This window comes from Streptomyces paludis (assembly GCF_003344965.1).
GTDB lineage: Bacteria > Actinomycetota > Actinomycetes > Streptomycetales > Streptomycetaceae > Streptomyces > Streptomyces paludis.
In genome coordinates, this window is record NZ_CP031194.1 from 1944969 (window position 1) to 2175654 (window position 230686).

Annotated in this window: 187 protein-coding genes and 4 tRNA genes (2 of these 191 only partly in view); 64 read left to right on the forward strand and 127 right to left on the reverse strand. The window is 71.6% G+C overall.

Annotation, left to right across the window (positions count from 1 at the left end; translation table 11 throughout):
• Both DVK44_RS08410 and DVK44_RS08415 read right to left on the reverse strand, forming a co-directional pair.
• Nucleotides 1-303, reverse strand: the beginning of a protein-coding gene (locus DVK44_RS08410; protein WP_181957427.1) for a deoxyguanosinetriphosphate triphosphohydrolase. 1008 nt of this gene lie to the left of the window's left edge; only the first 303 of its 1311 coding nucleotides appear in the window; it begins with the start codon at nucleotides 301-303; the stop codon falls past the left edge of the window.
• A gap of 101 nt (nucleotides 304-404) precedes the next feature.
• The gene (locus DVK44_RS08415; protein ID WP_114659082.1) at nucleotides 405-1274 is read right to left on the reverse strand and encodes a sirohydrochlorin chelatase; all 870 of its coding nucleotides are present in this window, start codon (nucleotides 1272-1274) and stop codon (nucleotides 405-407) included.
• A 150-nt stretch (nucleotides 1275-1424) separates the two neighbouring features.
• Between DVK44_RS08415 and DVK44_RS08420 the strand changes: the two genes are divergently transcribed.
• The 6 genes from DVK44_RS08420 to DVK44_RS08445 all read left to right on the forward strand — a co-directional run bounded on the left by DVK44_RS08420 (nucleotide 1425) and on the right by DVK44_RS08445 (nucleotide 15566).
• The gene (locus tag DVK44_RS08420) at nucleotides 1425-2348 is read left to right on the forward strand and encodes a DUF4132 domain-containing protein (protein ID WP_114659083.1); all 924 of its coding nucleotides are present in this window, start codon (nucleotides 1425-1427) and stop codon (nucleotides 2346-2348) included.
• Nucleotides 2345-7411: a hypothetical protein gene (locus DVK44_RS08425; RefSeq protein ID WP_162793721.1), complete on the forward strand. Its 5067-nt coding sequence runs from the start codon at nucleotides 2345-2347 to the stop codon at nucleotides 7409-7411. The genes DVK44_RS08420 and DVK44_RS08425 overlap by 4 nt, the downstream gene beginning before the upstream one ends.
• Before the next feature lie 77 nt (nucleotides 7412-7488).
• Nucleotides 7489-8760 carry an ATP-binding protein gene (locus tag DVK44_RS08430; RefSeq protein WP_114664995.1) on the forward strand — a complete coding sequence of 424 codons (1272 nt, stop codon included), beginning with the start codon at nucleotides 7489-7491 and terminating at the stop codon, nucleotides 8758-8760.
• A complete protein-coding gene (locus DVK44_RS08435; RefSeq protein ID WP_228447048.1) occupies nucleotides 8747-12781 on the forward strand; it encodes a DUF5682 family protein in 4035 nt (1344 codons plus the stop codon). The genes DVK44_RS08430 and DVK44_RS08435 overlap by 14 nt, the downstream gene beginning before the upstream one ends.
• Nucleotides 12778-14751: a hypothetical protein gene (locus DVK44_RS08440; protein ID WP_162793723.1), complete on the forward strand. Its 1974-nt coding sequence runs from the start codon at nucleotides 12778-12780 to the stop codon at nucleotides 14749-14751. Before DVK44_RS08435 ends, DVK44_RS08440 begins: the two co-directional genes overlap by 4 nt.
• Before the next feature lie 113 nt (nucleotides 14752-14864).
• Nucleotides 14865-15566 carry a SanA/YdcF family protein gene (locus tag DVK44_RS08445; RefSeq protein ID WP_114659086.1) on the forward strand — a complete coding sequence of 234 codons (702 nt, stop codon included), beginning with the start codon at nucleotides 14865-14867 and terminating at the stop codon, nucleotides 15564-15566.
• A 43-nt stretch (nucleotides 15567-15609) separates the two neighbouring features.
• On the opposite strand, the gene DVK44_RS08450 is transcribed toward DVK44_RS08445, so the two are convergent.
• The 3 genes from DVK44_RS08450 to DVK44_RS08460 form a co-directional block, all read right to left on the reverse strand.
• Nucleotides 15610-16146 (reverse strand): gamma-glutamylcyclotransferase family protein, encoded by a 537-nt coding sequence (locus DVK44_RS08450; protein WP_114659087.1) that lies wholly within the window; start codon nucleotides 16144-16146, stop codon nucleotides 15610-15612.
• Nucleotides 16143-16523: a divalent-cation tolerance protein CutA gene (cutA, locus tag DVK44_RS08455; RefSeq protein ID WP_114659088.1), complete on the reverse strand. Its 381-nt coding sequence runs from the start codon at nucleotides 16521-16523 to the stop codon at nucleotides 16143-16145. Before cutA ends, DVK44_RS08450 begins: the two co-directional genes overlap by 4 nt.
• Before the next feature lie 87 nt (nucleotides 16524-16610).
• Entirely contained in the window at nucleotides 16611-17267 is a 657-nt protein-coding gene (locus DVK44_RS08460) for an NADPH-dependent FMN reductase (RefSeq protein ID WP_114659089.1), read from the reverse strand.
• 57 nt (nucleotides 17268-17324) lie between these two features.
• Here DVK44_RS08460 and DVK44_RS08465 point away from each other — a divergent pair, with 57 nt between their 5' ends.
• Nucleotides 17325-18110 (forward strand): aminotransferase class IV, encoded by a 786-nt coding sequence (locus tag DVK44_RS08465; RefSeq protein WP_114659090.1) that lies wholly within the window; start codon nucleotides 17325-17327, stop codon nucleotides 18108-18110.
• A 63-nt stretch (nucleotides 18111-18173) separates the two neighbouring features.
• Here DVK44_RS08465 and DVK44_RS08470 read toward each other — a convergent pair whose 3' ends face one another.
• Nucleotides 18174-18809, reverse strand: a complete 636-nt coding sequence (locus DVK44_RS08470) for a TetR family transcriptional regulator (protein ID WP_181957428.1) — start codon at nucleotides 18807-18809, stop codon at nucleotides 18174-18176.
• Between the two features lie 84 nt (nucleotides 18810-18893).
• Between DVK44_RS08470 and DVK44_RS08475 the strand changes: the two genes are divergently transcribed.
• The 4 genes from DVK44_RS08475 to DVK44_RS08490 all read left to right on the forward strand — a co-directional run bounded on the left by DVK44_RS08475 (nucleotide 18894) and on the right by DVK44_RS08490 (nucleotide 23070).
• Nucleotides 18894-19931 (forward strand): SDR family NAD(P)-dependent oxidoreductase, encoded by a 1038-nt coding sequence (locus tag DVK44_RS08475; protein ID WP_114659091.1) that lies wholly within the window; start codon nucleotides 18894-18896, stop codon nucleotides 19929-19931.
• Between the two features lie 330 nt (nucleotides 19932-20261).
• Nucleotides 20262-20891, forward strand: coding sequence for a hypothetical protein (locus DVK44_RS08480; RefSeq protein ID WP_114659092.1), 630 nt, complete (start codon nucleotides 20262-20264; stop codon nucleotides 20889-20891).
• A gap of 144 nt (nucleotides 20892-21035) precedes the next feature.
• A complete protein-coding gene (locus tag DVK44_RS08485; protein ID WP_114659093.1) occupies nucleotides 21036-21677 on the forward strand; it encodes a class F sortase in 642 nt (213 codons plus the stop codon).
• Between the two features lie 76 nt (nucleotides 21678-21753).
• The gene (locus DVK44_RS08490; protein ID WP_114659094.1) at nucleotides 21754-23070 is read left to right on the forward strand and encodes a serine hydrolase domain-containing protein; all 1317 of its coding nucleotides are present in this window, start codon (nucleotides 21754-21756) and stop codon (nucleotides 23068-23070) included.
• A gap of 27 nt (nucleotides 23071-23097) precedes the next feature.
• Here the strand turns inward: DVK44_RS08490 and DVK44_RS08495 are convergent, their stop codons facing one another.
• The gene (locus tag DVK44_RS08495; protein WP_114659095.1) at nucleotides 23098-23880 is read right to left on the reverse strand and encodes a sulfite exporter TauE/SafE family protein; all 783 of its coding nucleotides are present in this window, start codon (nucleotides 23878-23880) and stop codon (nucleotides 23098-23100) included.
• 165 nt (nucleotides 23881-24045) lie between these two features.
• Between DVK44_RS08495 and nirB the strand changes: the two genes are divergently transcribed.
• A complete protein-coding gene (nirB, locus tag DVK44_RS08500; protein WP_114659096.1) occupies nucleotides 24046-26664 on the forward strand; it encodes a nitrite reductase large subunit NirB in 2619 nt (872 codons plus the stop codon).
• Nucleotides 26661-27089 carry a nitrite reductase small subunit NirD gene (nirD, locus tag DVK44_RS08505; protein ID WP_114659097.1) on the forward strand — a complete coding sequence of 143 codons (429 nt, stop codon included), beginning with the start codon at nucleotides 26661-26663 and terminating at the stop codon, nucleotides 27087-27089. Before nirB ends, nirD begins: the two co-directional genes overlap by 4 nt.
• Before the next feature lie 17 nt (nucleotides 27090-27106).
• On the opposite strand, the gene DVK44_RS08510 is transcribed toward nirD, so the two are convergent.
• From DVK44_RS08510 to DVK44_RS08545, 8 genes are all read right to left on the reverse strand, one after another.
• Nucleotides 27107-28549, reverse strand: coding sequence for an endo-1,4-beta-xylanase (locus DVK44_RS08510; RefSeq protein WP_114664998.1), 1443 nt, complete (start codon nucleotides 28547-28549; stop codon nucleotides 27107-27109).
• Nucleotides 28550-28699: 150 nt separating this feature from the next.
• Complete coding sequence (locus tag DVK44_RS08515) at nucleotides 28700-29728, reverse strand: ArsR/SmtB family transcription factor (protein WP_114659098.1); 1029 nt, start codon at nucleotides 29726-29728, stop codon at nucleotides 28700-28702.
• Between the two features lie 470 nt (nucleotides 29729-30198).
• Nucleotides 30199-32976: a pyruvate, phosphate dikinase gene (gene ppdK, locus DVK44_RS08520; protein ID WP_114659099.1), complete on the reverse strand. Its 2778-nt coding sequence runs from the start codon at nucleotides 32974-32976 to the stop codon at nucleotides 30199-30201.
• A gap of 286 nt (nucleotides 32977-33262) precedes the next feature.
• Complete coding sequence (locus tag DVK44_RS08525; protein WP_114659100.1) at nucleotides 33263-33997, reverse strand: HAD family hydrolase; 735 nt, start codon at nucleotides 33995-33997, stop codon at nucleotides 33263-33265.
• A complete protein-coding gene (locus DVK44_RS08530; protein WP_114659101.1) occupies nucleotides 33994-35097 on the reverse strand; it encodes an ABC transporter ATP-binding protein in 1104 nt (367 codons plus the stop codon). The genes DVK44_RS08525 and DVK44_RS08530 overlap by 4 nt, the downstream gene beginning before the upstream one ends.
• Before the next feature lie 7 nt (nucleotides 35098-35104).
• Nucleotides 35105-36076, reverse strand: a complete 972-nt coding sequence (locus DVK44_RS08535) for an ABC transporter permease (RefSeq protein WP_114659102.1) — start codon at nucleotides 36074-36076, stop codon at nucleotides 35105-35107.
• Nucleotides 36064-37014: an ABC transporter permease gene (locus DVK44_RS08540; RefSeq protein WP_114659103.1), complete on the reverse strand. Its 951-nt coding sequence runs from the start codon at nucleotides 37012-37014 to the stop codon at nucleotides 36064-36066. Before DVK44_RS08540 ends, DVK44_RS08535 begins: the two co-directional genes overlap by 13 nt.
• Entirely contained in the window at nucleotides 37014-38159 is a 1146-nt protein-coding gene (locus DVK44_RS08545) for an ABC transporter substrate-binding protein (RefSeq protein WP_114664999.1), read from the reverse strand. The genes DVK44_RS08540 and DVK44_RS08545 overlap by 1 nt, the downstream gene beginning before the upstream one ends.
• A gap of 342 nt (nucleotides 38160-38501) precedes the next feature.
• Here DVK44_RS08545 and DVK44_RS08550 point away from each other — a divergent pair, with 342 nt between their 5' ends.
• Entirely contained in the window at nucleotides 38502-39281 is a 780-nt protein-coding gene (locus tag DVK44_RS08550; protein ID WP_114659104.1) for a GntR family transcriptional regulator, read from the forward strand.
• Between the two features lie 37 nt (nucleotides 39282-39318).
• On the opposite strand, the gene dusB is transcribed toward DVK44_RS08550, so the two are convergent.
• Nucleotides 39319-40536, reverse strand: a complete 1218-nt coding sequence (dusB, locus tag DVK44_RS08555; protein WP_114659105.1) for a tRNA dihydrouridine synthase DusB — start codon at nucleotides 40534-40536, stop codon at nucleotides 39319-39321.
• A gap of 53 nt (nucleotides 40537-40589) precedes the next feature.
• On the opposite strand from dusB, the gene DVK44_RS08560 reads away from it, so the two are divergent.
• Nucleotides 40590-42152, forward strand: a complete 1563-nt coding sequence (locus DVK44_RS08560; RefSeq protein WP_114659106.1) for an MFS transporter — start codon at nucleotides 40590-40592, stop codon at nucleotides 42150-42152.
• On the opposite strand, the gene DVK44_RS08565 is transcribed toward DVK44_RS08560, so the two are convergent.
• Complete coding sequence (locus DVK44_RS08565) at nucleotides 42098-43054, reverse strand: MmyB family transcriptional regulator (RefSeq protein ID WP_114659107.1); 957 nt, start codon at nucleotides 43052-43054, stop codon at nucleotides 42098-42100. The two genes, DVK44_RS08560 and DVK44_RS08565, sit on opposite strands and share 55 nt — an antisense overlap.
• Nucleotides 43055-43175: 121 nt before the next feature.
• Here DVK44_RS08565 and DVK44_RS08570 point away from each other — a divergent pair, with 121 nt between their 5' ends.
• Nucleotides 43176-44021 (forward strand): isocitrate lyase/PEP mutase family protein, encoded by an 846-nt coding sequence (locus DVK44_RS08570; RefSeq protein ID WP_114659108.1) that lies wholly within the window; start codon nucleotides 43176-43178, stop codon nucleotides 44019-44021.
• A gap of 44 nt (nucleotides 44022-44065) precedes the next feature.
• Here the strand turns inward: DVK44_RS08570 and DVK44_RS08575 are convergent, their stop codons facing one another.
• From DVK44_RS08575 to DVK44_RS08625, 11 genes are all read right to left on the reverse strand, one after another.
• Nucleotides 44066-45124 (reverse strand): LacI family DNA-binding transcriptional regulator, encoded by a 1059-nt coding sequence (locus DVK44_RS08575; RefSeq protein WP_114659109.1) that lies wholly within the window; start codon nucleotides 45122-45124, stop codon nucleotides 44066-44068.
• Nucleotides 45125-45241: 117 nt separating this feature from the next.
• A complete protein-coding gene (locus DVK44_RS08580; RefSeq protein WP_114659110.1) occupies nucleotides 45242-46120 on the reverse strand; it encodes a phosphate ABC transporter ATP-binding protein in 879 nt (292 codons plus the stop codon).
• 162 nt (nucleotides 46121-46282) lie between these two features.
• Nucleotides 46283-47200, reverse strand: a complete 918-nt coding sequence (locus DVK44_RS08585; protein WP_114659111.1) for a sortase — start codon at nucleotides 47198-47200, stop codon at nucleotides 46283-46285.
• 2 nt (nucleotides 47201-47202) lie between these two features.
• The gene (locus DVK44_RS08590) at nucleotides 47203-48531 is read right to left on the reverse strand and encodes an Ig-like domain repeat protein (RefSeq protein ID WP_114659112.1); all 1329 of its coding nucleotides are present in this window, start codon (nucleotides 48529-48531) and stop codon (nucleotides 47203-47205) included.
• Nucleotides 48528-49448 carry a hypothetical protein gene (locus DVK44_RS08595; protein ID WP_114659113.1) on the reverse strand — a complete coding sequence of 307 codons (921 nt, stop codon included), beginning with the start codon at nucleotides 49446-49448 and terminating at the stop codon, nucleotides 48528-48530. Before DVK44_RS08595 ends, DVK44_RS08590 begins: the two co-directional genes overlap by 4 nt.
• 42 nt (nucleotides 49449-49490) lie before the next feature.
• On the reverse strand, nucleotides 49491-50486 hold the full coding sequence (locus DVK44_RS08600) for a substrate-binding domain-containing protein (RefSeq protein ID WP_228447050.1): 996 nt from the start codon (nucleotides 50484-50486) through the stop codon (nucleotides 49491-49493).
• 111 nt (nucleotides 50487-50597) lie between these two features.
• On the reverse strand, nucleotides 50598-53267 hold the full coding sequence (locus tag DVK44_RS08605; RefSeq protein WP_114659114.1) for a type 2 periplasmic-binding domain-containing protein: 2670 nt from the start codon (nucleotides 53265-53267) through the stop codon (nucleotides 50598-50600).
• The gene (locus DVK44_RS37595; RefSeq protein ID WP_114659115.1) at nucleotides 53264-55123 is read right to left on the reverse strand and encodes a phosphate ABC transporter substrate-binding protein PstS; all 1860 of its coding nucleotides are present in this window, start codon (nucleotides 55121-55123) and stop codon (nucleotides 53264-53266) included. The genes DVK44_RS08605 and DVK44_RS37595 overlap by 4 nt, the downstream gene beginning before the upstream one ends.
• Before the next feature lie 123 nt (nucleotides 55124-55246).
• Nucleotides 55247-56635: a phosphate ABC transporter permease PstA gene (gene pstA / locus DVK44_RS08615; RefSeq protein ID WP_114659116.1), complete on the reverse strand. Its 1389-nt coding sequence runs from the start codon at nucleotides 56633-56635 to the stop codon at nucleotides 55247-55249.
• A 1-nt stretch (nucleotide 56636) separates the two neighbouring features.
• On the reverse strand, nucleotides 56637-57680 hold the full coding sequence (pstC, locus tag DVK44_RS08620; RefSeq protein WP_114659117.1) for a phosphate ABC transporter permease subunit PstC: 1044 nt from the start codon (nucleotides 57678-57680) through the stop codon (nucleotides 56637-56639).
• Entirely contained in the window at nucleotides 57677-58168 is a 492-nt protein-coding gene (locus tag DVK44_RS08625) for a hypothetical protein (protein ID WP_162793725.1), read from the reverse strand. Before DVK44_RS08625 ends, pstC begins: the two co-directional genes overlap by 4 nt.
• 344 nt (nucleotides 58169-58512) lie before the next feature.
• On the opposite strand from DVK44_RS08625, the gene DVK44_RS08630 reads away from it, so the two are divergent.
• Nucleotides 58513-59889, forward strand: a complete 1377-nt coding sequence (locus DVK44_RS08630; RefSeq protein ID WP_228447585.1) for an MFS transporter — start codon at nucleotides 58513-58515, stop codon at nucleotides 59887-59889.
• Nucleotides 59890-59944: 55 nt separating this feature from the next.
• Here the strand turns inward: DVK44_RS08630 and DVK44_RS08635 are convergent, their stop codons facing one another.
• The gene (locus DVK44_RS08635; protein WP_114659119.1) at nucleotides 59945-60139 is read right to left on the reverse strand and encodes a DUF6243 family protein; all 195 of its coding nucleotides are present in this window, start codon (nucleotides 60137-60139) and stop codon (nucleotides 59945-59947) included.
• Nucleotides 60140-60513: 374 nt separating this feature from the next.
• Between DVK44_RS08635 and DVK44_RS08640 the strand changes: the two genes are divergently transcribed.
• On the forward strand, nucleotides 60514-61461 hold the full coding sequence (locus tag DVK44_RS08640; RefSeq protein WP_228447586.1) for an aldo/keto reductase: 948 nt from the start codon (nucleotides 60514-60516) through the stop codon (nucleotides 61459-61461).
• 96 nt (nucleotides 61462-61557) lie between these two features.
• Complete coding sequence (locus DVK44_RS08645; RefSeq protein WP_114659121.1) at nucleotides 61558-62145, forward strand: TetR family transcriptional regulator; 588 nt, start codon at nucleotides 61558-61560, stop codon at nucleotides 62143-62145.
• A 44-nt stretch (nucleotides 62146-62189) separates the two neighbouring features.
• Here the strand turns inward: DVK44_RS08645 and DVK44_RS08650 are convergent, their stop codons facing one another.
• Nucleotides 62190-62402, reverse strand: coding sequence for a hypothetical protein (locus DVK44_RS08650; protein ID WP_114659122.1), 213 nt, complete (start codon nucleotides 62400-62402; stop codon nucleotides 62190-62192).
• A 164-nt stretch (nucleotides 62403-62566) separates the two neighbouring features.
• Entirely contained in the window at nucleotides 62567-63949 is a 1383-nt protein-coding gene (locus DVK44_RS08655) for a glycine--tRNA ligase (RefSeq protein WP_114659123.1), read from the reverse strand.
• Between the two features lie 166 nt (nucleotides 63950-64115).
• Between DVK44_RS08655 and DVK44_RS08660 the strand changes: the two genes are divergently transcribed.
• The 4 genes from DVK44_RS08660 (at nucleotide 64116) to DVK44_RS08675 (ending at nucleotide 67564) form a co-directional block, all read left to right on the forward strand.
• Nucleotides 64116-65126, forward strand: coding sequence for a metal ABC transporter substrate-binding protein (locus tag DVK44_RS08660; protein ID WP_114659124.1), 1011 nt, complete (start codon nucleotides 64116-64118; stop codon nucleotides 65124-65126).
• 227 nt (nucleotides 65127-65353) lie between these two features.
• Nucleotides 65354-66100, forward strand: a complete 747-nt coding sequence (locus DVK44_RS08665; RefSeq protein ID WP_114665002.1) for a metal ABC transporter ATP-binding protein — start codon at nucleotides 65354-65356, stop codon at nucleotides 66098-66100.
• Between the two features lie 12 nt (nucleotides 66101-66112).
• Nucleotides 66113-67036: a metal ABC transporter permease gene (locus tag DVK44_RS08670; protein WP_114659125.1), complete on the forward strand. Its 924-nt coding sequence runs from the start codon at nucleotides 66113-66115 to the stop codon at nucleotides 67034-67036.
• 78 nt (nucleotides 67037-67114) lie between these two features.
• Nucleotides 67115-67564, forward strand: coding sequence for a Fur family transcriptional regulator (locus tag DVK44_RS08675; RefSeq protein WP_114659126.1), 450 nt, complete (start codon nucleotides 67115-67117; stop codon nucleotides 67562-67564).
• Nucleotides 67565-67710: 146 nt separating this feature from the next.
• Here DVK44_RS08675 and DVK44_RS08680 read toward each other — a convergent pair whose 3' ends face one another.
• Nucleotides 67711-68568, reverse strand: coding sequence for an isoprenyl transferase (locus DVK44_RS08680; protein ID WP_114659127.1), 858 nt, complete (start codon nucleotides 68566-68568; stop codon nucleotides 67711-67713).
• Nucleotides 68569-68639: 71 nt separating this feature from the next.
• Nucleotides 68640-69389, reverse strand: a complete 750-nt coding sequence (gene recO, locus DVK44_RS08685) for a DNA repair protein RecO (RefSeq protein WP_114659128.1) — start codon at nucleotides 69387-69389, stop codon at nucleotides 68640-68642.
• A gap of 68 nt (nucleotides 69390-69457) precedes the next feature.
• On the opposite strand from recO, the gene DVK44_RS36295 reads away from it, so the two are divergent.
• From DVK44_RS36295 to DVK44_RS08700, 3 genes are read left to right on the forward strand one after another with little or no spacing between them, the layout of a single operon-like run.
• Nucleotides 69458-69856 carry a hypothetical protein gene (locus DVK44_RS36295; RefSeq protein ID WP_162793727.1) on the forward strand — a complete coding sequence of 133 codons (399 nt, stop codon included), beginning with the start codon at nucleotides 69458-69460 and terminating at the stop codon, nucleotides 69854-69856.
• A gap of 17 nt (nucleotides 69857-69873) precedes the next feature.
• A complete protein-coding gene (locus DVK44_RS08695; protein WP_181957430.1) occupies nucleotides 69874-71568 on the forward strand; it encodes an alpha/beta hydrolase in 1695 nt (564 codons plus the stop codon).
• Nucleotides 71565-72155, forward strand: a complete 591-nt coding sequence (locus DVK44_RS08700; protein ID WP_114659129.1) for a hypothetical protein — start codon at nucleotides 71565-71567, stop codon at nucleotides 72153-72155. The genes DVK44_RS08695 and DVK44_RS08700 overlap by 4 nt, the downstream gene beginning before the upstream one ends.
• Here the strand turns inward: DVK44_RS08700 and DVK44_RS08705 are convergent.
• The 5 genes from DVK44_RS08705 to leuA form a co-directional block, all read right to left on the reverse strand.
• A complete protein-coding gene (locus DVK44_RS08705; RefSeq protein ID WP_114659130.1) occupies nucleotides 72145-72834 on the reverse strand; it encodes a response regulator transcription factor in 690 nt (229 codons plus the stop codon). The genes DVK44_RS08700 and DVK44_RS08705 overlap by 11 nt on opposite strands.
• Nucleotides 72831-74087 (reverse strand): sensor histidine kinase, encoded by a 1257-nt coding sequence (locus DVK44_RS08710; protein WP_228447051.1) that lies wholly within the window; start codon nucleotides 74085-74087, stop codon nucleotides 72831-72833. The genes DVK44_RS08705 and DVK44_RS08710 overlap by 4 nt, the downstream gene beginning before the upstream one ends.
• 119 nt (nucleotides 74088-74206) lie before the next feature.
• Nucleotides 74207-76381: an MMPL family transporter gene (locus DVK44_RS08715; RefSeq protein WP_114659132.1), complete on the reverse strand. Its 2175-nt coding sequence runs from the start codon at nucleotides 76379-76381 to the stop codon at nucleotides 74207-74209.
• A gap of 192 nt (nucleotides 76382-76573) precedes the next feature.
• Nucleotides 76574-77269, reverse strand: a complete 696-nt coding sequence (locus tag DVK44_RS08720) for a TerB family tellurite resistance protein (protein WP_228447052.1) — start codon at nucleotides 77267-77269, stop codon at nucleotides 76574-76576.
• 191 nt (nucleotides 77270-77460) lie between these two features.
• Nucleotides 77461-79224 (reverse strand): 2-isopropylmalate synthase, encoded by a 1764-nt coding sequence (gene leuA, locus DVK44_RS08725; protein WP_114659134.1) that lies wholly within the window; start codon nucleotides 79222-79224, stop codon nucleotides 77461-77463.
• 341 nt (nucleotides 79225-79565) lie between these two features.
• Here leuA and DVK44_RS08735 point away from each other — a divergent pair, with 341 nt between their 5' ends.
• The 4 genes from DVK44_RS08735 to DVK44_RS08750 are packed head-to-tail and all read left to right on the forward strand — an operon-like array spanning nucleotide 79566 to nucleotide 81700.
• Nucleotides 79566-80696, forward strand: coding sequence for a M4 family metallopeptidase (locus DVK44_RS08735; RefSeq protein WP_114659135.1), 1131 nt, complete (start codon nucleotides 79566-79568; stop codon nucleotides 80694-80696).
• Nucleotides 80697-80730: 34 nt separating this feature from the next.
• Nucleotides 80731-80997, forward strand: a complete 267-nt coding sequence (locus DVK44_RS08740) for a protealysin inhibitor emfourin (protein ID WP_114659136.1) — start codon at nucleotides 80731-80733, stop codon at nucleotides 80995-80997.
• 44 nt (nucleotides 80998-81041) lie between these two features.
• Nucleotides 81042-81302, forward strand: coding sequence for a type II toxin-antitoxin system CcdA family antitoxin (locus DVK44_RS08745; RefSeq protein WP_114659137.1), 261 nt, complete (start codon nucleotides 81042-81044; stop codon nucleotides 81300-81302).
• Nucleotides 81299-81700, forward strand: a complete 402-nt coding sequence (locus DVK44_RS08750; protein WP_228447053.1) for a PIN domain-containing protein — start codon at nucleotides 81299-81301, stop codon at nucleotides 81698-81700. The genes DVK44_RS08745 and DVK44_RS08750 overlap by 4 nt, the downstream gene beginning before the upstream one ends.
• A 151-nt stretch (nucleotides 81701-81851) precedes the next feature.
• Here DVK44_RS08750 and era read toward each other — a convergent pair whose 3' ends face one another.
• The 3 genes from era to DVK44_RS08765 all read right to left on the reverse strand — a co-directional run bounded on the left by era (nucleotide 81852) and on the right by DVK44_RS08765 (nucleotide 84244).
• Entirely contained in the window at nucleotides 81852-82823 is a 972-nt protein-coding gene (gene era, locus DVK44_RS08755) for a GTPase Era (RefSeq protein WP_114659139.1), read from the reverse strand.
• A gap of 117 nt (nucleotides 82824-82940) precedes the next feature.
• Entirely contained in the window at nucleotides 82941-83312 is a 372-nt protein-coding gene (locus DVK44_RS08760) for a cytidine/deoxycytidylate deaminase family protein (protein WP_114659140.1), read from the reverse strand.
• A gap of 59 nt (nucleotides 83313-83371) precedes the next feature.
• Entirely contained in the window at nucleotides 83372-84244 is an 873-nt protein-coding gene (locus DVK44_RS08765; RefSeq protein ID WP_114665004.1) for a helix-turn-helix transcriptional regulator, read from the reverse strand.
• A gap of 135 nt (nucleotides 84245-84379) precedes the next feature.
• Here DVK44_RS08765 and DVK44_RS08770 point away from each other — a divergent pair, with 135 nt between their 5' ends.
• Nucleotides 84380-85855: an MFS transporter gene (locus DVK44_RS08770; RefSeq protein WP_114659141.1), complete on the forward strand. Its 1476-nt coding sequence runs from the start codon at nucleotides 84380-84382 to the stop codon at nucleotides 85853-85855.
• A gap of 215 nt (nucleotides 85856-86070) precedes the next feature.
• Here DVK44_RS08770 and DVK44_RS08775 read toward each other — a convergent pair whose 3' ends face one another.
• The 11 genes from DVK44_RS08775 to hrcA form a co-directional block, all read right to left on the reverse strand.
• Nucleotides 86071-86430, reverse strand: a complete 360-nt coding sequence (locus DVK44_RS08775) for an MmcQ/YjbR family DNA-binding protein (RefSeq protein WP_114665005.1) — start codon at nucleotides 86428-86430, stop codon at nucleotides 86071-86073.
• 14 nt (nucleotides 86431-86444) lie between these two features.
• On the reverse strand, nucleotides 86445-87734 hold the full coding sequence (locus tag DVK44_RS08780; RefSeq protein ID WP_114659142.1) for a hemolysin family protein: 1290 nt from the start codon (nucleotides 87732-87734) through the stop codon (nucleotides 86445-86447).
• Entirely contained in the window at nucleotides 87731-88228 is a 498-nt protein-coding gene (gene ybeY, locus DVK44_RS08785) for an rRNA maturation RNase YbeY (RefSeq protein WP_114659143.1), read from the reverse strand. Before ybeY ends, DVK44_RS08780 begins: the two co-directional genes overlap by 4 nt.
• Before the next feature lie 14 nt (nucleotides 88229-88242).
• Complete coding sequence (locus DVK44_RS08790; protein ID WP_114659144.1) at nucleotides 88243-89274, reverse strand: PhoH family protein; 1032 nt, start codon at nucleotides 89272-89274, stop codon at nucleotides 88243-88245.
• Nucleotides 89275-89472: 198 nt separating this feature from the next.
• The gene (locus DVK44_RS08795) at nucleotides 89473-90582 is read right to left on the reverse strand and encodes a carbohydrate kinase family protein (RefSeq protein WP_408055392.1); all 1110 of its coding nucleotides are present in this window, start codon (nucleotides 90580-90582) and stop codon (nucleotides 89473-89475) included.
• A 143-nt stretch (nucleotides 90583-90725) separates the two neighbouring features.
• Nucleotides 90726-91634 (reverse strand): ribonuclease Z, encoded by a 909-nt coding sequence (locus tag DVK44_RS08800; RefSeq protein ID WP_114659145.1) that lies wholly within the window; start codon nucleotides 91632-91634, stop codon nucleotides 90726-90728.
• 13 nt (nucleotides 91635-91647) lie between these two features.
• Nucleotides 91648-92007: a histidine triad nucleotide-binding protein gene (locus tag DVK44_RS08805; RefSeq protein ID WP_114659146.1), complete on the reverse strand. Its 360-nt coding sequence runs from the start codon at nucleotides 92005-92007 to the stop codon at nucleotides 91648-91650.
• A 96-nt stretch (nucleotides 92008-92103) separates the two neighbouring features.
• Nucleotides 92104-92853, reverse strand: a complete 750-nt coding sequence (locus DVK44_RS08810) for a 16S rRNA (uracil(1498)-N(3))-methyltransferase (protein WP_114659147.1) — start codon at nucleotides 92851-92853, stop codon at nucleotides 92104-92106.
• A complete protein-coding gene (locus tag DVK44_RS08815) occupies nucleotides 92850-93938 on the reverse strand; it encodes a nitronate monooxygenase (RefSeq protein WP_114659148.1) in 1089 nt (362 codons plus the stop codon). The genes DVK44_RS08810 and DVK44_RS08815 overlap by 4 nt, the downstream gene beginning before the upstream one ends.
• A gap of 161 nt (nucleotides 93939-94099) precedes the next feature.
• Nucleotides 94100-95239, reverse strand: coding sequence for a molecular chaperone DnaJ (dnaJ, locus tag DVK44_RS08820; protein WP_114659149.1), 1140 nt, complete (start codon nucleotides 95237-95239; stop codon nucleotides 94100-94102).
• On the reverse strand, nucleotides 95240-96256 hold the full coding sequence (gene hrcA / locus DVK44_RS08825) for a heat-inducible transcriptional repressor HrcA (RefSeq protein WP_114659150.1): 1017 nt from the start codon (nucleotides 96254-96256) through the stop codon (nucleotides 95240-95242).
• Between the two features lie 174 nt (nucleotides 96257-96430).
• Here hrcA and DVK44_RS08830 point away from each other — a divergent pair, with 174 nt between their 5' ends.
• Both DVK44_RS08830 and DVK44_RS08835 read left to right on the forward strand, forming a co-directional pair.
• On the forward strand, nucleotides 96431-97153 hold the full coding sequence (locus DVK44_RS08830; protein ID WP_114659151.1) for an MBL fold metallo-hydrolase: 723 nt from the start codon (nucleotides 96431-96433) through the stop codon (nucleotides 97151-97153).
• A gap of 32 nt (nucleotides 97154-97185) precedes the next feature.
• Entirely contained in the window at nucleotides 97186-98022 is an 837-nt protein-coding gene (locus tag DVK44_RS08835; protein WP_114659152.1) for a DUF3097 domain-containing protein, read from the forward strand.
• 50 nt (nucleotides 98023-98072) lie between these two features.
• Here DVK44_RS08835 and hemW read toward each other — a convergent pair whose 3' ends face one another.
• Together hemW and DVK44_RS36690 are read right to left on the reverse strand one after the other, a co-directional pair.
• Nucleotides 98073-99305 carry a radical SAM family heme chaperone HemW gene (gene hemW, locus DVK44_RS08840; protein WP_114659153.1) on the reverse strand — a complete coding sequence of 411 codons (1233 nt, stop codon included), beginning with the start codon at nucleotides 99303-99305 and terminating at the stop codon, nucleotides 98073-98075.
• A 116-nt stretch (nucleotides 99306-99421) separates the two neighbouring features.
• Entirely contained in the window at nucleotides 99422-101596 is a 2175-nt protein-coding gene (locus DVK44_RS36690) for a SpoIIE family protein phosphatase (protein ID WP_181957431.1), read from the reverse strand.
• A gap of 259 nt (nucleotides 101597-101855) precedes the next feature.
• On the opposite strand from DVK44_RS36690, the gene DVK44_RS08850 reads away from it, so the two are divergent.
• Complete coding sequence (locus DVK44_RS08850; RefSeq protein WP_114659154.1) at nucleotides 101856-102440, forward strand: response regulator; 585 nt, start codon at nucleotides 101856-101858, stop codon at nucleotides 102438-102440.
• Between the two features lie 57 nt (nucleotides 102441-102497).
• Here DVK44_RS08850 and DVK44_RS08855 read toward each other — a convergent pair whose 3' ends face one another.
• The gene (locus DVK44_RS08855) at nucleotides 102498-104384 is read right to left on the reverse strand and encodes an AMP-dependent synthetase/ligase (RefSeq protein WP_114659155.1); all 1887 of its coding nucleotides are present in this window, start codon (nucleotides 104382-104384) and stop codon (nucleotides 102498-102500) included.
• Between the two features lie 377 nt (nucleotides 104385-104761).
• Nucleotides 104762-106630, reverse strand: a complete 1869-nt coding sequence (lepA, locus tag DVK44_RS08860) for a translation elongation factor 4 (RefSeq protein WP_114659156.1) — start codon at nucleotides 106628-106630, stop codon at nucleotides 104762-104764.
• A gap of 216 nt (nucleotides 106631-106846) precedes the next feature.
• Between lepA and rpsT the strand changes: the two genes are divergently transcribed.
• Nucleotides 106847-107113, forward strand: a complete 267-nt coding sequence (gene rpsT, locus DVK44_RS08865; RefSeq protein WP_114659157.1) for a 30S ribosomal protein S20 — start codon at nucleotides 106847-106849, stop codon at nucleotides 107111-107113.
• Nucleotides 107114-107310: 197 nt separating this feature from the next.
• Here rpsT and holA read toward each other — a convergent pair whose 3' ends face one another.
• The 8 genes from holA to leuS form a co-directional block, all read right to left on the reverse strand.
• Nucleotides 107311-108297, reverse strand: coding sequence for a DNA polymerase III subunit delta (gene holA / locus DVK44_RS08870; RefSeq protein ID WP_114659158.1), 987 nt, complete (start codon nucleotides 108295-108297; stop codon nucleotides 107311-107313).
• Nucleotides 108298-108415: 118 nt separating this feature from the next.
• Nucleotides 108416-108661, reverse strand: a complete 246-nt coding sequence (locus DVK44_RS08875) for a hypothetical protein (protein ID WP_114659159.1) — start codon at nucleotides 108659-108661, stop codon at nucleotides 108416-108418.
• A 29-nt stretch (nucleotides 108662-108690) separates the two neighbouring features.
• A complete protein-coding gene (locus DVK44_RS08880) occupies nucleotides 108691-109575 on the reverse strand; it encodes a YceI family protein (RefSeq protein WP_114659160.1) in 885 nt (294 codons plus the stop codon).
• Between the two features lie 145 nt (nucleotides 109576-109720).
• Nucleotides 109721-112213 (reverse strand): ComEC/Rec2 family competence protein, encoded by a 2493-nt coding sequence (locus DVK44_RS08885; protein ID WP_114659161.1) that lies wholly within the window; start codon nucleotides 112211-112213, stop codon nucleotides 109721-109723.
• On the reverse strand, nucleotides 112210-112950 hold the full coding sequence (locus DVK44_RS08890) for a ComEA family DNA-binding protein (RefSeq protein WP_331461585.1): 741 nt from the start codon (nucleotides 112948-112950) through the stop codon (nucleotides 112210-112212). The genes DVK44_RS08885 and DVK44_RS08890 overlap by 4 nt, the downstream gene beginning before the upstream one ends.
• Nucleotides 112951-113412: 462 nt before the next feature.
• Nucleotides 113413-114258 carry a DegV family protein gene (locus DVK44_RS08895; RefSeq protein ID WP_114659163.1) on the reverse strand — a complete coding sequence of 282 codons (846 nt, stop codon included), beginning with the start codon at nucleotides 114256-114258 and terminating at the stop codon, nucleotides 113413-113415.
• Between the two features lie 91 nt (nucleotides 114259-114349).
• On the reverse strand, nucleotides 114350-115120 hold the full coding sequence (locus DVK44_RS08900; protein ID WP_228447054.1) for a hypothetical protein: 771 nt from the start codon (nucleotides 115118-115120) through the stop codon (nucleotides 114350-114352).
• Nucleotides 115121-115357: 237 nt separating this feature from the next.
• Nucleotides 115358-118246, reverse strand: a complete 2889-nt coding sequence (gene leuS / locus DVK44_RS08905) for a leucine--tRNA ligase (RefSeq protein ID WP_114659164.1) — start codon at nucleotides 118244-118246, stop codon at nucleotides 115358-115360.
• A 657-nt stretch (nucleotides 118247-118903) separates the two neighbouring features.
• Between leuS and DVK44_RS08910 the strand changes: the two genes are divergently transcribed.
• Complete coding sequence (locus tag DVK44_RS08910; protein WP_181957432.1) at nucleotides 118904-120802, forward strand: hypothetical protein; 1899 nt, start codon at nucleotides 118904-118906, stop codon at nucleotides 120800-120802.
• Complete coding sequence (locus tag DVK44_RS08915; RefSeq protein WP_114659165.1) at nucleotides 120799-122412, forward strand: NADH-quinone oxidoreductase subunit NuoF family protein; 1614 nt, start codon at nucleotides 120799-120801, stop codon at nucleotides 122410-122412. The genes DVK44_RS08910 and DVK44_RS08915 overlap by 4 nt, the downstream gene beginning before the upstream one ends.
• Nucleotides 122413-122582: 170 nt before the next feature.
• On the opposite strand, the gene DVK44_RS08920 is transcribed toward DVK44_RS08915, so the two are convergent.
• The 9 genes from DVK44_RS08920 to DVK44_RS36700 all read right to left on the reverse strand — a co-directional run bounded on the left by DVK44_RS08920 (nucleotide 122583) and on the right by DVK44_RS36700 (nucleotide 127547).
• Nucleotides 122583-122655: transfer RNA gene (locus tag DVK44_RS08920), tRNA-Ala, on the reverse strand.
• Between the two features lie 104 nt (nucleotides 122656-122759).
• Nucleotides 122760-122993: a hypothetical protein gene (locus DVK44_RS08925; RefSeq protein ID WP_114659166.1), complete on the reverse strand. Its 234-nt coding sequence runs from the start codon at nucleotides 122991-122993 to the stop codon at nucleotides 122760-122762.
• Nucleotides 122994-123244: 251 nt separating this feature from the next.
• A tRNA-Ala gene (locus tag DVK44_RS08930) sits at nucleotides 123245-123317 on the reverse strand.
• A 94-nt stretch (nucleotides 123318-123411) separates the two neighbouring features.
• Nucleotides 123412-124065 carry a histidine phosphatase family protein gene (locus DVK44_RS08935; protein ID WP_114659167.1) on the reverse strand — a complete coding sequence of 218 codons (654 nt, stop codon included), beginning with the start codon at nucleotides 124063-124065 and terminating at the stop codon, nucleotides 123412-123414.
• A complete protein-coding gene (rsfS, locus tag DVK44_RS08940; protein ID WP_114665008.1) occupies nucleotides 124062-124535 on the reverse strand; it encodes a ribosome silencing factor in 474 nt (157 codons plus the stop codon). The genes DVK44_RS08935 and rsfS overlap by 4 nt, the downstream gene beginning before the upstream one ends.
• Before the next feature lie 176 nt (nucleotides 124536-124711).
• Nucleotides 124712-126427, reverse strand: coding sequence for an LCP family protein (locus DVK44_RS08945; protein WP_114659168.1), 1716 nt, complete (start codon nucleotides 126425-126427; stop codon nucleotides 124712-124714).
• Between the two features lie 19 nt (nucleotides 126428-126446).
• Nucleotides 126447-127097 (reverse strand): nicotinate-nucleotide adenylyltransferase, encoded by a 651-nt coding sequence (nadD, locus tag DVK44_RS08950; RefSeq protein WP_114659169.1) that lies wholly within the window; start codon nucleotides 127095-127097, stop codon nucleotides 126447-126449.
• 35 nt (nucleotides 127098-127132) lie between these two features.
• Nucleotides 127133-127294, reverse strand: coding sequence for a hypothetical protein (locus tag DVK44_RS36695; protein WP_181957433.1), 162 nt, complete (start codon nucleotides 127292-127294; stop codon nucleotides 127133-127135).
• 100 nt (nucleotides 127295-127394) lie between these two features.
• Nucleotides 127395-127547 (reverse strand): hypothetical protein, encoded by a 153-nt coding sequence (locus DVK44_RS36700; RefSeq protein WP_181957434.1) that lies wholly within the window; start codon nucleotides 127545-127547, stop codon nucleotides 127395-127397.
• Nucleotides 127548-127699: 152 nt separating this feature from the next.
• Here DVK44_RS36700 and DVK44_RS08955 point away from each other — a divergent pair, with 152 nt between their 5' ends.
• Nucleotides 127700-128824, forward strand: coding sequence for a M48 family metallopeptidase (locus tag DVK44_RS08955; RefSeq protein ID WP_114659170.1), 1125 nt, complete (start codon nucleotides 127700-127702; stop codon nucleotides 128822-128824).
• A gap of 24 nt (nucleotides 128825-128848) precedes the next feature.
• Here DVK44_RS08955 and DVK44_RS08960 read toward each other — a convergent pair whose 3' ends face one another.
• From DVK44_RS08960 to proB, 5 genes are all read right to left on the reverse strand, one after another.
• Nucleotides 128849-130027, reverse strand: coding sequence for an SCO2583 family membrane protein (locus DVK44_RS08960; protein ID WP_114659171.1), 1179 nt, complete (start codon nucleotides 130025-130027; stop codon nucleotides 128849-128851).
• A gap of 108 nt (nucleotides 130028-130135) precedes the next feature.
• Nucleotides 130136-130828 (reverse strand): SCO2584 family spore wall biosynthesis protein, encoded by a 693-nt coding sequence (locus DVK44_RS08965; protein ID WP_114665009.1) that lies wholly within the window; start codon nucleotides 130826-130828, stop codon nucleotides 130136-130138.
• Between the two features lie 132 nt (nucleotides 130829-130960).
• A complete protein-coding gene (locus tag DVK44_RS08970) occupies nucleotides 130961-132244 on the reverse strand; it encodes a glutamate-5-semialdehyde dehydrogenase (protein WP_114659172.1) in 1284 nt (427 codons plus the stop codon).
• A 127-nt stretch (nucleotides 132245-132371) separates the two neighbouring features.
• Entirely contained in the window at nucleotides 132372-132938 is a 567-nt protein-coding gene (locus DVK44_RS08975) for a hypothetical protein (RefSeq protein WP_114659173.1), read from the reverse strand.
• Nucleotides 132939-133081: 143 nt separating this feature from the next.
• A complete protein-coding gene (proB, locus tag DVK44_RS08980) occupies nucleotides 133082-134218 on the reverse strand; it encodes a glutamate 5-kinase (protein ID WP_114659174.1) in 1137 nt (378 codons plus the stop codon).
• A 413-nt stretch (nucleotides 134219-134631) separates the two neighbouring features.
• Between proB and DVK44_RS08985 the strand changes: the two genes are divergently transcribed.
• Nucleotides 134632-136692 (forward strand): glycosyltransferase family 2 protein, encoded by a 2061-nt coding sequence (locus DVK44_RS08985; protein ID WP_231717281.1) that lies wholly within the window; start codon nucleotides 134632-134634, stop codon nucleotides 136690-136692.
• An 80-nt stretch (nucleotides 136693-136772) separates the two neighbouring features.
• Complete coding sequence (gene rfbC, locus DVK44_RS08990) at nucleotides 136773-137372, forward strand: dTDP-4-dehydrorhamnose 3,5-epimerase (RefSeq protein WP_114659176.1); 600 nt, start codon at nucleotides 136773-136775, stop codon at nucleotides 137370-137372.
• A gap of 104 nt (nucleotides 137373-137476) precedes the next feature.
• On the opposite strand, the gene DVK44_RS08995 is transcribed toward rfbC, so the two are convergent.
• The 10 genes from DVK44_RS08995 to rplU all read right to left on the reverse strand — a co-directional run bounded on the left by DVK44_RS08995 (nucleotide 137477) and on the right by rplU (nucleotide 149220).
• On the reverse strand, nucleotides 137477-138271 hold the full coding sequence (locus DVK44_RS08995) for a class I SAM-dependent methyltransferase (RefSeq protein WP_114659177.1): 795 nt from the start codon (nucleotides 138269-138271) through the stop codon (nucleotides 137477-137479).
• A gap of 83 nt (nucleotides 138272-138354) precedes the next feature.
• Nucleotides 138355-139254: a dTDP-4-dehydrorhamnose reductase gene (rfbD, locus tag DVK44_RS09000; protein WP_114665010.1), complete on the reverse strand. Its 900-nt coding sequence runs from the start codon at nucleotides 139252-139254 to the stop codon at nucleotides 138355-138357.
• A complete protein-coding gene (rfbB, locus tag DVK44_RS09005; protein ID WP_114659178.1) occupies nucleotides 139251-140249 on the reverse strand; it encodes a dTDP-glucose 4,6-dehydratase in 999 nt (332 codons plus the stop codon). Before rfbB ends, rfbD begins: the two co-directional genes overlap by 4 nt.
• On the reverse strand, nucleotides 140246-141313 hold the full coding sequence (locus DVK44_RS09010) for a glucose-1-phosphate thymidylyltransferase (protein WP_114659179.1): 1068 nt from the start codon (nucleotides 141311-141313) through the stop codon (nucleotides 140246-140248). The genes rfbB and DVK44_RS09010 overlap by 4 nt, the downstream gene beginning before the upstream one ends.
• 226 nt (nucleotides 141314-141539) lie before the next feature.
• Nucleotides 141540-142778 carry a glycosyltransferase family 2 protein gene (locus tag DVK44_RS09015; RefSeq protein ID WP_114659180.1) on the reverse strand — a complete coding sequence of 413 codons (1239 nt, stop codon included), beginning with the start codon at nucleotides 142776-142778 and terminating at the stop codon, nucleotides 141540-141542.
• A 174-nt stretch (nucleotides 142779-142952) separates the two neighbouring features.
• Nucleotides 142953-145037 (reverse strand): hypothetical protein, encoded by a 2085-nt coding sequence (locus DVK44_RS09020; protein WP_228447055.1) that lies wholly within the window; start codon nucleotides 145035-145037, stop codon nucleotides 142953-142955.
• A 168-nt stretch (nucleotides 145038-145205) separates the two neighbouring features.
• Complete coding sequence (locus DVK44_RS09025; RefSeq protein ID WP_114659182.1) at nucleotides 145206-146711, reverse strand: bifunctional cytidylyltransferase/SDR family oxidoreductase; 1506 nt, start codon at nucleotides 146709-146711, stop codon at nucleotides 145206-145208.
• A 331-nt stretch (nucleotides 146712-147042) separates the two neighbouring features.
• Entirely contained in the window at nucleotides 147043-148479 is a 1437-nt protein-coding gene (gene obgE / locus DVK44_RS09030; protein WP_114659183.1) for a GTPase ObgE, read from the reverse strand.
• 148 nt (nucleotides 148480-148627) lie between these two features.
• On the reverse strand, nucleotides 148628-148885 hold the full coding sequence (gene rpmA / locus DVK44_RS09035; RefSeq protein WP_114659184.1) for a 50S ribosomal protein L27: 258 nt from the start codon (nucleotides 148883-148885) through the stop codon (nucleotides 148628-148630).
• 14 nt (nucleotides 148886-148899) lie between these two features.
• Entirely contained in the window at nucleotides 148900-149220 is a 321-nt protein-coding gene (gene rplU, locus DVK44_RS09040) for a 50S ribosomal protein L21 (RefSeq protein ID WP_097869286.1), read from the reverse strand.
• Nucleotides 149221-149602: 382 nt separating this feature from the next.
• On the opposite strand from rplU, the gene DVK44_RS09045 reads away from it, so the two are divergent.
• On the forward strand, nucleotides 149603-150082 hold the full coding sequence (locus tag DVK44_RS09045; RefSeq protein WP_114659185.1) for a hypothetical protein: 480 nt from the start codon (nucleotides 149603-149605) through the stop codon (nucleotides 150080-150082).
• Here DVK44_RS09045 and DVK44_RS09050 read toward each other — a convergent pair.
• Complete coding sequence (locus DVK44_RS09050) at nucleotides 150013-151038, reverse strand: hypothetical protein (RefSeq protein WP_228447056.1); 1026 nt, start codon at nucleotides 151036-151038, stop codon at nucleotides 150013-150015. The two genes, DVK44_RS09045 and DVK44_RS09050, sit on opposite strands and share 70 nt — an antisense overlap.
• 88 nt (nucleotides 151039-151126) lie before the next feature.
• Here DVK44_RS09050 and DVK44_RS09055 point away from each other — a divergent pair, with 88 nt between their 5' ends.
• The 5 genes from DVK44_RS09055 to DVK44_RS09075 all read left to right on the forward strand — a co-directional run bounded on the left by DVK44_RS09055 (nucleotide 151127) and on the right by DVK44_RS09075 (nucleotide 157136).
• Complete coding sequence (locus DVK44_RS09055) at nucleotides 151127-151744, forward strand: acyltransferase (protein WP_114659186.1); 618 nt, start codon at nucleotides 151127-151129, stop codon at nucleotides 151742-151744.
• Nucleotides 151745-151968: 224 nt separating this feature from the next.
• Complete coding sequence (locus DVK44_RS09060) at nucleotides 151969-152421, forward strand: hypothetical protein (protein ID WP_114659187.1); 453 nt, start codon at nucleotides 151969-151971, stop codon at nucleotides 152419-152421.
• A gap of 13 nt (nucleotides 152422-152434) precedes the next feature.
• Entirely contained in the window at nucleotides 152435-153538 is a 1104-nt protein-coding gene (wecB, locus tag DVK44_RS09065; RefSeq protein ID WP_114659188.1) for a non-hydrolyzing UDP-N-acetylglucosamine 2-epimerase, read from the forward strand.
• Nucleotides 153539-153669: 131 nt separating this feature from the next.
• The gene (locus DVK44_RS09070) at nucleotides 153670-154998 is read left to right on the forward strand and encodes a glycosyltransferase (RefSeq protein ID WP_114665012.1); all 1329 of its coding nucleotides are present in this window, start codon (nucleotides 153670-153672) and stop codon (nucleotides 154996-154998) included.
• The gene (locus DVK44_RS09075) at nucleotides 154995-157136 is read left to right on the forward strand and encodes a glycosyltransferase family protein (RefSeq protein ID WP_114659189.1); all 2142 of its coding nucleotides are present in this window, start codon (nucleotides 154995-154997) and stop codon (nucleotides 157134-157136) included. Before DVK44_RS09070 ends, DVK44_RS09075 begins: the two co-directional genes overlap by 4 nt.
• A gap of 83 nt (nucleotides 157137-157219) precedes the next feature.
• Here DVK44_RS09075 and galE read toward each other — a convergent pair whose 3' ends face one another.
• The 18 genes from galE to DVK44_RS09165 all read right to left on the reverse strand — a co-directional run bounded on the left by galE (nucleotide 157220) and on the right by DVK44_RS09165 (nucleotide 184535).
• The gene (galE, locus tag DVK44_RS09080) at nucleotides 157220-158197 is read right to left on the reverse strand and encodes a UDP-glucose 4-epimerase GalE (protein ID WP_114659190.1); all 978 of its coding nucleotides are present in this window, start codon (nucleotides 158195-158197) and stop codon (nucleotides 157220-157222) included.
• Nucleotides 158198-158272: 75 nt separating this feature from the next.
• The gene (locus tag DVK44_RS09085; protein WP_114659191.1) at nucleotides 158273-159556 is read right to left on the reverse strand and encodes a nucleotide sugar dehydrogenase; all 1284 of its coding nucleotides are present in this window, start codon (nucleotides 159554-159556) and stop codon (nucleotides 158273-158275) included.
• A 5-nt stretch (nucleotides 159557-159561) separates the two neighbouring features.
• Nucleotides 159562-161181 carry a glycosyltransferase family 2 protein gene (locus DVK44_RS09090; RefSeq protein ID WP_114659192.1) on the reverse strand — a complete coding sequence of 540 codons (1620 nt, stop codon included), beginning with the start codon at nucleotides 161179-161181 and terminating at the stop codon, nucleotides 159562-159564.
• Nucleotides 161178-162206, reverse strand: coding sequence for a Gfo/Idh/MocA family protein (locus DVK44_RS09095; protein ID WP_114659193.1), 1029 nt, complete (start codon nucleotides 162204-162206; stop codon nucleotides 161178-161180). The genes DVK44_RS09090 and DVK44_RS09095 overlap by 4 nt, the downstream gene beginning before the upstream one ends.
• The gene (locus tag DVK44_RS09100; RefSeq protein ID WP_114659194.1) at nucleotides 162203-163321 is read right to left on the reverse strand and encodes a DegT/DnrJ/EryC1/StrS family aminotransferase; all 1119 of its coding nucleotides are present in this window, start codon (nucleotides 163319-163321) and stop codon (nucleotides 162203-162205) included. The genes DVK44_RS09095 and DVK44_RS09100 overlap by 4 nt, the downstream gene beginning before the upstream one ends.
• Nucleotides 163322-163688: 367 nt before the next feature.
• Nucleotides 163689-168014 carry a ribonuclease E/G gene (locus tag DVK44_RS09105; protein ID WP_114659195.1) on the reverse strand — a complete coding sequence of 1442 codons (4326 nt, stop codon included), beginning with the start codon at nucleotides 168012-168014 and terminating at the stop codon, nucleotides 163689-163691.
• A 240-nt stretch (nucleotides 168015-168254) separates the two neighbouring features.
• Nucleotides 168255-169049 (reverse strand): TIGR03936 family radical SAM-associated protein, encoded by a 795-nt coding sequence (locus DVK44_RS09110; RefSeq protein ID WP_114659196.1) that lies wholly within the window; start codon nucleotides 169047-169049, stop codon nucleotides 168255-168257.
• A gap of 226 nt (nucleotides 169050-169275) precedes the next feature.
• The gene (locus tag DVK44_RS09115; protein WP_114659197.1) at nucleotides 169276-171204 is read right to left on the reverse strand and encodes a TIGR03960 family B12-binding radical SAM protein; all 1929 of its coding nucleotides are present in this window, start codon (nucleotides 171202-171204) and stop codon (nucleotides 169276-169278) included.
• Between the two features lie 69 nt (nucleotides 171205-171273).
• The gene (locus tag DVK44_RS09120; RefSeq protein WP_114659198.1) at nucleotides 171274-172815 is read right to left on the reverse strand and encodes a CYTH and CHAD domain-containing protein; all 1542 of its coding nucleotides are present in this window, start codon (nucleotides 172813-172815) and stop codon (nucleotides 171274-171276) included.
• Nucleotides 172816-172855: 40 nt separating this feature from the next.
• Entirely contained in the window at nucleotides 172856-174055 is a 1200-nt protein-coding gene (gene rodA / locus DVK44_RS09125) for a rod shape-determining protein RodA (protein WP_114659199.1), read from the reverse strand.
• Between the two features lie 2 nt (nucleotides 174056-174057).
• Entirely contained in the window at nucleotides 174058-176238 is a 2181-nt protein-coding gene (gene mrdA, locus DVK44_RS09130; protein ID WP_114659200.1) for a penicillin-binding protein 2, read from the reverse strand.
• Entirely contained in the window at nucleotides 176235-176900 is a 666-nt protein-coding gene (gene mreD, locus DVK44_RS09135; RefSeq protein WP_114659201.1) for a rod shape-determining protein MreD, read from the reverse strand. Before mreD ends, mrdA begins: the two co-directional genes overlap by 4 nt.
• 11 nt (nucleotides 176901-176911) lie before the next feature.
• Nucleotides 176912-178015, reverse strand: coding sequence for a rod shape-determining protein MreC (mreC, locus tag DVK44_RS09140; protein WP_114659202.1), 1104 nt, complete (start codon nucleotides 178013-178015; stop codon nucleotides 176912-176914).
• Nucleotides 178016-178093: 78 nt separating this feature from the next.
• The gene (locus DVK44_RS09145) at nucleotides 178094-179113 is read right to left on the reverse strand and encodes a rod shape-determining protein (protein ID WP_114621988.1); all 1020 of its coding nucleotides are present in this window, start codon (nucleotides 179111-179113) and stop codon (nucleotides 178094-178096) included.
• A 248-nt stretch (nucleotides 179114-179361) separates the two neighbouring features.
• Nucleotides 179362-179775, reverse strand: coding sequence for a nucleoside-diphosphate kinase (ndk, locus tag DVK44_RS09150; RefSeq protein ID WP_114659203.1), 414 nt, complete (start codon nucleotides 179773-179775; stop codon nucleotides 179362-179364).
• A gap of 85 nt (nucleotides 179776-179860) precedes the next feature.
• Nucleotides 179861-180262, reverse strand: a complete 402-nt coding sequence (locus DVK44_RS09155) for a DUF4233 domain-containing protein (RefSeq protein WP_114659204.1) — start codon at nucleotides 180260-180262, stop codon at nucleotides 179861-179863.
• 4 nt (nucleotides 180263-180266) lie between these two features.
• Nucleotides 180267-181784: a bifunctional tetrahydrofolate synthase/dihydrofolate synthase gene (folC, locus tag DVK44_RS09160; protein ID WP_114659205.1), complete on the reverse strand. Its 1518-nt coding sequence runs from the start codon at nucleotides 181782-181784 to the stop codon at nucleotides 180267-180269.
• Between the two features lie 129 nt (nucleotides 181785-181913).
• Complete coding sequence (locus DVK44_RS09165) at nucleotides 181914-184535, reverse strand: valine--tRNA ligase (RefSeq protein WP_114659206.1); 2622 nt, start codon at nucleotides 184533-184535, stop codon at nucleotides 181914-181916.
• A gap of 138 nt (nucleotides 184536-184673) precedes the next feature.
• On the opposite strand from DVK44_RS09165, the gene DVK44_RS09170 reads away from it, so the two are divergent.
• Nucleotides 184674-185684, forward strand: a complete 1011-nt coding sequence (locus tag DVK44_RS09170; RefSeq protein ID WP_114659207.1) for a hypothetical protein — start codon at nucleotides 184674-184676, stop codon at nucleotides 185682-185684.
• Nucleotides 185685-185759: 75 nt separating this feature from the next.
• Here the strand turns inward: DVK44_RS09170 and clpX are convergent, their stop codons facing one another.
• The 5 genes from clpX to DVK44_RS09195 all read right to left on the reverse strand — a co-directional run bounded on the left by clpX (nucleotide 185760) and on the right by DVK44_RS09195 (nucleotide 190567).
• Nucleotides 185760-187052: an ATP-dependent Clp protease ATP-binding subunit ClpX gene (gene clpX, locus DVK44_RS09175; protein ID WP_114659208.1), complete on the reverse strand. Its 1293-nt coding sequence runs from the start codon at nucleotides 187050-187052 to the stop codon at nucleotides 185760-185762.
• A gap of 165 nt (nucleotides 187053-187217) precedes the next feature.
• Nucleotides 187218-187895: an ATP-dependent Clp protease proteolytic subunit gene (locus tag DVK44_RS09180; RefSeq protein WP_114659209.1), complete on the reverse strand. Its 678-nt coding sequence runs from the start codon at nucleotides 187893-187895 to the stop codon at nucleotides 187218-187220.
• Nucleotides 187896-187945: 50 nt separating this feature from the next.
• Nucleotides 187946-188551, reverse strand: coding sequence for an ATP-dependent Clp protease proteolytic subunit (locus DVK44_RS09185; RefSeq protein ID WP_181957624.1), 606 nt, complete (start codon nucleotides 188549-188551; stop codon nucleotides 187946-187948).
• A gap of 265 nt (nucleotides 188552-188816) precedes the next feature.
• Nucleotides 188817-190310 (reverse strand): trigger factor, encoded by a 1494-nt coding sequence (gene tig / locus DVK44_RS09190; protein WP_114659211.1) that lies wholly within the window; start codon nucleotides 190308-190310, stop codon nucleotides 188817-188819.
• Nucleotides 190311-190490: 180 nt separating this feature from the next.
• Nucleotides 190491-190567: transfer RNA gene (locus tag DVK44_RS09195), tRNA-Pro, on the reverse strand.
• A gap of 139 nt (nucleotides 190568-190706) precedes the next feature.
• Here DVK44_RS09195 and DVK44_RS09200 point away from each other — a divergent pair.
• Nucleotides 190707-190780, forward strand: a tRNA-Gly gene (locus DVK44_RS09200).
• 95 nt (nucleotides 190781-190875) lie between these two features.
• Here DVK44_RS09200 and DVK44_RS09205 read toward each other — a convergent pair.
• Nucleotides 190876-191070 carry a hypothetical protein gene (locus DVK44_RS09205; RefSeq protein WP_114659212.1) on the reverse strand — a complete coding sequence of 65 codons (195 nt, stop codon included), beginning with the start codon at nucleotides 191068-191070 and terminating at the stop codon, nucleotides 190876-190878.
• 275 nt (nucleotides 191071-191345) lie between these two features.
• Between DVK44_RS09205 and DVK44_RS09210 the strand changes: the two genes are divergently transcribed.
• Entirely contained in the window at nucleotides 191346-192578 is a 1233-nt protein-coding gene (locus tag DVK44_RS09210) for a cation:proton antiporter (RefSeq protein ID WP_114659213.1), read from the forward strand.
• Nucleotides 192579-192704: 126 nt separating this feature from the next.
• Here the strand turns inward: DVK44_RS09210 and DVK44_RS09215 are convergent, their stop codons facing one another.
• Nucleotides 192705-193478, reverse strand: coding sequence for a hypothetical protein (locus DVK44_RS09215; RefSeq protein WP_114659214.1), 774 nt, complete (start codon nucleotides 193476-193478; stop codon nucleotides 192705-192707).
• A gap of 173 nt (nucleotides 193479-193651) precedes the next feature.
• Nucleotides 193652-194797: a PP2C family protein-serine/threonine phosphatase gene (locus tag DVK44_RS09220; protein WP_114659215.1), complete on the reverse strand. Its 1146-nt coding sequence runs from the start codon at nucleotides 194795-194797 to the stop codon at nucleotides 193652-193654.
• A gap of 105 nt (nucleotides 194798-194902) precedes the next feature.
• On the opposite strand from DVK44_RS09220, the gene DVK44_RS09225 reads away from it, so the two are divergent.
• On the forward strand, nucleotides 194903-196156 hold the full coding sequence (locus tag DVK44_RS09225) for a GNAT family N-acetyltransferase (protein ID WP_114659216.1): 1254 nt from the start codon (nucleotides 194903-194905) through the stop codon (nucleotides 196154-196156).
• Nucleotides 196157-196400: 244 nt separating this feature from the next.
• Here the strand turns inward: DVK44_RS09225 and DVK44_RS09235 are convergent, their stop codons facing one another.
• Together DVK44_RS09235 and DVK44_RS09240 are read right to left on the reverse strand one after the other, a co-directional pair.
• Complete coding sequence (locus DVK44_RS09235; protein ID WP_114659217.1) at nucleotides 196401-197243, reverse strand: Fpg/Nei family DNA glycosylase; 843 nt, start codon at nucleotides 197241-197243, stop codon at nucleotides 196401-196403.
• 101 nt (nucleotides 197244-197344) lie between these two features.
• Nucleotides 197345-197836 carry a ribose-5-phosphate isomerase gene (locus DVK44_RS09240; RefSeq protein ID WP_114659218.1) on the reverse strand — a complete coding sequence of 164 codons (492 nt, stop codon included), beginning with the start codon at nucleotides 197834-197836 and terminating at the stop codon, nucleotides 197345-197347.
• A 187-nt stretch (nucleotides 197837-198023) separates the two neighbouring features.
• On the opposite strand from DVK44_RS09240, the gene DVK44_RS09245 reads away from it, so the two are divergent.
• Entirely contained in the window at nucleotides 198024-199478 is a 1455-nt protein-coding gene (locus DVK44_RS09245; protein WP_114659219.1) for an amino acid permease, read from the forward strand.
• 94 nt (nucleotides 199479-199572) lie between these two features.
• Here DVK44_RS09245 and DVK44_RS09250 read toward each other — a convergent pair whose 3' ends face one another.
• Nucleotides 199573-200157: a biotin transporter BioY gene (locus DVK44_RS09250; protein ID WP_114659220.1), complete on the reverse strand. Its 585-nt coding sequence runs from the start codon at nucleotides 200155-200157 to the stop codon at nucleotides 199573-199575.
• Nucleotides 200158-200371: 214 nt separating this feature from the next.
• Between DVK44_RS09250 and DVK44_RS09255 the strand changes: the two genes are divergently transcribed.
• Entirely contained in the window at nucleotides 200372-201028 is a 657-nt protein-coding gene (locus DVK44_RS09255; protein WP_114659221.1) for a superoxide dismutase, read from the forward strand.
• Nucleotides 201029-201152: 124 nt separating this feature from the next.
• On the opposite strand, the gene DVK44_RS09260 is transcribed toward DVK44_RS09255, so the two are convergent.
• Nucleotides 201153-201776 carry a mycothiol-dependent nitroreductase Rv2466c family protein gene (locus DVK44_RS09260; RefSeq protein WP_269439583.1) on the reverse strand — a complete coding sequence of 208 codons (624 nt, stop codon included), beginning with the start codon at nucleotides 201774-201776 and terminating at the stop codon, nucleotides 201153-201155.
• Between the two features lie 176 nt (nucleotides 201777-201952).
• Here DVK44_RS09260 and pepN (DVK44_RS09265) point away from each other — a divergent pair, with 176 nt between their 5' ends.
• Together pepN (DVK44_RS09265) and DVK44_RS09270 are read left to right on the forward strand one after the other, a co-directional pair.
• Complete coding sequence (pepN, locus tag DVK44_RS09265) at nucleotides 201953-204532, forward strand: aminopeptidase N (protein WP_114659223.1); 2580 nt, start codon at nucleotides 201953-201955, stop codon at nucleotides 204530-204532.
• A gap of 164 nt (nucleotides 204533-204696) precedes the next feature.
• Nucleotides 204697-205794 carry a hypothetical protein gene (locus DVK44_RS09270; RefSeq protein WP_114659224.1) on the forward strand — a complete coding sequence of 366 codons (1098 nt, stop codon included), beginning with the start codon at nucleotides 204697-204699 and terminating at the stop codon, nucleotides 205792-205794.
• Nucleotides 205795-205866: 72 nt separating this feature from the next.
• On the opposite strand, the gene DVK44_RS09275 is transcribed toward DVK44_RS09270, so the two are convergent.
• A complete protein-coding gene (locus DVK44_RS09275) occupies nucleotides 205867-207081 on the reverse strand; it encodes a serine hydrolase domain-containing protein (protein ID WP_114659225.1) in 1215 nt (404 codons plus the stop codon).
• A 445-nt stretch (nucleotides 207082-207526) separates the two neighbouring features.
• On the opposite strand from DVK44_RS09275, the gene DVK44_RS09280 reads away from it, so the two are divergent.
• Together DVK44_RS09280 and DVK44_RS09285 are read left to right on the forward strand one after the other, a co-directional pair.
• Complete coding sequence (locus DVK44_RS09280) at nucleotides 207527-210871, forward strand: S8 family serine peptidase (RefSeq protein ID WP_114665013.1); 3345 nt, start codon at nucleotides 207527-207529, stop codon at nucleotides 210869-210871.
• Between the two features lie 156 nt (nucleotides 210872-211027).
• Nucleotides 211028-212056 (forward strand): aspartate-semialdehyde dehydrogenase, encoded by a 1029-nt coding sequence (locus tag DVK44_RS09285; RefSeq protein WP_114659226.1) that lies wholly within the window; start codon nucleotides 211028-211030, stop codon nucleotides 212054-212056.
• A gap of 57 nt (nucleotides 212057-212113) precedes the next feature.
• On the opposite strand, the gene DVK44_RS09290 is transcribed toward DVK44_RS09285, so the two are convergent.
• Nucleotides 212114-213325: an MFS transporter gene (locus DVK44_RS09290; protein WP_114659227.1), complete on the reverse strand. Its 1212-nt coding sequence runs from the start codon at nucleotides 213323-213325 to the stop codon at nucleotides 212114-212116.
• A gap of 100 nt (nucleotides 213326-213425) precedes the next feature.
• Between DVK44_RS09290 and DVK44_RS09295 the strand changes: the two genes are divergently transcribed.
• Both DVK44_RS09295 and pepN (DVK44_RS09300) read left to right on the forward strand, forming a co-directional pair.
• A complete protein-coding gene (locus tag DVK44_RS09295; protein ID WP_114659228.1) occupies nucleotides 213426-214313 on the forward strand; it encodes a LysR family transcriptional regulator in 888 nt (295 codons plus the stop codon).
• Nucleotides 214314-214393: 80 nt separating this feature from the next.
• A complete protein-coding gene (pepN, locus tag DVK44_RS09300) occupies nucleotides 214394-216970 on the forward strand; it encodes an aminopeptidase N (protein WP_114659229.1) in 2577 nt (858 codons plus the stop codon).
• A 126-nt stretch (nucleotides 216971-217096) separates the two neighbouring features.
• Here the strand turns inward: pepN (DVK44_RS09300) and DVK44_RS09305 are convergent, their stop codons facing one another.
• The gene (locus DVK44_RS09305) at nucleotides 217097-218407 is read right to left on the reverse strand and encodes an MFS transporter (RefSeq protein WP_408055301.1); all 1311 of its coding nucleotides are present in this window, start codon (nucleotides 218405-218407) and stop codon (nucleotides 217097-217099) included.
• 340 nt (nucleotides 218408-218747) lie between these two features.
• Here DVK44_RS09305 and DVK44_RS09310 point away from each other — a divergent pair, with 340 nt between their 5' ends.
• Both DVK44_RS09310 and DVK44_RS09315 read left to right on the forward strand, forming a co-directional pair.
• Nucleotides 218748-219182: an RrF2 family transcriptional regulator gene (locus DVK44_RS09310; RefSeq protein ID WP_114659230.1), complete on the forward strand. Its 435-nt coding sequence runs from the start codon at nucleotides 218748-218750 to the stop codon at nucleotides 219180-219182.
• Nucleotides 219183-219320: 138 nt separating this feature from the next.
• Nucleotides 219321-220502: a globin domain-containing protein gene (locus DVK44_RS09315; RefSeq protein WP_114659231.1), complete on the forward strand. Its 1182-nt coding sequence runs from the start codon at nucleotides 219321-219323 to the stop codon at nucleotides 220500-220502.
• 54 nt (nucleotides 220503-220556) lie between these two features.
• On the opposite strand, the gene DVK44_RS09320 is transcribed toward DVK44_RS09315, so the two are convergent.
• Nucleotides 220557-221207 (reverse strand): acyl-CoA-like ligand-binding transcription factor, encoded by a 651-nt coding sequence (locus tag DVK44_RS09320; RefSeq protein ID WP_228447057.1) that lies wholly within the window; start codon nucleotides 221205-221207, stop codon nucleotides 220557-220559.
• Nucleotides 221208-221318: 111 nt separating this feature from the next.
• On the opposite strand from DVK44_RS09320, the gene DVK44_RS09325 reads away from it, so the two are divergent.
• Nucleotides 221319-222179, forward strand: a complete 861-nt coding sequence (locus tag DVK44_RS09325) for an SDR family NAD(P)-dependent oxidoreductase (RefSeq protein WP_114659233.1) — start codon at nucleotides 221319-221321, stop codon at nucleotides 222177-222179.
• 28 nt (nucleotides 222180-222207) lie between these two features.
• Here the strand turns inward: DVK44_RS09325 and DVK44_RS09330 are convergent, their stop codons facing one another.
• The 3 genes from DVK44_RS09330 to DVK44_RS09340 form a co-directional block, all read right to left on the reverse strand.
• Nucleotides 222208-222444: a hypothetical protein gene (locus tag DVK44_RS09330; RefSeq protein WP_114659234.1), complete on the reverse strand. Its 237-nt coding sequence runs from the start codon at nucleotides 222442-222444 to the stop codon at nucleotides 222208-222210.
• A gap of 66 nt (nucleotides 222445-222510) precedes the next feature.
• Nucleotides 222511-224649, reverse strand: coding sequence for a 4-alpha-glucanotransferase (gene malQ, locus DVK44_RS09335; RefSeq protein WP_114659235.1), 2139 nt, complete (start codon nucleotides 224647-224649; stop codon nucleotides 222511-222513).
• Nucleotides 224650-224760: 111 nt separating this feature from the next.
• Nucleotides 224761-224976, reverse strand: coding sequence for a hypothetical protein (locus tag DVK44_RS09340; RefSeq protein ID WP_114659236.1), 216 nt, complete (start codon nucleotides 224974-224976; stop codon nucleotides 224761-224763).
• A gap of 282 nt (nucleotides 224977-225258) precedes the next feature.
• Between DVK44_RS09340 and DVK44_RS09345 the strand changes: the two genes are divergently transcribed.
• Nucleotides 225259-228396 (forward strand): beta-N-acetylglucosaminidase domain-containing protein, encoded by a 3138-nt coding sequence (locus DVK44_RS09345; protein WP_114659237.1) that lies wholly within the window; start codon nucleotides 225259-225261, stop codon nucleotides 228394-228396.
• Between the two features lie 69 nt (nucleotides 228397-228465).
• Here DVK44_RS09345 and DVK44_RS09350 read toward each other — a convergent pair whose 3' ends face one another.
• Nucleotides 228466-229002: an HNH endonuclease gene (locus DVK44_RS09350; RefSeq protein ID WP_114665015.1), complete on the reverse strand. Its 537-nt coding sequence runs from the start codon at nucleotides 229000-229002 to the stop codon at nucleotides 228466-228468.
• A gap of 294 nt (nucleotides 229003-229296) precedes the next feature.
• Here DVK44_RS09350 and DVK44_RS09355 point away from each other — a divergent pair, with 294 nt between their 5' ends.
• Together DVK44_RS09355 and DVK44_RS09360 are read left to right on the forward strand one after the other, a co-directional pair.
• Nucleotides 229297-230379 carry a mechanosensitive ion channel family protein gene (locus tag DVK44_RS09355; RefSeq protein ID WP_114659238.1) on the forward strand — a complete coding sequence of 361 codons (1083 nt, stop codon included), beginning with the start codon at nucleotides 229297-229299 and terminating at the stop codon, nucleotides 230377-230379.
• Nucleotides 230380-230531: 152 nt separating this feature from the next.
• Nucleotides 230532-230686 carry the start of a 6-phospho-beta-glucosidase gene (locus DVK44_RS09360; protein ID WP_114659239.1) on the forward strand. It continues 1111 nt past the right edge of the window, so only the first 155 of its 1266 coding nucleotides appear in the window; its start codon is at nucleotides 230532-230534; the stop codon falls past the right edge of the window.

The following is a 230686-nucleotide window of genomic DNA, read 5'->3' on the forward strand; positions in this document are numbered from 1 at the left end:
ATCCGGATCGCAGCCGAGCGCCGCGCCCAGTTCGCGGCCCACCTGGGCGCACTCCAGGGAGTGGGTCAGCCGGGTGCGGGGGCTGGCGTCCCACTCCCGGCTCCAGGAACCGGGCGTCACGACCTGGGTCTTGCCCGCGAGTCTGCGCAGCGCGGCGGAGTGCAGCACGCGGGCGCGGTCGCGCTGGAACGCCGTGCGGCCAGGGCGTTTGTCGGGCTCGGGGGCCCAGCGTTCGGTGGAGACGTCGTCGTACGGGGTGTCCGCCGTGCTCGCCATGCCTGTCTTGCCTGTCTTGCCTGCCATGCACCGACCGTAACCGGTACGGGAGGTACGCGAGGGACGGGCGCGTGGTGTTGACCGGCGCGTGGTGCGACGGGCGCGTGGTGTTGACGGGCTTGTGGTGTTTACGCGGAGGTGAGCAGGCGGCGGGCCCGCTTCGGGTACGGCGTGGTGAGCGCCTCGTCGTAACGGTGGAGGACCAGCCGGGCCAGCGCGGGATGCGCGCCGAGCGGGGCGGCGGCGATCCAGGGCGCGGCGGCGGCGGCGCGGCCGGCGAAGTATCCCGGAGCGGTGAAGTACGAGGCCACGGCGGTGCGGTGGTGGCCCCGGGCGGCGAGGGCGCGCAGGGCCTCGGGGACGGTGGGCGAGGCGGCGGAGGCGTACGCGGCGAGGACCGGCACCCCGCCGAGCCGTTCGCTGAGCAGCGCCGCCGTACGCCGGGTGTCGGCGGCGGACTCGGGGTCGCGGGAGCCCGCGGCGGCGAGGACGACGGCGTCGCCGCCGCGGGGGTGGGCGCGGGTGGAGGTGTGCCAGCCGGCTTCGGTGAGCCGGTCGTACAGCGCCTCGACGAGCAGCGGGTGCGGGCCGAGCGCGCCGGCGATCCGCGTCTCCAGCCGGGCGGCGTCGGCCGCGAACGCGGGCAGGTCCCGTTTGATGTGCACACCACGGCCGAGCAGCAGGGGTACGAGGACGGCGCGGCCGGCGCCGAGGGCGGCGAGGGTGTCGGGCAGGGCCGGTTCGTTCAGCTCGATGTGGCCGAGGCGTACGTCCAGGCCGGGGCGGAGTTCGCGGACCCGGTCGAGGAGCGTGGCGACGGCGCGCGGGGTGCGCGGGTCGCGGCTGCCGTGGGCGACCAGGACGAGGGCGGGGCTGTCGCTGTGCATTGTCCGGCGGGTTCCGTTCCGTGCGACCTGGCTGAGCTGACCGAGCTGGGGGCCGAGTTGGGCGGTGGTACGGGCGAGGGGAGTTCCGCGGTCGTGCGCCGGCTCCGTCATGCACCGATCGTGCCGGGTGCTGATTGCCGGGCCGTTGCGCGGCGGTGACGGGTCTTTTCCACCAGCTCACAGGCGGTCCGGGGGCATTGTCAGACCCCTCACTTACTGTGATGGAAGTTCGGAACCAGAACGTTGGGGAGGGGTCCTGCCATGGGCTGGATCGAGACATCGGGCGGGTATGCCGTCGCGCTGGACGGGACGCGGGTGCTGTGCCGGAACGCGGCGGGACGCACGCTGAAGCAGGTGCCCGCCAAGCTCAGGGACGACGCGGAGGTGGTCCGGCTGCGCCAGCTCGCCGAGTGGCTGGAGCGGCACGACCGGGAGTGCCGTGAGCAGGTGGACATGTGGCTGGTGCGTTCGCTGCCGGTCCCGGTCGCCCTGCTGGCGCGGGTGTGGCCGGACCCGGCCTGGCGGTCGGTGCTGCGGGACCTGGTCGTCGCTCCGGTGTCCGGGGACGGTCCCGCGGACACCGCGCGGGCGGGATTTTTGCGCGACGCGGAGCCGGCGCGGGGGCTGGGAATCGTCGATCTGGACGGTGACTCGGTGTGGTGGGACCCGCTGGAGGTGGGGGCGGTGCTGATACCCCATCCGGTGCTGCTCGAAGACCTCTTGGAGCTGCGGGAGTTCGCGGCGGAGCTGGGGGTCGAGCAGGGCGCGGAGCAGCTGTTCCGCGAGGTGTGGCGGCGGCCCGGGCCGGAGGAGCCGTCGGGGACGCCGTCCGGGACGCCGTCGGCGGGGGCCGGGGGCACGGTGTGGCGTACGTACGCCAACGGGAAGTTCGCGCAGTTGCGGCACGCCACGGCCCGCGCGGTCTCGCTCGGGTACCGGGTGCGCGGTGGCCAGACGGTGTGCCCGCTGGTGGAGGACGGCCGGCAGCTGGAGGCGGCGTACTGGATCGGGGACGACTACCCCGACGCGGAGACGCTGACCGGGGCGCTGGAGTGGCGGGACACGGCGGGGCGGCGGCTGCCGCTCGCCGAAGTGGGGCCGGTCGCCTGGTCGGAGGGCGAGCGGATGGCCGCGCTGGTGTTCGCGGGCCGTGTGGTGGAGAACGACGAGGAGGGGGCGCTGTGAACGAGGTAGGACGACGAGACGTACGGCGGGCGGACATGGATCCGTCGGCCCTGCTGGACGCGGGGGCGGTACTGCCGATCGGGACCGGCAACGGCCCGGGCGACGGCCCCGGCTCCGGTTCCGGTTCCGGCGCGGAAGCGGCCGGCGCGGGTGATGTGCTGACCGCCCGGACGTACGGGCATCCGGCGCTGGACGGGCGCGCGGTGGTGCGGCTGGTGCCCGAGGCGATCGGCGCGGCCGAGGATCTGTCCCTGGAGTATCTGGGGTTCGGCCCGGCCTCGGCGGCCGGGGTCGGCCGGGTCAAGCGGCAGTCGCTGGGATTCCCGGCCTGGGCGCTCGTGCACGATCCGGCGCACGGACACCACGCGCTGGCCGTGGTCAAGGAGATGGAGCGGCTCGCCCGGCTCGTCGCCACCAAGCCGGGGCTGGCGAAGGAGGGGTTCGACGAGATCGGCGAGCGGCTCGACCGTTCCGTACCGCACTTCCTGCCCACCTACTACGAGCAGGTGGCGCGGCTCTTCCTGGCGGCGGACTCCCGGCAGCAGGCGTCGGTGTTCTTCGGGAAGGCGCGGGCGGCGGAGCAGCGCCACGCGCTGGAGGTGGACGAGGACCGGCTGCGCGAGGTCTTCCTGGAGTTCGCCGGCGCGGGCGCGCTGAGCGGCAAGGCGCTGCGCGAGCACGCGAAGGGGCTGGCGGTCCGGCTGTCGGCGGCGGAGGCGTACGGGCAGTTCAAGGCGGTGTCCCTGGAGCGGTGTGCGGCCGGACTCGCGCCGTACGCGGGGATGCTGGAGGATCTGCGGCGCCTCGCGAAGGGCGCGGGGCTGGACGCCGGCGCGGAGGAGCGGTCGCTGCTCGCGGAGATCATTCACACCGGCCCGATGAACCGCGCGGCGGGAAGCTTCTGGAAGAGCGCGCTCCCGGCGCTGACGGTCCTCGCGGCCGAGGACCGGTCGGTGCGGGAGCGGCTGCTCGGGCTGCTGCCCGCCACCGGAGGTGACAGCCCGGCCGAGTTCGACGCGTCCTGGCTGGATCTGCTGGCGCGGTGCGGGGCGTTCGAGCTGCTGAGGGACGGGACGGTACCGGCGGCGGGGTGGCTGTCGGGCTGGGCCGCGCACCGGCAGCGGGGCTGGCGGGACGGCAAGCGGATGCCGGCCGAACTGGCCGTGGTGGAGAAGCTGGTGGACCGGCTGGTGGCCGAGGGCACGCCGGTGCGGCTGCTGACCGGCCGGGGCTGGCGGCTGAAGGTGGATCTCGATCTGCTGGACGCCTGTCTGGCCTGGGGGGTGCCGGTCGCCGGGCCGGCTCCGGAGGACCGGCATCTGGATCTGACCGCCTGGCTGACGGACACCCGGGAGGGGGCCCGCGATCTGGCCGCGCTGGCCGCCGATCCGCGGTTCGCGCGGGTGCTGCGCGCGGGCGTCGAGCAGGCGGCCGACACGGGTGACTCCACGGTCCATCTCGCCGCGATCGTCAGGACCCCGGCGCTGCGCGGTGTGCTCGCGGACTGGTTCGGCGAGCGGGCCGACGATCTGTCGCGGCCCCTCGGACTGCCCGAGCTGGACGGGCTGCTGACCCGGCTGTCGCATTTCTCGGCGCCGTCCGTGCTGGCGACGGCGCCGGAGCCGGTCGCCCGGATCACAGCGGTGTCGCCCGCCCCCGCGCTGGCCAGGACGCTGCGCGCGGGCATCCTCGACGAGCTGGGCTGGCCCGCGCTGGAGCAGGCGCTGCCGAACCTGGGCGCGGTCAACCCGCGGACGTCGGGGCGGCGCGGCGGCCGTGGCGAGTGGTATCAGGTCGCGGACGCCTGGCCCGCGCTGCTGCTGCGGGTGGGGACGCGGGTCGCGGCCGTGGGGCCGGAGTCCGTCCTCGACGAGCGGGTCCTCACCCTGCCGGCGAAGGACACCCACAGCTGGGACACCCCGGTGTTCGGTCTGGTCGACGGCCAGTGGCTGATCTCGAACGGGTTCGGCGACGACCGGCGGGCCGTGTGGTCGGGGCGTCCCGCCGACGCCTTCCCGCCCTCGGGGACGCTCCCGGGCAACGGCGGTTCGACACCGTGGCCGTCCCTCGCTCTGCCGGGCGGCGGCCGGTGCTACGGCGGCAGGCCGGTGCACGCGGGCGACACGTCCTTCGCCGCCGAGCGGCGGCCGGTCGCCTCGGACGGCGTCTCCCTCTGGGTGCTGCACGAGAACGAATGGTGGGAGTACGACCCGGAGTCGGCCCGCAGGGGCCGGGTGTCCGTGCCCGCCTTCTTCGACTCGGCCCTCGGCTCCGGTGTGACCGGAGAGGGCGTCCGGCTGGTGCGGCAGGCGTGCCGGCTGCTGCCCGTACAGCCCGGTCTGGAGGGGTCGCCGTTCGGCTCGGCGAACGGGCTGCTGGGCTGGTGGGTGGTGTACGACCCGAAGGAGCGGACGTTCACGGCGTGTTCGGTGGACGGCAGCCGCAGTCCGGCCGTGCCGTTGCCGGACGGCTCTCGGGCGGAGAGCTTCGCCCAGGGGCTGCCCGTGCCGCCGCTGCGGCTGCCGGGCGGGGCGGCGCTGTATCCGCGGGAGTCGCGCGGACACCACGGGACGGTCTCGCTGTACGACGCCGACGGCGTCCTCCTGGCGTCCGTCGGGAGCGGCGGCGGGGAGGACGTGTACGCGGCGGGCACCCCGTTCGTACCGCCGCTGGACCACTGGCACGCGCTGCGCGCGCGGGACGAGCGGGGGTCGGCGGCGCTGCGCGCGGTGACCGACGCGGACGCGGCGGCGCTGCTGGCCGCCGTCGTCGGGGGGACGAAGGCGCCGGACGCCGTACGCCGGCTGCTGCCGGGGATCGGTCATCCCGGGCTGATCGCGGGGGTGGCGGGGCTGCTGGACGAGGCCGCCCGGCACAGCCGGCGGCTCACGGCCCTCGCCGAGCAGGCCGGGGCCGACGGGCGGGGCGGGACGGGCGCGGAGGAGGAGCCGGTCCGGCACGCGTTCGACGAGGTGCTGGGCACGGTGTTCCGCGGCTTCGCGACGCGCACGTACCACTACTACCGGTACGGGACGAGCACGGAGTCGACCGTCCTCGAACAGGTCCGGCGGCTGCCGGAGGTGCTGGCGCCGGACGCGGCCCCCGGGTTCCGGGCCCTGCGGGACGGCAACCAGGGGTGGGTGACGCTCTGCGGGGCCGGGTTGACGGCGCTCGCCCTGCGCGCCGCCTCACCCCTGACCACGGACGAACACCGGGCGGCGCTGCTGGAGTTCCTCGGCGCGGCGCTGGCCGTGGAGGTCGACGGGGACGCGCCGCTGATCGATCCGCGCGGCCGGCTGCGCGCGGTGGAGCTGCGGATTCCCGGCAGCGCCTCGATGGAACTCGCGGGCACGGCGCGGCACGCGGGAGCGCGGCGGCTGCTGGTCCTCGGCCGGCTGCGGTTCGACGACCAGGACGCGTTCTGGCACTGCGTCGAGTACGACCCGGCCGGTGTCTTCGGCCGCTGGGACGGCGGCGATGGCGGCAGCGGCGGCAATGGCGCTGGCGGCTGGGGCGGTTGCGTGGTCGTCGAGTCCGAGGTGCTGGGCGCGGCGGACGATCCGGTGCGGGCCCCCGCGGTGCGCCGGCTGCTGGAGCTGGTGGGCGAGCGCGGTCCGCTGCCGTACCGCCCGGAGCAGGGCGTGGACTTCGCGGACCGTGTCGGGATCACTCCGTTGACCGGAGCCCTGGTCCAGTTGGGCTCGCCCGCGCCGGACAGCTATCAGGGGCAGGCCGATGTGCCGGCCGCGTTTCTGGCGCCGCTGGGTGCCAAGAGCGCCGACCTCCGGATGGCGACGGACACGCTGCGCGGGCTGAGCGTGGCGCAGCGGCGGGAGTTCACCGGGCTGCTGCTGCCCGGGGAGCCGGAGCGGGTGGCGGATCTGTGGACCACCGGATTCGCGGTGGAGCCGCTGGCGGACGGCTGGATCGCGGCGCTGGGCAAGCGGCGCGTGATCCCTCCCGCGCTGGTCAAGGGGGTGGTGACCGAGGCCGGTGACGCCAGTGCGGTGAGCCTGGTGCTCAACCCCCAGCGGTGGCCGGCGCTCACCGGCCGTACGGAACAGAAGAGGGTCGACGGAGGGCTGGAGCCGGTGGACCCGGACCGGCTGCTGACGGGTACGTCGCTGACGTCCGCGGTCGACGCGCTGCGCTGGCTCGCGTACCGGCTGCCGTACAGCGATCCGCTGCGGGCGGTGCTGCCGGTGACGGCGCGCATGCTGCGGGAGCGGCTCGCCGACCCCGGTCTGCTGATGGATGTGGGCGCCGAGCATGACGACGCCTACGACCCGGTGTCGCCACGGCTGCGGGAGGCGTACGGCCTGGGGCCGAAGCGGGGCGCCGGCGAGAAGGAGCTGTTCGAGCTGTCGGCGGCGCTGGTGCTGACCCCGGCGCCGTACGCCCGGGAGTGGGACGCGGTGTGGCTGCGGCCGTCGGCCGTACTGCCTGGGGCGCAGGGTGGAGCCGGGGACGGCGGTGGCTCCGACCATCCCGATCTGAAGCTGCTGGCGGCGACCGCCGGGCGGGCGCCCGCGCTGGAGGCGCTGCGGACGCTGCTGAGCGCGGAGTTCATGGAGCTGGTCACGGCGGACGGTCCGCCGGGCGCGCAGCAGGATCCGCTGCGGGTGGCGCCGGAGCTGGTGGCGCGGGTGAGCGAGCGGTTCGGGCTCGCGGAGGACCCGGCGGCGCTGTATCTGATGCTGCTCGCGCTGCCGGATCCGACCGACCGTCACCAGGCGGAGTGGACGGGCTGGAAGCCGGCCCGGCTGAAGAAGGCGCGGGCGGCGCTGGCCGCCACCGATCTGGTGGTGGAGGCCAAGCGGGCGCGGGCGGGCCGGTCGCTGTTCCTGCCGGGCGGCTGGCAGGAGGAGTCGGCGCCCCGGCTGCCCTCGGAGACCTGGAAGGCGGCGCTGCTGCCGTGGGACCTGCCGGGGTTCGTGGTGCCGGACCGGCCCGTGGAGGCGCTGTTCGAGGCCACATGGCGGCGGATCGCGGAGGGGGACGTTCCGGAGTTCGAGGAGTTCCGCGGCCGGGCCGGTCGGGGCGCCAGGGGCGGCAGACGATGACGGGCGCGGAGGCGGGCGGGACGGCAGCGGCAACGGCAGCGATGACATCAGTGGACGAGGAGCAGCGGGTGATGGGGATGGCAGGCGCGGCGGATGCTCCGGGTAAGGCGGATGCTCCGGGTGGGGCGGCGAAGGGGCATGGCGTGGGACGTGGTGCGGGACGTGACACCGGGCGTGGAGGGGGGCGGTCCGGGCGGCAGGTGGAGCTGCCGGAGGACCGGTTCGCGGCGGAGCTGGCGTTCCTCGCGGCGTACGACACCGGGCCCCGGCCGCCGAGCTGGCGGCTGACACCGCGCGCGGTGGTGCTGTTCGTCTGCGGCTCCGACGGCGAGCCGCTGCGCGCGCCCGGGGGTGAACAGCTGGTCGTATCAAGGAAGTTCGTCGGGGACCGGGCGCTGGTGGAGCGGTGTGTGGTGACGCTCGCGGGAGAGCGCGGGCTGCTTCTCGTCGGGGAGCCCGGCACCGCGAAGTCGATGCTCTCCGAGCTGCTGTCCGCCGCGGTGTGCGGCTCCAGCACCCTCACCGTCCAGGGCACGGCGGGCACGACGGAGGACCAGCTGCGGTACGGCTGGAACTACGCGATGCTCCTCGCCAAGGGGCCGAGCCGGGAGGCGCTGGTGCCCTCCCCCGTCCTCACCGCCATGACGCGCGGCGCGGTCGCCCGGATCGAGGAGGTCACGCGCTGTCTGCCCGAGGTGCAGGACTCACTGGTCTCGCTGCTGTCGGAGCGCCGGATGTCCGTACCGGAGCTGGCGGGTCTGGAGTTCGACGGAGGAGAGGACGGGGAGGGAGGGACCGGCAGAGGCGGCGGTACGGTGCACGCCGTGCCCGGCTTCACCCTGATCGCCACGGCCAACCTCCGTGACCGGGGTGTCTCCGAGATGTCCGCGGCCCTGAAGCGGCGGTTCAACTTCGAGACGGTCGGCCCGATCGACGATCTCGACGCGGAGACGGCGCTGGTACGCGGCCAGGCGACGGCGGCGCTGGTGCGCGGCGGCGCCGAGTTCTCCGTCGACGACACGGTGCTCGAAGCGCTGGTCACGGCGTTCCGGGACCTGCGGACCGGCCGTAGCGCGGAGGGCTGGGAGATCGAGCGTCCGTCGACGGTCATGTCGACGGCGGAGGCCGTCCAGGTGGCCACCTCGATGGGGCTCGGCGCGGCCTATCTCTCCGACGGGCGGGATGTCGTCCGTACGCTGCCGGGCCATCTGCTCGGCACGGTACGCAAGGACGACCCCGCCGACCACGCGCGGCTGCTGGGCTACTGGGACGGCCCTGTGCGGCGCCGGGCCGAGGCGGGCGCCCCGCTGTGGCGGACGCTGTGGGAGCTGCGCGATGAACTGGGCTGAGCGCGGTACGGCGGGGCCTGGCGCGGGTCTTTCGGCGGCGGGTCGTTCGGAGGCCGGTCCGGTGGAGGCCGGGCCGCCGGAGGCGGTGGCCGCGCTCGCCGGGTGCCGGGCGCCGTATCTGATCGGCGTACGGCACCACTCGCCGGCACTGGCCGCGGCCGTTCCGGCGATGCTGGCGGAGGCGGCGCCGGAGGTGCTCTTCGTGGAGTTGCCGGAGGAGTTCGCGCCGTGGCTGCCGTATCTCGCCGATCCGGCGACGGTGGAGCCGGTCGCGCTGGCGGGCGCGCGGGGCGGGGCGGCGGGCGGCGGGCTGGTGTTCCTGCCGTTCGCGGAGTTCTCGCCGGAGCTGGCGGCGATCCGCTGGGCGCGGGACGCGGGGGTGGAGGTCGTTCCGTTCGATCTGCCTCTGGCCGCGCGGGAGCCGGAGCGGGACACGGAGGAGAACGTGGCCCCCGCCGAGTGCGCCGACGCGGATTCCGTGCCGGTGGGATCGCTGGCCGCGGCGCTGCGGGCACGGGCCGGCGGTCGGCCCGGCGACGACCTGTGGGACCGGCTGGTCGAGGCACCGGCCCCCGGATCCACCCCGGAGTCGCTGCGACGGGCCGCGCTGCTGGTCGGCTGGGCGCTGCGGCGGGACGCGGGCACGGTCACCCCGTACGACCTGCGCCGCGAAGCGAACATGCGACGCGTCCTGGCCCCCCACACGGGCCGCCGCGCAGCCGCCCTGATCGGCGCCTTCCACGCGCCGGCACTGCTGCCGGAGTCCGCAGACCCCGGCGCGGGGGGTGAGCCTCGGAGGCGCGAGAGGGTGGTGGTGAGCGCTGCCGAAGCGGAGCGGACGGCGCCGGGGTCGGCGGTGGGGGCTGCGGCCGGGTCAGCCGCCGGGGCTCCGGCCTCGGCCGGACAGGCGGGACCGGCGGGCGGAGCGGTGTTGGCGGCCGGTCGGGAGGCGGGGCCGACTGGCCGGACCGGCGGACCGGACGGAAACCCGGCGGGCCCGGGCGAAGCCTCGGGCGCGAGCCCGGACGCCGGGACCGGCGGAGAGGTCGGGTCATCGGCCGGGACCGGCGGGGCGGGCGGAAACCCGGCGGGCCCGGGCGGGGCCTCAGGCACGAGCCGAACCGGGTCGTCGGGCGGAACTCTCGGGTCGGAGGGGAATCCGACGACCCCAGGCGGAGCCTTGGGCACGAGCCTGGGTGCCGGGGTCGGTGGGGTGGTGACGTCTCTTGTGCCTTATTCGTATGCCTTGTTGGACGAGCGGTCGGGGTATCCGGCCGGGATCAGGGATCCCGAGTGGCAGCGGGGGGTGTTCCGGGCCGGGGGTGATCCTGGGCTTCTCGATGAGTTGCTGACGGTGACGGCGGTTCGGATTTGCGCGGCTGTGCGGGATGCCGGGCATCCGAGTGGGCCGGTCGACGCCCGCGAGGTGGTGCGGGTCGCCCGGGATCTGGCGGCGTTGCGTGGGCTGCCCGCCGCTGGGCGGGGGGAGTTGGCGGAGGCGGCGCAGACCGTGCTCACTCAGGGGCAGTTGCTGGGCCGGGGCCGTGTCGTGGCCGCCGCCATGGAGAAGGTGCTGGTCGGCTCGCGGCGTGGGGCGCTCGCGCCCGGGACGCCTCGCTCGGGGCTCGGCCCGGCGGTGGAGGCGCTGCTCGGCGAGCTGTCGTTGCCCGGACCGGCCGCGCCCGCCCGCCGGGAGCTGCGTCTCGACGCGCACCGGGGCGAGCTGGACCGGCGCCGCGAGCTGTGTCTGCGGCGGCTGGCGGCCTGCCGGGTCCCGTACGGGGAGGAGTCCGAGGTGGCGGGGGTGGGCGACGCCGCCGCGCTGACCACCCGCTGGGCCGTGGCCTGGTCGCCCTCGACGGCGGCGATGCTCGATGTGGCGGGTGTGCACGGGGTGACGCTCGATCAGGCGGCCTCGGGCGCGCTCCGGCAGCGGTGGGCGTCGGAGCGCCGGAGCGGTGGGCCGACGAGCGCCGAGACGCTCGACGGGCTGGCGGACGCGGCGCGCTGCGGGCTGCCCGTACTCGCCGCGGAGCGGCTCGCGGAGACCGCCGCGCTGCTCCCGGCCTCCGGCACCCTGCCCGAACTGCTCGCCGCGCTCGCCCTGCTGGACCGCGTCCGGTCGGGCCATCTGCCGGGGCTGCCCCCGGGCTGGGAGAAGACCGCGCTCGACGCGGCGTACGAGGAACTCGCCGCGGCGGGCGTCCGCGCGCTGGACGGCCTGGCGGGCTCGACGGATCCGGACGACGCGCGGGCGCTGGTGTCGCTGGCCGACCGGGCGGCGGCGCTCGGCGGCGGCCTCCGGCTCGACGCGGCGCTCAAGCGGCTCGACGAGGAGGGGACCGCGCTGGTCCGAGGCGCGGCGGGGGCGGCCCGGGTGCTGCTGGGGCGGCGGGACGCGGCGGAGTTCGGTACGCGGCTGGCGTCCCGCGTGGACGGGGCGACGGACCCGGCTCGCCGCACCGACCTGGCCGGGTTCCTCAGCGGGACCCTGCTGGCCGCCGGTCCGCTGCTGGAGGCGGGCCCCGCGCTGGATCCGCTGCTGGAGCGGGTCGAGGCCCTGTCCGACCGGGGCTTCCTCGACCGGCTCCCCAGCCTGCGCGCGGGCTTCGACACCCTCTCCCCCGCGGCCAGGGCCCGGCTGCTGGCCATGGTCGAGGACCGTACGGGGCACGCGGCGGGCGCCCTCCCCGCCGCCCTGGCCGCCCCGGCGGACCTGGCGCTGCTGGCGGCGGCCGACCTGGCGGGGCGCGAGGCCCTGGCGGCACGGGGGTACACGCCCCCGCCGGAGAAGGGCGGGGATCCGGAGAGCCGGGGGGAGGTGGCGTCAGCCGCCAGTAGCCGTACGGGTGTTGGCCAGCTACCTGCGGGTGGCCCGCCCCCGCTCCCGTCGTCGCACGCGCTCGCGCCCTGGGAGCGGTGGCGGCTGCTGCTCGGCCGGAGCCGGGAGCTGACCGGCGGCGCGGCCCGGATCGCCGGGGCGCTCGACGAGTTGTACGGGTACGGGCGCGGCGAGGGCGCCAGGGGCGAGGAGTCGGCGGGGAGCGGTTCCCGGGGCGGGACCGGTCCGTCGTATCCCGATGTGCGGTCCTGGTCGGAGGAGCTGTCCGCGCTGTTCGGGCCCGGCGTGCGCGAGGAGGTGCTCGCGGCGGCGGCCGACGCGGGCCGGCTGGACGCCGCCCTGGAGCTGGATCCCGCGGCGGCCCGGCCTTCGGTGGAGCTGCTGCGGACGGTCCTGTCGTACGCGGGCGGGCTGCCCGAGCGGCAGCTCGCCCGGTTGCGACCGCTGGTGGCGCGGCTGGTGGCCGAGTTGACGGCGGCGCTCGCCAACCGGCTGCGGCCCGCGCTCACCGGGCTCGCCCACCCCCGTCCGACGCGCCGCCCCGGTGGCCCGCTGGATCTCTCCCGCACGCTGCGGGCGAATCTGGCGACCGCGCGCCGGGACCCGGCGACGGGTGTCGTGTCGGTACTGCCCGAGCGGCCGGTGTTCCGCACCCGGGCCCGCAGATCGGCCGACTGGCGGCTGGTGCTGGTCACGGACGTCTCGGGTTCGATGGAGGCGTCCACGGTCTGGGCGGCGCTCACGGCGGCCGTTCTGGCGGGCGTGCCGACCGTCAGTACGCACTTCGTGGCGTTCTCGACCGAGGTCCTCGATCTCACCGACCAGGTCGAGGATCCGTTGAGCCTGCTGCTCGAAGTCCGGGTGGGCGGCGGTACGAACATCGCGCGGGGGCTGCGGCACGCGCGCGGGCTGGTGACCGTACCGTCGCGCACGCTGATCGTGCTCATCAGCGACTTCGAGGAGGGCGGCCCGGTCGCGCCGCTGCTCGCGGAGGTACGCGCGCTGGTCGACGCGGGCTGCCATGTCCTGGGCTGCGCCTCGCTGGACAACGAGGGCAGGCCCCGCTATTCGACCGGCGTGGCGGGGCAGTTGGTGGGGGCCGGGATGCCGGTGGCGGCGCTGAGCCCCTTGGAGCTGGCCCGCTGGGTCGGGGAACGCGTGGGAGGTGCGGGGCGATGACGACGACGACTGCCGCGTCAGCGGGCGCGGGCGGGGGCGTAATGCCGGACGGTGGGACGGACCCGGGCGCGGGTACGGGCGCGGGCGCGCCGGGTGCCGGAGGTTTGCCGCCGGTGGCTCCCGAGGTGGCGGCCGGCGCCCTCGAACTGCTGCCCACGCGGCTGCGCAAGCGCGTGGACGGCGCGGCGGCCAAGGCGGCGGGCCGGCCGGTCGAGCCGTTCCCGGACGGCGTCCTGGTCCGGGTCACCGAGGAGACGACCGTCACGCTGCGGCTCACGGCCGGGATCGTCGCCACCGAGGCCGACGCGGTGTGCGACTGCCTGCTGGCGCCCGCCTGCCTGCACCGGGCGGCGGTCCTGTCCCTCGCGCCCCTGGCGATGGAGCCGGTCGGGGGCCGGAGCGGGGACCGGAGCGGGGACCCGGACGAAAAGCAGCGGCCGACGGAGGAATCGGTCGCGACCGAGCCGGGTGCTACAGGGCACGGCGCGGCGGGGCACGGCGCGGCGGAGCCGGGAGGTGCCGTCACCGGTGCGGAGCCGGACGCTCGGGTGACGGTGGCGCTCCGGGGGCTGCGGGACGCCGTAACGGCCGTGCTGGTGGCGGGAGTGACGGGGACCGGGGCGGTGCAGCGGGCCGAGTTGCTGCACGCCGCCCACTCCGCGCGCCTCGCCGGGCTGCCCCGGCCCGCCGCGGCCGCGGTGCGGATCGCGCGGCGGCTGGACGAGGCGCGGACCGGTGATCCGGCGTTCCGGCTGGCGGCGCTCTCGGGGGAGCTGGCCGGGCTGCTGGATCTGGTGCGGCGCCCCGCCGAGGCGCTCGCGCCCGCGCGGCGCGGCTACCGGCAGTCGGGGCCGCTGCGGCTGTACGGGCTGTTCACCGAGCCGGTGGTGACCGCCTCCGGATACGCGGGGGCCACCACGTACGCCCTCGCGCCCGACGGCACGCTCCGTACGGTCTCGGACATCGCCCCCGGCGGGCCGGGCCGCGCGCTCCAGGCGTCGGGGACACCGGTGCCGGGTGGCTGCGCGCTGGCGCTGCGGGAGTTGGGGGACGGCGCCGGGGCCATCCTCACCTCGCCGGCGGTCTCGGCGGACGGCCGGATCGGCGGGGGCGGGCAGGTGCGTTCCGTACGGGCCGCCGGTGCCGGCTGGCAGGATCCGCCGCTCGCGGACCGCTGGGAGCGGCCACCGGCCGAGCAGCTCGCGGCGGCGCTCGCCTGGGCGGCCGAGCCCGCCGACACCCGCGCGGTGGGCGGTGATCTGCTGTTCCTGGCGGGGACGGTCACGGCGACGGGGTTCGCGGTGACCGGCGGCCCCACGCTGCGGCTGTCCGCGCCGGACGAGCGGCCCGAGCTGCCCTGGGCGGAGAACGTGGCGCTGCTCATGGCCCGTCCCGGGCTCGCGCTGCGGCTGATCGCCCGGGTCCTTCCGGACCGGCCCGACCGGGTCCACGCGCTCGCCGCGCGCTGGACGGGACATGACGGCGAACCGGTACGGGCGGATCTGGGCCTGCGCCGGCTCAACCGCTCGCACATTCCGCCGGTCGGCCCGCCGGTCCGGGAGGCGGGAGCCACCGATACGGCCGGCTCCCCCACGCCGGTCTCACCGCCCGAGCCATCCTCGCCGTCCTCGCCATCTTCACCGCCCGCGCTCCCCGTCGAGCTGGATCTGCTGCGCAGGACCGTGGAGCGGGCGGTCGCGGGCGGCCGGGCGGTGACGGCCGCGGCGGCCGACGGTGAACTCCCGCGCCGGCTGCGGGCCGTGGGCCTGACCACCGGTGCCCGGCTCGCCGAGGCGCTGACGGAGGCGGCGGCCGACCGCCGTCATGACGCCCTGGGCCGGCTGCTGCCCGCCGACCCCGAGGGCTTCGCCCTGGCCTGGCTTGCGGCGGCCGTCTACAGCGGCGCGGCGGCCGAGTCGCTGCTGCTGGCGGCCTGGAAACCGGCCGTCATATCCAGCGAAGTGAACTGATCAGCGGTTTTCGTCGTCTTATACACGTCGGACACGTCGGACACGTGGGACACGTTCGTCACACGGGCACCAGACACCGGAACCACAAGCACTCCAGCACGGGGGGACACCACATGCCACTGCCGAAGCCATGGACGTGGCCGGCGCGCCTCTGGCGCACCCAGCGGGGGCGGCGCCTCACCGTGCAGGCCGTCATGCTCGGCTGCGTACTCGCGCTGCTGCCGTCGACCTGGCTGTACGCCGCCGCCGACAGCCGGGTCCGTACGGTCGCGGACGTACCGGCCCGGGATGTCGCCGTGGTCTTCGGCGCCGGGCTGCTGTCCGGCCGCCCGACACCGTATCTCGCGCACCGGCTCAACACGGCGGCCGAGCTGTACCGCACGGGCAAGGTGAAGGTCGTGCTGGTCACGGGGGACAACAGCCGTGCGGAGTACGACGAACCGGACGCCATGCGCACGTATCTGGTGAAGCACGGCGTGCCGGACGAGCGGATCGTCAGCGACTACGCCGGCTTCGACACCTGGGACTCGTGCGTACGGGCCCGGAAGATATTCGGGGTCGAGCGGGCGGTCCTGGTGACGCAGGGGTTCCATATCCGGCGCGCGGTCGCGCTGTGCCGGTCGGCGGGCATCGAGTCGTACGGTGTCGGGGTCGCCGAGCCGCACGACGTGACCTGGTACTACGGCGGGATACGGGAGATATTCGCCTCGGGGAAGGCGGCGGCCGACGCCATGGTGCGCCGGGACCCCAAGTTCCTCGGGCCGACGGAGCCGGGGGTGACCGAGGCGCTGGCGACGCACGAGGACAACGACTGACGGGAGCCGACGGGCCTTGTTGATGGGCCTTGTTGGGCCGCCTTCACGTATTTCTCTCGCCCGTCCTTCGTCTCTCCGCCTCCATCGCCTCCATCGCCTTCATCGCCTTCATCCAGTCGCCTCCCTCGATCCGCCGTCCGCTCGCCCGCAGTTCGCGGGCGATCCGGGGAGCCGCCAGATAGACCCAGGCGCGGGCCGTGGCTCCGGTGGCGAGGTGCACGTCCCGGGCGACCCGGTCGTACACATTGCCGGGGTGGCCGGGGGCGAGGTAGTCCTCCAGTTCGTCGAGCGCGGCAAGGAGTTCGTCGTACCGGGCCGGTTCGGCCGTGACGAGTTCACCGACGACGACCGGACGGGGAGGCTCCGTCACGGTCTCCCGGCTCACGGTCTGGCGGCTCGTGGCATCTCTGCTCCTGGCCTCCTCGGTCGCGTACGGGTAGCCGGGGCCGTCGTACAGCAACGCGCCCGCGAGCAGGGCCGGTTCCTCGCGGACCGTACGGCCCGCGAGGAAGCGGTCGTGGTAGAAGCCACCGGGCCGCAGTGTGCCGTAGACGAAGAAGGGAAGGTGCGTGATGGTCATGGCGCCGTGGTCTCCTCCGTGACCCAGGCCAGATACGCGGCGCCGCCGCGTACCACGGGGACCGCGATGATCTCCGGCGTGTCGTAGTCGTGGGCGCCCGTGAGATGGGCTTCCAGCTGCTCGTAGCGGGCGGTGGTGGTCTTGAAGAGGATCTGCCACTCCTGGGTGGTCTCGATGGCGCTCTGCCAGCGGTAGACGGAGGTGACCGGCGCGGAGATCTGGGCACAGGCGGCGAGGCGGGCCTCGATCACGCCCCTGGCCAGCTCCTCGGCCTTCTCGGCGCTGTCGGTCGTGGTCAGCACGGTCAGATGGCCGGGCTCGGCCTTCGCGGCGACGCTCTCGGCGGAGTTGTCGGCTGCGTTGTCGGCTGCGGTCATGGGGTGGCGGCTCCTTCGGGTACGGGTCCGGGTAAGCGGGCGGGCGGGCGGCGGTCGTACAGCACGGTACGGCTCCGCCCGGCCGTCTCACGCCGCGTACGGCCGGACCGACTTGGCCTCCCGCAGCGCCAGCGCCCACCAGGCGAGCTGGTCGAGCATCGCCTTCGCGGCGGCGTCGGCCTCGGTGGGGTCCTTGGGCCGGCCCTCGCCGTCGAAGTGCGCGCCCGCGCGGTGGAAGGAGACGGTGTCCCGGACGGTGACGGCGTGCAGTTCGGCGAAGACCTGACGCAGTTGCTCGACCGCGCGCAGCCCGCCGGAGACCCCGCCGTAGGAGACAAAGCCGACCGGCTTGGCCTGCCATTCGTGGAAGTGCCAGTCGATCAGCGACTTGAGGGGCGCGGGGAAGGAGTGGTTGTACTCGGGGGTCAGGACGACGAAGGCGTCGGCGGCGGCCAGCCGAGGGGTGACCTTGGCGAGTTCGGCCCGGACGGCGGGGGCGGGCCGGAAGGAGAGGGCGGTGGGCAGATCCAGCTCGGCGATATCGATGAGATCGGTGAGATCGGCGCGGAAGTCGGTGTGCCCGGCCGCGCGGGAGAGAAACCAGTCGGCGATGACCGGCCCGAAGCGGCCCTCACGGTTGGTGCCGAGGATGACGGCCAGTCTCAGCGGCCGGCTCCCGGGCAGGGGCGGGTTCTTGTCGCCGCTTCCCCCAGCGGCGCTTTCGTGCTCCGTGGTGAGTTCCATGGAGCGATGCTCATATGTCAACCAAGGTTGAGGTCAACCCGGCATACGCTGGTCGGCATGAACACCGCACCTGAGTTGCTGATCGAGATCGACGGCCGGCCCGCCACCGAGGCCGAACTCGCCCGCCGCGCCATGGACACGTACGGGCACTTCACCGCCCTCCAGGTCAGAGACGGCCGGGTGCGCGGCCTGGATCTGCATATCGCCCGGCTGGACGCGGCGAGCCGGGAGCTGTTCGGCTCGGAGCTGGACGGCGCGCGCGTACGGTCCGCGCTGCGGCACGCGCTCGGCGGGGTACGGGACGCGGCGGCCCGGGTGTACGTGCACGAGGCGGCCGGCGGGGCGGGGCTGACGCTGATGGTGACCGTACGGCCGCCGGTGTTTCTGGCCGAGCGGGCGCAGAGCCTGACGTCCGTCACGTATCAGCGGCCGTTCGCGCACCTCAAGCACCTCGGCGGCTTCGCGCAGATCCACTACGGCCAACTCGCCCGGCGCGCGGGCTTCGACGACGCGCTGCTGACCGGTCCGGGCGGGGTGATCTCGGAGTCCGCCATCGCCAACATCGCTTTCTGGGACGGCGATTCGGTCGCCTGGCCGGCCGCCCCGGCCCTGACCGGCACCACCATGGCGCTGGTCGAGTCGCTGCTCCCCGAGGCGGGCATCCCCTCCGTCCACCGGGAGGTCACTCTCGCCGACCTGCCGCGCTATCTGACCGCCTTCGTCTGCAACTCCCAGGGGATCGCGCCGGTCGCGCGGATCGACGAGACGGTCTTCCCGGGGGACGAGCGGCTGATGAAGACGGTGCGCGGGCTGTACGAGGATGTCCCGTGGGACGCGATCTGACAGAACGCGATCGGATGGAACGGGATCGGATGGCGCCGGAATCGAATGGCGCCGGCTCCCCGGCTACCGCTGTCGTGACGCGTGGCCGGACGGGTCGACGGCGTCCAGCGCCGGGGCGATGACGGCGAAGGCCCGGTCGACCAGTCCGGCCAGATCCTCCGTGCCGTCGCTGTCGCTCCACCGTCGCAGCACCGCGTCAAACGCGGTCAGCGCCATCCCGGCGGCCATCTGCGGATACAGCTCGGCACCGGGGTCGAGCCCCAGCCGGCGCGCCAGCTCCGCCGTCAAGTCGTCGCACCACTGCGCCCGGAGCTCCAGGAAGCGGGCCAGCAGGGCGGGGGTGCGCAGAATCAGCTGAACCACCGGCAGCACCCGCTCGATGTGGTCGCCGCAGGCGGCGACGGACACCCAGACGGTGTGCCGCAGCGCCACGGAGGGGGACTCCTCGGCGGGCCTGGTCGCCAGCTCCGCGCACATCCCGGTGCCCATGTCGGCCAGGAACTGGACGACCACGTCCTCCTTCGACGCGAAGTACCGGAAGAACGTCCGCCGGGACACCCCGGCCACGGCCACGATCTCGTCGATGGTGACCGCGTCGAAGCCCTTCACCGCGAGTAGTTGGAGCGCCGCTTCGGTCAGCTCTCTCGCGACGAGCTGACGTTTGCGCTCGGCCATGCTCACTTCGGGGCGGAAGCTCATCGCGCCATCGTAGCGCCCTCGTACACATCATGCCTCGCGTGGCATCGTAAGCACGTCTTGACACTCTGTGCCACCAGTAGCAGCATGTGCCATATGACGCGTAAGACACAGCGGCGGCGCTGGACCGTCGAGCAGATACCGGACCAGACCGGGCGGGTAACCGTCGTGACCGGCGCCAGCAGCGGCCTCGGCCTGGCGACCGCCCGGGCGCTCCACCACCGGGGCGGGCGGGTGATCCTCGCGGTGCGCGACGAGGAGAGGGGCCGCCGGGCGGTCGCGGAGATCACCGCGGCCGGACGGATCGGCGCGGCCGAACGAGCGGGAGGCTCTCCCGAATCTCGCCCTCTCGGATCGCGCTCTCCCCAATCGCGCCCTCTCGACCCGTCCCTCCTGGAGGTGCGCCGGCTCGATCTGGCCGACCTCGACTCGGTCCGGGCCTTCTCCGACCGGCTGCACAGCGATCACGCGCGGCTGGACGTGCTCATCAACAACGCCGGGGTGATGGCGCCGCCCCGGACGCTGAACGCCCTGGGCCACGAGTCGCAGTTCGCCTGCAACCACCTCGGTCACTTCGCGCTCACCGGGCTGCTGCTCGATCTGCTGACCGCCGGGCGCGACCCCCGTGTGGTCACGGTGAGTTCGGTCAACCACCGGCAGGGGCGCCTCCGCTTCGACGACCTCGACGGCGCGCGCGGTTACGCGCCCATGGCCTTCTACAACCAGTCGAAGTTCGCCAACGCCGTCTTCGGGCAGGAGCTGCATCTGCGGCTGACCGAGGCCGCCAGCCCGGTGCGCAGCCTGCTCGCGCATCCCGGCTACACCGCGACCGGCCTCCAGTTGAACGGGCCGACCGGGATCTGGCAGTTGCTGCTCGGCCGTATCGGCAACCCGCTTCTCGCCCAGTCCCCGGCCGCCGGCGCGCTGTCCCAGCTGTACGCGGCGACGGACCCGGAGGCGGTGGGCGGTGAGTTCATCGGACCGGACGGACCGGCCGAACTGCGCGGCGCGCCCACGCGGGTGCCGCTCTCCCCGGCGGCGGCCGACCCCGAGACCGGCCGGCGGCTGTGGGAGGTGTCGGAACGGATGACGGGCGTACGGTTCGCGTTCCCGGCCACCGCCTGAGCGGCCGACGCCGGGGCAGCCGACGCCGGGGCAGCCGACGCCGGGGCGGCCGGAGCCGGAACGGCCACCTCCGGAACCGGGGCAGCCAAAGGTGGCAGTCGCTTCCCGCGCGGACCGCGCCCGCCGCGGTCACCCGTTCGGCGCGCGGCTCCCCCCGGCGTCGTACGGCACCCACCACAGCCGCCCTGACCTGCGGCAACGGCTCGGCGCAAGCGGGACACGCGGACCGTCGGCGGCGGATCTGATTCTCCATCAGCAGGCGTGTCCGGTGGCGGGCGCCTTATCTCGGAGGTGACGACACACCGCGCTGTCTGCCCCGGAGGATCCGCCATGCGCCGCCCCACCGCCCGTCTGCTCACCGGCACCGCGCTGGCGGTCGCCTCGCTCGGCCTGACCGCCGCGGGCGCCACGGCGGCGTACGCCGGGAACGACTGGGACTCGGACCGTTCCAGGGACTCCGACCACTCCCGGGACGGCCACTCCCGGGACGGCCGGTCCTGGGACTCCGACCACTCCCGCGACTCCGGCGGCCGGTCCTGGGACTCCGAGCGGCTGGAGCTGTCCCCGCGGACGGCCCGCCCCGGCACGACCGTGACCGTCTCCACCAGGGCCTGCGGGCACGACGGGCACGGCAGGGGCGACGCCCGGGACCTCCGGGCCGGGGAGTTCCGGCTGGACCCGAGGGGGCACAAGGAGATCGCGACCGGGCAGTTCTGGGTACCGGACGACGTACGGCCCGGCACCCACAGCGTGCACGTACAGTGCGACAACGGCCGGCAGGCCCACGGCGAGCTGTACGTCGAGCACGGCGGGCCGCGCGGGCATGTACGGACCGGGGTGGGCGGCAGCGTCGCGCCCGACACCCCTCAGATCGCGGCGGGCGCGGCCGTTCTGGCCGGCGCCGCCGCGGGCGGGACCTGGCTCCTGCGCCGCCGGGCGAGCGGCGCGCAGGGAAGCTGACGGGGCGGCGGCACGCACCCCGCCCCCGGTTCCGCCCCGCGTCCCCGCCCCCGTCACGCTCATCGCTGACGGGGGCGGGGAACTTCGTAGTCCGTTTTCCGTACTCCGCTCTCTCCGTACCTCCCTGATCCCGGAGGCCGCTCCATGACCACCACGGCCGGCAGGACCGGTAAGCGCGGCGGCTGGTTCGTCGTCCTCGCCCTCTGCACGGGGGTCTGGCTCGTCCACAACGGGTTCCAGCCCGTCACCCCGCCCATGCCGTCCGCCGCCCAGGCGTTCGCGGCCGGGCCCGGCCACCACACGGAGGCCGCCGCCGATCCCCTGTCGCCCGCCGCGCCGGTCGCCGTCCGTATCCCCGCCATCGACGTCGACGCGCCCGTCCTGGGGCTCGGGCTCGCGCGGGACGGCAGCCTCGACGTACCGCCGGCCGGCAACGGCAATATCGTCAGCTGGTACAAGGACGGCGCCTCCCCCGGCGCCAAGGGCACCGCGATCGTCGCCGGGCATGTCGACAACGCGCGCGGCCCGGCGGTCTTCTACGCCCTCGGCACCCTCAAGAAGGGCGCGCACGTCGAGGTGGCCCGCTCGGACGGCCGTACCGCCGTCTTCACCGTCGACGCCGTCGAGGTCTACGAGAACAGCGACTTTCCCGACGACAAGGTGTACGGGTCCACCGACCGGGCGGAGTTGCGGGTGATCACCTGCGGCGGCAGCTTCTCCGCGAAGACGGGCTACCAGGGCAACGTAGTGGCGTACGCGCATCTCATCGGGGTCCGCAAGACCTGAGAGTGGGGTCCTCCCCACTCCGGAGACCCCCGGCAGCCGGATGGTCCGTCCCGCCGCGCCTTCCTAGCGTTGCCCCATGCCCGCAACGCCATCGAACACGAAGCGCCGTATCAGCGACCGCGCCACCCGCCGTACCAACCGTCCTGCTGATCGCCGCACCACCCGCCGCACCACCCGCCGATCCGCCGCCGCGCTCGCCGTCGCGCTCCTCGCCGCGCTCGTTCCCGCGCAGGCCCAAGCGGCGGCCCCCGTCCCCCCGCGCGACCGCCTCCAGCAGGACGCCGACGCCCTGCGCGACGCCGGGGTCACCGGGGTGTCCGTACGGCTGACCACGCCTCGGGGCGTACGCACCGTCCGCAGCGGCGTCGGTGATCCCGGCGCCGGGCAGCCGCCGCCGGTCAACGGATACCTGCGGCTCGGGAGTACGACGAAGACGTTCGTCGCGACCGTCCTGCTCCAGCTCGCCGGTGAAGGGCGGCTGTCCCTCGACGACACCGTGGACCGGTGGCTGCCGGGCGTGGTCCGGGGCGCCGGGAACGACGGGCGCCGGATCACCCTGCGTCAGCTGCTCCAGCACACCAGCGGGGTGCCGGACTACATCGGTGATGTGGTCCCGGACTTCAGCGCCCGGGGATATCTGCAGAACCGTTCGACCACCCACACCTCGGCGCAGCGCGTCGCCTTCGCGATGACCCATCCGCCCGCCTTCGCGCCCGGCACCCGCTGGGAGTACTCCAACACCAACTACATCCTGCTCGGGATGGCGATCGAGGCGGTCACCGGCCGCTCCTGGGAGCAGGAGGTACGGGCCAGGATCATCCGTCCCCTGCGTCTCACCCACACCTACTCCCCCGGCAACGACCCCGCGCTCCCCCGCCCCCACGCCCGGAACCACCAGCAGTTCGAGCCGGCCGGACCGATGACCGACACCACGCTCGCCTATCTCCCCTTCGACGGGGACGCCGACGGTGCGCTGATCAGTACGGCGGCGGACACCAACGCGTTCTTCGCCGCGCTGCTCGGCGGGCGGCTGCTGGCGCCCGCCCAGCTCGCCGAGATGCGCCGGACCGTCGCCGTACCCGACGAGCACGGCGCCGTCCCCGGCGCGCGGCATGGGCTCGGCCTCCGCTGGACGCCGCTGACCTGCGGCGGCGGGTACTGGGGACACAGTGGCACCGGTATCGGCTACATGGTGTGGCCCGCCGTGATGAGCAGGACGGACAGGACAGGCGCGACGGGCAAGACGAGCAAGGGATCAACGGGCGGCGGGCTTACGGCCGTCACCGTCTCCGTGCACAGCCGGCCGGGCGACGAGGACACCGCCGTCCGTCAGCTCAAGGGCGTCATCGACCTGGTCGACCACGCCCTCTGCGCCGCGCCGCACCACCGCTGAGCGTGGGCACTGGGCGGCCGGACCGGCTCACCCCGTCCACTGGTCGAACGCCAACTTCGCCACCAGGGAGAACACCACCACCAGCAGCACCCCCCGCACAAACCCGCTCCCCTTACGCAGCGCCATCCGCGCGCCCGCCGTGCCGCCCGCCAGGTTGAAGAGCGCCATCAGACCGGCCAGCCGCCAGAGCACCGCGCCCTGGTACGCGAACATCGCCAGTGCCCCGGCGTTGGTGCAGACGTTCACGATCTTCGCGGTGGCCGAGGCCCGGACCAGATCGAGAGAGAGCACAGCGGTGAGCCCCAGTACGAGAAACGTTCCCGTGCCCGGTCCGAAGAGGCCGTCGTAGAAGCCGATCCCGCCGCCGACCAGCACGATCGCGCAGACCGTACGGGCCCGGCCGACCGGTTCGCCGGCCGGGCGCGCCGTGCCGAAGGACGGCCGTAGCAGCACGAAGGCCGCCACCCCCAGCAGCACCACCATGATCACGGGCCGCAGTACCTCACTGCTGATCCCCGCCGCGAAGAACGCGCCGACCGACGAACCAGCCAGCGCCATCAGCCCGATCCGCAGCGCCATGCCCACATCGACCGAGGTTTTACGGAGATACGTGAGGGTCGCGCCCGAGGTCCCGACGATCGCCACCGCCTTGTTCGTCCCCAGGATGTGCGCGGCCGGGGTGTGCGGCAGCCCCAGCAGGAACATCGGCAGCAGAAGCAGCCCGCCGCCACCCACCACGGCGTCGATCCAGCCGGCCGCGGCGGCGGCCAGACAGAGGACAACGAGCATGGTCAGGGATATGTCAGGCATGACCGCGACTTTATCCGCCCCCTACTCGCGCCCCTCCGTCCCCCGCTAGCACCCTCCTCTGTCCACACCCCTCACACCCCCTCCCCGTCCCCGCTGAGCGCAGTGTTCCGTGCGGGAAACTGCCGCGATGCGGCCGGGTAACAGCCGCCGACCAGGCTCTCCGCCATGAGCCGTCCTGGAGAGCCCCCTCTGATCCCGCCGCCCGCACCGCCCTCGGCGCCCTCGGCGCTGGCGCCCGCCACACACCCCACCATCGTGGTCGTCGGCCACGGCATGGTCGGCCAGCGGTTCCTGGAGGCTCTCGCCGAACGCGGGGTCACCGCGCGGGCGCGGGTCGTGGTGCTCGCCGAGGAGCCGCGGCCCGCGTACGACCGGGTCCGGCTGACCTCGTACTTCTCCGGTTCCACGCCCGACGATCTCGCGCTCGGGGAGCCCGGCTTCCTGGACCGCCACGGCATCGAGCTGCGCCTCGGTGACCCCGTCGAGTCCATCGACCGGGCCGCGCGCACGGTCACCTCGCGCTCCGGGCTCGTCACCGGTTACGACACGCTGGTGCTGGCCACCGGCTCCGCGCCGTTCGTGCCGCCGGTCCCCGGCAAGGACGCGACCGGCTGCTTCGTCTACCGCACCATCGAGGATCTGCTCGCGATCGAGGCCTACGCGGCGACGGCGCGCACCGGCGCGGTCGTCGGCGGCGGGCTGCTCGGGCTGGAGGCGGCGGGGGCGCTCAAGGGGCTCGGGCTGGCCACGCACATCGTGGAGTTCGCGCCCCGGCTGATGCCCGTACAGATCGACGAGGGCGGCGGCGCGGCCCTGCTCCGTACGGTCGAGTCCATGGGCCTGGCCGTGCACACCGGCGTCGGCACCCAGGAGGTGATCGCGGACGCGGCGGGCGCCGTCACCGGGATGGCGCTGTCGGACGGCACGAGGCTCGCCACCGACCTCGTCGTCTTCTCGGCGGGCGTCCGCCCCCGGGACCAGCTCGCGCGGGACGCCGGGCTGACCGTCGGCCCGCGCGGCGGGATCGAGGTCGACGAGCGGTGCCGTACGTCGGACCCGGCCGTCTTCGCGATCGGTGAGTGCGCGCTCGCGTCCGACGGACGGGTGTACGGGCTGGTCGCGCCGGGGTACGAGATGGCCGCGACCGTCGCCGACGAGCTGGCCGGGCCGGCGGAGCGCCCGGGACCCGGCTTCACCGGCGCCGATCTCTCCACCAAGCTCAAGCTGCTCGGCGTGGACGTCGCCTCCTTCGGGGACGCGCACGGCGCCGCCCCGGGCTCCCTCGGCGTCGTCTACTCCGACGCGCGGGCCGGGATCTACAAGAAGCTGGTCGTGGATCCGGACGGCGTTCTGCTCGGCGGGGTGCTCGTCGGGGACGCCGACCTGTACGGCACGCTGCGCCCGCTCACCGGTTCCGTACCGCCCGTCTCCCCCGAGCAGCTGGTGCTGCCCGCGGGCATCGGCGCGCCGCCCGCGCTCGGGCCCGACTCCCTCCCCGACGACGCGGTGATCTGCAGCTGCCACAACGTCACCAAGGGCGCCATCTGCGCGTGCTTCTCCCTCCCCGAGGTGAAGAAGTGCACCAAGGCGGGTACGGGCTGCGGCAGTTGCGTCAAGGTCATCGGCCAGCTCCTCACGGCCGCCGGCAACGGCCCGGCCGACAGCGGGCTGTGCGGCTGCTTCCCGTACACCCGCGGGGAGCTGTACGAGATCGTGCGCACCCTGCGCGTCACCTCGTACGCGACGCTCCTCGACACACACGGCCGCGAGGGTGCCCGGGGCGGTGACGGCTGTGAGATCTGCAAGCCGACGGTCGGCTCGATCATCGCCTCGCTCGCTCCGACGCTGGGGGTGAGCGGTTACGTACTGGACGGCGAACAGGCGGCGCTCCAGGACACCAACGATCACTTCCTCGCCAATATCCAGCGCAATGGTTCGTATTCGATCGTGCCGCGTATCCCGGGCGGGGAGATCACCCCGGAGAAGCTGATCGTGATCGGTGAGGTGGCTCGGGACTTCGGGCTGTACACGAAGATCACCGGCGGCCAGCGGATCGATCTCTTCGGCGCCCGGGTGGACCAGCTGCCGCTGATCTGGACCCGGCTGGTGGACGCGGGCTTCGAGTCGGGGCACGCGTACGGCAAGTCGCTCCGTACGGTCAAGTCCTGCGTCGGGCAGACGTGGTGCCGTTACGGCGTGCAGGACTCGGTGCGGATGGCCATCGATCTGGAGCTGCGCTACCGGGGTCTGCGCTCCCCGCACAAGCTGAAGTCGGCGGTGTCCGGGTGTGCGCGGGAGTGCGCCGAGGCGCGCGGCAAGGACTTCGGGATCATCGCCACGGCCAACGGCTGGAACCTCTACGTCGGCGGCAACGGCGGCGCGGAGCCGCGCCACGCGGAGCTGCTGGCGCAGGACCTCAGCGACGCGGAGCTGGTCCGGCTGATCGACCGGTTCCTGATGTTCTACATCCGCACGGCCGACCGGCTGGAGCGCACCTCGGCCTGGCTGGAGCGGATCGAGGGCGGGCTCGACCACGTACGGGATGTGGTGGTGCATGACTCGCTCGGGCTCTGCGCGGAGCTGGAGCAGCTGATGGCCTCGCATGTGGCGGGCTACCGCGACGAGTGGGCGGAGACCATCAACGACCCCGAACGGCTGCGCCGCTTCGTCTCCTTCGTGAACGCTCCGGACGCGCCCGACCCGTCGGTGAAGTTCGTCCCCGAACGGGATCAGGTCAAGCCCGACCTGGTCTTTCTGACTCTGGAAGGAGTGAGTGCCCGATGAATCACGACTCTGTCAATCGCGACGCCTCGCTGGACATCCGGCTCGCCGACGGCTCGTGGTACGCGGTCTGCGATCCGGCCTCGCTCACCCCCGGCCGGGGTGTGGCCGCGCTGCTGCCCGACGGCCGGCAGGTGGCCGTGTTCCTGGACCGGGCGGGCCGGCCGTACGCCCTCTCCAACCGGGATCCGTTCTCCGGGGCGTATGTCCTGTCCCGGGGGCTGACCGGCAGCCACGAGGGGCGGCCGTTCGTGGCGTCGCCGCTGCTGAAGCAGCGGTTCGAACTGGCGACGGGCCGGTGCCTGGACGACGAGGAGATCGCCGTCCAGGCGTACGAGGCACGAGTACGGGTACGGGTACGGGCCGAGGCTCCTGCGGAGGTACGGGACGCGGAACGGACGCCGGAGCGCGTGCCCGCCGTGCCGTAACAGCGGCGGCGGGCCCGTCAGCCCAGGGTGCAGGCGGTGCCGTTGAGGGTGAAGGCGCTCGGGGCGGTGTTGGTGCCGCTCCAGGCGCCGTTGAAGCCGAAGTTGACCGTGCCGCCGGCCGCGATGGCCGCGTTGTAGCTGAGATTGACGGCGGTGGCCTGCGCGCCTGACTGGGTGATGGTGGCGTTCCACGCGGAGGTCACACTCTGGCCGGAGGGCCAGGTCCAGCCCAGGTTCCAGCCGTTGACCGGGGACGAGCCGGTGTTCTTGATGGTCACACTGGCGGTGAAGCCGGTGTTCCACTGGCTCTGGTTGGCGTAGGTGACGGCGCAGCCGGTCGTACCGCCACCGCCTCCACCGCCGCCCGAGCCGTCGTCGGTCCAGCCGAGGGCCTCGGCGATACCGTAATAGGCGGGCTTGGGCTGGTAGTTCTCGTTGTACGGGGTGGCCGCGCCCTGGCCGGGGAAGACGTCGGGCACCCAGGACACCGCGTCGCTGAAGCCCCAGACGGTGATGCCCTTGCAGCGGGCGACGGCGAGGCAGGCGTTGGTGACGGCCTTGAAGTCGGCCTTCTGCTGGGCGAGCCGCTCGGTGGTGGCGGGCAGGGTCATCCGGATGTCGAGTTCGGTGATCGCGACGTCGAGGCCGAGATCGGCGAAGCGCTGGAGGTTGGCCTGGAAGGTGGCCGGCACCTGGCCGATGATGAGGTGGGTCTGGAAGCCGACGCCGTCGATCGGCACGCCCTGCGCCTGGAGCCGCTGGACCAGGGAGTAGAGGCCATTGCTCTTGGCGCCGGTGGCGTCGGTGTTGTAGTCGTTGATGTAGAGCTTGGCGGCGGGGTCGGCGGCGCGGGCGGCGCGGAACGCGTCGGCGATGTAGGACTCGCCGAGCTGGGTGTAGAACTTGCTGGCCCGCAGGGTGCCGTCCTCGTTCAGCGCCTCGTTGACCACGTCCCACTGGTCGATGCGGCCCTTGTAGCGGGCGGTCTGGGTGGTGACGTGGTCGGTCATGATCGTGCGCAGTTCGTCGTTGCCGAAGGTGCCGTTGGCGAGCCAGTTGGGCAGCTGGCTGTGCCAGACGAGCGTGTGTCCGCGCACCTTCTGCCCGTTGGCGGCGGCGAAGCTCATGATCTGGTCGGCGCCGGTCCAGCTGAAGCTGCCGCGGGTCGGCTCGACCGAGCCCCACTTCATCTCGTTCTCGGCGGTGACCGAGCCGAACTGGGCGGCGGCGACGCTCCCGTGCGTCCCGGTGAGCCGCCCGGCGGGGAGGGCGGTGCCGTAGTACTTGCCCTTGGCGGTGGCCAGGTCGCGCAGAACGGGGTCGGCCGCGTGCGCGGGGGCGGCGAGGCCGACCATGGCGACGGCCACGGCGGTCAGCGCGGAGAGAGCCGTGGCGGCGCGGGTGGCGGCGGCGCGGGGCAGGACGCGGAGTCTCGCGGTTCTCGTTCCGATCGTTCCCATCGTGCTCATGGCGGCTCCTACAGTTTCGGAAAGTTTCACGGAAGTTTCGAGCGCGCTGGTTCGGAAGGTAGAGGCGGTACGCACGTTCGTCAACGGAGCCGAACGAAGCAAACGGAAGTGGCACGTGCCGCCACGACCACGAGCGCGCCGTTACGGCCGCGAGGTCCCGTCGGCGTGGGCGCCGCCCCGTAACAGCGCGCCGCCCAGGGGGGTCAGGGTGTGCAGGACGGCGTTGCCGTAGCGGAGGGTGCTGATCAGGCCCGCCTCGCGCAGGACGCCGGCGTGCTGGCTGGCGGAGGCGAGCGACACTCCTGTCCTGCGGGCCAGTTCGCTGGTGGTGCAGCCGTGTTCGATGGCGCGCAGGACGGCCGAGCGGGTGTGGCCGACCAGCCGGCCGAGCGAGGGGCCCGCGCGCTCCGTGAGGGGGAGCGGCTCGGAGTGGGTGACGGGGTAGACGAGCACCGGTGCCAGCGCCGGATCGCGGTAGACGACCGGGGTGGTGCGGCAGAAGAACGACGGCTGGAGCAGCAGCCCCCGCCCGCCCAGCGACAGTTCGCGCTCGACGGGATAGTCCGCCTCCAGCACCTGGCCGCGCCAGCGCACCATCGGCGGCAGCGAGCAGAGCAGTTCGTCCGCGCCGCCGTCGAGCAGCGCCCGGCCGCGCAGCGCGCGGTCCGCCTCGACCCGGGCGCGGACATGTGCCCAGTACGGCTCGACGGCCGCCCGGTGGTACGTACGGATCACCTCGACCAGCCGGCCGAGGTGGCCCGGGCCGCTGTCGGCGAGCGTCGCCAGCCGGCCGCCCGGGTCCTGCCGCGCCGGGCGGGTGCCGTCCTTGCGTGCCGGACGGGCGCCGGACGCCCTCAGCAGCGCCAGCTCGCCCCGGATCCGGTCGGGCGCGGTGGCGCGCAGGGCATCGAGTCCGGCGTCGAGGCCGAGCCCTCCTTGACCGGGCGTCAGGAAATCCGGGAAATATCCGCGCTGCGGAACGAGCGCGGAGAGCAGGCTCGTTTCACCATTCAACCGGCTCCGTGCTTCCCTGCGCCATTCCCCATAGGCCAGCGGAGCACGCCGGTCTCTTATTCGATGAAAGCTCAGAATCGTTTCCCACAGCGGATCGGGACCGGCGGCCATCCGCACCCGCGCGAGATCCTTCTCCGTGAAATGAATACGCAGCATGAAATCCCCACCTGTTGCACAACCTGTTGCATCCGCAATCTCCCCAGCAATGAGTATGCATGCCATCACCCGCTGTTACCACGGTGTTTCAGCCACAGTTGAAACCCGTCGCGGAGGTGTGGCCGCAACGGAAATGCTGTACCTCGTCGGGCATGAAACCCGGGCGACCGAATAGGCGCAGTGAAGGCCGTGGGGGGCTTTGCTCGCTCGGCGGCGGTCGGTACGGGTGCGGCTCCATGCCCGGCTCGCTAATGGAGTGCGGTCGGTGGGTGGGGATCCGCCGGCCGCACTCCGCTCTACGTCTCCTCCGCTCTCCGCTCTACGTCTCCTCCGCTCTCCGTCTCCCGTCACCTCCCGCCACCTCGCGGTCTTCTCCCGCCCTCCCCCTTTTTTTCCATGACGAAGGGGTGGGCGCCTCCGCACAAGGCACCCACCCCTTCTCTCGCTGCGGCTCCGCCGTCCCGTAGGCGTTACCGCGAGTCGCTGCCTCCCGAACCCACCGCCGCGCGGCCCGCCTCCAGGCGGGCGACCGGGATACGGAAGGGTGAGCAGGAGACGTAGTCGAGGCCGACCTCGTGGAAGAAGTGCACGGACTCCGGGTCGCCGCCGTGCTCGCCGCAGACGCCCAGCTTCAGTCCGGGCCGGGTCGCGCGGCCCGCCTCGACGGCGCTGCGGACGAGCGCGCCCACACCGTCCCGGTCGATCGTCTCGAACGGGGAGACCCCGAAGATGCCCTTCTCCAGGTACGCCGTGAAGAAGCTGGCCTCCACGTCGTCCCGCGAGAAGCCCCAGACGGTCTGGGTGAGGTCGTTCGTGCCGAACGAGAAGAACTCGGCGGCCTCCGCGATCTGTCCGGCGGTGAGCGCGGCGCGCGGCAGCTCGATCATCGTGCCGAGCGCCAGCCGGAGTTCGGTGCCGGTGGCCCGTTCGACCTCGGCGATGACCCGCTCGGCCTCGTCGCGGACGATCTCCAGCTCCTGGACCGTACCGACCAGCGGGATCATGATCTCGGCGCGCGGGTCGCCCTTGGCGTTCAGCCGCTCGGCGGACGCCTCCGCGATGGCCCGTACCTGCATGGCGAAGAGGCCGGGGATGACGAGCCCGAGCCGGACCCCGCGCAGCCCGAGCATCGGGTTCTGCTCATGGAGCTTGTGGACGGCTTGGAGGAGCCGCAGATCGTTCTCGTTGTGGTCCTTGCGGGCCTCGGCGAGGGCGACCCGTACCGACAGTTCGGTGATGTCGGGCAGGAACTCGTGGAGCGGCGGGTCGAGCAGCCGGACCGTCACGGGCAGTCCGTCCATCGCCTCGAACAGCTCGATGAAGTCCTTCTTCTGGAGCGGCAGCAAGGCACTCAGTGCCGCCTCGCGCTCCTCGTCGGTGTCGGCCAGGATCAACTTCTCGACCATCGTGCGGCGTTCACCGAGGAACATGTGCTCCGTACGGCAGAGCCCGATGCCCTGGGCGCCGAAGCGGCGGGCGCGCAGGGCGTCCTCGGCGTTGTCGGCGTTGGCGCGCACCCGCAGCCGGCGGCGGCGGTCGGCGTACGCCATCATCCGGTGGACGGCCTCGACCAGTTCGTCGGCCTCGTCGGCGCCCGCGTGCATCCGGCCCTCGAAGTACTCCACGACGGGGGACGGTACGACCGGGACCTCACCGAGGTAGACCTTGCCGGTCGAGCCGTCGATGGAGACGGTGTCGCCCTCCTCGATGACCGTCGAACCCGCCGTCAGCCGGCGCGCCTTGGTGTCGACCTCCAGCTCCTCGGCGCCGCAGACACAGGTCTTGCCCATGCCGCGCGCGACCACGGCGGCGTGCGAGGTCTTGCCGCCGCGCGAGGTGAGGATGCCCTCGGCGGCGATCATGCCGTCGAGGTCGTCGGGGTTGGTCTCGCGGCGGATCAGGATGACCTTCTCGCCGGAGCGGGACCACTTGATGGCGGTGTACGAGTCGAAGACGGCCTTGCCGACGGCGGCGCCCGGCGAGGCCGCGATCCCGCGTCCGACCAGCTCACGCCTGGTGTTCTCGTCGAAGCGCGGGAACATCAGCTGGGCGAGCTGGGCGCCGTTGACCCGCCGGAGCGCCTCGGCCTCGTCGATCAGGCCCTGGTCGACCAGCTGGGTGGCGATCCGGAAGGCGGCGCCGGCGGTGCGCTTGCCGACCCGGGTCTGGAGCATCCAGAGCCGGCCGCGCTCGATGGTGAACTCGATGTCGCACAGGTCCCGGTAGTGCGTCTCCAGGGTCTCCATGATGGCGAGCAGCCGGTCGTACGACGTCTTGTCGATGCTCTCCAGCTCGCCGAGCGGCACGGTGTTGCGGATGCCCGCGACGACGTCCTCGCCCTGCGCGTTCTGGAGGTAGTCCCCGTAGACGCCCCGGTGGCCGCTCGCGGGGTCGCGGGTGAAGGCGACGCCCGTGCCCGAGTCCGGGCCGAGGTTGCCGAAGACCATGGAGCAGATGGTGACGGCGGTGCCGAGGTCGCCGGGGATGCGCTCCTGGCGGCGGTAGAGCTTGGCGCGGTCGGTGTTCCAGGATTCGAAGACGGAGCGGATCGCGAGGTCCATCTGTTCGCGCGGGTCCTGCGGGAAGTCGCGGCCGGCCTCGTCGGAGACGATCTTCTTGAAGCGCTTGACGAGTTTCCGCAGGTCGGAGACTTCCAGATCGACATCGGTGGCGGCGTTCCTGGCCTGCTTGGCCGCCTCCAGCGCGTCTTCGAAGAGGGCGCCGTCGACCCCGAGGACGGTTCTGCCGAACATCTGGATGAGCCGCCGGTACGAGTCCCAGGCGAAGCGCTCGTCACCGGCCTGGGCGGCGAGCCCGGCGACGGAGGTGTCCGAGAGACCGACGTTGAGGACGGTGTCCATCATGCCGGGCATGGAGAACTTGGCGCCGGAGCGTACGGAGACGAGCAGCGGGTCGTCGTCCTGGCCGAGCCGCTTGCCCATCCGCTGTTCGAGGGCGCCGAGATGCGCGCTCACCTCGTCGCGCAGGGCGCCCGGCTCCTTGCCGCTGCCGAGGTAGATGTTGCACGCCTCGGTGGTGATGGTGAAGCCGGGCGGGACCGGCAGCCCGAGGTTGGTCATCTCGGCGAGGTTCGCGCCCTTGCCGCCGAGCAGATGCTTCAGGTCCTTGTTGCCCTCGGTGAAGTCGTAGACGTACTTCTCGGCGGTGGCTGCGTGGAGATCGCTGTTTTCCGACACGGGTCCCGACTCCTCGATGACGCGGTGGCTGCCCTGACTGGCGAGGAACATACCCAGATCGAAGGCGCCTCGGCACGGTCACCCGGCGGCCTCGCCCCCGTCACCACCCGTCCGCCGATGGATCGAAAGGCGGTCACGGAAAGGCGGCCGGAACCCGCTTCCTTCACCCCTCGAAGCGGCCATGACCGACCCATGACAGAACGCGCTCAGATGAGCGGAGATAGTGACGTTTGAGTTTACGACTTGAACGCAGAAGGGGTGGCACCCCGTGCCACCCCTTCTGGAGATGCAGCCGCGTACAGCCGCCAATGATCCGCTCATCTGAGCCGACACCACATCAAACGTGGCGAGAATCACGCCCTCGTGCCACTCCTCCGGCGCACTCCCGCAGCACCCCGAGATCCACGTCTTCCAGGCTCTTCACGACATACCGCCCGGCTCCGGGACCCACCGGCAGCAGCGAGGGGACCACCAGCACCGGGCACCCGGCCGCCTCGGCGGACGCGGTGCCGTCCGGCGAGTCCTCCACCGCGACACACGCGCCGGGCGCGGCACCGAACCGCTCGGCCGCCGCGCGGTACGGATCGGGGTGCGGCTTGGTCCGTACGGTGTCATCGGCCGAGAGCGTGAAGGCGAACGGGACATCGGCCAGCGAACCGCCGACCACGGAGTCCACCACGCTCCGGGGCGAGGCGCTGACCAGCGCGAACGGCACCCGCGCCCGCTCCAGCTCGGCCAGCAGCCGACGCGCGCCGGGCCGGGGCGGGGCGCCTGCGGCCACCCGGCGGAAGAACGACTCCGTCAGCTCGGCCGCCACCTTCTGCGCGTGGGCCTCGTACGGCACGCCCGTGACGCGGATCAGATGAGCGGCGGTGTCGGCGACCGCCCGGCCGACGACCTCCGGCGCGTCCGCGTCGGTGAGCCGGTGGCCGAGCGCGGCGGCGATCTCGTCGGCCGTCTCCCACCAGAGCACCTCGGTGTCCACGAGGGTGCCGTCCATGTCGAAGAGGACGGCGACGGGACCGGCGGAGGAGTCGGCCGTGAAATCGGCCGGGGTCAGAGGCTCACTCATGCGGCGGCGCCCGTCGCGGTCCCCGTCGTGGTCCCCGTCGCCGGGACGACGAGCACCGGGCGGTGCGCCGGTGCCACCGTCGCCCGTACGCCCGGCAGCAGCGCGCCGGCGTCCCGCGACGGTACGTCGGAGTGCACCGTGCCGCCGCCGGGCAGATCCAGCAGCACACGTGTGACCGAGCCGAAGAAGGAGGCGGAGACGACCGTGGCCGTCCCCTCCGGGTCGGCGGTGGCGGTGATGTTCTCGGGCCGGATCAGCACCTCCAGGTCACCGCCTTCCGGAATCCCGCCGTCCACCGGCAGCGCGACCCCGGCGACCTCGATCCGGCCGCCGTCCGCGCGCCGGGCGGGCAGCCGGTTCATCGTGCCGACGAACTCGGCGACGAAGGGGGTGGCGGGCCGCTCGTACAGTTCGGCGGGCGGTGCGCACTGTTCGAGCCGGCCCGCGTTGAGCACGGCCACCCGGTCGGCCATGGAGAGCGCCTCCTCCTGGTCGTGCGTCACGAAGACGGTCGTGATCCCCAGCGAGAGCTGGAGCCGCCGGATCTCCTCGCGCAGCGTCAGCCGTACCTTGGCGTCGAGCGCCGACAGCGGCTCGTCGAGCAGCAGGACGCGCGGCTCCAGCGCCAGCGCGCGGGCCAGCGCCACACGCTGCTGCTGGCCGCCGGACATCTGGTGCGGGAAGCGTCCGCCGTGCTCGGGCAGGCCGACCAGTTCGAGGAGTTCGGCCGCGCGGGCGTGCCGCTCGGCGGCCGGCATCTTCCGTACGCGCAGCCCGAAGGCCACGTTGTCGCGGGCGTTGAGGTGCGGGAAGAGGCTGTACGACTGGAAGACCATCCCGGCGTCGCGGCGGTTGGCCGGGACCCGGGTGATGTCCTCGCCGTCCACCAGCACCTCGCCCGCGTCCGGCTGTTCGAAGCCCGCGAGGACCCGCAGCGCGGTGGTCTTGCCGCAGCCGGAGGGGCCGAGCAGGGCGAGCAGTTCGCCGGGGCGGGCGGTCAGGTCGAGGCCGTCGAGCGCGACGGTCGGGCCGAAGGCACGGCGCAGCCCGCGGAATTCGACGAGGGCGCCGGTGGCCGTCGCCGTGGGGGTGGGTGACATGGGGCGGCTACTCCTTGCCGGAGGCGGAGGCAGAGGCGGAGGGGACAGCGGAGGCGGACGGGACGGCCGAGGCCGACGGGACCGAGCCCGTGGTGGCGGCGCCACGGGTGCCGGCCCGGGACAGGACCAGCAGCAGCCCCCATGTGATCAGCAGGCTGAGCAGGGACACCGCGACCGACATCCGCGCCTCGGCGCCCGAGACGGACACGATCCACACCGCGAAGGGCCGGAAGCCCAGCAGCGAGGCGATCGTGTACTCCCCCAGCACCAGCGCCAGCGTCAGGAACGACGCGCCGGCCAGCGAGGAGCGCAGATTCGGCAGGATGACCCGCCACACGGTGTAGAGCGGGCCGGCCCCGCAGTTGCGCGCGGCCTCCACCAGGGTCGGTACGTCGACGGCGCGCAGCCCCGCGTCCAGCGAGCGGTAGACGAACGGCAGCGCGAGCACCGTGTAGGCGAGGACGAGGACAATCGGGAACGACTCGTCCTGCACGGCCAGGAAGGTCTGGTAGAACGGCGTCCGCGACAGATGGTCGGGCCCCCAGCGCAGCACGGTGGTGACCCCGGTGACCAGCGCGATCGGCGGCACCACCAGCGGCAGCATGCAGACGACCTCGACAACGGGCCGCAGCCGGGGCGCCCCGAGCCGTACCGCCAGCAGCGCCGGCACGGTGAGCAGCAGGGAGAGCGCGATGGTCGCGGCGGCCAGTCCCAGCGACAGCAGCAGGCTCCGGCCGAAGCCGTCGGCGCTCAGGATCCCGGTGTACGCGGCGAACGAGACGCCCTGGTTCGGGATATGGACCGTGAACACGAACGACGACAGCAGCGGTACGACGAAGTAGAGCCCGGCCAGGGTCAGTACGACGCCCCGCCAGACCCGCGGCCGGCGCCGGGCCCCGGCCCCGGCCGTCCCCCGGGCCTCCGGGCGCCCCGCCGGTCCCGGCCGGGCGGGAGCGGCGGTGGGGGTCAGTGCAGCCATCGGGAACTCCGTCGCTGGAGGGGCAGATAGACCGCCATGACAAGCCCGGCGATCACGATCATGTCGAGGCTCAGCGCGAGCGCCACGTTCTCCTGCCCGACCAGTACGTTGCCGGAGAGCGCGTCCGCGATCTTCAGCGTGACCAGCGGGACGGAGCCGCCGACCAGCGCGGCGGCGGTGGCGTGCGCGGCGAAGGCGCTGCCGAAGAGCAGGACGAATCCGCCGAGCAGCGAGGGCGCGAGGACCGGGAGTCCGACATGGCGCCAGAACTGCCAGGCGGTGGCCCCCGCGTTCTGGGCGGCCTCCCGCCACTGCGGGCGCAGCCCGTCCAGCGCCGGGAGGATGACCAGCACCATCAGCGGCACCAGGAAGTAGAGGTAGATGACGGCGAGTCCGGTGAAGGAGTAGAGGTTCCAGCCGAGGCTGTCGAGGCGCCCGAGGCGGGTGACGACACCGGAGATGCCGAGGGTGGCGACGAACGCGAACGCGAGGGGGATCCCGCCGAAGTTGGCGAGCACCCCGGAGGCCGTGAGGACGGCCGTACGCAGCGCCCCGCCGCGCGCGGTGACGACGGCCTGGGCGATCAGGACGCCGAGGACCGTACCGATGAGCGCGGTCAGCGCGGAGAGCTGGACGCTGCCGACGAGCGAGCCGAGGTAGGGGCCCTGAAGGGAGCGCTGGAGATGCTCGCCGGTCAGGGCGGTGGCGCCGGTCGCCGGGTCGTCGCGGGTGACCGCCCCGTACAGCAGGGCGCCGACGGGCAGTCCGAAGCCGATCGCGGCGAAGACCAGCAGTGGCAGGGCGCCGAGCCAGCCGGGCGCCTTCCGGCCCCGGGTGCCCCGAGTGCCCGGGGCGGCCGGGGCGCCGTTGGCCGCGCCCGGTCGCCCGGCCGTGCCCCGGCGCCCGGCCGCCGCCGTCGTGGGAGGGAGCGCTGTCATCAGGAGACGGCCTTGTCCCAGTTCGCGGCGAGGTCGGCGTTGGCCTTGTCCAGCTCTTCCGAGGTCGGGAAGGTCGGGGTGCCGGAGACCTCGGGGAGCTTGCTGACGAAGGTCTTGTCGGCGGTGCCGTCGGCGGTCATGGCGGGCAGCAGCACGGGACGCGCGTACCCCTTGAGCCAGAGGTTCTGGCCCTCGGCGCTGTAGAGGAACTCCATCCAGAGGCGGGCGGCGGCCGGGTGGGGCGCGTCCTTGTTGATCGCCTGCGAGTAGTACTGCGCGTAGACGCCGTCGCTCGGGACGGAGACCTTCCAGTCGACGCCCTTGCCCTTGAACTGGTCGGCGTACCCGGCGTTCAGGTAGTCCCAGTCGATGCTGATGGGCGTCTCGCCCTTCTCGATGGTCGCCGGGGTGGATTCGACGGGGATGAAGTTGCCGTTCTTCTTCAGCTTGCCGAAGAAGTCGATGCCCGGCTGGATGTCGCCGAAGGAGCCCTTGTTGGCGAGGGAGGCCGCGAACACGCCACCGAAGGCCGAACCGGCCTTGGTGGGATTTCCGTTGAGCGCGACCTTGCCCTTGTACTCGGGCTTGAGGAGATCCGCGAAGGTCTCCGGGCAGTTCTTGATCCGGGCGGCGTCGCAGCCGATCGAGACATAGCCGCCGTAGTCGTTGAAGTAGAGGCCGTCCTTGTCCTTCTGGGACTCCGGGATCTTGTCCCACGCCTCGACCTTGTACGGCGCGAAGAGGTTCTCGGCGGCGCCGCTGCGGGCGAAGGAGATACCGAGGTCGAGTACGTCGGGGGCGCGCTTCTGGCCCTTGCGGGACTTGACGGCGGAGATCTCGTCGGAGCTGGAGGCGTCGGGGTTCTCGACGGCGACCTTGACCTTGTACTTGGCCTCGAACGCCTTGATGACCTCGCCGTAGTTGGCCCAGTCCGGCGGCAGGGCGATCGCGTTGAGCGTGCCCTCCTTCTCGGCGGCGGTGACAAGCGCGTCGAGACCGCCGAAGTCGGCGGCGGAGGCCGCGGAGGCGGCCTTGTCGGCAGCGGGGTCCTTGTCCGGCGCGGCGCCGCAGGCGGACAGCGCGGTGAGCGCGGCCGTGGAGAGCGCGACGGCGGCGACGAGACGGGGAAGGGGCTTTCGGGGCAGGGGCTGTCGGGTCACTCGGTGTCTCCCGGAGACGAGGAAGTGAGAAACTTGTTCATACAAGCTGGCATCAGTTCGCCCGACTCAGGTGTCCGGTCAGTTAACGCCTGATGTACGTCACCACGCGGCCGGGAGAAGACAAAGCGCCCGCAACCCCCTGATCAGCGCGGCGAGTTGGAGCGTATCCACGATCCACAGGGCGTACAAGAGGAACTACAACGCGTTCCGGCAACCGAAGGCCCGTGGGGCGGGAGGGAAAGGCGCGCCATCGACGGTTCGGCCCACCTGTGCACAGTGCAGGGCGTGAGCGAGGATGGGGCGCATGAGCGACGCAAGGGGGCCCGGGTGAGCGGGGCACGCTATCTGGAGATCGCGGAGGCGCTGCGCGCGGCGATCCTGGGCGGCGAGTACCCGGTGGGCGCCCTGCTGCCCTCGGAGAGCGATCTCGCCGCCCGCTGGTCCGTCTCGCGCGGCACGGTGCGCCAGGCCGTGGGGCTGCTCGCCTCGGACGGGCTGATCGGCTCCCGCCAGGGCGCGCGCCGGGTCGTGCTCCGGCGCGAGCTGCGGCACAGCTTCGAGCAGCTCAACAGCTTCGCCCAGTGGGGCCGGGCCATGGGCTGCGAGGTCGCGGGCCGGATCCTGGACCGTACGTCCAGGGCCGCGACGGCGGAGGAGGCGGCCCGGCTCGGGGTCGCCCCCGGCAGCGAGGTGCTGTACGTGGTGCGGCTGCGGCTGCTCGACGGCGAGCCGGTGATGGTCGAGCGGACCGCGTACACGGACTGGGTCGCGCCCTTCGTGCGCGCGCTGCCCGACGATGTGGTGTCGATCATGAACAGCCTGGCCGAGGACGCGGGCGTCGTGGCGCACTACGGGGAGCACCTGATCGACGCGGTCCCGGCGGGCAGCGAGGACGCGCGGCTGCTCCAGGTCCGCCGGGGCAGCCCGCTGCTGCGCCAGCGCCATCTGACGAACACCGCGACGGGCCGGCCCATCGAGTGGACCGACGACCGCTACCGCGCGGGCAGCGTCGCCTTCAGCGTCAGCAACTCGGCGGCGGCGGCGCCGCTGTCACGGCACGCGGGCCCGGACGTGGCCCCGCCCCGGGGCGGCCGGGCGGCCGGCTGAACGGCGAGGTCAACCGGCCCGAAGTCTCCGGTGGCCGTCAGCCGCCCGAGGTGTCCAGCTCGGCGTCCGCGCCGATGCCCGCGCAGTCGTACGGGTCCTTCAGCCAGCCGTCCGGCAGCGCGACCCGGTTGTTCCCCGAGGTCCGCCCGCGCGGCCCGTCCGCGCCGTCCGGCCACGGCTGGTCCAGGTCCAGCCCGGCCATCAGCTCGTCGAACTGGTCCAGCGACGAGGTGATCGCGAGCTGCTTGCGCAGCGTCGAACCGACCGAGAAGCCCTTCAGGTACCAGGCCACGTGCTTACGGAAGTCGATCACGCCCCGGGTCTCGTCCCCGATCCACTCCCCCAGCAGCTGCGCGTGGCGCCGCATGACCCCGGCGACCTCGCGCAGGGTCGGCGCCGCGACCGTACCCGTACCCTCGAAGGCGGCCACCAGATCGCCGAAGAGCCAGGGCCGCCCCAGGCAGCCGCGCCCCACGACGACGCCGTCGCAGCCCGTCTCGCGCACCATCCGCAGGGCGTCGCCGGCCGACCAGATGTCGCCGTTCCCGAGCACCGGGATCTCCGGGACATGCTCCTTGAGCCGCGCGATCGCGTCCCAGTCGGCGGTGCCGCCGTAGTGCTGGGCGGCGGTCCTGCCGTGCAGCGCGATGGCCGTCACGCCCTCCTCGACCGCGATCCGGCCGGCGTCGAGGAAGGTGAGGTGGTCGTCGTCGATGCCCTTGCGCATCTTCATCGTGACCGGCAGCTCCCCGGCGTTCGCCACGGCCTCGCGCAGGATCGCCCGCAGCAGGGGCCGCTTGTACGGGAGCGCGGAGCCGCCGCCCCGGCGGGTGACCTTGGGCACCGGGCAGCCGAAGTTGAGGTCGATGTGGTCCGCGAGATCCTCGTCCACGATCATGCGGACGGCCTTGCCGACGGTGACGGGATCGACTCCGTACAGCTGGATGGAGCGGGGCGTCTCGGTCGCGTCGAAGTGGATGAGCTGCATGGTCTTCTCATTGCGCTCGACCAGCGCCCGCGTGGTGATCATCTCGCTGACGAACAGCCCCTTACCTCCGCTGGCGTTGTCCATCGGGGGACGCCCCCCGAACCCCCGCGCGCCTTCGGCGAACTCCCTGCACAAGGTCCGGAAGGGAGCGTTCGTGATCCCGGCCATGGGCGCGAGCACCACCGGCGGCTGGACGGTGTACGGGCCGATGGCGAGCGGGGCGGCCGGGAGTGTGGCCGGAGGCGCGGCCTGGAGCTGAGCGGTCATTCGGCCATTGTCCCTCACACGGGAACTTGTTAGTTAGACGTACTATCGACGACATGCACGAACTGAGCAACCGGCGCAAAACGCTGGTGCTGGCCATCTGCTGTCTGAGTCTTCTGATTGTCAGCTTGGACAACACGATCCTCAATGTCGCCCTGCCCTCCATGCAGAGAGAGCTGCACGCCTCCGTCTCCGGGCTCCAGTGGACGATCGACGCGTACACCCTCGTGCTCGCCTCCCTGCTGATGCTCTCGGGCTCGACGGCCGACCGGATCGGCCGGCGCCGGGTGTTCCAGACCGGTCTGGTGCTCTTCACGCTCGGCTCGGCGCTCTGCTCGATCGCGCCGAACCTGGAGTCGCTGGTCGCCTTCCGGATGGTGCAGGCCATAGGCGGTTCGATGCTCAATCCCGTCGCGATGTCGATCATCACCAACACCTTCACCGGGCCGCGCGAGCGGGCCCGCGCCATCGGTGTCTGGGGCGCGGTGGTGGGCATCTCGATGGCGGCGGGCCCGCTGATCGGCGGGCTGCTGGTGGACTCGGTCGGCTGGCGGTCGATCTTCTGGATCAATCTGCCGATCGGCGCCGTCGCCCTGCTGCTGACCTGGCGGTACGTCCCCGAATCGCGCGCCCCGAAGCCGCGCAGGCCCGACCCCGTGGGACAGCTGCTGGTGATCGGCGTCCTCGGCGCGCTGACGTACGCGATCATCGAGGCGCCCTCGGCGGGCTGGACCTCGCCGCTGATCGTGTCGTTCGCCGCCGTCTCGGCGCTCTCGCTGGCCGGACTGGTGCTGTACGAGCCCAGGCGCGCGGAGCCGCTGATCGATCTGCGGTTCTTCCGGAGCGCCCCGTTCAGCGGCGCGACCGTGATCGCGGTGTGCGCGTTCGCCGCGCTGGGCGGGTTCCTCTTCCTCAATACGCTCTATCTTCAGAACGTCCGGGGCTTCTCCGCGCTCCACGCCGGGCTCTACATGCTCCCGATGGCCGCCATGACCTTCTTCTGCGCGCCGCTGTCGGGGCGGCTGATCGGCAGCCGGGGGCCCCGGCTGCCGCTGCTGATCGCCGGGGCCGGGATGACGGCGAGCGGGCTGCTCTTCGCCGTGTTCGACGCGGAGCGGACCACGGCGCTGCTGTTCACCGGGTATGTGCTGTTCGGCATCGGGTTCGGCATGGTCAACGCGCCCATCACCAACACCGCCGTCTCCGGGATGCCGCGCTCCCAGGCGGGGGTGGCGGCGGCCGTCGCGTCCACCAGCCGGCAGATCGGGCAGACGCTGGGGGTCGCGGTGATCGGCGCGGTGCTGGCGGGCGGGCTGGCGGGGGCGGCGGGCTCGGCGGCGTACGGGCACGGGTTCGCGGACGTGAGCCGCGCGGCCTGGTGGATCATCACGGCGTGCGGCGCGTGCGTCCTGCTGGTCGGCCTGCTGACCAGCGGTTCCTGGGCGCGCGGTACGGCGCTGCGGACGGCGGAGCGTCTGGAGCCGGCCGCCGTCGGCGCGGGTCCGCGCGCCACAGAGGACCGGCCCGCCGAGGACCGGCCCACCGAGGGCCGGTCCGGGGCGGCTCAGACCAGGGCGGCGGCCTCCGACGCGGACCGGGATCCGGGCGCGGGCTCCTGACCCCGGGCGGGCCCGGCGGACGCCGCCTCCGGCCCCGGCACCGACTCCTGGAGCCGTACCAGCCGGCGCCGGGAATCCTCGTCCACCGGCACATAGCTCACGAGCCGGGGCCCGGACGCGGGGCCCAGCCAGAGGTTGGTGTGCGCCAGATTGAGCTGCCCGACCCGGGAGTTGACGAATCGCTTCGTCCGGTCCCCGACAGGCGCGACCACCTCGTGCCGCTCCCAGATCTCCCGGAACTCGGGCGACGCCGCGAGCAGCCGTCCGAGCAGCGTCTTCCACGGCGGCTCGGCGAGATGCTCGGCCATGGAGGCACGGAACTTGGCCACCATGATCCGGCAGGTCTCGTCGCGGTTGCCGAGCGAGGCCCGCCATCCGTCGTGGGTGAAGGCCAGCCACAGACAGTTGCGGTCCTCGGGCGGCAGCGCGTCCAGATCGCACATGAGCACCCGGTACGTGCTGTTGTACGCGAGGATGTCGTACCGGCTGTTCTGCACACAGGACGGGAACGGCTCCAGCCGCTCCAGCATCTGCCGCAGCGCGGGCGTGATGGTGGGGCAGGGCGTCCCGGGGGCCGGATCGGCGGTCGCCGCGAGGGCGAAGAGATGGTGGCGCTCCCCGGCGTCGAGCAGCAGCGCCCTGGCCAGCGCGTCCAGCACCTGCGCGGACACCTGGATGGGCCGGGCCTGCTCCAGCCACGTGTACCAGGTCACCCCGACGGCCGACAGCTGGGCGACCTCCTCACGCCGCAGTCCCGGCGTACGCCGACGTCTGCCCCGGTCCAGCCCCACCTGCTCGGGTGTGATGCGCTCGCGGCGGCTGCGCAGGAAACCCGCCAGCTCGTGCCGCCGCATCTCCGTCTCCTGGCCCGCCGTCGTACCGGGCCCCGCGGAAGTACTCATCCCTCCAGGGTGCCGCAGCGCCGACACCATTACCAGGTACGCCCGGTACCCGGATCGCGGCGGCGGCGAGCGGCGGAAATCCACTGGCCCCGAGGGCATCACCGCTGGTGAAGTGGGTGCCATGAGCACACTCAAGGACCGGGCACTGCTCCTGGGCGCCCTGCACGTCCCCGGGAAGCCCCTCGTCCTGCCCAACGCCTGGGACGCGGCCTCGGCCCGGCTCGCGGAGGAGGCCGGCGCCGCCGCCGTCGCCACCACCAGCGCCGGAGTGTCCTGGACGCTCGGGTACGGCGACGGGGACCGGCTCGACCGGGCGACCGCGCTGGCGGCGGTGGCGCGGATCGCCGCCGCCGTCCGGGTCCCGGTCACCGCCGACATCGAGAGCGGCTACGGCGCCACCCCGGCGGAGGTGGCCGACACCGTACGGGGTGTGCTGGACGCCGGGGCCGTCGGCGTCAACCTGGAGGACACACTGCGCACCGGCGACGGGCCGCTGCGGCCCGTCGCCGAGCAGGCCGCGCGGATCGCCGCCGCGCGCGCCGCCGCCGACGCCGCCGGGGTGCCGCTGTTCCTCAACGCCCGGATCGACACGCACCGGCTGCCGTCCGGGGACCTGGCCGCCCGGATCGCGGAGACGCTGGCCAGGGCCGCCGCGTACCGGGCGGCGGGCGCGGACGGGGTGTTCGTGCTCGGCGCCTTCGACCGGGCGGCCGTATCGGCCCTGGTGGACGGGGTCGAGGCGCCGCTCAACCTGCTCGCGGGGCCCGGCTCGCTGCCCGTGTCCGTACTGGCGGAGCTGGGGGTGGCCAGGATCAGCGCCGGCTCCTCGATCGCCGAGGCCGCGTACGGCCTGGCCGCGCGCGCCGCCCGCGAGCTGCTCACCGACGGTACGTACACGGCCCTCGACGGCCGGCTCGACTACGGCGCGTTCAACGCGCTGATGCTCGACCGTACGGCGGCGGCCTGAGCATTGCGCCCCGGCCGCCCTCATCACGCCCGGTCAGCGCCCGCTCAGCGCCCGCTCACGCCGCCGCCGCTGCTGTCCCGTACCACCAGCTCGGGCGTCAGCAGGACCTGCTCCGGCTCCGCCGCCGGGTCCTTGATCCGGGCGAGCAGCAGCCGCGTACAGCTGCGGCCCGCCTCCTCCAGCGGCTGGCGGACGGTGGAGAGCGCCGGGGCGAGCATCGCGGCGGCGGCCGAGTCGTCGAAGCCGACGACCGCGACGTCCCGCCCCGGTGTCCGCCCGCTGTCGAGCAGCGCCCGGTAGCAGCCGAGGGCGAGGGTGTCGCTCGCCGTGACGACGGCGGTGACGCCCCGGTCCAGCAGCGGGCCGATCGCCTCGCGCGCGGCCTCCACGTCGTCGCGGGAGGCGGCCCGCAGCCCGCGTACCGGCAGCGCGTGCCGGGCCATCGCCTCCCGCCAGCCGCGCGCCCGGTCGTCGCCGGTGCCGGAGCCCCGGGGCCAGCCGAGGAAGGCGATCCTGCGGTGGCCGAGGGCGGCGAGGTGGTCCACCGCGGCCCCGGTCCCGTGCGCGCCGTCGACGTCCACCCAGTCCCCCTGCTCCCGGGCCGCCCAGGGGCGGCCGAAGGAGACGAAGGGGATGTCCCGCTTGCGCAGCCAGTCGGGGCGGGGGTCGCCCCGGTAGGTGTTGCCGATGACGAACGCGTCCACCGACCGTTCTCGTAACAGCTCGGCGTAGCAGTCGGGTTCGTCCTTGACGGCGGCGGGCACGGCGAAGAGCAGCACGCGGTAGCCGGCCCGGTGGGCGGAGTCCGAGAGCGCGTGCAGGAAGTGCTCCATCACCGGCCGGGCGACCCCGTCGGGCGTGGGCTGGACCCCGTAGCCGATCAGCAGGCTCGACCGGGTGCGCAGCAGGCGCGCGGCCTGGTGGGGCCGGTAGTCCAGCTCGGTTATCGCCCGGCGCACCCGCTCCAGGGTCTCGGTGGCCAGCAGTTCGGGCGAGTTGAGCGCGTTGGACACCGTCTGGGGTGACACCCCGGCCCGTTGGGCGACCAGGGCGAGCGTCGGCGGCCGGTCGCGCCCGCCGCCCGACGGTGTCGTACGTGCCATCTCATCGCCTCCGTCTTCGGCGCCAAAACAGCGCCTTCGAGGAACGATAAGATCATTTTCGATCGTGCGGCACCGGATTTCGGACAGGAACGCTACCCGGCCGCTGCCCTTTTGGCCTTATCCGAAGCGTCCATTGACATAGTCGGCGGTACGGGAATCGGCCGGTTCGGCGAACATCGCGTCCGTCGGGCCGTGTTCGACGATGCCTCCGGGGGTGCCCTGTTCGGCGAGGAAGAAGGCGCAGCGGTCGGAGACCCGGGCCGCCTGCTGCATGTTGTGCGTGACGATGACGACCGTGACCTCGCCGGCCAGTTCCTTGATCGTCTCCTCGACCCGCCGGGTGGAGGTCGGGTCGAGGGCCGAGCACGGCTCGTCCATGAGCAGCACCTGCGGCCGGACCGCCAGGGAGCGGGCGATGCAGAGCCGCTGCTGCTGGCCGCCGGAGAGCGCGCCGCCGGGCTGGCGGAGCCGGTCGCGGACCTCGTTCCAGAGCCCGGCCTTGGTCAGACAGTGCTCGACCAGATCGTCCTTGGTGTCCCGGCCGGCCCGGACGCCGGTCAGCTTCAGCCCGGCGGTCACATTGTCGTACACGGACATGGCGGGGAACGGGTTCGGCTTCTGGAAGACCATGCCGATGTGCCGGCGGGCATCGGTCAGCCGGCGCTCGGGGGCGTAGATGTCCTGGCCGCTGAGGAGCACCTCACCGGCGAGCGAGGCGGCGGGGTTGAGTTCGTGCATCCGGTTGAGGATCCGGAGGAAGGTGGACTTTCCGCAGCCGGAGGGGCCGATCAGGGCCGTGACCCGGCCGGCCGGCATCGTCAGCGACACCCGGTCGAGGACCTTGTGGTCACCGAACCAGGCCGAGACCGCGCGGGCCTCCAACTCGGCGGCGGTGCCGTCACCGGGCGCCGGAGCCACGCCCTGGGTCCGGGCCTGCGCCTGGGGCGCTGCTTCCGTCGTGGGAAGGCGGAGGGTGTCGGCGGGAGAGGCGGTCATGTCACGTCCTTTCAGAAGGAATCAGCAGGAATACGGAAGAGAAGCGGCGGGCGGGAGGGGATAAGGCGCGGAGGGTCTCCCGGTACGGAACCGGGCGCCGCAACCGGAACCGGAACCCGGCGCCGGAAACGGCGTCAGAACCGGAACCGGAACCCCCCGGCCTCACAGCAGATTCGGCAGCAGCTCCGCCGCCCGGTCCGCCACGACAAACCCCAGCGCGCCCAGCACCGGTACGCCGATGACCCATGCCTCCCGCCGGCCCGACCGTGCCCGTACCCAGGCCAGGGCCGCGCCCGCGAGCAGCAGCAGCTGCCCCCAGAGGACCAGTGACAGCCACGCCGACTCCATGCCCGCCATCGGCTTCTCGTCGCCGGGCAGGGTGCCCGCCGAGTACAGCGGCGCGGCGGCCGGCTGGGCCGCCGAGACCAGGTCCGCGTCGACGCGCAGCAGCCCGCCGGGGAGGAAGGGCCGGCCCGCCCCGGTGATCAGGGTGAGCCGTCCGGCGCCGGCGGCGAGGACGGGCGGCTGCGGATCGCCGGCCCGCCGTACCCCGCTGACCTTGTAGGTGTGCTTGCCCTGGCCGGTGGTGACGGTGATCTCGTCACCGGCGCGCAGCTCGTCGAGGTGCGCGAAGGGCCCGCCGTACGCGGCCTGCCGGCCCATCACCAGGCTGACCCCGGGCTGCCCCGGCAGGACGGTGTCGCGGCGGTGTCCGGGGGCCGAGGTGAGCACCTCCGAGGTGGTGCCCTCCGCGATGACCTCCCGCAGTCCGAGCGTACGGATCTCCAGCAGACCGACGGGCGCCCCGAGGGCGAGCTGCTCGCCCTCCAGGGTGCGCGGGCCGACCGGGGCCGTCGCGTTGGCCAGTTGTTCGCGCAGGGCGGCGTGCGCCACCTGCTGGTCGCGGCCGTGCCGGAGGTCGCCGAGCGGCCCCAGATTCGCGACGAATCCGAGCAGCAGGGCGGCCAGGATGCTGAGCGCCGCGCCGGTGGCGCGCAACGCCGGGCCGGCCGGGCGCTGGGAGGGCGCCCGGCCGGCCCGTGGGGCGCTGGGTGCGCGCTCCAGGGTTCTCGCGTTCAACGTCAGCTCACCTTGACCGGCTTGGTGGTGCCGGTGCCGTTGGCGTATCCGGCGCGCTTGGCGGTGACGGTCACGGTGATCTTGCGGCCCTTGTCCGCCTTGGCCGCCGTGTAGGTCGGCTTGGTGGCGTTCTTGATGGCCTTTCCGTCCCGCTTCCAGACGTAGCCGTACGAGGTGGCGGCCGGTGTCCAGGTGCCCGCCTTCGCGGTGAGCTTCTTGCCCACCTTGGCGGTGCCGGTGATCACCGGGGCCTTGGTGGCCTTGAGGGCCGGGCCCGTGGCGACCGTGACGGCCGGGCTGGTCGCCGGTGTGGAGCCGCCGGCGTTCGTGCCGGTCGCGCGGCAGGAGACCTTGTGCGTACGGTCGGCGGCGTCGAGCACCCGGGTGCGGGCGGTGGCGCCGCCGATCGCCTTGGCGTCGCGCAGCCACTGGTACGCGACGGAGGTGGCGCCGCCGAAGGTGACGTCGCAGCTCACCTTGGAGCCGACCTTGGCGGTGCCGGTCACCTTGGGCTTCGAGGTGACCGACGGCGCGCGGACCGTGACCTTGAGGGAGACGGCGGACGAGGTCGAGCCCGTGAACTCGGCGGGCTCGGCCGGGGTGAACTGGGCCTTCAGCGCGTGGGTGCCGGCCTTGAGGGCCGTGGTGGCGAGGGACGCCGTACCGCCGGAGACGGTGACCGGCGAGCCGAGCTGCGCGGTGCCGTCGAGGAACCGTACGGTGCCGGCCGCCGTGGCGGGGGCGACCTTCGCGGTGAGCTTCACCGAGGTGCCCTCGGTGACCGGGCCCGCCGGGGCGGCGGTGAGCGACGCGGTGGTCGCCTGCGCCGGAGCGGTGTTCTGGTAGGTGGTGTCCGAGGTGAACCAGAGGGAGCCGGTGAAGTCGCCGTACGTGGTGTCGCCGAACGCCTTGCGGCACGTCACGGTGAAGTCGTAACGGCCCTCCAGCGTCTTGAACCCCGCCGTGCTGGCGTAGTCCCGCATGGTCTCCGTCAGCGGGACCTCGTAACCGGCCCCGGAGGTCGGGTAGATGCTGGTCTCGGAGTTGCCGACGACGTTCTGGCCCTCGGCGGGGAATCCCTTGCCGGCGACCTTGACGATCAGGTAGTCGGCCACCTCCGGGCAGCTGCCGGAGGTGGTCAGGGCGACGGACGAGGTGTCCGTGCCGGTGGCGGGGGTCACGGCGAGGGTGCCGAGGGTGTCGGCGTGGGCCGTGGAGGCGCCGATCAGTACGGGACCCGCGATCACGACGGTGGCCGCCGTGGCGCAGGTCAGCAGCGCGGAGAGCAGCTTGCGCGGTGCTCGCGCCGCGGAGGAGATGAGCGGATTCACAGCTTCGCTCCGTTTCCGAAGGTGAGCAGATCACGGCGGCGGGCCCAGCGAACGGCGGCCGTGCCGGCGGCGATCAGTGCGAGGGAGCCGGCTCCGAAGATGCCGGCCTGGGCGCCGGTGTTGGCGAGGACACCCGAACCGCCGCCGCCCGTACCGGCGGAACCGGACGAGCCGCCGGTGGCACCGCCGTCGGCCGAACCGCCCGTCGTACCGCCGTCGGTGGAGCCGCCGGAGGTTCCCCCGGCCGGGTCGGACGGGTCCGAGGGGTCGCCGCTGTCGCTCGGCTCCGGGTCGTCGGAGGGCTCGGGCGAACCGCTCGGGTCGTCGCTCGGGTCGACGGAGTCGGACGGGGTGGGGTCGGACGGGGACGGGGAGCTGTCCGGGTCGTCCGTCGCGGAGGGGGAGGGCGAGGGGTCGGGGCTGCCCGACGGGTCGGGCCCGTCGGGGTTGGTCGTGGTGTAGGCGGTGTTCGACGTGAACCAGACGGCGCCGGTGAAGTCGCCGAGGCTGGTCTCGTCGAAGGCCGTGCGGCAGATGACGGTGAAGTCGTACCGGCCCTTGAGGGTGCTGAAGCCGGCGATGTTCGCGTAGTCGCGCATCGTCGACGACAGCGGGATGAACATGCCGCCGTCGGCGGTGGAGCTGTAGGTCTCGATCGGCGCGTTGCCGACGACGTTCTGGCCTTCGGCGGGGAAGCCGGTGCCCTTGACCGTCACGATGACGTACGAGGCGGTGTCCGGGCAGGCGCCGGACGTGGCGAAGTCGATCCCGCTCTCGTCCGTGCCGGTCTTCGGGGAGATGTCCAGGGTGCCGGACCCGGCCGCCTGGGCCGGGGAAACCGCCATCACACCGACCGCCAGGACGGCGGCGGCCGCGGCACTCGTGGCGAGTGCCCGCAGGGGGCTGCGCAGCAACACGGGGTCAAAGCTCCTTCGCATCGGTGACGATCCCGGCGGGGGTCACGGGGTCTGCTTGGTGGTGTCGCCGCAGTTCGGGCTGGTGGCGAAGCCGTACGTGTTGATGACGCCGGACTCCTTGCAGATCAGCGAGTTGGGGCCGGCGAAGACGGTGCTCCACGGGGCCGTGCCGATCTTGCTGGTCGGGATCACGTTGTAGACATCGCGCTTGATGCCGAAGTCGCTGTTGAGCGTGGTGGGGGTCTTGTTGTCGATCACACCGAGGAGCGCGCGGCCCCGGACATCGGCGACGGTCTGCGAACTCTGCGCCAGGTACTGGGCGATGGAGAACGGGACGATGGACTTGTCGTCCAGCACCCGGCCGTCGTGCTCCTGGACCGGCGTGCCGTTCTTCTTGTCGCTGATGCAGGGGTAGACACCCGCGACGACATCCGCCTCGGTGATGCCCACCTGGGACTGCCAGAAGCTGCGGGTGCCCGAACCGGCCTGCGGCAGCAGGACGTTGATCTTGAAGTTGGGGCCGGTCCCGACGAACGCCGGGTCGCAGTGGTAGATCGCCTTGAGGTCCGCGAGGGTGAGCTTGCGCGGCAGTGTGCTGGAGGGCGTGACCGCGTACGTCACCCCGTCGACACCGAACGGTACGTAGGTGAGACCGGGGGACGCGGCGCCCAGGCTCAGGCTGGAGGAGCGGGCGTAGTCGAGGCAGCCGTCCGCCGCCTGGAGGGAGTTGAGCAGCGCGGTGCGGCCGGCGCCCGAGCCGTTGGGCCGGGCCATGGCGCACTTGTTGTTGACGGCCGGGTCCTTGGTGGTGATCGTCGCGGAGCCGGTGGCGTTGTACGAGCCGAGCACCTTGGTGCCGTTGATGGTCACGACCTGCGACAGGCCGTTCATCACGTCCTGCGTGGTGTCGGAACCGACACCGGCGAGCTGGCGGTAGGCCGGCGTGCCGGACGGCTCGGCGGCGGCGACGGTGACGCCGACGGTGGCCGCGAGCAGGGCGGCGCCCGCGGTGGCGATCGCGATCTTCTTCTTGTTCACCTTCGTGTACCTCTCAGCTGGTGTGGTGCGGGGTCTGGCGGTTCGGATATGTGGCTGTGTGGGGGAGAACCGCGGGTGAGCGCGGTGGTTCGGTAGGCGGCCCGGCCGGCTTCACGCGCCGTCCTCGGACCGCATGGCGCGCAGCCGGTACGCGAGGACGGGGACCACCCTCGGCAGCAGCGGGCCGCCGACGGCCGCCGCGAGCCCGATGATCAGCACGATCAGCACGACGTAGCGCACGGCGCCGATCGCCCAGGGCGGGGTGAGCGCCGCGTCGGCCTGGGCCGCGGCTGGCTGGGGTGCGGTGGAGACGGACACGACGGGCTTGGCGGCGGCCGACGGGGAGGCGGACGCGTCGGGGTCCGGGACCCCGCCGGTGCCGCCCGTACCTCCCGCGCCACCCGCCGAGGTGCCGTCGCCCGCGGTGGGTACGGAGCCACTGCCCGCGCCCGTATCCGTACCGGAGGGCGGGACGCCGCCGGAGCCGCCGGACGTGCCCGAGCCACCCGAGGTGCCGCCGGAGGTCCCGGGTCCGGGGTCGGGGTCGGTGCCGTCGGGGTCCTTCCCGGCCAGGGACTTGATGGCGGCGGCGGCCAGCGCGGCCTCCTTGCGCAGCGCCTGCGGCAGCGGCGCGTACCCCTCGGGCAGGGTGCCGGCGGAGACGCCCGGCTGCTGTCCCTTGCCCGTGGTGTACGTGAGGAACTCGGCGTAGTCCTTGCCCTCGGCCTCGGTCAGCGCGGCCGGCACGGTCGCCGCGTAGGTGAGCGAGGTGAGCGGGTAGGCCGCCTTGGCCTTCTTGTCGCCGGGCGCGGGCGCGAGGACCCCCTTCACCCCGCTGGGCTTCATCGCCCGCTGCCCGGCGAGCAGCCCGGCGGTGGTGGGCGCGACGTACTGCCCGGCGGCGTTGCGCAGCTGGGCCGGGATCAGCCCGTACCGCAGCGCCGTGGAGGTGTCGGCGACGGCCAGCATGGCCCGCTGCCCGGCCGGCTGCGGCGGGTCCTTCTTGTACGTCGGCGGGGTGGCGGTCGCGTCCCAGGTGGTACGGGCGAGCGACTCGCCGCGCCCGGCCGCGCGGGCCGCGCCGCGCATGTCGGAGGTGTACGGGTGCTTGTCCTGGACGCAGAGCGGGTGGTCCGGGTGGTCCTCGAACTGCTGGCAGAACGGGTCGCTCTTGGGGAAGTGGTCAAGCGGCAGTTCGAGCTTGGCGTAGTGCGGGTTGACGGTCATCCCGGAGTTGCCCGAGGCGCCGTACTTGCCCGTGTTGTCGGGGACTCCGTCGAGGAACTCACGGGCCGCCGGGTCCTGGTCGACCCAGCTCCACAGCGCGTGCGCGGTGTCCGAGAGCGCCTCGGGGACGAGCGCGTCGCCGAGCTTGCCGCCGAAGGTGAGATCGGCGTACTCGGGGTTCAGCTCGGTGAACTCCGGGTCGTGGCCGAGGTTGTACGGATTCTTGGCGGTGCTCGGCGCGAAGCGCGAGTTGCCGTCCTGGTACGACTCGGTGAGCAGCTTGGCGACCAGCCGCTGGTTGAGCTTGAGCTGCCCCATCCGGCGGCCGTTGCGGGCACGGACCTCCTCGGGCGCGGAGAACGACGCCTGGCTCTCGATGAGGAAGCCGATGGTGAGACCGGAGAGCGCCACCGGCGCGTACACCGGCTTCTGCCCCGCGGCCAGTTGCTCACCGGTCGCGGGCCGGTTCAGGAACACCATGCCCGGATTGCCCGAGGCCAGCTTCGCCCGCGCGGTGTCGTCGGTCACCTGGGCGTAGCCGAAGATCGTCTGTCCGCCGGTGCGGCAGAGGACGGGCTGCCAGCGGCTGATGGCCTCGGCCACCATCTCGTTGCCCAGGGTGGGGCGTTCGTCGGCGCCGATCGGGCAGAACTGTCCGATCGGCTCGAAGTGCAGCGGAACGACGAGCCGGTGGGCCCAGTTGGAGGCGGAGAGCGGTGACGACTGGAGGAAACCACCCGACTGGGTGGTGTAGCGGCTGCCGTCGACCTCGGTCTCGCCGCGCGGGACGACGACCAGCCAGCACTGCCGCCCCTCGGTCGCGGACGCGCCGCCGGCCGCCGCGTCGGCCTCCCCGCAGCCGAGACCGGCCGCCTCGACGGCGGTCTGGGCCTCGAAGTACACCTCGCCGGTGCCGTCGGGGTTGGTCCGGGCGTACGGGACCTCGTTGGTGGTGTTGGAGTCGAAGAAGTCGTTGGAGTTCCCGGTCTCGGTGACCTCACCGCTCACCGAGCGGAACGCCACGTAGGACAGGCCCGTCGGGGACGGCGGCGGCATCTTCTGCGCCGGGTCGGTCAGTCCGCCGTAACTGAGCTGGCGGCTGTTCGTGTACGCGCCGGCCGCCTGGTTGCCCGCCCCCGCGCCGAGCGCGGAGGAGCCGCCGAACTGGCACTGCTCGGGGTCGGGGCCCTTCGGGTCGTCGCCCCAGCACTGCATGATCTGGAGGTAGTCGGCGGCGTACGCGGTGTCGGAGACGGTGGGCGCCGCGCCGGTCCAGGAGACCTTGACGACCTCGTTGACGAGGTGCCGGGTCTGGCCGACGGTCACCTTGAGGTCCGCGAAGTCGCCCTTGCCCGTGACGGTCACGGGCGAGCGGCCCGCGGTGTCGGCCGCCCCGGCGGGGTCGGCGCCGGGGCCGAGGACGGCGCCCGCGGTGAGGACGGAGCAGAGGGTGATGACGGCGGCGCTGAGGGCGCGGCGGGCGAGGGGCGTGCGTCGCTCCAGCGTGGCCGGCCCGGCCTCGGGGGTCCGTGGTGTGCGGAAGAAGGACCTCATGAGGTGGCCCTCCGCCCGCTCAGGTAGCGCGACAGCAGCGGGGGGCCGACCGTCATACCGACCAGGAGCACCCCGGCCAGCACCATCAGGGCCCGCCGGGCCCCGCTGCCGATGGTCCCGGAGGTGCTGACGGGTACGGCGAAGACATCGCCGCCCGCGCCGCCCCCGGCCGCGCCCCCGTCGCCGGACGTGCCGAGCGCGGAGACCTGCTGTCCGGTGTCGGGGTCGATCGCCGTGCCGCCGGTCGCGCCCTCCGCCGTACCGCCCGTGGCGCCGTCGCCTGCGGTGGAGCCGCCGGTCGCCGTGCCCGCGCCGGCCGTGGCCGCGCCGGTGGCGCCGCCGGAGGCCGTCGTACCGCCGGAGCCGGTCGCGCCGCCGGTGGCCGTGCCGGAGGCACCGGCGGCGCCGGTCGTGCCTGCCCCGGCCGTACCGCCGGTCGTGCCCGTACCTCCCGAGCCGCCGGACGCGCCGGAGCCGCCGGTGGCGCCGGGGGTGGAGCCGCCGGTGCCCGGGGAGCCGCCCGGGGTGACGGTCGGCTTCTTGTCGCCGCCGGTGCCGGTGGTGCACTGCGTGGCGCCCTGCTTGTCACAGGCGGGCGGGTACGGGGCGGACTTGGCGAGGGTGTTGCCGCCGTCGGCGGAGAAGGTGGGGTTGCGGCAGTTCTTGATGTTGATGTTCTCGACATCCACCCCGGGGATCCGGCGCACCTGGTCGAGCCCCGCCTCGACGAGGTTGACCGGCAGCGGCGAGTAGCCGAGGTTGTCGACGTGCTGCTGGCCCTGGCAGAGGAAGTAGTAGGCGAACGCGCCGAGCGTCTTGCCCTTCTGGGCGTTGAAGTTGGCCTCGGTGGTGGTCGGCACGACCATGTAGCTGTAGCTGGACAGCGGGTAGTTGCGCCGGTCGGTGCTGTTGTAGACGCCGTCGAGGATCTGGGTCAGATAGTCCGGCGAGGAACTGTCCTTGTTGATACGGGCGTTGAGCAGGGCCACGGCGACGTTCTTGGCGGTCGGCTCGGTGTAGTAACCGGCGGCGTTGAGCACCTTGGCCACCGGGAAGCCGGTCGTGTACACGGCGTACGAGTACTCGACGTAGGTGATCGTGCCGATGTTGCCCGCCTGGGCGACATAGCCGGAGACGCCGTTCGAACCGGACTGGGCGACGAAGCCGCTGCCCGGCACCAGCGGGTAGTTGGAGGTGGCGCCGCACGGCGTGGAGCGCCCCGCCCGGCCGCAGTAGGCGTCCCACATCGAGCGGTGCTGCTTGCTCATCCAGGTGGTCAGCTGCGCCGTACTGCCCGAACCGTCGGAGCGGACCACGGGGACGACCCGGCGGGCGGGGAGCGACGCGGCGAGGGCGGGGTTGTCCGCCTTGATCGCCGGGTCGTTCCACATGGTGATGCCACCGGTGAAGATCTTGGCGATGACCGGGCCGGAGAGACGGAGATTGGTGACCCGCTGGTTGCCGATCTTGAGGTTGTACATGAACGACGTACCGCCGGCCACGATGGGCATGTAGGCGTACTTGCGCGAGGGCGGCGGGTCGACGACGCCGGAGTCCTTGATTCCGTAAGGGATCTCGGAGACGGCGTAGTCGACGGTGCCGTTGCGGAACTGGTTACGGCCGTCGGACGAGCCGGTGCCGTTGTAGTTGACCGTCATGCCGTACTGCTTGACGTTCGCCCGCCACTGGTCCAGCGCGTTCTGGCTCCAGGTGGAGCCCGCGCCCGAGATCGGGACATAGGTCGCGGCGGCGGCGGGCGCGACGAGTGCCAGCAGCACGGCGGTCACGAGGGTGAAGACGGCCGACGCGACGTATGCGCGCCGACGCGGCGGCGGCGCCGGCGGGGTTCCGGACATCGGGGGCGACTCCTGTCGGTAGAACGGGGAACGGCGGGAACTGCGGGTGGGGCGGGCGTACGACCGGGACATGACAGTCCCGGCGGAAGCATGTGAGGGAGGGCGAGCCGGGGCTCAGGGGGCCTACTGGTCCGAGGGCGCCGATGGGGACGCGGGCGGGGGCGCCGATGGGGGCGTCGATGGGGACGCCGCATCGGGTGGGGTTACGGTCGCGCCTGGGGGTACGGCCGCGGGCGTACGGCCGGCCGCGGCGCTCCGCGCGCTCATCCGCTCCGCGTCCTGGCGCGAGGCCAGCACCCTGCGGTGCGTCTGGCTCTTCGTCAGCTCACCCGGCGCCCGGCCGCCGATGATCCGGGCCAGGACGAACAGCAGCAGCACCAGCCCCATGAGTAGCGCGGCGGCACCGAACCCCCGGGCGATAAAGCTCGGTTGGGGCGAGCGCACCAGCTCGAAGGTGGCGAGCGGCAGCGAGACCTGGGGCCCGCTCAGCGGGTTGAGGTTCATGTCCGCCGTGAATCCGGCCGTGAGCAGCACCGGGGAGGTCTCCCCGATCCCCCGCGCCGTACCGAGGATGACGGCGGTCGTCAGCCCGGAGCGCGCGGTGGGCAGCGTGACCGTCCACACGGTGCGCCACTGGCTGGCGCCGAGCGCGAAGGACGCCTCGCGCAGCGACCCCGGCACGAGCCTGATCACCACGTCGGACGCGCGGATGATGATCGGCAGCATCATCACCGAGAGGGCCAGCGACGCCGCGAAACCGGACTTGTCCATGCCGAGGATGAGAATGACGGTGGCGTAGATGAACAGACCGGAGACGATCGACGGGAGGGCCGTCATCGCCTCGACGATGGTCCGTACGAAGCGCGCGTAGCCGCCCGGCACCTCGTTGAGGAAGACCGCGCAGGCCAGCCCGAGCGGCACGGTGATGACCAGCGCGATGGCCATCTGCTCGACGGTCCCGGCGATGGCGTGCAGCATGCCGCCGCTGGTGAGCGGCTGGACGGGCCCGGTGAGCGACATGTCCTCGGTGAAGAAGTTCCAGTGCGGCAGCGCCGTCCGGCCCTTCCACAGGGTGTGCGCGACGACGAAGACCAGCGCGCAGACGACCAGCACGGCGAGGCTGTGGACGATCACCGCCGCCACCCGGTCCCGTACGGCCATGCCGTTCTCCGCGAAGGAGACCAGCACCGCGTACAGACCGGCGAAGCTGAGGAAGGCGACCACGACAAAGCCGAGCGGCGCGTCGAACGGGGCGATCCGGGTGAAGAGCACCGTGGTCAGCCCGAGGGCCCCGGCCAGCGCGCCGAGCAGCGCGCGGACATCGGTGGCGCGCAGCCCGGAGACGGCGCGGCGGACCTCGGGGGCGCCGCGGTCGTCCGGCGGTCCGGGCCGGACGGTGACGGACGCGGGAGCGGGTACGGCCTCCGGAGAAGCCGCGGGTACGGCCTCATGGGGAGCGGAAGCCGGTGCGGAGGAGGGAGCGGCGGGAGGCACAGAAACGGTCCGGTTCATCTCAGGCATCCGCCCCGGCGCCGGAACGGCTGCGGGCCACGATGGAGGAGGCGACGAAGTTGACGACCAGGGTCATCAGGAAGAGCGCGAGTCCGGCCGCCATCAGCGCGGACATGCCGAAGTCGCTGGCGGAGCCGTAGCGCAGGGCGATCAGCGAGGAGACGGAGTTGGTGCCGTTCTCCAGGATGCGCGGCTGGATCACGAACGACGGCGAGATGATCATGTAGACGGCGATGGTCTCGCCCAGCGCGCGGCCCAGGCCCAGCATCGTGCCGCCGATGGCACCGCCCCGGCCGAACGGCAGGACGACGGTACGGATCACGCCCCACCGGGTCGACCCGAGCGCGTACGCCCCCTCCCGCTCACCGGCCGGCGCCTGGGAGAACGTCTCCCGCATGACCGAGCAGGCGATCGGGGTGACCATGAGCGCCACCACGATCCCGGCGATGAAGGTCGAGGAGGTGTAGACGGTCGTGGTGGCGAGCGGATCGCCGGGATCCGCGCCGCGCACCTTGAAGAACGGGATCCAGGAGAGGTACGTGGCGAGCCAGCGCGACAGCCCGACGATGTGCGACTGGAGGTAGAACGCCCCCCAGAGGCCGTAGACCACGCTGGGCACGGCGGCCATCAGGTCGATGACGGTGATCATGGTCCGCCGGACCGAGCGCGGCGCGTACTCGGAGATGTACAGCGCCGTACCCATGGCCAGCGGAACGGCGATGGCGATGGCCACGAGACCGATCAGCACCGTCCCGGTGAGGACGGCCGCGATCCCGAAGCGGTGGGACTCGGGCTCCCAGGCGGAGGTGGTGAGGAAGGACCACTTCGCCACCCGCAGCGCTTCCCAGGCCCGGTAGCCCAGGAACGTACCGACCAGCAGCATGATGGCCAGCACCACCGCGCCGCTGCCCCGGGCGACGCCGCGGAAGAGCTGGTCCGGCAGCCCGGCGGACCGCTTGAGCGTCCGGGGCGTGTCCGGTGCCTCGGGCGCGTACGGCGCGTCGGGCGCGCGCGGTGCCTCCGGCGGCAGGGTCATGGCGCTCATCGGGCCTCCGCGCCAGGTCGCCGGGCACCCGTCAGCCGCGGCTCCCGGCGGACCGGCATGGCGACCAGACCCGTCGTCAGCCGGGCCCGAGGGACGGCGTCGAGGAAGTTCACCAGGCTGTACCGGCATTCGCGCTGCCGCAGATAGGACCGTACGGAGACGGCGATGCTGCGCCCGTCGAAGTCGAGCCGCCAGACCCAGAGTCCGGACAGCTCCGACGGACCGACGACGGGCCGGCTCAGCGACACCGCCGCGCACAGTTCCTTCACCGCGGCATGGCAGGTGTCCAGGTCGGGCTGGCCGCTGCCGCCCTGACCGAGACCGCGGTTGTTGGCGCCGACCAGGCGCCAGACGACGGGCGCCCCGAGGTCACCGTCCCGTACGGGCGCTCCGGGATCGCCGTCCCGTACGGAGACGGGCACCGGTCCGGATCCAGCCCCCGGACCGGTGCCGGGTCTGGAGACAAAGAGAAAGCGTGGGTCGTGCATGGTTCAGCCCCCCTCCCGGACACGCTCCGGCGTCCGGCAGATATTGGCCGATTCCCATCACCGGCCGACCTGACCTTCACGGAGGGCGGCAGAGCGGCGCGCACGCCCGGGTGAACAACGGACATCCAGCACGGGAACGGGGCGTGCGACGGCTCCTGGGCGGATCTCCACGCCTCATTCACCTGCCGGGTAGCCCCACTACCAGGATAAAGAGACTCTGGTACCAGGCTGTGGATCGCGCGATCGTCGATGGGGTGAGCAGAAAAAGCGCGTCTCTCCGGAAAACCTCTCTCGCCGACGCTCCCGCGAGCGCCGGACCGCCCGTCATCCACGACCACGGTTCGGTGCTCGGCGCGCTCGGCCTCTTCACGGTGCTGCTCGGTGCCGCGCTGCCCCTGATCGACTTCTTCATCGTCAATGTCGCCCTGCCGACCATCGACCGCGATCTGGCGGCGGGTCCCGCCCTGCTGGAGCTGGTGGTGGCCGGATATGGACTGACGTACGCCGTGCTGCTTGTGCTCGGCGGGCGGCTCGGGGACATGTTCGGACGACGGCGGCTGTTCCTTGTCGGTATGGCGGCCTTCGGGGTGACCTCGCTGGCCTGCGGACTCGCGCCGACGGCCTGGACGCTGGTCGGCGCCCGGGCCGCGCAGGGCGCCGCGGCGGCGCTGATGCTGCCGCAGGTACTGGCCACCATCCAGGCCGCGACCGCGGGACCGCGCCGGGCGAAGGCGCTGAGTCTGTACGGGGCGACGGCCGGGCTCGCGATGGTGGCGGGCCAGATCCTGGGCGGTGTGCTGGTCGCGGCGGACATCGCGGGCAGCGGCTGGCGGGCGATCTTCCTGGTGAATGTGCCGGTCGCGTTCATCGGGCTGTTCCTGGCGGCCCGTTCGGTTCCCGAGACCCGCTCGCAGCGGCCCGCGCCCATCGACGTACCGGGAACCGCGCTGCTGGCCGTCTCGCTGGTGACGCTGCTGGCGCCGCTCACGGAGGGCAGGGCGGCCGGGTGGCCCGCGTGGACCTGGGTCTCGCTGGCGGCCTTCCCGGTGGCGGCGTACGCCTTCCTGCGGGTGGAGCGGCGGGCCGACCGGGCGGGGCGGACACCGCTGGTGCCGCCGAGCCTGTTCGCGCTGACCACACTCCGCCGAGGGCTGGCGCTTCTCGTACCGTTCGCGATCGGTTTCGGCGGCTTTATGTTCGTGATCGCCGTGGCGCTTCAGCAGGGTCTGCGGATGGGCGCGATCACGGCGGGGCTGGCGCTGGTCCCGATGGCCCTCGCGTTCTTCGCCGCCTCGCTGGCCGGCCCCCGGCTGATCCGGCGGTACGGCAGCCTGCTGGTGACGGCGGGCGCGGTGATCCAGGCCGCCGGGGTCGTCCTGCTGGTGCTCGCCGTACGGAGCGACTGGCCCGCGCTGACACTGCTGGACCTGCTGCCGGGGGTCGCGCTGGCCGGGCTCGGGCAGGGGTTCCAGCTGCCGGTCATCGTCCGGATCGTGCTCTCCGAGATCCCGGCCGAACGGGCGGGGGTGGGCAGTGGCGCGATGGTGACGGCGCAGCAGTCGGCGCTGGCGCTCGGGGTGGCGACGATCGGGTCGCTCTTCCTGAGCCTGAGCACGTCGATGGGGATGGGCGACGCGCTGATGATCACGCTGCTGGTGCAGTTGGGGCTGGTGGTCCTGACAGGGCTGATGAGTCTGCGACTGCCGCGCACGATCGGCTGAGACGACGACGAGGGGCCCGGATCATGAAGATGATCCGGGCCCCTGCTGCGTTCGGTCAGCTGTCCTGGGCGCCTTCGCTCTTGCCCGCGGCTGCGGCGCGCTCGCGCATCTTGCGCAGCAGCTCCTGCTTCTGGTCGGCGGCGGCCTTGCGGTTGGCGTCCCGGGCGGGCCCGCTCGACTGCGGGTCGTTACGGGCCGGCTTGGTGCGCTGTCCGCCAACGCCGAGAAGGTTGTTGCGGCTCTTTGCCACGGGGTTCTCCCGATGTGATGAGAAGTGATCTGCGGATTCGTCGGTGGGGGGCGGGCTGTCGCCGCCGCGCTCTCACTCGTAGATCTGGAAGAACATGCCGCTGACGCTACCACCGGCCGGTACCCGGGACGCAACGCGTTTTCCAGGACCAACAAATAGGTGATGACAGATATTGAAATCTGTCACTCGACATGTCATCGTTGGTCTTGTCACTCTTCGATCCCTCGTGATCCGTATGGAGGCATCCCGCCATGACCAGCGACGCCCACACCGGCACCACCCCTCCCCCCTCCTCGTCCCCTTCCCCCGCCCCCGTCCCCACCCGCCGGCTCGGCGCGACGGGCCCGCACACCTCCGCGCTGGGCCTCGGCTGCATGGGCATGTCCGGGGTGTACGGAGGCGGTGACGAGCGCGGCGAATCCGTCGCGACGATCCACGCCGCCCTCGACGCGGGCGTCACCCTGCTCGACACCGGCGACTTCTACGGCATGGGCCACAACGAGCTGCTGATCAACGAGGCGCTGCGCACGGCCGGCCCGTCCGCCCGCGAACGGGCCGTCGTCAGCGTCAAGTTCGGCGCCCTGCGCGACCCGGGCGACGGCTGGGGCGGATTCGACGGACGCCCCGCCGCCGTCAAGAACTTCGCCGCGTACTCCCTCCAGCGGCTCGGCACGGACTACATCGACATCTACCGGCCCGCGCGGCTCGACCCGGACGTGCCGATCGAGGAGACGGTCGGCGCCGTCGCGGAGCTGGTCCAGGCCGGGTACGTCCGGCACATCGGGCTCTCGGAGGTCGGCGCGGAGACCATCCGCCGGGCCGCCGCCACCGCCCCGATCAGCGATCTCCAGATCGAGTACGCGCTGATCTCACGCGGGGTGGAGGCCGACATCCTGCCAACGCTCCGCGAGCTGGGCATCGGCGTCACCGCGTACGGAGTGCTGTCGCGCGGACTCATCGGCGGGCACTTCACCAGCGACCAGCGGCTGGCCGCCAATGACTTCCGGGCGATGAGCCCGCGCTTCCAGGGGGAGAACCTCCAGCACAACCTCACCCTGGTCGAGTCGCTGCGCAAGATCGCCGAGCAGAAGGGAGTGACGGTCGCGCAGATCGCCATCGCCTGGGTGCTGTCCCGGGGCGAGGACATCGTGCCGCTCGTCGGCGCCCGCAGCCGCAAGCGGCTGACCGAGTCCCTCGGCGCCCTGGACGTCACGCTGGACGAAGGGGACCTCGCCGCCATCGAGCGCGCTGTCCCGGCCGACTCCGCCGCCGGGGACCGCTACCCGAGCGCGCAGATGGCGATGCTGGACAGCGAGCGGTGACGGCCGTCCGGGGGCGGGCGGTGACCGGCGCGGACGGGTCGGCCTGACAGGTACCGTCAGCTGTCATACGCACACCACCATGAAAGGGCTGGCCCCATGAGCACCGAGCCCCTGACCGCCGAGCGCATCCTCGAAGCCACCGAGGAGGTCCTGCGGCGCTACGGCCCCGCGAAGGCGACGGTCGTCGATGTGGCGCGGGTCCTCGGTGTCAGCCACGGCAGTGTCTACCGCCACTTCCGTACGAAGTCGGCCCTGCGCGAGGCGGTGACCAAGCGGTGGCTGAGCCGCACGGAGATAGCCCTCGCCCGGGTCATCAGTGACAACGAGCGGGAGTCGGGCCCGGCGAAGCTGCGGGAGTGGCTGCTGACGCTCTTCGACGCCAAGCGGCACAAGGCGGGCGACGACCCGGAGCTGTTCGCCACGTTCTCCGTGCTCGCCCGGGAGAGCAGCGAAGTGGTCGACGCGCATCTGACGGAGCTGACGGACCAGCTCACCCGGATCATCGAAGAGGGCGTGCGGGCGGGCGAGTTCGCGACGCCGGACCCCGGGGCGTCCGCCGGGGCGGTGTTCGCCGCGACGGCCCGCTTCCACGACCCGGGGTACGCCCCGGAGTGGCGGAAGCCCACGATCGACGCGGAGTTCGACGCCGTGGCCGCACTGCTGCTGCGCGGTCTGCGGGCCTGACCGGCCGGTTGGCCTCTGCGCTCGGCTCCGGCCGGCCGTTGGCCTCAGGACCGGTCGGCCGTGGGGTCCACCGTCGCCTGGTGCGCCTCGGTGAGATGTTCCTCCGCCTTGAGCCAGGGCAGGAACTGCGCCCCCTTGCGCCAGCCGCAGGTGTCGCAGACCAACGACCGCTGCACACCGGCCTTCTGGACACGTACGACGTGCTCGCGTCCGTGCTGGTCCCATCGGGTGACCTTGCTGGTGGTCGTGGACGGCATGATCCGTATCTCCCTCGTAGGCCAGCGCCCAGTGTGCCGTACGGACAACATCAACGGCTCCGGTCCGCGAAGCCGGTTGACCCGCCGCACGCACCGTACGCGAACGGGCCGCGGCCCCCGGTTCCGTGGGAACCGGGGGCCGCGGCCCAGCTGCCGTGCCGGTGTCAGCAGCCGATGAGACGGCCGCCCAGGTAGCTCTGGATCTGGTCCAGCGAGACGCGCTCCTGCTTCATCGTGTCGCGCTCGCGCACGGTCACCGCGTTGTCGTCGAGGGTGTCGAAGTCGACGGTGACGCAGAACGGCGTGCCGATCTCGTCCTGGCGGCGGTAGCGGCGGCCGATGGCGCCCGCGTCGTCGAACTCGATGTTCCAGTTGCGCCGCAGGTCCGTCGCGAGACCCTTCGCCTTCGGCGAGAGCTGCGGGTTGCGGGAGAGCGGCAGGACGGCCACCTTGACCGGCGCGAGGCGCGGGTCGAGGCGGAGCACCGTGCGCTTCTCCAGCACACCCTTCGCGTTGGGCGCCTCGTCCTCGTTGTACGCGTCGAGGAGGAAGGCGAGCATCGCGCGGCCGACCCCGGCGGCGGGCTCGATGACGTAGGGGGTCCAGCGCTCGCCGGCCTCCTGGTCGAAGTACGTCAGGTCGTGGCCGGACGCCTTGGAGTGGGCGGAGAGGTCGTAGTCCGTACGGTTGGCCACACCCTCCAGCTCGCCCCACTCGCTGCCGCCGAACTGGAAGCGGTACTCGATGTCGGCGGTGCGCTTGGAGTAGTGCGAGAGCTTCTCGGCCGGGTGGTCGTACCAGCGCATGTTCTCCTCACGGAGACCCAGGTCGCGGTACCAGTTCCAGCGCTGCTCCATCCAGTATTCCTGCCACTGCTCGTCCTCGCCCGGCTTGACGAAGAACTCCATCTCCATCTGCTCGAACTCGCGGGTCCGGAAGATGAAGTTGCCCGGAGTGATCTCGTTCCGGAAGGACTTGCCCATCTGCGCGATGCCGAACGGCGGCTTCTTGCGCGAGGTCTGCTGCACCTGGGCGAAGTTGGTGAAAATGCCCTGCGCGGTCTCGGGCCGCAGATAGGCGACGGAGCCGGAGTCCTGCGTCGGGCCGAGGTGGGTGGAGAGCAGACCGGAGAACTGCTTGGGTGCGGTAAAAGTGCCCTTGTTGCCACAGTTGGGGCAGTTGAGATCGGTCAGGCCGTTCTCGGGGGCCTTGCCGTGCTTCGCCTCGTACGCCTCTTCCAGGTGGTCCGCGCGGAACCGCTTGTGACAGGAGGTGCACTCGGTCAGCGGGTCGGTGAAGGTCGCGACGTGGCCCGACGCTTCCCAGACCTCGGTGGCGAGGATCACCGACGAGTCGAGACCGACAACGTCCTCACGCGAGGTGACCATGTAACGCCACCACTGACGCTTGAGGTTTTCCTTCAGCTCGACTCCGAGCGGCCCGTAGTCCCAGGCGGCGCGCTGGCCCCCGTAGATCTCACTGCACGGGTAGACGAAGCCACGGCGCTTGCTCAGGTTGACGATGCTGTCGATCTTGTCGGCGGCCACGGTGCTCTCTTCATTACGACGACGACGAACGGCGAATGACCCAGATTAGCGGCGGGCGCACCCCTTCGATCAAATCGGTGCTGGGTATCGGACATCCCGCCCTGTTCGCGAGCCATTACCGACCCATTGTTGACAATCGTTTCCAGTTTTGTTGAAAATGACTGTCATGAACGTACGACGCCTGATACCCACCGCCACCATGGCCGGAGCTGTCGCGCTCGGCATGGTGGCCCTGTCCGCCTGCTCCTCCTCCGACGCCGCCGACAAGAAGAGCGGCGGCGGCAAGCTCGCGGTCACCGCGTCGTTCTACCCCATGCAGTTCCTGGCCGAGGAGATAGGCGGCGACCATGTCTCCGTCACCACCCTCACCAAGCCCGGCGTCGAACCGCACGACCTGGAGCTGAAGCCCCGGCAGGCCGCCCAGCTCGGCGAGGCCGATGTCATCCTCTACCTCAAGGGCATCCAGCCCGCCGTGGACAAGGCCATCGCCCAGTCCGGTGTGAAGAACACCGTCGACGCGACCACCCTGACCACGATGGAGAAGCACGGCACCGAAGCCGGCGGCCACTCCCACGCCGACGACGAGCACGCGGACGGCGACGACCACGCGGACGACGAGACCCACAAGGCGGAGGACGAGGAAGCCTCCGCCGACGGCAACGACCCGCACATCTGGCTGGACCCGGTGAAGTACGCCGAGGTCGCCAAGGGGGTCGGCGCCGCCCTGGAGAAGGCCGACCCGGACCACGCCGCCGCGTACAAGAAGAACACCGCCGCCCTGGTCACCAAGCTCGACGGCCTGAACACCGCGTTCAAGGACGGGCTCGCGGACACCACCACCAAGACCTTCATCACCACCCACGCCGCCTTCGGCTACCTCGCCGAGCGCTACGGCCTGGAGCAGGAGGCCATCGCCGGCATCGACCCCGAGTCGGAGCCGAGCCCCGCCCGGGTCAAGGAGCTGGAGACCATCGCGAAGCGCGACAAGGTCAGCACCGTATTCTTCGAGACGCTCGCGAGCGACAAGACCGCCAAGACCCTCGCCGGGGACTCCGGACTGAAGACCGACGTCCTGGACCCGCTGGAGGGAATTACGGACCGGTCCAAGGGCGCTGACTACCTCGAAGTCATGCGCGCGAACCTCGACGCACTGCGAAAGGCGCTCGGCGCGAAGTGAACCAGCTGACAGCAGCGGCATCGGAGGCGCCCGGCATGGCGACGGCGAAGAGCGGACACGACCGCGCGACGGCAGACCCGGCGATACCACCGGAGACACGGCCCGAAGCACTGCCCGACGCGGCACCGGTGACCGCGCCGGACGCGCCCGTGACGGACACGGGCCACGGCCGCCCCGGACCCGCCACCGCGGAGACCGCGCGCCCCGCCGCCGGGCCCGCCCCCGTCATCGCGCTGCGCGGCGCCACCGCCACCCTCGGCGCACGCCCGGTGCTGCGCGGCATCGACCTCACCGTGCGCCGCGGCGAGGTCGTCGCGCTGCTCGGCGCCAACGGCTCCGGCAAGTCCACCGCCGTCCGCTCGGTGATCGGGCAGGTGGCCCTCACCAGTGGCGAGATCTCCCTGTTCGGCACCCCGCTGCGCCGCTTCCGCGACTGGGCCCGCGTCGGCTACGTACCGCAGCGCACCACGGCGGCGGGCGGGGTGCCCGCGACGATCCGCGAGGTCGTCTCGTCCGGCCGGCTCTCCCGTACGGGGCTGCGGTGGCCCTCCCGGGCCGACCGCGCCGCCGTCCAGCGGGCAATCGAGCTGGTGGGGCTCGCCGACCGCGCCAAGGACTCCGTGGACGCCCTCTCCGGCGGCCAGCACCAGCGTGTCCTGATAGCCAGGGCGCTCGCCGCCGAACCCGAGCTGCTGATCATGGACGAGCCGATGGCGGGCGTCGACCTGGCCAGCCAGGAGATCCTCGCGGCGACCCTGCGCGAGCAGGTGGCGGCCGGCACGACCGTCCTGCTGGTCCTGCACGAACTCGGCCCGCTGGAGCCGCTCATCGACCGCGCGGTGGTGCTGCGCGACGGCTGTGTGACCCACGACGGGCCGCCGCCGAAGGCCGTCGGCCAGCACGCCCTGCCCGGCCACGACCACGTCCACCCCCACGCGGCCGGCGTGCCGCTCCGTACCGGACTGCTGAGCTGAGCTGACCTGCCCATGGAAATCCTCGAAACCGCGTTCATGCAGCGGGCCCTGATCGCCGCCGTCCTGGTCGGCATCACCGCCCCCGCCGTCGGCATCTACCTCGTCCAGCGCCGCCAGGCCCTGATGGGCGACGGGATCGGCCATGTCGCGATGACCGGGGTCGGCCTCGGCTTTCTGCTGTCCTGGAGCCCGGTGTGGGTGGCCACGCTGGTCTCGGTGGCCGGCGCCGTCACCATGGAGCTGATCAGGGCGTACGGCCGCACCCGCGGCGACATCGCGCTGGCGATGCTCTTCTACGGCGGTATGGCGGGCGGCGTCCTGCTGATCAACCTCGCGCCGAACGGCTCCAACGCCAACCTCAGCACGTATCTCTTCGGCTCCCTGTCGACGGTCTCGCCGTCCGACGTGACCGCGATCTCCCTGCTCGCCGCCTTCGTGATACTGGTGACGGTGGGGCTGCGGCGGCAGCTCTTCGCGATCAGCCAGGACGAGGAGTTCGCCCGGGTCACCGGACTGCCGGTGCGGACCCTGAACCTGCTGATCGCCGTGACGGCGGCGGTGACGGTGACGGTCGCCATGCGGGTAGTGGGGCTGCTGCTGGTCAGCGCGCTGATGGTGGTGCCGGTGGCGGCGGCGCAGCAGATCACCCGGTCGTTCGCGGTGACGTTCGTGCTCGCGGTCGTGATCGGTACGGGCGTGACGCTGGCCGGCACGGTCACCTCGTACTACCAGGACGTCCCGCCCGGCGCGACGATCGTGCTGATCGCGATCGGTGTCTTCGTCCTGCTGACCGCGCTCGCCGCGCCGGTGACCAGACGCCGCGCCCGCGCGCTCCGCGCCGCGGAGCCGGCGGACGCCTCCGGGCCGGCGCACGGAGCGACCATGGACGTACCGGCCACGCGACGCCCCTCGGACGACGTCGAGGTAACGGTCTGAGCGCGAGCGCTGGCAGAATGGCCCGACGTAAGCGGGTAACGCCCGACGGATACGACGGGCAGAGGCAAGGAGGCACCTGTGACGACTGCGCCCAGCAGTGGATCGAGCGCGGCCCCCGTACGCGGCCGTTCGACCCGCCAGCGTGCCGCGGTGGCGGCGGCGCTCGACGAGGTGGACGAGTTCCGCAGTGCGCAGGAGCTTCACGACATGCTCAAGCACCGCGGCGACTCGGTCGGTCTGACCACGGTCTACCGCACCCTCCAGTCCCTCGCCGACGCGGGTGAGGTCGACGTACTGCGGACGAACGACGGCGAGTCGGTCTACCGGCGCTGCTCCACCGGCGACCACCATCACCATCTGGTCTGCCGGGTCTGCGGAAAGGCCGTCGAGGTCGAGGGCCCCGCGGTGGAGCAGTGGGCCGAGACGATCGCCGCGCAGCACGGCTATGTGGCGGTGGCCCACACGGTGGAGATCTTCGGTACGTGCGCCGAGTGCGCCGAGAACGCGAAGAGATCCGCGAAGAACTGACCGCGGCACGAGCCGCGGAACGAGAAGCGGCACGAGAAGCGGTCCCGGGCGACGTACGCCGGGACCGCTTTTCGCTGCTCGGACGGACAGCGGGGAGAGGGCGAGTGGACAGCGACGGGACAACTGTCCAGTAAAAAATGGGCCCCTCAGCCCTGCCCCTCGCCCGCCATCTCGTCCTGCTCCTGAATGTCCTCCCGTGACTCCTGGTTGGGCAGCGCGCCGCCGAACCGCCGGTCCCGGGAGGCGAACTCCAGGCAGGCCCGCCACAGATCGCGCCGGTCGAAGTCCGGCCACAGCACGTCCTGGAAGACCATCTCCGCGTAACTGCTCTGCCAGATCAGGTAGTTCGACGTACGCTGCTCACCGCTGGGGCGCAGGAAGACATCCACGTCCGGCATGTCGGGGTAGTACAGGTACTTGGCGAAGGTCTTCTCGTTGACCTTGGCCGGGTCCAGCTTCCCCGCGGCCACGTCCCGCGCGAGCGCCTGCGCCGCGTCGGCGATCTCCGCGCGGCCGCCGTAGTTGACGCAGAAGTAGAGCGTCATGGCGTCGTTGTCCTTGGTCTGCTCCTGCGCGACCTGGAGTTCCTGGACGACCGACTTCCACATCTTGGGCATCCGGCCGACCCAGCGGATCCGGATCCCCAGCTCGTCCATCTCGTCGCGGCGGCGACGGATGACATCGCGGTTGAAGTTCATCAGGAAGCGCACCTCGTCGGGCGTCCGCTTCCAGTTCTCGGTGGAGAAGGCGTACAGGGACAGGTTCTTGACGCCCATCTCCAGACAGCCCTTGAGCACATCGAGGACGACCCCCTCGCCGACCTTGTGCCCCTCGGTACGCGGCAGACCACGCTCCTTGGCCCAGCGGCCGTTCCCGTCCATGACGACGGCCACGTGCTTGGGCACCAGCTCGCTCTGGATCTTGGGCGGAACGGCACCGGAGGGGTGCGGTTCCGGCGTCTTGTACTCGCGGCGGGAACGCCCCAGGATTCCGCGTCGTGCCATGCGCTCTCGTCTCCTCTTTCTTCACGGGCCAAACCGGGCCCGACGCAGCCGGGCAGGGCAAGCAGCTCTGTCTAGCCCTTCTCCACGTATCTGAGCGAGCGCAGACCGCGCTCCAAGTGCCAGTGCAGATAGGCGGACACCAGCCCGCTGCCCTCCCTGACATGCCGCGCCTCGCACGCGTCGGCCGTCCTCCAGTCACCGGTCAGCAGCGCGCTGAGCAGTCCGACGGCCTCAGCAGAGGGTACGACGCTCCCGGGCACCCGGCAGTCGCCGCAGACGACACCGCCCGCCGCCACGGAGAAGAAGCGGTTGGGGCCCAGCAGCCCGCACTTCGCGCAGTCGTCGAAGCTCGGCGCGTACCCGTTGACCGCGAGCGAGCGGAGCAGGAAGGCGTCCAGGATCAGATGCGGCGCGTGCTCCCCGCGGGCGAGCGTGCGCAGCCCGCCCACGAGCAGCAGATACTGCTGCACGGCCGGCTCGCCCTCGTGGTCCGTGAACCGCTCGGCAGTCTCCAGCATGGCGGTGCCCGCGGTGTAGCGCGCGTAGTCGGCCACGATGCCGCCACCGTACGGAGCGATGGTCTCGCTCTGGGTGCAGAGCGGCAGCCCGCGTCCCACGAGTTCACTCCCGCGTGCGAAGAACTGCACATCGACATGCGAGAACGGTTCCAGCCGTGCCCCGAACTTCGACTTCGTCCGCCGCACCCCCCGGGCGACGGCGCGGACCCGGCCATGGCCGCGGGTCAGAAGCGTGATGATGCGGTCGGCCTCACCGAGCTTCTGGGTGCGCAGCACGACGCCGTCGTCCCGGAACAGACTCATGGACCTCATTCTCCCGCACGCGCACGGCACGGCGGCCCCGGGCTCTCTTGCTACGGTCACGGCATTACGTGACCGATCACACACGGAGAGCGACCGCGACGACCATGGTGACGATGCCGATCGGCGGCAGCGGCGGGTTCTGGATCAGGGCCCACGAGGTACGGAAGGCGGGCGCGGCGGCCCGCGAGGCCGCCGAGGACATCCCGGCCGACGCCAAGACCCTGTACGCGCCGACGGACACGGCGGTCGCCGGACTGCCCGGCTGGCGGACGGCGGCGGCGCTGGACACCTGCACGGAGGAGTGGACGAAGGCGCTGCGCGCCCTGGCGGCCCTGGTGGCGGGCGCGGGGGACGCGGTGACGGCGTCGGCCGGGGACCTGGCCGGCGAGGACGCGGACCGGGGACGGCACTTCGACGGCATGGCCCTCCAGGCACCGTACGGAGCAGCCGGAGACCGCCGCCCATGACCCCTCTCCTCACGGACATGACGATCGCGTCTCTCAAGGACGCCCGCCCCGGCCTGCTGCACGACGCGGGCGACGCCTGGGACCGGCTGGCGAGGAGGTTCACGGAGCACGCCGGGAGCTGCGGCGCCCATCTGCGCCGGGGCCTGGCCGCCGAGAACTGGGGCGGCCTGGGCGCCGAATCCGCCGCCGACCGGCTGGCGAGGATCCGCGCCGGCCTGACCGTGGCCGAACGGGAACTCGCCGCGGTGGGCACCGTACTCCGCACGGCCGGCGAGGCGTTCCTGGCCCACCAGGAGCGGCTGAACCACGCCCTGGCGGACGCGGGCGCGGCGGGGTACGTGGTGGCGCCGGGCGGCTCCGTCAGCGCCCCCGAGAGCGGCCCGGAGAGCGGCCCGGAGATCTGCGAGGACCACACCGCCACGGCGCGCGCCCTGGCCGACCGCATCGACGACGCGCTGCGCGCGGCGGACAGGGCGGACCGGGAGTACGCGGCGGCCCTCGACCTCTTCACCACCGCGGCACGCCGCTGCGCGGCCGGCGACTGGCATACGGGCTTCGCCGAGATCGCCCGCGCCGGCCATCTCCACGACGACCTGCTCACCACCCTGGGCATCCCACCCGAATCCGCCCACCCCTCCACCGTCACCGCCTGGTGGAACGCCCTCTCCCCCACCCTCCAGGCCCAACTGATCGCCGACCACCCGGCCGAGATCGGCAACCGCGACGGCATCCCGGCCACGGCCCGCGACAAGGCCAACCGCATCTGTCTGCCCATGCTGCTGGACGACCTGGAACACGGCCGCACCGACGACACCCGGGAATCCCGGGAGGCGAAGATCGCGGGCCTGAAGGGAATCCAGCGCCAACTGGAGGCGGGCGGCGATCCGCGGCCCTATCTACTGGGAATCGGGACGGAGGGAAACGGACGGGCGATCATCTCGTTCGGAAATCCGGACCGCGCGGATCATGTCTCGGCGTATGTGCCGGGGTTGAATACACGGCTGGAGGAGCATTTCGCCACGGCGGATGTGAAGCGGGCGCGGGATGTGGCAATCGCGGCCCGCAGGGCCGACCCCGCCACCACGACCGCCTCTCTCGTCTGGCTGGGCTACGACGCACCGCAATTGCGCAGTGTCGGACTGGACGCGACGGATGTCATGTTCAAGGACAGCGCCCATGCAGGTGCCTCCGGTTACAACCAATTCCTCCATGGCATCAAGGCCACCCACGAGGACGGCGCCGCGCATATCACCGCACTTGGCCACTCCTACGGATCACTGACTGTGGGCCAGGCCAGCCAGCAGCCAGGAGGAATCCCCGCGGACGAGGTGATCCTTGTGGGCAGTCCCGGTGTCGGGGTGAACCGAGCAAGGGATCTCGGCGTGGGCGCCGACCATGTGTATGTCGGCGCCGCCGACAACGACCAGGTGACGAAACTCCCCTATCGAAATCCCCTCGAATACCTGGCTCCGGGCAGCGAGTTCGGAGACCGGAAGGTCCCGTTCGGCACCGATCCGGCGAGCCGCCACTTCGGAGGACACCACTTCTCGGTGGAACCGGGCGAAGACACCGGGATCATCGGCCTGGCAACGGGGAACACGCCAGCACATTCACACTACTTCGACCCAGAGAAGGGCCCTAATTCCTTGCACAATATCGCCAATATTGTCACTGGAAACGGAAGTCGAATCAAGACCACGGAGCCTAGGTGAGCTTGAGGAGAATCGTCACAAGCGTCATCTTTTCTCTCTTACTGACGGCCTGCGGAACGGAACAGCAGGCGAAGGACAGGCACCCGAACATGGATATGAAGCAGGCCGGGAACCGGACCGAGGAACTACTCGACGCTACGCTCAACGCAGTTGAGCCACCGGTCGAATGGGGTTACGACACCTCCAACGAGACCGCGTGCAGCACCGGCCTCAACCTTCCGACCGGCACCACGTCGGTCCACCGCAACCGGTATGTCTCCACCAGAGTCTCGGAGCAGCGCCGGGGTAACTTCTTCGGCGTGATTCAGCGTTACTGGGAGAAGCAAGGGTTCACCATTACCAGCGTCAACGCCGACAGAGTGATGCCCACCCTGAACGCCAGAACGCCCGACGGCTTCGCTCTGTCCCTCGGAGTGGGGGCGATCGGCAACGTATGGTTCGCCGGCGCCTCCCCCTGCGCCTCCGATTCCGACCTCACCTTCCCCAAGGGCACCCCCGACAAGCCCGGTGGCCCCAAAGGGCTGCCCGACCTCGTCCCCCGCCACGAGTCCCCCTTCTGGTCGTCCACCGAGCCGCTCAAGACGTAGCACCCGGCACCACCAGCCCCGATTCGTACGCCACAATCACCAGTTGCGCCCGGTCACGCGCCCCGAGTTTGCCCATGATGCGGCTGACATGGGTCTTCGCGGTGAGGGGGCTCAAGCCCAGCGCTTCCGCGATCGCCGTATTGGTGTGGCCGCGGGCCACCAGCGCGAGGACCTGGCGTTCGCGTGCGGAGAGGCGGTCAGGACCACCGGTCACGTCGGACGTGGGCGGGGGCGGGGGCGGGGTGCTCAGCACGCGGGCGATGAGGCGGGAGGTCGGGCCCGGGGACAGCAGCGCGTCGCCCGCCGCGACGGTTCGGATGGCGGCGAGGAGATCGGCCGGGTGGGTGTCCTTGACCAGGAAGCCGGACGCGCCGGCGCGCAGGGCCTCCAGGATGTGGTCGTCCGTGTCGTACGTCGTGAGGACGAGAATCCTCACCCCGGCGAGATCGTCGTCCGCGGCGATCAGCCGGGTCGCCTCGATCCCGTCGAGGTCCGGCATCCGGATGTCCATGACGACCAGGTCCGCACGGGCCGAACGGGCCAGTTCCACGGCTTCCCTGCCGGTGCCCGCCTGGCCGACCACCTCCATGTCGCCGGCCGATTCGACAAGCATCGCGAACGCCGCCCGTACCAGCGTCTGATCGTCCGCGAGCAGTACCCGTATCGTCGTCGCGCTCATCTCTCGTTCCCCCTCAACGGCAGTACCGCGGACACCTCGAAGCCGCCGCTCTCCCGCGGCCCCGCCAACAGCGTGCCACCGACGCTGCGGGCGCGTTCCCGCATCCCGATGATGCCGAAGCCGGAACGGGAACCGGAGCCAGTACCAAAACCGGAACCGCCACCGCCCTCGTCCGTGACCGTCACATACAGCGCCGCGTCCCGCGCCGCCACGGACACCGCCGCCCGCGCCTCAGGACCCGCGTGGCGTACGGAGTTGGTCAGCGACTCCTGCACGATGCGGTACGCGGCGGCCCCCACCGCCGGTGGCACGGGCCCCGCCCCCTCCGTACGGAGGGTGAGCCGGGCCCTCGCCGTACGGGCCAGCGCGGGCAGCGCCGCGAGGCCGGGCAGCGGTCCCTCGCTCTCCCCGCGCGGGGAGAGGGCGTCCTCCTCCTCGCCCCGCAGTACCTCCAGCGTCGTACGGACCTCGGCGCGCGCCGTACGGCAGGTGCCCGCGATGTCGTCCAGCGCCTTGGCCACCGCCGCGCGGTCGAGCCGCTCGGGGTCCACGGTCAGGATGTGCGAGGCCACCGCCGTCTGTACCCCGATCAGGGTGATGGAGTGGGCCAGCAGATCGTGCAGATCCCTGGCGATCCGCAGCCGCTCCTCCGCCACCCGCCGCGCCGCCTCCTCCTCCCGCGTTCGTTCGGCCCGCTCCGCGCGGCCCTCCACGGAAGCGATGTACTGCCGGTATGTGCGCACATCCACCCCCCAGATGAGCACCGCGAGGAACCAGCCCGAGACACGCAGCAGCTCCAGCCCCTGGTGGGCGCTGATCGCGATCATCACCGTCAGGGCAAGGCCGGTGACCGCGCCGCCGATCAGCAGCGTCTGCCACGGGCGCACGATCGCGGCCACGGTGTAGAGGGCGAGCAGCGCGCCGGGGACGGCGGCCAGATGGACGTAGTCGGCCGCGTGGTACGGCACGACGCAGACCACGACCGCCAGCAGCACCAGCCGCGGCCGGCTCCGGCGCCACGCCAGCGGGACGATGCCGCCGAGGAGCAGCGCCCAGCCGAGCCCGTCCGGCGCGCGGCCGTTTCTGACGGTGAGGGCCAGTACGACGGCGAGCGCGGCCAGGGCCGTCGCGACGAGGGCGTCGTTGCGCAGTCGGCGCCGACGGGGCACGGCCAGGGGGTCACGGCTGACCGCTGTCAGGATCCGCTCGCCGAGGCGTGGCCGCCGTACCTCGGCGCCGTCCCCGTCAGCCACATCAGCCCTGTCAGCCACATCAGCCCTATCGGTCCTGCCGGCCCCGCCGGCCCTGCCGGCCCCACCGGCGCCGGCCCCACCGGCCCCACCAGCCCCACCGGCCCTGTCAGCCCCACCCGTCACTTCCGCAATGCCCCCGGCCACCACATCCTCCGCCCCAGAAGTACCGCCGCCGACGTCACCAAGTACGTCCGTACCAGGAAGGTATCCAGCAGTACCCCGACACCGACGACGAACCCCAGCTCGGCCATCATCACCAGCGGCAGACTCATCAGCACCGCGAACGTGGCGGCCAGGACGATTCCCGCCGAGGCGATCACCCCGCCCGTCGTACGCAGCGCGGTCAGCGCGGCGGCGGCCGGTTCGGCGCCGGACAGCGCTTCCTCACGGATCCGGTGCATCAGAAAGATGCCGTAGTCGACCCCGAGCGCGACCAGGAACACGAAGGACAGCAGCGGCAGTCCGCGGTCCACCCCGCCGAAGCCCAGCACCGGCCCGAAGACCAGCCCGCCGAGCCCCATGGCCGCGCCCCACACCGCGACGACCGCCACGACCAGGACCAGCGGGGCGACAAGGCTGCGCAGCAGGGCGATCAGGATCAGCAGGACGACGGCCAGGACGAGCGGCATGACGATCTTCCGGTCGTGCGCGCCGGCCCGGTCCAGGTCGAGCTGCTGGGCGCTCGGGCCGCCGACATGCCAGTCGTCGGCGCCGCCGCCGGCCCGGAGTCCGGCGCGCAGCGCCTCGATGGTCCGGGTCTCGCCGGCGGTCTGCGGCGCGTCCTTCGCGAAGACGATGATCTCGCTCCGGCCGGTCCCGCCCGCCGAGGGCTCGCTTCTGCCGGGTTCCGCCGACGCCACGCCCTCGGTGGTACGGGCCCGCTCCAGCGCCCGGTCCGCGCCGGCCGTCGGTCCGGTCAGGGCGATGGGCTGGCTGCCGCGCTCCGGATAGGCGTCCGCCAGGGTCCGCATCGCGGAGACGGACTCGGGCCGGTCGATGAAGCTGTCCGCCTGGGTGAGCGTGCCGGGCAGCCGGGACATGCCCAGCGCGAGCGCGCCGAGCAGAACGGCGCCCGCCGCCAGCACCACCGCCGGCCGGCGCCCCGCCGAGCCGCCCATCGCCGCGAAAAGGGAACGCCGTGACGGACGTCGGGCGGCGTCCCCGGGACCGGCACCGCGCCCCTGGTCGGCGCCGTACGCCGGAACCAGCGGCCAGAAGACCCGGCGGCCCAGGAGTACGAGTACGGCGGGCAGCAGCGTCAGCATCGCGGCCAGCGCGCAGAGCACGCCGACCGCGCCGACGGGACCCAGGCCGCGCATGTTGTTCAGATCGGCGGCGAGCAGGCACAGCAGCCCCAGCGCCACGGTGCCCGAGGAGGCGAGCACGGCCGGCCCGCTGCCGCGGAGGGCCGCGCGCATCGCGTCGTACACGTCCGGGGTACGCCGCAGCTCCTCGCGGTAACGGGCGACGAGCAGCAGCGCGTAGTCCGTCCCCGCGCCGAAGACCAGCACGGTCATGATTCCGGCGCTCTGGCTGGTCACCGTGAGGTCCATGCCCTGGACGACGCCGTAGACCAGCGCCCGGGCCGTGAAGGCGGCCACCCCGACCACGGCCAGCGGAACGAGCCAGAGGAACGGGCTGCGGTACGTGAGGATCAGCAGGACCGCGACGACGAGCACGGTCGCGATCATCAGTGTGCCGTCGAGTGTCTCGAAGACGCCCGTCGTATCGGTGCGCAGGGCGCCCGGCCCGCCGACCTCGACGCTCAGCCCGTCCGCGCGGAGACCGCTCGACACCGTCTTCCGTACGCCGTCGACGAACGCGGCCCGCGCGTCCTCGTCGCTCCCCGGCTCGGTGGTCGACACCGGGACCATGAGGGTGGTGCCGTCCTCGGACGGTACGGCGACGGGGGTGCCCCGGTCCGTGAGCCGGTGCGCGGCGGCCACCGCGGCGATCTGCCGCTCGGCCGTGCGCCGGTCGGCGGCGGTGAGCCCGGCGTCGCGGTGGTAGACGAGCACGAGATCGGTGGACTCCCCACCGGGCAGCCGCTGCTGGACGGTGGCGACCTGCGTGGAGTCCGCGTTCGCCGGCAGATAGTCCACGACGCTGTCACGCTGTACGTCGCCGAGCTTGCCGGCGAAGGGCGCGGCCACGGCGAGCACGAGTATCCAGAGCGCGAGGACGGCCCAGGGCAGCGCCCTGCGGCGCCCGCGCGGCGGCGGCCCGGCCGATGGCACCTCCGGCGTCGGTGCGGACTCCCGCGCTACGGATGGCGATGCCGGTACAGCCCTCATCCGGGCCCCCTCCTGGACGGTGTGTCCGGTCCCGCGCGGGACCGGATCGGTCCTGACCAGACTCCCGTCCGGGGAGGGGTGAATCGTCGCGCGCACGGCTGACTTCGCCGTTACTGCCAGGGGTGGCTCCGGCCCCGTACTACTCCTCGGGGAGTACAGCGGGTCCGAGGGGTACGGAGGGGGCGCTCCGCCTCAGGACGGTGTTCCCGACGCCGCCAGCAGCAGCCGTTCCGTGTCGGCCGCGCGCAGTTGGAGCGCGCCGCCGACCGTGGACAGCACCTCGCGCTCCGGTGGGCTGTACGCCCCGTCGGCCAGCGCGATCCGCGCGCCCTGGAGCAGGATCGACTCGCGGCCCGCCGGGGCCAGATGGGGTGCCAGGGGCTCCAGTGCCTCGTGCAGTTCGATGGCGAGGGCCGCGCCGCACGGGCCGGGCTCGGCGAGGAAGCGGCCGGTGTCCTCCGCGAGGGCGTCGACGAGGTCCGTCAGCCGGTCCTCCGTACAGTCCTCGAAGCCGGCCGCGCGTACGGTCAGCACGGCGGTCTCCCTGACCGTACGGGACGAGGTGCCGCCGGCGGCGAGGACGGCGAGCGCGACGGTGTGGACGGCGTCCCGGAGCATCGCGGAGAAGCGGATGGTGGTGGGGTGGTCGAGGACGTCCATGCCGAAGTGGGCGTGGCAGGCCGCGCATTCGACCACGGGCCCGGCGACCCCGCGCGAGAGCAGCGGGACACCGAGGACGGTGAAGCGGCGACGGCCGGTGCGTCGGCGGTAGTTGCGGTCGCCCCCGCAGTCGGGGCAGAAGAACTCTCCGTCGCCGATGGTGTTCCAGGACGTCCGGATGCCGCAGACGCGCAGTTTCCAGCCGCTTGCTCGTGGGGTTGGCAGCACGTCGCGCACCTCCGTAACGCTCCGGCATCATTGCCGCGTTGACGTGATGTTAGCCACATCTTGGAGGTGGCGTCAGCACCGCGGCGTGAGATCGCCACGACATGGCCGAACCCCGCCCACCGGAGTGGCGGACGGGGTTCGTGGGACGGAGCCGGGGACGGCGGGGCCGGCCGGGGTCGGCCGGCCGGGGTTCAGCGGGTCGCGCGGTTGACCGCGGAGATGACGGCCTTCAGCGAGGCACGCGTGGTGTTCGCGTCGATTCCGATGCCCCACAGGACCTTGCCGTCGATGGCGCATTCGATGTACGAGGCGGCCTGGGCGCTCGCGCCCTCGCTCATCGTGTGCTCCTGGTAGTCCAGCAGCCTGGCGTCGATCCCGACGGTGGCCAGCGCCTCGAAGAAGGCCGAAATCGGACCGTTGCCGGTGCCGGTGAGGGTGGTCTCCGTACCGTCCACCACGGCCTGCACGGTCAGGGTGTCCTGGCCGTCCGTGTCGGTCGTGCTCTGGCCGGAGCGCAGCTGGATACGGCCCCAGGCATTGTCCGGGTTGGGCAGGTACTCGTCCCTGAAGACCGACCAGATCTGGCCGGGCGTGACCTCGCCGCCCTCGGCGTCGGTCTTGGCCTGGATGATCCGGGAGAACTCGATCTGCATACGGCGCGGCAGGTCCAGCTTGTGGTCGTTCTTCAGGACGTACGCGATACCGCCCTTGCCGGACTGCGAGTTGACGCGGATGACCGCCTCGTAGGAGCGGCCGACGTCCTTCGGGTCGATCGGCAGATACGGTACGGCCCACTCGATCTCGTCGAGCGTCCGGCCCTGCGCGGCGGCGTCGGCCTCGCGGGCGTCGAAGCCCTTCTTGATGGCGTCCTGGTGGGAGCCGGAGAAGGACGTGTAGACCAGATCGCCCGCGTAGGGGTGGCGCGGGTGGATCTCCATCTGGTTGCAGTACTCGCTGGTACGGCGGATCTCGTCGATCTGCGAGAAGTCGATCTGCGGGTCGACACCCTGGGAGAAGAGGTTCATGCCCAGCGTCACCAGGTCGACGTTGCCGGTGCGCTCGCCCTGGCCGAACAGGCAGCCCTCGATACGGTCGGCGCCGGCCATCAGCGCCAGCTCGGCGGCGGCGACGGCCGTGCCGCGGTCGTTGTGGGGGTGGACGGAGAGACAGACGTACTCGCGCCGTGACAGGTTCCGTGACATCCACTCGAAGCGGTCCGCGTGGGTGGAGGGGGTGGAGCGCTCCACGGTGGCGGGCAGGTTGAGGATGATCTCGCGGCCGGCCTCGGGCTGCCAGACGTCCATGACGGCCTCGCAGACCTCCAGGGCGAAGTCCAGCTCGGTGTCGGTGAAGATCTCCGGGCTGTACTGGTAGCCGAAGACCGTCTCGGGGCCGAGGATCTTCTCCGCGTACTCCATGACCAGCCGGGTGCCGTCCACGGCGATCTGCTTGACCTGCTCCTTCGAGCCGCGGAAGACGACGCGGCGGAAGGTGGGGGCGGTGGCGTTGTAGAGGTGCACGGTCGCGCGGTGGGCGCCGCGCAGGGCCTCCACGGTCCGCTCGATCAGCTCTTCGCGCGCCTGGGTGAGGACGGAGATCGTCACGTCCTCGGGGATGGCGCCCTCTTCGATGATCGACCGTACGAAGGCGAAGTCGGTCTCGCCGGAGGCCGGGAAGCCGACCTCGATCTCCTTGTAGCCCATGCGGACCAGCAGGTCGAACATCTCGCGCTTGCGGGCGGGCGACATGGGGTCGATCAGCGCCTGGTTGCCGTCGCGCAGATCGGTGGAGAGCCAGCGGGGGGCGGCGGTGATCCGCTGCTCGGGCCAGGTGCGGTCGGGGAGGGCGACGGCCTCGTAGGGGCCGTATTTGTGGATCGGCATCCCGGACGGGCGCTGGGTGTGGGTCGCGTTGGTGAGGGGCGTGGGGCGACCGACGGAAGAAGTATCAGACATTGCGCAGGGCTCCTCGTGTGTCCGCTGGGACGGCCGACGGGACGTGTTCACCGCAACGCCAGACTCCGCGGGGAGGGGGTCGGCCTACGACTACAGGCCCTCGCCGCGGCAGCTAAGGAGAAGCAGCCCGATACGCATGATGTTCCGCAGCTTAGCGGAGGCACGCCGTCCGCGCGGGTCCGTATCAGCATGCGGGACCGGCGGGCGGAACGCGAACGGCTTCCGCGACCCCCTCCACAGAGAGTCAGGATTTAACCACCGAACGACGCGGGATCACTCCATTTCAGCAACCTTGGTCGCAATGGGTGACATGGGCTCCACGGAGTGCCACATTGGCCCGTATGGACGCCATCGCTCCCGACACCGACACCGGCATCGCCGCTGTCGCTCCCGTCGTTCCCGTCGCTCCCGTTTTCTGCACCATTGTGCCGCCTCATGTGCTCGACAAGCTGGCGCAGGCCGAGGACCCGGAGGTCTCCGGGCCCGCCCGGCGGACCCTGGAGGCGGACTCCGCCCAGCGCACCCGCCGCCGGCTGACCACGGTCGTCGGCACCCGCGCGCCGGACGCCCCGGCCGCGCCGGCGGACGGCACGGCCGCCGCCTCCGGAGAGCCCCGCCGCACCATCTACGACTGCGGCCACCGGACCGCGCTGCCGGGGAAGAAGGTACGGGCCGAGGGCACCCCGCCCGGCCAGGACGCCACCGTCAACCGGGCGTACGCCGGACTCGGCGCGACGTTCGAGCTGCTGCTGAGCGCGTACGGCCGTGACTCGCTGGACGGCGCCGGCCTGCCGCTGATCGCCAGCGTCCACTACAGCCGCGACTACAACAACGCCTTCTGGGACGGCGACCAGATGGTGTTCGGCGACGGGGACGGGCAGATCTTCCTCGACTTCACGATCCCGGTCGACGTGATCGGCCACGAGCTGGCCCACGGCCTCACCCAGTACACCGCCAACCTCGCCTACTTCGGCCAGCCCGGCGCGCTCAACGAATCGGTCTCGGACGTCTTCGGCGCGCTGGTCAAGCAGTACACCCTGGACCAGACCGCCGAGCAGGCCGACTGGCTGATCGGCGAGGGCCTGCTCGCCCCCGGCGTCAACGGGGTCGCGCTGCGCTCCATGAAGGCCCCGGGCACGGCGTACGACGACCCGGCCCTCGGCAAGGACCCGCAGCCGGCGACCATGGAGAACTACGTCCGGACGAGCCGGGACAACGGCGGGGTCCACATCAACTCCGGCATTCCCAACCACGCGTTCTACCTCTTCGCCACCCGGCTGGGCGGCAAGGCGTGGGAGCGCGCGGGCCAGGTCTGGTACGACGTGCTGACCAGCGGCGAGCTGACGGTCGACGCGGACTTCAAGGACTTCGCCCGCCAGACCCTCGCGGCGGCACGGGCACGCTACGGCGACGCGGCGGAGCTGGAGGCCGTGACCAAGGCGTGGTCCCAGGTCGGGGTGGCCGTGGAATAGCCGTCACCGCCCTCCACGTACTAGAACAGGACCCATGCGTATCCAAGTACGGCGTACGGGCGGCTTCGCGGGAATCGAGCGCAGGTCCGAGGTGGACACCACGGACCTGCCCGATGCCGAAACCTGGCGACAACTGGCCGAACACGCCATGACCGGCGCCCAGAACACCCCGCCGCAAGGCGTGCCGGACGGCTTCAGCTACCGGATCACGATCGACGACCACACATTCCACTGCACGGACCCGAACCTGACGGACGCGCAACGGGCACTGATCTCACGCGTCCTCAAGGAGGGCGCGTAGCCGTCACCCCCGCCCAGCCGACCATATCGCGGTATGGTAGCTGTATGGCCACCAAGAAGATCACCATCACGCTCCCCGAAGAGCTGGTCAAAGCAGCTAAGGGCTTCACCGACAACCTCTCCGGATACGCGGCGGAGGCTCTGGCCCGAAGAATTCGCAACGAGCTTCTCTCCGAGGAGATCCGCCGGTACGAGGAGGAACACGGCGCCTTCACGGAGGAGGAGCAGACGGAAGCGGACGCGATCCTGCACGGATGGCTCCAGCCCGACGCGAATCCCGTGCAAGAGACAAGGAACGCAGCGTGAACCGGACAGTCTCCGCTCTTGTGCTCGACTCGGAGGGGTTCTCCGCCTGGATCATGGAGGACCGCAAGGTCGGTCGTCTCATCGACTCCGCACAGCGGAACGAAACGGACCTCGTGATCAGCGCCAATACGATCATTGAGGTCACTCACGCGGGTACGAAGATGAGCCGACTGAACTGGCTCCTCTCACGCGTGAAAGTGGAGCCCGTCACCGAGAACAGCGCCAAGGCCGCGGCGCGGTTACTCAAGGACGCGGGGCTCCACGGCCACAAGTACGCCATCGACGCCACCGTGGCTGAGGTGGCTCTCCGTCAAGAAGGACACATCGCGCTGCTGACCTCGGACATCGACGACATGGCCAAACTCTGCGGCGACCGCGTACATCTGATCGCGGTCTGAGAAATCCGTCCGGCCAGTGGCCGCTAAAAGCCCAGCTTGCGCAGCTGTTTCGGGACCCATTCCGCCCGCCGCGCTCGCGAGCCTCGGCCCCAGGGGGCCTCACCGGCTTCGCGCGGCTGCGTCGGCCTCCGGCCGCCGGGCCGGGGCTCGCTCAGAAGCCCAGCTTGCGCAGCTGTTTGGGGTCGCGCTGCCAGTCCTTCGCTACCTTGACGTGGAGGTCGAGGAAGACCGGAGTGCCCAGGAGTGCCTCGATGTGTTTGCGGGACTTCGTCCCGACCTCCTTGAGGCGCTTGCCCTTGGGGCCGATGATGATGCCCTTCTGGCTGGGGCGTTCGATGTAGACGTTCGCGTGGATGTCCAGGAGGGGCTTGTCCGCCGGGCGGTCCTCGCGCGGGAGCATCTCCTCGACCACGACCGCGATCGAGTGCGGCAGCTCGTCCCGTACCCCCTCCAGCGCCGCCTCGCGGATCAGCTCGGCCACCATGACCTGCTCCGGCTCGTCCGTGAGGTCACCCTCCGGGTAGAGCGGCGGGCTCTGCGGGAGCAGCGGGACCAGGAGGTCCGCGAGCAGGCCGACCTGCTGGTCGCCGACGGCCGAGACGGGCACGATCTCCGCCCACTCCATGCCCAGCTCCCGGCCGATCCGGTCGATCGCGATGAGCTGCTCCGCCAGGGTCTTGGAGTCGACCAGGTCCGTCTTCGTGACGACGGCGACCTTGGGCGTCTTCCTGATCGCGGCCAGTTCCTTGATGATGAACCGGTCGCCGGGGCCGAGCTTCTCGTTCGCGGGCAGGCAGAAGCCGATCACGTCGACCTCGGCCCAGGTCGTCCGTACGACATCGTTCAGCCGCTCGCCGAGCAGCGTGCGCGGCTTGTGGAGGCCCGGGGTGTCGACGAGGATCAGCTGCGCCTCGGGGCGGTGCACGATGCCGCGGACGGTGTGCCGGGTGGTCTGCGGCCGGTTCGAGGTGATGGCCACCTTCTGGCCGACCAGAGCGTTCGTGAGGGTGGACTTGCCCGCGTTGGGGCGACCGACGAAGCAGGCGAAACCGGCCCGGTGGGGGGTTTCGGCTGTCTCGGGAGAAGTCTCGGGAGACGAGGTACGAGCGCTCATGGCGCCCATTCTCCCCGATCGTTTACCCGCCGCCTACCAGGTGGCCCCGCCGGAGCGCGGCCCGGACGGCCCCGGACGGGCCCGAACAGCCCCGGACGGGCCTGGACACCCCGGAGGCCCCGCCCGTCAGCCCGCCGTCACCGTGGCCGTCAGCGTGCCGTCCGGGCCCGCCACCAGGACGGGTGTGCCGGGGCCGCCCAGGTCGCGTACGGCGGCCAGGTCCTCGTCCGACGCGCCACCGGCGGCCGTGACGACCGCCGCCGCCTCCAGCGAGGTGGCGCCGCTGGCCACGGCCATGGCGACCGCCGTACGCAGCGCGCTGAGCCTGAGGGAGGCCAGTTCGACGGTGCCGGCGACGTACGTACGCCCGGTCTCGTCCCGTACGGCCGCGCCCTCCGGTACGCCGTTGCGGGCGCGGGCGCTGCGCGCGAGGGTGATGATCTTGCGGTCCTCGGGGTCGAGGCCGGTGCTGTTGCCGGGGTCGCTGCTCTGCGTCATGGGGCGAGCATAGGCAGCCCGCCCGGCGGCCCCGCGGCAGGGCCGGAGGTCGGGGCCCGTCAGCCCGCGACCGGGTACATCGAGCCGCGCCGGCCCTCCGGCGAGGCCAGCCAGATCAGCTTCTCGGCCGTGTCCGCCTCGGGCAGCGCGTTGTGCAGCACGACGGTGAGGTCCGGCCGGGCCGGGATCCGCAGCTGGGTCGACTCCAGATGCAGCGCGCCGACGACCGGGTGCACCAGCTCCTTGCAGACCGGCCCGGCCGGCTGGACGTCCCGCCGCTCCCAGAGCCGGGCGAACTCCGCGCTGCGCTCCGCCGCCTCCGCCACCACCGCGTGGAACCCCTCGTCGCCGGGGTGCTCCGAGAACGCCGCGCGGAACTGCGCGACGATCCTCGGCGCGATCCCGGCCCAGTGCTCGGCCCGGGTGCGGTAGACGGGGTCCGTGAAGAAGGCGATCAGGCAGTTCTGGGGGATCTCCGGGCGCATACCGAGCACGCTGGTCGCCGCGTCGTTGTACATGACGACGTTCCAGTAGGTGTCCAGGATGTTCGCCGGATACGGCATCCAGGCGTCGATCAGCCGCCGCAGCCCGTGGCACATGTCGAGCGCCGACGGATCCGCGCGCGGCGGGGGCGGGTTCAGCCCGGCGAGGGCGTAGAGATGGCGCAGCTCCGCGCTGTTCAGCCGGAGCACGCGCGCCACCGACTCCAGGACCTGCGGCGATACGGTGATGTCGCGGCCCTGCTCCAGCCACTGGTACCAGGAGGCGCCGACGCCCGCGAGAACGGCCACCTCCTCGCGGCGCAGTCCGGGGGTACGGCGCCGGCCGCCCCCGTCGGGCAGGCCGGCCTCGGCCGGGCTGACCCGGGCGCGCCGGCTCATCAGGAACTCGCGCAGCTCACCGAGCCGGTGCGCCTTTCCCGCGTCCGTCATCACCACGTCGTTCTCGCTTTCCGGCGGAGCACTGTTCGGCGGAGCACTGTTCCGGCGGAGCCCTGTGTGGTGGTGCCGCCAACAGGATAAGTTCCGGCTCCCCACGGCTATTCCTGCGCGCCCAGGCTGTCCGGCATGGCATCCGAGTCCCGTACCACCACCGTCCCCACCGCACTACCCACCGCACCGCCCGCCTCGCCGGCGCCCTCCTCGCCCGCGCCCGCGCCGCTGTCCGGGCGCGCCAAGCTGATCCTCGTCGTGCTGTGCGCCGCCCAGTTCATGGTGGCGCTCGACTTCTCCGTGCTGAATGTGGCGCTGCCCGTCCTCGGCCAGGACCTCGGCATGAGCCGGACCGCCCTCCAGTGGGCGATCACCGCGTTCGCGCTGCCGTCCGGCGGCTTTCTGCTGCTCTTCGGCCGGATCGGTGATCTGTACGGACGGCGCCGGCTCTTCGTCACCGGGCTGGCCCTCTTCTGCGCGGCCTCGGTGCTGGCCACCGTCGCCTGGAATCCGGCCCTCTTCCTGGCCGGGCGGGCGCTCCAGGGCCTCGGCGCGGCCATGATCGTGCCGACCGGAATGTCCCTGCTGACCACCACGTTCCCCGAGGGGCCGCAGCGCGACCGGGCGCTGGGCATCAGCGGCACGCTGCTCTCGCTGGGCTTCACCGTCGGCATGGTGCTCGGCGGGGTGCTGACCGACACCCTGGGCTGGCGGTCGACCATGGGGCTGCTGGCCGTCACCGCGCTCGCGGTGCTCGCCGTGGCGCCGGGGCTGCTGCCCGAGTCCCGTACGCCCGACCGGCCCCGGCTGGATGTGCCGGGCGCGGTGACGGTGACCGGCGGGCTGCTCGCCGTGATCTACGCCCTGTCGACGGCGGCCGAACGCGGTTTCGGCGGCGCGGACGTGCTGGTGACGCTGGTCGCGGGGGTCGCGCTGCTGGCCGTGTTCACGCTGGTCGAGTCACGGAGCGCCGCGCCGCTGGTGTCGCTGCCGATGCTGCGGCGGCCGACCGTGGCCTGGGGCAATCTGGGTGGTCTGGCCACCATCTCGATGATGACGACGGTGGTGTTCGTGCTGACGCTCTATCTCCAGGAGACGCTGGGGCTCTCGGCGCTGGAGACGGGCCTGGTCTTCGGTGTGCAGGGCGTGCTGTCGGTGTTCGGGGGCTCGATGGCCCCCCGGGTGGTCGGCCGGCTGGGCGCTCCGCGCACGCTGGCCGTCGCGCTGCTCGGCCAGGGGGTGTTCACGGCGGCGCTGGTGGCGCTGGGCGCCGGCCCGGGGAGCGGATCCGGCGCGGGTACGGGGGTGGTGCTGGCGACCGTCGGGGTCTCGCTGGCGAGCATGTGCCATCTGGTCGCGATCGTCGCGTACGGCCTGACGGCGACCTCGGGCATCGCGAACGACCAGCAGGGACTCGCGACAGGGCTGGTCACCACCACCCAGCAGATCGGCATGACCATCGGCATTCCGCTGCTGGGGGTGCTGGCGACCACCCGTGAGGTGCTGGTCGACGGGGTGCGGCTGGTGCTGGCGATCGACGCGTCGATCGTCGTGGCGGCGGCACTGCTGGTCACGGTGGGGCTGCGCCACCGATTCGCCCGTACGGCCTGAGGTCCGTGCGTGGCCCGGCGAATCCGGTCCGCCCAGCCCCGTCCCACCTCGGACCGTACGGCCGAAACGCCAAGCCGCCGGGCCGCCGCACGGCCGAGCAGGCCGCGCGGCAGACCGGGCGGGCGGCAGACCGGGGCGCGCGGTGGCTCGGCGCACGACCCAACCGCCGAACCGCCGCGCCGCTGAACCGCCCCCGCCCGACCCGTCCCGCCCCCTCAGGCCCGGTCGAGCCGCAGGCGCTCCGCCTTCGGCAGACCGGCCACCACCAGGTCGTACGAGTCCTCGATCAGCTCGCGCACCATCCGCGCCGGCAGCTCCCCGACCGTCACCGTGTTCCAGTGGCGCTTGTTGAGGTGCCAGCCCGGGACGACGGCCGGATGTGCCTCGCGCAGCCGCAGCGCGTCGTCCGGGTCGCACTTGAGGGAGATCTTCAGCGGCAGCTCACCGAGCGCGCAGAACGCGAAGATCCGGCCGCCGACCTTGAAGACCGTGAGCCCCGGGCTGCGCGGGAACGGGGTGTCCTCGGACGTCCCGTTCAGACCGAGGCAGTACGCCGCGATCCCGGGCGCCGTCAGGGAGTCGTTCGCCGTCACGGGGCGGGCGCCTCCTCGCGGACGGGCTCGGCCAGCACGGTGACGATCTTGTTGCGGCGGCCGGCCGGGGACTCCGCCGTCAGCCGCAGCGTGCGCCCGTCGGGCAGCTCGACCTGGGCGCTGGCCCCGGCGATCGGGACCCGGCCCAGCGCCTTGGCGAGCAGCCCGCCGACCGTCTCGACATCCTCGTCGTCGTACTCGTCGAGCCCGAACAGCTCGCCGAGGTCACCGATGTCCAGCCGGGCCGTGACCCGGTACGAGCCGTCGCCCAGCTCCTCGACGGGCGGCAGCTCGCGGTCGTACTCGTCGGTGATCTCGCCGACGATCTCCTCAAGGATGTCCTCGATGGTGACGATGCCGGCCGTGCCGCCGTACTCGTCGATGACGACGGCGACATGGCTGCGGTCCTGCTGCATCTCGCGCAGCAGATCGCCCGCGTTCTTCGTGTCGGGGACGAAGGCGGCGGGCCGCATCGCCGTGGAGACCAGATCGGCTTCGGAGTCCCGGTTGATATGGGTCTTCCTGGCGAGGTCCTTGAGGTAGACGATGCCGACGATGTCGTCCTCGTTCTCCCCGGTGACCGGGATCCGGGAGAAGCCGGAGCGCAGCGCGAGCGTGAGCGCCTGACGGATCGTCTTGGAGCGCTCGATGGAGACCAGGTCCGTGCGCGGCACCATCACCTCCCGGACGAGGGTGTCGCCCAACTCGAAGACGGAGTGCACCATCCGGCGCTCCTCGTCCTCGATGAGGGACTCCGACTCGGCCAGGTCGACCATCGCGCGCAGCTCGGCCTCGCTGGCGAACGGGCCTTTGCGGAAGCCCTTTCCGGGGGTGAGCGCGTTCCCGAGGAGGATCAGCAGCTGCGGGATCGGGCCCATCACCCTGGCCAGCGGCAGCAGTACGTACGCGGACGCCGTGGCCGTGTTCAGCGGGTGCTGGCGGCCGATCGTGCGCGGCGAGACGCCGACCGCGACATACGAGACGAGGACCATCACACAGATGGCGACGAGCAGCGCCGCCCACGTGTCCTGGAACTCCTCCAGGCAGACATAGGTGACGAGCACGCCGGCCGCCATCTCGCAGGCGACCCGCACGAGCAGCGCCACATTGAGGTAGCGCGTCGGGTCGGCGGCGACCTGGGCGAGCTTCGCCGCGCCCCGGCGCCCGGAGCGCACGGCCTCGTCCGCCCGGAAGCTGGAGACCCGGGCGAGGCCCGCCTCGGCCGACGCCGCCAGCCAGGCGACGACGACCAGGGCGACGGCGCCGACGATCAGCTGCGCGGTCACGAGACCGTGGGCGCGGGGGACGGGCCGGTGAGCCCGCGCTCGGCGCGCCAGCCGTCGACGATCGCGGCCTGGAGGCCGAACATCTCGGCCTTCTCGTCCGGGACGTCGTGGTCGTAGCCGAGGAGGTGCAGCACCCCGTGCACGGTGAGGAGTTGCAGCTCCTCGTCCATCGAGTGCCGCGTCGGGGCCTCCTCGCCCTGCCGCTTGGCGACCTCCGGACAGAGCACGATGTCACCGAGGAGCCCCTGCGGGGGCTCCTCGTCGTCCTTGACCGGCGGACGCAGCTCGTCCATCGGGAAGGACATGACATCCGTGGGGCCCGGCAGATCCATCCACTGGATGTGCAGTTGCTCCATGGCCGCGTCGTCCACCACGATCACCGACAGTTCGGAGAGCGGGTGGATACGCATCCGGGTGAGCGCGTAGCGGGCGATGTCGAGGATCGCCTGCTCGTCGACCTCGGTACCTGACTCGTTGTTGACGTCGATCGACATGGTGCGCTCTGGCTCTACTTCCCGTTTTCGTTGTCGTACTTCTCGTACGCGTCGACGATACGGCCGACGAGCTTGTGCCGTACGACATCCTGCGAGGTGAGCCGGGAGAAGTGGACGTCGTCGACGCCGTCCAGGATGTCCTGGACCTGGCGCAGCCCGCTCTTGGTGCCGCCCGGGAGGTCGACCTGGGTGATGTCACCGGTGATGACGATCTTCGAGTCGAAGCCCAGGCGGGTCAGGAACATCTTCATCTGTTCCGTGCTGGTGTTCTGCGCCTCGTCCAGGATGATGAACGCGTCATTGAGCGTCCGGCCGCGCATATAGGCCAGCGGCGCCACCTCGATCGTGCCCGCCGCCATCAGACGCGGGATGGAGTCGGGGTCGAGCATGTCGTGCAGCGCGTCGTAGAGCGGGCGGAGATACGGGTCGATCTTCTCGTAGAGCGTGCCGGGCAGGAAGCCGAGCCGCTCGCCGGCCTCGACGGCGGGCCGGGTCAGGATGATCCGGCTGACCTGCTTGGACTGGAGCGCCTGGACCGCCTTGGCCATGGCGAGATAGGTCTTGCCCGTACCGGCGGGGCCGATGCCGAAGACGATCGTGTGCTTGTCGATCGCGTCGACGTACCGCTTCTGGTTGAGCGTCTTGGGGCGGATCGTGCGGCCCCGGCTGGACAGGATGTTCTGCGTGAGGACGTCGGCGGGGGTCTCGGGACCGTCCGCACCGCCGTTCTCGCTCGCTCTGAGCATGGCGATGGAACGTTCCACTGCGTCCTCCGTCATCGGCTGACCGGTGCGGAGCACCAGCATCATCTCGTCGAACAGGCGCTGGACGAGCGCGACCTCGGCCGCACCGCCCGACGCGCTGATCTCGTTCCCCCTGACATGGATGTCCACTGCCGGGAACGCCTTCTCGACCACCCGGAGCAGCGCGTCCCCCGATCCGAGGACCATGACCATGGGGTGCTTGGCGGGGACGGTGAACCGGGCCTGCGCGGTGGCGGGGGCGGGGTCGGAGGCAGGGGTCTGGACTGTAGGTGTCTGAGTCATGGGCCGGCGCTGTGGCCTGCACATACCTCCCGTTGCAGGGTTCTCGCTGCTCGACAACCTCTGGGCTACCAGCGTACGACCCCGCACTGACAACACCCCAGTGCTTTTCCTTGCGCCGTCGGCGAAGTACCGGCGGCGCCGGGGCGCGGGACTCACCGGCCAGGAGCTGTACGCGCGCTCAGGCCGAGCGGCCGGCGCTCAGGCCGAGCGGCCGAAGCCGATCGTGGGCACGGCCCGGCGCAGCGGCCACGGCCGGGTCGGCGCGGGCAGCAGCTCCGGCAGGAAGCCGTAGCGGCGCAGGGCCGCCGGGTCCTGGTCGGCGCATCCGCGCACATGGCTCCACCAGGCCGCGATCTCGGTCCAGCCGGGCGCGGAGAGCGAGCCGCCGAACTCCTGGACGGAGAGCGCGGCCGTCAGCCCGGCGAAGGCCAGCCGGTCCGCGAGCGGCCAGCCGGCGAGCGTACCGGTGACGAATCCGGCGACGAAGACATCGCCCGCGCCCGTCGGATCGAGGGCCTCCACGGCGATCGCCGGCACCTCGGCGGTCTCGCCGGTGGCGCCGTCCACCGCGTACGCGCCCTCCGAGCCCAGGGTGACGACGGCGACCGGCACCCGCTCGGCGAGCAGCCGGGCGGCGGCCCTGGGGCAGTCGGTACGGGTGTAGCGCATCGCCTCCTCGGCGTTGGGCAGGAACGCCTCGCAGTGCTCCAGATCGGCCAGCCCCGCCAGATCCCACCGGCCGCTGTCGTCCCAGCCGACATCCGCGAAGATCCGGGTGCCGCGCCGTGCCGAGGTGGCGATCCACTCGTCGCGGCGGCCGGGCGCCAGGGCGGCGACGGCGGCACGCGCGCGTGGCGGGCATTCGGGCAGGGCGCCCTCGGGCGGCGGCGCCTCGTGGCCGTGCGACACCATGGTCCGCTCGCCCTCGTACGCCATGGAGACGGTGACGGGCGAGTGCCAGCCGGACACGGTGCGCGACCGGGAGAGGTCGATGCCCTCGCCCTGCGCCAGCGCGTCCCAGCAGTACTCGCCGTAGTGGTCGTCGCCGAAGGCGGCCGAGAGCGAGGTGCGCAGCCCGAGCCGGGCCAGCGCGGTGGCCATGTTGGCGATCCCGCCGGGGCTCGACCCCATGCCGCGCGCCCAGGACTCGGTGCCGCGCACCGGGGCGCTGTCCAGACCGGTGAAGATGATGTCGAGGAACACCGTGCCGGTGAGGTAGACGTCGCACTCCGGGTCGTCCGGGGCGCGCAGGGCGCCCAGCGGATCGATGTGGGCGGTGTGGTCCACCTCCCCGGCGGCGAGATGCAGCGGATCCCCGTCCAACAAGTCTCTGTTCAGCGGGTCTCGGTCCAGCGGGTCTCCGTTGGGTGTGATCACTGCGGGCTCCCGATCGCGTGCGGATCCCGACAGTCTGCCCGATCCCGCCGGGTCCCGGCGGACACCCGGCGCCCTCAGCGGGAGCGCTTGGGCAGCGGGACCCGTACGAGGTCGGCCGCGACGGTCAGTTCGCCCGTGAAGCCCGCCGCGCGCGCCTGCCGCTCGAACTCCCCGGGGTCGCCGTACCGCTGCGAGAAGTGCGTCAGCACCAGATGCGCCACGCCCGCGTCCCGCGCCGCCCGCGCGGCCTGGCCCGCCGTCAGATGGCCGTGCTCGGTGGCGAGCCGCTCGTCCTCGTCGAGGAACGTGGACTCGATGACCAGCAGGTCGCACCCGTCGGCCAGGGCGTGCACCCCGTCGCAGAGCCGGGTGTCCATGACGAACGCGAACCGCTGCCCCCGGCGCACCTCGCTGACCTCGTCGAGCGTGACACCGTTCAGCGTGCCCTCGCGCTGGAGCCGGCCGACATCGGGCCCGGCGATCCCGCGCGCGGCCAGCCGCGCCGGGTCCATCCGGCGCCCGTCGGGCTCGACCAGGCGATAGCCGTACGACTCGACGGGGTGGGAGAGCCGGTGCGCCTCCAGCGTGTACGACGCGGTGTGCGCGAGGACACCGTCGCGGCGCACGGGCGCCTCGGTCAGCTCGACGGTCTCGCGGTAGGCCGTCGCGTACCGCAGCCGTTCGAAGAAGCGCTGTCCGCTCGCCGGGTAGTGCGCGGTGATCTCGTGCGGCACCCGGTCGAGATTGATGCGCTGGACGACTCCGGCGAGCCCGAGCGAGTGGTCGCCGTGGAAGTGGGTGACACAGATCCGGTTGATGTCGTGCGCGGCGACCCCGGCGCGCAGCATCTGGCGCTGGGTGCCCTCGCCCGGGTCGAAGAGCAGGCCCTCGCCGTCCCAGCGGAGCAGATAGCCGTTGTGGTTGCGGTGGCGGGTGGGCACCTGGCTGGCGGTGCCCAGCACGACCAGTTCGCGTACGGACAAGACCCCGCGCCCGCTATCCGGGCGGCCAGTTGAGGCCGCGGCCGGCCAGGACGTGGGCGTGCGCGTGGAAGACGGTCTGGCCCGCGCCGGCCCCGGTGTTGAACACGATCCGGTAGCCGCTGCCCTCCACGCCCTCCTCGGCCGCCACGGCGGCGGCCTCGCGCAGCACGTCGGCGGCGATCAGCGGCTCGGCGGCGGCGAGGCTGCCCGCGTCCGGGTAGTGCGCCCGGGGGATGACGAGCACATGGGTGGGCGCCTGGGGGTTTATGTCCCGGAAGGCGACGGTCGTGTCCGTCGAGCGGACGACCGTGGCCGGTACGTCCCCCGTGGCGATCTTGCAGAACAGGCAGTCGCCCTGTGGTTCTCCCGCCATGGCACGGGCCTCCTCGACTCGGCGCGGCTGATGATCGATGCTGATGATCGAATTCCGTACGGAGGCATGCTATCCGCCGTACGGTGGCCCCCGCGGTCAGGACCAGCGGCCGGTGCGGGCCATCACCAGCACGGTCGCCGCCGTACCCGCGGTGGAGGTACGCAGCACGCTGTGGCCCAGCCGGTACGGCCGGGCCCCCGCCGCCGCGAAGGCCGCCAGCTCCTCGGGGGACACGCCTCCTTCGGGCCCGACGACCAGCACGATCGAGCCCTCGGTGGGCAGTTCGGCCACGGCCAGCGCCTCGCTGCCGGCGTCCCGGTCCTCGTGCAGCACACCCGCGAAGTCCGCCGTCGCCAGCAGCGCGGCGACCTGCTTCGTACTCATCGCGCCCGCGATCTCGGGGAACCGCACCCGCCGCGACTGCTTGCCCGACTCGCGCGCGGTGGCACGCCACTTGGCGAGCGCCTTGGCGCCCCGGTCGCCCTTCCACTGGGTGATGCAGCGCGAGGCCGCCCACGGGACGATGGCGTCCACGCCGGTCTCGGTCATCGTCTCGACGGCCACCTCGCCGCGGTCGCCCTTGGGCAGCGCCTGGACGACGGTGATGTGCGGGCTCTCCGGCTCCTCCTCGGACACGGAGTCGAGCTGGACGATCAGCCGGTCCTTGCCCTCGGTGTCCAGGACGACGCAATCGGCCCACTGCCCGGTGCCGTTGGTCAGGATGACGTCCTCGCCGGGCCGCATCCGCTTCACGGAGACGGCGTGCCGTCCCTCGGGTCCTTCCAGGACGTACCGCCCGCCGCTTCCGGCGTCGAAGTGGTCCACGACGAAGACGGGCGCGGTCACGCGGTGCTCCCCGACGCGTACGGCCCGTGGGTCAACTGGCCGCGGCCCTCGTCGAGTTCGGTGAGGAGCAGCTCGATCAGCTCGGCGGCGGGCAGTTCGCGGGCCATCCGGTGCCCCTGGCCGGCCCAGAGCGCCATGCCCTGCGCGTCGCCCACGCGGGCGGCGGCCTTGCGCAGTCCGGAGGTGAGGTGGTGGACCTCCGGGTAGGCGGCGGGCGCGTACGGGCCGTGCTCGCGCATGAAGCGGTTGACGAGCCCGCGGGCGGGGCGGCCCGAGAACGCGCGGGTCAGCTCCGTCCGTACGAACAGCGGGTTGGTCATGGCCTGTTTGTGCAGCGCGTTGGCGCCGGACTCGGGGCAGACCAGGAAGGCCGTGCCGAGCTGCGCCGCGTCCGCGCCCGCCGCGAGGACGGCCGCGATCTGGCCGCCGCGCATGAGGCCGCCGGCCGCGACGACCGGAATCTGTACGGTCTCCTTGACCTGCGCCACCAGCGACAGCAGCCCGATGCCCGTGCCGTCGACGGCGGGATCGTCTCGGTGCGTGCCCTGGTGGCCGCCGGCCTCGATGCCCTGGACGCAGACGGCGTCGGCGCCGGACCACTGGGCGGCCTGGGCCTCCTCGGGGGTGGTCACCGTGACGACGGTGTACGTACCCGCCTTGGCGAAGGCGTCGAGGGTGTCCCGGGTCGGACACCCGAAGGTGAACGAGACAAGCGGTACGGGGTCGTCGAACAGGATCGCCAGCTTGGCCTCGTACGCGTCGTCCCGCCCCGACTCGGGGTCGCCGAGCGGTGTCTCGTACCAGGTGGCCTCGCCGGCGAGCTGGTTGCGGTAGACCTCGACGGCGGCGGGGTCGGCGTAGTGCGCCTGCGGCATGAAGAGGTTCACGCCGAAGGGCTGGGCGGTGAGGCCGCGGAGCTGCTTGATCTCCTCGTACATACCGTCCGCCGTCTTGTACCCGGCGGCGAGAAACCCGAGACCGCCGGCCTCGGAGACGGCCGCGGCGAGCTGCGGGCAGGACGCGCCGCCCGCCATGGGCGCCTGCACGATCGGATACCGGCAGAGATCGGTCAGTACGGAGGACATGAACGCATCGTGCCATGTCCCGTGTGACAGGTTCGAATCGGCGTCGCATCAGGCGTGTGACAGGAAAATATGACAGCAAAAGAGGGCGGGCCCGGGGGAAAATCCCCCGGGCCCGCATCCCACGAACTGCTGTCTGCGCGTTCCCGGCCGGCAAGACCCGCCTAACGCCCGTTGAACGCATCCTTGAGACGCGAGAACAGCCCCTGCTGCCCAGGCTGGAACTGGCCCGTGGGCCGTTCCTCGCCGCGCAGCTTCGCCAGTTCCCGCAGCAGCCGTTCCTGCTCCGGGTCCAGCTTCGACGGGGTCATCACCTCGACGTGCACGATCAGGTCGCCCCGGCCGCCGCCCCGCAGATGCGTGATGCCGCGCCCGTGCAGCGGGATCGACTGGCCGGACTGGGTGCCCGGCCGGACGTCGATGTCCTCCATGCCGTCCAGCGTCTCCAGCGGGCACTTCGTGCCCAGCGCCGCCGCCGTCATGGGGACCGTGACCGTGCAGTGCAGATCGTCGCCGCGCCGCTGGAACATCGGGTGGGCCAACTCGTGGATCTCCACGTAGAGATCACCGGCGGGGCCGCCGCCGGGGCCGACCTCGCCCTCGCCCGCGAGCTGGATCCGGGTGCCGTTGTCGACACCGGCCGGGATCTTGACCGTGAGCGTACGGCGCGAGCGGATACGGCCGTCGCCGGCGCACTCGGGGCACGGGGTCGGTACGACCGTACCGAAGCCCTGGCACTGCGGGCACGGCCGCGAGGTCATGACCTGGCCGAGGAACGACCGGGTGACCTGCGAGACCTCGCCCCGGCCGCGGCACATGTCGCAGGTCTGGGCGGAGGTGCCGGGCGCGGCGCCCTCGCCGGAGCACGTCGTGCAGACGACGGCCGTGTCGACCTGGATGTCCTTGGTCGTGCCGAAGGCCGCCTCGTTGAGGTCGATCTCCAGCCGGATCATGGCGTCCTGGCCGCGCCGCGTGCGCGACCGCGGGCCGCGCTGCGACGCCGTACCGAAGAACGCGTCCATGATGTCGGAGAAGTTGCCGAAGCCGCCCGCGCCGAACCCGCCCGCGCCACCGCCTCCGCCGCTCGCCGAGAGGGGGTCGCCGCCGAGGTCGTAGACCTGCTTCTTCTGCGGGTCCGACAACACCTCGTACGCGGCGTTGATCTCCTTGAAGCGTTCCTGCGTCTTGGGATCGGGGTTGACATCCGGGTGCAGCTCGCGGGCGAGCCGCCGGAATGCCTTCTTGATCTCGTCCTGAGAAGCGTCGCGGCGCACGCCGAGTACGGCGTAGTAGTCCGTGGCCACTTACGACTCCGCCAGGATCTGTCCGACGTAACGTGCCACTGCGCGTACCGCTCCCATCGTTCCGGGGTAGTCCATGCGGGTCGGTCCGACCACGCCGAGTTTTGCGACTGCCTCGTCGCCCGAACCGTAGCCGACCGCGACGACGGACGTGGAGTTGAGGCCCTCATGGGCGTTCTCGTGCCCGATACGTACGGTCATGCCCGGGTCGGCGGCCTCACCGAGCAGCTTGAGGAGCACCACATGCTCCTCCAGTGCCTCCAGCACCGGCCGGATGGTCAGAGGGAAATCGTGTCCGAAGCGGGTGATGTTGGCGGTGCCGCCGATCATCAGCCGCTCCTCGGTCTCCTCGACCAGGGTTTCGAGCAGGATCGACAGCACCGTGGAGACGGTCCCGCGGTCCTCCTGCTCGAACGAGTCGGGCAGGTCCTGCACCAGCTGCGGGACGTCCGCGAAGCGGCGTCCGACGATCCGGCTGTTGAGCCGGGCCCGCAGATCCGCGAGCGAGGTCTCGCCGAAGGGCGCCGGGCAGTCGACCATACGCTGTTCGACCCGGCCGGTGTCCGTGATCAGGACGAGCATCAGCCGGGCGGGCGCGAGAGCCAGCAGCTCCACGTGCCGCACCGTCGACCGGGTCAGCGAGGGGTACTGGACGACGGCGACCTGCCGGGTCAGCTGCGCCAGCAGCCGTACCGTACGGCCCACGACGTCGTCGAGGTCGACCGCGCCGTCCAGAAGATTCTGGATGGCCCGGCGCTCGGGCAGCGACAGGGGCTTGACGCCGGCCAGCCGGTCGACGAAGAGCCGGTAGCCCTTGTCGGTCGGGATGCGTCCGGCGCTGGTGTGCGGCTGGGCGATGAAGCCCTCGTCCTCCAGCACCGCCATGTCGTTGCGGACGGTGGCCGGGGAGACCCCCAGCTTGTGCCGCTCGGTGAGGGCCTTGGAGCCGACGGGCTCCTCCGTGCCGACGTAGTCCTGGACGATCGCGCGCAGCACCTCAAGCCTGCGTTCGCTGAGCATGCGGCACACCTCCAGCTGTCGTCCGTCGGATCTGCTTGGCACTCGCTCATGTGGAGTGCCAGTACTCCCCGTGCCAGTGTACGGCCGTGAACCGGACCCCTAGCAAGGGCGACCGACCACGCTACCTCGCCCATTACCCGGACCGGCGCCGGGTGACTCCCGTAGCGTCCCGGTATGGACGTCCATTGGGAAGAGCACGGGTGGGAAGAGCTGGCTCCGGGGGTCGGGCGGCGGCGGCTGCCGCGCTGGGACGCGACGGTCGGTGTGGTGGCCGGGGAGGACGGGGTGCTGCTGTTCGACACGGGGTCGTCGGTCCGGGAGGGCGCCGAACTGCACGCGCAGGTACGGTCGCTGCTCGGCGGGCGGCGCGTGACACATGTCGCACTCAGCCATCTCCATTTCGATCATGTGCTGGGTACGGCGGCGTTCGCCGGGGCAGCGGTGTACGGCCCTTCGGGCATGCCGGAGCTGCTGGCCGGCGGCGCCGACGAGCTGTACGAGGACGCCGTACGGGAGGGCGCGGAGCCCGCGGAGTCGGCGGCGGCGGTGCAGCTGCTGGAGCCCCCCGCGCGCGTGGTGGCCGGGGAGCTGACGCTGGACCTGGGCGGCCGGCGGGTGCTGCTGGCGAACGCGGGGCCCGGGCACACCGGGCACGATCTGGCGATGCTGGCGCCGGGCTACCCGGGGGTCGTCTTCTGCGGCGATCTCGTCGAGGAGTCCGGGGAGCCGCAGGCGGGCCCGGACGCGGACCCGGCGGGCTGGCCGGCCGCCCTGGACCGGCTGCTGGCACTGGGCGGCTCGGACGCGCTGTACGTGCCGGGGCACGGGGAGGTGGTGGACGCGGTGTTCGTACGGGCGCAACGCGACGCGCTGGCCGCGCGGTTCGGCGTGTCGTAGCCGCCGCGCGCGGTGCGGCCTATCGTCTTCGGATGCGCAGCTACAGCCCCGACCTGACCCCGCCGTGGAAGAAGCGGGCCACGCCCGCGCCGGAGGTCCCCGCCGAGCCCGATCTGGTGGTCGAGGAGGTGGTGACGGGCTTCTGCGGCGCGGTGATCCGCTGCGAGAAAACGGCGGAGGGCCCGACGGTGACTCTTGAGGACCGTTTCCTCAAACACCGGGTTTTCCCGCTGGTCCCGGGCGGCTTCCTGCTGGAGGGCCGGGTGGTGACCCTGGTCCGCCCGACGGGTCAGGGCACGGCCGCCCCTGCCCGGCCGGCCCGTACGGCGTCGGGATCGGTCGCGGTGCCCGGCGCCCGGGCCCGGGTCGCGCGGGCGGGCCGGATCTATGTGGAGGGCCGGCACGACGCCGAGCTGGTCGAGAAGGTCTGGGGCGACGATCTGCGTATCGAGGGCGTGGTCGTGGAGTACCTGGGCGGCATCGACGACCTCCCCGCCGTCGTCACCGACTTCGCCCCGGCCCCGGACGCCCGGCTGGGCGTCCTGGTCGACCACCTGGTCCCGGGCTCGAAGGAGTCCCGTATCGCGGCGGCGGTGACGGGCGCGGACGTCCTGGTGGTGGGCCACCCGTACATCGACGTCTGGGAAGCGGTGAAACCGTCCTCGGTGGGCATCCCGGAGTGGCCGCGGGTCCCTAGGGGCGAGGACTGGAAGACGGGCGTCTGCCGCGCCCTGGGCTGGCCGGAGAACACGGGGGCGGCCTGGCAGCACATCCTGTCGAAGGTGCGCACGTACCGGGACCTGGAGCCGGCGCTGCTGGGGCGGGTGGAGGAGCTGATCGACTTCGTCACGGCCGGCAGTGACGCCTGACCTGGCACAGCGCCCCGCCCGATCCCGCCGGGCTTCACCCCGGCGGGTGATCAGTCCACCAGGTCCCTGACGACCGCGTCCGCCAGCAGCCGTCCCCGCAGGGTCAGCACCGCGCGGCCCTCCGTGTAAGGACCGCTCTCCAGGAGGCCGTCCCTTACCGCGCGGGCCGCGGCGGAGGCGCCCGCCGGGTGCAGCAGGGACAGCTCGCAGCCGTCGCGGAGCCGCAGCTCCAGGAGGATGCGCTCCACGCGGCGGTCGTCGTCGGCGAGGATCTCGCGGCCCGCGCCGGGTGAGCGGCCCTCCGCCAGGGCCGCCGCGTAGGCGCCCGGGTGCTTCACGTTCCACCAGCGGACGCCGCCCACATGGCTGTGGGCGCCGGGGCCCGCGCCCCACCAGTCGGCGCCGCGCCAGTACAGCTCGTTGTGAAGGCAGCGGGCGGCCTCGGAGGTGGCCCAGTTGGACACCTCGTACCAGGAGAAACCGGCCTTCGCGAGCACCTCGTCCGCGATCAGATAGCGGTCGGCGTGCTCGTCGTCGTCCGTCATCGGGACCTCGCCGCGCCGGATCCGGCGGGCAAGTCCGGTGCCCTCCTCGACGATCAGGGCGTACGCGGAGATATGGTCCGGGCCCGCGCCCACGGCCGCCGCGAGCGAGGCGCGCCAGTCGTCGTCGGTCTCGCCCGGAGTGCCGTAGATCAGATCGAGATTGACATGCTCGAAGCCCGCCGCGCGGGCCTCCGCGACGCATGCCTCGGGCCGGCCGGGGGTATGGGTGCGGTCCAGGACCTTCAGGACGTGCTGCTTCGCGCTCTGCATTCCGAAGGAGATCCGGTTGAAACCCCCCTCCCGCAGCGCCGCCAGATACGCCGGATCCACCGATTCCGGATTCGCCTCGGTGGTGATCTCCGCGTCGTCCGCGAGCCCGAACTCGTCCCGGACGGCCGCCAGCATCCGTGCGAGGTCGGCGGCGGCCAGCAGGGTGGGCGTGCCGCCGCCGACGAAGACCGTACGGACCTGCCGCGGGTCGTCGCCGAGCACCTTCCTGGCCAGCCGGACCTCGTCGGCGAGGGTCTCCGCGTAGTTGTCGCGGGAGGCGAGGACACCGCCCGAGCCGCGCAGCTCGGTCGCCGTGTACGTGTTGAAGTCGCAGTAGCCGCAGCGGGTCGCGCAGTACGGAACGTGCAGGTAGAAGCCGAGGGGCCGGTCCGCCGCGCCCGCCAGGGCGTGCGGGGGCAGCGCGCCGGTCTCGGGCATGGGGTCACCGTCGGGCAGTGCGGAAGGCATACCCACCAGTGTCCCGCACCGGACGCGCGACGCGGTCCGGTCCCGGGGCGGGGCCGGGTCGGGGCCGGGGTGTACGGGGGCAGGGGGCGGGCCGTGGCCCCGTACCCCCGCGCCCCTCACTCCGCCTGGAACACCAGCAGCGCCATGTCGTCGCCCGGCGGCGTCTCCGCGAACTCGTGCACCGCCCGCCGTATCCGCTCCGCCACGCCCTGTGCCGTCAGCCCCACGCACCCCGCCAGGGCCCTGGCGAGCCCGTCGCCGTCGTCCAGCAGCCGGCCGCCCGAGCGGCGCTCGGTGACGCCGTCCGTGACGCAGAGCAGCGTGTCGCCGGGCATCAGGTCGAACGTGCTGCTCTCGTACGCGACCTTGTCGACCACCCCGAGGAGCACCTGCGGCTCGGCCGCCGTCACGACGGTGCCGTCCGGGCGCAGCAGCAGCGGCAGCGGGTGGCCGGCGCTGGCGAGGGTGCAGCGTACGCCGCCGCCCTCGCCGGGCAGCGGCATCAGCTCGCCGTACAGCAGCGACAGGAAGCGGGCCTGGCCGCTCTCCGGCGGCCCCGGCGCGTACAGCTGCGCGGTGGCCGCGCCGGGGACCGTCCCGGCGGGGAACGCGGCGGCGGCGCCTGCCGCGCCCACGACGACCGCCGGTGCCGCCGATTCCGCCGCCTCGGTCGCGTCGTCGAGCAGCAGCCGGTTCAGCCGGTCGAGGACCGCGCCGACCCGGTAGCCCTCGCGGGCGAGCAGCCGCAGCCAGGGGCGGGCGAGGCCGGTGACGACGGCGGCCTCGGGGCCACTGCCCTGGACGTCGCCGAGCATGAAGCACCAGCGGTCGCCGGGCGGGCACGGGAAGACGTCGTAGAAGTCGCCGCCCGCGAGCCCGTCGCCGCTCGGCTCGTACACCAGGGCGCTGGCGATGCCGGGGATCCGCGCCACCTGGCTGGGCAGCAGCCCGCGCTGGAGGACACGGCTGATGGTGACCTGGCGGGTGTAGCGGCGGGCCGCGCCGATCGCGAGGGCGACCCGCCGGGCGAAGTCCTCGACCAGCTCGGTGACTTCGTCGGGGACGGCGACGCGGCCCGGCCGGCCGAGCATGAGGGTGCCGAGGACCCGGCCGTTCGCGAACAGCCGGCAGGCGAGCGCGGCGCCGCCCCCGGAGCCGCCGTCCGTATCCGCCGCGTCCGCCGAGCCCTCCGCTTCCGCCGAGCCCGCCGCTTCCTTCAAGCCCGTCGCGTCCGGCGCCCCCGTATCCGACTCCGTACCCGAACCCATACCCGCCTCCGTACCCGGCCACGGGACCCGCACCGGGTCTCCCCGGGGCGGGTCCGGCAGCCGCGGCGGCGCCTTCTCCAGCGCGGCGCGCAGCGGCTCGATCCGGGACTCGTCGGCGTGCCAGACGCGGGCGAGGCGGGGTGCGGCGCCGGACTGGCCGTCCTCGCCGTCCAGCCAGACCACGCACCACTCCGCGAGCCGGGGGACGAGCAGTTGGGTGGCGAGCGCCGCGACGAGTTCCTCGTCGAGCTGTCCGGCGAGCAGTTCGGACGCCTCCGCGAGGAAGGAGAGCGCGCCCCGGCCCGCCCACTGCGGCCCGTCGCGGACCGGGCGCCGGGAGACCGGCGCGAGGATCTCGGCGGCCCGCAGACCGCGGCGCAGGGCGGGTTCGGCGGGCCGGCCCGGCGCGGTGTCGCGGCCTTCGAGCGGCAGCCGGGCCCAGACGGTCTTGAGGCCCGGGCGGTAGGTGATGCCCCAGCGTTCGGCGAGGGCGGCGACGAGTTGCAGCCCCCGGCCGTACTCGGAGATACCTTCCGGCGGCTGTTCCCGGGTGTGCTCCCGCGCCCGCTCGCGCAGGTCGTCGGGGTCCCCGGGCTCGCTCTGTATCGCGCGGTCGGGGTGGTGGTCGGAGACTTCGAGGACGACGGCGGGCGGCTCGTCGTCCTCGCCGCCGGGTGTCCCGGCGGGTGTCTCCAGCCGGCAGAGCACCTCGACGGTCGTCCCCGCGTGCACCACCGCGTTGGTGACGAGTTCGTCGACGATCAGCACCGCGTCGTCCGCGAGCAGATCGGTGCTGTGCCGGCCGGGCGAGCAGCGCCCGTCGCCGTGGCAGAAGGTACAGGTGGCGAGCAGCCCGAGGCTGGTCCAGTCGGCGAGCGCCGCGCGCGCGAAGCGACGGGCGGCGGACGGGGCGAGCGGATTGCCGGGCAGACTGGTACGTGATGTGGACCGCGCGCCCCCACGTAACGGCACCTGGGATGCCGGAAGGTGAAGGGTGTCGCGCGGAATCGGAATGGGCCCCACTGCGGCTCCTGATCCGGTTCTGGCGTTGTGCCGCTTACGATCCCGACAGCGTGACAGACGGAACGCGTTCCTACGCACCGAGTCAGGGAAGTGGGCGGAGATTGTTCCCGGGTATTGACAGCGGCACGTGCGCGGGGATCAAGGACAACGACGACGTCACGACACGCGTCCAAACGAACCGAACGGTGTGCGGAACCGCTCCGAACAGAGCATTCTTGCCTGCCTGGCCGAAACACAAGGGCCGGACAAGGAGAACGGGATGAGCAGGACAACAGTCACCACCGAGCGCGCGAGCATTCTGCTCGTCGATGACATGGAGGACAATCTCGTCGCGCTCGAAGCGGTGCTGGCCTCGCTGGACGAGCCGCTCGTACGGGCCCGTTCGGGCCAGGAGGCGGTACGGGCGCTGCTGGCGCAGCCGTTCGCGGTCGTTTTGCTGGATGTGCGGATGCCGGGGATGGACGGCTTCGAGACCGCGTACCGGATCAAGCGGCTGGACCGGGCCAAGGACATCCCGATCATCTTCCTGAACGGGCCTGACTCCGACAGCGGTTACGCGTTCCGGGGGTACGCCACGGGCGCGGCGGACTTCCTGACCAAGCCGTTCGACCCGTGGATGCTGCGCGCGAAGGTCAGTGTCTTCCTCGATCTGCACCGCAAGAAGCGGGCGTTGGAGCGGGCGCTGACCCGGGAGCAGGAGCAGCTCGGGGAGATCGCGGGGCGGCTGTCGTCGATCGAGGATGTGCTGCGCAGCGCGGCGCCCGACGAACTGGCGCTGCTGGGACCTCAGTTGGCGCGGATAGAGGACACCTTGGGCGAACTGCGGCGCGGACGGGGGGAGTAGCGCGGCCGGCGCGCCACTCCCCCCGTACCGCTCACCCGCGCTACTCCCTCGCGCGGCTCACGCCTCCCGGGTGCCCGCGTACATCTCCTCGATCAGGTCCTTGTACTCCCGCTCCACGGCGGGCCTCTTGAGCTTGAGGCTCGGGGTCAGCTCACCGTGCTCGATGTCCAGGTCGCGCGGGAGCAGCCGGAACTTCTTGATGGTCTGCCAGCGCTGGAGACCCTCGTTGAGCCGCTTCACATAGCCGTCGATGAGCCGCTCGGCCGCCGCCGAGCCGACGACCTCCGCGTACGGCTTGCCCGCCATGCCGTTCTCGGCCGCCCAGGCCAGGATGGCCGGTTCGTCGAGCGCGATCAGCGCCGTGCAGAAGTTGCGGTCGGCGCCGTGCACCAGGATGTTGGAGACGAACGGGCATACGGCCTTGAAGCGGCCCTCGACCTCGGCCGGGGCGATGTACTTGCCGCCGGAGGTCTTGATCAGGTCCTTCTTGCGGTCGGTGATCCGCAGGAATCCGTCGACCGACAGCTCCCCGATGTCACCGGTGTGGAACCAGCCGTCGGGCTCCAGCACCTCCGCGGTCTTCTCCGGCAGCCCGTGGTAGCCGTCCATGATCCCCGGGCCGCGCAGCAGGATCTCGCCGTCGTCGGCGATCCGTACCTCGGTGGCGGCCAGCGGCTTGCCGACCGTACCGGTGCGGTACGCCTCGCCCGGGTTGACGAAGCTGGCCGCGCTCGACTCGGTCAGCCCGTACCCCTCCAGGATGTGGATCCCGGCGCCGGAGAAGAAGTAGCCGATGTCGGGCGCGAGCGCCGCCGAGCCGGAGATCGCGGCGCGCAGCCGGCCGCCGAACGCCTCGCGGAGCTTGGCGTAGACGAGCGCGTCGGCGACCTTGTGCTTGGCGCCGAGGGCGAACGGGACGGACTTGGTGCCGGTGCGGCGGAAGTTGTCCTGAGCGACCTTGGCGTGCTCGCGGGCGACACCGGCCGCCCACTGGAAGATCTTGTACTTGGCGCCGCCACCGGCCCGCGCCTTGGCCGCGACCCCGTTGTAGACCTTTTCGAAGATGCGCGGTACGGCGGCCATGTAGGTCGGGCGGACCACCGGCAGATTCTCGATGATCTTGTCGACCCGGCCGTCCACGGCGGTGACATGGCCGGCCTCGATCTGGCCGGAAGTGAGCGCCTTGCCGAAGACATGGGCGAGCGGCAGCCACAGGTACTGGACGTCGTCGGGGCCGATCAGCCCCGTGGCCATCATGGCCTTCGCCATGTACGACCAGTTGTCGTGCGTCAGCCGTACGCCCTTGGGGCGGCCGGTGGTGCCGGAGGTGTAGATCAGGGTGGCGAGCTGGGTGGCCTCGATCGCGGCCACCCGCTCCTTGACCGCCTCCGGGTTCTTCGCCAGATACTCCGCGCCGCGCGCCTCCAGGTCGGCGAGCGAGAGCACCCAGTCCTCCGGGTCGCCCTCGGCGGGCAGCGCGTCGGCCGCCTCGATCACCACGACATGGGCGAGATCGGGCAGCCCGGCCCGGCTCTCGCGGGCCTTGGCCAGCTGGGCCGCGTCCTCGGCGATCAGCACCCGGCTGCCGGAGTCGGCGAGGATGTACGCGGCCTCCTCGGCGTTGGTCGAGGGGTAGACGGTGGTGGTGGCGGCGCCCGCGCACATCACGCCGAAGTCCGCGAGGATCCAGTCGACCCGGGTGGCGGAGGCGAGCGCGACGCGCTCCTCGGGCCGTATGCCCAGCGTGATCAGGCCGGCGGCCACCGCGTAGACGCGTTCGGCCGCGGCGCTCCAGGTCAGCGTGCGCCAGTCGTCGGGGCCGCCCGCGGCGGACGGTACGGGGTAGCGGTAGGCGTCCCTGTCCGGCGTGGCGGCCACCCGCTCAACGAAGAGGGCGGCCACCGAGGGCGGCCGGTTCTCGATCAAGTTCTGTGTGTCGCTCACGACATCCTCCGGGGCCCGCGGCTGCGCTGCGTGACTGGCTGAGTGGGTGGGTGGGGTGGGTGACTGAATCGGTGGCTGCGTGGGGGGCTGCTCGGGGGTGCTGTATCGGGGACGGCTGAAGGGAACGCTGAATAAGGTGACTTACGAGTAACTAACCGATGAGTAACCGTGCGTCGCGATCAGACTAGAGGCCCTCCGGCCGGTGCGTAAGGGGCCGTGACACTCCGTTTCACGGCGAACGGGCTCCCGCGACGGCTCCGGGACCGGGACCAGGACCGGCCTGGGACGGCTCCGGAAGCACGAAGGGTCCCCGCGCCGTCGCGCGGGGACCCGTCACCTCTCCCGTGTCCCGTTCCCGTCCCTGCCGCTTCCCGCGCCTACTTCTTCGCCTTGCCGCCGGACTCGTCGCTGGAGAGCACCGCGATGAACGCCTCCTGCGGGACCTCCACGCTGCCGACCATCTTCATCCGCTTCTTGCCCTCCTTCTGCTTCTCCAGCAGCTTCCGCTTCCGGGAGATGTCACCGCCGTAGCACTTGGCGAGAACGTCCTTGCGGATGGCGCGGATCGTCTCGCGGGCGATGACCCGGGAGCCGATGGCCGCCTGGATGGGCACCTCGAACGCCTGCCGCGGGATGAGTCCGCGCAGCGTGGCGACGAGCCGGACGCCGTACGCGTACGCCTGGTCCCGGTGGGTGATCGCCGAGAAGGCGTCGACCTTGTCGCCGTGCAGCAGGATGTCGACCTTGACCAGGTTGGCGCTCTGCTCACCGGTGGGCTCGTAGTCGAGCGAGGCGTAGCCCCGGGTCTTGGACTTCAGCTGGTCGAAGAAGTCGAAGACGATCTCGGCGAGCGGCAGGGTGTAGCGGATCTCGACCCGGTCCTCGGAGAGGTAGTCCATACCGAGGAGCGTGCCGCGGCGGGCCTGGCACAGCTCCATGATCGAGCCGATGAACTCGCTCGGCGCCAGGATCGTGGCCCGGACGACCGGCTCGTGCACCGAGTCGATCTTGCCTTCGGGGAACTCGCTCGGGTTGGTGACCGTGTGCTCGCTGCCGTCCTCCATCAGGACGCGGTAGACCACGTTGGGGGCGGTGGCGATCAGTTCGAGCCCGAACTCGCGCTCCAGCCGCTCCCTGATCACGTCGAGGTGCAGCAGTCCGAGGAAGCCGACGCGGAAACCGAAGCCGAGGGCCGCGGAGGTCTCCGGCTCGTACACCAGCGCGGCGTCGTTGAGCTGGAGCTTGTCGAGGGCGTCGCGCAGCTCGGGGTAGTCCGAGCCGTCCAGCGGATAGAGGCCCGAGAACACCATCGGCTTGGGGTCCTTGTAGCCGCCGAGCGCTTCGGTGGCGCCCTTGCTGAGGGTGGTGATCGTGTCACCGACCTTCGACTGACGGACGTCCTTCACGCCGGTGATGATGTAGCCCACCTCGCCGACGCCGATGCCGTCGGCCGGGGTCATCTCCGGGGACGAGACACCGATCTCCAGCAGTTCGTGGGTGGCGCCGGTCGACATCATCCGGATGCGCTCGCGCTTGCTGAGCTGGCCGTCGACGACCCTGACGTAGGTCACGACGCCGCGGTACGAGTCGTAGACGGAGTCGAAGATCATCGCGCGGGCGGGGGCGTCCGCGACGCCGACCGGCGCCGGTACGTCCCGGACCACCCGGTCGAGCAGCGCGTCCACGCCGACGCCGGTCTTCGCGGAGACCCGCAGGACGTCCTCCGGCTGGCACCCGATGAGGTTCGCCAGCTCCTCGGCGAACTTCTCCGGCTGGGCGGCCGGCAGGTCGATCTTGTTGAGCACCGGGACGATGGTGAGGTCGTTCTCCATCGCGAGATAGAGGTTGGCGAGGGTCTGCGCCTCGATCCCCTGGGCGGCGTCGACCAGCAGGACCGTGCCCTCGCAGGCGGCGAGCGACCGGGACACCTCGTACGTGAAGTCCACGTGGCCGGGCGTGTCGATCATGTTCAGGACATGGGTCGTCCCCTCGTCCTCCCCCGTCCGGGGGGCCCAGGGCAGCCGGACCGCCTGGGATTTGATCGTGATGCCGCGCTCGCGCTCGATATCCATCCGGTCGAGGTACTGAGCGCGCATCTGCCGCTGGTCGACCACCCCGGTCAACTGGAGCATCCGGTCGGCGAGGGTCGACTTGCCGTGGTCGATGTGCGCGATGATGCAGAAGTTACGGAGCAGCGCCGGGTCCGTACGGCTGGGCTCGGGCACGTGGCTGGGGGTCGCGGGCACGCAGGGTCCTGATTCTTGAGACGCGCGGCGTCTCGTCTCGGGTCGACTCGGATCGATACGTAGGCTCCATCGTCCCACGGGTGCGGGACTGCGCCCGGTTTGGGCCGGTCGGAGGGTCGCTGGTACCGTGGACAGCTGTGTCTCGTGCCTTCTTCGGCGCGGGACCTGCTTCAGACAGCGTTGTACCGAATCACCGAACCTGAGAAGGCTCTTAACGTGGCGAACATCAAGTCCCAGATCAAGCGGAACAAGACCAACGAGAAGGCACGCCTGCGCAACAAGGCTGTCAAGTCGTCGCTCAAGACCGCGATCCGCAAGGCCCGCGAGGCCGCTGTTGCCGGTGACGTCGAGAAGGCCACCGCGGCTTCCCGTGAGGCGTCCCGCCAGCTCGACAAGGCCGTCTCGAAGGGTGTCATCCACAAGAACGCCGCCGCCAACAAGAAGTCGGCGCTGGCCGCCAAGGTTGCCACCCTCCAGGGCTGAGCACTCTCTGCTTGATTGATCGCCGGAAGGGACTCAGCGGGCCCTCTCTACCGCTCCCGGCCGCGATCGCCCGGACTCGCACACGACTGCGTTCGCCACGCGGGTGCGCGTCCACCTGGTTCCTGCCGAGGCCCCGGGTCCGTCCTGCGAAGGACGGGCCCGGGGCCTCGGCGTATCCCGGCTGCTCGGGTGCGCGGTCAGCGGCCGGCGCGGGCCGCTCGGGCGATCGCGACGACGGCCTTCTCCAACGCGTACTCCGGGTCGTCGCCGCCGCCCTTGACGCCCGCGTCCGCCTCCGCGACCGCCCGCAGCGCGGTCGCCACCCCGTCCGGGGTCCAGCCGCGCATCTGCTGGCGCACCCGGTCGATCTTCCACGGCGGCATGCCCAGCTCACGGGCGAGATCGGCGGGCCGGCCGCCCCGGGCCGACGAGAGCTTGCCGATGGCCCGTACGCCCTGGGCGAGGGCGCTGGTGATCAGTACGGGAGCGACACCCGTCGACAGCGACCAGCGCAGCGCCTCCAGCGCCTCGGCGGCCCGGCCCTCCACCGCGCGGTCGGCGACATTGAAGCTGGACGCCTCGGCGCGGCCCGTGTAGTAGCGCCCAACGACCGCCTCGTCGATGGTGCCCTCGACATCGGCGGCGAGCTGGGTGACGGCGCTCGCCAGCTCACGCAGATCGCTGCCGATCGCGTCGACGAGCCCCTGGCACGCCTCCGGTGTGGCCGACCGGCCGATGGCGCGGAACTCCGCGCGGACGAAGGTGAGCCGCTCCGCGGGCTTGGTCGTCTTCGGACAGGCGACCTCGCGGGCGCCCGCCTTGCGGGCGGCGTCCAGCAGCGCCTTGCCCTTGGCCCCGCCCGCGTGCAGCAGGACGAGGGTGATCTCCTCGGCGGGCGCGGCCAGATACGCCTTGACGTCCTTGACCGTGTCGGCGGACAGGTCGTGCGCGTTCCGTACGACGACGACCTTGCGCTCGGCGAAGAGCGAGGGGCTGGTCAGCTCGGCGAGGGTGCCGGGCTGGAGCTGATCGGAGGTGAGGTCGCGTACGTCCGTGTCGGCGTCGGAGGCGCGGGCCGCCGCCACCACCTGCTGCACGGCGCGGTCGAGCAGCAGGTCCTCCTGGCCCACGGCGAGGGTGAGCGGGGCGAGCGGATCGTCGGTGGAAGCTTTTCTGGTGGCCATCGTGGTCCACGATCTCATGGCCCACTGACAACGGGCCGCCGCGAGCGGGCCGCCGGCGGCGGGCCGGAGCAGCCGTCGGCGTGTGGTGCCGCCGTCGTCGTGCGGTGCTGCCCCGGCGCTACGACTCCTCCCGCCAGCCGTCCCAGTCGGCGACGAACGCGTCCAGCTCCGTACCGTCGAGCCGGGCCTCCGGGTCCTCCACGACCACCAGCCACTGGGCGTCCTCGGCGTCGTCCTCGCCGGCCAGCGCGTCCCGTACCAGCTGGGGTTCCTCGCGCACCGCGAATCGCTCGCCGAGCGCCTGCGCCACCTCCTCGGCGGCGTCGCGGTCGGGCAGCACCAGCACATGTCTCACATCGCTCACGGCGGCATTCTTCCAGCCCGCCCCCGGCGTCAGCCCTTCGGGACGATCTGGATGTCCATCTCGATCTTGATGCTGGAGCCGACGACGGCGATACCGCGCGCCAGCATGGACTGCCAGTTGACGGTGTAGTCCTCGCGGTGGAGTTCGGTGGTGGCGCGGACGGCCGCTCGGGTCTCGCCCTCCATGCCGTTGCCGATCCCGAGGTACTGGGCGTCGAGCGTGACCGTACGGGTCACCCCGTGCAGGGTGAGGGCTCCGGCGATGCCCCAGTTGTTGCCGCCCCGGTGCGTGAAGCGGTCGCTGTAGAACTCCAGCGTCGGGAAGTTGTCGACGTCGAGGAAGTCGGCGGAGCGCAGATGGTCGTCGCGCATCTGCACGCTGGTGTCGATGGACGCGGCGCCGATGACGACATGCATCGCGGACTGCTCCATCGTCTCGCCGATCCGGATGGCCCCGGCGAAGTTGTCGAAGCGGCCGTGCACCCGGGCGAGCCCGATGTGGCGGGCGATGAAACCGATCCGGGAGTGGGCGGGCTCGATCTCCCAGTCGCCGGGCGCGGGCAGCGGCAGCGAGGGCGCCACCTGGAGGGTGATGTCCCCCAGGCCGGTACGCCCGCCGCTGTCGGTCACCGACGCGTTGCCCCGGTACGGGCTGAAGCTGTCCGCCGAGATGGCCAGCCGGTAATCCCCGAAGGGGACCATCGCCACCAGCGTGCCGAACGGGTCGGTCTCCCCGCTCACTATCTTCCGGCCGTTGCTGTCACTCACCGTGAACTCAGCCTGTGGAATGGGCGCGTTCACCGGATCGAGAACCCGGCAGGTGAGCAGTCCGGCACCGGCCGGCACAGAGAGTCCGGCAAGCGGGTTGTTGCGCTGATGAGCGGCCGTCCGTCGGCCGAGAAGGCGGCTGATCATGGTGTTTCGTACCCCTGTGCGGTGGGCTCTGCGGGGGCCGCGCGGGCACGACATCCACGTCGGGGCGGCGGCCCATGACGAAAAGGCATTCGATCACCCTTGTGCCGTTCGGAGCAAACATACCGAGAGTATTTGGTCTTACCTGTTACATGCCGTTACGTATCCGTGGTCCGGGGACCGCGCGCAGCCCGGCCCCGGAGCCCACCACGGCCACCGGCCCGTCCGTGTCCGTACGGAGCACGGCCGCTCCCCGGTCCCGCAGCTCCGCCACCGTGAGGGGTGAGGGATGACCGTACGTGTTGTCCCGCCCGGCGGAGATCAGCGCGAGCCGGGGCCGTACGGAGCGGGCCAGCTCCGGGTGCTGGTGGCGGGAGCCGTGATGGGCGACCTTGAGCACGTCGACCGGGGGCAGCGCCGGATACGCGCGCAGCAGCCCGCGCTGCGCGGGCGGTTCGAGATCGCCGAGGAGCAGCAGCGCCGGCCCCCGGTCGATCCGTACGTACAGGGCGACACTGGAGTCGTTCGGCCGGCCCGTGTCCGGCGCCGCTCCGGGGCGCGGCCAGAGCACCCACCAGTCGAGCGGCCCGGTCCGCCGCCGCTCCCCCGGCTCCGCGCGGACGACCGGCACCCGGGCGGCCGCCGCCGTCCGCCGGACGAACGCGGCCTGCTCCGGCGGGTCGTCGAGGACCGTCGTCTGGATCACGCCGACCGATCTGCCGCGCAGCACCCCGGGCAGGCCCGCCACATGGTCCGCGTGGAAGTGCGTGAGCAGCAGCAGCGGCACCCGGGTGACACCGAGGTCCCGCAGACACCGGTCGGCCGGTACGGGGTCGGGCCCGGCGTCCACGACCACCGCCGCGCCGTCGCCCGCTGCCAGTACGGTCGCGTCCCCCTGGCCTACGTCGCACATCGCGTATGTCCACCCCGGCGGCGGCCAGCCGGTGACGATCCGGGTGAGCGGCGGGGGCCGCACGACCGCGAGCAGGAGCAGCACGGCGCAGCCGGCGGCCGTCCAGGGTCGGCGGGCGAGACTCCGCGCGGCGGTCAGCAGCAGGGCCGTCACCACGACCAGCAGCGCCCCGCCCCACCAGCCGCCCGGCCAGGCGATCTCCGCACCGGGCAGGGCCGCGCCGCCCCGGGCCACGGAGCCGATCCAGCCGGCCGGCCACCCGGCGACCCGCGCCAGCGCCTCGGCCACCGGCATGGCGAGCGGCGCGGCGGCCAGCGCCGCGAAGCCGAGGACGGTGGCGGGCGCGACCGCCAGCTCGGCCAGGAGATTGCACGGGACGGCGACCAAACCGACCCTGGCCGCGAACACCGCCACCACCGGCGCGCACACGGCCTGCGCAGCCGCCGCGGCGGCCAGCACCTCCGCGAGCCTCGGCGGCACCCCGCGCCGGATCAGCGCCGCGCTCCACCGGGGCCCGATGGTGAGCAGGGAGCCGGTGGCCAGAACGGAGAGCAGAAACCCGTAACTGCGGGCCAGCCAGGGGTCGTAGAGCACCAGCAGCAGTACGGCGGCGGCCAGCGCGGGCAGCAGCGTCCGGCGCCGGCCCGTGCCGATGGCCAGCAGGGTGATCAGCCCGCACGCGGCGGCCCGCAGCACACTGGCCTCCGGCCGGCAGACGACCACGAACGCGAGCGTCAGCACCCCGCCCAGCAGCGCCGTCGACCGCAGCGAGATCCCCAGCCGGGGTGCGAGACCGCGCCGTTCGGCCCGCGTCGCCAGACCCGCGGGACCGATCAGCAGAGACAGGACGATGGTCAGATTGCTGCCCGAGACCGCCATCAGATGCAGCAGATCGGTCGCCGCGAACGCCTCGTGCAGTTCGGGCTCCACCCGTGAGGTGTCCCCCACGACCAGCCCCGGCAGCAGCGCCCGGGCGTCGGCCGGCAGCCCGTCGGTCGCCGCCCGCAGTCCGGCGCGCAGCTCACCGGCGACCCGCTGCACCCGGGTGGGCGGTCCGGTGATCCTCGGCGGCCCCGTGCCCTCCACCCGCAGCGCGGCGGCGTACCGGTCGTCCGCGTACGTCGGCGGGGAGAGCCGCCCGGCCAGCCCGAGCCGGGTGGAGGGCAGCAGCCCCCGCCAGCGCTCGGCGTGCGCGCCGGGCGCGACGATCAACAGGACGGGCGTACGGACGACCGCGCTCTCCCCGCCCGCCGGGGTCACACGCACAATGTCCGCGTTCACCAGAAAACCGGCGGCGGACGCCCGGTCACCGCTCCCCCTCGGCCGGGCGGGCCGGGGGTCGGAGGTGACGGTCACCTCGGCCGTCACCCGCGCGTACCGCTCCGCGAGGCCGGGTACGGGCCCCCGGCGCAGATCCGCGCCGTGCAGCCCGGCGGACGCCGCCCCGGCCGCCGCGCAGAGCAGCGCCCCGGCGACGGCCACACCGGGGAGCCGGAGCCGGTGCGCCCGGCGTACGGACCCGCACCACACCAGCAGCAGCCCTGCCGACGCCACACAGCACAGCACGCCGAGGACGGTCCGGCCCCCGGGAGCGCCCACCGCGAGGGCCGCCGCACCCCAGGCCGCCAGCGCGAGCGGCACCAGCCGGAGATCCGCCGGTCCCTCCTGACGGGGGTGGGACGCCCCGAGGCGGTGCCCGGCCGCCGCGTGGACGGCGGGCCGCTTCACGGCCGCACAAGAGGCTGGAGATCGGCGAACCTGCGCTCACCGATACCGCTGACCTCGCGGAGTTCGTCGACGGACCGGAATCCGCCGTGCTGGGCGCGGTAGTCGGCGATGCGCTGGGCGAGTACGGGACCGACGCCGGGCAGCGACTCGAACTGCGCCTGCGTGGCGGTGTTGAGACTCACCAGCCCTCCCCCGGGCCCGGCGCCCGCCACTCCGCCGACGCCCAAGACCCCCGCCGCACCCGGTCCCACCGCCCCCGGCCCGGCCGCGCCCAGTCCCCCCGCGTCCGCCGGCACAGGGCCGTCCACCACCACCTGCTCGCCGTCCACCAGCACCCGCGCCCTGTTCAGCCCGGTCAGATCCGCGCCGGGCTCGACCCCGCCCGCCGCCTGCAGGGCGTCCGCCACACGCGAGCCGGGCGGCAGCCGCAGCACTCCCGGCCGCCGCACCTTGCCGCCCACGTCCACCACGACGCGGGCCGCACCCACGGAAGGCGGCAGCGGCGGTGGCTGCGGCACGAGGACCCCGGCCACTGCCTCCGGAGACGCCCCGGCGGCCGGGACCGCCGCGCTCACCGTCTCCGGCGCCGCCACGGACCGGGGCCGGGCGGCCCAGAAGTGCTGGGCGGCGAGCGCCGCGGCCACCACGAGGACCACGGCCAGGGCGCCGAGCGTCTTCGGCTCAAGACCGCACCGGAGCTGCACCCACAGCGGCAGCCGCTCACGCAGCGCCGCCACCGCCCGTACCCGCTTCCCCACAACCGGCTGGGCGCGCTCCTCAGCGCCGGGGGAAGAAGCCGTAACAGCGCCGGAAGATCCGGAAGAAGAGGCGCTGGCGGCGGCGAAGAGCGCCTCCGCCCGCCGCCGCGCCTCCCCCGGAGGCGGCGCGGGCAGCGAAGGCAGGGGCAGTGACGGCGGCGGGGACGGCGGGGGCGCGCCACCCGCCGCCCCGACGCGGGCCGGTGCCCGACACGGGCGGGTACGTACACGGCCACGGCGGATCCGGCTGTCGGAGCCCGGCGCCCGTCCCGGACCACTGGTTACGGAGCGTGTTCGAAGTGCCATGCCACAAGACGGTAGGCACGTCAGGCCGTTCCCGCCGAGCAGGCCCAAATTCCGTGGAGAACAAGCAGATTGTGGATAACTCCGTCACCCGATAGAGAGACAGACCGGCCAAGGGACCGACCGTCAGCTGCCCACTCAGCGCGGCGAGATCACGGCCCCCAGCAGCCCCGGCCCGGTGTGTGCCCCGATCACCGCGCCCACCTCGCTCACATGCAGATCGACAAGGCCGGGCACCCGCTCCCGCAGCCGCTCCGCGAGCAGCGCGGCCCGCTCCGGCGACGCCAGATGGTGCACCGCTATGTCCACATCCCTCGTGCCGGCCCGCTCGGTGACGATCTCCTCCAGCCGCGCGATCGCCTTCGACGCCGTCCGGACCTTCTCCAGCAGCTCGATCCGCCCGCCGTCCAGCTGGAGCAGCGGCTTCACGGCGAGCGCCGACCCCAACAGCGCCTGGGCGGTGCCGATCCGGCCCCCCCGGCGCAGATAGTCCAGGGTGTCGACGTAGAAGTACGCGGACGTGCCCGCGGCCCGCTTCTCGGCGGCGGCCACCGCGTCGTCCGGCGTTCCGTCGCTCTCCACGGCCTCGGCGGCGGCCAGCGCGCAGAACCCGAGCGCCATCGCGACCATGCCGGTGTCCACCACCCGCACCGGCACGGGCGCGTCCTTCGCGGCGAGCAGCGCCGCGTCGTACGTCCCGGAGAACTCGGCCGACAGATGCAGCGAGACGATCGCGGTCGCGCCCGCCTCCGCCGCCGCGCGGTAGGCCGCGGCGAAGACCTCGGGGCTCGGCCGCGAGGTGGTGACGGAGTGGCGCTTCTGGAGCGCGAGGGCCAGCGACCTGGCCGAGATCTCGGTGCCCTCCTCCAGCGCGCGGTCACCGAGCACGACGGTCAGCGGCACCGCGGTGATGCCGTGCCGCTCCATCGTCTGCGGTGGCAGGTAGGCCGTGGAATCGGTGACGATCGCGACATGGCGGGACATGAGCGGGAGGTTACCGGTCGCCGCCGCGGCCCGGCAGCCCGCCCCCGCTCCAATGATCGATTTCAGGTCCCCGGACCCCCGGCCGCACGCGTCAGTTCGTGGCCTCGGGACGCGGCTGCTGCCGTGGCTGCCGCTGTCTGCTCGGCTTCTGCCACGGGTACGTACTCCCCCAGGGAGCGTCCGACGGGTCAAGGGCGGGCCGCTGCCCCGAGCCGGACCGCGACCCCTCACCGTGCTCAGGCCGCGCCCCCTCACCGTGCTTGGCCCGGGGCTCCGAACGGGACTCGGGCCGTGCCTCCGGCCGCGGCTCCGGCTCCGGATCCGCCCAGTGCCGCAGCGCGCCCGACTCCACGTCGATCTGTGTGCTCAGCGACGACAGATCGTCCTCCGCGAACTTCCGCGCCCGGTCCCGCGCGGCCCAGCGCAGCGAGTCCGCCGAGCCCGTGATCCGTTCCGTACGCTCGCGCAGCTCCACGAGGCGCTCACCGATCCTGACCCGGTCCGGGTCCCGCTCCAGCTGCCGCAGCTCGTCGTCCAGCTCGCGTCCGTGCGCGCTCAGCCGCCGGAACAGCTCCACCGACTCCGCCAGCGAGGCGTCCTCGCGGACCCCCGTCTCCAGCGCGTCCTGGGTGGCCCGCATCGAGGTGCGCAGCCGCAGCCGCAGCTGGGCCAGCTCCGCCGCGACCCCGACCTGTCCGATGCTCTTCGCCCGCAGCGTCGTGTCCTCCACGGTGCGCCGGGCCTGCGTGATCGTCCGGTCGACGCCGCGCTTCGCCGCGCCGACCACCTTCACGGTCACGAACACCCCCAGCGCCATGAAGGCGACGAAGAGGAGCGCGATGATCACGAGCGCGGCTTCCATGGACGCCCCTTCTCGGTCGGTCGGGTTCCATCCGCGGGCCCGATGGCCTGCCCCTCCACGGTAAACCGAACGGGCAGGCCGTGGGTCCCGTCGGAACCCCCAACCGGCCCGTAGGGGAAAGCCCTGTGGACGATGGGTAACCACCACCCCGGCCCGATGCCCCCTGCCGCCGGACCGACGACACCGGACCGACGACACCCGGCCGATTTACGCCGGGCCGACGATTACCAGGACGAGCTACGCCGGAACGATGTTCACCAGCTTCGGCGCCCGGACGATCACCTTCCGGATGCCCGCGCCGCCCAGCGCCGCCACCACCCCCGCGTCCGCCAGCGCCAGCGCCTCCAGCTCCGTGTCCGAGATCTCCGGGGAGACCTCCAGCCGGGCCTTGACCTTGCCCTTGACCTGCACCACACAGGTCACGGTCTCGTCCACGACATACGCCGGGTCCGCGACCGGGAAGTCCTGGTGCACGACCGAGTCCCGGTGGCCCAGCCGGTGCCACAGCTCCTCGGCGATATGCGGGGCCAGCGGCGCGACCAGCAGCACCAGCGGCTCGGCCACCGACCGCGCGAGCGGGGTGCCCGACTTGGTCAGATGGTTGTTCAGCTCGGTGACCTTGGCGATGGCCGTGTTGAAGCGCAGCGCCGTCATGTCCTGGCCGACGCCGTCGATCGCCTTGTGCAGCGCGCGCAGCGTCGCCTCGTCCGGCTCGGCGTCCACGACGGTGACCTCACCGGTCGCCTCGTCGACCACATTGCGCCACAGTCGCTGGAGCAGCCGGTACTGGCCCACCACCGCGCGCGTGTCCCACGGCCGCGAGACATCCAGCGGGCCCATCGCCATCTCGTACAGGCGCAGGGTGTCCGCGCCGTACTCGACGAAGATCTCGTCCGGGGTGACGGCGTTCTTCAGGGACTTGCCCATCTTGCCGAGGACCCGGCTGACCCGCTCGCCCCCGTACCAGTACCCGCCGGCGTGCTCCGCGATCTCGGCGGCCGGCACCGCGATACCGCGGCTGTCGCGGTAGACGTACGCCTGGATCATGCCCTGGTTGTAGAGCTTGTGGAACGGCTCGACCGACGAGACATGGCCCAGGTCGAAGAGCACCTTGGACCAGAACCGCGCGTACAGCAGGTGCAGTACGGCATGCTCGGCGCCGCCGACGTACAGGTCGACACCGCCGTGCGGCTGTCCCTCGCGGGGGCCCATCCAGTACTGCTCGACGGCCGGGTCGACCAGCTTCTCGCTGTTGTGCGGGTCCAGGTAGCGCAGCTCGTACCAGCAGGAACCGGCCCAGTTCGGCATGGTGTTGGTCTCGCGGCGGTAGCGCTTGACGCCCTCGCCCAGCCCCAGGTCCAGCTCGACATCGACCCAGTCGGCGTTCCGCGACAGGGGCGTCTCCGGCTGGGTGTCGGCGTCGTCCGGGTCGAAGGTGCGCGGCGTGTAGTCGTCGACCTCGGGCAGCTCCAGCGGCAGCATCGACTCGGGCAGCGCGTGCGCGACGCCGTCCTCGTCGTACACGATCGGGAAGGGCTCGCCCCAGTAGCGCTGCCGGCTGAACAGCCAGTCGCGCAGCCGGAAGTTGACGGTGCCTTCGCCGATGCCGCTCTCGGTCAGCCATTCGGTGATCCGCGCCTTGGCCTCGCCCACGCTCAGACCGTCCAGAGTGACGTCCGTACGGGCCGAGTTGACGATCGTTCCGTCGTTCGAGGAGAACACGTCCTCCCATGTCGACGGGTCCGTGCCCCGGCCGTCCGTCGGCTCGATGACCGAGCGGATCGGCAGCTCGAAGGCGCGCGCGAAGGCGAAGTCGCGCCCGTCGTGCGCCGGTACGGCCATGATCGCGCCTGTGCCGTACCCCATCAGGACGTAGTCCGAGATGAACACGGGCACCGGTTCGCCGCTGACCGGGTTGGTCGCGTACGCGCCCGTGAAGACGCCGGTCTTGTCCTTGGCCTCGGCCTGCCGCTCGACATCGGACTTCGAGGCGGCCTGCTTGCGGTACGCGTCCACGGCGGCGGCGGGCGTCGCGTGACCGCCCGTCCAGACCTCGTGGGTCCCCTCCGGCCAGACGGCCGGGACGAGCGCGCCGACCAGCTCGTGCTCCGGCGCCAGCACCATGTACGTGGCGCCGAAGAGGGTGTCCTGACGGGTCGTGAAGACCGTGATGGCCGCGTCGTTCCCGGCGGCGTCCGTCACGGGGAAGTCGACGCGCGCGCCCTCGCTGCGGCCGATCCAGTTGCGCTGCTGGAGCTTGATGGCCTCCGGCCAGTCCAGCGCGTCCAGGTCGGAGAGCAGCCGGTCGGCGTAGGCGGTGATGCGCATGTTCCACTGGCGCAGCTTCGCCTTGAACACCGGGAAGTTGCCGCGCTCGGAGCGGCCGTCCGCGGTGACTTCCTCGTTGGCCAGGACGGTGCCCAGGCCGGGCGCCCAGTTGACGGGCGCGTCGGAGGCGTACGCCAGCCGGTAGCCGCCCAGTACGTCGGCGCGCTCGACGGCGCTCAGCTCACTCCAGGGGCGCCCGTCGGGCGTCGCGCGCTGCCCGCTCTCGAACTGCGCGACCAGTGTGCTGATGGGGCGCGCCCGGTCCGCGTCCTTGTCGTACCAGGAGTTGAAGATCTGGACGAAGATCCACTGGGTCCACTTGTAGTAGTCCGGGTCGATCGTCGCGAAGGAGCGGCGCTTGTCGTGGCCCAGGCCCAGCCGGCGCAGCTGGACCTTCATGTTCTCCATGTTCGCCTCGGTGGAGGCGCGGGGGTGCGTGCCGGTCTGGACCGCGTACTGCTCGGCGGGCAGGCCGAAGGCGTCGAAGCCCAGCGTGTGCAGGACGTTGTGCCCGGTCATGCGCTGGTGGCGGGCGAACACGTCGGTGGCGATATAGCCCAGCGGGTGGCCGACGTGGAGTCCGCTGCCCGACGGGTAGGGGAACATGTCCATGATGAACTTCTTGGGCTTGGCGACCAGCTCCGGGTCGCCGGCCAGCTCACCCGTGGGGTTCGGTGCCTCGTACGTGCCGTCGGTGTCCCAGACGTCCTGCCAGCGCGCCTCGATATCGGCGGCCATGGCGGCCGTGTACCGGTGGGACGCCACGGGCTCGGCAGCGGCGGGATTGGTCTCGCTCATGTTGTCTGACAGCTCCATGGATCGTCTCTGCCTGCGGATACGAACGAAAAAGCCCCCTCACACAGGAGGGGACCGCCGCGCTGATTCCGACCGGATCTCTCATCCGTCGGGACTGATCAGCGCGGCCCGCTAAGCAGAAGGCGTACGGCACACATGGTGCCAGGATACCGCAGGGCCCCTACGGCACGCGCGGGACCCTCACAGCACGCACAACGGCTCGACGTGATCAAGACTTGACCGGTACCCGTCCAAAGAAGAACGGGCCGGAAGCGAACAACGAGCACCTCAGGGCCGTACAAGACGGCACGGGCACGCACGGGCACGCGCGGGGGCTGTCGCGGGTGCGCGCAGGGGGGTGCGGGATCGGGGAGAAGATGGGGAGAGAATGCATAGATCCACGCGGGGAGGGGTCAAGAGGTTGACAGCGGACGTTGACGAGAGCGGACGGATGGGCTTTGCGGGGTACGGACCGGCCGGCGGGGCTGCGGCCTTACTCCGCGAATCGGCCCTATCCGGGCAACTCGAAAGTCGGATAACTCACCTTCACCTGGCTAAACCCGCAAACCGAGTGCTCCTCGATATGGCTCCACTTAGCATGCCGCAACGGGACCGCTTTCCCGAGCCCTTCGGAGTTGCCCCCCTATGAACCCTCTTAGCATGCTTGGCTCTTCAAACTCGGAGACCGGCAAGAGCCGGTCGATCACTATCGGGTTGACGGTCGCCACGCTGATTGTGGTACCTGTGCTCGCCGTCACGGGAGGCGAAGCCTTCCGTGCCTTCATCGACTTCGGCGCCGGCGTGCTGTCGCTGCTGTCGCTCTCAGGGGCCGTTGTCTGGGGGCTGATCGCCACCGACAGGCTGCTGCTCTCCCCGCGTCACCGCCTGGTCGCCCAGGGCATTCACCGGGCCACGGCGGTCTCGTCGCTGGGCTTCCTGTTGCTGCACGTGAGCATCAAGATCTCGCTCGGCAAAGTGGCGCTGATCGGCGCCCTGTTGCCGTTCGGTCTCGGTATCACCGGCACCAGCGGACTCATCGGTTTCGGCTCGATGGCCGGACTGCTGATGATCGTCGCCGCCACCACCGGCGCCATGCGCAGCGTGATGGCCCCGACCGGCAAATTCGCCTACAAATGGCGGGCCATGCACATGCTGGCCTACCCCGCCTGGTGTTTCGCGATGGTGCACGGACTCTTCACCGGCCGCCCCGCGGCCACCTATGTCACCGTCATGTACTCCATGGTCATGCTCGGTGTGGCCGTCGTCGTCGCCATGCGTCTGCTCCCCCGGGAGAACCAGCAGCGGATCGCCGAGGGCATCGTCTCGATGACGGGCGGGGACGCCGACCGGCGGGAGTCCCAGGAGTACCGCCGCGATCTGTCGTCCTCCCCGCTCCCGGGCGCCATGGGTGTCGGGCCGCAGCGCGACTTCCAGCCGCGCCGGGAGCGCGAGTCGGCCGGCCCGCCCTCGATGGGCGGCAACATGTCGTTCGACGCGCCCCGTCAGCAGCCGAGGCTCCCCGCCCCCTCCCCGCCGCTGTACGAGGCGACACCGCGGCCGATGGCCGACCCGCTGCCCCTCCCCGGTCAGGGCAGGGGCCCGGGCCGGGGCGGCGACCCGATGTCCGACACGTTCGCCGCACCGCGCGGCGGCGAGTCCTTCGGCGGCGGCTCGGACAGCTCGGGCGACTCCGGTACGGGCCTGTCGGCCGGCTACCGCGCGGCGCAGAACGCCGACGCGACCGCCCGGATGCCGATCACCCCGGACGCCCCGGGCCCCGGCCCGGGACCGTCCACCGGCTCCTCCCGGCGGGTGCCGCCGACCAGCGAGATCCCGCTCGCCGAGCGCGTCCTCATGACCGACGAGATACCCGTCATCCAGGACGAGCCCACCGGCCGCGGCGGCTCCTGGCCGGCGCCGATGCCTCCCCCGCCGGCGCGGTCCCAGGCGTTCGTCACGCCCCCGCAGAACCCGGCCGCCCCCATGCCGTACGACACCGGCGCCACCCCCGCGTTCGACCCCGGCGCGGCCCAGGCGTTCGGCGGGGGCGCGCCCGCGCAGCCGTACGACACCGGCGCCACCCCCCAGTACGAGCCGCCGGCGGCCCAGCAGTACGACCGCGGCCGGCCGCCCCCGTACGACCCGGACGCCCCCGAGCCGTACGAACCGGGCCCCACCGCGCCGCAGTACAACACGGGCTCGATACCCGTGCAGCAGTACGACACGGGCGCCATGCCGCAGTTCAACAACCAGGCGCCCAACCAGGCCGCCGCCTCCCCCTACGGCCCGGACGGTGCCTCCCCCTACGGCACCACCACCCCGCCCTCGTACGACACCGGTTCCCTCCCGCCGTACACCCCGGCCACCGCCGCCCCCTACGACACCGGTGCCGTCCCCGCGTACGACCCGCGCGGCTATCCGGGGCAGCCCGGGGCCCAGGCCGCGCCCGACCCGTACGCGCAACCGTCCGCATTCGACGGGTCCAACCCCGTTCCCGGTCCCGTGTATCAGCCCCCGGCCGGGGAACCCTGGAACGCACCCGCAGGAGACCGACCGTGAATGCCCCCATCCCCGATGTGCCCGAAGTCCGTGTGGTCGGCCTCCCCCAGCTGACGCAGGGATTCGATCTGGTCGAGCGCCTCGACCTCCCCATGCATCTCAAGGTGCACGGCCCGCTCGAAGCGATGACCGGCGAGCGCCTCGCCCAGCTCGCCGAGGCGATATCCCTGACCGGCCGCGGCGGCGCCGGCTTCCCGTTCCACCGGAAGCTGCGCGCGGTCGCCAAGTCCGCGATCCGGCGCGGGGTACGGCCGGTCGTCGTGGTCAACGGCAGTGAGGGCGAGCCCCCTTGCCGCAAAGACACCGTGATGCTCAACCGCGCGCCGCATCTCATCCTGGACGGCGCGCTGCTGGCCGCCGAGGCGCTCGGCGCGCGCACGCTGATCGTGGTGGTCACCCGTAACTCCACCGAGGTCTCGATCCGGGCGGCGCTCGCCGAGCGCGGGCTCTCCGACCGGCGCGGTGCCGCGCTGCGCGCCAAGGTGGTCCGTACGCCGGAGCGCATGGTCTCCGGTGAGGCGTCGTCCGTGATCCGCGCGATCGGCGGTGGCCCCGCCAAGCCGCCGGGGCGCCGTGAGCGTGCCGCCGAGTCCGGTGTCGGCGGTCTGCCGACGCTGCTGTCCAACGCGGAGACCTTCGCGCAGCTGGCCGTGGCGGCGCGCATCGGTGCCCGCCGCTACTGCGGCACGGGCCTGGAGGACGAGCCCGGTACGGTCATGCTGACCGTGTCCGGCGCGGTCGCCCGGCCCATGGTCATCGAGGCGCCGACCGGTGTCCCGCTGCGCTACATCCTCCAGATGGCGGGCGCCCCGCCGATGCCGCAGGGTGTGCTGACCGGTGGCTACCACGGTGACTGGATGGACGCGGTCTCCGCCCACGAGGCCGTCATCTCGAAGAAGTCGTTCAAGTCCCTGGGCGGCGCGCTGGGCGCGGGCGCGATCCTGCCGATCGGTCCCGAGACCTGCCCGCTGGGCGAGGCGCTGCACGTCGCCAACTGGCTGGCGGCCGAGACCGCCGGTCAGTGCGGCCCGTGCAAGCTGGGTCTGCCGGCCGCCGCGGGAGGGCTCTCCGACGTCATCAACGGCGGTGGCCAGGCGGCGCTTGAGGCGCTGCGCGCGGTCATCCAGGCCGTCAAGGCGCGCGGCGCCTGCCAGCACCCGGACGGTTCGGCGCGCTTCTTCAACTCCACCCTGGCGGCGTTCACGGACGATCTCGCCGCCCATGTGCTGAACGGCGGCTGCGGGCGCGAGACGACCGGTGTGCTGCCGCTGCCCAGCGAGGGCTACCAGGAGCATGTCGAGTCCATTCCGAGCGGTGGCAAGCTGGCGATCGACTGGACGCTCTGCGAGGGCCACGGCCTGTGCGCGGACATCCTTCCCGAGCTGTTCCGGATGAGCCCGGACGGCTTCCCGACGCCCGCCAAGGCCGATGTCCCGATGCACCTCCAGGGCGCGGCCATGCGTGCCGTACGCCGGTGCCCGCAGCTCGCCCTGCGGCTGGACCAGGCGCCGCCTCCGCAGCCCAAGGTGGAGAAGCCGCCGGCCCGCGCGGCGCTGCCCCCGGGCGGCGGCGGTGGCCGCCGCAAGGCCCTTGGCCCCGGGCGGGGTTGAGCGGGAGAGCCGGGCCGGCACGGTGAGCCGAGCCAGGTGGGAAGAGTGAGCTGAAACGGTGAGGGCGGGCCCCGCGGGGTCCGCCCTCACCGCTCTCCCCGCCGACCGCGGGAGACAAGAAAGCGGGCCATCCGGATTCGGATGGCCCGCTTGTCTTCGTTCTTCACCTGTGGAGCTAAGGAGAATTGAACTCCTGACCTCCTGCATGCCATGCAGGCGCTCTACCAACTGAGCTATAGCCCCTCGCGGAGCGCCACCGGGGTTTCCCTCGGCGACATCGACAACTTTAACGGTCCGGCTGCCCACCACCAAATCGATTCCGGAAGCGGGCCGGCCGGGGTGAACGATCAGGCCGTGGCGAACGAGTAGAACCTCTTGAGCGTGCAGTGGTCGTCGAGGAGACGGCCGTAGATCGGCTCGCCCTCCAGCTCCCGGTACGTCTCGATCGGGTCGCCTTTTATGATCAGCGCCCGCGCGCACTCCTCGCACCAGTACTGGTAGTCGGCGCTCAGCGGATCCATGTCCCTGACGATCGGCGTACCGCTGCCGCACCAGTCGCACGTACGCCTGTGGGCGCCCATCGCGCGCTCCTTCCCGGTCCGGTTCCTCGCCCCCTCCGGCGGTTCGATTCTGCCACGCTCCGGCCTTCTGGTCAGCCTAAATGGCGTGCTCGCAGGGGCTTCTGTACCCACTGAGCGGCAACGGACACACCAGAGCGGAAACCGGTGCGGGGAGATGTACGGGGAGCGGCACACAGAGCGACGCGGGAACAACAGAAATCCCGCCCCAGGAAGGGACGGGATTCTGTGGGTGGCACCGAGTGTGCCGATTGTGGAGCTAAGGAGAATTGAACTCCTGACCTCCTGCATGCCATGCAGGCGCTCTACCAACTGAGCTATAGCCCCGCGTGTTCCCCGCGCTCCGCGCTGCGAACAAGAAGAACTTTAGCCTGTGACCTGCCGGAAAGCGAAATCCGGTGCTGCCGCCTCCCGGGACCGCTCAGACGTCGTCGCCGAGGACCGGTTCCGGGAGGGTGCCGGCGTTGTGTTCCAGCAGCCGCCAGCCGCGCGCGCCCTCACCGAGGACCGACCAGCAGCAGTTGGAGAGCCCGCCGAGTCCTTCCCAGTGGAACGCCTCCAGGCCGAGCAGCCGGCCGATGGTGGTACGGATCGTGCCGCCGTGGCTGACCACGACCAGGGTGCCGCCGTCGGGCAGCTGGTCGGCGTGCCGGAGCACCACGGGCGCCGCCCGGTCGGCGACCTCGGTCTCCAGCTCACCGCCGCCGCGCCGAATGGGCTCGCCGCGCTTCCACGCCGCGTACTCCTCGCCGTACCGCCCGATGATCTCGTCGTGGGTCAGCCCCTGCCAGGTGCCCGCGAAGGTCTCGCGGAGCGCGGCGTCGTGCTGGATGCCGAGGCCGGTGACCGAGGCCAGCTCGGCGGCGGTGGCGGCGGCCCGCCGGAGGTCGGAGGCGATGATCGCGTCCGGCTTCAGCGAGGCCAGCAGCCGGGCCGCGCGCCGGGCCTGCGCGACGCCCTCATCGGTCAGCTCGATGTCCGTGGTGCCCTGGAAGCGGCGTTCCAGATTCCAGGCCGTACGGCCGTGGCGCCACAGGACGATACGGCGGCCCCTGCCGCCCTGCGCGCCGTTCAGCTCAGCTCACCGTCCGCGTCACCGGCGATCCCGGCGTGGGCGGCGGGCTCGCCGGTGACCTCGCCGTTGACCTCGGCGTGCTCCTTGGCCTTGCCGCGGGTCTTGACGGCGTCCTCGGGCAGCGGCAGCTCGGGGCAGTCCTTCCAGAGCCGCTCCAGGGCGTAGAAGACGCGCTCCTCGCTGTGCTGGACATGGATGACGATGTCCACGTAGTCGAGGAGGATCCAGCGGGCGTCACGGTCGCCCTCGCGGCGCACCGGCTTGGCGCCCAGCTCCTTCTGGAGCCGCTCCTCGATCTCGTCGACGATCGACTTGACCTGTCGGTCGTTGGGCGCGGAGGCGAGCAGGAAGGCGTCGGTGATCGACAGCACATCGCTGACGTCGTACGCGATGACGTCGTGCGCGAGCCGGTCCGCGGCCGCCTGGGCGGCGGCGTTGACGAGCTGGATGGAACGATCAGTTGCGGTCACTGGCAGGCTTTCGTAGACGGTCGTGGAGAAGTCCAGGGTCTCACGGACCACCGACAGCCGACGCAGCCCCGGGCGCGACGCGGGCGCGGGCACGGGAAGGGCGCCGGGCGGGGACCGTTCCCCCTGCCCGGCGCCCTCCGGCGGCATCCGCCCGCACCCGCGCCGCTCCGGATCGGCTAGTCGACCTTGTAGTCCTCGCCGAGGACGACCGACACATCGGCGTTCGCCGCCGTCTTGCCCTTCTCGACCGCGCTGTCCGGCAGCGAGAGCGTCTTGGCGACCTCTTCCGCCCGGTCCTTGTTCTCGTCGTCACCGTAGGTGACGCGGGAGGACGTCACGACCTCGGCGGTCCCCGCGTCCACGAAGGTGTAGCCGCCGTTGACCAGGGCGATACGGGCGGACTCCGCCGCGTCCTGGTCGCCGCTCGCGTTCTTGACGCCGACCCGGGCCGCCGCGCCCTTCTCGGGGGCGCTGACCGAGCCGCCGAGGATGTCCTTCACCACGCTGTCCGAGGTCTCCTCGCTGAGCGTGCCGTCCTCCTGTACGGGCAGGAGCGTCGTCTTGTAGTCGCCCGCCTTGGCGTGCTCGGCGAGCTTGGCCAGGGAGGCGCCGAGGTCCTTCTCGGGCAGCGAGGGGTCGAGGATCTGCCCCAGCGTCTCGACGGTGAGCGTGGCGGACTCCGCGTCGCTGGAGAGCTTCCGCAGCGCGCCCTGGATCACCTGGCCGAACCGCTGGAGCTGCTTGGCCTCCTCCTCGCCCGGGGCGCGGTAGGTGGCGTACGCGACGGCGGCCTTGCCGCTGAGCGTCTGCTGCTCGCCCTTCTTCACCAGCGGGTCGTCGCCCTTCTTCGCGCCGGGCACCTCCGCGTCGGTGTCCAGGTCGATGCCGCCGACCAGCTCGACGAGATTGTCCAGATAGGGCGTGTCCAGCCGCCAGGTGCCGGAGATCTTGGTGCCGAAGAGGGTGCCGATGGACTCGCGTGTGGTGTCCGAGCCGTCCTCGTCCACGGACTTGCCGAGCGTGACGGAGGTGCCGTCGTCGGCGGCCACCGAGAGGGAGTTGGGCAGCAGCAGGGTGGAACCCTCCCCGGCCGTGGAGTTGTTGACCAGCAGCGCCGTGGAGGTGCCCTTGTCCTTCGTGTTGTGCATATGGACGACGATCACATCGCGCTTCTGCGGTCCCGACGCCGTGCTCGCCTTCTTCTCCGAGGAGGAGAAGCCGGGCAGCAGACCCGCGTACCAGAGGTAGCCGACACCGCCGAGGACCACCAGGGCGAGCCCCACGACCATCGCCACGCCGCGGCTGCGGCCCCGGCGCTTGGCCTCCTCACGGCGCTCGGAGCGGCTCTCGGTGAAGTTGAGCCAGTCGATGACGTCTTCGGAGGACTCGTTCGGCTCCTCTATGAAGGAGAACTGCTCGGTCTTGTAGTCGCGGTCCCCGGCCGTCTGCTCGGACCCGGCGGCGGGCGCCTTCTCCCGCTCGGCGGCGGCCGGTTCGGGCGCGGCGGGTGCCGGGGCCGGGGGCGCCGGCTCGGGGGCGGGCGCAGGGGCAGGCACGGGCGCGGGGGCGGCCTGCTGCTGGGGCTGCGCCTGCTGCGGCTGGGGCTGCTGCGGGACGCTCCACTGCTGCTGGCCCGCGTCGTAGCCGTAACCGGTGTTCGCGTACCCCTGCTGCGCGTACTGGCCGTACTGGTCGTACTGCTGCTGAGCCTGACCCTGCTGGGCCTGATCCGGCTGGGCGTACGGGTCGTAGCCGTACCCCTGCTGCTGTTGCTGGACTTGCTGCTGCTGAGGCTGCTGGTACACCGGCTGCCCGTACTCGTCGTATCCGACGATCTGGGGCTGCGAGTAATACGGGTCGTACGGCTCGTACGGCTGCTGTCGGTCGTTCACCGGTGCCCCTCTCCGCGGCTCATTCGCCGCGGTACAACTGCCGCTTGTCGATGTAGCGCACGACTCCGTCCGGCACCAGATACCAGACCGGATCGCCCTTGCCGACCCGGTCCCGGCAGTCGGTGGAGGAGATCGCCAGCGCGGGGACCTCGACCAGGGAGACACCGCCCTTGGGCAGTCCGTCGTCCGTCAGATCATGGCCCGGCCGGGTGACTCCGATGAAATGGGCGAGGGCGAACAGCTCCTCGTGATCACGCCAGCTCAGGATCTGGGAGAGCGCGTCGGCGCCCGTGATGAAGAAGAGGTCCGCGTCGTCGTTGAGGGTCCGCAGATCCCGCAGCGTGTCGATCGTGTACGTGGCGCCGCCGCGGTCGATGTCGATCCGGCTCACCGAGAACTGCGGGTTCGACGCCGTGGCGATGACCGTCATCAGATAACGGTCCTCGGCCGGCGACACCGCGCGCTGACTCTTCTGCCACGGCGTCCCGGTCGGCACGAACACCACCTCGTCGAGGTGGAACAGGGCGGCCACTTCGCTGGCCGCCACCAGGTGCCCGTGGTGGATCGGGTCGAAAGTACCGCCCATCACGCCGAGTCGGCGCTTACCGCTGCCTGACCCGGTGTCGGGAACGACGGGACCGGGACCGGTGGACGCTTGCTGCTCTCCCATGCGTCCAGAGCCTACTGGCACCGGATCCCGGCCTGTCAGCGGTCGCGGTTGAAGCGGGTGGTGACCCACAGCAGCAGGAGCAGCGCGAAGAGCGCGCCGCCGCCGGTGAGCAGCGGGTTGAGGCTTTCGTGGTTGCCGCCGTGTTCGCCGCCCTCGGCGAGCATGACCAGATGGGCGGCGGTGCCGTTGAGGCTCATCTTCTGCGGGCCCTTTTCTTCGGGGGTCTGGGGTCGGGGAAGTCGGAGCTGAGACTTCGGGCACATCGTATGCGGGGGGCCCGGGCACGCTCACGCCGACTCAGTCGTTGTGATCGTTGTCGCGGTATCCGCGCAACAGGAGCCAGGCGAGCAGGGCGGCGCCGACCAGGGCGACGACCAGCACGATGCGTACCGTATTGCCCGGTCCCTGCTGGTCCGATGCCGCGGCGAGCAGTGTGGTGGTGTCCGGCATGTCGGTGGTGCTCCTCGGTCATTTCGGGCCGGGGCCCGGGGTCCTCCCCCCGGGAAACCCGGCCGCGGGCCCCCGCCACACGGTAGCGCCAGCACCTAGGCTGGGGGCCGTCAGGGGGACGAGCCTTGGACTCGTACGAACAGGGGATATCCATGACGACAGACGACAACCAAGAAGCGGCCGGTCATGAAAGCCTGCCGAGCAGACAGCGCAGGCGCTTCCCGGGGATCTCCTCACGGGCGTACGAACACCCGGCGGACCGCTCGGCGCTGGTCGCCCTGCGCAAGCTGAGCGGCTTCGACACGGTCTTCAAGGCGCTCAGCGGACTGCTGCCGGAGCGCAGTCTGAGGCTGCTGTTCCTCTCCGACTCCGTACGGGTCAGCGACGCGCAGTTCGTCCATCTGCACGCCATGCTGCTGGACGCCTGCGCCATCCTCGACCTGGAGAAGGTCCCCGCCATGTACGTGGCGCAGGACCCGAAGCCCAACGCGATGTGTATCGGTCTGGACGAGCCGATCATCGTCCTCACCACGGGGCTGGTGGAGCTGCTCGACGAGGAGGAGACCCGGGCGGTCGTGGGCCATGAGGTGGGCCACGCGCTCTCCGGTCACTCGGTCTACCGGACGATACTGCTCTTCCTCACCAACCTGGCCCTGAAGGTCGCCTGGATCCCGCTCGGCAATGTCGCGATCATGGCGATAGTGACGGCGCTGCGCGAGTGGTTCCGCAAGTCCGAGCTGTCGGCCGACCGGGCCGGGCTGCTGGTCGGGCAGGACATCCAGGCGTCGATGCGCGGGCTGATGAAGATCGCCGGTGGCAATCATCTGCACGAGATGAACGTGGACGCGTTCCTGGCCCAGGCCGAGGAGTACGAGGCGGGCGGGGATCTGCGCGACTCCGTGCTGAAGATCCTCAACGTGCTGCCGCGCAGCCACCCCTTCACCACCGTGCGGGCCGCCGAGCTGAAGAAGTGGTCCGAGAGCCGCGACTTCCAGCGGATCATGGACGGCCACTACCCGCGCCGCTCGGAGGACAAGGACACCTCGGTCACGGACTCCTTCCGCGACTCGGCCTCGCACTACGCGGACACGGTGCGCGGCAGCAAGGACCCGCTGATGAAGCTGGTCGGCGACATCGCGGGCGGCGCGGGCGATCTGGGCGGCAAGCTGCGCGACAAGTTCACGGGCGGCGGCGGCAGCCGTCCGTCCAACAACGGACACAGCGGCGACGGCGAGAGCGACGGCGGCGGCAAGAGCAGCGGGTCCGGTACGTCCTGACGCGCGCGGGTGGCGGGCCGGCTCTCAGGAGGCCGGCCCGCCACCCGTCAGCGTCGGCTGCGCCAGCGGGGAGAGCGTGCCGCACATCGCGGGCGCCACCGGACCGGCCGTGTACGGGTCGGTCGCGGCCGGGTTGTGCGGCTTCGCCCGCTCCCCCGCCAGCAGCGGACGCAGCGTCCGCGGCACCTCGGCCGAGCACTCCTGGGGCCCGGCCTGCGCCGTGCTGCTGACCAGCACCGTATGGCGCCTGGGCAGATCGTCCGCGGTGAACCGGAAGCTCAGCTCCCGCCGTACGGTGAACAGCGACGCGTCCCGGACCGGACCCGCCACGGACCGGTCCGTGGCCCCGTCGCCGGGGCCGGCCGGCCGCAGCGCGTAGACGAAGACATGGTCCGAGACCACCTCCAGCGTCCCGGGCGAGGTCTCCTGGTACGTCAGGGTGCCGCGCACCCGCACCTGCGAGTCGGCGCGCGCCACCGTCGCCGGGTCGAAGCGCACGAGCCAGCCGATCGGGTCGTGCCGTCCGTCGGCGGCGGGATCGGTCAGCCCGCGGTCGAACTGCCCCTGCTGCTCCGGGTCGAGCAGCACCCGTACGGGCCGTACGGTGCGGCCCATGAGAACGTCCGGGTCGAGCGAGGACGCCACGAGATAGTCCTTGACGATCGTCAGCGCGGCCATCACCTGCCCCTCCGCGAACTCCCCGGTGGCACGGGCGCCCGGCAGGGTGATCCCGGCGGCCCCCTCCCGGAACCGCGCGGCGGGGCTGTGCGCGAACAGCTCGTCGGGGGTGCCGCCCGGCACCCGCCCCTCGGGGACCAGCGGGAGCACCGAGATCCGCGCCTGCTCGACGGCGCGCAGGGGCGGCGGCCGGTAGGGATTGCGCAGGCCCAGATAGACCGCCGTACCGAAGGACAGCACCAGCACCATGAGCAGCAGCAGAAGCTGCTTGGGGCCGTTGCTGAAGCGCCCCCGGCCGGTCTGCGCGCCGCCCCGGTCGCCGCCGCCGGCCGGGTCCGGCGCGGGCTTCGGCTGCACCTTCCGTACGGCGTGGGAGTGGTCGGTCATGCGCTCGCGCGCGGAGTACTCCTGGAGGCGGGCAGCGCGGATGAACGACTCGTCGAAGACGGTGGATCGGTACTCGTCGTCCTCACCGCGGGGGGAGCCTTCGGGTTCCCCTTCGGGAGGGTCTCCGTGCCCTGCCATACCTTCAGGTTAGGTCGGAGAGGCCGAACGTAAACGCCGTGGCAGCCGACGGGTTCCGGTGGGGCCGCACTCACCCGTTCGGGTAACACCCCCGGTACGGGGCCGGGTTCAGGGAGCGGGCGGTACGGCCGAGACGGCCGGCGCCGGCCGGATCGCCGCGGCGCCGTGGCTCGCGGTGGGGTCCGGGGCCGTACGGTCCGGGGCCGTGGCGTCGGCTGCCGCGGGCGCGCCGTCGGTGGCCGCGGAGTGCGGCGCCCCGACCGACGGGCCGGTCGTGCCGTGTTCGCCCATACCGGTCGTGGCGGGCTGCGGCACCTGGTCGTCGCGGCCGCCCGCCGAGGCGCCCCGGTAGACGGCGGTGAAGGCGAGGGCGACCATCCCGATGCCCATCAGCAGCGCGAGCAGCCAGGCGACGGGCCGGTGCCAGCGGGCACTGCCCCGGTAGGGCCGCAGGGTGCCGCCGTGGCGTCCGTAGGGGCCGGCGTCGCCGTCGGGGTCATCGGGGTCGTATCCGTACTCGTGGCCGTACTCCGGGCCGTAGGCGCCGTCCCTGCCGTACAGCTCGTCGTACTGGTCGTCGTCGTGCGGTCCGCCGCCGGACCTCGCGCGGGCGGCCTCGGCCTCGGCGCGCGCCTGGGCGGCGGCGAGCAGCCGTTCCACGGCGGAGGGTTCATGGATGGTGGCGGATCTGACGAATTCCTCGTCGAAGACCACGGGGGCGAAGTCCTTGTCCGCGCCTCCGCGGTCGTCGTCGGGCTCGCGGCCGTCAGGAAACGGCCTGCCCCCCACGTCGTCCGGCACCTCTTCAGAGTAGACCGGGGACGTCGCTTTGGGCAGGCGGAGTCCGAACTCTCCCGGGTTGGCGTTCATCACATGAACCCGGGAGATCCCGTTCCCGAAGGCGCCCCCGGCTGCTGACCGGGGGCACGCCCCCTACCGGATGTGCCCGTCCCCGGTGACGATGTACTTCGTGGAGGTCAGCTCGGGCAGCCCCATCGGGCCCCGGGCGTGCAGCTTCTGGGTGGAGATGCCGATCTCGGCGCCGAAGCCGAACTGGCCGCCGTCGGTGAAGCGCGTGGACGCGTTCACGGCGACCGTCGTGGAATCGACCAACTGGGTGAATCTGCGGGCGGCGGCCTGCGAGGTGGTGACGATCGCCTCCGTATGGCCGGACGACCAGAGCCGGATGTGCGCGACGGCCGCGTCCAGCGAGTCCACGACCGCGGCGGCGATGTCGTACGAGAGGTACTCGGTCTCCCAGTCCTCCTCCGTCGCCGGTACGACCGTCGCCTTCGTCCCGGCGGCGTACGCGACCACCCGCTCGTCGCCGTGCACGGTCACCCCGGCGTCCGCGAGCGCGTCGAGCGCGCGCGGCAGGAAGGCCGCCGCGCTGTCCTGGTGGACGAGGAGCGTCTCGGCGGAGTTGCAGACGCTGGGCCGCTGCGCCTTGGAGTTGATCAGGATGCCGACGGCCATGTCGAGATCGGTGTCGGCGTCCACGTACACATGGCAGTTGCCGGTGCCGGTCTCGATGACCGGGACGGTGGAGCCCTCGACGACGGTACGGATCAGGGAGGCGCCGCCGCGCGGGATCAGTACGTCGACCAGCCCGCGGGCCCGCATCAGCTCCCGCACCGCGTCCCGGCCCTCGCCGGGCACCAGCTGCACGGCGTCGGCGGGCAGCCCGGCGCCGCCGACCGCGTCGCGCAGGACGCGGACGAGCGCGGTGTTGGAGGCGATCGCGGACGACGAGCCGCGCAGCAGCACGGCGTTGCCCGACTTGAGGCAGAGCGCGGCGGCGTCCACGGTGACGTTGGGGCGGGCCTCGTAGATGATGCCGACCACGCCGAGCGGCACCCGGACCTGCCGCAGATCGATCCCGTTGGGCAGGGTCGAGCCGCGGACGACCTCACCGACCGGGTCGGGCAGCGCCGCCACGTCCCGTACGTCCGCGGCGATGGCCCTGATCCGCTCCGGCGTCAGCGTCAGCCGGTCGATGACCGACTCGGCGGTCCCGGCCTCCCGGGCGCGCGCGACGTCCTCCGCGTTGGCGGTGACGATCTCGTGGGTACGGACCTCCAGCGCGTCGGCGATCGCCAGCAGCGCGTCGTCCTTGGCCGCGCGCGGCAGTGGCGCGATATCGGCGGCCGCGGCGCGGGACCGGTAGGCGGTCCTGGCGACCGGGGTGAGGTTGTCGTACGGAGAGAGCGAGGTCATGCCCGCAGGGTAATGCGCGCCCTGCGGGCATTCCGCACGTATTCCGCACTCCGAGACGGCTGCCGCGCTCCGGGACGGCCGGCCGCCCGGGTCGGACCTGTCGCCCGGGTCGGACCTGCCGACGAGATCAGAAGGGATGGACCCCGACCGTCGCCGCCGGGGGCGGACCGCACCCTTCCGCTATCCGCAGGTGGTACGTCTCGCGGTCGATGACCTCCAGCCCCACGATCTCCCACGGCGGGAGCTTCGCGGTGGAGCGGTGCTCGCCCCAGAGCCGCAGCGCCACCGCGGCGGCGTCGTGCAGGTCCCGGGCCTCCTCCCAGTACCGGATCTCCGCGTGATCGTCCGCGTATCTGCTGGTCAGCAGGAAGGGATGGTCATGCGCGAGCTGCTCAAGACCGCGCCGGACCTCCGCCAGCGGGGCCTGCCGGCCCGAGACGCTCAGCGTGATGTGCCACAGCTTCGACACGGGACGCTCCGTCGCGCCCGTGCCCGTAGCCGTCGAGGAGACGTCACCGGCGTCGCCGATGCCGTCAATACTGTCGATGCCGTCGATGTCATGGAAGTTGTCGGAATCGCCGAAGTCGTCCCCCGCTTCGACGCTGGTCAGGGCCCGTTCCTCGCCCTTGGCCCGCCGGGCTCGGGCGCCGCCACCAGTCCCTCGGGGCAGCGCCCCCGGGCGCGCTCGTCTCACCAGCGGCCTCCTGTTGCTGCGTCGTCGTGCCGTCCCCCGCCTGTACCCCTGGGACAAAGTTGACCAGTACCGGGCGGGACGTGGGGCGGTTTTGGTGAAGGTCCCTGCCCCAAGTCCGGAGTTTCAGCCGTTTCAGGTCCGGGTCAGGGATGCAGGATGACCAGATCGTCCCTGTGTACGACCTCACGCTCGTAGGCGGGCCCCAGCTCACGGGCCAGCTCACGGGTCGAGCGGCCCAGCAGCTGCGGGATCTCCTTGGCGTCGAAGTTGACGAGTCCACGGGCCACCGCGCGGCCCTCGGTGTCCCGCAGCTCGACCGGGTCGCCCGCCGAGAACTCGCCCTCGACGGCCGCGATCCCGGCCGGCAGGAGCGAGGTCCGCCGCTCCACCACGGCCCGTACGGCGCCGTCGTCCAGGGTGAGGGCGCCGAGCGGGGTGGAGGCGTGCGCGAGCCACAGCAGCCGGCCCGCCGAGCGGCGCCCGGTGGAGTGGAAGTACGTACCGGTGTCCCGGCCCGCGAGGGCGTCGGCGGCGTGGCTGGCCGAGGTCAGCACCACCGGGATGCCCGCCTCGGCGGCGATCCGGGCGGCCTCGACCTTGGTGACCATGCCGCCGGTGCCGACCCCCGCCTTGCCCGCGCTGCCGATGGAGACACCGTCGAGGTCGGCCGGGCCGCGCACCTCGGCGATCCGGGAGGTGCCGGGGCGGCTCGGGTCACCGTCGTACAGCCCGTCGACGTCGGAGAGCAGGACGAGCAGATCGGCCCGTACGAGATGGGCGACGAGCGCGGCCAGCCGGTCGTTGTCCCCGAAGCGGATCTCGTCGGTGGCGACGGTGTCGTTCTCGTTGACGACGGGGACGGCGCCCATGCCCAGCAGCTGGTCGAGGGTGCGGTAGGCGTTGCGGTACGAGGCCCGGCGGCTGGTGTCGTCCGTGGTCAGCAGCACCTGCCCGACCCGGACGCCGTAGCGCGCGAACGAGGCGGTGTACCGGGCGACCAGCAGCCCCTGCCCGACGCTGGCCGCGGCCTGCTGGCGGGCCAGGTCGCGGGGGCGGCGGGCGAGGCCGAGCGGCGCGAGCCCGGCGGCGATGGCGCCGCTGGAGACGAGGACGATCTCCCGGTCGCCCTCGCCGCCGCCCTCACCCGGTCCGTATGTCCGGCCCCGTACGGTGGCGAGCGCGTCGACCAGGGCGTCCACCCGGTCCGCGTCGAGTCCTCCGGAGGCGGTGGTGAGGGACGAGGAACCGACCTTGACGACGATCCTGCGGGCCTGTGCCACCGCGTCCTGCCGTGCCGCTGCCACCGTGCGCCGCCCTCTGCTCTCGTATCGCTGCTGATCGTGCCGCTCACGCGGCGCTTTCGTGTCGCTTGCGCGCAGCCGTTTCCGGTGGTCCAGCGTACGCGGGCCCGGCCTGGCGACGGCGGTGCATTTCAGTGGCTGGGACATGGGCCACCGGAAGACGGCAGGAGCCCGGCAGATCGGTGGCCATCAGGTCAAAGTCGCGTCAACAGAGCAACCGGACCGCCACGCGAGATGTCTTGCAGGTGTACCAACAGTGTGGGAAACCGCTCGGCCGTGCAGCGATCCGCTGAACGGGACGGCGCCCGCAGTCTCGGCCGTAACGGCGAATCTGCCACTGAAGCTTCTAGAGAATCACACACGAGATGGGCCATTGGTAAATGCCAGTAAAAGTGAGCGTCGTCATTCCGGTGTACAACCCGGGGAAGTACATCGACCCCTGCGTTGAATCACTGCTGGCCCAGACGCTGCCGGCCAATGAATTCGAAGTGCTTTTCGTCGACGACGGCTCGACGGACGACACTCCGGACCGGCTGGACAAACTGGCTGCGGAGCACCCCCATTTCCGCGTGATCCACATCCCCAACTCCGGCTGGCCCGGGAAGCCCAGGAACATCGGGGTCGCGGAGGCGGCGGGCGAGTACGTGCACTTCGTGGACCAGGACGACCACCTGGCCCATGACGCGCTGCGCCGGCTCTACGCGATCGGCCACCGCAACGGCTCGGACATCGTCATCGGAAAGGTCGCGTCGAATTTCCGCGGTGTGCCGCACGGCGTTTTCCGGGTCACCCGCGAGAAGTGCGATCTGACCGATGCGCCCCTCTACGACAGCCTCACCCCGCACAAGATGTTCCGTACGGAGTTCCTCCGCGAGAACGGCATCGCGTACCCCGAGGGAAAGCGCCGGCTGGAGGACCAGCTGTACATGATGCAGGCGTATTTCCCGGCCAAGGTCGTCTCGATCCTGGGGAATTACACCTGCTACTACTACTCGAAGCGGGACGACGGCAAGAACGCCGGATCCACCCGGATCGTGCCCTCCGGGTACTACGGCAACCTCCGCGAGGTCCTCGAAGTCGTCGTGAAGAACACTGAACCGGGTGAATTCCGGGACAGGCTGCTGCGCCGCTTCTACCGGGTCGAGATGCTCGCACGGCTCAGCGAGCCGTCGGTGCTCAACTACGAGCCGGAGTTCTTCGCCGAGATGTGCGACGCGATCCAGCCACTCGCCAGGGACTTCATGCACGACGGGGTGCACAACGGGCTCGGCGCGCTGACCCGGCTGCGCTCCACCCTGCTGCGCGCCGACGACCGCGAGGGCCTGCTGAAGGCCGCCCGCTTCGCCAAGTCCGTGGTGGGCGCGGCCCGTCTGGAGGACTTCGCCTGGGAGCCCGACGGCCGGATCGCCCTCACCCTGACGGGCCGGCTCGTGCACGGCGAGGACCGGGAGCCGCTGCCGTTCCTGCGCCGCGACGGCCGGTACTACCTGCACCCGGAGCTGACCTCGGACTTCCTGCCGGACGGTGAACTGCTGGACGTCACCGACGACATGGACGAGTTCAAGGGCGAACTCTCGCTGCGCAACCGGGAGACGGCCGTCGAGTGGCAGTGCCCGGCGGAGTTCACCACCAAGTTCGAGAAGCGCAGGAAGACCACGGGCGACAGCTCCGGCAGCGGCGGCGGCGACACGACGGAGGACATCTACGAGGTCGTGCTGTACGGCTCCGGCCATATCACCAGCGAGGCCGTCAAGGGCCGCGGCCGGGTCTCCCGGGGCTTCTGGGACGTCTGGGTGCCGCTGCGCGGTCTGGGGCTGGTGCGCAAGGCCAGGCTCGGCGCCGACCGGGCGCCGCAGGTCGACGCCAAGTGCCTGCCCGCGCAGCTCGGCGAGCCCGCCCGGGCCGTCATCCCGTACTTCACCCACCCGCACAGCAATCTCACCCTCGATGTCGCGGGCCGCGGCAAGAAGCTCGCCCCCTATCTGGCCGACCGGCCCGTCCTCCGGATGCCGGGCAACCGGCCGGAGCTGCGCCTCGACATCTTCACCGGCACGGCGTCCGGCTCCCGCCCGGTCGAGCTGGTCGTGACCGGCGCGGACGGCACCGCCCGGACCGCCTCCGCGACACTGCGCCCCGATTACGGCCGGGCCCATCTGGTGGTGCCCGAGCAGGTCACGGGGCTGCCCGCGGGCCCGGCGCGGCTGTCCGTACGGCTGGACGGCAAGAAGCCCCCGGCGCTGGACCTCGGCGAGGTGCCCATCACCGAGGGCGGCCGGATCCGGCTGGACCTCAGCGATCTGCCCGAGGTTGACCCGCTGCTCGTACGGGTGGCGGCGGTGCAGCGCCGCAGGGCGTCCGTACGGCGGCTGCTCCGCTCGGTGGGCGGCCCGATCGTGCGCCGGCTGCCTCCGTCGACGCGCAAGCGGGTACGGCGCCTCGCGGCCCGGTTCTGACCGGCGCACGCCGCCTCTCCGCCTCTTCCCCCCTCTCCCTCCTTCCCTCTCCTCCCGCTACAACGCAAGGATGTGATCACGTGCGGCAGCTCTCCGTCGAAGGGGCCTGGGTGCATGAACCGAGGCTCTTCCCGGACAGCCGTGGCAGCTTCCACGAGTGGTTCGGTGACGAGGACTTCACCAAGTCGGCCGGACACCGGCTGAACCTCGCCCAGGCCAACTGCTCGGTGTCCAGCCGGGGCACCCTGCGCGGCGTGCACTTCGCCGATGTGCCGCCGAGCCAGGCCAAGTACGTCAAGTGCGTACGCGGCGCGGTCCTCGACGTGGTCGTGGACATCCGGGTCGGCTCGCCGTCGTTCGGGCACTGGGAGGCCGTACGGCTCGATGATGTCGACCACCGGTCGCTGTATCTCGCGGAGGGGCTCGGGCACGCCTTCATGGCGCTGACCGACGACGCGACGGTGATCTACCTCTGCTCGGAGGGGTACGCGCCCCAGCGCGAGCACGGCATCCATCCGCTGGACCCGGCGCTGGGCATCGAGTGGCCGGCGGACATCACCCCGCTGCTGTCCGACAAGGACGCGGCGGCCCCGACCCTCGCCGAGGCACGGGCCCAGGGCCTGCTGCCGTCGTACGAGAGCTGCCGGGCGTACTACGCGGAGCTGGCGGCCCGGGGCTGACCTGGCCAGGACGGCGGTACGGGTGAGGGCCCACGCGATCGGATCGCGTGGGCCCTCACCCGTTCGGTCTATCTGTCACCGGCCCTGTGGGGGCGCCTCCGGCGTCAGCCCGTGACGGCTTCGATCTGCCGGCGCAGCGGGACGAAGGCGGAGCGCGGCCGACGGAGGTTACGGGCGCGGACCAGCCCCGGCCAGAAGGGGGCGCGGAGCAGTTCCTCGGGCCGCACGGCGTTCTTGCGGGCGAGGATCTCCTCGGGGACGTCCTGGGGGTCCGGGACGACATACTCCTCGATGATCTTGTCGTACGCGTTCTTCAGCACGGTGCTGTCGGGGTTCGCGCCGAAGACGGCCACGACCCCGGTCGGCGCGGTGTCGACGTCGACCACCAGCAGGTCCGGGCGGTAGCGCCGGAGGACCTGGGCGACCTTGTAGACATCACCGGCCCAGAACTTGGTGTGGCGGTCGCGGGCGGCCTCGTCCACGTCGCGCGGCAGCATGTCGTCCAGGACGATCACGCTGGACCAGCGGGAGTGCTTCTCGACGTTCATGAAGTCGCGCAGCGCGAACTCGAAGAGGTGCATGCCGTCGATGAACGACAGCTCCAGCTTCGGGTCGCCGCCGAAGAGGTTGACCGGGTCGCGGCGGGCCAGCGCGCGGAACGGGTTGCGGCCGTTGCGCAGATGGATCAGCGGGTCCTTGCGGGCGAAGAAGTCGTCACTGGTGGCTCTGACCAGATGGACGTCGCAGCTGATGTCCGTGACCACCCGGAAGGCCGGGTCGACGGCCACGGAGGGAGCCCGGGAGAGCGCCAGACTGCGACCGTCGTTGACCCCGATCTCCAGGTAGGTGCGAGGGTTGTAGACACGGTGCAGGTGGCGCAGGAAGCCGTGGCGATCCACGTAACAGGCCCTTCACTGAGAATCAACTACCAGTGGTTCGATTCGAAGTGAACCTAGTAGTCATACGCGGCATACGTAAACATCTACTGGCCGGTAACACCCTTTTGGCGCTCGGCTTTCAGCAATTCGGGGAGCGCTTCGGCAAGCGCTGTCCGCCAGTCCCTGATCGGCTCGATTCCGGCCCCTTTCCACCTCTCGTGCCCCAGCACGCTGTACGCCGGCCGGGGGGCCGGCCGGACGAACGCGGCGCTGGTCGTCGGGCGGACCCGGGCGGGGTCCGCGCCGAGCAGCCGGAAGATCTCCTGGGTGAAGCCGTGCCAGGTGGTCTCGCCGCCGCTGGTGCCGTGATAGACGCCCGGCGCGGCCGTTCCCGCGAGCGCGCCCCGGCCCAGCCGGACCAGCTGGGCGGCGAGGTCGGCGGTCCAGGTGGGCTGGCCGCGCTGGTCGTCCACCACGTCCAGGGTGTCCTTGACGGACTCCAGTTTGATCATCGTACGGACGAAGTTGGGGCCGCCCGCTCCGTACAGCCAGGCCGTACGGACCACGTAACCGCGCTCGGGGAGCGTGTCGAGCACCGCGCGCTCCCCGGCCAGCTTCGTACGCCCGTAGGCGCTCAGCGGGCCGGTGGCGGCCTCCTCGGCGTACGGCACGACGCCGTCGCCGGGGAAGACGTAGTCCGTGGAGAGCTGGAGCAGGACGGCGCCGGACTCCCGGCACGCCCCGGCGAGGACCCCGGGCCCGGTGCCGTTGACGGCGAGGGCCTCGGGCTCCCGGCTCTCGGCGTCGTCCACCGCCGTCCAGGCCGCGCAGTTCACGACCACGGCCGGCGTGTGGGCCGCGAGGGCCGCGCGGACGGCCTCCAGGTCGGTGATGTCCAGCGCGGCCCGGTCCAGGCCGGCCGCGTCCTCCCCGGCGGTGGCGAGGGCGGCCAGCAGGTCCTGGCCGAGCATGCCGCCGGAGCCGGTGACGAGCCAGCGGCTCACAGCGCGGCCCGCGCCTTCAGCGGCTCCCACCAGGAGCGGTTCTCCCGGTACCACGCCACGGTCTCGGCGAGGCCGGTGGCGAAGTCCTTGCGCGGCGCGTACCCCAGCTCCTCGCGGATCTTGGCGCAGTCCACGGAGTAGCGGCGGTCGTGGCCCTTGCGGTCGGTGACGTACTCGACGCTGGTGTCCCAGTCGGCGCCGCACGCCTCCAGCAGCAGCCCGGTCAGCTCCTTGTTGGACAGCTCGGTGCCGCCGCCGATGTTGTAGACCTGCCCGGCGCGGCCCTTCGTACGGACCAGCTCGATGCCCCGCGCATGGTCGTCGATGTGCAGCCAGTCGCGGACGTTGCCGCCGTCGCCGTAGAGCGGGACCTTCGCGCCGTCCAGCAGGTTGGTGATGAAGAGCGGGATGACCTTCTCGGGGAAGTGGTGGTGCCCGTAGTTGTTGGAGCAGCGGGTCACCCGCACATCGAGCCCGTGGGTGCGGTGGTACGAGAGGGCGATCAGGTCGCTGGACGCCTTGGCCGCCGAATAGGGCGAGTTGGGCGCCAGCGGGTCGGTCTCGGGCCAGGATCCCTCGTCGATCGAGCCGTAGACCTCGTCGGTGGAGATATGCACGAAGGTGCGGATCCCGGCGCGGTGGGCGGCGTCGATCAGGGTGTGGGTGCCGACCACGTTCGTACGGACGAACTCGGCGCCGCCGTCGATGGAGCGGTCCACGTGCGACTCGGCGGCGAAGTGCACCACCTGGTCGTGCTCGGCCATCAGCTTGCCGACCAGCCCGGCGTCGCAGATGTCGCCCTGGACGAAGGCGAATCCGGGGTGGTCGCGCACCGCGTCGAGATTGGCCGGATTTCCCGCGTAGGTCAGGGCGTCGAGCACCGTGATGGCGACATCGCCGGCGCCCGGGAAGCCCGGCTCGCGGCCGAGCACCGTACGGACGTAGTGCGAGCCGATGAAGCCCGCGCCTCCGGTGACGAGAATCCTGTCGGTCATGAGCTGATCTGCACCTTGCTGTGGTCACCGAGGACGAGTCGGTGGGCGGACGGGGTACGGGGCGCGGGGGTGATCTCGACATCGCGGCCGATGAGCGACGCCTGCACCCGGCGGACGCCGGTGATGGAGGAGCCCCGGAGGACGATCGAGTACTCGATCTCGCTGTCCTCGATCCGGCATCCCTCGGAGATGGACGTGAAGGGGCCGATGTAGGCGTCGTGGATCACCGTGTCCGCGCCGATGATGGCGGGTCCGACGATACGGCTGCCGGTGACCCGGGCGCCCGCCTCGACCCTGACCCGCCCTATGATCTCGGTCGCCTCGTCGACGCTGCCGTCGCGGCAGGGCTCCACGGTCTCCAGCACCGAGCGGTTGACCTCCAGCATGTCCGTGACATTGCCGGTGTCCTTCCAGTACCCGGAGATCGTGGTGGAGCGCACATCGCGCCGCTGGTCGATCAGCCACTGGATGGCGTGGGTGATCTCCAGCTCGCCGCGCCAGGAGGGCTCGATGGCGCGTACGGCCTCGTGGACGGCCGAGGTGAAGAGGTAGACGCCGACGAGCGCGAGGTCGCTCTTGGGCTTCTCGGGCTTCTCCTCCAGGGCCACCACCCTTCCCGTGCCGTCGAGTTCGGCGACGCCGAAGGAGGTCGGGTTGGGGACCTTCGTCAGCAGGATCTGCGCGTCGGGCCGCTCCGCGCGGAAGCCGTCCACCAGCCCGGCGATGCCGCCGACGATGAAGTTGTCCCCGAGGTACATCACGAAGTCGTCGTCCCCGAGGAAGTCCCGCGCGATGAGGACCGCGTGGGCCAGCCCCAGGGGGGCGTCCTGCTGGAGATAGGTGACGTTTATGCCGAACTGCGAGCCGTCACCGATGGCTTCCTTGATCTCCGCCGCGGTGTCGCCGACGATGACGCCGACCTCCGTGATGCCCGCCTCGGCGATGGACTCCAGCCCGTAGAAGAGCACTGGCTTGTTCGCCACCGGGACGAGCTGTTTCGCCGAGGTGTGCGTGATCGGGCGCAGGCGGGTGCCTGCCCCGCCGGACAGTACGAGTGCCTTCACTATCCCCATCCGATTGCTGAGCGCGATGTACGCGTCCGATGCTGTCCGGAAGCCGTCCGGACAGTCCGATTTTACCCACCATCTCCATTAACACCCGCTGTTGGCCGTCTTGGGTGGATGAACCGGGGGCGCACAGGAGTGCGCTCCGGCGCATTCGCGCACCATGCCACGCTCGACCGGCCCATCGGGCAGGCGAGTTGACGGATCCGGGCCACGCGGACGGGTGCTACGCGGCCCGGTGTCTCAGCAGGGCGACGTGCCGCGCCTGGCCGCGGAGGCCGCGTACAACTCTGCGCGGCAGCGAATTGCGCCGGCGTACGGCCTCGGGGGCCTCGATGCGCCGGAGGCCGGGCTTGCCCAGCCAGTCGGGGACGGTCACCCGGTACGACTCCTCCGGGAGCCCGGTCGACCGGTCGCCGAAGTGCGGGAGGACCAGGTACGGCGTGCGCGCGCGGCCCCGGTGCACGACCTCGGGCACGGTCTCCGCCTTGACGAAGGCCAGCATGTCGGCCAGCAGATCGAACCGCCCCAGGGCGACGCAGTCCAGCCGCAGCCGCTCGGTCACCTTGATCCGGGCGGCCACTCCGGGCGTCCAGTAGCGCGCCATCAGCGGGGCCGCCAGCGCCATTTTGTGCCGCTGGATCTTTTTCGGCTGCTTCAGGACACCGTGACCGAACTGCTGGATCAGTCCGACCGTGAAGGGTCTGACCATGAGGCGGTCACGCTTCGCGCCGGGCGGGACGAGTTCGGTGATGAGCGCCATCAGCGCGCTCACGGAATCGAATCGCAGCGTATAACTGCCACTCTTTGTCACATGTTTGCCGTCGTCCCGGCCGACGAGGTAATAACAGGTGTAGTCGGCGATCACCGAAACACCGTTTCCCCGGATGTACGCCTCCATGGTGAAGAGCGCGTCCTCGCCGGTCCGCAGCCCTTCGTCGAAGCGCAGATTCAGCCGTTCGACGAGTTCGCGCCGGAAGAGCTTCTGCGCGCTCAGCGTGTAAATCACCTGCGAGTCGTATATGTCGACGCGCGCGGTGGTACGGCGCCACATCGACCCGGGCGCCCCTCTGTTCACCCCCTCGACCTTTCCGAGCACCACATCGGTCCGGGCGCGGTCGGCCATCGCGACCATGCGCTCCAGGGATTCGTCGGCGAAGTAGTCGTCCGCGTCGAGGAAGAAGAGGTAACGGCCCCGGGCCAGGTCTATGCCGACATTGCGCGGTCCGCTGGGGCCGCCCGAGTTGGCCTGGTGTACCACCCTGGTCGGGATGGACGTCCGGGCCGCGAAGTCATCCAGATATTCCCCCGTGCCATCGGTCGAGCCGTCGTCTATGGCGACGATCTCGATACGGCCGGCACCCAGCGTCTGGGCTTCGACCGATTCCAGGCAGCGGATCAGGTAGGGCATAGCTTCATATGCCCCGACGATCACACTCACATCAGGAACAGACTTATCGTTCATCGAATATCAAGACAAGTTGAATCGAATATTGGTTGTCCAGTCACCCTCATTAATTCTGTGACGGCGGTCACATGGGGTCGCGGAGCACGGAAAAGGCCCGGTGGGACGCCATGAGACGTCCCGCCGGGCCTTCCCCCTACGGTCTTGGTCGGCCCGAGGGCCAAACCCGCGGCGCTACCCCCGTACGGGGGAATCCAGCCCGCTGACCCCACTGCCCCCACGCTCGCCGGCAGGCGTGGCGGCCTGCGCGGCCTCCGGCTCGGCGAGCCGCTGCTCGACGCCCGTGTTGCGCGCCTGCGCCCGGTCGGCCAGCGCCCGCGTCGCCGCGTTGAACTGCTCCATCGACGTCGGCTCGTCCGGCCCCAGCAGATACCGCTTCAGCTCGGTACGGTCGGCCGCCAGCCGGTCGGCGGCCGGGTCGGCCACGGCGGTGAGCAGCTCGTCCAGCTCCACCGCGCTGTTGGAGAGGATCACGGCGGCCCGTACGGCGGTGTTCTGCCGCTTGAACTCCTCCACGCCCAGCTCGGCGGAGTCGGTGACCGCGTACGGCTTGCCGCTCGCGATGAAGTCCGACACCACGCTGGAGATGTCGGAGACCATGGCGTCCGACTCGTTGAAGCAGTCGTACAGCTTCGGCTCGGGGCCCGTGACGACCTGGTGCTCCCAGTAGCCGAAGGTGCGCCAGAAGGTGGCGTTCCACTCGGCGTGCAGCCGCTTGGCGTCGTCGAGCCGGCCCTGGTCGACCAGCGAGACCCGTGAGCGCTCCGCCTCGTCGCCGCCCGAGCGGCTCGGCGCGTCCAGCTCCGCCAGCGCGGCCTCGATACGGGCCAGCTCGGCCCGTGCTGCGTTCTGCTCGGCACCGGCCGCCGCGGCGGCCTCGGCCCAGCGGGGCTCGGTGAGCCGGGCGGCGGTGGCCGCGCTCAGCAGGCTGGTGATCCGCCCGTGCACGGCCTTGGCCTTCGGGTCGCGGATCCCGGTGAAGGGGTGCGGCTTGTAGATCACCCGGACCGGCCGCTCGGCGGCGAGCAGCCGCTTGATGATGTTCTCGCCGGCCAGCAGCAGTGAGGTGTTGCCGGGGTTGTCGTCCCAGCCCTCCCAGGTCGGCGCGTACAGGACGGTGGGGATCGGGTTCTTCACGGCGCCGGTCCACGACTCGATGGGGGCCAGCTGCGGCCGTCCCACCTCGACGATGTCCTCGTCGCGCACCCCGACGTCGGCCAGCGCGTAGCGGTCGCGGCCCGCCCGGCCGGCGGTCCACACCTCGTCGTACGCCTTGCTGTACGGGTTGACGCTGGCGAGCTTGTCGCTGTCGCCGTGGCCGATGAAGACATGCTTCATGGTCGGGACGCGCAGCAGGTGGATGTTCTTGCCGACATTGGCCGCGTACAGCGCGACCCGGACCGTGGAGAGGTCCATGTTCATCAGATGGGTGCCGCCGGGCACACAGATCACCGGCACCGGGGTCGGGGCGAGCTGGGTGGCGATACCGCGCTCGCGGAGGACGATCAACGGCCGTCCGTCGATCTGCTCCATCGTCTCCAGCCACATGTTGACCTGGTACGCCGACTCCTTGGAGCCGGAGAAGTAGAGCACCACGGTGGGCCGGTACTCGCGCAGCCAGTTGTCGACGGCGGCCAGTACGGCGTCGGCGGCCGGGACGCGGCGGCGCCGGCGCAGATGCCACATCAGCGCGCCGACGTAGAGCAGGCCGAGACCGAGAGTGAGCCCCACTCCGACGTAGCCGTAGAGGTAGTCGCCGGTCCACGCGGCGACGACCAGGCCGGCCACCGCGGGCAGGTCGAGGTGGAGCATCTTCTCGCCGGCGCGGCGCAGCAGGACGCCGGGCGGGGCGTCGGGGATCCGGATGGCGCTCAGGTCGACGTTGCGGGTCGCGACCGGCATCGTGCGGCGCAGCCGGATCAGGGTCGCCAGCGCGCCGTGGCAGACCTGGAGGGCGTAGAAGACCAGGAAGCCGCCGAGCATGACGTAGAAGATGGCGCGGTCCGCGAGGTCGAGCCGGGCCACGAGCAGGATCAGCAGCAGCTGACGCACGAGGAAGCGGATCGACAGGCCGGCCCTGACCTTCTGGAGCCGGTTGACCAGATAACTGCCACGCATATGCAGAAAGCGGTCGGCCGCGTAGGTCGCGGCCGCGGCAACGGCGAAGAAGCCGAGATTCGGAATCAGCGCGGCGAGCAGAACGCACGGATATCCCAGCCCGAGCAGGGCCGCCGCGGCCAGCTCGGACCGGCTGCCCACGCGGGCCAGTCGAATGGCGGTCGAAATCACGAAGAACCTGCTCCAGAGGAGTGCCGGTTATTTCACATTTGACGAATATTGTGAAGGTGGGGCTTCACGCACTCGGGCCTCCGTGATACGCCGGAAGGCGATCACAGAGGCCCGAAATCATGCAAGTTGCGGAAATTATTACACATCTTCCTGGCGGTCGAGTACGGCGGCCAGGGCATGCTCGAAATCGGAAGCCTCGGAGGCCCCGCGCGTCGGGTCCTGCTGCCGTACGTCGATGACATGGCCGGTCAGCTCGGAGAGCAGTACGTCCAGGGAGGTCCTGGCGACGGCCTCGGAGGAGAGCAGCGAACCCTCGGGCTCCGCGCCGAACGCCTTTGTACGCATGGGGGTGGCGGTGCGCTCGGGGTTGACGCAATTGACGCGGATACCCTCGCCCGCCCATTCGTCCGAGAGCGCCTGGGTGAGATTCACCATGGCGGCCTTCGTGGACGAGTAGAGGCTGTACTCCGCGCGGCCCCGGGTGTAGCTGCTGGAGGTGTAGAGCAGCAGCTGGCCCTTGGTCTCCACCAGGTACTTGTACGAGGCGCGCGCGATCTGCACCGGTGCCAGGTAATTGACGTTCAGCGCTTCCTGAATGGTGGTGTTGTCGGTCTCGGCGAGCTTGCCGATGCGCAGCACACCGGCGGTGTTGATGACGTAGTCAATACGGCCGGTCTCGCCGTACGCGCGCGAGAGGGCGTCGTCGACATGCTCCGGGTTCTCCACATGCGTACCGGTGGTGGAGCGGCCCAGCGCGTAGACCTTCGCTCCGTACCCCTCGGCGAGCTGCGCGATATCGGCGCCGATGCCGTACGAACCGCCGAAGACCACCAGCGTCTTGTCGGCCAGCAGCTCGCGGTAGGCGTCCTCGGAGACCTGCTGGGGGGCGGCGGTGGAGGCCAGCTGGAAGAGCTTGTCGGCGATGAAGACATCGACCGGCTGGGTCACCTTCATGTTGTACTCGTCGCCCGCGACGACGTAGATCGGCACGTCCGGCAGGTACTTCAGCACCACGGAGCAGTCGTCCGTGGCCTGGAAGTTGGGGTCGCCGGCGGCCACCTCGTACGCCCTGCGGATGGTGGAGAGCTTGAACGCCTGCGGGGTCTGGCCGCGCCGCAGCCGGGACCGGTCGGGCACGTCGGTGATGAACTCGCCGTCGCCGCCGTGCGTACGGGTCACGATGATGGTGTCCGCGGACGGGATCGCCACGTCCACGGCCTGGTAGCGGCCGAGGGCGTCCACGCAGTCCGCGATGACGCGCCGCGACAGCAGCGGCCGTACGGCGTCGTGGAACAGCACGTTACGGTCCTCGCCCGGCGCGAGCCCCTCGCCGAGTGCCGCGATGGCCCGCTCGGTGGTCTCGTTCCGGGTGGCGCCGCCCTCGATGACGCGGGTGACCTTGGTCAGCCCCGCCTTGGCGACGATCTTCTCCACGTCCGGCACATAGCCCGGTGCCATCAGCACGATCACATCGTCGATCACATCGCTCTGTTCGAAGATCCACAGGGTGTGCTCGATGACGGACTTCCCCGCGATCTTCAGCAGCTGCTTCGGGATCGACAGGCCCACACGCTGACCGGTACCGCCCGCCAGGACGACGGCGGTGGTGCGGGGCTTCGCGGGCGGCGCGGAAGTTGCAGACACAGGACTGACCTACCTTGCGGGCTCAGAGGATGAAGCGATGGTCCCACCCGTGGCAATCCTCGTGCAAGGCGGACCACAGACGCCGGACACCGGCTCGCCACCCCCGGTTCACCTGCGACGACGGGTGCGCCCGTGGCACGGGAGCGGGGATGGTCAGTGAAGGACACCACATAAGTTTCACGTACGAGCACCGGGGCCCCCACATGAGTGACGACTCTGAGTAGCGCCGCACCCACTGAGTGCGACAACGGGCGGTCAGAACACCTGTCCTGACCGCCCGAGGCGCGACCGATCCCACCGGTGAGGGACGAGAGGACCGGCCGGAAGGAACCTAGAAGGGCCTGAAGTCGTCGTACTCCTTCTGCGCCTCGTCGCGCTCGGCGTCCCGGTCCCGGCGGCGCTGGGCCGCCGGACGCGGCTCTTCGAGACGGTGGTCCTCACCGCGCCGGCCGAGCATCTCCGCGCCCGCCATCATGGTCGGCTCCCAGTCGAAGACGACCGCGTTGTCCTCGGGGCCGATGGCCACGCCGTCGCCGGAGCGGGCGCCCGCCTTCATCAGCTTCTCCTCGACACCGAGCCGGCTGAGCCGGTCCGCGAGATAGCCGACGGCCTCGTCGTTGCTGAAGTCGGTCTGCCGGACCCAGCGTTCGGGCTTCTCGCCCCGTACGCGGTAGATGCCGTCCTCCTCCAGCGCCACGGTGAAGCCCGCGTCGTCGACGGCCTTCGGGCGGATAACGATCCGGGTCGCCTCCTCCTTCGGCTTCTCGGCGCGGGAGGTGGCGACGATCTCGGCGAGCGCGAACGTCAGTTCCTTGAGCCCGGTGTGGGCCACGGCGGAGACCTCCAGCACGCGGTAGCCGCGCGCCTCCAGGTCCGGCCGGATCATCTCGGCGAGATCCTTGCCGTCCGGGATGTCGATCTTGTTGAGGACGACGACGCGCGGCCGGTCGCCGAGCCCGCCGTACTGCGACAGCTCCTCCTCGATCACATCGAGGTCGGTGAGCGGGTCCCGGTCGGACTCCAGGGTCGCGGTGTCGAGGACGTGTACGAGGACGGAGCAGCGCTCGACATGGCGCAGGAACTCCAGCCCGAGCCCCCGGCCCTGGCTGGCGCCCGGGATCAGCCCGGGGACGTCCGCGATGGTGTAGACGGTCGAACCAGCGGTGACCACGCCCAGGTTGGGGACGAGCGTGGTGAACGGGTAGTCCGCGATCTTCGGCTTGGCCGCGGAGAGCACGGAGATCAGCGAGGACTTTCCGGCGCTCGGGTAGCCAACGAGGGCCACATCCGCGACGGTCTTCAGCTCCAGTACGACGTCCCCGCCGCCGCCCGGCTCCCCGAGCAGCGCGAAGCCGGGGGCCTTGCGGCGGGCGGAGGACAGCGCGGCGTTTCCGAGCCCGCCCCGGCCGCCGTCGGCGGCGACGTAGGTGGTGCCCTCCCCGACGAGGTCGGCGAGGACGTTGCCGTTCTTGTCGAGGACGACGGTCCCGTCCGGCACCGGCAGGATCAGGTCCGTACCGTCCTTGCCGGAACGGTTGCCGCCCTCGCCGGGCTTGCCGTTGGTGGCCTTGCGGTGCGGCGAGTGGTGGTAGTCGAGCAGCGTCGTGACCGACTGGTCGACGACGAGCGTGACATCCCCGCCCCGCCCGCCGTTCCCGCCGTCGGGACCGCCGAGCGGCTTGAACTTCTCACGGTGTACGGAGGCGCAGCCGTGGCCTCCGTTACCCGCGGCGACATGCAGCTCGACGCGGTCCACGAAGGTGGTCATGGGGGTTGCCTCCAGTACATACGGAAATGCGTAGCGTGAAACAAATGTCTTACGTAGAACAAACGAAGGGCGGACCCGCTTCCCGTCTCCGGGAAGTGAGGTCCGCCCTCGCGAAGAAAACCGCTCTACAGCAACCGCGTCGTAAGGACTAGGCGGCGACCGGAACGATGTTCACGACCTTGCGGCCACGGCTGGTGCCGAACTCCACCGCGCCCGCGTTCAGCGCGAACAGCGTGTCGTCGCCGCCACGGCCGACGCCGGTACCCGGGTGGAAGTGCGTGCCGCGCTGGCGGACCAGGATCTCACCGGCGTTGACGACCTGACCGCCGAAGCGCTTCACGCCGAGCCGCTGAGCATTGGAATCGCGCCCGTTCCGAGTGGACGATGCGCCCTTCTTATGTGCCATGTCTCCTCAGTCCCTTACTTCGCAGCCGCGGGGATACCGGTGACCTTGATCGCCGTGTACTGCTGGCGGTGACCCTGGCGACGGCGGTAGCCCGTCTTGTTCTTGTAGCGAAGGATGTCGATCTTCGCGCCCTTGTGGTGGTCCACGATCTCCGCCGTGACCTTGATGCCGTCCAGCACCCACGGGTCGCTGGTGACGGCGTCGCCGTCGACCACGAGCAGGGTCGAGAGCTCGACCGTGTCGCCAACCTTGGCGGTGGGAATCTTGTCAACCTCAACGATGTCGCCGACAGCAACCTTGTGCTGGCGACCACCGCTGCGCACGATGGCGTACACGCGGATCTCACTCTCGCTCGTAACGGAAACCCCTGATGCCAGCCGCTCACACGGCCCGGGGACCGTGAGAATCCGGATGAGGGACGAGCGGCCTCTTCCAACCGCGCCACGAAGGCGCCGGGAAGGTAGGTGCTCAGGGGTGGGCGCGCATACAAACACGCCGACGGTCAACACTACGGGCCACCCCCCACAGAATCAAACCGGGCCCGGGGGCCTCCAGCGAACACGACGCCCGGCCTCCCGGGGCCGCGTATCCGGCGGAGCGCTCCCACGGGAACGCCGGAGAGGCGGCGGCGGCCGGCCGGCCGGTCACTGACCGCCGATCAGGGACAGAACCACCGCCCCGGGCGACCGCGGACAGGGGACAGGGGACCGCGCAGTCATGCGTGAACTCGCCTCCGCGAATACCGTCAGCGACTGCGCCGCCTCGACCCTGTGCCTCTACTCGCAGACGAGCTTCAATCACACGGCGGCGAACAGCAAGATCACATCGAGGAGCACCAACTCCTGTTTCCTCGTCCATGGAGTCTTCAATGCGAACTTCACGACCCGCTCCTACGTCAACAACCTGTCCGTGACAGCGCATCTCTGGAGTTACGAGTCGACCGGCTGGACCAAGATCAAGAACTACCCTTCGGGCGGATTCAGTTCGGACATCGGCATCAACACCGGCCTTTATCCGACCAACGGCGTCATGTGCATGGGATCCGCGCACCCCTCGAACTTCCGACCTGTCGCTTCCGGCACCGGCGCGCCCCCGCATGTGCGGGGGCGCGCCGGCGGCAGGGAGGTTCAGCCCGCCGTGACCGCGAGTCCCCGGGTGGCCGCGACTCTGCCGAGCACCCAGCCCGCGTGGACCTGAAGGGGATTTCCGTCGACGTTCCTGATCTTCAGGGACAACCGCATTCTCGGGCAGTCCGACAGCTGAGCCTTCTCCAGATAAAGGGAGTTGGTAGCCGTCTGATGGTGTTTCGCGGTGGAAATGGACCAGGTGCTGACCGGGCCCTTGACAACCGATCCGCACGCGGTCCCGTCAGATTTCTGCGGCTGCGCCTCGATCCATGTCTCGACCTGAGTTCCCGTATAGGCGGACGTACCGCCGGAACAGATCGAGGAAGCGGGCTTGCATGTGGTCAGCTGGGCGTCCTGGACCACTGTCGTACGACCGGATCCGACCGGTGCGTAGGTCTGCCCGAGAGTCGTCAGGGTACTGCCCCGTGCGACGACCGCGGCACTGACATCAGGGAGTGTCCAGCGTGCCGCACCCCCGTACCGCGAGCGCACGATCTGTGCACCGGCCGGTATTTTCATGCCCACCGTCCGGCCGTCCTTGATGATGGTCGAATAACTCGTGACCGAAATTCTGCATTCGTATGTGTCCGTCGTGGGCGCCACGAACATCCATCGCAGTACGGGGGTGAGCGAAGTCTCCGCCGGAGGCACCAGATTCGTTGCCCAATAAGCGCCGGATTCCTGATCCGCGGGCAGCTCGGCACCGTTCGAGTACCGGCAGCGGATCGCGAAGGTATTGCCGATGTTGTCACCGGCCTTGAGCGGATCCACACTGCTGACCGTCAGGCCGGTCGCCCGGAGGTAGGACTTCTCGCCTTCCGTCGCGTCGAACATCACACTCGTGCCGGGTATGTCCTTGTATGTGTATGCGTTCGGATCGACCTGGTAGGCAAAATCGGACGAAGCGGCGTGAGCCTCCGTCGGCGCGCCGCCGAGCGCGCCTTGAGCCGCCAGCATCAGCACCGCCACCATCGCCGCCGGTCCGATACGCCATGACGTCATAGGAAATCCCCCCAGGATCAGCACATCAGGTTAACGAAAAGTAACACAGAGCGATCTTCGGAGGGGTGACCGTATCCTCGCTCCGCAAGCCCGCTTACGGAAGGCATGAAAAGTGACGTACAGGGTCCAGCCCACCGCCCAGGTCGACGCGACCGCCGTGATCGGCGACGGGAGCAGCGTCTGGGACCTCGCGCAGATCCGCGAGCACGCGACGCTCGGGGACGGGTGTGTGGTGGGGCGCGGGGCGTACGTCGGCACCGGTGTCCGGATCGGGGACAACGTCAAGATCCAGAACTACGCCCTGGTGTACGAGCCCGCCGAACTGGCCGACGGCGTGTTCATCGGCCCCTCCGTGGTCCTCACCAATGACCACAACCCCCGCTCCGTCGATCCCGAGGGCAAGCAGAAGCGCGGCGACGACTGGGAAGCGGTCGGGGTGAAGGTCGCCGAGGGGGCCTCGCTCGGCGCCAGGTCCGTCTGTGTGGCTCCCGTACGCGTCGGCCGCTGGGCCATGGTCGCCGCGGGCGCCGTGGTGACCAAGGACGTGCCGGACTTCGCCCTGGTCGTCGGGGTGCCCGCGCGCCGTATCGGCTGGGTGGGCCGGGCCGGAGTGCGGCTGGAGGAGCGCGACGGAGAGCCGGGCGTATGGGAGTGCCCGCGGACCGGCTCGCTGCACGACGAGAAGAACGGCGTGCTGACGGAGCGGGTTCTGACAGAGCGCGCGGGCTGAACAGCGCGCACGACGGGCCGGCAAAAAACATCGGTCGTCACGTACATCCCTCGGTCGCCGTGGAGCGTCTGTTCTGACGTCCGTGCACGCATACGTGCACGGACGCGACGGAACCCGAGAAGAACGGTGATCCCCTCCCGTGCCGACTGGACCGATGGCCGCACCCGCCGGGCGTACTCTCCTGCCCTCGATCAGTGAGGTCACCTGGTACGGGCGGAGCGGGGGTGACCTTCTTCTGCGTCCTCTCGGGCTTCGTCCTCGCCTGGACGTACGACGGCAGGCAGGTGCCGGCGAGGGTCTTCCACCGGCGGCGGTCCGCCCGGATCCGGCCGCTGCTCGTTGCCTCGGTCGTGGTCTCCGTGGCGGTGTGGACCGCGCTGGGCGCCTGGCACCTGTTCCACGAGATCGTGATCCGCTCGCTCCTGGGCGGCTTCGGAAAGCCCGAACCGGGCCTCGATACCGCCCTGTTGTGGCTCGTGACACTTCTCATAAGTCTCACAGTGGCGGCCATTGCCTACTATTACGTGGAACATCCACTCGAACGCCCGCTGCGCCGCGTCGGCCCCGCCGGGCCGCCGTGGTGTGGACACTCCGCAGCCGGTACACCGGCGCTGAAGAGCCGTCCAGAGCCGTTTTCCCCCTTCGCACGCCCCAGCCCGCCACCACCATGGCCTTGAAGAAGAGTGTTCGATGAAAGTCGTCAGCATCGTCGGTGCCCGCCCCCAGCTGGTGAAGCTCGCACCCGTCGCAGCAGCGTTCGCGGGCACCGAGCACCAGCACTTCATCGTGCACACGGGGCAGCATTACGACGCCGATCTCTCCGATGTCTTCTTCGACGGACTGGGCATTCCCGCACCCGACATCCACCTCGGCGTCGGCTCCGGCAGCCACGGCGTCCAGACCGGCGCGGTGCTCTCCGCGCTCGACGCGGTGTTCGAGGCGGAGCAGCCCGACTGGGTCCTCGTGTACGGCGACACCAACTCCACCGTCGCGGGAGCCCTGTCCGCGGTGAAGATGCATCTGCCGGTGGCGCATCTGGAGGCCGGGCTGCGCTCCTTCAACCGGCGCATGCCCGAGGAGCACAACCGCGTCCTCACCGATCACTGCGCCGATCTGCTGCTCGCCCCCACCGAGGAGGCCATGGGCCATCTCGCCAACGAGGGCCTGGCCGGCCGCGCCCGGCTGGCCGGGGATGTCATGGTCGACATCTGTCTGCGGATCCGGGACGCCGTACGGGCCGGGGAGCACGCCGCGCCCGTACTGCCCGAGGGAATCGACCCGTCGCGGCCGTTCCTGCTCGCGACGCTGCACCGGCCGGACAACACCGACGACCCCGCGCGCCTCGCCGCGCTCGTCGACTCGCTCGCACGGCTTCCCCTGCCGGTGGCGCTGCCGGCCCATCCGCGGCTGGTCGCGCGGGCCGAGGAGTACGGGATCAGCCTCACCCGCGGTTCCCTCCACGCCGGCCGTCCGCTGCCCTACGCGGGACTCGTCGCGGCCGTGCTCGCTTCCTCCGGCGTGATCACCGACTCGGGCGGTCTCCAGAAGGAGGCGTTCCTGCTGGAGCGGATCTGTACCACGGTGCGACCCGAGACCGAGTGGGTCGAAACAGTCAGAACCGGGTGGAACGCCCTGGTCGCCGATCCGCACCTGCTCTCCGACGAGAAGTGGGCCGCCACGGTGACGCGGAGCACCCCGGCCGGAGATGCCGGAACCCCGTACGGCGACGGACGCGCCGCGCACAATGTTGTCAAGCTCATGGAAGAGTGGAAGAGAGGTAGCCGGCTCGTGTGACACCGGAAGCGGACCTCGGAGTTCCCCATCGGGTTCCGCGCTGTCCGCTTCCCGTCCGTCACCGTGCCAGCACATCCGTTATGTCAGCGATCCCCAGGTCCGGGCCGCCCGCGAAAGCGGCGCGTCCTCATCTGATCTATCTCGCCATTGGTTTTCCGCCGGCCGCCAAGAGCTGCGCCTACCGGATGCGCGAGACGGCGAACCAGTTCATCAACACGGGCTGGGACGTCACCGTCGTCACGATCGCCCAGGAGTCCTGGGAGCGGGATTCCGGCATCGACCTCACCCTGCTCGACCAGGTCGACCCCCGGGTCAAGATCGTCGAACTGCCGCTGGCCCGGGAGGATCTGGAGACGAACATCCGTCTCTACTCCGAGGAACGGGCCATCAGCCCCACGGGCTGGGTCGCCAAGCTGCGCGAGCGGCAGACCGAGTCGTTCCCCGAGGCCAACTTCGGTGCGTGGCGCGGTGATCTGGAGCAGGCCGTCCTCGGCGTCCACGCGGCGCACCCCGCCGATCTGCTGCTGGCCAGCTGCGTTCCGTATGTCAATCTGGCGGCCGCCTGGAAGCTCTGGGAAGAGGCCCGGGTGCCGTACTCGGTGGACTTCCGCGACGGCTGGTCCATCGATGTCATCGACGGTGTCGAGGCGTTCTCCCGCGATTCCGAGGAAGCGCGCTGGGAGAAAAAGATCCTGGAGAACGCCCTGTCGCTGTGGGTCGTCAACGACCCCATCGCCGGGCATTACCGGACGCGCTACCCGGACCTCGCCGACCGCGTCCATGTCGTACGGAACGGCTATGACGCCGACAGCTCTCCCGGCCGGTCGCACACGCCCGACCCCGAGGCGGGGCTCGTCTTCGGCTATCTCGGTACGGTCAACTTCACGACGCAGCATCTGACGACCGTCCTGAACGCCTGGAAGGCCGCCCGCGAGCGGGAGCCGCTGCTGGCCAACGCGCGCTTCGAGGTACGCGGCCACATCGGCAACGGCGCCGGCCGCGAGGCCAACCGGCACACGGAAATCCTCAAGCAGGCCGAGGCCGACGGCGTCTCCTTCGGCGGTCCCGCCGCGAAGGCCGAGGTCGCCTCGCTCTACGCCGGCTGGGACGCGATGGTGCTGATTCTCATCGGCGGCCGGTATGTGACCTCCGGCAAGGTGTACGAGTACATGGCCACCGGTCTGCCGATCGTCTCCGCCCATCTCGTGGAGCACGACGCCTCCAACGTACTGGCGGGGCACCCGCTCTGGACGGGGGCCGTGGGGCTCGACGAGGAGCGGCTGACCGGGGCGTTCGTCGAGGCCGCGCGCCTGGCCGTCGAGACGGACGACGCCATGCACGCCGAAGCGATGTCACACGCCGACCAGTTCACCCGCGAGGCCCTCATGACGGTCGCCGTGCGGGACCTGGTCGCCACTTTCACCACGCGGTACGCGACCGCGGAAGGAACCACGCCGTGACCGTTGTCCTGATTGTCGCCGCGACCCGGCCCCAGCTCGCCGTACTCGCCGATTCGGTCCGCACGTTCCATGAGCTGGGTGCCCAGGTGCACCTGGCGGGCACCTTCCATCTGGCACCGGTGTCCAAGGAACTCACCGCGGCGGAGCTGGACGGGGTACGGCAGCTGCCGCGGTCGGTGCGCGGCAGCTCGGCGCTGCGCCGCAAGGCCGCCGAATCGCCCACCGGAATGCGGGTGTGGCTCCAGGCGACGGGCGACAACTGGCTGCGTGCGCAGGCCCGCAAGGCGGATGTCCTGGTGGCGCTCGACTCCAAAGCGGTCTACACCGTGTGGCGGCTGGCGCAGCACAACCGCGGCGCCGAGGCGCTGTACGGCATCACTCCGGCGCTGCGGGCCGTGGAGGCCCTGCGGGACCGGGGCGACGCGGCCCCGCGCCGCGGTATGCGTGACAGCCTGCCGTCGGCGGCGGTCGTGGCCCGCGACGTACGGCGTTCCGTGTCCGGTCTGCCCGCCGTGGTGATGCGGACCGCCACCGCGCGGCCCGTGATGCGCTCCGCCGTCGGCGCCAGGCTGTGGCGCGGCGCCGTGACCGCGCCGGGCGTGCCCGCCCGGCTGCGGGTCTCGGCCTCCCGTTACGTCGCGGAGGGCATGGAGTCCGCCGGCCGGACCAGCGGCGCGGCGATCGCGCTGGCCGCGGCGGCCTCCAAGGTCGGGGACCTGGGGATCCGGGCGTCACTGCTGGACGAGTCGGTGATGAAGGAGATCTCGAACGGCCTTGTGCCGGGAAAGCTTCCTCAGGCGGTCGCCGCGCAACTCGCCCACGCCGATGACCGGTTCACCCGCGGCGACTTCCCGGAGGCGGCCACCGCCCTGAACCGGGCGCTGACCCTGAACTTCCACCGCGTGGTCCATATCGACCAGCTGTCCTCGCCGCTGGCGCGGAAGGCCGGCGCGTACGTGGAGCCGCTCTACGCCTCGAAGGTCATGCGGGCTCTCGGCGCGCCCCGGGGCCGCCGGACCCCGCACGCGCCGGCGCCCACCGGCCGGCCGCTGCGGCTGCTCGTGACCACGAGCGGCAACGCCAACTTCCTCCACCACATCCTGTCCCACTTCGGGGACCATCCGGGGGTCGAGCTGCGCTTCCTCGACCTGGCCGCGCAGAAGTCGCTGATGCGGATCTCGTGGGCGGGCCGGCGGATTCTGGAGGACCGGCTCGCCGGGGACGCGACCGACTACCAGGAAGAGGTCGAGCGGCTGATCCGTCCGTATCTGGACTGGGCGGACACCGTCTTCCTGGACTGGGCGGTGGGGCCCGCGTCGATGCTCACGACCATCGATCCCGGCGACACCCGGATCGTCGTACGGCTGCACAGTTACGAGGCGTTCACCCGGTGGCCCCACTCCACGGACTTCTCGCGGATCGACGACCTGGTGTTCGTCGCGCCGCACGTCCGGGATCTGGTGGCCTCCCTGGTGCCGCAGCTCCGCGGTGAGCACGCGCCCCGCACGCATGTCATCGACAACGCGATGGAACTCGCGGGTTTCGCCCGCCCGAAGCCGGCCGAGGCACGCTTCCGCCTGGGGCTGATCGGTATCGGGCAGGTCGCCAAGGATCCGCTGTGGGCCATCGAGGTGCTGCGTCTTCTGCGGAAGGAGGACGACCGCTACCGGCTGTCGCTGGTGGGCGGTGACATGAGTGCCAAGACGAGCCACGCCACCCGTGATTACCTCCAGCGCTTCGAGAAGAAACTCGCGCCGCTGGTGAAGTCGGGCGCCGTGGAGCGTCTCGGCGCGACCGACGACGTGGCGTCCGCGCTGACCGGCATCGGCACGATCCTCAGCTCCTCGGTGCGCGAGGGCTGCCACGTGGGTCTGATGGAGGGCGCGGCGAGCGGCGCGCTCCCCGTCGCCCGCGACTGGCCCTTCTACGCGGGCCGTCCGAACAGCGCCCGCACGCTCTACCCGGAGGGCTGGGTCGTGGAGACCCCGGAGGAGGCCGCCGAGCGGATCCGCCGTCACACCGGCACCGAGGAAGCCTGGCGGAAGGCGGGCGCCGCGGCCTCCGCCCACGCGCTGACGGCGTGGGACTGGCCCGTGGTGCGGACCCACTTCGAGAGGCTGTTCCTCGGTACGGAGTGACCGGCCGACGCGGTGAGGGTGGTCCCCCGGATCCTTCCGGAGGACCACCCCGGGCACGGTCGGCCGCCCGTGGCCGCGAACGCTCAGGCCCGCGAACGCTGACGCGGACGCCGGGCCGCCCAGGCCGAGGCCACCATCGCGCGCACATCGTGGCGCGCCTCCCACCCCAGTTCCGTACGGATACGGTCGACCGACGCCACGACCCGCGCCGGGTCGCCCGGACGCCGCGCCACCACGCGCGGCCGCAGATCGGCGTCCCCGGTGACGCGCTGGACGATCCCGATCATCTCGGCGACCGAAACGCCCTCGCCACGCCCGATGTTGAGGACCAGGGACGCCGTCCGGTCCGCGGTGAGCCGTCGCGCGGCCGCGACATGGGCGGACGCGATGTCCTCGACGTGAATGTAGTCGCGGACGCAGGTGCCGTCGGGAGTCGGGTAGTCGGCGCCGAAGACGAGCGGGGGCGTACCGGCCTCGACGCGGTCGAAGACCATGGGCACGAGATTGGTCGCCCCGTCGTCGCCGAGTTCGGGCGTGGCGGCTCCGGCGACGTTGAAGTAGCGGAGCGAGGCCGTCGCCATACCGTGCGCGGCGCCCGCCGCCGTGACCAGCCACTCCCCCGCCAGCTTGGTCTCGCCGTACGGGCTGATGGGCAGGCAGGGCGTCCGTTCCGTGACGAGGGGGACATCGGGCATGCCGTAGACCGCCGCCGACGAGGAGAAGAGGAACCTGCTCACGCCGGTCCCGGCCGCCGCGTCGAGCAGCACCCGCAGCCCCTCGACGTTCTCCCGGTAGTAGTGCAGCGGCTTCTCGATGGACTCCGCGACCTGTTTCTTCCCCGCGATGTGCACCACACCGGTGACGGCATGGGCGCGCAGCACCTCCGCGACACGGGGGTGGTCGAGGACGGTGCCGGTCTCCAGGGGGACCCCGGCGGGCAGCCTCTCCGCCCGGCCGGTGCTCAGATCGTCGAGCACCACGACACGCTCTCCCGCGTCGGTCATCGCCTTCACCACATGCGCGCCGATGTATCCGGCGCCGCCGGTGACCAGCCAGGTCATAGCAGTTTCCTCCGTGCGGCGGCCCCGCCCACCGACCGGCGGGCGGGGCCGACACTTGCTCGTACGGTCCGGGACTCAGCCGCCGATGACGACGCGCCGTACGCCCTTCCAGGCGTCCGGGTCCGTGGTGCGGCGCCCGTCGACCAGGACGGTGACGTCCGGCAGGTCGGCCGGGGTCAGCTCGCGGTACTCGGCGTGGTCGGCCTGGAGGATCGCCGCGGTGACCTTCTCACCCGCGTGGGGCGTGAGGCCGTGCGCGGTCAGTTCCTCCGCCGTGTACATCGGGTCCGAGACATACGCGACGGCGCCGCGCGCCGTGAGCGCCTCGACGGTCGGGAAGACCCCGGAGAACGCGGTCTCCTTGACGCCCCCGCGGTAGGCGGCCCCCAGCACCAGGACACCCACACCGGTCAGATCGCCGTACGCGGCGGCCAGCAGGTCGACGGCGTACTCCGGCATCGCCGCGTTGGCCTCGCGCGCCGACCGTACGACCGTGGCCGACGGGTCGTTCCACAGATACATCCGCGGATAGATCGGGATGCAGTGGCCGCCGACCGCGATGCCGGGCTGGTGGATATGGCTGTACGGCTGGCTGTTGCAGGCTTCGATGACCTTTTTGACGTCGATGCCGCTCTGATCGGCGAAGCGCGCGAACTGGTTCGCCAGCCCGATGTTGACGTCCCGGTACGTGGTCTCGGCGAGCTTGGCCAGCTCGGAAGCCTCCGCCGTGCCGAGGTCCCAGACACCGTTCGGCCGGGGCAGGTCCTCGCGCGCGTCGAAGTCGAGCACCGACTCGTAGAAGGTGACACCGTGGCGCGCCGACGCCTCGTCGATGCCGCCGACCAGCTTCGGGTAGCGGCGCAGATCCGCGAAGACCCGGCCGGTCAGCACCCGTTCCGGGGAGAAGACCAGATGGAAGTCCTCACCGGCGGTGAGACCCGAACCGGCCTGGAGCATCGGCGCCCAGCGCGTACGGGTGGTGCCGACCGGCAGGGTGGTCTCGTACGAGACGAGCGTGCCCGGGCGCAGCCCCTTGGCTATCGCCTCGGTGGCCGAGTCCATCCAGCCGAAGTCCGGCACCCCCTCGGCGTCCACGAAGAGCGGGACGACGACCACGACGGCGTCGGACTGCGCGACCGCGGCCGTGGTGTCCGTCGTCGCGGAGAGCAGCCCCTCGCCGACGGCCCGCTTGAGCTTGACGTCGAGATCGTGCTCGCCGGGGAAGGGCTCGACGCCGGAGTTGACCAGCTCGACGACCTTCTCGTTGACGTCCGCGCCGATCACCCGGTGGCCCTTGGCCGCGAACTGCACCGCGAGCGGCAGACCGATCTTGCCGAGCGCGACTACACAGATATTCATCGGATTCACTTCCTCTTCAGCCGGGGCAGCAGCCTGCGCAGCCGCGCGACGGGACCGGTCCGGGGCTCCCACACGGGGGCCGTGGTGATCACCAGCCGTCCCTTCGAGTTCACTTGGGCGGCGACACGGTGGGGGACGCTCGTGCCCCAACGGCGCGCCTGCACCCCGGGCAGACCGTCGGCCCGGACGGGTATCTCGTACGTGGCGCCCGCGACGTCGGCATAGACGCGCACCCCGCGTTTGGCCGTGCCCGGCTCGACGGGGATCCGGGCGGTCACGATCGTGCCGGACCCGCCGGGCGCTTCCTCGTAACTGAACCGGCCTACGGGCGCGGGCAGTTGATGGCCGGCGGGCAGACGGCGCGCGCCCAGTTTGTCGGCGGTGTCGGGCATCGCGCTCCGGGCCAGCCGTACCACCGCCGAGGAGGTGTCACCGACGATCCCGACCCGTACCCTGACCACGGACGTCATCGTGTCGGAGGTCTGCTCCCAGCCGACGGACACCAGCTCGGTGCCGGCGGATATCCGGCCCGTCACGGTCTCTCCCAGCAGCTCGAAGCCGCGGTCGGGCACGGCGACGCCCGGGTCGCGCAGCCCCGGGTAGCGGGCGTAGGCGTGGCCCTTCTCCAGCAGGAAGGGCGGCGCGCCGTGCTCGGCCTCGTCCGTGATGGCCCTGAGCAGCTCGTCGACGGAGCCGCTCCGTGCCAGCAGGAGCCGCGCGCGGCGCTTGACGCCCAGCGAGTCCCGCAGGGCGTCCGACAGATAGGTGTCCACGAGCCGGCCGACACCGTCGCACACGGTGCGCCGGGTGACGGGGTCGAGGAGAGCGAGGTCCGCGCGGAGCAGCTTGCTGAGTTCCCAGGTGAAGTGGCGCTTGAAGACCGCGTCACGCTGCGGGCCGGGCTCTATCAGCCCGGCGGTGTGCTCCATGATCCTGGCGGTGCAGCGCAGCCGGGCCAGCTGGTCGGCCCGGTAGGTGATGTTGCCCGCGTCTCCGCGCTTCACCGCGTAGTAGTACGTGTAGTCCCCGAGCACCGAGATCTTCCGGCCCCGGACGCACGCCTCGATGGTGAAGGGCTGGTCGCTGCCGACCGGCATGTCCTCGGGGAAGCGCAGTCCGTGCTTCTCGACGAGTTCGCGGCGGAAGAGCTTGGTGTTGGCCAGCGCGAACGGCAGTTCCTTGCCGTACAGGCTGACGTCCGGGTCGTTCTTCCGGTACAGCGTCTGCCGGACGTAGCGCCCGTTGGTGCCGACCATCTTGCCGATGACCACGTCGGACTCGTGCTCGTCCGCGTAGGCGACCATCCGGGCCAGGGCCTCGTCGCCGAGGTAGTCGTCGGATCCGATGAAGTAGACGTATCGCCCCGTGGCGATATCCAGCGCCCGGTTGCTCGGCGCGGCGGGACCACCGGAGTTCTCCTGGTGGATGACCTTGACCGTGTCCGGGTACAGCTCGGCGAACCGTTCGAGTTCCGCACCGCTGCTGTCCGTGGAACCGTCATTGACCGCGACGATTTCGAGCCGGTCCAGGCCGATCGTCTGCCCGATGAGGGAGTTCAGACATTCGGTGAGGTACGGCATGGTGTTGTAGACGGCGACGACGACGCTGACGTCGGGCTGGGTCAACTGGCCACTTCCTGAAGGGAGATGCTGTCGATGGAGACATTCACCGTACGGCCCGTGGCCGCCGATTCCAGTACCGATGCCGCGACCTCCACCGTCCGCAGCCCCTGTCGCAGGGTGCAGATGTCGCTCGGCGCGCCCAGGACCGCGTCGCGGAACAGTTCGTGTTCGACGAGGAGGGGCTCGCGCTTGGGGATCGCGTAGCGGATCATGTCGCCCTCGGCGACGCCGCGGAAGGCGCGCAGGGCCTCCCACTCGGTGGTGACGGCCGCGTTCGAGTGGAACGTGAGGTCGGCGGTGAGGGTGTCGGCGATGAAGCAGCCGCGCTCGCCGGTGACCGAGGTGAAGCGTTCCTTGAGCGGGCTCAGCCAGTTGACCAGGTGGTTGACCATGGTGCCGTCGGTCAGGCGGCCCACGGCGGAGACCATGTCCTCGTGCGAGCGGCCGCTCTTGGACACCGTGTGGGCGGAGATCGAGGTGTAGTCCCGGCCCGTCACCCAGCCGGTCAGATCGATGTCGTGGGTGGCCAGGTCCTTGACCACGCCGACATCGGCGATGCGGTGCGGGAAGGGGCCCTGGCGGCGGGTGACGACCTGGTAGACGTCGCCCAGTTCGCCGGCCTCCAGCCGGGCGCGCAGGCTGAGCAGGGCCGGGTTGCAGCGTTCGATGTGGCCGACGCCGGCCACCAGGCCGCGGGACTCGAACGCCTCGACCAGCCGGCGCGCGCCCTCGACCGTGTCGGCGAGGGGCTTCTCCAGGAGAGCGGGGACACCGGCCCCGGCCAGCTGGAGGCCGACCTGCTCGTGCAGGGCGGTGGGGCAGGCGACGACCGCGTAGTCGACGCCGGCTTCCAGCAGTTCTTCGACGGTCGACAGCACGGGGACCCCCTGCGCGGCGCCGTGCTTGTCCCCCATGGGGTCGACGACCCCGACGAGCTGGACGCCCTCAAGACCGGCCAGTACCCGGGCGTGATGACGTCCCATCGAACCGAGCCCGATCAGCCCGGCCCTCAGCCCCCCGCTGCTCACAGTTTCTCTCCCAGGATGTTGACGGCGGTGACGACGCGCTCCAGGTCCTCCGCGGTGAGCGCGGGGTGCACGGGCAGCGAGACGACCTCGGCCGCCGCGCGCTCCGTCTCCGGCAGGTCCCAGACGCGGCCGGCCTTCTGGTCCGGCTCCCAGTACGGCTTCAGCCGGTGGATCGGCGTCGGGTAGTAGACGGCGTTGCCGATGCCCGCCTCCGAGAGCCGCGCCATCGCCGCGTCGCGGTCCCCCCGGATCCGGACGGTGTACTGGTGGTAGACGTGCCGGACGCCCTCGGCGACCGGGGGTGTGACCACGTTCGGCGCGGTGATGTGCGTGTCGAGGTACGCGGCGTTGGCCCGGCGCCGCTCGGTCCATCCGCCGAGCTTCGCCAGCTGGACGCGGCCCACGGCGGCGGAGACATCGGTCATCCGCATGTTGGCGCCGACGATCTCGTTGGCGTACCGCTGCTCCATGCCCTGGTTGCGCAGCAGCCGCAGGGTACGGGCGACCTCGGCGTCGCCGGTGGTCACCATGCCGCCCTCCAGGGCGTGCATGTTCTTCGTCGGGTAGAAGCTGAACGTTCCGCCGGAGCCGAAGGCGCCGACGGGCGTGCCGTTGAGGGCCGCGGCGTGTGCCTGGCAGGCGTCCTCGACCAGGGCGAGTCCGTGCTTTGCGGCGAGGGGCGTCAGCCGGTCCATCGCGGCGGGGTGACCGTACAGGTGCACGGGCATGATCGCGGCGGTACGGGGGGTGATCGCGGCCTCGGCGGCGGCCGGGTCCAGACAGAAGCTGCCGGGCTCGATGTCGGCGAAGACGACGTCGGCGCCGACCAGCCGGACGGCGTTCGCCGAGGCGGCGAACGAGAACGACGGCACGATCACCTCGTCGCCGGGACCGATGCCCAGCGCGAGAAGCAGCAGGTGGAGCGCCGAGGTGCCGGAGTTGACGGCCACACAGTGGGCGCCTTCCACCAGCTCAGAGAAGCCCGCCTCGAAGGCGGCCACTTCGGGGCCCTGTACGACGCGGCCGGTACGCATGACGCGTACGGCGGCCTCGATCTCCTCTTCACCGATGACCGGGCTGGCGGCCGGGATGGGCCGCGCGTCACTGCTCGGCATGGACGTCCTCCTTGTACCCCGCGAGAGATCTCCGGAACAGAGGTCTGGAGCGCGGCGGACATCGGACGAGGCCGCGTCACCCCCCGGCGCGAAACCCAGCTCTGCCGGAGGAGGGGAGACGGCGGGTCGGACGGCGGGTCGGGCCGGGCAGTCACCGCGGTCTCCAGGCAGGGAAGGCACACATCGGCGACCGCCGGTCACATTATCAGGGTTTTCTCATCAAATTGCCGACACGTTAATGCTCCCGGCGCCCGGTATTCTCCCCGGCGACACGGCCGGACAGCACAATGCCCCGCCCTGGAAATTCCAGGACGGGGCGGTTGTGCTGTCAGCGGCATTCCACCGGCGGTCAGTTGTCCGCCGGCGGTCAGTCCTCCGTCGGCGCCGATACTCCGCGCGGCGTCTGCTGCTCGGCCGCCGCGGTCTTCTTCGACGTCGCCTTGACGGCGGTCTTCTTGACCGTCGCCTTCTTCGCCGTCGTCGTCTTCTTGGCGACCGTCTTCTTGGCCGCCGCCTTCTTCGCCACCGCCTTCTTCGCGGGGGCCTTCTTGGCGGGCGCCTTCTTGGCCGCCGTCTTACGGACGGCCTTCTTGGCCGGGGCCGGCTCCGACGACTCCGTCTGCTCCGACGGCTCGGCCGGCTCCGTCACCTCGGTGGCGGACTCGTCCGGTACGGCGACGGGCTCGACGGCCGGTACGGCGGCGGGCTCCTCGGCCTTGACCGACTCGACCACCACGACGGCCGCGTCCTCGGCACCCGACGGCGAACCGGCGGGAGCGGTGACCTTACGGGTCGCCCTGCGACGCGCCCGCGGCGGAGCGGCGACGGGCGCCTCCTCAACAGCGGGCGCCTCGGCAGCCGGCGCCTCAACGACGGGCGCTTCTACGACGGCCGCCTCCGCGACCGGCTCGACCACGACCGGCTCGGTCACGGGCTCCGCGTCGGCCGCCTTGGGCGAACCGGCCGGAGCCGACGCCTTACGGGTGGCCCGGCGGCGCGTACGGCCCGTGGGCGCCGCCGCCTCGGCCTCCGGCTCCACGACCGGAGCCTCAACAGCAACTTCAGCGACCGGGGCCGCCTCAGTCTCCACCTCAGCAGGAGTAGAAGCAGAAGCAGCAACAGGAGCCGCCTCCTCCGTCCGCGCCTCCGCACCGCGCGGCGACCCGGCCGGAGCCGACGCCTTGCGCGACGCCCGGCGGCGCGACCGGCCGCGTACGGCCGCCTCCGCCTCCGCGACGCTGCTGTACAGCTCCTCGTCGGGGACGAACTCCGGCGCGGCGAGCGCGACCGGCGCGGCCACCTCCGCCGCCAGTTCGGCCTCCGACTCGCGCTCGGTCTCCGCGTCGGCCCCGGCCCCGGACTCGGCCTCGGCCGCCGTCACCGCGTGCTCGTGCTCGTGGTCCGCGCCCGACCCGCCGCGGCGCTTCTTGGCGCGCTTGCCGGTGCCGCCGACGACGGAGGAACCGCCGCCGCCGGACGCCGCCGGCTGCTCCATGTGGACGATCACGCCACGGCCGTTGCAGTGGACGCAGGTCTCGGAGAAGGACTCCAGCAGCCCCTGGCCCACCCGCTTACGGGTCATCTGGACCAGGCCCAGCGAGGTGACCTCGGCCACCTGGTGCTTCGTACGGTCCCGGCCCAGGCACTCCAGCAGCCGCCGCAGCACCAGATCCCGGTTGGACTCCAGCACCATGTCGATGAAGTCGATGACGACGATGCCACCGAGGTCGCGCAGCCGCAGCTGACGCACAATCTCCTCGGCCGCCTCCAGGTTGTTCCTGGTGACGGTCTCCTCCAGGTTGCCGCCCTGGCCGGTGAACTTCCCGGTGTTGACGTCGACCACGATCATGGCCTCGGTCTTGTCGATCACCAGCGAACCGCCGCTCGGCAGCCAGACCTTGCGGTCCAGCGCCTTCATCAGCTGCTCGTCGATGCGGTACGTCGCGAAGACGTCGACCTCGCTCGTCCAGCGCGAGAGCCGGTCGGACAGGTCCGGCGCGACATGCGCGACATAGCCGTGGATGGTCTGCCACGCCTCGTCACCGCTGACGATGACCTTCGAGAAGTCCTCGTTGAAGATGTCGCGGACGACCCGGACGGTCATGTCGGGCTCACCGTAGAGAAGGGTCGGCGCGTTGCCGCTCTTCGCCTTCTTCTTGATGTCCTCCCACTGCGCCTGGAGCCGCTCGACATCGCGGCGCAGCTCGTCCTCGCTGGCGCCCTCCGCGGCCGTACGGACGATGACGCCCGCGTCCTCGGGAACGATCTTCTTGAGGATGGTCTTCAGCCGGGCCCGCTCGGTGTCGGGCAGCTTGCGGCTGATGCCGGTCATCGAGCCCTCGGGCACGTACACCAGGTAGCGGCCGGGCAGGGAGACCTGGCTGGTCAGCCGCGCGCCCTTGTGGCCGATCGGGTCCTTCGTCACCTGGACGAGCACCGACTGGCCGGACTTGAGCGCGGTCTCGATACGGCGCGGGCCGTTGGCCATGCCCAGCGCCTCGAAGTTGACCTCACCGGCGTACAGGACGGCGTTGCGGCCCTTGCCGATGTCGACGAAGGCGGCCTCCATGGACGGCAGTACGTTCTGCACCTTGCCCAGGTAGACGTTGCCGACGTAGCTGGTGGCCTGCTCCTTGTTGACGTAGTGCTCGACGAGCACGTTGTCCTCAAGGACGCCGATCTGGGTGCGCTCGCCGCTCTGGCGGACGACCATCACCCGCTCGACGGCCTCGCGGCGGGCGAGGAACTCCGCCTCCGTGATGATCGGGACCCGGCGGCGGCCCTGCTCGCGGCCCTCGCGGCGGCGCTGCTTCTTGGCTTCGAGACGGGTCGAGCCCTTGATGGACTGCACCTCGTCGGCGCCGGTGCCCGGCTCGCGGACCTCGGATTCCCTGGCGCGCCGCTCACGCGGCTCGCGGACCTTGACGACCGTACGCTCCGGGTCGTCGCCGGAGCCGGAGCCCGAGCCGGAGCCCGACTCGGCCTCGGCGGCGCCGTCACCGCTGCGGCGACGGCGACGGCGGCGGCGACGGCTGCTGGACGAGCCTCCGCCGGAGGACGCCTCGGTGTCGTCGTGGTCCTGCTCGTGTCCGTGGTCCTGCCCGTGCTCGTCCTCGTCGGAGGGGGCCACGGCCTCGCGGTGGTCGTCGCGGTGCTCGTCGCGCCCGGCCTCGCCGGTGTCCTCGGCGGAGTCCGCGTGCCGGTCGGCCGGCTCCTCGCGGCGCTCGTCGCGCTCGGTGTCCTCGGCCGACTCGCCCCGGCGACGGCGACGGCCGCCCCGGCGACGGCGGCGCGAGGGACGGTCCTCGTACTCGTCGGTGTCGTCGCCCTCGGCCGACGGCTCGGCCTCGGTCTCCGCTTCGGCGTCGGCGATCTCCTCGACGGGCTCGCGGGGCGTCTCGACGGCGGCGCGGGGCGCCTCGGCGGGCTCGACCGGGGCCTCGCCGCGGCGGCGGCGCCTGCTGCGGCGGCCGGACGGCTCGGGGGCGGCGGCCGGCTCGGGCGCGGCCACGGCCTCGGCGGTGGTCTCCTCCGTCTCCTCCTCGTCGGCCTCGTCCACGTGCCCGTAACCGGCCGCGGCCATGGCGGCGGCCGTCTCCGGCGTCTGGAACATCGGCTCGGTGAAGACGGGCGCCTGGAACACGGCCACGGCGGGCCGCGCGGCCCGGCGGCGCGTGACGCGCTCGGGAGCGCGCGTCTCCTTGACCGGCTTCGGCGCGGGCGCGGCGGGCGCCGCGACGGGCGCGGGCTCGACGGCGACGGCCTCAGGCGTGACGGACGCGACAGGTGCGGCGGGCGCGGCGGCCTGGACCGGCTCCGGCGCGGCGGCGGGTGCCGGAGCGGTCGCGGGCGAGGTGGCCCTGCGGCGCGTACGGCCCCGGGTGGCGGCCTTCTCGGCGGCCCGAACCTGCTCCTGCTCGCCGTCCGTGGTGATCTCGGTGACCGTGCTCAGCGGAAGGCTCTCGCCCTCCGACGCGGGCGCGGCGGCGGACGCCGGGGCCGGCTCCGGCGCACCGGCGGGCGCGGTGGCCCTGCGGGTGGCGCGACGGCGCGGGCGGGCGGCGGGCGCGGCCTCCTCGGCGGCGCTCTCCTCGGCCGCGGGCGCCACGGCCTGCGCGGACGCGGGCTCGGGCTCGGCGACGCGCACCGGCTCGGCGACGATCTCGGCGGGGGCCTCGGACACGGCGGCCTCGGGGGCCGTGGCCTTACGGGTGGCACGGCGGCGCGCCCGCGGCGCGGGAGCGGCGGGGGCCTCCTCGGCGGGCGCGGCGGCCTCGGGAGCGGTCTCAGCGACCGCGGCGGCCTCAGCGACGGCCGCCTCGGGCGCCGCGGTCTTACGGGTCGCACGACGGCGCGCACGCGGCGCGGCAACGGGCTCTTCCGCGACACCGTCCGCGACGGCCTCAGCGGCAGCGGTCTCAGTAGCGGCAGCCTCGGGCGCGGTGGTCTTACGGGTCGCACGGCGCCGGGCACGCGGCGGCGCGGCGGCAGGCTCCTCGGCGGAGTCCGCGGCGTCCGGCGTGATCGTCTCCGTCACGCTCCCCGGGTCCTTGACCTCGGCGGCGGCGACGGGCGGGCCCGCCGGGCGGGACGCGGCGCGGCGCCTGCGGCGGGGCGGCAGCGTGTCGCTGGGCGAGCTGTTCTCTTCGTTGGTGTGGTCCCCGGGGGTGCCGGGTTCGGTGGACTCAAGCATGCGGGCGGTTCTCCCGTCACGCTCCCGGGCGCCGCGCCTGATTCCGGTCCGGCCGCGGCACGCGCAGTGCGCGATGGCCGCCGTCCGGGGCGCGGGCGCCGCACGGGAGCTGTATGTCTGTGGGTCGCCGGTTCCCTACGCGTTGTACGCACGGCCTGGCGAAAGTCTTCTGTAGTCAGTCAGTGCGCCGCCCGACCCCGGTGGCTCCCGGGTCCAAGGGCTGCGCTACAACGACCGCTCCTACGCGGAACCTGCACCTTCAGGCACCTTCGCGGCGGCGGTTCCGGCGGCCTCGGATGGGGCGGGCCGGACTGCCTCGCGGTCGGGCGCGAGCGGGTCGGTCACCGTGCCGCTCTCCTCGTCGAAGAGCCCCTGCGCCAGCCTGGTCACCGCTGCGGGGACCGGCGGCGCCAGGTCGGCCACAGCTCGGAGACCGGACAGGACGTCGTCGGGTCGTACGGCAGGTGTTACGTGCCGAACCACCAGCCGCAGTATCGCACAGGGCCCGTCCCCCGGCCTATCAGCCTGTGGACGGGTCGGCTCCGGGACGGTCTCCAGGGCGGCCACGGCGGGCCGCGCGTCAAAGGTCCGCAGCCCGTTCTTGCCGCGCCGCGACACCTCGACCGACTCGGCGGCGAGGAAGGCGGCCACGGCGCGCCCGGCCTCCTCGGACCCGACACCGTCCAGCCTCAGCTCCCATACGGAAGCGGTCAGCCGGTCGGCGAGACCCGAGGTGCGGGCCTCGACGGCGTCGATGATGTCCAGTCCCGCCGGCAGCGACTCGTCGAGCAGCGCGCGCAGCTTCTCCGGGTCGCGCGCCTCCGCGAGGGCGATCTCCAGGAACTCGGCCTCGCTGCCGGTGCCGGTGGGTGCGGCATTGGCGTACGACACCTTGGGGTGCGGGGTGAACCCCGCCGAGTACGCCATCGGCACCTCGGCACGGCGCAGCGCCCGCTCGAAGGCGCGCTGGAAGTCACGGTGGCTGGTGAACCGGAGGCGGCCGCGCTTGGTGTAACGCAGTCGGATGCGCTGCACCGCCGGTGCGGGCGGCGGGCCTTCGGGCTGTCGCTTGCCCAGTGGTTCTTCTCCTCGGTGCGAGCGGTACGCGGTCACGCGCCGCCCTTGGACGTGGGGGCGATCCTTGTACTACCCAGAGTACGCGTACGGCCGCCCGGCGGTTCCCGAGCCCGCCGGACGGCCACCGAGGGCCCGCGCCCTCCCGTGCTGCTCGACCGTGCTGATGACCGAGCTGATGACCGTGCTACTTGACCACCGTGAGCGGCAGCAGCTTCTTCCCCGTCGGCCCGATCTGGATGGAGGTGTCCAGCTGCGGGCAGACGCCGCAGTCGAAGCACGGCGTCCAGCGGCAGTCCTCGACCTCGGTCTCGTCCAGCGAGTCCTGCCAGTCCTCCCAGAGCCAGTCCTTGTCGAGACCGGAGTCCAGGTGGTCCCAGGGCAGGACCTCCTCGTACGTACGCTCCCGCGTCGTGTACCAGTCGACGTCCAGGCCCACGGCCGGCAGTTCCTTGGCCGCGCACGCCATCCAGCGGTCGTACGAGAAGTGCTCGCGCCAGCCGTCGAAACGCCCGCCGTCCTCGTAGACCGCGCGGATGACCGCGCCGATCCGCCGGTCGCCGCGCGAGAGCAGGCCCTCGACGATGCCGGGCTTGCCGTCGTGGTAGCGGAAGCCGATCGAGCGGCCGTACTTCTTGTCGGCGCGGATCTTGTCGCGGAGCTTCGCCAGCCGCGCGTCGGTCTCCTCGGCGCTGAGCTGCGGCGCCCACTGGAAGGGCGTGTGCGGCTTGGGCACGAAGCCGCCGATGGAGACCGTGCAGCGGATGTCGTTCTGGCCGGAGACCTTGCGGCCCTCGGCGATGACGTTGACGGCCATGTCGCCGATCTGGAGGACGTCCTCGTCGGTCTCGGTGGGCAGGCCGCACATGAAGTACAGCTTCACCTGGCGCCAGCCGTTGCCGTAGGCCGTGGAGACCGTACGGATCAGGTCCTCCTCCGAGACCATCTTGTTGATGACCTTGCGCAGCCGCTCGGAGCCGCCCTCCGGGGCGAAGGTCAGCCCCGACCTGCGGCCGTTGCGGGTCAGCTCGTTGGCGAGGTCGACGTTGAAGGCGTCCACACGGGTGGAGGGGAGGGAGAGACCGATCTTGTCGGCCTCGTAGCGGTCCGCGAGCCCCTTGGCGATATCGCCGATCTCGCTGTGGTCGGCGGAGGAGAGCGAGAGCAGGCCGACCTCCTCGAAGCCGGTCGCCTTCAGCCCCTTCTCGACCATCTCGCCGATACCGGTGATGGAGCGCTCGCGCACCGGCCGGGTGATCATCCCGGCCTGGCAGAAGCGGCAGCCGCGGGTGCAGCCGCGGAAGATCTCCACGGACATCCGCTCGTGCACGGTCTCGGCGAGCGGGACCAGCGGCTGTTTCGGGTACGGCCACTCGTCCAGGTCCATGACGGTGTGCTTGGACACCCGCCACGGCACACCGCTCCGGTTCGGTACGACACGGGCGATCCGGCCGTCCGGCAGATACTCGACGTCGTAGAAGCCCGGCACGTACACGCCACCGGTCTTCGCCAGCCGGAAGAGCACCTCCTCGCGCCCGCCGGGCCGGCCCTCCGCCTTCCAGGCGCGGACGATGTCGGTGATCTCCAGCACCGCCTGCTCGCCGTCCCCGATGACCACGCAGTCCACGAACTCCGCGATCGGCTCGGGGTTGAAGGCCGCGTGGCCGCCCGCGAGCACGATCGGGTGGTCGACGGTACGGTCCCGGGCGGCCAGCGGAATGCCCGCGAGGTCGAGCGCGGTGAGCATGTTCGTGTAGCCCAGCTCGGTGGAGAAGCTCAGCCCGAAGATGTCGAAGGCGCCCACCGGCCGGTGGGAGTCCACGGTGAACTGGGGGACCTGGTGCTCGCGCATCAGCGCTTCGAGGTCCGGCCAGACGCTGTACGTGCGCTCCGCGAGGACGCCCTCGCGCTCGTTCAGTACCTCGTAGAGGATCATGACGCCCTGGTTGGGCAGCCCGACCTCGTACGCGTCGGGGTACATCAGCGCCCAGTGCACGTCGCAGTCGTCCCACTCCTTCACCGTGGAGTTGAGTTCACCGCCGACGTATTGGATGGGCTTCTGCACATGCGGGAGCAGGGCTTCGAGCTGTGGGAAGACCGAGGCGGCAGCAGACATCTCGCGACTTTCGTGGGCTGGCAGGCCCGTCTCCGGGCCAGGGATGACCATCCAGACTACCCCGGCGGCTCACCCATTCAGCGCCGCCCGAATCCGCCGGTCCGCGGCCTTCATCCATACCCGTGGCAGTTCCCGCTCCAGCCGCTCCCCCCGCGCCGCCTCCTCGCCGTACAGCAGCCCCCAGGTGAACGCGGACTCGCCCGCCGCGTGCGCCGCGCGTGCGAGGTCCCGCAGGGTCTCGCGCGCCACCACGCTGTCCTGGTGCTCGCCCAGCACGGTCTGTACGTCCTTCATCCGCCGCGCGAACCGCCCGGCGGGCCCGCCGAGGACCGGCCGGGCCGCCTCGGCCGCGTACCGGGCGCGCTTGGCGGCCTTGCGGGCGCTGTGCAGGGCGAGGTCCCGCGCCGGGCCCGGCGCGAGCGCGGTGGCGTCCTCGATGCGGTCCTTGACCCGCCCGTACGCCGCGAGGACCCGCCCGGCGAGCGCCTCGGCGGGCGCCGCGCCCGCGCCGGGCCCGGCCGGCGGGGCGGCGAGGAACGCGTCGAGCGCGTCGAGCAGCGCCAGATAGCGCGCGCTGTCGAGTACGGCGAGGGTCCGCGCCCGCGAGCCGGTCCGGTGCTCCGTGTGCCACGCCCCGAGCCGGGCCCGTACGGGGCCGGTCAGCAGCGGTCCCGGCAGCGCGTCGATCCGGGCGGCCAGCCGCGCGGAGAGCACCTCGTGGTCGCGGTCGACGCCCAGCTCCGCCGCGAGCCAGCGCAGCTCCTCGCCGAGAGGCTCGGTGACCGCGCGGTCGAACCAGGAGCGGTACGTGCGCAGCGCCGAGCGCAGCCGTCGGCTCGCCACCCGCATCTGGTGCACGGCGTCCGGCAGATCGCGGCGGACGGCCGGGTCCAGCGCGACGAGCGCGGCGGTCTGCGCCCGCGCGTAGGCCACCACATGGTCCCCGGCGGTCACGGGCGGGCGCTCCTCCCCCGCCGCCACCACGAAGCCGGTCTCCGCCAGCGCCCTGGCCTGCTTCGACCCGTAGCGCGCGGGCCGCAGCCCGGCCGCCCGCAGCCGGGCGTCCAGCGCGTCGAGGACCGCCGGGCCGGCCTCCGGGCCCAGCTCCGCCTCGGCCTCCGTCCAGGCGGCGGTGGCGCCGGTGGGCGCGCTGTCGGCGCCGAGGCGCGCCGCCCGTACGGTGTCGACGCTCACCTCGGCGAGCAGCGCGTTCCCCGCGCCGTACAGCCGGCTCGCCGCGCGCGTGGAGCGCAGCCGTACGACGGGGACCAGCGGGGCGTCCCGGGTGCGTGAGCGGACGAGCCGGACCAGCGCGTCCGGGACGGTCTCCGAGAGCGGCGCGCGGATCTCGTCGCGTACGCCCGCCGCGACGGGGAGCTTCAGATGCCAGCCGGCGTCCGCGCCGCCGGTGCGTCGGCGCAGGGTGACGGAGGCGGCGGCGAGGCGCAGATCCGCGGTGTCGTGGTAGACGGCGTCCAGCTCCGTACGGCCCTGGGGCAGAACGGCGACGGCGCCGCCCGCCCCGGCCAGGTCCGGGAGCGCGACGGCGCCGGGGGGAAGCGTGTACTTCCGCTCGGTCTCGCGTACGGTCTCCGGCTCGGTGCGGGCCATAGTCCGAGCGTAAGACCGACCGGCGGAGGACGCGCCGGGCTCAGGCCGTTATCGGCCGCTGCACCCGGATCGACTGGAGCAGTCCGATCGCGATCCACACCGCGAACATCGAGGTGCCGCCGTACGACACGAAGGGCAGCGGCAGCCCGGCGACCGGCATGATGCCCAGCGTCATCCCGATGTTCTCGAACGACTGGAACGCGAACCAGGCGATGATCCCGGCGGCCACGATCGTCCCGTACAGCTCGGTCGTCTCGCGGGCGATACGGCAGGCGCGCCACATGACGATACCGAGTAGCAGCAGGATCAGCCCGGCGCCCAGGAAGCCCAGCTCCTCACCGGCGACCGTGAAGACGAAGTCGGTCTGCTGCTCGGGCACGAACTGGCCGGTGGTCTGCGAGCCGTGGAAGAGCCCGGTGCCGGTGAGACCGCCCGAACCGATCGCGATACGCGCCTGGTTGGTGTTGTAGCCGACACCGGCCGGGTCGAGGCTCGGGTTGGCGAAGGCGGCGAAGCGGTTGATCTGGTACTCGTCGAGGACACCGAGCGCGGCGACGGCGACCGCGCCGAGCACCCCGGCGCCGATGAGGCCGATGATCCAGCGGTTGGACGCGCCGGAGGCGAGCAGCACACCGAGCACGATGACCGCCATGACCATGACCGAGCCGAGGTCCGGCATCATCATGACGATGGCCATCGGGATCACCGCGAGGCCCAGCGACTTGGCGACCGTACGGTGGTCGGGATGGAGCTGGTCCCCGGCGTCGACCCGGGCCGCGAGCATCATCGCCATCCCCAGGATGATGGTGATCTTCGTGAACTCGGACGGCTGGACGGTGAAGCCGCCGCCGACCACGATCCACGAGTGGGCGCCGTTGATGGTCGCGCCGAGCGGCGTGAGGACGAGCAGCACCAGCAGCACGGAGAAGCCGTACAGGATCGGCACGGCCCCGCGCAGGGTGCGGTGGCCCAGCCAGATCGTGCCGATCATCAGGGCCATGCCGATGCCGGTGTTGAGCAGATGGCGGAAGAGGAAGTAGTACGGGTCGCCCTGGTTGAGATGGGTGCGGTTGCGGGTCGCCGACCACACCAGCAGGGAGCCCAGCAGGGAGAGCGCCAGCGCCGAGAAGAGCAGCGGCCAGTCCAGCCGCCGCACCATCGAGTCGCGGGCCGAGAGCCGGGCCCAGGTGGAGCGCTGCGGACCGTAGCCGGAGACCGAGAAGCTGCTTGTGCCGGCCATCGCTAGTCCCTCCGCTCGGTGCTCGGGGCGGCGGGCGGGCCCGCGAGGACCGGCTCGCCGGCCGGGAGTTCCTTCTCCGGCTCGTACGGCTTGATCTGCGGGGCGTCGATGGAGCCGTCGGGCTGGATCTTGGGGAGCGCCTTGGCGGGCGTCGGCATCAGGGCCTTCTTCAGGTTCTGCTTGCCTTCCTTGTCCAGCCCGTACATCGCCTCGTAGATCTTGCGGACGGCGGGCCCGGAGGCGCCGGAGCCGGTGCCGCCCTGGGAGATCGTCATCACGATCGTGTAGTCCTTGGTGTACGAGGCGAACCACGAGGTCGTCTGCTTGCCGTAGACCTCGGCCGTACCCGTCTTGGCGTGCATCGGGATCTTGTCCTGCGGCCAGCCGCCGAACCGCCAGGCGGCGGAGCCGCTGGTCGTGACGGCCGCGAGGGCTTTGTCTATCGAGTCGCGCGTCGCCCGGTTCATCGGCAGCTTGCCGTGGGACTTGGGCTTGATCTCCTGGACGTCCTTGCCGTCGGGGCTGATGACGGCCTTGCCGACGGTGGGGTTGTACAGGGTGCCGCCGTTGGAGATGGCCGAGTAGATGGTGGCCATCTGGATCGGGGTGACGAGGGTGTCGCCCTGGCCGATGGAGTAGTTGACGGAGTCACCGGCGCGCATCAGGTTGCCTTCGAGGCAGCCCTCGTAGGCGAGCTGCTCGACGTAGGTGCCGCCCTTCTTCCCCTGCTTGCACCAGCCGCCCTTGTTGGCCTCCCAGAAGTTCTGCTTCCACTGGCGGTCGGGGACCCGGCCGGTGACCTCGTTGGGGAGGTCGATGCCGGTCTCCTTGCCGAGGCCGAACTGATGGGCCGTCGTGTAGAACCAGTTCTTGGCGTCCTTCTTGGGCTTCGTGCCGCCGTCCTTCTGCCACTCCTTGTGCGCGAGGCCGTAGAACACGGTGTCGCAGGAGACCTCCAGCGCCTTGCCGAGGGTGATGGAGCCGTAGCCCTTGGACTCGAAGTTCTTGAAGACCTGGCTGCCCACGCTGTACGAGCTGGGGCAGGGGTAGTTGCCGTCGAAGGGATAGCCCGCGTTGACGGCGGCGGTCGAGGAGACGACCTTGAAGATCGAGCCGGGGGCGGCCTGGCCCTGGATGGCCCGGTTCAGCAGCGGGAAGTTGGACTTCTTGCCGGTGAGCCTGGCGTAGTCCTTGGCGGAGATGCCGCCGACCCAGGAGTTGGGGTCGTACGTCGGCTGGGAGGCCATGGCGACGACGCGGCCGGTCTTGGCCTCCATGACGACGACGGCCCCGGAGTCGGCCTTGTAGTTCTGGTTGGTGTTGCGGTCGTGTTCCTTGCGGGCGGCCTTCATGGCCTCGCTGAGTTCGTACTCGGCGACGGCCTGCACGCGCGCGTCTATCGAGGTGACGACGTTGGCTCCGGGCTCGGCCTTGTCGCTCTTGGCCTCACCGATGACCCGGCCGAGGTTGTCCACCTCGTACCGGGTGACACCGGCCTTGCCGCGCAGCTGCTTGTCGTACGTACGCTCCAGGCCGGAGCGGCCGACCTGGTCGGAGCGGAGGTACGGCGAGTCGGTGTTCAGCGCCTTGGCGATCTCGTCGTCGGTGACGGGCGAGAGATAGCCGAGGACCTGCGCGGTGTTGGCGAGACCGGGCGCGGCGTAGCGGCGTACGGCGGTGGGCTCGGCGGTGATGCCGGGGAAGTCCTCGGCGCGCTCGCGGATCTGGAGTGCCTGCTGGGTGGTGGCCTCGTCGGTGACGGGGATCGGCTGGTACGGAGAACCGTTCCAGCAGGGCTTGGGCGTCTTGGAGTCGCAGAGCCTGACCTTGTTGATGACCTCGTCGGGCTTCATCCCGAGAACGTCGGCGAGCCGGGTCAGGACGGCCTTGCCGTTGTCCTTCATCTTTATGAGGTCGGTGCGGCTGGCGGAGACCACGAGCCGGGTCTCGTTGTCGGCGAGCGGGACACCTCGGGTGTCGAGGATCGAGCCGCGCACGGCCGGCTGGACGACCTGCTGGACGTGGTTGTTCTTGGCCTCGTCGGTGTACTCCTGGCCGTTGCGGATCTGGAGGAACCAGAGGCGTCCGCCGAGGGTGAGGAGCAGCGAGAAGACGAGGACCTGGATGGCGATGAGCCGGATCTGGACCCGCGGGGTGCGTCCGGTCTCGGGAATATTGCTCACAGGCGCTTGACCCCCTTGATACGTCCGGCCCTGCCCGCGCGGTTCCTGGCGGCCTTGAGGCGCAGTCCGCCGCGCTGGCCGCCGATGCGCAGCCCGGTGCCGCTGGTGATCCAGCCGGCGGCGACGTCGGAGCCGCCGTCCCTGGTCTCGGCGAGCGGATCGTTGTCGGCGCGTCTGGCCAGCCACATCACCAGCGGGACGGTGAACGGCGCGAGCAGCAGATCGTAGACGGCGGCGGTGAAGAGCAGCCCGCCGAGGCCGACATGGCGGGCGGAGGTGTCCCCGACGAGGGCGCCGACGCCCGCGTACAGCAGCGTCGAGCCGAGCGCCGCCGCGACGACGGCGGCCATCGGTACGAACGCGGAGCGGATCTGGCCCTTCTCGGGCCGTACGAGCCCCGCCAGATAGCCGATGACGCAGAGCACGAGGGCGTAGCGGCCGGCCGCGTGGTCGGCGGGCGGGGCGAGGTCGGCGAGGAGTCCGGCGCCGAAGCCGATGAGCGCGCCGCCCACATGCCCGTACACGAAGGCGAGGGCGAGGACGACGAGGAGCAGCAGGTCGGGTACAGCGCCGGGCAGCTGGAGCCGGGCGAGGACGGAGACCTGGACGACGAGGGCGACCACGACCAGCGTGGCCGAGAGCAGAATCCGGTTGAAGCGCATGGGGATCAGCTCTACTCCTGCTCGTCTGCGGCGCCGTTGCCGTTCGCGTCGGCATTCGCGTTCGCGTTGGCGTTCGCATTGGCGTTCGCGTTCGCGTCCGGGTCGGCGTTGGCGTCGGGATTGGCGTTGGCGTCCGGCTGTCCGGCGGCGTCTCCGACCGCGTTCGGGTCGGCGTCGCCGTCCTGGGTCAGCTGGGTGTTGAAGTCCGGCGACGGGGTGACCGTGACGGTGACGGTCGGCGTCGGGACGGGCTTGGGCTTGGGCGGCAGCACCGCGTCCCGCGGGTCCTCCCGGGGCGCCTCCACGACGACGCCGACGATGTCGAGCTTGGTGTAGCCGACGAACGGCCGGACGGAGAGCGTACGGGTGAGATCGCCGCCGGACGGGTCGACACGGACGACCTCGCCGACCGGCACGCCGGGCACGAAGGGCCGGTCCTTGCTGGAGCCGAAGGTGACCAGCCGGTCGCCCTTCTTGATCTTGGCCTTGCCGTTGAGGAGCTGGACGGAGAGCGGCCGGTCGCCCTGCCCGGTGGCGAAGCCCAGCTCGTCGTTGCCCTCCATACGGGTGCCGACCGTGAAGCCCGGGTCGTTGGCGAGGAGCACCGTCGCGGTGTGGGGGCCGACGGTGGTGACCCGGCCGACGAGACCGTCACCGTTGATGACGGTCATGTCGCGGGTGATGCCGTCGTTGCGGCCCATGTCGATGGTGATCGTCCAGGAGAAGCCCTGCGCGGCTCCTATGGCGATGACCTGGGCGCCCTTGATGCCGTACCGGCCGGCGCCGGCCTGCTTGAGCATCTTGTCCAGCTCACGCACCCGGCTGCGGTTGCGGTCGTCGCTGCCGAGCCGCTGCTTCAGCTCGGTGTTCTCCTTCTGGAGCGCGGCGATACGGTTGTGCCGCGAGCCGGAGTCCCGGACGGCCCCTATGGCGTTGCCGACCGGGTTGACCGCGGCCGCGACCCCGTTCTCCACCGGGCCGAAGACCGTCGCGGCGGCCTGCCGCGCGCCGTCGACCGGGGAATCCTGACCACCTCGGATATCCACGGTGATCAGGGCGAACGCGATCGCGATCAGCAGCACCAAGAGCAGACGGCTCTCTCGTGTGTCCCTCACGTGCGGCGGCCGTGCCTTCCTCGTAGGAATGTTTCTGCGTGTGTACCAACGACCCGCCGCACCCCTGGTGACTCCCGGCTACCGGCGCGGCTGCGCGTCCAGCACCTGCTGGAGCGCCTCGAACTCCTCGACACACTTGCCGGAGCCGAGCGCGACGGAGTCCAGCGGGTCCTCGGCGATATGGATGGGCATCCCCGTCTCCCGGCGCAGCCGCTCGTCGAGACCGCGCAGCAGGGCGCCGCCGCCGGTGAGCACGATCCCGCGGTCCATCACATCGCCGGACAGCTCGGGCGGGCACTTGTCGAGCGTGGTCTTGACCGCGTCGACGATCGCGTTGACCGGCTCCTCGATGGCCTTGCGGACCTCGGCGGCGGAGATGACCACGGTCTTCGGCAGACCGGAGACCAGGTCACGGCCGCGGATCTCGGTGTGCTCGTCCTTGTCGAGGTCGTATGCGGAGCCGATGGTGATCTTGATGCTCTCGGCGGTCCGCTCGCCCAAGAGGAGGGAGTACTCCTTCTTGACGTGCTGGATGATCGCGTTGTCCAGCTCGTCGCCGGCCACCCGGATGGACTGTGCCGTGACGATTCCGCCGAGCGAGATCACCGCGACCTCGGTGGTGCCGCCGCCGATGTCGACGACCATGTTGCCGGTCGCCTCGTGGACGGGGAGGCCCGAGCCGATGGCGGCGGCCATGGGCTCCTCGATGATGTGCACCTGCCGCGCGCCGGCCTGGGTGGACGCCTCGATGACGGCGCGGCGCTCGACTCCGGTGATACCGGAGGGCACGCAGACGACGACACGGGGACGGGCCAGATAGCGGCGCTTGTGAATCTTCAGGATGAAGTAGCGCAGCATGCGCTCGGTGATTTCGAAGTCGGCGATCACACCGTCCTTCAGTGGCCGGACCGCGACGATATTGCCGGGTGTCCGGCCGATCATCTTCTTCGCCTCGGAGCCGACGGCGAGAATTCCGCCCGTGTTGGTGTTGATGGCGACCACGGACGGCTCGTTGAGTACGATGCCCCGGCCCCTGACGTACACCAGCGTGTTGGCGGTCCCGAGGTCGACAGCCATGTCACGGCCGATGAACGACATGTTGTTCCCCATGAGGATGCGTCTGGCCTTCCCAAGCGTTGATGGCTTTTCAGGATGGCGAGGTGGGTGCTCTGGCGTGGAGGTTTCCATCGTAGTGCCGCCGGGACGTCAACGGCGCGCTGGCCCACCTCAGTAAGGGTGACGAAGTGTCGGACCGATGCGTTCCCGGAAGTGACTTACATATGCCCAAAGGCGACCGAATTCCTTCGGTCGCCCCAGGCGGTCAGCGCCGTTTGGCTGACAGTCGGTCAGGAGAGACCCGGGAAGAAGATCTTCAGTTCCCGAATGGCGGACTCCTCGGAGTCCGAGGCGTGGATCAGGTTCTCCCGGACGATGCTCCCGAAGTCCCCCCGGATGGACCCGGGGGCCGCGGCGATCGGGTCGGTCGGGCCGGAGAGGGCACGGACGCCCTCGATGACACGCTCACCGTCGACAACGAGCGCGACGACCGGGCCCGAGGCCATGAACTCCACCAGCGGCTCGTAGAAGGGCTTGCCCTTGTGCTCGCCGTAGTGCTGCTCCAGCGTCTCCTGGTCGAGCGTGCGCAGCTCCAGCGCGCTGATGCTCCAGCCCGCCTTGCGCTCGATACGGCCGATGATCTCGCCGACCAGACCGCGCCGGACGGCGTCGGGCTTGAGCAGGACGAGAGTGCGCTGGGTCATGTACGGCTCCTCGCAGGCATATAAGTGCAGTGGGGTGGAGATTACCGGGAGCGACCGAGCCCGTCGCAGCCGGTACGGACCACCGTCAGGCGGTCTCTGCCCCGGGGGCCCCGGCTGCCCCGGCGGTTCCGCCCGGCCCGGCCGTGTCCGCCGCCTCGGCCTGCGCCGCCCAGCGGGCCTTCGCCTCGTCGATCCCGCGCCCGTAGTGGACGGAGGCCCACCACAGCGCCGCGAAGACCAGCCCCAGCACAAACATCTCCGGGACCACGAAACCGCTGGCGATCAGCAGGATCTGGAGCGCCCAGCCGAGCTGGACCCCGCCGGGCCGGGTGATCATCCCGCAGAGCAGCACGGACAGCAGCATGCCGACCCCGCAGACCGTCCAGACGGTGGTCATCGACAGATCGTCCGACTTCATGGCGACCAGGCCGGCGAAACCGATCACAAAACATTCACCGATCAGCGTCGACGCGCAGAGCGTACGCATGGGATCAGCGCCCCCTTCGCAGCAGCAGCCGGGCCTCGCCGACCGTGATGACCGAGCCGGTCACCAGCACACCCGCGCCGGCGAACTCGGACTCCTCCTCGGCGAGCGTGATCGCCGCCTCCAGCGCGTCGTCGAGCCGGGGCTCGACCTGCACCCGGTCGTCGCCGAACACCTCGACGGCGATACCCGCCAGCCGGTCGGCGTCCATGGCGCGCGGGCTGGAGTTCGCCGTGACCACCAGCTCCGTACAGATCGGTTCGAGCGCTTCGAGGACGCCCCTGACGTCCTTGTCGTCGCTGGAGCCGACCACCCCGATCAGCCGGCTGAAGCCGAAGGACTCGGTGACGGCCTCGGCCGCCGCCCGCGCGCCCGCCGGATTGTGCGCGGCGTCCAGCACCACCGTCGGCGAGCGCCGTACGACTTCGAGGCGGCCCGGCGAGGAGACCGCGGCGAACGCCTTGCGGACGGTGTCCATGTCCAGCGAGCGGGCGTGCTCGGCGCCGATACCGAAGAACGCCTCCACGGCGGCGAGCGCCACCGCCGCGTTGTGCGCCTGGTGCGCGCCGTACAGCGGCAGGAAGACCTGTTCGTACTCGCCGCCGAGGCCGCGCAGGGTCAGCAGCTGGCCGCCGACCGCCACCTCCCGGGCGACGACGCCGAACTCCATGCCCGCGCGCGCGACGGTCGCGTCCACGTCGACGGCCTTCTTCAGCATGACCTGCGCGGCGTCCACCGGCTGCTGCGCCAGGATCACCGTCGCGTCCTGCTTGATGATCCCGGCCTTCTCCTTGGCGATCTCACCGGCCGTGGAGCCGAGCCGGTCCGTGTGGTCCAGATCGATCGGGGTGACGACGGCGACCGAGCCGTCGATGACGTTCGTCGCGTCCCAGGTGCCGCCCATGCCGACCTCGACCACGGCGACATCCACCGGCGCGTCCGCGAACGCCGCGTACGCCATGGCGGTCAGCACCTCGAAGAAGGAGAGCCGGTGCTCCTGGCCCGCGTCGACCATCTCGATGTACGGCTTGAGGTCGGCGTATGTCTCGATGAAGCGCTCGGCGGAGATCGGGGAGCCGTCGAGGCTGATCCGCTCCGTCACGGACTGGACATGCGGGCTGGTGTAGCGGCCGGTGCGCAGCTCGAACGCGTTCAGCAGGGCCTCGATCATGCGGGCCGTCGACGTCTTGCCGTTCGTGCCGGTGATGTGGATCGAGGGGTACGCGCGCTGCGGGTCGCCCAGCACATCAATCAGGGCGGCGATCCGCTCCACCGACGGATCGAGCTTCGTCTCGCCCCAGCGCCCCGCCAGCTCCTGCTCGACGGCGCGCAGGGCCCTGGCCACCTCCGGGTCCTCGGGACGGGCCGGGACGTCGTCGCCCCCGGCGGGGCCGGCCTGGGCGCGCAGGGTACGGCTGCCGGCCTCGATCACCGCGAGGTCGGGGTCGCGTTCGGTCGCGGCGGCGACGATCTCGTCGAAATCGTCGGGCTCGCCGGGCTGGTCGGAAGGACGGTGCTCGCTCACGCCGCCCAGTCTACGGAGCCCCACCGACAGCGGCTCGGGCGCGCCCCGTCCCGTACGCGCACGGCCCCCCGACCGGTGCGGGTCGGGGGGCCGGGCACAGCGAACGGGACGGGCGTACGGGACGGGGCGTCAGCCCTGGGGCAGCGCGGCCACCTGCGCGGTGATGCGCTCGATGTCCGCCTCGGCCTTGCCCAGCCGGCCGCGGATCTTGTCCACGACGTTGTCCGGGGCCTTCGCGAGGAACGCCTCGTTGCCGAGCTTGGCGAGGGCCTGGGCCTTCTCCTTCTCGGCGGCGGCCAGGTCCTTCGTCAGGCGCTTGCGCTCCGCCTCGACATCGATCGTGCCGGAGAGGTCCAGCTCCACCGTGGCACCCGCGACCGGCAGGGTCGCCGTCGCGTGGAAGCCGTCCTCGGCGGGCTGGAGCCGGAGCACCTGCCGGATCGCCGCCTCGTGCGCGGCCAGTGAGGTGCCCGACAGGCCGAGCCGGGCCGGGACCTTCTGGCCGGGCTGAAGGCCCTGGTCCGCGCGGAAGCGGCGGACCTCGGTGATCACCTGCTGGAGGTTCCCGATCTCCTGCTCGGACGCCGCGTCGCGGAAGCCACTGTCGACGGGCCACTCCGCGATGACGAGCGACTCCTTGCCGGTGAGCGTCGTCCAGAGCGTCTCGGTGACGAACGGGATGACCGGGTGCAGCAGCCGCAGGGTGACATCGAGGACCTCGCCGAGGACCCGTCCGGAGACCTTCGCGGACTCGCCGCCCGCGAAGAACGACGTCTTGGACAGCTCCACGTACCAGTCGAAGACCTCGTCCCACGCGAAGTGGAAGAGGGCGTCGGAGAGCTTCGCGAACTGGTAGTCCTCGTAGTACGCGTCGACCTCCGCGACCACGGCGTTCAGCCGCGAGAGGATCCACCGGTCGCCGGCGGACATCGCGGCCGTGTCGGGCAGCGGGCCCTCGACGGTCGCGCCGTTCATCATCGCAAAGCGCGTCGCGTTCCAGATCTTGTTGGCGAAGTTGCGGGAGCCCTGGACCCAGTCCTCCCCGATCGGCACATCGACCCCGGGGTTGGCGCCGCGCGCGAGCGTGAAGCGGACCGCGTCCGAGCCGTACGCGTCCATCCAGTCCAGCGGATTGACCGCGTTCCCGAAGGACTTCGACATCTTCTTGCCGAACTGGTCGCGGACCATGCCGTGCAGCACGATCGTGTGGAACGGCGGGGTGCCGTCCATCGCGTACAGGCCGAACATCATCATCCGGGCGACCCAGAAGAAGAGGATGTCGTAGCCGGTGACCAGGACGGAGTTGGGATAGAACTTCTCGACGCTCTCGGTCCGTTCGGGCCAGCCCAGCGTGGAGAACGGCCACAGCCCGGACGAGAACCAGGTGTCGAGGACGTCCGTGTCCTGCGTCCAGCCCTCGCCGGTGGGCACCTCGTCGTCGGGTCCGACACAGACGACCTCGCCGTCCGGCCCGTACCAGACGGGGATGCGGTGGCCCCACCACAGCTGGCGCGAGATGCACCAGTCGCGGAGGTTGTCGACCCAGCCGAAGTAGCGGGGCTCCATCTCCGCCGGGTGGATCTTCACCTGTCCGTCGCGGACGGCGTCCCCGGCGGCCTTGGCCAGCGGCTCGACCTTGACCCACCACTGGAGCGAGAGCCGGGGCTCGATGGTCGTCTTGCAGCGCGAGCAGTGACCCACGGAGTGGGTGTACGGGCGCTTCTCGGCGACGATCCGGCCCTCGGCCCGCAGCGCGGCGACGATGGCGCCGCGCGCCTCCATCCGGTCCAGGCCCTCGAAGGGGCCCGGGACGGTGATCACGGCGCGCTCGTCCATGACCGTGATGTTGGGCAGGCCGTGGCGGCGGCCGATCTCGAAGTCGTTCGGGTCGTGCGCGGGGGTCACCTTGACCGCGCCCGTACCGAACTCGGGGTCGACATGCGCGTCCGCGACGACCGGGATCGTCCGGTCGGTGAGGGGCAGCTTGATCTGCTTGCCGATGAGGTGCGCGTACCGCTCGTCGTCGGGGTGGACGGCGACGGCCGTGTCACCGAGCATCGTCTCGGCGCGGGTGGTCGCGACGACGACGGAGTCCTCGCCGTCGCCGTACTTCAGGGAGACCAGTTCGCCTTCGTCGTCCTGGTACTCGACCTCGATGTCGGAGATCGCGGTGAGACAGCGGGGGCACCAGTTGATGATGCGCTCGGCGCGGTAGATCAGTTCGTCGTCGTAGAGCCGCTTGAAGATCGTCTGGACGGCCTGGGAGAGCCCCTCGTCCATGGTGAAGCGCTCGCGCGACCAGTCGACGCCATCGCCCAGGCGCCGCATCTGGCCGGAGATCTGGCCGCCGGACTCGTCCTTCCACTGCCAGACGCGCTCGACGAACGCCTCGCGCCCCAGGTCGTGACGGGACTTGCCCTCCTTGGCCAGCTCGCGCTCGACGACGTTCTGGGTGGCGATGCCGGCGTGGTCCATGCCGGGCTGCCAGAGCGTCTCGTACCCCTGCATGCGCTTGCGGCGGGTGACGGCGTCGATCAGGGTGTGCTCGAAGGCGTGGCCCAGGTGCAGGCTTCCGGTGACGTTGGGCGGCGGGATGACGACGGTGAAGGGTTCCTTGTCGCTCTTCGCGTCCGCCTCGAAGTAACCGCGCTCTACCCAGCGCTCGTACAGCTTCCCCTCTACCTCGGCCGGAACGTACTGGGTCGGCAGTTCGGGGTCGCTGGCTGTCTGCTGCTGAGTGTTCTCGGTCACGAGGCTCAGTTTAGAGGTGTCACAGCCGTGTATTGAAACGGGATGTTCGGTAACGGTGCCGCCCCCGATGGCATCCCGGCCGCGATCTTCCGCCAGGATGTTCGAAACGCATAAACGACCAAGCAGGGGACGACGCAGATGAGCTACAACCAGCCGGGCCCCTACGGCGGGCCGCCTCAGCAGCCCGGCCCGTACGGCCAGCCCGGCCCGTACGGCCAGCAGCCGCCGGGCCAGCCGGGGCCCGGTTACGGTTACCCCCCGGGAGCCCCCCAGGGCGTCCCCGGGCCGCCGCCCCCGCCGCCGGCGCCCGGGTACGGCTATCCCGCGCCGGGCGAGAACCCGTACGCGCAGAACCCGCCGCAGCCGCAGGGCCCGTACGGCCAGCAGCCGCCCCCGCCCGGGCCGCCCCCGGGACCGTACGGGCAGCAGCCCCCGCCGCCCCAGTGGGGCGCCGCTCCCCAGCAGGACGAGCCGAAGAAAAAGAAGACCGGGCTGATCGTCGCGGTCGTCCTGGCCATCGCGGTGATCGCGGGCGGCGGCTGGTACTTCACCCAGGGCGGCGCGAGCAACGGCGATGTGTCGGCCGACACCAAGGGCTACAAGCTGACGCCCGCGGACGCGATCGACCCGTACAAGCGCGTCAAGGAGCCCCGGAGCACCGAGCTGTCCGGCAGCAAGAAGACGGAGGTCGAGGAGAAGGGCGTCAAGAACCCCACCCAGGTGACCGCCGGCTACCAGACCGGCGAGGGCGCGACGCTCAAGAGCATCTCGTTCGAGGGCTGGTGGGGAACGGTCGACGACCCGGCGAGCGTCGTCGACAACGCCTTCAACGGTGTCGCCAAGGAGGACGAGGCGACCGGCGCGAAGGCCGAGCTGGTCGGCAAGGCCGAACTGGTCAGCCCGGACGGCTTCAAGGGCGCGCTGATGAAGTGCCAGAACATCAGGATCACCAACCCGGAGGGCGACAACACCCAGGAGAAGGGCCCGAAGGTGTTCGAGGTGCCCACCTGCATCTGGGCCGACTACTCCACGGTCGGTGTGGTCTCGGTCGCGGATGTGGCCGGGCTGCTTCTGGGCCAGCCCACCTCGCAGGCCGACGCGGCGGCGCTGGCCGCGAAGGTCTACAACACCTCCCGCACCAAGCTCTGACACCGCGGCCCAACACACAGGGGCGCCCGGCCGGTTGGACCGGCCGGGCGCCCCTGTGGCGTATGCGCGTCCGCGCTACGCGGACTTCTCGTGGCGGCCGTCGTTCTTGACGATGCGCGGCTCGCGCGGGACCAGCGTCGGGTTGACGTTGTCGCGGACGACCTCCGCCGTGATGACGACCCGGGCGACGTCCTTGCGGGACGGCACCTCGTACATCACCGACTGAAGGACCTCTTCGAGGATGGCGCGCAGCCCGCGCGCGCCGGTGCCGCGCAGGATCGCCTGGTCGGCGATGGCCTCCAGGGCCGGCCGGTCGAAGTCCAGCTCCACACCGTCGATTTCGAAGAGCCGCTGGTACTGCTTGACCAGCGCGTTGCGCGGCTCGACCAGGATCTGGAGCAGCGCCTCGCGGTCGAGGTTGTGGACCGAGGTGAGGACCGGGAGACGGCCGATGAACTCGGGGATCATCCCGAACTTCACCAGGTCCTCCGGCATGACCTCCTGGAACTGGTCGCTCTCCTCGACCTCGCGCTTCGAGCGGATCGTGGCACCGAAGCCGATGCCCTTCGCGCCCGCGCGGGACTCGATGATCTTCTCCAGCCCGGAGAAGGCGCCGCCCACGATGAACAGCACGTTCGTCGTGTCGATCTGGATGAACTCCTGGTGCGGGTGCTTCCGGCCGCCCTGCGGCGGTACGGAGGCGGTGGTGCCCTCCAGGATCTTCAGCAGCGCCTGCTGGACGCCCTCGCCCGAGACATCGCGGGTGATCGACGGGTTCTCGCTCTTGCGGGCGACCTTGTCGATCTCGTCGATGTAGATGATCCCGGTCTCGGCCTTCTTGACGTCGTAGTCGGCGGCCTGGATCAGCTTGAGCAGGATGTTCTCGACGTCCTCGCCGACATAGCCGGCCTCCGTCAGCGCCGTCGCGTCGGCGATGGCGAACGGTACGTTCAGCATGCGCGCCAGAGTCTGGGCGAGGAGCGTCTTGCCGGAGCCGGTGGGGCCCAGCAGCAGAATGTTGGACTTGGCCAGCTCGATCGCGTCGTCGCGGCCCGAACCGCCGCCGTTCTCGCCGGCCTGGACGCGCTTGTAGTGGTTGTAGACCGCCACCGAGAGGGCCTTCTTCGCGGGCTCCTGCCCGACGACGTACCCCTCAAGGAACTCGTAGATCTCGCGCGGCTTGGGCAGTTCCTCCCACCGCACCTCGGAGGTCTCGGCCAGCTCCTCCTCGATGATCTCGTTGCAGAGGTCGATGCACTCGTCGCAGATGTAGACACCGGGTCCTGCGATGAGCTTCTTCACCTGCTTCTGGCTCTTGCCGCAGAACGAGCACTTGAGCAGGTCGCCGCCATCACCGATGCGTGCCACGAGGTGCTTCCCCTTCGCCTGGGAGCAGCTTGGTTCAGCGGCTCCTGTGCCTCATATCCGACGGTACCTTGCCCGGGCCCCCGTTCGGGCCCCCCTTGGCGCGGTTCACATGGTCGCGGATCTCCGACGACCGGTGCGAGGGCCGCGCCAAGGGCGCCGGGTGTGTCAGGCGGCCGCTGCGGCGGCCGTCGTCTTGCGGGTCGCCACGATCTGGTCGACCAGGCCGTACGCGAGCGCGTCATCGGCGGTGAGGATCTTGTCGCGCTCGATGTCGTCGCGGACCTTCTCGATCGGCGTCGTCGAGTGCCGGGCCAGCATGTCCTCCAGCTGCGCGCGCATCCGGAGGATCTCGTTGGCCGCGATCTCCAGGTCGGAGAGCTGCTCACGGCCGGTCTGGCTGGACGGCTGGTGGATGAGCACCCGCGCGTTGGGCAGCGCCAGCCGCTTGCCGGGGGTGCCGGCGGCGAGCAGCACGGCGGCGGCGGAGGCGGCCTGGCCCATGCAGACCGTCTGGATGTCCGGCTTCACGAACTGCATCGTGTCGTAGATGGCCGTGAGGGCCGTCATCGAGCCGCCGGGGCTGTTGATGTAGATCGAGATGTCGCGGTCCGGGTCCATCGACTCCAGGCAGAGCAGCTGGGCCATGACGTCGTTGGCGGAGGCGTCGTCGATCTGCACACCGAGGAAGATCACGCGCTCCTCGAAGAGCTTCGCGTACGGGTCGTACTCGCGCACGCCCTGCGAGGTGCGCTCCACGAAACGCGGCACGACGTAACGGTTGTCCACCTGAGGGCCGGAGTAGAGGCCGCTCGCGGAGTAGTTGTTCATGTGGGTGTTCACCATCCTGTGGCGTTCGAGGGGGCCGGCCGGGCTGCTGCGGGGCGTGAGAGGTGTCAGGCCCCGGTACCGCCGCCGCCCGGAACGTGCGAAGCAGCGGAGATGATCTCGTCGATCAGGCCGTATTCCTTGGCCTCTTCCACGGTGAACCAGCGGTCGCGGTCGCCGTCGCGAATGATCGTTTCCGTGGTCTGACCGGAGTGGTGGGCCGTGATCTCGGCCATCCGCTTCTTCGTACGGAGCAGGTACTCGGCCTGGATCTTGATGTCCGAGGCCGTACCGCCGATTCCGGCGGAGCCCTGGTGCATCAGGATGTCGGTGTTGGGCAGCGCGAAGCGCTTGCCGGAGGTACCGCCGGTCAGCAGGAACTGGCCCATGGAGGCCGCCATGCCCATACCGATGGTGACGACGTCGTTCGGGATGTACTGCATGGTGTCGTAGACGGCCATACCGGCCGTGACCGAACCACCGGGGCTGTTGATGTAGAGGTAGATGTCCTTCTCGGGCTCGGCCGCGAGGAGGAGGAGCTGCGCCGTGATCTTGTTGGCGATGTCGTCGTCGACCTGCTGGCCGAGGAAGATGATCCGCTCCCCGAGCAGCCGGCTGTAGACCTGGTCGCCGAGGCCACCACCGAGGGACGGCTCACCGGCGGCGTAAGGCATCAGATTCGTCACGTATACACCTGCTCGTCTCTGACGGCTTCGGCCGTCTCAGCGTCTTCGTACCGGGGACGGGAGACTCCCCTGCCCTCGTATTCATGGACCCTAACGCGCTGGTCGGCGGGCGCCATCCCGCTTCCGTGGCTGTTCGCTGGGAGCGCAAGGTAGTTGAGGGCTCCGTACGGGCCCAGGAGCGCCGGAGCGGGACAGGACGGGCCCCGGGCGCGTCTCGCGTCCGGGGCCCGTCCTGGCGGTCGGAGCGGGGTCGTCAGGCCCCGGCCTTCTCGTCCTTGGCCGCGTCCTTCACGTCGTCCTTGGCCTCGTCCTTGGCTGCTTCCGCGGCGTCGTCCTTGGCCGGCTCGGCGGCGGCCTCGACAGCGGGGGCCTCGGCGTCGGCGGCGGTGACGGCCTCGACCGTCTCGGCGGCGGCCTCGGTGATCTCGTCGGCCTCCTCGTCCTCCAGGTCGACGACCTCACCGTTGGTGTCGGTGACCGTGGCGGCCTCGACGACCACGGCGAGCGCCTTGCCGCGGGCGACCTCGCCGACGAGCATCGGCACCTGGCCACCCTCGACAACCGCCTGGGCGAACTGGTCGGGAGACATGCCGGAGGACTGCGCGCGCCGCATGAGGTGCTCGGTCAGCTCCTCCTGGTTGACGTTCAGCTTCTCCTTGTTGACCAGCTCGTCAAGGATGAACTGGGTCCGGATGCCCTTCTCCGCCTGCTCCTTGGTCTCGGCGTCGAACTCTTCCTCGGTCTTGCCCTGGATCTCCAGGTACTTCGCGAGGTCGAGGCCCATCTGGCCGAGCTGGTGGTGCTCAAGGTTGTGCTTGCGGGTGTTGATCTCCTCCGCGAGCAGCTTCTCGGGGATCGGGACCTCGGCCAGCTCCAGCAGCGCGTCGAGGACCCGCTCCTGGGCCTGGGTGGCCTGGTCGTACTGCTTGCTGGTCTCCAGCCGCTTGCGGCTGTCGGCCTTCAGCTCTTCGAGGGTGTCGAACTCGCTGGCCAGCTGCGCGAACTCGTCGTCCAGCGCGGGCAGCTCACGGGCGGCGACCTGGCTGACCTTGACGGTGACCTCGGCGGACTTGCCCTCGGCGGCACCGCCCTTCAGCTCGGAGGTGAAGGTGGCCTCGCCACCGGCCTCCAGGCCGATGACGGCCTCGTCGATACCGTCGAGCAGCTCGCCGGAGCCGATGGTGTACTGCACACCCTCGGCGACCCCGTCGGGCAGGACCTCGCCGTCGACCTTGGCTTCCAGGTCGATCGTGACGACATCGCCGTCGGCGGCGGCGCGCTCGACCGGGTTGGTCGAGGCGAAGCGGTCGCGGAGCTGCTCGACCGACTTGTCGATGTCCTCGTCGCTGACCTCGATGGCGTCGACGGTGACCGCGATGCCGGAGTAGTCCGGGATCTCGATCTCGGGACGCACGTCGACCTCGGCGGTGAAGGAGAGCAGCTCGCCGTCCTTCAGCTCCTTGATGTCGACGTCGGGCTGGCCGAGAACGTTCAGCTCACCCTCGTTGACCGCTTCGGTGTAGAACTTCGGGAGGGCGTCGTTGACGGCCTCCTCCAGCACAGCACCACGGCCGAACCGCTGGTCGATGATCCGGGCCGGGATCTTGCCCTTGCGGAAGCCCTTCACCGTGACCTGCTGGTTGATCTTCTTGTACGCCGCGTCGAGGCTGTCCTTGAGCTCCTCGAAGGGCACCTCGACTGTGAGCCGAACCCGAGTCGGGTTCAGGGTCTCCACGGCGCTCTTCACGGTTCGGTCTCCTTGGTGGCTGATTCTTGGATTCTGCCGCGCCCACCGCGTCTGCGGCGGCCCCGGCGGATCGGCCCGGTTCTTCAGCGACTCTTCAGACACACGGGCACGCAGCTTGCATAGTAACCGCAAGCGGGAAGGGCCCCACAACGCGCTCGGTCGGCGCGATCGTGAAAGAGATGGTCGGGGTGGCCGGATTCGAACCGACGACCTTCCGCTCCCAAAGCGGACGCGCTACCAAGCTGCGCCACACCCCGTCGGTGCGACACGTAGGGTACATGCCCGAAGGCCCCGCGCCGCCATCTTTGACCGGCGCTTTACGGGTGTGCGGCGAACGCCCCGGACCCGCTACGATGTTGCCCGTACCGCACGTCCTCGACCTGCGGTGCGACGTATGCGGGCGTAGCTCAATGGTAGAGCCCTAGTCTTCCAAACTAGCTACGCGGGTTCGATTCCCGTCGCCCGCTCCAGCGCCTCCGGCCCGGCCCGTGTGTTCACTTCCACGGACCGGGCCGGAGGCGTTTTCGCCGCCGTGCGCCGAACTCCCCGTCCGTGCGGGAATTTCTCAGAAACTGATCTTGTTGATCGTTTCTGCCAGCGAGTTGAGGAAGTTGTTCACCGACGGAGCGATGTTGGTGGAGGCGAGAAAGAAACCGAAGAGGATCGCGACGATCGCCGGCCCCGCCTTGATCGAGCCACCACGGATCAGCACCACCAGGATGATCGCCAACAGAAGCACCACAGACAGTGAAATGGCCACTACTGATCACACCCTCGGTCGGTCCGCCCAGCTCCCGCTCGGACCATCGTGCCACCAACCGTCCCGCGGGTGTGGCTCGATGGCCGATTTCTCGCCGTCGCGATCACGCCAACTCCGGCCCCCGGTACGGGCGGCTCGATGACAGAGCGCTCGCTGTGTCACATCTGACAGTTACTCAGTAAATCATTTGGTAAACTAATTACTGACGATTCCTTGACGCCCCCTTGACCCGACGGAGGATCGATCCCATCGGACACGCAGAGACCCTCATAGCAATGGGCGGCGCATTCGTCGCCGCCGCCGTGCTCGCCCGCCTGGGCAGCAGGATCGGTCTGCCCACTATTCCCCTGTTCATCCTGGCCGGGATCCTCCTCGGCCCGCACACCCCCGGCATCGTGCTGGTCAAGGACCCGCACGAGCTGGAGATGCTCTCCGCCCTCGGGCTGGTGCTGCTGCTCTTCTACCTCGGTCTGGAATTCCATCTGGACGACCTCAAGGCGGGCGGCCGCAAAATGGCCCTCGCCGGAGGCGCCTACCTCCTGCTGAACGTGGGCGCCGGGCTCGGCTTCGGCTTCGCCCTGGGCTGGGGTACGTCGGAGGCGCTGGTCCTGGCCGGTGTGCTCGGCATCTCCTCGTCCGCGATCGTCACCAAGGTCCTGGTGGACATGGGACGCATCGGCAATCCCGAGACCAAGCCGATCCTCGGCATCATCGTCGTCGAGGACATCTTCCTGGCGCTCTATCTCGCCGCGCTCCAGCCGATCCTGTCCGGCGCGGACAGCGCGGGTGCCGCCCTCGTGGACGGCGGGAAGGCGTTCGGCTTCCTGCTGCTGCTGGCGCTCGCCGCCCGGTACGGCACGAAGGTCGTCAGCCGGCTCTTCAACACCAGGGACGACGAGCTGCTCGTCATCTCCTTCCTCGGCGCGGCGGTCCTGGTGGCCGGCGTCTCCGAGTGGTTCGGGGTCGCGGACGCCATCGGCGCGTTCATGGTCGGTCTGATGCTCGGCGCGACGGCCTCGGGAGACCGGATCCGGGAACTCGTCCACCCGCTGCGGGACGCGTTCGGCGCGATCTTCTTCTTCTCCTTCGGTCTGTCGATCAACCCGGGCGATCTGCCCTCGGTGGTGTGGCCCGTCCTCATCGCCGTGGTACTGACGCTGCTGATGAACGTCGCGGCGGGTGTCTCCGCGGCGAAGATCTTCGGCTTCGGCGCCACCCCGGCGGCCAATATCTCGACCACCCTGCTCGCCCGCGGTGAGTTCGCGCTGATCCTGGCGACGATGGCGGCGGGAGCGGGCCTGGACAGCCGGCTCGCCCCCTTCATCGCCGGATACGTCCTGGTCCTCGCGGTCCTGGGACCGCTGGCCGCGGGCCGCTCGCACTGGCTGGCCCGGATCCTGCCCGGTGGCCGGGACGGCGGAGGCGGGGCAGGAGACAGTCCCGTACGGGACGAACCACCCGCCGCCAAGGACCCGCAGAAGGACGCGGAGGCATCGGTGACGCACTGAATCCGATGCCCTTACCCACCACGGCGTCCGTACGGCACGTCCCGCACCGCCCGCACCCCCGCCCCCCGAGCGTCATGGAATCGGCGCCCACCCCGCCCCACCGGCTTCCCCGGCCGGTGGGGCGAACTACGTCCGGGGGCCCACGGCCCGGACCGTCCTCGGCAGCGGGAAGACCAGGGCGCACAGCACCACGATCGCCACGACGTTCAGCGCCGAGCCCGTGAAGTACAGGCCGTCGGCGAGCCCGGTCGGCCCCTCCCGCCCCTGGTCCAGCACATCGGACGCCGACTGGCAGACCTTCCGCGCACCCAGGATCAGCGTGTACCAGATCCCGCCGTACGCGGCCGTCCGCAGCCGGAGACCGACCGCGCCGCGCACCTCCGTCACCCCCGACGACTCCGCCCCGATGACCGGTCGCCACATCCCGTCCAGCGTCAGGAGCAGGACCGCGGCGCCGGCCGTCAGCCCGGCGTACGCGAGCGGTACGGCTCCCCCGACAGCGACGGCGAGCCCGGTGACCGCCAGCACCAGGCCCGCCGCCGGGGCCGCCCCGGGCCGGCGGTGGAAGGGCACCGCCGGGCCTTCGCGGAGGGCGGCGCCGGGCGTCCGGTGCGCGTACGCATAAAGCGCGAACGGCAGGCAGACCAGGAGCCCGGGGCTGTACGGAACGGCCACAAGAGCCGGCAGGGCCCCGAGCGACAGCGTCAGACAGAACAGACGCAGCGGCCCCCGGGCGGCGTCGACGGCGGCGGCGTCCTGTGCCAGTCCCCGCCGGGCCAGCCAGCGGCGGGTCCGGGGAACAGTCGGAAAGAGCAGCGGCGACAGCAGCGCCACCGTCAGGAACATGAAGAACAGTGGTTCGGCGGCCCAGGTCACCAAGGTGTCCGCGGCGTCACGCATGGCTCGTTCTCCCCCCTGCCGGACCGGTGGCCGGCTGCTGCCAGCATGCCGGTGGGCAGAGCGGCCGGGCATCCTCCGCGGGGACGGGCACGCCCCCCGGTCATCCCTGACGGCGACCCCGGCCGAACCCCGACAATGCCCCTGAGAGAACGTTTACCGGGAAGAGGGGCGGATCACGCCTCGCGGCAGATCAGCAGTAGCGCGCGGTCGTCGTTGACGTCCTTGGCGACCGCCTCGATCAGGTGCCAGGCCGCGCCCTCGAAGCCCGGCACGACATAGCGGTCCGCCTCACCCGTGAGCCGGTCCATGCCCTCGTCGAGGTCCCGGCCGGGCGCCTCGACCAGACCGTCCGTGAAGAGCATCAGCACGTCACCGGGGCGCAGCGAGCCCTTGACCGGGTCGAACTGGGCGCCGTCGTAGACCCCCAGCAGCGGGCCCTCGCCCGACTTCTCCTCCCAGCGTCCGCTGCCCGCGTGCAGCTGGAGGGCGGGGAGATGGCCGGCCGAGAGGAGTTCGTAGTCGCCGGATTCGAGGTCGAGGACGAGATGGATGGAGGTGGCGAAGCCCTCGTCCCAGTCCTGGCGGAGCAGATAGCCGTTGGCCGCCGGGAGGAAGCCGTGCGGCGGGAGGGAGCCGAGGAGCCCGCCGAAGGCGCCGGAGAGCAGCAGGGCGCGGGAGGCCGCGTCCATGCCCTTGCCGGAGACGTCGGTGAGGACGACTTCGAGGGTCCGGCCGCCGTTGGTACGGGCCGCCACCACGAAGTCGCCGGAGAAGGACTGGCCGCCGGCCGGGCGCAGCGCCATCTCGTGGTGCCAGCCCTTGGGCAGCCAGGGCAGCGAACTCTGCACCCGGATCCGTTCGCGCAGGTCGAAGAGCATCGTCCCGCCGCGCCGCCAGGGCACCCCGACCCGGGCCCGGAACTGGGCGATCAGCAGTCCGAAGAGCCCGCAGGCCGCCACCACCAGCACCGTGCCGGGGGTGACCCTGGCCGGGCCGTCCGGGTACGGGCCGAGGACCATCGACTCGATGATCAGCGCGGCGGCCGAGGCCGCGTACAGGCTGAGCAGGCTGGCCGGGCGCAGCACCAGTCCGCCCGCCACGATCGGCAGGACGAGCGCCGAGGGCGCGCACCAGACGGGCACCGCGATGGTGGCCAGGGCGATGGCCGGGACAGTCAGCATCAGGCCGACGAGGGCGATCCAGTCCGAGCCGTCGCCGCGGAAGTAGTCGACGCCGGATTTGCGCACGCCGGTGCGGACCCGGTGCAGTCTCATCCGCAGCCGGGCCGAGTACGAATCCGCTCTTGCGACACCGGCCATTGTTGTGGACCCTATCGATCCGCCCGGGCGCCGTGCAGGGGACCCCCGTGACAATGCGTTCGAAATCGGGTCGCCCCGTTGTCGTACCCCTGGTACTGATGGCATATGACTACGGAGCTGCGCGTACTGGAACCGTCCGAATGGGAGCCCTGGTTCGGGGCGTTGGAGCTGGCGTTCGGCGGCAACGACCCCTGGCCGGGCGACGAGCGCGCGTTCTTCCATGGCCGGACCGAGTTCGGGCGTTCGCTCGGCGTCTGGGACGGCGAGGACTGCGTCGGGACGGCGGGTGCCTACAGCTTCCGGCTCTCGGTGCCGGGCGGCGCGCTGGTGCCGGCGGCCGGGGTGACGATGGTGAGTGTCGCGGCGACGCACCGCAGGCGCGGGATCCTGACGTCGATGATGCGGCGCCAGCTCGACGACGTCCGCTCGTGGGGCGAGCCGCTCGCCGTGCTGACGGCGTCCGAGCCGGCGATCTACGGCCGGTTCGGCTACGGCACGGCCACGCAGGGGCTCTCCGCGGAGATCGACACCTCGCGGGTCCGGCTCACCGCGCCCGCGACGGGGGACGCGGCCGACGGGTCGCACGAGGTACGGCTGCGCCGGGTGCGGCCGGACGACCCGGCCGTACGCGACGCGTGCGAGGCGGTCTACGCCGCGGAGGTCGCCGGGCGGCCCGGGATGCTGGCGCGGCAGCCGGGCTGGGAGGGGCTGCCGGTGGTCGGGGGGAAGCCGAAGGACGGCGCGTCGGCGCTCCAGTGCGTGCTGGCGGAGCGGCACGGCGAGGTCGTCGGCTTCACGCTCTACCGTCTCAAGCCCCAGTGGGACGACGCGGGGCCGCGGGGGACCGTCGAGCTGGACGATCTGTACGCGCGCGATCCGGCGGCGTGCGGGGCCCTCTGGGAGTACCTCTTCGGGATCGACCTGACGTCGACGGTACGGACGGGGAACCGGCCGCCGGACGACCCGTTCCAGTATCTGGTCTCCGATGTCCGCCGGTGCGCGCTGCGGGTGCGGGACGAGCTGTATCTGCGTCCGGTGGAGGTCGGCGCGGCGCTGGAGGCCCGTACGTACCGCACCCCGGTGGATGTGGTCCTCGCGGTCGAGGACGCGTTCTGCCCGTGGAACGAGGGGACCTGGCGGCTCAGCGGTGACAGCAAGGGCGCGTCCTGCGAGCGCACCGGTGACCGGCCCGAGCTGGCGCTCTCCGTACGGGAGTTGGGGGCGGCCTATCTGGGCGGCACCTCACTGACCGCGCTGGCGGGCGCCGGGCGGGTGCGGGAGCTGCGCAAGGGCGCGCTGGCGGAGGCGTCGTCGGCGTTCGGCTCGGACGTGGCGCCCTGGCTGCCGCACGGTTTCTGAACATCCGCCCCTAGGGCCTGTCTGACAAATCCCGCCTGGCTCGCGACGCCTGGCACGCACGCTCGCGGCGTTGTCGGGATCACCCCAGTACGTCCAGTACTGGGGCGACCCTCCGCCTTGCGATCGCGCTCGGCATCCAAAGGACGAATCAGAACGCCGAGGCGGAGCGAGCGAAGCGAGTGCAGCGCACCAGACGCCGCGAGCCCCGCCCTACGGGCGGACGGCGCTATTTGTCAGACAGGCCCTAGCGGGCCTGGCAGCCCGGGCACCAGAAGAGGTTGCGGGCGGCGAGGGTCTCGGTGCGGATCCCGGTGCCGCAGAGCAGGCAGGGCATCCGGGCCCGGCGGTAGACGTAGACCTCGCCGCCGTGGTCGTCCACGCGCGGCGGGCGGCCCATGGCCTCGGGGGTGTGTTCGGGGCGTACGGTGTCGATCCGGTTGTGCCGTACGCCCTCGCGCATCAGCGCGACCAGATCCGCCCAGATCGCGTCCCATTCGGAGCGGGTGAGGTCCTTTCCGGCCCGGTACGGATCGATGCCGTGCCGGAAGAGGACCTCCGCGCGGTAGACGTTGCCGACGCCCGCGATGACCTTCTGGTCCATGAGGAGCGCGGCGACGGTCGTCCGGGAGCGGGAGATCCGGGCCCACGCCCGCTCGCCGTCGTCGCCGGTGCCGGTGGGGGCGCCGGTGCCGTCGGGACGGGCGCGCAGCGGGTCGGGGCCGAGGCGCTCGTGTATCGCCCGCTTCTCCGGTTCGGTGATCAGGGCGCAGGTGGTGGGGCCGCGCAGATCCATGTACGCCGTGTCGGAGGCGAGGCGCAGCCGGACCGTGTCGGTGGGCGGCGGGGCGGGCGCGTCACCGAAGCCGACCTTGCCGAAGAGGCCGAGGTGGATATGGACCCAGCCGGTGTCCCCGAAGCCGAGGAAGAGGTGCTTGCCGTGGGCGTCCACCGTGTCGAGCACCCGGCCGTCCAGCAGCGCCGCGCTGTCGGAGAACTTGCCCTGCGGGCTGCGGGCGCGGACGGGCCGGCCGCCGAAGCGGGCGAGATGGTCCTCGGCGAGGCGGTGGATCGTATGCCCCTCGGGCACGGGCTCCTGCCTTTCTGACGGCGGTGACGGGGTGGCGGCGGTCCGGACATGGCTGTGCCGCCGGGCGCCGGTCACGGACCGGTCCCGGCGGCACGGGCGGGTCAGTTCTCCGGCTGGGGGTGGTGGGCCGGTACGGGCGGCAGCTCGCCGGTCGTCTCGTACGCGGCGAGCATGGCGATCCGGCGCGCGTGGCGCTCCTCGCCGGAGTACGGGGTGCTGAGGAAGACCTCGATGAACTTGGTCACCTCTTCCTCGGTGTGCATCCGGCCGCCGACGGAGATGACGTTGGCGTCGTTGTGCTCCCGGCCGAGCGCCGCGGTCTGCTCGCTCCAGGCGAGGACGGCCCGTACGCCCTTCACCTTGTTCGCGGCGATCTGCTCACCGTTGCCGGAGCCGCCGATCACGATGCCGAGGGAGTCCGGGTCGGCGGCCGTACGCTCCGCGGCCCGCAGGCAGAACGGCGGGTAGTCGTCCTGGGCGTCGTAGATGTGGGGTCCGCAGTCGACGGGCTCGTGGCCGTGGGCCGTGAGCCACCCGACGAGGTGGTTCTTGAGTTCGAAGCCGGCATGGTCGGAACCGAGGTACACGCGCATGGGTGAAGTGTGGCACGCGGGGCGCGGCGGATGGGGCGCTGGGGCCCGGGGGCGCCGGTCAACGCTCCATTACGGCGAAACCGGCCCCGGGTAAAGATACGGAATTGCCACTTCCACTTCCGGCGGAACGGAGGCTTAAATGCCGGGACTCGTCATTCGAGTGGACCGTACACGTAAGGATTCACCCATGACCTCCCTGCCGTCCCCCACGAAAGAAGGCGGAGTCCCCCAGGAACCTGGGAATCCGCAGTCTGCCGACGGCCTGCAAGCCGGCCTCAAGAACCGCCATCTCTCCATGATCGCGATCGGCGGTGTTATCGGCGCCGGACTGTTCGTCGGTTCGGCCTCCGGAATCGCGGCCGCCGGACCCGCGATTCTGGTCTCGTACGTCCTGGTCGGTCTGATGGTCGTACTCGTCATGCGCATGCTGGGCGAGATGGCCGCCGCCGAGCCCAGCTCGGGCTCCTTCTCGTACTACGCCGACCGGGCCCTGGGCCGCTGGGCCGGGTTCTCCATCGGCTGGCTCTACTGGTTCTTCTGGGTGGTGGTGCTCGCGGTCGAGGCGACGGCGGGCGCGCAGATCCTGGAGAGCTGGATCCCGGCCGTACCGCAGTGGGCCTGGGCGCTGATCGTGATGGTCGTGCTGACCGCGACCAATCTCACCTCCGTCTCCTCGTACGGCGAATTCGAGTTCTGGTTCGCCGGGATCAAGGTGGTGGCGATCAGCGGCTTCGTCGTCATCGGGCTGCTCGCGGTCTTCGGAATTCTGCCCGGATCCAAGAATCCGGGTGCGGGTCTCGGCCATCTCACGGATTCCGGCGGCTTCTTCCCCCACGGGGCCGGCGCGATTCTGACCGGGATCCTGATGGTCGTCTTCTCCTTCATGGGCAGCGAGATCGTCACGCTCGCCGCCGGTGAGTCCGCCAACCCGCAGCGGGCCGTGGCCAAGGCCACCAACAGCGTGATCTGGCGGATCGGTGTCTTCTACGTGGGCTCGATCCTCGTCGTCCTGACCCTGCTCCCCTGGAACGACCCGTCGATCGTCAAGGACGGCTCGTACGTCGCGGCGCTGAACTCGATCGGGATCCCGCACTCGGGCGAGATCATGAAGCTGATCGTGCTCACCTCCGTGCTCTCCTGTCTGAACTCCGGGCTCTACACGGCGTCCCGGATGGCCTTCTCGCTCGGCCGGCGCGGCGACGCGCCCGCGTCCTTCGCCCGGGTGACGAAGCGCGGGGTGCCGCGGGCCGCGATCCTGTCGTCCGTGCTCTTCGGCTTTGTCGCGGTCTTCTTCAACTACCGGTGGCCGGACACGGTCTTCGCGTTCCTGCTGAACTCGTCGGGCGCGGTGGCGCTCTTCGTCTGGCTGGTCATCTGTTTCACCCAGCTGCGGATGCGCGGGATCATCCTGCGCGAGGCGCCGGAGAAGCTGGTCGTACGGATGTGGCTCTTCCCGTATCTGACCTGGGCGACGATCGGGATGATCTCGTTCGTGCTCGTCTACATGCTCACCGACGCCGCCGCGCGCGAGCAGGTGCTGCTGTCCCTGCTGGTGGCGGTGCTCGTCGTGGCGGTCGCGCTGGTCAAGGACGCGCGCCGGGCGCGGACCGCGACCGCGGTTCCCGAGTCCGTCGAGCCGTAGAAGCGATAGCGCCGTCATAGACGGAGAGGCGCTCCCGGCCGCCCAGTGGGGTGGCCGGGAGCGCCTCTCCGTATACGTATACGTATACGCGCACTCAGCCCCGGCGGCCCAGGAGCTTCCAGGCGGTGGGCAGCGCGCCCATCGCGAGGGCGGCCTTGAGGGCGTCGCCGAGCAGGAACGGTACGAGGCCGGCCGCGGCGGCGGCGCTCAGGGACATGCCGGTGGACAGCGCCAGGTAGGGCACGCCGACGGCGTAGATGACCGCGGAACCGACGACCATCGTCCCGGCCGTACGCAGCACGGAGCGGTCGCCGCCGAGCCGGGCCAGCGCGCCCACGACGGTGGCGGCGAGCAGCATGCCGAGGACATAGCCGAAGGTGGCGCCGCCCGCGCCGGAGGACCCGCCGGCGAACCACGGCACGCCCGCCATGCCGACCAGCGCGTACAGCGCCAGGGAGAGGAAGCCGCGACGGGCGCCCAGGCCGGCGCCGACGAGCAGCGCGGCGAAGGTCTGGCCGGTCACCGGGACCGGGGAGCCGGGCACCGGCAGGGCGATCTGCGCCGCCAGTCCGGTCAGCGCGGCGCCGCCCACGACCAGGGCGATGTCGCGGGTACGGGTGCCGGGGAGGAGGTCGGCGAGAACCGCTCCGGTACGGGGGGCGGCGGCAGCAGTGCTCATGGGGACTCCGGCGATCGTCGGGGTGTACGGGGGCGTACGAGGGGGTGCGGGGACGGTTCGACGTTAGTTCAGACAGTCGTGGGCGATCACCGTCAGACGCCGACAAAGCGGAGGTCAGGACCTTGTCGGAGGTGTCACAAGCACACGGCGGATCTATCGCTGCTAGTGTGCAGTTGCATAGGATGTGCAATAAGAGGCCGGAGGGTACGGACACATGGCCACGCTTCCCGAACACCCCTACACGCTCCCCGAACTCCCCTACGACTACGCGGCGCTGGAACCGGTCATCAATCCGCAGATCATCGAGCTGCACCACGACAAACACCACGCCGCCTATGTCAAAGGCGCCAACGACGCCCTGGAACAGCTGGCGGAGGCGCGCGACAAGGACGCGTGGGGCGCGGTCAACGGGCTGGAGAAGAACCTGGCGTTCCATCTCTCCGGCCATATCCTGCACTCGATCTACTGGCACAACATGACCGGCGACGGCGGCGGCGAGCCGCTCGCCGAGGACGGCGTCGGAGAGCTGGCGGACGCCATCGCCGCCTCCTTCGGCTCCTTCGCCGGCTTCCGGGCGCAGCTCACGAAGGCCGCCGCGACCACCCAGGGCTCCGGCTGGGGCGTGCTCGCGTACGAGCCGGTGAGCGCCCGGCTGATCGTCGAACAGATCTACGACCACCAGGGCAATGTCGGCCAGGGGTCGGTCCCGATCCTGGTCTTCGACGCCTGGGAGCACGCGTTCTACCTCCAGTACAAGAACCAGAAGGTCGACTTCATCGAGGCGATGTGGCAGGTCGTGAACTGGCAGGACGTGGCCAAGCGCTACGCGTCCGCCAGGGAACGCGCCCACAGCCTGCTGCTGGCCCCCTGACCGGCGGCCCCCCGGACGTCCTGCCCCGTGATCGTCTTCTCAACCTTCACCGGCGGACGGCATGACGAAGGGCCCCCGCGAGGACGTGACTCGCGGGGGCCCTTCCGTCCGTACGGGACGACCGTCAGTCGAAGATCGGGCCCTGCGTACGGGTCCGCTTGATCTCGTAGAAGCCGGGGATCGACGCGACCAGCAGGGTGCCGTCCCAGAGCTTCGCGGCGTCCTCGCCCTTGGGCGCCGGGGTGACCACCGGGCCGAAGAAGGCGACCTGCTCGCCGTTGGCGCCGGGGACGGCGATGACCGGGGTGCCGACCTCCTGGCCGACCTTGTCGATGCCCTCCTGGTGCGAGGCGCGCAGCTCGGTGTCGTACGCGTCGGAGTCGGCGTAGTCGATCAGCTCGGCGGGCAGCCCGACCTCGTCCAGCGCGGCGGCGATGCCCTCGCGGGTGACGCCCTCGCCCTGGTTGTGGAAGCGGGTGCCGAGCGCGGTGTACAGCTTGCCGACGACCTCGTCGCCGTGCTTCTGCTGCGCGGCGATGACCACCCGGACCGGGCCCCACGCCTTGGAGAGCGCCTCGCGGTAAGCCTCGGGGATGTCCTTGTCCTCGTTGAGGACGGCGAGGCTCATCACGTGCCAGCGGACCTCGATGTCACGGACCTTCTCCACTTCGAGCACCCAGCGCGAGGTCATCCACGCCCAGGGGCAGAGCGGGTCGAACCAGAAGTCCACAGGGGTCTTGTCGGACATGTCTCTCCTCATCGGGCTGCCCCGGTCGGGGGCAGGGTCAGGGCTTGCGAACGCACCACTGGCCCAAACACCGCGCCGCACCACGGGCATTCCCGCCCCCCTGGTGTCAGTGGCACGTGCGAGGATCGTTCCCGGCTGCTGAACGAGCGTCGAACGCGAGCCGAGAAGGAGTGACCGTGCCCGGTGAGAACCTGTCCCGTGACGAGGCCCGTGAGCGGGCCCGTCTGCTGTCCGTCGACGGGTACGAGATCTTTCTCGACCTGCGGTCGGCGGTCGGTGACGCGCCGGACGGCCCCGGGCCCCGGACGTTCCGTTCGGTGACGACGATCCGGTTCCGCTGCTCGGACCCGGGCGCGGCCACCTTCGCCGATCTGATCGCCCCGGCCGTGACCGCCCTGACGCTGAACGGGACGGATCTCGACCCGGCCACCGCGTTCGACGGCTCGCGGATCGCCCTGGAGGACCTCCGCGCGGAGAACGTGCTGGTGGTGGACGCGGAGTGCGCGTACAGCCGGACGGGCGAGGGCATGCACCGCTTCGTCGACCCGGAGGACGGCGAGGTCTATCTCTACACGCAGTACGAGCCGGCCGACGCCCGCCGGGTGTTCGCCAACTTCGAGCAGCCGGACCTCAAGGCGCCGTACCGCTTCGAGGTGACGGCGCCCGAGGGCTGGACGGTGTGGAGCAACGGCGCGGGGACGCTCTCCGACGGCACCTGGCGGTTCGCGGAGACGAAGCCGATCTCGACGTACATCACGGCCGTCCTCGCCGGTCCGTACCACTGCGCGACCGACTCCTACCGCCGCACCTTCGACGACGGCACGGTGCTGGAGATCCCGCTGGGCGCGATGTGCCGCAAGGGACTGGCCCGGCACTTCGACGCGGACGACATCTTCCTGGTCACCAAGCAGGGGCTGGACTTCTTCCACGACCACTTCGACTATCCGTACCCCTTCGGGAAGTACGACCAGGCGTTCGTCCCCGAGTACAACCTCGGCGCGATGGAGAACCCGGGGCTGGTGACCTTCCGCGAGGAGTACATCTTCCGGGGTCAGGTCACGGAGGCCGCGTACGAGCGCCGGGCGAACACGCTGCTGCACGAGATGGCGCACATGTGGTTCGGCGACCTGGTCACCATGGAGTGGTGGGACGACCTGTGGCTGAAGGAGTCCTTCGCGGACTTCATGGGTGTCTTCGCGCTCGTGGAGGCCACCCGCTTCACCGACTCCTGGGTCACCTTCGCCAACAACCGCAAGTCGTGGGCGTACCGCGCGGACCAGCTGCCGTCCACCCATCCCGTCACGGCCGACATCCGTGATCTGGAGGACGCGAAGCTCAACTTCGACGGGATCACCTACGCGAAGGGCGCCTCCGTACTGAAGCAGCTGGTGGCGTATGTCGGCCGGGACGCGTTCCTGGCGGGCGCCCGGCGCTACTTCAAGCGGCACGCGTACGGGAACACCCGGCTGGGCGATCTGCTCTCCGCGCTGGAGGAGACCTCCGGGCGGGATCTGACGGCCTGGTCGCGGTCCTGGCTCCAGACGGCCGGGCTCAACTCGCTGACCCCGCAGGTCGTGTACGACGCGGAGGGCAGGATCACCGAGCTGGCCGTCCTCCAGGAGGCCGCCGCGTCCCATCCGGAGCTGCGGCCGCACCGGGTGGCGGTCGGGCTGTACCGGCGGCTGCCCGACGGGGAGCTGGTGCGCTTCGCCCGCGCCGAGACGGACATCGACGGCCCGCGTACGGTCGTGAAGGAGCTGGCCGGGGCCGAGCGGCCCGACCTGGTGCTGGTCAACGACGACGACCTGACGTACTGCAAGATCCGCTTCGACCAGGCGTCGCTGGACACGCTGCGGAGTCATCTCGGTGACATCGGTGACCCGTTGGCGCGCGCCCTGTGCTGGTCGGCGCTGTGGAATCTGACGCGGGACGCGCTGATGCCGGCCCGGGACTTCCTCTCCCTGGTGCTCACCCACGCGGGCCGCGAGACGGACATCGGCGTGCTCCAGATGCTGCACGCCTGGGCGCGTTCGGCGCTGGACCACTACGCGGCGCCGTCCTGGCGCGAGGAGGGCGGCCGGCTGCTGGCCGAGGGCGCCCTGCACGAGCTGCGGAACGCGGAGCCGGGCAGCCAGCACCAGCTGACCTGGGCCCGTTTCACGGCCGCGGTGGCCGTGTCGGCGGCGGACTTCCAGCTGCTGCGCGGGCTGCTGGACGGCACGGCGAAGATCGACGGGCTCACCGTCGACCAGGAGCTGCGCTGGGCCCTGCTGGGGCCGCTGGTCGCCGCCGGGCTCGCCGGTGAGACGGACATCGCGGCCGAACTGGCCCGGGACGACACGGCGTCGGGCAAGCGCCACGAGGTGCGCGCTCTGGCCTCCCGGCCCTCGGCGGCGGTCAAGGCGCAGGTCTGGGCCCAGGTCGTCGAGTCGGACGCGCTGTCGAACGCGCTGGTGGGCGCGGCCATCGCGGGCTTCGCCCAGCCGGGCCGGCGGGAGCTGACCGCGCCGTACGTCACGACGTACTTCGAGGCGATCGAGCGGGTCTGGTCGGAGCGTTCGATCCAGATCGGTATCGATGTCGTCCGGGGGCTCTTCCCGGCGTACCAGGACAGCCGGCCGACGCTGGAGGCCGCGCAGGGCTGGCTCGACAGCCACCGGGACGCCGCGCCGGCGCTGCGCAGGCTGGTGCTGGAGGCGACGGACGATCTGGCGCGGACGCTCCGGGGACAGGAGTGCGACGCGGCGAGCGCGTGACGCGACGGCGTCGTCGGCGGCATCACGGGCGGTGTCACCGGGCAGAAAGACGGGCTGTCTGATCGGCAGTCGAACGCCCTTACTTTAGTACGAGCTTGTCCGCTTTTGTCGATGAATCGGTTACAGGGGTTGAGGAGCGGTGCGGGCGGGGCAGATCCCGGGGCATGAAGAACAACTCCCCGCTCTCCCTCCGCCCCGCCGGTCTCCCGCTCCCCGTCGTCCGGCTCGCCGACGACCCGCGCGGCCGGGTGCTCTCCCTCGCGCAGCTGCGCGCCCTCGGTGTCCCCGGCGGCCGGGCCGCCGCGCAGTGCCGGCCCGGCGGCCCCTGGCAGCAACTGCTGCCGGGGGTCTATCTGCTGCACACGGAGCCGCCGACCGCCGACGAACGGCTGCGCGGGGCGCTGCTGTACGCGGGCCGGCCGGGCGCGGCGAGCACCGTACGGGACCTCCCGGCGCAGCCGGGCCCCGGCGCCGCCGGCAGCGCGTCGGATCCGTACGGTTCGGCGATGGTCACCGGGCTGGCGGCGCTGGCGCTGCACGGCTTCTCGGCGTCGGCTCCGCCGCCCGACTCCCCCGGCCGGGTCGATGTGCTCGTACCGCGCACTCGGCGGCTGCGCTCCACGGGCTACGCCCGGCTGATCCGCGCACATGTCCTGCCCCGGCCGGAGCGGATCGGCGGGCTGCCGGTGGCGCCGGTCGCCCGCGCGGTGGCGGACGCGGTCGCCCATCTCTGCGACGCGGACTCGGTGGTCGCGGTGCTGACCGAGGCGGTCCGGGACGGCCACTGCGAACCGGCGGTGGTGGTAAGGGAGTTGAACCAGTCGGGGCTGCTGGCGCGGAGGTACGTGGTGGACGCGGTGGACGCGCTGCTCGCCGAGGGCCGCACCCTGGCGGAGGGCCGGCTGTACGAGCTGGTGCGGACGTACGGTCTGCCGGAGCCGGTCTGGAACGTCGATCTGCGGCTGCCGGACGGCCCGCCGCTGGGCGCGGTGGACGCGTACTGGCCCGAGCGGTCGGTCGCGGTCGAGCTGGACACCCGGGCGCCCCGCCAGGACGGCCGGTGGAACAGCGACGACGACGAACAGTGGTCGGCGGCCGTGCGCAAGCGGGAGCACCTGGAACGGCTCGGCATCACCGTCGTCCATCTGACGCCGAAGAAGCTGCGCGACGCGCCGGCGCAGCAGGCGACGGTGGTCCGTACGGCGCTGCTGGCGGCGGACGACCGGGATCCGGCGGCGCGGGTGGTGGTCCTGCCGAGATAGGGGCGACCCGACGGGGGTACGGGCGGCCATCTGGCGATCGAGGGCCGCCCGTAACCACGGTGCGCGGGACGGTCAGCCGCAGAACTCGGCCTCGATGGCCACCGTACTGTCGCCCACCCCGTCGCTGTTGAGGTTCAGGGCGAGGCTGTGGCGGCCGTCGCGGGTGGTGACGGCCGCGCTCGACGAGCCGTGTATCGAGCCGTTGTGGCCCCACACCTCGGTGCCGCAGGAGAGGGTCTGCCGGTACAGGCCGAGGCCGTAGCCGTAGTCGGGCCCGTCCTCGGAGACGGACACGGTGGTGGTCATCTCCTTGAGCTGCTTCTTCGGGAGCAGCTCGCCCTTGAGCAGCGCGCCGTAGAAGCGGTTCAGGTCGGCGGCGTCGGAGATCATCGCGCCGGCCGCGCCCGCCCAGGAGGGGTTCAGCTCGGTGACGTCGTGGACGGGCTCCTCGGACCCGAGTCCGAGCGTGGAGTAGGCGCGGCTCGCCGGGCGGGGCACGGTGGGGTCGGTGTCCGGCACGGAGGTGGCGCGGAGGCCGAGGGGGCGGATGATCCGGCGCTCGATCTCGGTGCCGTACGGGCGGCCCGTGACCTTCTCGATGACCATTCCGGCGAGGACGAAGTTGGTGTTGGAGTAGTTCCAGCCCGTGCCGGGCGCGAAGTCGGGCGCGTGGGTCATGGCGATCGCGACCAGCTCCCGGGGCTGCCAGGTGTCGTAGCGGTGCTGGAGGAAGCCGGGGCCGATGATCTTCGCCAGGACGCCGGGGTCCCAGGTGTAGTTGTAGATCCCGCTGGTGTGGTTGAGCAGCTGGCGAAGGGATATCTTCCGGCCGTCGTTGCCGTTGCCCCTGACCAGACCGGGGAGATGGGTGTCGACGGTGTCGTCGAGGTCGAGTCTGCCCTCGGCCTCCAGCTGGAGCAGGACGGTCGCGACGAAGGTCTTGGTGATGGAGCCGACCCGGTAGCGGTCCTCGGCCCGGCGCGGCGCGTCGGTCGTACGGTCCCCGACCCCGGAGGCGCCCTTCCAGACGCCCTTGGCGTCCCGGGCCTGCGCGGCGACCCCGGGCACGCCCGCCTCGACCAGCGCGTCGAGCGCCTTCTGGGTGGCGGCGTGCCGGGCTGCGGCGCCACCGGGCGCGGGGGCGGGGGCGGCCATGGCGGCCGGGGCGGTGAACGCCGTACCGGCGACGGCGGCCGCCGCGAGTGCCGCGGTGACGAGGAGACGGGCTCCGTGCGTTCCGCGTACGCCGCGCGCCACACCTGCCTTGCGTATCGTGCCGGCTGCCATACGAACTCCCTTGCCTGCGACAACAGTTCGACCCCAAGGACGCGGCCGTTACCGGCAGGGTTGATCTTCGATGCGAGGTTGGCCCCTTTTTTCGGCCACTCCTCAGAGGCGCCGTTCGAGCCGGGCGGGGGCGCGGCATCGCGGCCCGCCCGGGCCGGCACCCGCTGCCCGCACCCGCTGCCGCCGCCCGTCTCCGGCGTTCTTCGGCGTTCTCCGGTCGCGAGGGTTGACGTGATCCCGCCCATGACGGACGGTCACGCCCCGAACGCCCCGCGGATTTGGTCTGTTTGGTTCCCGTTGGCGGGAAATTCGCCGTGGCGGATCTCCGCCATGACCGTATCCCGTTCCCAACAGCTCTCCACAAAGCCCTGGTTCGTAGGAAAAGCTGAACGATCAGCCGGTACCGAAATCCGGACTGTCTTCACCGAACAGGATCAGGATGCTGATGACCTCCGAATCCGATAGCCGCATATCCGGGCCGAGACGCGTGGCCCGGGTCACGGCAGCCGCCGGGCTGGTGGCGGCGCTGATCGCCACCGGCGCCGCGCCCGCGTTCTCCGCGACGGGCGCCGACGACCCGGCCGCCCCCGCGCCCGCGCCCGTGAAAACGTCCGCCGGCCCCGACGAGCTGGGCGCGGCCAACGCGGAGCTGCTGGCCCAGGCGAAGGCCGAGGGCGAGAAGAGCGTCACCGTGATGGTCGCCGCCACCCCGGGCGCGACCAAGCAGGTCGCCGCCCAACTGGACGCCGTCGAGGGCTCCGTGGTCGGCAAGACGTACGACAAGCTCGGTTACGTACGGGCCACGCTGCCCACCGCGAAGGCCGAGTCCGCGATCAAGGCGGCCCAGAAGCTGTCCTCGGTCCAGGGCGTCGAGCTGAAGCAGGAGATCGTCCTCGACGACCCGCGGCCCGACGCGGACGCCACCGCGCAGAGCGCGAAGGGCGCCAAGAGCGCGAAGGGCTCGGCCGCCTCGGTGCCGTACGCCGCGCCGGACAGCAAGACCCCCGCGAAGAACCCGTACAACCCGTCCTTCGAGACGGGCGCGGTCGACTTCGTCCAGCAGAACCCGAAGGCCGACGGCCGCGGTGTCACCATCGGCATCATCGACAGCGGTGTCGATGTGGCCCACCCCGCGCTCCAGAAGACCACCACCGGCGAGCGCAAGATCGTCGACTGGGTGACCGCGACGGACCCGGTCGTCGACGGCGACGGCACCTGGCTGCGGATGAACGCCTCGGTGACCGGCCCCGCCTTCACGGCGGCGGGCCGCAGCTGGAAGGCCCCGGCCGGCGAGTACAAGTTCCTCACCTTCGCCGAATCCGCCACCCTGGGCGGCGACATGGCCGGTGACCTCAACCGCAACGGCACCACCACCGACAGCTGGGGCGTGCTCTACGACCCGGCCAACGGGACCGTACGCGTCGATCTGAACAACGACGGCGACTTCACGAACGACACCGCGATGAAGCCCTACAAGGACGGCTTCCAGATCGGTTACTTCGGTACGGAGGACCCGGGCAACCCGGTCTCGCAGCGCATCCCGTTCACCGTCGAGATCCGCAAGGACGTCGTCTACAACGCGGCCGGCGCGAAGTCCGACTACGTGAACATCGGGGTCATCGAGAGCGCCCACGGCACCCATGTCGCCGGGATCACCGCCGCCAACAGCCTCTTCGGCGGCAAGATGAACGGCGCCGCCCCCGGCGCCAAGCTGGTCTCCTCGCGCGCGTGCACCTGGTCCGGCGGCTGCACCAGCGTCGCGCTGACCGAGGGCATGATCGACCTCGTCGTCAACCGCGGTGTGGACATCATCAACATGTCGATCGGCGGGCTGCCGCCGCTCAACGACGGCAACAGCGCCCGCGCCCAGCTGTACAACCGTCTCATCGACACCTACGGCGTCCAGCTGGTGATCTCGGCCGGCAACGACGGTCCCGGCACCAACACCATCAGCGACCCGGCCGTCGCCGAGAAGGTCATCTCGGTCGGCGCGTCGATCTCCAAGGAGACCTGGGCCGCCAACTACGGCTCCGTCGTCGCCAAGAAGTACGCGCTGCTGCCCTTCTCCTCCCGCGGCCCCCGCGAGGACGGCGGCTTCACGCCGACCCTCACCGCCCCGGGCGCGGCCATCAACACCACCCAGACCTGGGCCCCCGGCGGCCCGGTCGCCGAGGCGGGCTACCAGCTCCCGGCCGGCTACAGCATGCTCCAGGGCACCTCGATGTCCTCCCCGCAGGCCGCGGGCGCGAGCGCGCTGCTGATCTCCGCCGCCAAGCAGAAGAAGATCAGCCTCGACCCGGCGAAGCTGCGGACGGCGCTGACCAGCACCGCCACCAAGATCCCGGATGTCCAGGCGCACGAGCAGGGCGCCGGTCTGATCAATATCGTCGCCGCGTGGAAGTCCATCGAGCGCGCCTCGGCCAAGAACGCCGTCGCCGCCCAGGAGTTCGCGGTGAAGGCGCCGGTCAGCTCGCTCCTCTCCGGTCTGCTGAAGACCCCGCACTTCGGTACGGGTGTCTACGACCGTGAGGGCGGCCTCAAGGCCGGCCAGGCGCGGACGTACGACGTCGTCATCACCCGCACCACCGGCACCAAGGCGTCGCTCTTCCACACGCTGCGCTGGAAGAACAACGACGGCACCTTCAAGCTGCTCGGCAGCTCCAAGGTCAAGCTGCCGCTGAACAAGCCGGTGACCGTCAAGGTGCAGGCCAAGGCCGCCAAGGCCGGGGTGCACAGCGCGATCCTCCAGGTGGACGACCGGCTCACGGTCGGGATCGACAAGCAGATCCTCACCACCGTCGTCGTCGCGGAGAAGCTCGCCAAGCCCAGCTACGCCTTCTCGGCCACGAGTTCGACGCAGCGCAACAGCTCGACGTCGTACTTCATCTCCGTGCCGGAAGGGGCGCGGACGCTGGAGGTGGCGCTGAGCGGGCTGGCCGCGAACAGCCAGACCCGGTTCATCAGCCTGCACCCGTACGGCGTGCAGATGGAGAACAGCTCCACGATCAACTGCTACCCGCACTACAACCCGGCCAACACCTGCCGCCCCGACGCGCGTTCGTATGTGAACCCGCAGCCGGGCGTCTGGGAGGTCGAGGTCGAGTCGCGGCGTACGTCGCCGCTGCTGGACAACCCGTACAAGCTGGATGTGACGCTGCTGGGCGTGGACTTCACCCCGGCGGTCACCACGCTCCCCGCCGCGACGATCGGCGAGCCGACGCCGGTGTCCTGGACGGTCACCAACACCGCCGGCGCCATCGAGGGCACGCTCGGCGGCGGTTCGCTGGGCTCGGCCAAGGTCGCGCGGCCCACGATCGCGGACGGTGAGGAGCAGGTGTCCACCGTCACGATCGGCGCGGGCGTCGAGCGGCTCGACATCGCGATCGGCAACACCTCGGACGCCAACGCCGACCTGGACCTCTTCGTGGTCAAGGACGGCAGGCTCGTCGGCCAGTCCGCGTCGGCCAGCTCGAACGAGACCGTGAGCCTCCTCAACCCGGCGGCCGGTACGTACACGATCATCGTCGACGCCTACTCGGTCCCGGCCGGGACCACGGCGTACGACTACCGGGACGTGTACTACTCGGCGTCGCTCGGCACGGTCAAGGCCGACAGCGCGCAGCCGGTCACCCTGGCCAACGGCGCGTCGGCGCGGGTCTCGGCCGAGGTGACGGTGAACAGCGCGGCCCCGGCGGGCCGGCAGTTCTTCGGCGAGGTCAAGCTCCTGAACGCGCGCGGTACCGCCGCGGGCACCGGGAGCGTCGTCATCGACAGCGTCATCACTCCGTAACACCGGTGGTGCGTTGAGCTGGGCGGGTGTCCGTACGAACGGGCACCCGCCCTTCGCCGTCCCGGCAGGCGGACAATGGATTGGCGAGCGGGCCTGAGCCGGACGCATGATGAGAAAACGCACGCACACCCCCCGCCCACCAGCTAAGGAGCCTCAGTGAAGGTCGGAATCGTCGGAGCCACCGGTCAGGTCGGCACGGTCATGCGCAGGATCCTGGCCGAGCGCGGCTTCCCCCTGGCCGAGCTGCGGCTCTTCGCGTCCGCCCGCTCCGCGGGCTCGGTCATCGAGTGGCAGGACCGGTCCATCACCGTCGAGGACGCGGCCGAGGCCGACTACTCCGGGCTGGACATCGTGCTCTTCTCGGCCGGCGGCGCCACCTCCCGCGCGCTCGCCGAGAAGGTCGCCGCCCAGGGCGCCGTCGTGATCGACAACTCCTCCGCCTGGCGGCGCGACCCCGAGGTCCCCCTCGTGGTGTCCGAGGTCAACCCGCACGCGATCGCGGACCGCCCCAAGGGCATCATCGCCAACCCGAACTGCACCACGATGGCCGCCATGCCCGTGCTGCGCCCGCTGCACACCGAGGCGGAGCTGACCGCGCTGGTCACCGCCACGTACCAGGCCGTGTCCGGCTCGGGTCTCTCCGGCGTGGCCGAGCTGCACGGCCAGGCGCTCAAGGTCGTCGCCGAGGCCGACCGCCTCACCCACGACGGCGCGGCCGTCGACTTCCCGGAGCCGGCCGTCTACCAGCGGCCCATCGCCTTCAACGTGATCCCGCTCGCGGGGAGCATCGTGGACGACGGCTCGTACGAGACCGACGAGGAGCAGAAGCTCCGCCACGAGTCGCGCAAGATCCTGGAGATCCCGGAGCTGAAGGTCTCCGGGACCTGTGTCCGGGTCCCGGTCTTCTCCGGCCACTCCCTCCAGATCAACGCCCGCTTCGCCCGCCCGATCAGCGTGGCGCGCGCGTACGAGCTGCTGAAGGACGCGCCGGGCGTGGAGCTGTCCGAGATCCCGACCCCGCTCCAGGCCGCGGGTCGGGACGCGTCGTACGTGGGCCGGATCAGGAACGACGAGACGGTGGAGAACGGTCTGGCCCTCTTCGTCTCGAACGACAACCTCCGCAAGGGCGCGGCGCTGAACGCGGTGCAGATCGCGGAGCTGGTGGCGGCGGAACTGAAGGGCTGAGGCCGCAGGTGGGGGGCCGGGGGGCCGTACGTACAAGAAGATCCGCTCGTACGGTCATCAGCCCGTACGGGCCCCCTCGCCCGCCCCCGCGGCCCGGCCGCCCCGGCCCCCGGTCAGCGCCCCCGCCCCCAGCGCGAGGGCCGCGAGCGTGCCGCCGAGCCAGAGCGCCCCGGCCGCCTCGAAGCGGTCGGCGGCCCGGCCCCCGGCCAGCGCGCCCAGGGCGATCGCCGCGTTGAAGACCCCGGCGAAGAGCGCGGAGCCCGCCTCGCGGTGCGCGGGTACGGCGGCCATCAGCCAGTTCTGGGCGCTGACCGAGACCCCGCCGTACGCCAGCCCCCAGACCATCAGCAGCGCCACCGAGGCCGGCAGCGAGCCACCGGCCGGGACGCTCAGCAGGACGGCCCCGGCGAGGACGGCGGAGACGGTCAGCAGCGCCCGGCGCGGGGTGCGGGCGGCGACCGCGCCGCCCACGAAGTTCCCGGCGACGCCCGCGACCCCGTACACGAGCAGCAGCCCGCTGACGGCCTCGGGCTGGATCGCCGGCACCCGCTCCAGTACGGGCCGTACGTAGGTGTACGCGGCGAAGTGCCCGGTGACCAGCAGGGCGACCACGATCAGCCCGGAGCGGAGTGCGGGGATCCGCAGCAGCCCGGCGATCTCGCCGAGGCCCACGGCACCGCGCGCGGGCAGCGGCGGCAGCAGGAGCGCGAGCAGCGCGGCGACCGCTAGGGCGAGCCCCGCCATCACGGCGAACGCCCAGCGCCAGCCGGCCAGGGCGCCCAGCAGCGTACCGGCCGGCACCCCGAGCACGGACGCCACGGCGATCCCGCTGAAGATCACGGCGGTCGCGCGCCCGGCGTGCGCGCCGTGCACGAGCCGGGCGCCGAGCCCCGCCGCGACCGCCCACACGCCCCCGATACAGACCCCGACCAGCGCCCGCGCCCCCAGGAGCACCCCGAAGGTCGGCGCGAGCGCGGCGAGCAGATTGGCGGCGGCCAGCAGCGCCAGCAGCGCGCAGAGCACGGTCCGCCGGTCCGCCCGGCGTACGGCGACGGGCAGCACGGGCGCGGCGAGGGCGGCGACCACCCCGGGCAGGGTGACGGTGAGCCCGGCCGTACCGTCGCTGAGGCGCAGCCCGTCACCGAGCGCGGTGAGCAGCCCGACCGGCAGCATCTCGGTGGTGACGACGGTGAAGGTGGCGACGGCGACGGCGAACACGGCGGGCGTCAACGCGCCCCGATCCGGAGGGCGTTCGATTATCTGTTCCATAGGTCCAGCCTTCGCCGGACAGGGGCCGGGAACAACGCCCAAGGACTCATGCTTCGATGAGCGGGGCTTATCGATGCAGGTGGGGCGAGAGGTGCGTGGCATGTCCGGGCTGGAGATCCGAGAACTGGAGTGCTTCCTGGTGCTGGCCGAGGAGCTGCACTTCGGCCGCGCGGGCGAGCGGCTGTATGTGTCGCAGAGCCGGGTGAGCCAGCTCTGCCGCTCGCTGGAGTCCCGGATCGGCGCCCGGCTGGTCGACCGTACGAGCCGCCGGGTGCGGCTGACCCCGCTCGGGGAACGTTTCCTCGCCGGTCTGCGGCCCGCGTACGACGCGCTGAGTGCCACGGTCGAGGAGGCCAGGACGGATGCCCGCGAGGTCGGCGGGCGGCTGCGGATCGGCTTCCAGGGGACGGCGGACGCCCGGCTGATGCGGACGATCGCCGCGTTCCAGGAGGCGCATCCGGGGTGTGTGACGGAGATCGTGGAGATCCCGTTCGCCGACCCGTTCGGCGCGGTGCGGCGCGGGGAGGTCGACACGGCGATCGTGCTGCTGCCGGTCGCGGAGCCCGATCTCGTGCTGGGCCCGCTCTTCTCCCGGCAGCGCCAGACGGTCGCCGTGTCGAAGCGCCATCCCTTCGCCTCCCGTACGTCCGTCACGGCGGCGGAGATCGCGCAGATCCCGCTGATCCCGGCGGCGCCGCCGGCCCCCGCCTACTGGCGCGAGGCCCATGCCCCGGCGCTCACCCCGGGCCCGCCGGTCCGCACCCTCCAGGAGGGCCTGACGCTGGTCGCCGCCGGCCGGGGCGCGATGCTGCTCTGCCGTCCGACGGCCGACTACCACGGCCGCCGGGACGTCGTCTTCGTCCCGGTCGACGGCGTCCCGGACTCCGTGCTCGGCATGGTCAGGCACCGCGACGGCGAGACGGCGCGGGTACGGGCCTTCGGGCACGCGCTCGACGCGGCGGACCGGGGGGTGCCGGAGCCCGCGTAATACCTCTCCGCCGCTCCTTCCCCGCGTGGAAGGATGAAGCCAGACGTCACAGACCGAGGACATACCGAGGAGATGACCGCGTGCCCGGCACCAATCTGACCCGCGAGGAAGCGCAGCAGCGGGCGAAGCTGCTCACCGTGGATTCGTACGAGATCGATCTCGACCTCTCCGGCGCTCAGGAGGGCGGCACCTTCCGGTCCGTGACCACCGTGCGCTTCAGCAGCGCGGAGGCGGGGGCGGAGACCTTTATCGATCTGGTGGCGCCCACGGTCCGCGAGGCCGTGCTCAACGGCGTCCCGCTGGACACCGCCGCCGTCTTCGCGGACTCGCGGATCGCGCTGGCCGGGCTGTACGCGGGCGACAACGAGCTGACGGTCACCGCGGACTGCGCGTACACCAACACCGGCGAGGGGCTGCACCGCTTCGTCGACCCGGTCGACCAGCAGGCTTATCTCTACACGCAGTTCGAGGTGCCGGACGCGCGGCGGGTCTTCGCCTCGTTCGAGCAGCCCGACCTGAAGGCGACGTTCCAGTTCACCGTGAAGGCCCCGGAGGGCTGGACCGTGGTCTCGAACTCACCGACGCCGGAGCCCAAGGACCACGTCTGGACCTTCGAGCCGACGCCGCGCATCTCGTCGTACATCACGGCGCTGATCGTGGGCCCGTACCACTCGGTGCACAGCTCGTACGAGAAGGACGGGCAGTCCGTGCCGCTCGGCATCTACTGCCGTCCCTCGCTGGCCGAGTACCTCGACTCGGACGCGATCTTCGAGGTCACGCGGCAGGGCTTCGACTGGTTCCAGGAGAAGTTCGCGTACGACTACCCCTTCGCCAAGTACGACCAGCTGTTCGTGCCGGAGTTCAACGCGGGCGCGATGGAGAACGCGGGCGCGGTGACCATCCGCGACCAGTACGTGTTCCGTTCGAAGGTGACGGACGCGGCGTACGAGACACGTGCCGAGACGATCCTGCACGAGCTGGCGCACATGTGGTTCGGCGACCTGGTCACCATGGAGTGGTGGAACGACCTCTGGCTGAACGAGTCGTTCGCCACGTACACCTCGATCGCGTGCCTGGCGTACGGCCCGGAGTCGCGCTGGCCGCACTCCTGGACGACGTTCGCGAACTCCATGAAGACCTGGGCGTACCGGCAGGACCAGCTGCCGTCGACGCATCCGATCATGGCCGAGATCCGCGACCTGGACGATGTGCTCGTCAACTTCGACGGCATCACGTACGCGAAGGGCGCTTCCGTACTGAAGCAGCTGGTCGCGTATGTCGGCCAGGACGAGTTCTTCAAGGGCGTACAGGCGTACTTCAAGGCGCACGCGTTCGGCAACACGCGCCTCTCCGACCTGCTGGGCGCGCTGGAGGAGACCTCCGGGCGTGACCTCAAGGCATGGTCGGCGGCGTGGCTGGAGACGGCCGGCATCAACATCCTGCGTCCGGAGATCGTGCTGGACGAAGCCGGCCACGTCACGTCCCTGGCGGTCCTCCAGGAGGCCCCGGCGCTCCCGGCGGGCGCGAAGGGCTCCCCCGTCCTGCGCCCGCACCGGATCGCGGTCGGCTGCTACGACCTCGACGCGGACGGCAAGCTCGTCCGTACGCACCGCATCGAGCTGGACGTGGACGGCGCGCGCACGGAGGTGCCGTTCCCCGCGGACACCCCGCGCCCGGCGGTCGTCCTGCTCAACGACGACGACCTGTCGTACGCGAAGGTCCGGCTGGACGAGGAGTCGCTGCGCGTCGTCACGGCGCACCTCGGCGACTTCGCCGAGTCGCTGCCGCGCGCGCTGTGCTGGGCCTCGGCGTGGGACATGACGCGCGACGGCGAGCTGGCCACGCGCGACTACCTGGAGCTGGTGCTCGCGGGCGTCGCCAAGGAGTCGGACATCGGCGTCGTGCAGTCGCTGCACCGCCAGGTCAAGCTGGCACTCGACCTGTACGCGGCGCCCGACTGGCGCGAGGCCGGCCTCACCCGCTGGACGGACGCCACCCTGGCGCATCTGCGGTCGGCCGAGCCGGCCGGCGACCACCAGCTCGCCTGGGCCCGCGCGTTCGCGGCGACGGCCCGTACCCCGCAGCAGCTGGACCTGCTCCAGGGCCTGCTGGACGGTACGGAGACGATCGAGGGCCTGGCCGTCGACACCGAGCTGCGCTGGGCGTTCGTCCAGCGGCTCGCGGCGGTGGGACTCCACGACGAGGACGAGATCAACGCCGAGTACGCCCGCGACCGCACCGCCGCGGGCGAACGCCACGCGGCGGCGGCCCGCTCGGCCCGCCCGCTGGCCGAGGCCAAGGCGGAGGCGTGGGCGGCCGTGGTCGAGAACGACAAGCTGCCCAACGCCCAGCAGGAAGCGGTGATCGGCGGCTTCGTCCAGACCGACCAGCGCGAACTGCTGGCCCCGTACACGGAGAAGTACTTCGCGGCGGTCGCCCACGTCTGGGAATCCCGCTCGCACGAAATGGCCCAGCAGATCGCGGTGGGCCTCTACCCGTCACTCCAGGTATCCCAGGCCACCCTGGACGCCACGGACACCTGGCTCGCGACAGCAGGCCCGAACGCGGCCCTGCGCCGCCTGATCTCGGAATCCCGCGCAGGCGTGGAAAGGGCCCTGCGAGCGCAGGAGGCCGACGCGCGGGCGGGAGCGGCGTAGCCGCCGGTCTGCGGTCCGTGGCCCGGGCCCGGCGACCACCTGCGGGTGATCGCCGGGCCCGGGCTCGGTGGTTATGGCGTGCCGCCTGATCTCCACGTTGTGGTCGCCGGCAAGGGACAAGCAGCCTCAGCCGTCGGTGGGCACCTCCCCCGGCCCCGGGAGCGCCCGCCCCAGGCGGCCGAGCGGGGACAGGGCCATCACCACTGGGGACAGCAGCATGCCCGCGGCCGTCACGAGGAGGCTCGTGCGCAGTCCCCAGGTCTCCGCGAGGAATCCGCCGAGCAGGGAGCCGAGTGGGGTCAGGCCCATGCCGACGAAGGTGATCGTGGCGGCGGCGCGGGCCTGGAGTGGGTCCGGGGTGATGGCCTGTCGGACGGCCATGACCGTGACGTTGACCAGTTGGCCGCCGGTTCCGAACAGGAAGCTGACCGCGAGGAGCGCGGGAACCGTTGCCGGGGAGGAGCCGGACAGCGCGGGTACGCACAGGAAGACGCCGTCGCCGAGTGCCGCCGCGGAGACGAGAACCGTGCCGTAGCCGAAGCGGCCCGGCAGCCGGGCGGCCAGCATCGAGCCCAGGAGCGCGCCCGGTCCCGTCGCCGCGAGTGCCAGGCCGACGGTGCTGGCCGACAGGTGCAGTTCCCTCGGCAGGAAGAGCAGGTAGACGGTCATCATGGCCGCGAAGGAGAACTGGAAGGCGCCCGAAGCGAGGCACACGGCCCGTAGCGCGCCCTCGCGGGCGACAAAGCGGAGGCCCTCGTGGATACGCCGCCAGACCCGAGGGGGGCGTCCGGAGCGGGCGGGGACGGATTCGGTCCGGCGGATGCGGCGGATCGACAGGAACGACAGCGCGAAGAACAGCGCGCCGGCGGCAGCGGCGACCGGCGCCGACAGCAGGGACACCAGCGCGCCGCCGAGGGCGGGACCGCCGATCTGGGCGGCGGACCGGCTGCCCTCCAGCGCGCTGTTGCCCCGTACCAACTGGTCACGTTCCACCAGCCGTACGAGAGAAGCCTGGTAGGCCACGTCGAAGAAGACGGACAGGGCCCCGACGGCGAAGGCGACCACGAACAGCGCGGGCAGCCCGAGCCACCCGAGGAGACCGGCCAGGGCGGCGCCGCCCAGTGCCATGGTCCGGCCGATGTCCGTCAGCACCATCACGGTGCGGGTCCGCCATCGGTCCACCCACGCGCCGACGAAGAGCGACAGCAACAGGATCGGCGCCTGCCCCACCGCGCGCAGGACGCCCAACTGGCCGGCACCGGCGTTGAGCGTCAGGACGGCGAAGAGCGGCAGAACCACCAGGCAGGCGTGTTCACCGAGTTGGGAGGCCGTCTGGCCCGCCCAGAGTTTACGGAAGTCGCCGTCCCGCCACAGGCTCGGCGGAATCGGCCGGCCGGATTCGGATACAGCGGCGGAGGAGGAGGGAGCGGGCTGCACGGGGTCCCCTGAGGTGACGGCAACGAGGCCCGGCCCCCGGCCACCCAGCAGGCGCGCCGACGGTTCGGGCAGGAGAAGGCTCGCTGTGCCGCACTGTCAAGGGCAGCACGCGATGACGGGCCGGTCACGGCCTACAACGTCAACGCGCGCTCGAACGACCGGGCATGTCTCTCGCTCCTCATGGGTCACTGGCTGCGCCCGGGACACTAACCCATGACGTACTGAGCGCGAAAGGCGATTTCCACGGCTGCGACGCGGCCATGGTTCCTGTGCTGTCGGCGCGAACCCCTCGCACCCCCTATAACTTGCATCCCCGATGCATATTATCTAACGTGACCGCATGCGCCTCACCAAGTCAACGGACCTGGCCCTGCGGGTCGTCATGGCGCTCGCGGTCACCGAGGAGAGCACCACCGCCCGCGAGGTCGCCGTCACGATGGCCGTTCCGTACTCCCATCTCGCCAAGGTCGTCGCCCGGCTCCAGCATTTGGGGCTGGTCGAGACCCGGCGGGGCCGGGGCGGCGGTCTGGAGATCACCGCGGCCGGCCGGCGGGCGTCGATCGGCGGGCTGGTGCGGGAGCTGGAGGGCGTCGGCGATGTCGTCGACTGTGAGGGGGACACCCCCTGCCCACTGAACGGCGACTGCCTGCTGAGGGGGGCGCTGCGCAGGGCGCAGGAGGCGTTCTACGCGTCCCTGGATCCGCTGACGGTCGAGAGCCTGACCAAGTCACCCACGGGTCCGGTGCTGATCGGGCTGATCGGCCGGAGGGGCTGAGCGGCGGAAGGCGCGGCTGACAGCCCGGGGGCCACGAACTGGAGATTCCGGTTGAAAGCACCAGTCCACGCACTTCACACCTTTAAATATGCATCTTGCAATCGCATTTCAAAGCCTTCACCCGTAAGGGGTTTCCCTGTGCTGACCGACACCTCCACCACCGTCGTCCGGGCCACCCTGCCCGCCGTGGGAGCCGCCCTGCCGCGGATCTCCGAGCGTTTCTACGCCCGGATGTTCGCCGACCACCCCGAGCTGCTCCGCGACCTGTTCAACCGGGCCAACCAGGCGTCCGGCGCCCAGCAGCAGGCTCTGGCCGGGGCGATCGCGGCCTTCGCGGGGGCGCTGCTCAACCAGCCCGGCCGGCGACCGGACGCGCTGCTCGGCCGTATCGCGCACAAACACGCCTCCCTGGGCATCAGCCCCGGCCAGTACGGGCTGGTCCACACCCATCTGCTGGCCGCGATCGCCGAGGTGCTCGGCGACGCGGTGACCGAGGAGGTCGCCGGGGCCTGGAGCGAGGTGTACTGGCTGATGGCCAACAGCCTCATCGCCATCGAGCGGCGTCTGTACGCGGAGCACGGCGTGCTGATGGGCGACACCTGGCGGCCGTGGACGGTGACCGGGCGCATCCGGGAGACCCCGGACGTCGTCACCTTCGTACTGAATCCGGCGGACAACGCCCCGGCGCCCGCCTTCCGGGCCGGCCAGTATGTCTCCGTACGGGTCGAACTGCCGGACGGGTCACGGCAGATACGTCAGTACAGCCTCTCCCGCGCGACCACCGGCGCCACGAGCCGCTTCATCACGGTCAAGCGCGTGGACGGCGAGGTCTCCGCCCAGTTGCACGACCGTACGGAACGGGGCGCCGTCATCGAGGTCTCCGCGCCGTACGGCGATGTCGTCGTCGAGGACACCTCGGTGCCCCTGCTGCTCGCCTCGGCGGGCATCGGCTGCACCCCCATGGTGGCGATGCTCGAAGAGCTGGGCGCCGCCCGGCACACCGGCCCGGTCACGGTTCTGCACGGGGACCGCTCGCCGGGCACCCACGCCCTGCGCGCCGACCACCGCGCGCTCGCGGGCAAACTCCCGGGGGCGCGCGTCCACTTCCGTTACGGCACCGGACCCGTCGACCACCCCGCCGACACCCTGGGCCGCGCCGACCTGACGGGCGTCCCCCTGGACCCCGGCCTGACCGCCTACCTCTGCGGCCCGCTCCCCTTCATGCGCGCCATCAGGACCCAGCTGCTGGCCCGGGGCATCCCGGCGGCCCGCATTCACTACGAGTCCTTCGGCCCGGACCTGTGGCACGGCCGCGACTGAGGCCCCGCCGACGCGCCACCCGACCGTACGCGGCCGGCTCCGCGAAACCCGGCCCTACTCCGGCCGCTCCGGCCGCTCCGGCCGCTCCGGCCGCTCCGGCCGCTCCGCCACGAACGCCACCCCCATCGCCCGGTCCAGGATCTCCGACAGCGCTCGCGGCCGGTCGCCCGCGGTCCACGCGGCCAGCGCGGCCTCGACGCAGCCCAGGGCCGCGGCGATCACCGCGTCGGCGCGCGGATCGGTGGGGTCGGCCGGGTCGGCTCCCAGGCGGCGGGCGATCTCGGGGCGGAGGAGTTCATGCCAGCGGGCGTTCTTCTCGCGGTGCAGGGCCGCCAGCGCCGGGGTGTTCACGATCAGGCGGGTGACGCGGCGGGTGTGCTCGTCGTGGCCCTCGTACTGGTCGATCAGCGGATTGAGCGCGCGCCGCATGGCGACCCACGGCGCCTCGTCGGCCGGGCGGGCGGCGAGCGCGTCCCGCAGGAACGTCCCGGCGTCGGCCGACGCACCGAAGAGGGCCTCCTCCTTGGAGCGGAAGTACCGGAAGAACGTGCTGCGGGAGATCTCGGCGGCCGCGCAGACGTCGTCGACCGTCGTCTCCTCGTAGCCCTGTTCGAGGATCAGATCCTGGACGGTCGCGGCCACTTCGGCACGCATGGCCTGCCGTGCTCGCTCTCGTGCGCCGTGCGCGGTCCGGTTCGTGCTCATCACTCCACGGTACTACAACTCAATAGTGGTACGGTGTCCCGCTAACGAGATGGTGTCCCTCGACAGAGGGCGACAGCGCTCGCCGGAGCGCGACAGAGGGAGTGATGAGCGGTGAGTGACGCCAAAGTGATCGTGGTCACGGGCGCCAGCGACGGCATCGGGGCGGCCGCGGCGCGGCAGTTACGCGCGGACGGGCATACGGTCGTCGTCGTGGGCCGCTCCGCCGAGAAGACGCGCGCCGTCGCCGCGGAGCTCGGGGCCAGCAGCTTCGTCGCCGACTTCACCCGCCTCGACGACGTGGAGCGGCTCGCCGCCGAACTCCGTACCGCCTACCCGCGGATCGACGTTCTCGCGAACAACGCCGGCGGGGTGTTCGGCACCCGGACGAAGACCGTGGACGGTTTCGAGAAGACGTTCCAGGTCAACCATCTCGCGCCGTTCCTGCTCACACGGCTGCTGCTGGACACGCTCGTCGCGTCGCGGGCGTCGGTGCTCCAGACCTCCAGCACGGTGCGGTTCACCAAGGAGATCCATCTGGACGACCTCGACCACGACCGCGACTACGACCCGGTCCACGCGTACGGCGCGTCGAAGCTGGAGAACATCCTGTTCACGACGGAGCTGCACCGGCGCCACCACGCCGACGGCCTCTCGGCGGCCTGCTTCTACCCGGGCAATGTCGTGACGAACTTCGCCTCCGACACCACCAGCCCGGTCATGCGCACGGTCCGGTTCCTCGCCACCAAACCGGTGATCGGGAGCATCCTGCTGTCCTCGCCCGAGCAGGGCGCGGACCAGATCGTGTGGCTCGCCGAAGGCACACCGGGGAAGGACTGGCGGTCAGGGGCCTACTACTACAAGCGTAAAGACGTACCGCCGAAGAACGCCCAGGCCGTCGACGCCGATCTCGCCCGCAGGCTGTGGGAACGCTCCGAGGAACTCCTCGCGGGACGGCTGCCCGCGTCGGCGTGACGGTGGGACGGCGTTGCGCGTCACACGATTACGCGTGTTCCTGCTCGCGGGACTTGTCCAGGAGGATGACCAGGCCGGTGATGACACCGAAGATCACCAACGGGGCCGCGACGAACAGACCCAGCGTCTCGGCGACACTCAGGCCCTGGCCCGGGTCGTCGCCGTCGTCGCGGGTGAGCGCGAGCGCCGGGGACGTCATGAGCAGCATCATCAGCGTCGTACCGGCCGTCAGGGCGCCGGCGCGCAGAGCGTTCTTCTTGTCCACGGTGCAAACGTAGCGAACGGCCCGGCACGGCGCGCGGGCGGGGTGCCGGGAACAGGGCCCAGCACGTCAGTGCGGGTGCAGTACGGACATCAGGCGGTGCAGGCGCGGGGAGGCCGCGAGCCGCTCCAGGGACATCGGGCGGCCGGCCGCGTCGGCGACCGGCAGCCGCCAGTTGGGGTACTGGTCCCAGGTGCCCGGGAGGTTCTGCGGGCGGCGGTCGCCGACCGTGTCAGGCAGCCAGACGCCGACCATCCGCGCCGGAGTGCGCAGCAGGAAGCGGTAGACCGCCCGGATGTCCTCCTCCTCGCTGTCGTCGCCCTCGGTGAGCAGCCCCAGCCGGGTGAGCGCGGCGAGCCACTCGGCGACCTCCGTACGGTCCTCCGCCTGCTCGCGCTCCAGCGGCCGGGTGAGCAGCCCCAGCCGGTGGCGCAGCTCGACGTGTTCGCCGGTGAGCCGCGCGGCGGTGGACGGCAGGTCGTGGGTGGTGGCGGTGGCCACGCAGCCGGGGCGCCAGGACTCGGGGGCGAGCGGCTGTCCCGTACCGTCCCAGTCGCGCTCGAACCACAGTACGGACGTGCCGAGGACCCCGCGCCGCGCCAGCGCCTCGCGCACGCCGGGCTCGACGGTGCCCAGGTCCTCCCCTATGACGACGGCGCCCGCGCGGTGCGCTTCGAGGGCGAGGACGGCGAGCATCGCCTCGGCGTCGTACCGTACGTACGTCCCACTGGTGGGCCGGTGGCCCTGGGGCACCCACCAGAGCCGGAACAGGCCCATCACATGGTCGATCCTGAGCGCTCCGCCGTGCCGCAGCAGACCCTGGAGCAGGCCGCGGAACGGCGCGTAGCCGGACGCGGCGAGGGCGTCGGGGCGCCACGGGGGCAGGCCCCAGTCCTGGCCGAGCGCGTTGAAGGCGTCGGGCGGCGCGCCGATCGACATGCCGGCGGCGAAGGCGTCGCGCTGCGCCCAGGCGTCGGCGCCGTCGGGGTGGACGCCGACCGCCAGGTCGTGGACGATCCCGACGGACATCCCGGCCTCCTGGGCGGCCCGGGAGGCGCCCGCGAGCTGTTCGTCCGTCAGCCAGGCGAGCCGGCAGTGGAAGTCGACACGGTCCTGGAGGCGCCCGCGGGCCGCCGCGGTCTCCTCGGAGCGCGGGTCGCGCAGCCCGGCGGGCCACTCGGACCAGCGCGGGCCGTGCACCTCGGCGAGCGCGTACCAGGTCGCGTGGTCCTCCAGCGCCGCGCCCCGGTCCGCGAGGAAGTCCCAGTAGCAGGCGAGCCGGCCGGGGGCGAGGGGCACGGCCGCGAGGATCTCCAGCGCGGCGCGCTTCAGCTCCCAGACGGCGTCCCGGTCGATCAAAGCGTCCTCTTCGAGGACGGAGGCGCGCAGCGCGGCGGCCCGCTCGACCAGCGCGTCGAGCCGCTCCCGGTCGGCGCCGCGCGCGTACGCGTACTCCGGCACGTCCTCGATCCGCAGATGGACCGGGTCGGGGAAGCGGCGGGAGGACGGACGGTACGGGGAGGGGTCGACCGGGGCGCCGGGGACTCCGGCGTGCAGCGGGTTGATCTGGACGAAACCGGCGCCGAGGGTACGGCCCGACCAGGCGGCGAGTTCGGCGAGGTCGGCGAGGTCGCCCATGCCCCAGGAGCGGGCGGAGAGCAGCGAGTAGAGCTGGACGAGGAAGCCGTGCGTACGGGCGGGAGGCGCGGGCACGCGCGCGGGGGCGCGTACGAGCGTGACGTCCTGGGCGCGGCCGTCGGGCGCCTCGGCGGCCAGCCGGTGGACACCGAGCGGCAGCCGCGCCCAGGCGGCCGGGTCGTCGTGCGCCGTACGGGGCAGCTCGATCGACTGGCCGCACTCGGTCTCGATGCGGAGCGTCGTGCCGGGCGCGAGGGCGGTCAGGGCGGGCGGCAGCGGGGGCGGTGGCGCCTCCTCGGCACCGGCGGCTTCCGTACCGGCGGTCTCCGTACCGGCGGCCTTCTCCGTACCGGCGGACCACAGGACGAGCGTCGGGGGCAGCAGACGGCTCGCGGCGGCGGACTCGGCGCGGCTCAGCGCGTCGCTCACGGCGGCGGGGGTGGACGCGTCGATGTCCAGGGCGGCGAGCACCCCGACGACCGTGTCGTCGGAGACCGGGACGGTGACGCCCGGGGAGGGTGAGTACGCGGTGGCGACACCGTGCAGCTCGGCGAGCCGGGCCAAGCCCATGCGGACTCCTGTTCAGGCGTTCAGCCGGTCGAGCGTTCAGCCGGTCGAGCGGTCGGTCGGTCGAGCGGTCAGTCGGTCACTCGGTCGGTCCAGCGGGCTCCTCCGTTCCCGTCAGACCTCCGGCGACTCCGTGCCGCCCGCCGTGCCGTGCGCCGTCGGCTCGCTGGTCAGCGGCGCGGTGTCCGCGAGCGGGGGCTCGCTGGTCAGCGGGGCCGCGTCGGCGAGCGGGGGCTCGCTGGTGAGAGGCCCCGTCCGCGGGGAGGGAACGGCGTCCGGAAGCGGTGCGGGTACGGAACCGGCTGCGGGTACGGATACGGATGCGGCCATGGTGGCGACTCCGGTGGACGGGGACGGGGAACAGGTCATCGCAGCCCTACCCAGCGGGCGTGGCCGCAGACGCGTACTGCCGGTAAACGTGTGCCGAGTCCTGATCTGTTCCCCGGACCGAGGTCGTCGCTCCTACCTATCACAACGGGCAAATCGGATACAACGGCCACGCGCATTGACACCTTCACCACGGGGGTGGTGGGCTCGTGCCCGCTCGGCCGGATCGCCTGGCTCCGACCAGGCAGCGCTGGCTCGACCAAGCAGCAGGAGGGGAGCCAGGCAATGCAGTTCGGGCACAGGAAGCGGACCGCGACCGCGGTCGCGGTGGCCGTGATCGGAGGGCTCCTCGGCGCCGCGCCCGGCGCGCTCGCCGCCCCCCGGGACCCGGGGACCCCGTCCGCGACGACCCCCGACACGCCCGACACCCCCGACCGCGCGGGGCAGTCGGACCTGCCCTCCGTCTGGCCCCGGCCGCAGACCGTCAAGGCTGCCGGGCGGAGCGTACGGCTCGGGGACGAGGTGACCGTCGTGGCGGGCGCCGGAGCCGACGCGTACGCCGTGGCGGAGCTGACGGACGTACTGCGCGCGGCCGGGGTCCGTACGGTCCGTTCCGCCGCCACCTCGGCCACTCCGCCCGGCTCCGAGCCGGTCATACTCGCCGGCGGCGCGGGCGCGCGCGACGCGTTGCGCGCCCTGCGCGCGCCCGCGCAGAGCGATCTGCCCGCGGGCGGCTACCGGATCGCCGTGGGCTCCGTCGACGGCCGGAGCACCATCGCCTTGGACGGCATCGGTGACGACGGCCTCTTCCACGCCACCCAGACCCTGCGCCAGCTGATCGTGCGGCAGGAAGCCAAGGCCGGCACCGACGAGAAGGACACCGCCGGCGAGTCCGTCGTCCCCGGAATCGCCGTACGCGACTGGCCCGGCACGGCCGTACGCGGCACGGCCGAGGGGTTCTACGGGCAGCCCTGGACCCATGCGCAGCGGCTGGCGCAGCTGGAGTTCATGGGGCGCACGAAGCAGAACCGCTTCCTGTACGCGCCCGGCGACGACCCGTACCGGCAGGCGCGCTGGCGCGATCCGTACCCCGCCGCGCAGCGCGCCGAGTTCCGCGAGCTGGCCGAGCGCGCCCGGCGCAATCATGTGACGCTCGCCTGGGCCGTCTCCCCCGCCCAGGCCATGTGCATGACCGCCGAGAGCGATGTCAGGGCGCTGACCCGCAAGATCGACGCGATGTGGGCGCTGGGCGTGCGCTCCTTCCAGCTCCAGTTCGAGGACGTCAGTTATACGGAGTGGCACTGCGCCCAGGACGCGAACACGTACGGCTCGGGGCCGGCCGCCGCCGCGCGGGCGCAGGCCGCGGTGGCGAACGCGGTGGCGGCGCATCTGGAGGAGCGGCACCCGGGCGCCGAGCCGCCGACCGTGATGCCGACCGAGTACTACCAGGACGGTGTGACGGAGTACCGCACGGCGCTCGCGGACGCGCTGCACGCGCCGGTGCGCGTGGCATGGACCGGGATCGGGGTCGTACCGCGCACGATCACCGGCCAGGAGCTGATGGGGGCGCGCGAGGCGTTTCAGCGCCCCCTGGTGACCATGGACAACTACCCGGTCAACGACTACGACCAGGGCCGGATCTTCCTCGGCCCGTACACCGGCCGGGAGCCGGCCGTCGCCACCGGTTCGGCCGCCCTGCTCGCCAACGCCATGGAGCAGCCGGTGGTGTCCCGTATCCCGCTGTTCACGGCGGCGGACTTCGCCTGGAATCCGCGCGGCTACGAGCCCCAGGAGTCCTGGCTGGCCGCGATCAACGATCTCGCGGGCAGCGACGCCAAGGCGCGCGAGGCGCTGCGCGCGCTCGCCGGGAACGACGCGTCGTCCATCCTCGACACCGCCGAGTCCACGTATCTGAAGCCGCTGCTGGCGGACTTCTGGCGGTCCCGTACGACGCCGGACGCGGCGGAGCGCGGCACGGCGGCGAAGCGGCTGCGGGCCGCGTTCACGGTGATGCGCGAGGCGCCGGAGCGGCTCGCCGAGGTGGCGGGCGGGCGGCTGGACGACGAGATCGGGCCGTGGCTGGACCAGCTCGCGCGCTACGGCGAGGCGGGCGAGCTGGCCATCGACGCGCTGCGCGCCCAGGACGGCGACGACGGCGAGGCCGCCTGGCGCCACTCGGTGGAGCTGGAGCCGCTGCGAGCGGCAGCGGCGGCGAGCCGGGTCACGGTCGGCAAGGGCGTCCTGGGGCCGTTCCTGGACCGGGCCGTCAAGGAGGCGGCGGGCTGGACGGGCGCGGACCGGGTCGCCGAGCAGAGCGTCACCAAGGACACCACCGGGGCGGGCCGGACGTACACCGTCAGTCTGGGCAGGCCCCGGCCCGTCGAGACCCTGAACACGATGACCGAGCCGGGCACGGGCGCGGGGGCGACCGTCGAGGCGCATGTCCCCGGGCGGGGCTGGCTGCCGGTGGGGAAACTTTCGGCGAGCGGCTGGACGGAGTCGGACGCGCGGGGGCTGCCGGTCGACGCGGTACGGATCGTCTGGGCCGGCGCGGCGGGTTCGGCGGCCCCGGCCGGCGGCGCCGCCGCGAAGGCCCCGTCCCTGCGGCGGGTCGTGCCCTGGTACGCGGACGATCCGGAGGCCCGGATCGATCTGGCGCGGGGGGAGACGATCGCGCAGATCGGCGGGAAGCCGGCGAAGGTCGACGCGCGCCTCGCCTCGCTGCGCTCCAAGCAGGTCAAGGGCGCGTTCACCGCGAAGGCGCCGTCCGGCATCCGGGTGAAGGTGCCCAAGGAGGCGACCGTGCCGCGTGGCTCCCGTACGAAGGTTCCCGTCGAGGTCAGCGTGCCCGAGGGCACCCCGTCGGGGACGTACGAGGTGCCGCTCGCCTTCGGTGGTGAGGAGCGCACTCTGACGGTGCGCGCCATCCCGCTCACCGGCGGCCCGGATCTCGCCCGTACCGCCACCGCCACGTCCTCCGGTGACGAGACCCCGGACTTCCCGGCCTCGGCGGTCACCGACGGCGACGCCGGGACGCGCTGGTCGTCACCGGCCGAGGACGGCGCCTGGGTGCAGCTGGAGCTGGCGGCGCCCGCGCGGGTCGGCCGGCTGGCGCTGCGCTGGCAGGACGCGTACGCGAGCCGCTACCGCGTCCAGGTCTCCGCCGACGGCCGCACCTGGCGTACGGAGGCGACGGTCACGGACGGCAGGGGCGGGCGCGAGGTGATCGGGATGGACGCGAAGGACGCGCGGTTCGTCCGGATCCAGGGCGACGAGCGCGCGACGCGCTTCGGCTACTCGCTGTTCTCGGTGGAGGCGTACGCGGTGGTGAAGCCGGCGGCGAAGGAATCGGCAAAGGAAGCGGCCAAGGAATCGGCCAAGGACGCCGCGAAGAAGCCGACGAAGGCGCCGGTCAAGCCGTAGCGGCGGAGGGGCGTCCGCGGACGTATCCGCGGGCACCCCTCCGCGCCAGAAGCCAAAAAAAGAAGGCCCCTAGGCGGAAATTCCGTCGATCCGGGCCACGGCGTCCTCCGCTCCGTACGGTTGCAGGTACGGCATCCAGCGCGGGTCGCGGTGACCGGTGCCGATGATCCGCCAGGCCAGTCCGGACGGTGGCGCCGGCTGGTGGTGCAGCCGCCAGCCCAGCTCGCGCAGATGCCGGTCGGCCTTGACGTGATTGCAGCGGCGGCAGGCGGCCACCACGTTGTCCCACACGTGCTGCCCGCCACGGCTGCGCGGAATGACGTGGTCGACGCTGGTTGCGACGCCACCGCAGTACATGCAGCGCCCGCCGTCGCGGGCGAAGAGCGCCCGGCGGGTCAGGGGGACGGGGCCCCGGTAGGGGACCCGCACGAAGCGCTTCAGACGGACGACGCTGGGCGCGGGGATGACACGGGTCTCGCTGTGCATGAAGGCGCCGGATTCCTCAAGACAGAGGGCCTTGTTCTCCAGAACGAGGACGAGCGCGCGGCGGAGCGGTACGACGCCGAGGGGCTCGTACGACGCGTTGAGGACCAGGACATGCGGCACGGATGCCTCCTTGTACGCCGGCGGCACGTGGCTTCGTGCCGTGACGATCTGCTCCAGTCTCCCCTTATGCGAGGCCGAAACGCCACCACGTCCAGGTAACGGGCTCCGGGTGTTTTCGCCCACACGGGTCCCCCGAAGGGCCGCGGACCAGCCCGCACAAGGCTTGTGGGACCCGTACGGCTTCTGCGCGGGGAGCACGTGAGGAGTGTCTCTCCGGGGGCTCGGGGCACCGGTCGGCGCACACTGCCCCGTTAGTGTGGTTGGCCAGCCCGGCGATATCTGGAGGTTTCCGTCGTGTCCTGGTCCGCCCTGCCGAGCGCAGCCGACCCCACCCCAGCCGCCGGTTCGTCCGACCCCGTCACCCTGAACGAGGCGGCCGACCGGGCGAGCGCCGCGGCCAGCTGGGTGGAGGAGAACTGGGCCACGTGGCTGAGCACCGGGCTGCGGATGGTGCTGATCCTGGTGATCGCGCTCGTGCTGCGCCGGGTGATCCGGCGCGCGCTCACCAAGCTCATAGACCGGATGAACCGGGGCGCGCAGACGGTCGAGGGCTCCGCCCTGGGCGGGCTGCTGGTCAACGCCGAGCGACGGCGGCAGCGCTCCGAGGCGATCGGGTCCGTGCTCCGCTCGGTGACGTCGTTCCTGATCCTGGGCACGGCCGCGCTGATGATGCTCGGCGCGCTGAACATCAATCTGGCTCCGCTGCTGGCCTCGGCCGGGGTCGCGGGGGTGGCGCTGGGCTTCGGCGCGCGCAATCTCGTCACCGACTTCCTCTCCGGCGTATTCATGATCATCGAGGACCAGTACGGCGTCGGGGACACCATCGACGCGGGGGTGGCCTCCGGTGAGGTGATCGAGGTCGGGCTGCGGGTCACGAAGCTGCGCGGCGACCACGGCGAGATCTGGTACGTGCGCAACGGCGAGGTCAAGCGGATCGGCAACCTCAGCCAGGGCTGGGCCACGGCCGACGTGGATGTGGTCGTCCGGCCGACGGAGGACCTGGAGCGGGTCCGTACGGTCATCACCGAGGTCGCCGAGAAGCTCGCCAAGGACGACCCGTGGAACGAGCGGCTGTGGGGTCCGGTGCAGGTGCTCGGCCTCGACTCCGTCACGCTGGAGGCGGCGACGGTACGGGTCTCGGCGCGGACGATGCCGGGCCAGTCGAAGGGCATCGAGCGCGAGCTGCGCTGGCGCGTCAAGGCCGCCCTGGACGAGGCGGGCATCCAGCTGATCGGGGTGGCCCCTCCCGCTCCCGCCCCGTCGGAGACGGACCCGTCGGCGGGCGTCTCGGCGCCCTCGGCGCTGGCCAGCCCCACGTCGCCGCAGTCGCTGGCGACGGCGCCGATCCCGCCGGGTCCGACGCTCGCGAAGCAGTAGCCGGACGCAGCAGACAGCGCCCCCTCCCCCGGTCTCGTCCCGCCGTCCCCTCCCGCGGCCCCGTCGTCCGATGCGGAGCCCTGCGGTACGTTCAGCGCGTTCACCGTCACGCGCACCGCGCAACGCGCCGAGAACGAGGGGCCGATCATCGGATGAAGCTCGCAGTAGTAGGAGGTGGATCCACCTACACGCCCGAACTCGTCGACGGATTCGCCCGGTTACGGGACACCCTGCCCATCGGGGAACTCGTCCTGGTCGATCCCTCCGCCGAACGGCTCGGTCCGGTGGGCGGGCTGGCGCGGCGGAT

Bases quoted from the DNA above. Each gene is read 5' to 3' on its own strand.
- ppdK (WP_114659099.1), bottom strand. From the start codon at position 32,976: ATGTTCCTCGCCAGTCAGGGCAGCCACCGCGTCATCGAGGAGTCGGGA.
- DVK44_RS09210 (WP_114659213.1), top strand. From the start codon at position 191,346: ATGGGCGGCGCATTCGTCGCCGCCGCCGTGCTCGCCCGCCTGGGCAGC.
- DVK44_RS09320 (WP_228447057.1), bottom strand. From the start codon at position 221,207: ATGAGCACGAACCGGACCGCGCACGGCGCACGAGAGCGAGCACGGCAG.
- DVK44_RS08850 (WP_114659154.1), top strand. From the start codon at position 101,856: ATGAGCAGGACAACAGTCACCACCGAGCGCGCGAGCATTCTGCTCGTC.
- leuA (WP_114659134.1), bottom strand. From the start codon at position 79,224: ATGTCTGATACTTCTTCCGTCGGTCGCCCCACGCCCCTCACCAACGCG.
- holA (WP_114659158.1), bottom strand. From the start codon at position 108,297: ATGGCCACCAGAAAAGCTTCCACCGACGATCCGCTCGCCCCGCTCACC.
- DVK44_RS09045 (WP_114659185.1), top strand. From the start codon at position 149,603: ATGCGTGAACTCGCCTCCGCGAATACCGTCAGCGACTGCGCCGCCTCG.
- rpmA (WP_114659184.1), bottom strand. From the start codon at position 148,885: ATGGCACATAAGAAGGGCGCATCGTCCACTCGGAACGGGCGCGATTCC.
- DVK44_RS08830 (WP_114659151.1), top strand. From the start codon at position 96,431: ATGGACGTCCATTGGGAAGAGCACGGGTGGGAAGAGCTGGCTCCGGGG.
- leuS (WP_114659164.1), bottom strand. From the start codon at position 118,246: ATGAGCGAGACCAATCCCGCCGCTGCCGAGCCCGTGGCGTCCCACCGG.
- DVK44_RS09245 (WP_114659219.1), top strand. From the start codon at position 198,024: ATGACCTCCCTGCCGTCCCCCACGAAAGAAGGCGGAGTCCCCCAGGAA.
- recO (WP_114659128.1), bottom strand. From the start codon at position 69,389: ATGAGTCTGTTCCGGGACGACGGCGTCGTGCTGCGCACCCAGAAGCTC.
- DVK44_RS08570 (WP_114659108.1), top strand. From the start codon at position 43,176: ATGAGCACACTCAAGGACCGGGCACTGCTCCTGGGCGCCCTGCACGTC.
- DVK44_RS08895 (WP_114659163.1), bottom strand. From the start codon at position 114,258: ATGTCCCGCCATGTCGCGATCGTCACCGATTCCACGGCCTACCTGCCA.
- DVK44_RS08525 (WP_114659100.1), bottom strand. From the start codon at position 33,997: ATGAGTGAGCCTCTGACCCCGGCCGATTTCACGGCCGACTCCTCCGCC.
- DVK44_RS09100 (WP_114659194.1), bottom strand. From the start codon at position 163,321: ATGCCGAGCAGTGACGCGCGGCCCATCCCGGCCGCCAGCCCGGTCATC.
- DVK44_RS36700 (WP_181957434.1), bottom strand. From the start codon at position 127,547: ATGCCGGACACCACCACACTGCTCGCCGCGGCATCGGACCAGCAGGGA.
- DVK44_RS08645 (WP_114659121.1), top strand. From the start codon at position 61,558: ATGAGCACCGAGCCCCTGACCGCCGAGCGCATCCTCGAAGCCACCGAG.
- DVK44_RS08470 (WP_181957428.1), bottom strand. From the start codon at position 18,809: ATGAGCTTCCGCCCCGAAGTGAGCATGGCCGAGCGCAAACGTCAGCTC.
- DVK44_RS08445 (WP_114659086.1), top strand. From the start codon at position 14,865: ATGCCACTGCCGAAGCCATGGACGTGGCCGGCGCGCCTCTGGCGCACC.
- DVK44_RS09250 (WP_114659220.1), bottom strand. From the start codon at position 200,157: ATGAGCACTGCTGCCGCCGCCCCCCGTACCGGAGCGGTTCTCGCCGAC.
- mreD (WP_114659201.1), bottom strand. From the start codon at position 176,900: ATGCGCTTCAACCGGATTCTGCTCTCGGCCACGCTGGTCGTGGTCGCC.
- DVK44_RS09215 (WP_114659214.1), bottom strand. From the start codon at position 193,478: ATGCGTGACGCCGCGGACACCTTGGTGACCTGGGCCGCCGAACCACTG.
- obgE (WP_114659183.1), bottom strand. From the start codon at position 148,479: ATGACCACCTTCGTGGACCGCGTCGAGCTGCATGTCGCCGCGGGTAAC.
- rodA (WP_114659199.1), bottom strand. From the start codon at position 174,055: ATGGCCGGCACAAGCAGCTTCTCGGTCTCCGGCTACGGTCCGCAGCGC.
- DVK44_RS08575 (WP_114659109.1), bottom strand. From the start codon at position 45,124: ATGGCACGTACGACACCGTCGGGCGGCGGGCGCGACCGGCCGCCGACG.
- DVK44_RS08900 (WP_228447054.1), bottom strand. From the start codon at position 115,120: ATGGAAGCCGCGCTCGTGATCATCGCGCTCCTCTTCGTCGCCTTCATG.
- DVK44_RS09295 (WP_114659228.1), top strand. From the start codon at position 213,426: ATGTCCGGGCTGGAGATCCGAGAACTGGAGTGCTTCCTGGTGCTGGCC.
- DVK44_RS08650 (WP_114659122.1), bottom strand. From the start codon at position 62,402: ATGCCGTCCACGACCACCAGCAAGGTCACCCGATGGGACCAGCACGGA.
- DVK44_RS09170 (WP_114659207.1), top strand. From the start codon at position 184,674: ATGAGCTACAACCAGCCGGGCCCCTACGGCGGGCCGCCTCAGCAGCCC.
- DVK44_RS08960 (WP_114659171.1), bottom strand. From the start codon at position 130,027: ATGGCAGGGCACGGAGACCCTCCCGAAGGGGAACCCGAAGGCTCCCCC.
- DVK44_RS08605 (WP_114659114.1), bottom strand. From the start codon at position 53,267: ATGAGGTCCTTCTTCCGCACACCACGGACCCCCGAGGCCGGGCCGGCC.
- DVK44_RS09105 (WP_114659195.1), bottom strand. From the start codon at position 168,014: ATGCTTGAGTCCACCGAACCCGGCACCCCCGGGGACCACACCAACGAA.
- DVK44_RS09155 (WP_114659204.1), bottom strand. From the start codon at position 180,262: ATGCGTACGCTCTGCGCGTCGACGCTGATCGGTGAATGTTTTGTGATC.
- DVK44_RS08790 (WP_114659144.1), bottom strand. From the start codon at position 89,274: ATGACTCAGACACCTACAGTCCAGACCCCTGCCTCCGACCCCGCCCCC.
- DVK44_RS09120 (WP_114659198.1), bottom strand. From the start codon at position 172,815: ATGGCCCGCACCGAGCCGGAGACCGTACGCGAGACCGAGCGGAAGTAC.
- DVK44_RS09255 (WP_114659221.1), top strand. From the start codon at position 200,372: ATGGCCACGCTTCCCGAACACCCCTACACGCTCCCCGAACTCCCCTAC.
- DVK44_RS08740 (WP_114659136.1), top strand. From the start codon at position 80,731: ATGCGTATCCAAGTACGGCGTACGGGCGGCTTCGCGGGAATCGAGCGC.
- DVK44_RS08660 (WP_114659124.1), top strand. From the start codon at position 64,116: ATGAACGTACGACGCCTGATACCCACCGCCACCATGGCCGGAGCTGTC.
- nadD (WP_114659169.1), bottom strand. From the start codon at position 127,097: ATGGGAGAGCAGCAAGCGTCCACCGGTCCCGGTCCCGTCGTTCCCGAC.
- DVK44_RS08530 (WP_114659101.1), bottom strand. From the start codon at position 35,097: ATGTCACCCACCCCCACGGCGACGGCCACCGGCGCCCTCGTCGAATTC.
- ybeY (WP_114659143.1), bottom strand. From the start codon at position 88,228: ATGTCGATCGACGTCAACAACGAGTCAGGTACCGAGGTCGACGAGCAG.
- nirB (WP_114659096.1), top strand. From the start codon at position 24,046: ATGAGCCGTCCTGGAGAGCCCCCTCTGATCCCGCCGCCCGCACCGCCC.
- DVK44_RS09260 (WP_269439583.1), bottom strand. From the start codon at position 201,776: ATGTCCGACAAGACCCCTGTGGACTTCTGGTTCGACCCGCTCTGCCCC.
- DVK44_RS09275 (WP_114659225.1), bottom strand. From the start codon at position 207,081: ATGGCAGCCGGCACGATACGCAAGGCAGGTGTGGCGCGCGGCGTACGC.
- DVK44_RS08880 (WP_114659160.1), bottom strand. From the start codon at position 109,575: ATGATCAGCCGCCTTCTCGGCCGACGGACGGCCGCTCATCAGCGCAAC.
- galE (WP_114659190.1), bottom strand. From the start codon at position 158,197: ATGACCTGGCTGGTCACCGGCGGCGCCGGATACATCGGCGCGCATGTG.
- DVK44_RS09220 (WP_114659215.1), bottom strand. From the start codon at position 194,797: ATGGCCGGTGTCGCAAGAGCGGATTCGTACTCGGCCCGGCTGCGGATG.
- DVK44_RS08805 (WP_114659146.1), bottom strand. From the start codon at position 92,007: ATGGCGGGAGAACCACAGGGCGACTGCCTGTTCTGCAAGATCGCCACG.
- DVK44_RS08670 (WP_114659125.1), top strand. From the start codon at position 66,113: ATGGAAATCCTCGAAACCGCGTTCATGCAGCGGGCCCTGATCGCCGCC.
- DVK44_RS08515 (WP_114659098.1), bottom strand. From the start codon at position 29,728: ATGCTGCGTATTCATTTCACGGAGAAGGATCTCGCGCGGGTGCGGATG.
- DVK44_RS09225 (WP_114659216.1), top strand. From the start codon at position 194,903: ATGACTACGGAGCTGCGCGTACTGGAACCGTCCGAATGGGAGCCCTGG.
- DVK44_RS09185 (WP_181957624.1), bottom strand. From the start codon at position 188,551: ATGCCTTACGCCGCCGGTGAGCCGTCCCTCGGTGGTGGCCTCGGCGAC.
- cutA (WP_114659088.1), bottom strand. From the start codon at position 16,523: ATGACCGCAGCCGACAACGCAGCCGACAACTCCGCCGAGAGCGTCGCC.
- DVK44_RS08415 (WP_114659082.1), bottom strand. From the start codon at position 1,274: ATGACGGAGCCGGCGCACGACCGCGGAACTCCCCTCGCCCGTACCACC.
- DVK44_RS09290 (WP_114659227.1), bottom strand. From the start codon at position 213,325: ATGGAACAGATAATCGAACGCCCTCCGGATCGGGGCGCGTTGACGCCC.
- DVK44_RS08970 (WP_114659172.1), bottom strand. From the start codon at position 132,244: ATGACCTCGCTCTCTCCGTACGACAACCTCACCCCGGTCGCCAGGACC.
- hemW (WP_114659153.1), bottom strand. From the start codon at position 99,305: ATGCCTTCCGCACTGCCCGACGGTGACCCCATGCCCGAGACCGGCGCG.
- DVK44_RS08680 (WP_114659127.1), bottom strand. From the start codon at position 68,568: ATGGCACGACGCGGAATCCTGGGGCGTTCCCGCCGCGAGTACAAGACG.
- dusB (WP_114659105.1), bottom strand. From the start codon at position 40,536: ATGACCGCTCAGCTCCAGGCCGCGCCTCCGGCCACACTCCCGGCCGCC.
- ndk (WP_114659203.1), bottom strand. From the start codon at position 179,775: ATGACCCAGCGCACTCTCGTCCTGCTCAAGCCCGACGCCGTCCGGCGC.
- DVK44_RS08925 (WP_114659166.1), bottom strand. From the start codon at position 122,993: ATGGGCGCCCACAGGCGTACGTGCGACTGGTGCGGCAGCGGTACGCCG.
- DVK44_RS09015 (WP_114659180.1), bottom strand. From the start codon at position 142,778: ATGAACGATAAGTCTGTTCCTGATGTGAGTGTGATCGTCGGGGCATAT.
- DVK44_RS08715 (WP_114659132.1), bottom strand. From the start codon at position 76,381: ATGAGGGCTGTACCGGCATCGCCATCCGTAGCGCGGGAGTCCGCACCG.
- DVK44_RS36695 (WP_181957433.1), bottom strand. From the start codon at position 127,294: ATGAGCCTCAACGGCACCGCCGCCCATCTGGTCATGCTCGCCGAGGGC.
- DVK44_RS09145 (WP_114621988.1), bottom strand. From the start codon at position 179,113: ATGTCGTTCATCGGCCGTGACATGGCTGTCGACCTCGGGACCGCCAAC.
- DVK44_RS08565 (WP_114659107.1), bottom strand. From the start codon at position 43,054: ATGAGTACTTCCGCGGGGCCCGGTACGACGGCGGGCCAGGAGACGGAG.
- DVK44_RS08760 (WP_114659140.1), bottom strand. From the start codon at position 83,312: ATGACGCAGAGCAGCGACCCCGGCAACAGCACCGGCCTCGACCCCGAG.
- DVK44_RS09345 (WP_114659237.1), top strand. From the start codon at position 225,259: ATGCAGTTCGGGCACAGGAAGCGGACCGCGACCGCGGTCGCGGTGGCC.
- DVK44_RS08510 (WP_114664998.1), bottom strand. From the start codon at position 28,549: ATGGGAACGATCGGAACGAGAACCGCGAGACTCCGCGTCCTGCCCCGC.
- DVK44_RS08490 (WP_114659094.1), top strand. From the start codon at position 21,754: ATGCCCGCAACGCCATCGAACACGAAGCGCCGTATCAGCGACCGCGCC.
- DVK44_RS08440 (WP_162793723.1), top strand. From the start codon at position 12,778: ATGACGACGACGACTGCCGCGTCAGCGGGCGCGGGCGGGGGCGTAATG.
- DVK44_RS08485 (WP_114659093.1), top strand. From the start codon at position 21,036: ATGACCACCACGGCCGGCAGGACCGGTAAGCGCGGCGGCTGGTTCGTC.
- DVK44_RS08460 (WP_114659089.1), bottom strand. From the start codon at position 17,267: ATGGAACTCACCACGGAGCACGAAAGCGCCGCTGGGGGAAGCGGCGAC.
- malQ (WP_114659235.1), bottom strand. From the start codon at position 224,649: ATGGGCTTGGCCCGGCTCGCCGAGCTGCACGGTGTCGCCACCGCGTAC.
- DVK44_RS08430 (WP_114664995.1), top strand. From the start codon at position 7,489: ATGGCAGGCGCGGCGGATGCTCCGGGTAAGGCGGATGCTCCGGGTGGG.
- DVK44_RS08540 (WP_114659103.1), bottom strand. From the start codon at position 37,014: ATGACAGCGCTCCCTCCCACGACGGCGGCGGCCGGGCGCCGGGGCACG.
- DVK44_RS37595 (WP_114659115.1), bottom strand. From the start codon at position 55,123: ATGTCCGGAACCCCGCCGGCGCCGCCGCCGCGTCGGCGCGCATACGTC.
- DVK44_RS09115 (WP_114659197.1), bottom strand. From the start codon at position 171,204: ATGTCTGCTGCCGCCTCGGTCTTCCCACAGCTCGAAGCCCTGCTCCCG.
- DVK44_RS08745 (WP_114659137.1), top strand. From the start codon at position 81,042: ATGGCCACCAAGAAGATCACCATCACGCTCCCCGAAGAGCTGGTCAAA.
- DVK44_RS08735 (WP_114659135.1), top strand. From the start codon at position 79,566: ATGGACGCCATCGCTCCCGACACCGACACCGGCATCGCCGCTGTCGCT.
- DVK44_RS08835 (WP_114659152.1), top strand. From the start codon at position 97,186: ATGCGCAGCTACAGCCCCGACCTGACCCCGCCGTGGAAGAAGCGGGCC.
- DVK44_RS08640 (WP_228447586.1), top strand. From the start codon at position 60,514: ATGGGCATGTCCGGGGTGTACGGAGGCGGTGACGAGCGCGGCGAATCC.
- DVK44_RS09270 (WP_114659224.1), top strand. From the start codon at position 204,697: ATGAAGAACAACTCCCCGCTCTCCCTCCGCCCCGCCGGTCTCCCGCTC.
- DVK44_RS08625 (WP_162793725.1), bottom strand. From the start codon at position 58,168: ATGCACGACCCACGCTTTCTCTTTGTCTCCAGACCCGGCACCGGTCCG.
- DVK44_RS08910 (WP_181957432.1), top strand. From the start codon at position 118,904: ATGCTTGGCTCTTCAAACTCGGAGACCGGCAAGAGCCGGTCGATCACT.
- DVK44_RS08770 (WP_114659141.1), top strand. From the start codon at position 84,380: ATGGCATCCGAGTCCCGTACCACCACCGTCCCCACCGCACTACCCACC.
- hrcA (WP_114659150.1), bottom strand. From the start codon at position 96,256: ATGCTCAGCGAACGCAGGCTTGAGGTGCTGCGCGCGATCGTCCAGGAC.
- DVK44_RS08815 (WP_114659148.1), bottom strand. From the start codon at position 93,938: ATGTCCTCCGTACTGACCGATCTCTGCCGGTATCCGATCGTGCAGGCG.
- DVK44_RS08495 (WP_114659095.1), bottom strand. From the start codon at position 23,880: ATGCCTGACATATCCCTGACCATGCTCGTTGTCCTCTGTCTGGCCGCC.
- DVK44_RS08435 (WP_228447048.1), top strand. From the start codon at position 8,747: ATGAACTGGGCTGAGCGCGGTACGGCGGGGCCTGGCGCGGGTCTTTCG.
- DVK44_RS08450 (WP_114659087.1), bottom strand. From the start codon at position 16,146: ATGACCATCACGCACCTTCCCTTCTTCGTCTACGGCACACTGCGGCCC.
- pstC (WP_114659117.1), bottom strand. From the start codon at position 57,680: ATGAGCGCCATGACCCTGCCGCCGGAGGCACCGCGCGCGCCCGACGCG.
- DVK44_RS09240 (WP_114659218.1), bottom strand. From the start codon at position 197,836: ATGCGCGTGTACCTCGGTTCCGACCATGCCGGCTTCGAACTCAAGAAC.
- DVK44_RS08955 (WP_114659170.1), top strand. From the start codon at position 127,700: ATGACGACAGACGACAACCAAGAAGCGGCCGGTCATGAAAGCCTGCCG.
- rfbB (WP_114659178.1), bottom strand. From the start codon at position 140,249: ATGACCGACAGGATTCTCGTCACCGGAGGCGCGGGCTTCATCGGCTCG.
- DVK44_RS08695 (WP_181957430.1), top strand. From the start codon at position 69,874: ATGACGATCGCGTCTCTCAAGGACGCCCGCCCCGGCCTGCTGCACGAC.
- DVK44_RS08420 (WP_114659083.1), top strand. From the start codon at position 1,425: ATGGGCTGGATCGAGACATCGGGCGGGTATGCCGTCGCGCTGGACGGG.
- DVK44_RS08705 (WP_114659130.1), bottom strand. From the start codon at position 72,834: ATGAGCGCGACGACGATACGGGTACTGCTCGCGGACGATCAGACGCTG.
- DVK44_RS08580 (WP_114659110.1), bottom strand. From the start codon at position 46,120: ATGACCGCCTCTCCCGCCGACACCCTCCGCCTTCCCACGACGGAAGCA.
- DVK44_RS08560 (WP_114659106.1), top strand. From the start codon at position 40,590: ATGCACGAACTGAGCAACCGGCGCAAAACGCTGGTGCTGGCCATCTGC.
- DVK44_RS08535 (WP_114659102.1), bottom strand. From the start codon at position 36,076: ATGGCTGCACTGACCCCCACCGCCGCTCCCGCCCGGCCGGGACCGGCG.
- era (WP_114659139.1), bottom strand. From the start codon at position 82,823: ATGGGCGCCATGAGCGCTCGTACCTCGTCTCCCGAGACTTCTCCCGAG.
- DVK44_RS09180 (WP_114659209.1), bottom strand. From the start codon at position 187,895: ATGGTGAACACCCACATGAACAACTACTCCGCGAGCGGCCTCTACTCC.
- DVK44_RS08465 (WP_114659090.1), top strand. From the start codon at position 17,325: ATGAACACCGCACCTGAGTTGCTGATCGAGATCGACGGCCGGCCCGCC.
- pstA (WP_114659116.1), bottom strand. From the start codon at position 56,635: ATGAACCGGACCGTTTCTGTGCCTCCCGCCGCTCCCTCCTCCGCACCG.
- nirD (WP_114659097.1), top strand. From the start codon at position 26,661: ATGAATCACGACTCTGTCAATCGCGACGCCTCGCTGGACATCCGGCTC.
- DVK44_RS08480 (WP_114659092.1), top strand. From the start codon at position 20,262: ATGCGCCGCCCCACCGCCCGTCTGCTCACCGGCACCGCGCTGGCGGTC.
- DVK44_RS09085 (WP_114659191.1), bottom strand. From the start codon at position 159,556: ATGAATATCTGTGTAGTCGCGCTCGGCAAGATCGGTCTGCCGCTCGCG.
- DVK44_RS09280 (WP_114665013.1), top strand. From the start codon at position 207,527: ATGACCTCCGAATCCGATAGCCGCATATCCGGGCCGAGACGCGTGGCC.
- wecB (WP_114659188.1), top strand. From the start codon at position 152,435: ATGAAAGTCGTCAGCATCGTCGGTGCCCGCCCCCAGCTGGTGAAGCTC.
- DVK44_RS09310 (WP_114659230.1), top strand. From the start codon at position 218,748: ATGCGCCTCACCAAGTCAACGGACCTGGCCCTGCGGGTCGTCATGGCG.
- DVK44_RS09340 (WP_114659236.1), bottom strand. From the start codon at position 224,976: ATGGCCGCATCCGTATCCGTACCCGCAGCCGGTTCCGTACCCGCACCG.
- DVK44_RS08765 (WP_114665004.1), bottom strand. From the start codon at position 84,244: ATGACGGACGCGGGAAAGGCGCACCGGCTCGGTGAGCTGCGCGAGTTC.
- DVK44_RS08475 (WP_114659091.1), top strand. From the start codon at position 18,894: ATGTGCCATATGACGCGTAAGACACAGCGGCGGCGCTGGACCGTCGAG.